The sequence below is a fragment of the Allobosea sp. R86505 genome (assembly GCF_042466375.1).
GTDB lineage: Bacteria > Pseudomonadota > Alphaproteobacteria > Rhizobiales > Beijerinckiaceae > Allobosea.
This window is the reverse complement of sequence record NZ_JAXHPY010000001.1, coordinates 1,279,180-1,505,619: the sequence shown is the minus strand read 5'-3', so window position 1 is coordinate 1,505,619 and position 226,440 is coordinate 1,279,180. Positions and strand designations below refer to the sequence as shown.

Below are 226,440 nucleotides of genomic sequence, written 5' to 3'. Positions count from 1 at the left end.
CCACCGCCCCTCAACTCCGCCCGGGAATCATCCGGATGGCGTTGCCGAGATGGGTGGCGCAGCCCTTCATGTCCTCCTTGGCCATGCGGTCGGCGGCCAGGGTCATTTCCTTCATGGCGATCGCCTTCTTGTCCGGGTCGGTCAACTTGGCGGTCTCGGCGTTCATCTTGGCCAGTTCGGCATCGCTGCAGGTCGTCGGCGGCAGCGGCGTGGTGTCCGGCGCCGCCGGAGCGGTCTGCGCCCCGGCCGGCGCCAGCGCCAGCCCGACGCCGAGCGCGGCGAGGATGAGGGTGGTCCTGAACATGATCTCTCTCCCTGAAGGGGCCGGAAGGGCCCTTTCGCGGGAAACAGGGCGTGGGGAGGATTGTTCCGGGGGGCTCGCGGGCCGGAGACAGGCTGTCGAAGCGGGGCGCGTCTGCTCTTCTCACGCGAGGGGAGAAGGTGCCCCGTTAGGAGGATGAGGGCTGAGTGACTGACGGGCTCGAGGGATCAGCCGGGGCGCTTGGCGCAGGGGCCGGACGAGGAGTCAGGCAAGCATGGCAACGCGGCCGGAGCCGTGTTCCTTACGGATGGGCGCGCCATGGGGGGGGTGACTTGTCCCGTCGATGTGGGGGCGGGGAATTCAAGGGAGGGGGCGGTGGAAATTCCAGCCACAGCTCATGGTGTTCGCCGATCCCTTTCTCTTGAACTGTTCCAAGTTCGGAATAAGCTGCGTAAATCTAATGCATCGGGGGCACAATGAGCATCGAGAGAATTTCAGACGATAGCATAAATAACGATGGTCTTACGATTAGATCGCTGCCAAAAACTGCATTGCAGGCTATCTATCATGCCGCCACTGGTAAAACTGAGAACTTATCAAAGGGATTGAATGGAAATGTTGTTATAAAGCACGCCGATTTTGATCGACTGTACAGAATGTTAATTGATCAGACCCACATGTATGAGCAGGTAATTTCTCCTGTCGTAACAGTTGTTGTCAAAAATGCAAATGATAAAACAGTTACATATAGCTCATGGGAACGATTTTTAGCACTTCAATTCAATAATCACGATGTTACTTCTGATGCTGTTATAAAGATAGAATTTGTTTTGAAATTGCCAAACACGGCTGTTTCTCAAAGATGCGTTATAAACATAGATCTTGATTCTGCCCTTCCAATAATCGACAGAGGCTCAAAAGATTCGTCGAATGATGATGGTTTCGGATTTTTTATACTATTTGCTCAAAGAGAATGGAAAACAGTTCAAATATCGATAGATTTTGTTGATTTTCTTGTCGCCAAGGCGTTCGTGAATATAACTGAGGAATGGTTCTCCTCACTTGAAAAGACTCCGACTAGTAAATTAAACGAATCATTAATTTCTAAGTATGAAATTATTCGCGGCTGTCTTTCACAGTCCGGCCGTATCGGTATTGCTATATTTCTAATGGGATACATTTATTTCTCTGGTAGTCAATCTGATTCGTTGTCTAGGCTTGTTTATGCTATATCGGTTGGGCTGTTAATATGGGCTGGATTCTCAATATTTGATTCGTATATATCAAAAATGCTATTCCGTCGCATATACAAAAATATTATACCTACTGTGATACTAATCAGCGAAGGTGACAATTCATCATACAATAAAATTATCGATAACTTGAATTCTCCCTCAAACACGATCGTTATATTTTGTGTCACAATAATTATTAATATTTTGTTAAACGTTATTGCAAGTTATATATATACTTATTTAACATATCCGAAATCAGCTTTTCTGATTAATGGTGGATTATTCTATGGTTGATTGCGTTTTTATATCATGAATCTAATTGAAATCACACAAGGCGCCGACGCCCTGTGTAGCTGCCCTCCCTAGATCACGCGCGGGAAACCCCTCTCCCGGATGGGAGAGGGGCAGGGGTGAGGGACCGCCGCTGGTCGCTGAAACGAAACGGAGCCGTTGCGCCCTCTGGCTGCGAGGGCAGGCCCTCATCCGGCGCTCCGCGCCACCTTCTCCCATCCGGGAGAAGGGAAGATGGCGTCGCGGTTCCGCCGCCTACCCTCTCCGCCCCCGTCTCTCCCCAGCCCCCTTCGGCCGCTGCTCGGTCCTCGGCCCCATCTCGTCGAGCGTCGGCTTTTTCGGCAGCGCCCGCGACACCGGCTTGCCCTCGCCGCCGCCGAAATTATGCGGGCCCATATCGGCGTCGGTGGGTTTGCGGGCGCGGGTCGGCGGCAGGTTGGCGCTGTCGCCATAGCTGCGCTCGCCCTTGTACTTGCCGGCCGAGGCCTCGACATCGCCCTGGCGGGCGAGCGGATCGTCGGAGATGGCGAGTTCGGTCGCCTGCAGGCGCTTGATCTCGTCGCGCAGCCGGGCGGCGGTCTCGAATTCGAGATCGGCCGCGGCCTCGCGCATGCGCTTTTCGAGATCGGCCAGCGCCGCCTTGAAATTGTGCCCGGCTGCCGGCGTGCCGAGCCCGGCATCGACGGTGACATGGTCGCGCTCATAGACGCTGCCGAGAATGTCGCCGATGGCGCGCTTGATCGTCTGCGGCGTGATGCCGTGCTCGGCATTATAGGCGAGCTGCTTCTCGCGGCGGCGGCTGGTCTCGGCCAGCGCCCGCTCCATCGAGCCGGTGATGTGGTCGGCATAGAGGATGACCTTGCCGTCGACATTGCGGGCGGCGCGGCCGATCGTCTGGATCAGCGAGGTCTCGGAGCGGAGGAAGCCCTCCTTGTCGGCGTCGAGAATGGCGACGAACCCGCATTCGGGAATGTCGAGCCCCTCGCGCAGCAGGTTGATGCCGACGAGGACGTCGAAGGCGCCCAGCCGCAGATCGCGCAGGATCTCGATGCGCTCGATCGTGTCGATGTCGGAATGCATGTATCTGACACGGACGCCGTTCTCGTGCAGATACTCGGTCAGGTCCTCGGCCATGCGCTTGGTCAGCACGGTGACGAGCGTGCGGTAGCCCTGCGCCGTGACCTCCTTGATCTCGTCGAGGAGGTCGGCGACCTGGTGCTTGGCGGGGCGGATCTCGACCGGCGGGTCGATCAGCCCGGTCGGGCGGATGACCTGCTCGGTGAAGACGCCGCCGGTCTGCTCCATCTCCCAGGAGCCCGGCGTCGCCGAGACATGCACCGATTGCGGGCGCATCGCGTCCCATTCCTCGAAGCGCAGCGGCCGGTTGTCCATGCAGGAGGGCAGGCGGAAGCCGTATTCCGCCAGCGTCGCCTTGCGCCGAAAGTCGCCGCGATACATGCCGCCGATCTGCGGCACGGTGACATGGCTCTCATCGGTGAAGACCAGCGCATTGTCGGGCAGGTATTCGAACAGCGTCGGCGGCGGCTCGCCCGGCTTGCGGCCGGTGAGATAGCGCGAATAGTTCTCGATGCCGTTGCAGGAGCCGGTGGCCTCGATCATCTCGATGTCGAAGGTGCAGCGCTGGTCGAGCCGCTGCGCCTCGAGGAAGCGGCCCATCGAATTGAGCTCGTCGAGGCGCGCCTTCAGCTCCTCCTTGATGCTCTTCACGGCCTGGGTCAGCGTCGGCCGCGGCGTGGTGTAGTGCGAATTGCCGTAGACCTTGACGAATTCGAGGTCGGCGGTCTTCTGCCCCGTCAGCGGGTCGAACTCGGCGATGCTCTCGACCTCGTCGCCGAACAGGCCGATGCGCCAGGCGCGGTCCTCATAGTGCGCCGGGAACAGCTCGATCACGTCGCCGCGCACGCGGAAGCTGCCGCGGGTGAAGTCGTGCTGGGTGCGCTTGTATTGCAGCGCCACCAGATCGGCGATGAGCTGGCGCTGCTCGACACGCTCACCCAGCTTGATGCCGAAGGTCATCGCCGTATAGGTCTCGACCGAGCCGATACCGTAGATGCAGGACACCGAGGCGACGATGATGACGTCGTCGCGCTCGATCAGCGAACGCGTCGCCGAATGGCGCATCCGGTCGATCTGCTCGTTGATGGACGACTCCTTCTCGATGAAGGTGTCCGAGCGCGGCACATAGGCCTCGGGCTGGTAGTAGTCGTAATAGGAGACGAAATACTCGACCGCGTTGTCGGGGAAGAAGCTCTTGAACTCGCCATAGAGCTGCGCCGCCAGCGTCTTGTTCGGCGCCAGGATCAGCGCCGGGCGCTGCGTCTTCTCGATCACCTGCGCCATGGTGAAGGTCTTGCCCGAGCCGGTGACGCCGAGCAGCACCTGGTCGCGCTCCTGCCGGGCAATGCCCTCGACCAGCTCGGCGATCGCGGCCGGTTGGTCGCCGGCGGGCTCGTATTCCGAATTCATCCGGAAGCGGATGCCGCCCTCGGACTTGTCCGGCCGCGGCGGGCGGTGCGGCACCCAGGCCTTGCCCGGCTCGATGAAGGGGTTGCCGCTCTCCAGCAGCGTCTGCAGCGAGGTCGCGGTCGCGGCAGCAGCGCCCTCCGCCCCGATGAAGGCGGCATCGGCCTTTTTCGAGAGCTTGCGCCTGGGCCTCTCCTCGCCGCCGGGCCGTTCCGTTGCGTAGCTCGGCTTCGCCTCATAGCCGGCCTGCGGCTTGTCGGAGAACCCGGCCGCGCCGCCGGGCACGGCCTTGCCGCGGTTGATCGCCGGGTTGAGCAGATCGGCGAGATAGCCCTCCAGCGGCTTCAGCTCCTGCCGAGACGCCTTGGAATTGGGCGTGCGCGCCGAGGACGGCTTCTTGGCGGGCTTGGGTTTGGCGGGCGAGTCTTTGGCGGGTGTGTCGGACATCCCGGCAATATGGGGTGCATCCCCGCCGCGCGCGAGAGGGTGCGGCGCATGGGGGAGCGCACTGGTGACAGGAGCTGGCAGGAGTGGCGCCGTTTCGGAGGGGTGGCGGACGCCCTTTCGCAATGGACTTGTCATGCGATGTCGCCATGATCGCGGACCACTGCGAGCGGCAACGCGCGCGCACCCTATCGCCTTCACCTCATGAGGACACGCCATGCGCCGACGCGTCATTGCGATCATGGCGGGAGCCGCCGCCCTGCTCGCCGCGGCGGGGGCGCAGGCGGTCGGGCCGGACTGGACCTGGCTGGACGAGGACCCGGAATACCGCCAGGCGCGCCGCTGGATCGAGGAGAAGAACTTCCCGCCCGCCATCGAGAAGCTGGAGGTGCTGCTGAAGCGCTCGCCGCACTCGCCCGTGCTGCTGAACTGGCTCGCCTTCTCGCACCGCAAGCTGAAGAACTACCCGCTCTCGAAGCAGTATTACGACGCCGCGCTGATGCGCGACCCGACCTTCCTGCCCGCGCTCGAATATCAGGGCGAATGGTTCATCGAGACCGGCGACATGGCCTCGGCCAAGGCCAACCTCGCCAAGCTCGCCAGCCTCTGCGGCCGCTGCCACGAATGGCAGGACCTCGACGAGGCCATCGCGAAGGCGGAGGGGCGGTAGGCGCGTCATTCTCGGGCTCGACCGCGACCCGGAATCGCGGGGAACCCCTCTCCTGTAAGGAGAGGGGCAGGGGAGAGGTGTCGGCCCCTCAACCAGCAAAGCGCCAACCCAATCGCTGCGCCGGTGAGGTCTCACGCCACCGTCAAGCGGCCTACCCCTCACCCTGCCCTCTCCCTACGGGAGAGGGTTCTCCGTCGAGGTTTCCCCGCCCCAGCCAACCCACTATCCCCGCCGCCGCAGCGACGCCGGTGGCGAAGCAGCCCTGCAGCAGATAGCCGCCGGTCGGCGCTTCCCAGTCCAGCATCTCGCCGGCGACGAAAACGCCTGGCAGGCGCCGCAGCATGAAGCCTGCGTCGATCTCGGAGGCCGCGATGCCGCCGGCGCTGGAGATCGCCCGGTCGATCGGCATCGTCCCGGTCAGGCGCAACGGCGCACTCTTGATCGCCGCCGCGAGCGCCGCGGGGTTTTCGTCGAGCTTTCCCGCGACGCTGTCGCGCAGCACGGCGACCGCCGCCGGCGAGAGCCCTGCCGCCTTGCGCAGATGGTTGCTGAGCGTCTCGCCCGGCCGGCGCTTGCCGAGCTTCTCGGTCAGCCGGGCGAGGTCGAGATCCGGACGCAGGTCGATCTCCAGCACCGCCGAACCGTCCCGCGCGATCGCCTCGCGCAGCGGCCCCGACAGCGCATAGATCGCGCCGCCCTCCAGCCCATGGGCGTCGATCATCGCCTCGCCCGCAATCTTTTTGCCGGCAAAGCACAACGTAATCCGCTTCAGCGGCGCGCCGGCGAAACGCTCGCGCAGCGTCTGCGACCAAGCTACCGCGAAGCCGCCATTGGCCGGCCGCAGCGGCGCCACCGCGACGCCCCTCCCCGCCAGCAGCGGAACCCAGCCGCCATCGGAGCCCAGCCGCGGCCAGCTCGCCCCGCCCAGCGCCAGCAGCGTCGCATCCGGCGTGAGCGTTACCTCGCCGGCCGCCGTAGCGAAGGTCAGTTCGCCCTCGTCGTTCCAGCCGGTCCAGCGCCGGCCGGCTTCGAGCCGCACGCCGAGACCGTCGAGCCGGCGCAGCCAGGCGCGCAGCAGCGGCGAGGCCTTCATCGCCTTCGGGAAAACGCGACCGCTGGTGCCAATGAAGCTCTCCGCGCCGAGGCCATCGGCCCAGTCGCGCAGTGCCTGCGGCGGGAAGGCCGCGACGGCCGGTTCGAGCCAGTCCCGCGCCGCGCCGTAATGCGGCAGGAAGGTCTCCAGCGGCTCGGAATGGGTCAGGTTCAGCCCGCCGCGCCCGGCGAGCAGGAATTTCCGCGCCGGCGACGGCATCCGCTCATGGATCGTGACGCGGTGGCCGGCCTGCGCCAGCCGCTCGGCGGCGATCAGCCCGGCGGGGCCGGCGCCGATGATGGCGATGTCTTTGCTGTGCATCGGGTCGGCTTGCGCCGTCGGGCGTCGCGGGTCAAGCGATCAGGCGTCGGCGGACGCACGCTCGTCATTCTCGGGCTTGACCCGAGAATCTCTGGCCGGCACGGCAGCGGAGCCTCATCGTCACGAGATGCTCGGGTCTGCGCCCGAGCATGACGGTTCGCCTCACGCCCGCGCAAAGGTCTCGTCGAAGGCGTAGCCCGCGCCGCGGACCGTGCGCAGCGGGTCCTTGGCGTCGCCCGGCGTGATCGCCTTGCGCAGGCGCCCGACATGCACGTCGACGGTGCGCTCGTCGATATAGACGTCGCGGCCCCAGACGGCGTCGAGCAGTTGCGCGCGCGAATAGACCCGGCCCGGCGCCTGCATCAGGAATTCGAGCAGGCGGAACTCGGTCGGGCCCAGATGCAGCTCCTCGCCGGAGCGGCGCACGCGCCGCGTTGTGCGGTCGAGTTCGAGATCACCGGCCGTCAGCAGACCGGCGACATGGCCGGGCTTCGCCCGGCGCAGCAGCGCCTGGATGCGCGCGATCAGCTCCGGCAGGGAGAACGGCTTGACGACATAGTCGTCTGCGCCGGTGGCGAGCCCGCGCACCCGCTCGGTCTCCTCGCCACGCGCGGTGAGCATGATGATCGGCACCCGCTCGGTGTCGCGGCGCGCCCGCAGCCGGCGGCAGAGTTCGATGCCCGACAGCCCCGGCAGCATCCAGTCCAGCAGCACGAGATCGGGCGTGTTGTCGCGCAGGTGCAGCTCGGCGTCGTCGCCGCGCGCCACGCTGTCAACCACGAAGCCCTCGGCCTCGAGATTGTAGCGCAGCAGCAGGGTGAGGGGTTCCTCGTCCTCGACGATCAGGATGCGGGCGGCCATGGCACGGTTCCAGATAATGGGTGGTGCAGGCGTCATTCTCGGGCTTGACCCGAGAATCTCGGCGACCGGAGGGTCCCGGTTTCGGAGATGGTCGGGTCAAGCCCGACCATGACGTGCTGCAATGTCAGCTCCCCGTCACGGCCTCAACCGTGATGTCGGTGGTCTCGAGCTTGGGACGGTTGATGTCGAGCGACTCGCCGGTGACGAGATAGTGGATCGTCTCGGCGATGTTGGTGGTGTGGTCGCCGATGCGCTCGACGTTCTTGGCGCAGAACAGGAGATGCGTGCAGAAGGTGATGTTGCGCGGATCTTCCATCATGTAGGTCAGAAGCTCGCGGAAGAGCGAGGTGTAGAGCGCGTCGATCTCGCCGTCGCGGTGCCAGACATCGAGGGCCTTCTGCTCATTGCTGGTGGCGTAGGCGTCGAGCACGTCCTTGAGCTGCGCCTGGACAAGCCGGCTCATATGCTCGAGCCCGACCACGGCCCGGTGCGGCGGCGAGAACTGGCCGGAGATCGCCACGGCGCGCTTGGCGATGTTCTTGGCGAGGTCGCCGACGCGCTCGATGTCCGACGCGATGCGGATCGCCGAGATCAGCTCGCGCAGGTCCTGGGCGAGAGGCTGGCGCCGGGCGATCGTCAGCACGGCGCGCTCCTCGACGTCGCGCTGCAGGTTGTCGAGGCGCTGGTCGGCCGAGATCACCTTCTGGGCCAGCGTCGTGTCGCGGCGCACCAGCGCAACGGTGGAGTCGCCGAGCATGCGCTCGGACATCCCGCCCATCTCGGCGAGGCTGCGGCGCAGCGACTCGAGATCGGCGTCGTAGGAGCGAACGATATGGTCGGTCATCGCGGCTAGGTCCTTCGAATGCGGGGCTGAAGCGGAGGGCAGTCAGCCGAATCGGCCGGTGACGTAATCCTGCGTCTGCTTCTTGCCTGGGTTCATGAAGATCGTGTTGGTCGCGTCGAACTCGATCACCTCGCCGAGATACATGAAGGCGGTGTACTGCGAGATGCGCGCCGCCTGCTGCATGTTGTGGGTGACGATGACGATGGTGAAGTCGGTCTTCAGCTGCTCGAGCAGGTCCTCGATCTTGCCGGTCGAGATCGGGTCGAGCGCCGAGGTCGGCTCGTCGAACAGGATGACCTCGGGCTTCTGGGCGATGGTGCGCGCGATGCACAGGCGCTGCTGCTGGCCGCCGGAGAGACCCATGCCGGAGGTCTTGAGTTTGTCCTTGACCTCGTCCCACAGCGCGGCACGGCGCAGCGCGCCCTCGACGCGGTCGTCGAGCTCGGACTTCGGCGGCTTCTCGTAGAGGCGGATGCCGAAGGCGACGTTGTCGTAGATCGACATCGGGAAGGGCGTCGGCTTCTGGAAGACCATGCCGATGCGCGAGCGCAGCTCGTTGACGTCGACGTCGTTGGAGATGACGTTGCGCCCGTCCAGCATCACCTCGCCGGTCGCCTTCTGCTCGGGGTAGAGCGAGTAGATCCGGTTGAAGATTCGCAGCAGGGTCGACTTGCCGCAGCCCGAGGGGCCGATCAGCGCGGTGACGTGCCGGTCGCGGAAGTCGAGATTGATGTTCTTCAGCGCCTTGTGCTCGCCATAGTAGAAATCGAGGTTCTTCACCGCGATCCGGACGGGCGCATCGGCATCGAGCGTCTGCGGGCTGAGTTCGAGGGTGGACAGCATCGAAGGGTTCCTTCGGATCGGACGCGACGGTGGGAAGGCGCTGGTCTTACTTGCTACCGCGGACGATGCGGCGGGCGATGATCGAAAGCAGCAGGATGGACATGGTGATGATCAGCGAGCCGGCCCAGGCGAGCTGCTGCCAGTTCTCATACGGCGCCGAGGCGAACATGTAGATCGTCACCGGCAGGTTGGAGACGCCGCCCATCAGATCGGCCGAGAACCAGAAATTGTTGTTTAGCGCGGTGAAGATCAGCGGCGCCGTCTCGCCGGCGATGCGGGCGAGCGCGAGCAGGATACCGGTGACCATGCCGGCCTTGGCGGCCTTCCAGGTGATCGAGGTGATGACCACCGACGGAGGCGCGCCGAGCGCCGAGCCGGCCTCGCGCAGCGGCCCCGGCACGAGGCGCAGCATGTCCTCGGTGGTGCGCACGATGACCGGGATCGCGATGATGCCGAGCGCGACGCCGCCGGCCCAGCCGGAATAGCCGCCCAGCGGCTCGACCAGGATGACGTAGACGAACAGGCCGATCAGGATCGACGGCGCCGAGAGCAGGATGTCGTTGATGAAGCGGATCAGGTCGGCGAGCTTCGAGCCCTTGCCGTACTCGGCGAGATAGGTCCCGGCGAGTACGCCGATCGGCGTCGCCACGACGATGCCGAGGAAGGTCAGGATGACCGAGCCGGCGATGGCGTTGGCGAGGCCACCACCCTCCGAGCCGGGGCCGGGCGTGATCTGCGTGAAGGTGGCGACGGACAAGCCGCCGATGCCCTTCACGATCAGCATCCCGAGAATCCAGAACAGCACGGAGATCGCGATGACGGTGAAACTGGCCGTGATGATCCGCATCGACTTGTCGGCGACGCGACGCGACTGGCGAACCCGGCCCCAGGTCGTCGGGGGGAGTTCACGGACGGTGGAGGGTGTCGTCAGGCTCATGATCTTCAACCCGCTCAGAAGGTCTTGACGCGTGCGACGAGGATGCGCGCGATGACGAGGACGACGAAGGTGACGAAGAAGAGGATGCAGCCGAGACCGATCAACGCATTCATCTGCAGGCCCAGCGCCTCGTTGAATTCATTGGCGATGCGCGAGGCGATGGTCGAGCCCGGATCCATGATCGACCCCGAGAGACGGTTGGCGTTGCCGACGACGAAGGTCACCGCCATGGTCTCGCCGAGCGCTCGGCCGAGCCCGAGCATGATCGCGCCGATGATCGAGACGCCGGCCTGCGGCACGAGCACATGGCGCACCACCTCCCAGGTCGTCGCCCCGATGCCATAGGCGCTCTCGCGCAGCACGGAGGGGATCTGGTCGAGCATGTCGCGCACGATCGAGGCGATGAAGGGAATGATCATGAAGGCCAGGATGATGCCCGCCGTCAGGATGCCCAGCCCCGAGGGCGAGCGCGAATATAGGATCGTGCCGACGATCGGCATCCCCTCGACGATGTTCGAGAGCGGCACCTGCACATAGGCCGCAAACAGCGGAACGAAGACGAACAGCCCCCACATGCCGTAGATGATCGAGGGCACGGCGGCGAGCAGTTCGATGGCGGTCGAGACCGGCTGCTTGAACCACAGCGGGGCGAGTTGCGTCAGATAGACCGCGATACCCAGCGACAGCGGCACGCCGATCAGCAGCGCGATGAATGCGGTCGTCAGGGTGCCGGCGATCGCCGGCCAGGCGCCATAGACATCGGCCTGCGTGTCCCATTGTGAGCCGGTGATGAAGCCGAGCCCGAAGGCCTTGAAGGCCGGCCAGCCGCCGATGACCATCGACAGCATGATGCCGGCGAGCAGGATCAGCACGAACAGCGCCGAGGCGAAGCTCGCATTGCGGAAGATGATGTCGAAGGTGCCCTTCGGCGTCTTGCGCTGGGGGCGCGCGGCCGGAATGCTCATTGGGTCGGTCACGGCGGTCATCCGTGGAACTCCGGTCGGAACGAAAATGGCGAAGCGGCTGAGGGGAGCGGGCCTCTCGGGCGGGCCCCCATCCCCAGCAGCCGCGGTCGCCGCTGCTGGGGATGGGGGCCGGGAGAGACGAGGCGAGGCGGGATGACCCGCCTCGCCCCCGCTTGGTTGTGGATCAGAAGATCGGCTTGCCGGCCGGGTCGGTGACGCCCTTCCAGGAGGCGCGGACCTGGTCCTTCACATTGGCCGGCAGCGGCACGTATTCGAGGTCGAGAGCGAGCTTGTCGCCGTTCTTGAAGGCCCAGTCGACGAACTTCAGCGCGGCGCCGACCTCTTCCGGCTTCTCCGGCTTGGCATGGACGAGCAGGAAGGTCGCGGCGGTGATCGGCCAGGCCTGGGCGCCCTTCTGGTTGTTGAGCGAGATGCCGAAGCCGGGAGCGGCGTTCCAGTCGGCATTGGCGGCCGCCGCCTGGAAGGACTTGTCGTCCGGATCCGGGAAGTTGCCGTCGGCGTTCTGGATCAGCGCGTAGCTCAGCTTGTTCTGCTTGGCATAGGCATACTCGACATAGCCAATCGAGTTGGCGACCTGCTTCACCGAAGCCGAGACGCCCTCATTGCCCTTGCCGCCGATGCCGACAGCCCACTGCACCGAGGTGTTGGTGCCGACCTTGGACTTCCAGTCGGCCGAGACCTTCGAGAGGTAATCGGTGAAGACGAAGGTCGTGCCCGATCCGTCCGAGCGGTAGACGGGGGTGATGTTGGCGTCGGGCAGCTTCAGGCCGGGGTTCAGGGCAACGATCTTGGGATCGTTCCACTTCTTGACGGTGCCCATGTAGATCTCGGCGATCAGCGGGCCGGTCAGCTTGAGCTGGCGGGCGTCGATGCCGGCGATGTTGATGGCGGGCACGACGCCGCCCATCACGGTCGGGAACTGGATGAGGCCGTCCTTGGCGAGGTCCTCGCCCTTGAGCGGGGCGTCGGTGGCGCCGAAGGCGACGGTCTTGGCCTTGATCTGGCGGATGCCGCCACCCGAGCCGATCGACTGGTAGTTGAGACCGATATTGGTCTCTTTCTTGTAGGCCTCGGCCCACTTCGAATAGATCGGGAAGGGGAAGGTCGCGCCGGCGCCGGTGATGTCGGCGGCCTGGGCCACACCGGACAGACCGATCGTCGCGGCCGCGAGAATGAGAAGTTTGCGCATGAGATGTCCTCTCTGGGTCGCAGGTTCAGCGAGCCGTTCAGAACACTGTCTGCATGACAGCTTCATGACATTTCGTCACGCGAGCTGTCATCAAGTCGTCACGCAGCGTTAAGCACTGCCCCTCAGGGCTTGCGCGGCGGCGCCCCGAAACGTGGCAGCACGGCCTTGAAGGTCGCCCCCTGGCCGAGCGCGCTCTCGATCGTCAGCCGCCCGCGATGGCGCAGCACGATGTGCTTGACGATGGCGAGCCCCAGCCCCGTGCCGCCGGCCTCTCGGCTGGCAGCCGTGTCGACCCGGTAGAAGCGCTCCGTCAGCCGCGGCAGATGCTCGGGCGCGATGCCGGGCCCGTCGTCGCGCACACCGACGCTGACCTCGAGCAGGCCGTCGACCACGTCGATCTCGACCTCTCCGCCGGTCTTGCCGTATTTGATCGCGTTTTCGACGAGGTTCTCCATCAGCCGCAGCAGTTCGTCGCGGTCGCCCGCGACCTTCACCGGCTCGGCCGGCGCCTTCAGCGTCAGCGTCACCTGCCGCTCGCGCGCCATCAGCGTCAGCGAATCGACGATCTCGCGCGAGATTCCGGTGAGATCGACCGGCGTCTCGGGCGCCAGATGCGCGCGCAGCTCGATGCGCGAGAGCGAGAGCAGATCGTCGACGAGCCGTGCCATGCGCAGCCCCTGCTCGCGCATGATCGCCAGGAACCGGTCGCGCGCGCCGGCGTCGTTGCGGGCCGGCCCCTGCAGCGTCTCGACGAAGCCGAGCAGCGAAGCGAGCGGGGTGCGCAACTCGTGGCTGGCATTGGCGACGAAATCGACCCGCATCCGCTCCGTGACGCGCTGCTCGCTCAGATCCTCGAAGGTCAGCAGCACCGGCCGCCGCCAGCCCGCCCCCGTCAGCGCCGCGATATGAATGCGGAAGGTGCGCTCGACCGGCACCCGCTCGATCAGTTCGATCACCTGGCGGCCGCCCTGCCGGGCGACGCCCTCGATTGCCTCGATCAGGTCCGGATCGCGCATCACCAGCGTCAGCGGCTGCCCCACCTCGAGCGCCGGGATCAGCGCACGCATTGCCGGGCTCAGCGTCTGGGCCACGCCCTGAGCGTCGATAAGAACGGCAGCCGAGCCCATCGCCTCGACCAGGGCAAGCGTCGCGGGGGCGCGGGGATCGACGGCATCGGGCATGGTAGACCTCGACGCGCGCGATGCCGATGGACGGGGGAGGCACCGCGCGGGCGCTTCTTCCTGATGGCAAGCCCAGCCGATGGCAAGCCCGGCGCCCGTCAATTCCCTTCGGCCTGCAGCCCCGTTAGGCTGGGGCGATTGCCAAGGAGGGGCCGATGGCCAAGAACCCGTCACCGCGCAAGCAGAAGAGCGCCATCCGCCTCGTCTCTGGAGGCGGCGGAGAACTCACCGAGGCGACGCCCGCGACCAGGCAGGGCCGCAGGGCCCTCGGCCCGAAGGGCTTCGACATCGAGGCGCAGACGCTGCCGGACGCCATCACCGACGCCGCCTTCCGCAGCGGCGAGTACCCTTACGGCAAGCGCATGAAGCGCAAGCGCTACGAGGCCGAGATCCAGCCGCTGCAGATCGAGCTGCAGAAGCTCGCGACCTGGGTGCGCGAGCGCCGCGAGCGCGTGGTCATCGTCTTCGAGGGACGCGACGGCGCCGGCAAGGGCGGCACGATCGGCCGCTTCACCCAGCATCTCAACCCGCGCCAGGCCCGCGTCGTCGCCCTGTCCAAACCCTCCGACAGCGAGGCGGGGCAATGGTATTTCCAGCGCTATGCCTCGCAGATGCCGACGGCCGGCGAGATCGTCTTCTTCGACCGCTCCTGGTACAATCGCGCCGGCGTCGAGCGCGTCATGGGCTTCTGCACGCCGGAGCAGACCGAGACGCTGCTGCATGAGGCCCCGGCCTTCGAGGGCATGCTGGTGCGCGACGGCGTCCGGCTGATCAAGCTCTTCATCACCATCGGGCCGGAGATGCAGATGCTGCGGCTGCATGCGCGCTGGCACGACCCGCTCAAGCGCTGGAAGCTCTCGCCGATCGATTTCGAGGCGATTCCGCGCTTCGCCGCCTATTCCGAGGCCTTCGACGCGATGCTCGAGCGCAGCTCGACCGACTGGGCGCCCTGGCACGTCATCCGCGGCAACGACAAGCTGCGCGCGCGGCTCAACGCCATCCGCCACGTCCTGCTCTCGATCCCCTATGACGGCCGCGACGAGACCGCGATCGGTGAACTCGACCGCAAGATCGTCGTCGAGGTGAAGGACTATCTCCACAAGGGCGGCGAGGTCTGAGCCGCCACCGACGCTCCGCAGCTCTGCCGTTTACCGTCGCCCCTCAGCATCAGGGCGATGCCCGGCCCTGCGCCTCTCTTTCGATGCCCCGCAAACCGGAAGCCCGACCATGACCAAGACCATCCTGATCTCCGGCGCCACCGCCGGCTTCGGCGCCGCCACCGCGCGCCGCTTCATCGCCGCCGGCTGGCGCGTCATCGGCACCGGGCGCCGGGCCGACCGGCTCGACGCCCTGAAGGCCGAGCTCGGCGAGCGCTTCCACGGCGCCACCTTCGACATCACCGACGAGGCGGCGATGGCCGCCGCACTCGCGGCACTGCCGGCCGACTTCGCGCAGATCGACGTGCTGCTGAACAATGCCGGGCTGGCACTCGGCACCAAGCCGGCGCCGCAGACCAAGCTCTCGGACTGGAAGACGATGATCGGCACCAACGTCACCGGACTGGTGACGCTGACCCATCACCTCCTGCCGGGGCTGATCGAGCGGCGCGGCGCCATCGTCAACATCGCCTCCGTCGCCTCGAACTGGCCCTATGCCGGCGGCAACGTCTATGGCGGCACCAAGGCCTTCGTCCGCCAGTTCTCGCTCGGCCTGCGCTCGGACCTGCAGGGTACCGGCGTGCGCGTGACCTCGATCGAGCCCGGCCTCTGCGAAAGCGAGTTCACGCTGGTCCGCAATGGCGGCGACAAGGCCGCCTATGACGCGCTCTATGGCGGCGCCGATCCGCTGCAGCCGCAGGACATCGCCGACACCGTGTTCTGGGTCGCGACGCTGCCCGCCCATGTCAACATCAACAGCCTCGAGATCATGCCGGTGAGCCAGTCCTTCGCCGGCTTCCAGATCCATCGGAAGAGCTGATCCCGGATGGGGCGCTGGGGTAGCAAAACCTCAGCGCCCCATCACCAGATTGGGCAGCCAGGTCGTCAGCGGCGGCCAGAGCGTGATCGCGACCAGCACCGCCAGCAGCGGCATCAGCCAGGGCACGATCGCCCGCGACATCGACTCGAAGCTGATCTTCGCGACCTTCGCCGTGACGAAGAGAACGACGCCGACCGGCGGCGTGATCGTCCCGATCATCAGGTTGAGGACGAAGATCAGCCCGAACTGGATCGGGTCGATCCCGAACTGCGCGGCCGCCGGCGTCAGAATCGGAATCAGGATCAGCATGGCGGCGAGCGCCTCCATGAAGCAGCCGACGAAGATCAGCAGCAGGTTGACGATCAGCAGGAAGACCAGCGGGTTGCCGGCGAGATCGACCAGCATCGGGCCGACCACCTGCGGGATGCGCGAGATCGACAGGCACCAGCCGAGCGCGGCGGCCGTCATCACCAGCGCCAGCACGACGCCGGTGGTCTCGACCGTCTGCACGACGAGTTCCGGCAGATCGTCGAGATCGAAGCTGCGATAGACGAAGAGCCCGAGCACGAGCGCATAGGCCGTCGCCACCGCTGCGGCCTCGGTCGGCGTGAAGATGCCGGCCATCATCCCGCCGAACAGGATCACCGGCGTCATCAGCGCCCAATGCGCCTCCTTGTAGGCGACCCAGAGCTGGGCCGCGCCGGGGAAGGGATGGCGCGGCAAACCGCGCTTCCTCGCGACATGCACCACCATCGCCATCAGCCCGCCGGCCATCAGCAGCCCGGGGATGATTCCGGCGAGGAACAGCCCGCCGATCGAGACATCCGCCGAGACGCCGTAGATCACCATCGGCAGCGAGGGCGGGATGATCGGGCCGATCGTCGCCGACGCCGCCGTGATCGCGGCCGCCGTCTCGGCATCATAGCCCTCATCCTTCATCGCCTTGATCTCGAGCGTGCCGACGCCGCCGGCATCGGCGACCGCCGAACCCGACATGCCCGCGAAGATCACGCTGGCGAGGATGTTGGCGTGGCACAGCCCGCCGCGCAGCCAGCCGACGCAGGCCGTGGCGAAGGCGAAGATCCGGTCGGTGATGCCGGCCGAGTTCATGATGTTGCCCATCAGGATGAACAAAGGCGCGGCCAGCAGCGGGAAGGAATTGGCCGATTGCGCGATCTTCTGCGGCACGATGCCGAGCGGGAAGCCGCCGAGAAACGCGAACGCGATCGCCGCCAGCCCCATCGAGACGAAGAGCGGCACGCCGATCAAAAGCGCGGCGAACCAGACGGGCAGGATCTGCAGCATCAGGGTGGTCACAGCCGCGGGCTCCCCAGCTCGGCCGCAACCGGGCGGCGCCCCGCCACGACATCGGCGATCTCGGCCAGCGCCTGCAGGATCAGCGCGAGCCCCGCCAGCGGCATGACGATGTAGAGAGCCGCGCCCGAGATCGGCAGCGCGATCGACTCGACGTCCCAGTTGCGCTCGATCAGCGCGAAGGAATAGCGGATCAGCACCGCCGCGAAGACGATGATCGCCAGTTGCGTGACGACCTCCAGCACCCGGCCGGCGCCCGCGGGCAGCTTGTCGGCGAAGACGGTGATGCGGATATGCGAGCGCCGCCGCGCCGCGATGATCCAGCCGACGAAGCCGGTCCAGACCAGTAGGTACTGCGCGAGTTCGTCCGTCCACGCCAGCGGCGCGTTGAGCTGCCGCGACAGCACGCCGAGCAGCACCGCAACCAGCAGCGACAGGAGCAGCGCCACGGCGGCCCCGCGCACGATGCGGTCGGAGAGGTGGAGGAGGGGTTTCAAAGCATCGGCCTCAAAGACGATGACGTCAAAAACACGCGGGTCATCCCGGGCGTAGCGAAGCGGAGACCCGGGATCCATGCCGGAACGGTTCAGGCATGGATCCCGGATCAGCGCCGCTACGCGGCTTGTCCGGGATGAACCGGAGGTGGTGGAACGGCCTCAGCTCACAGCGCCGCCAGCGCGTCCCAGGTGCCCTTGCCCCATTTGCTCTCGAACTGCTTGGGCAGGCTCGCCAGAACCGGCTTGGAGAAGCTTTCGAGATCCGGCTCGGTCACGCTCATGCCGGCGGCCTTGAGGGTGGCGACGAGGCTGCCCTCCTGGCTGGACAGTTCCGCGTCCTGCCAGGCGACGCCCTCGGCGATGGCGGCCTCCAGCAGGCTGCGGTCGGCATCCTTCAGCCCCTTCCAGAAATCGCCGTTCACGATGACCAGCCGCGGCGTGATGATGTGCCCGGTCAGGATGAGATGCTTCTGCACCTCCTGCAGCTTGGCGCTGTGGATCGTCGGCAGCGGGTTTTCCTGGCCGTCGACCGCGCCCTGGCTCAGCGCCAGGTAGAGCTCGTTGAAGTTCACCGGCGTCGCCTTGGCGCCCCAGGCCTCGACCATGGCACGGAAGGTATCGACCGGCGGCACCCGCAGCTTCAGGCCCACGACGTCGGCAGCACTCTTGACCGGCTTGGAGCCCGTGGTCAGGTGGCGCTTGCCGTAATAGGTCACGGCCGCCATGCGCATGCCGCGCTTCTTCTCCAGCTCCGCATTCATCTGGGTGAACACAGGCGCCTTGGCGACCTTGGCCATATGGGCGGCGTCGCGCCAGAGATAGGGCGCCTCGACCACCGAGAGCTGCGGCAGGAAGGAGCCGAGCGCGGCCGCCCCGTCCGTCGTCATGGTCAGCGCGCCCGAGGCGACCGATTCCATCATGTCCTTGCCGGAGCCGAGCTGGCCGGCCGGAAAGGCTTGGATGTCGATACGCCCACCGCTCTTTTCCTTCACCTGCTTGGCGATGCGCTCGACCATCTGCACCTGCGGATGGGTCGTGGGCAGCATCTCGCCCCAGCGCAGCACGGTCGCCTGCGCGCGCAGGACGCTCGGCATGGCGATGGCCCCGCCCGCAAGGGCGGCGGAGCCGGCGAGAAAGTCGCGTTTGGTGATCGTGGTCATGGTGGTCTCCTCCCAATGCGGCCGGTGTTCCGGCTCGATGTCATGTCCCGGCCCTCTAAAAACCGGCTGTTCGTGAAATCCACGACGCCGTCATCCTGGGCGGCCGCAGGCCGACTGGGATCCATCGTAAAGCGCACGGCCCTATGATGGATCCCGGAACGGCGCTGCTTCGCAGCTTGTCCAGGATGACGGGGCAGTTCTGCCGCGAATGTCCTCCGTCAGTAGCTCATCGCCCGCGTGCGGGCGTTGCCGATATGGATGCTCATCTCCTCCGCGGCGCGGACCGGGTCGCGCGCCTCGATGGCCGTGATGATCTTGAGGTGGTCGCGCATGACCGGCACCAGGATGTGGTTCTGGATGCGCGTCTCGTACTGCCGGATCAGCCTGATCTTCAGCCAGGTGACGCGGAAGGCCTTGGAGACGATGTCGTTGTCGAGATGGTCGATGATCGCCTCGTGCATCAGCCGGTCGACATCCTCCGCATCCTCGATCAGCTGCGGGTCGCCGCCGGCCTCGGCCCGGGCGATGATCGCCTCGTGCCGGGCGCGCTGCTCCGCGATTTCCTCGTCGGTGGCATTGACGGCATAGAGCGCGGTCGCCTCCTTCTCGAGGAAGAGCCGGAACTGGAAGGCGTTGCGGATCAGGTTGAGATCGACATGGGCGACCTGCATGCCGCGCTGCGGCACGGTCTTGATCAGCCCTTCCGCCTCCAGTCGCGGGATCAGCTCGCGGATGGCGCCGAGCGGCATGCCGGTCATCGCCACCAGTTCGCGCTGGGTCACGAACTGCCCGGGCTTGATCTCGCGGGCCAGCAGCCGCTCCGTGAAGGAGGCATAGGCGCGCTCCCTCAGCTTCAGCGGCTCGCCTTCGCGTGAATCCGGCTCGGACTGGTTCATCGCGTTGCCTCTCTCGCCCGACCGTCATTGCGAGGAGCGCAAGCGACGAAGCAATCCAGGGGCCGCCGAGCGAACCCGCCTGGATTGCTTTGCTGCGCTCGCAATGACGTCGTGAGCCCCACAAATCTCTCCTTCAGGCCGCCTGGGCCTGCGTGATCCGGTCATAGGCGGCAAAGAGCCGCTGGCGCCTCGCTTCGTCCAGCGCCTCCAGCGGCGGGCGCATCGCGCCATAGCCGGCATCGCCGTGCAAATGGCCGACCAGCGCCTTCACCGAAGCCAGCACCGGATGCGAGCAGATCTCGTCGACCAGCGTGTTCACGACGGGAGAGTCCTTGCCCTCGTAGACGATCGGTCGCAGCAGATGCGGAACGAGATTGGCGACGCCGCAGATCGAGCCCTGCGCGCCGTTGCGCACCGCCTTGGCCAGCAGGCGCTCGTCGCCGACGAGGATGGCGAGTTCGCCATGCGCCTTGAGATAGGCCTCGGTGTTGGCGTAGTCGCCCGAGGAATCCTTCACACCGGTGACCACGCCGGGAAAAGCCCTCTTCAGCCGGTCGATCAGCCCGACGCTCAAGCCCACCGCCGTGACGGAGGGGATGTGGTAGAGGATGACGTTGCGCACGCAGGGGCCCAGCGTCTCGAAAAGCTGCGAGAACCAGCGATAGAGGCCCTCGTCGCTGACGCCCTTGAAGTAGAAGGGCGGCGCAACCAGAAGCCCCTTGGCCCCAGCGTCGAGCGCGAGACGACCCTGCTGGACGGCCTCTTCGAGCGAAGCCGCGGCGACGCCGGCATAGATTTGGGCTGCCGGATCGATCCCCGCTCCCGTCAGCGCGCCCATCATCGCCGCCCGCTCCGGCAGGCCGAGGGCCGCGCCCTCGCCGGTGGTGCCGAACAATGTGACGCTGTCGCAGCCCTGGGCGAGGACATGGCGGGCATGGCTGACCAGCCGCGGCAGGTCGACGCTGCCGCCCTCCCGCATCGGCGTGGTGATGGCGCAGGAGAGGCCGAAGCGGTTGGGATCGATGGACATGGAGTCGGATCTTTCGGAGTGAGATATCGACTGACATGTTAGTGTGATGATAAAGAAGAGGCAAGCAGGATGTCCCGGTCGCTCTTCCGGCCGAAGCCGGCGGGCCCGACCTGCGCCACGAGAACGGAAACGCCCGATGCCGCCCGCCTCCGCCCTTGCGCCGCGCCCGCTCGGCCGCAGCCGCCTGCCCGTCTCGACGCTCGGATTCGGCGGCGCGCCGCTGGGCGATCTCTATGCCCATCTCGACGAGGCGACAGCTGTCGCCACCGTCGAGGCCGCGATCACGGGCGGCGTCACCCTGTTCGACACCTCCCCGCTCTATGGCCACGGCCTGTCCGAGCATCGCATCGGCGCGGCGCTGCGGCGGGTGCCACGCGACGGGCTGATCCTTTCCACCAAAATCGGGCGCGTCGCGGAGCCCTTCGCCGGGCGCGGCGACGGCTCGGGCTATCGCGGCGGCCTGCCGCATGGGATGCGGTTCGACTATTCCCATGACGGCGCGATGCGCTCGCTCGAACAATCGGCGCTGCGGCTCGGCGTCGACCATCTCGACATCGTCCTGATCCACGATGTCGATGTCTGGACGCATGGCGCGGCGATGATCGAGCAGCGTTTCGGCGAGGCGATGGACGGCGCCTATCGCGCGCTGGAGACCCTGCGTGCCGCCGGCGCCGTCAGGGCGATCGGCGTTGGCGCCAACGAGGCGGAGATGTGCGAGCGCTTCGCCCGCGCCGGCGACTTCGACACCATGCTGCTCGCCGGGCGCTACTCGCTGCTGGAGCAGCCGGCGCTCGCCTCCTTCATGCCGCTCGCGCTGGAGAAGGGCATCGGCCTGATGCTCGGCGGCGTCTTCAACTCCGGCATCCTCGCCACCGGCCCCGTCCCCGGCGCACGCTACAACTACAACCCCGCCCCGCCCGAAATCCTTGCCCGCGTCGCCGCGATCGAGGCCGTCTGCACCCGCCATGGCGTGCCCTTGCGCCGCGCCGCGCTGCAGTTCCCGCTCGGCCACAAGGCGGTGGCGAGCCTCGTCATGGGGGCCGTCTCGCCCGCCGAGGTCGCCGACCAGATCACCGAACTCGCCCAGCCCGTCCCGGCCGCGCTCTGGGCGGAGCTGAAGGCGGAAGGCCTGCTCGCAGCCGATGTCCCGGTGCCGGCAGATCTTCCGGCTACATCATGACCGCTCTGCGCATCGACGCCCACCAGCATTTCTGGCAGCTCGCGCGCGGCGATTACGGCTGGCTGACGCCCGCGCTCGGGCCGATCCACCGCGACTTCACGCCCGACGACCTCGCGCCCCTGCTCGCCCGCCACGGCATCGACCGCACCATCCTGGTCCAGGCCGCGCCGACCGAGGCCGAGACGCGCTTCCTGCTCGACACCGCCGCGCGCACGGCCTTCGTTGCCGGCGTCGTCGGCTGGGCGGATCTGGAGGCGCCCGACGCGGCCGCCCGCATCGCCGCGCTGGCCGCCGACCCGCTGCTGGTCGGCCTGCGCCCCATGGTGCAGGACATTCCCGACCTCGCCTTTCTGGCGCGTCCCTCGCTCGGGCCCGCTCTGGCGGCGATGGTCGCCCACGGCCTCGTCTTCGATGCGCTGATCAGGACGGAGCATATCCCCGCCATGCTCGCCTTGCTCTCCCGCGAGCCGCGGCTGACCGTCGTCATCGACCACGCCGCCAAGCCCGATCTGATCGCCGGCGATCTCGCCACCTGGCGCGAGGGGATCACCGCACTCGCAACCCATCCCGGGACCTTCTGCAAGCTCTCCGGCCTCGTCACCGAAGCCGGTCCGGACTGGAGCCTCGAGACGCTGCAGCCGGTCGTCGACCATCTGCTGTTGACCTTCGGCCCGGACCGCCTGATCTTCGGCAGCGACTGGCCGGTGGTGACGCTGCGCGCGCCTTACGAACGCTGGTTCGACGCCGCGCAGACGCTGCTCGACGGCTGCAGCGCGGCGCAGCGAACCGCGATCTTCGGCGGCACGGCGCAGCGTGTCTATCTCGCCCGGCGGGGGCGTCTGTGACCCGCCTTACGCCTGTGAGGACGACCCCGCCATGCTGAAAAACCTCGACCCCGTCCTCTCCGCCGATCTGCTCTGGATCCTCGCCGCCATGGGCCATGGCGACGATCTCGCGCTGGTCGACGCCAACCACCCCGCCGAGACGATCGCCCGGGCCACCACCAGCGGCCGGCTCGTCCGCCTGCCCGGCCTCACCATGGAGCGGGCGGCCCGCGCCATCCTCTCCGTGCTGCCGATCGACGATTTCGAGCCCGACGCCGTGCGCCGCATGCAGGTCGTCGGCGAGGCCAAGACGGTTCCCGCCGTGCAGGCCGCCGTGCAGCGCGAGATCGAGGCGGTGCTGGGCGAGCCCCACCCGCTCGCCGGCATGGAGCGCTTCGCCTTCTACGAGACCGCGCGGCACGCCTTCGCCGTGGTCCAGGTCGGCGACCCCCGCCCCTATGGCTGCTTCCTGCTGCGCAAGGGCGTCATCGCCGGCGAGCCGGGGTGAGGTCAGGGGCCTCCAGCCCTTCCACCGTCATCCTGGGCGACCGCAGGTCGACCGGGATCCATCATCGGGCGGGGCGGAGCCCGATGATGGATCCCGGCCTGCGCCGCTGACGCGGCTGGTCCAGGATGACGGCGAGTTTCAGCCGAGAGCCCTCAATCCTCCCCCTTCGCCACCGCCTGGCGCAGACGCGCCAGCGCCTCGCTGGCGCCGGCGGCGAGCGTCGTGTCCTTCGACTCGGCGTCCTTCGTCAGCAGTTCGGTCAGCGCCGCGACCGTGATCTCCTCGCGCGCCGCGGTCAGCTTCAGCACCGCATTGGCGAGGATGTTCGGCCAGAAGGCGGCGGCGCCCTTGGCCAGCCCCTTGGCCTTGCGCCCCTCGAATTCGCGGGCGAGCTGTTCGGGCGTCTTCTTGGCCATGATCCGTTTCCCTTGCACTCGCGCCGCCCTAGCACGATCGCCGCGGCGATGCTGCCCCGAAGGCGCGGGAACCACGACGCAAACCCCTCCCCCTTGTGGGGAGGGGAAGGGGTGGGGGTGGTGCCGCTGGGTGAGCGTTTGCCGGAATGGCATGGATGGCCCACCCGACCTGCCCACGATGCGCGCTGCTTTACGCCCCCCACCCCTGCCCCTCCCCACAAGGGGAGGGGTTCCCCGCGCCTCACGCGTCAGGCTCGGGCTGGCCCCGAGCACCTCGGGACGAGGAAGCACCGGAACCGCGGTTCGCCTGCAATCTCCGCAACGTCCTGCGCAGGCGGGCGACGTCGGCACGGCCTTGTCAAACATCCCAAAACCGGGCAGAAGTCGCCCGAATCCAGCGCTCATCTGGGGAATGCTGGTTGAAGGTCATCAGAAATGGAAAAACTACTGTCCTGGGTCGGCTCTCTGCTCTACGGCATGAGATTCACCATGATGTTTTTCTACGTTGGCCTGGTGGCGATCATTCTCGGCATCCTCGGCAAGTTCCTCGTCGAAGCCTACAAGCTGATGACCACCTTGATGTTCGGCGACCTCAGCAAGATCGACCTGATCATCAAGGTGCTCGAACTGGTCGACATGACGATGGTGGCGCAGCTGGTCTGGGTCGTGGCGCTGGCGGGTGTCTCGCTCTTCGTGACCACGGGACATTTTGACGACGAGGTCGCGAAAAAGCCGGACTGGCTGGACCACGTCAACACCTACAACCTCAAGCTGAAGCTCGCCTTCGCCATCATCTCCATTTCAGGCGTTCATGCGCTGAAGACGTATCTGGGCAGCGGCCTGAGCTTCGAAAACATCCAGATCGTCGCGGTGGTGGCCGTGATCCACTTCACCTTCGTCCTGTCCGCCATCGGCATCTCCTTCGCCGAGCGGTTGACGCGGGAACACGCGTAAAGCGCCCCGCGCCGCAACCGCGGCGCTTCTTCCCTTCTCCCCTCGCGGGAGAGGCTCCGGAAGCGCAACGCGATACCCCTCCCCCTTGTGGGGAGGGGCAGGGGTGGGGGTGGTGCCGCCGGGTGAGCGGTGGCCGGACTGGCATCGACGGTCCACCCGACTTCCCAACGCCGCGCGCTGCTTTCCGACCCCCACCCCTGCCCCTCCCCACAAGGGGGAGGGGTTCGCGCCTGCCCTCGAAACCACACAGCCGAAATCCCCGCCCGCCTTCCGGCGTCGGTCGATGACGAGGGGCAGCGGAGCGCCGCGAGGCGCGTAGCCTGAAACCCGCATCCGTTGAGCCAGGATGCGGCGCGGATGGATTGAGCCACCATCCGCACGCCCCGTGGCGCTCCGCTTGTCGGCGTTTTCTGTCTCCGGGCCGCGCTTATCGGGTCGAAGGCCAGCCTTCGCCGCGAGCCCTGGACGCCAGTTCCCCTCATCGGGTTGTCGCACCGTCAGGCATGGGACGAAGGCGTGAGCCATAAGACCTTTCCAGCGAACTCCTCGCACAGGGGCCGTAGTACCCCCAGGGCGGTGCCCCGAAGCCTCCCGAGTGCGGGGTGCAAACGCGCCCGCAGGCGCCGCGCCCATCCCCACCAACGGCTTGCCTTCCGGATGGCTGCCCCTCGGGGATGAGGTGGTGGCAGGATAGGGGAGGTTGGTGGAGCGGGGATAAGACGATGGCCCCTCTGCTCTCGACGATGAAGCGCGGGGAACCCCTCTCCTTACAGGAGAAGGGTTTCCCGCGCCGTATCCCGCAACCGCGACGCCTTGTTCCCTTCTCCCCTCGCGGGAGAAGGTGCCCCGGCAGGGGCGGATGAGGGGGCGCCGTGGCCTGTCCGGTTGGCGTTGGGGTCGGTGGAAAGCTAACGGCGCCCCCTCATCCGTCAGCGCTGCGCGCTGCCGCGCACAGAACCGCGACAGAAAACCCGCTCCTGTAAGGAAGAGGCAGCAAGGGACACGTCAGAGCTGCCTTCAGCCATTAGCGCATGGCGAGAAAAAGTTCATTTTTACAACAATATAGTCGACCAATTGCCTAATCATTTATCCAATTCGGCTGTCGAGGCCAAACATATCTGCACGCCAAGCCCCCATTTGAAAACACGGCAGCAAAGCGCGATGAACTATCATCCACTTTTTATTATCAAACTCAATGTTATCACGATAAAATCATACAGAGTGTATATCTTCTGGAATCTTCCGGTTAAAATTATCTCTTCTATAACGATTAATAACAAATTGTCCCAATATTCCTACATAGTACATATCACGACATATGCGCTCGATTCCTATCGTATTTAACATTTGCGCAACAATTTGATTTGACTGAGACACGTTTTCAGCATGCTTAGTTAGTGTTCCAATGTTGAAATGATTGTAATAGCCTGACATTAGTTTTTTAATATTGTTTACAATAGTCATCGAATGATCTGCGTTTAGCTCTTCTGCCCTCTCACTCCATACCAACTCCGAGTATTGATGAGCTATACCAGCAAAAACATCTGTATCATATCTCGGTCGGGACATCTGTGATTTTGACGCGAGATTAAAAAGATTAACAATGTCGCGTGGATTACACCACGTGACTTCGCTAATGAATTTCTTTGGACTGATATTAAATATATCTCGATTAAAATAGCTACCCCATATTGTAGACGCATCGTTAGATTTTCCGACAGAATTTGATTCAATAACAGAAATCCGCTGCTCGATAATTTCAAAAATCGGGTATCTCTCAATTTCAAAACCATCATGCCATTGCATGAGCTGGCCCTTATCAATCAGATACTTATCTATCTCGTTGCGGGATGCATTTAGCGCCTTAGCAACCTCGACACGAACTGCCGCATAGATGTAAATGGGCACATTCTTTTCAGTAAAAATTCGATTTAATCGACCCACAGAGACAATTAAATCCCTAATGAGGATACTATCTTTTTTATGCTGCTTCTGAGCCAACATAGCCAAATTCAACTCATCAATGAATAAATTAAACCTAACATCTTCAGCAAAACTGAAATTGCATATTTTGTCTGTTATGACATCAGCAAATAAACTATAATTTATCTCTACTGTACCATCGCCATTTTCAAAATTTATGATGGCCTCTAATTCGGCGTACTCTTTTGCGCCTGCAGAGAGGCGAATTGTGCCACTTTTAATTTTCTTTAGGAGACGCTCCAATGCGGTTTTGCTCTTGTAATCAAGAGCATCAGCAATGATAGTCTTTAGTTTGTTGATTTTTGAACCATCGTCAAATATATCGGTTCTCTCCGAGAGCATATCACAAATTTTGCCGATAATAAAAATGTCCCACATACTTCTTACATTTATACTATCTGCAATATCTGGCTTCAGAATCGTATCAAAATCTATCTTATCTCCTATTTTTTCGAATTCTTGATCGGTAATATCTTCATTGAAAATGATGAATTTTGATGCGTTTTTCTTTTTCTCCTGATCTTCCATAACGTAACGAAGAAGAGCAGTTTTTCCCGAACCCTTAGCGCCATATATGAGGAAACGATCCCCTCGCAATATTGCGTCCATATCGACGCTCGATGGAAGAACAAATGCATCAAGAAATAGACGCCGCGCCGCCTTGTCGCGGGTAATCAATGCATTCTTCGCATCGATTTCGCCAAACGTGATCTCAGATCTGTGAATGAGCTGGGTCACAGCATCTCCATATTCGCTAGAGCGTTTCCCTCGGCTCCGATGACGACTCAGCTTCATCATCAAAACGGAACTACGACCGCAGTATGCGCCTAATGATCGATCGCCGGCAAAGCGAAAATTTGACTTTTCGAATGCTTCGGCTCACTGGCCTCCATTGTCGCATACCCCCACCCTTGACTCCCCGCCCCCTCCCCCCTTACCCCCATCGACGGGACACGCCGCCCCAACGCGGCGCGCCCATCTGTAAGGATGGAGACATCGATGGCGAATACCGTTCCGGCCGCGCTTCCGCGCGTGCCGCATTTCTCGTCCGGCCCCTGCGCCAAGCGCCCTGGCTGGTCCCTCAAGGCACTCGGTGACGCAGCCCTCGGCCGCTCGCACCGCGCCAAAATCGGCAAGGACAAGCTCAAACTCGCGATCGACCTGACGCGCGAGGTGCTGCAGGTGCCGGCCGATTACCGCATCGGCATCGTGCCCGCGTCCGACACCGGCGCCGTCGAGATGGCGATGTGGTCGCTGCTCGGGGCGCGTGGCGTCGACATGGTCTCCTGGGAGAGCTTCGGCGCCGGCTGGGTCACCGATGTCGTCAAGCAGCTCAAGCTGGCCGATGTCCGCACCTTCGAGGCCGGTTATGGCGAGCTGCCGAACCTGAAGAAGGTCGACACCAGGACCCGCGACGTCGTCTTCACCTGGAACGGCACGACGTCCGGCGTGCGCGTGCCCGATGCCGGCTGGATCGCCGACGACCGCGAGGGTCTGACGATCTGCGATGCGACCTCCGCCGCCTTCGCCCAGAAGCTCGACTGGCCCAAGCTCGATGTCACCACCTTCTCCTGGCAGAAGGTGCTGGGCGGCGAGGCAGCCCATGGCATGATCATCCTCTCGCCGCGCGCGGTCGAGCGCCTGGTGACCTACAAGCCGGCCTGGCCGCTGCCGAAGATCTTCCGCATGACCTCGGGCGGCAAGCTGATCGAGGGCATCTTCTCGGGCGAGACGATCAACACGCCCTCCATGCTCGCGGTCGAGGATTATCTCGATGCGCTGCACTGGGCCAAGAAGGTCGGCGGGCTCGACGGGCTGGTGAAGCGCGCCGACGGCAATCTGCGCGTCATCGCGAAATTCGTGAAAGAGAACGACTGGATCGACTTCCTCGCGGTGAAGCCGAAGACGCGCTCGAACACATCAGTGTGCCTGACCTTCACCGACCCGGCCGTCACCGCGCTGCCGGCGGACGCGCAAGCGGCGTTTGCCAAGCAGGTCGTCTCGATCATCGAGAAGGCCGGCGCCGGCTACGACCTCGGCCACTACCGCGACGCCCCTCCCGGCCTGCGCATCTGGTGCGGCGCAACCGTCCAGTCGCGCGACCTCAAGGCGCTGCTGCCCTGGATCGCCTATGCCTTCGCCGAGGCCAAGGCGGGTCTGGGCCAGAAGGCGGCGTAAGCGCGCCCCTTCCAACACCCTCACCGTCATCCTGGGGCTTCGCGTCAGCGAAGTCCCGGGATCCATCACAAGGCACCGCGGTGCCCTAGGATGGATCCCGGCCTGCGCGGCTTCGTCGCTTGTCCAGGATGACGGCCGTGTTTCCTTCCGCTTCCTCCTTCACGCAAGCGCAGAGCGCCGACGCGCCGCGCCAGCCGAAAGCCCTTCCCATGACAGCGCCCAAGGTTCTGATCTCCGACGCCCTCTCCCCCGCCGCCGTGCAGATCTTCAAGGATCGCGGCATCGACGTGACGTTCGACCCCAATCTCGGCAAGGACAAGGACAGGCTCGCCGCGATCATCGGCGAGTATGACGGCCTCGCCATCCGCTCGGCGACCAAGGCCACCGCCAAGCTGCTGGAGGCCGCGACCAAGCTGAAGGTGATCGGCCGCGCCGGCATCGGCGTCGACAATGTCGAGATTCCCGCCGCCACGGCGCGCGGCGTGATCGTGATGAACACGCCCTTCGGCAATTCGATCACCACCGCCGAGCACGCCATCGCGATGATGTTCGCGCTCGCCCGCCAGATCCCGGCGGCCGATGCCTCGACGCAGGCCGGCAAGTGGGAGAAGAACCGCTTCATGGGCGTCGAGATCACGGGCAAGACGCTCGGCCTGATCGGCGCCGGCAATATCGGCTCGATCGTCGCCGACCGCGCGATCGGCCTGAAGATGCGCGTCATCGCCTATGACCCCTATCTCTCGCCTGAGCGCGCCGTCGCGCTCGGCGTCGAGAAGGTTGAGCTCGAGGATCTGCTCAAGCGCGCCGACTTCATCACGCTGCATGTGCCGATGACGGAGAAGACCAGGAACATCCTCTCGGCCGAGGCGCTGGCGAAGACGAAGAAGGGCGTGCGCATCATCAACTGCGCCCGCGGCGGGCTCGTCGACGAGGCGGCGCTGGCCGAACTCCTGAAATCCGGCCATGTCGCGGGCGCGGCCTTCGACGTGTTTTCGGTTCGAGCCGGCCGAATCGAATGCTCTGTTCGGCCTCGACAATGTCGTCTGCACGCCCCATCTCGGCGCCGCCACCAATGAGGCGCAGGAGAATGTCGCGTTGCAGGTCGCCGAGCAGATGAGCGACTATCTGCTGAAAGGCGCCATCACCAACGCGGTGAACTTCCCCTCGATCACCGCCGAAGAGGCGCCGCGGGTGAAGCCCTTCGTCGATCTCGCCGAGAAGCTCGGCTCCTTCCTCGGCCAGCTCACCGAGGCCCCGGTCAAGGGCATCCGCATCGAATATGAGGGCGCGGTCGCCAGCCTGAACCTGAAGGCGATCTCGGCCGCCGCCATCACCGGCGTGCTCCGGCCCTTCCTGCCCGAGATCAACATGGTCAATTCCGCCATGGTGGCCAAGGAGAAGGGCATCGTCGTCGAGGAGCTGACGCGCGAGATCGCCGGCAATCTCGAAAGCCGCATCAAGATCGTGGTCGATGCCGAGGACATGCCGCGCCACGCCGCCGGCACGGTCTTCCAGGACGGCAAGCCGCGCATCGTCGAGATCCGCGACATCCAGGTCGATGCCGAGTTCGCCCCGCACATGCTCTATGTCCGCAACGCCGACAAGGCGGGCTTCATCGGCCAGTTCGGCTCGCTCTTGGGCGCCGCCGGCGTCAATGTCGCGACCTTCTCGCTCGGCCGCGACAAGCCGGGCGGCGACGCGATCTGCTATGTCGCGGTCGACGAGGCGATCTCCGACGAACTCCTCGACCAGATCCACGAGATCCCGATGGTCAAGCGCGCGAGGCGGCTGAAGTTCTGACCAGCGCGAGGACTGGCTACTTCACCAAAAGCCAGTCCTCGATCACCAGCGCGTCGAGCCCGCTGGTGTAGAACATCAGGATGGCGTCCTCGGCCGTGTGCAGGATCGGCTTGCCCATGATGTTGAAGGAGGTGTTGAGGATCACCGGCACCCCCGTGAGATCGTGGAAGGCGGAAATCAGCGCGTGATAGCGCGGGTTGCGCTCCGCCGTGACGCTCTGCAGCCGGCCCGTGCCGTCCTCATGCACCACGGCCGGGACGCGGGCGCGCACCGATTCCTTCCAGGTCAGAGTGCGCTCCATATAGGGCGCGTCCTGATAATGCTCGAACCAGTCGGGCGCCTGCTCGGCCAGGATCGAGGGTGCGAAAGGCCGGAACGCCTCGCGATACTTCACCTTGGCGTTGAGGATGTCCTTGGCGTCGGCCGGGCGCGGATCGGCGATGATCGAGCGGTTGCCGAGCGCGCGCGGCCCGAATTCGGCGCGCCCCTGCACCCAGCCGATCAGCTTGCCCTCGGTCAGAAGCTTGGCCGTCACCGGCGCGACCTCGTCCGGCGCGAGCCTGCGCAGTCGCGGCTCCCAGGCCTGCATCCGCTCCAGCGGTTCGGTCGAGACGGTGGAGCCGAGATAGGGCGAGGCCGGCCCCTTGGGCGCGCGCCAGTCGGGATTCGCCTGGGCATGGCTGAGCCAGGCGGCGCCGATCGCATTGCCGTCATCGGCCGGCGCCGAGGGCACGAAGACCTCCGCGAAGCCATGCCGCCCGGCGATCTTGCCGTTGAAGGAGGAGTTGAGCGCGCAGCCGCCGGCGAGCACGAGGTTGGCGCTGGGCACCAGCGCCGCGGTTTCCCCCAGCAGCGCCTCCATCATCTCCGCGAAGACATCCTGCCCGCAGCGGGCGAGATCGGCCCAGCCGCTGTCGAGCGCCTCCGCCGGCCGCAGGCTCAGGATCTCGGCGGCCACCGCCTGCACGACATCGGCCTTGGCGAAGGAGAGCCTGTGGCCGTCGATCGTATAGAGCCGGCGCAGCAGCGCCATCAGTTGCGGATCAGTTTTGCCATAGGGCGCGAGCCCCATGATCTTCCACTCCTCGCCCTTGGCCTGGTCGAAGCCGGCGAGATCGGTGACGAGGCCGAAATAGAAACCGATCGATTCGCGCCCGCGATGGCGCTTGACCTCGCGGATGCGCCCGCCCTCCAGCGCGAAGATGGCCGACGCCCCGGTCTCGCCCATGCCGTCGACGACGAGGCAGGCGGCGTCGGTGAAGGGCGAGGACCAGCAGGCATAAGCCGCATGGCTGAGATGATGGCCGAAACGCGTGAGCCCGCTGACGTTGGCGCGGCCGAAGGCGCGGTCGAGCCCGAGCAGCGTGCCGATACCGGCGCGCTGCTGGCCCTGATGCAGCGAGGCGATCAGCGCGCGCTCGGTGCGCTGCGGCACCAGCGAGCGGTTCAGCTCCGGCGAGAGCTTGAGCAGGGCCTCCAGCGAGAAGGAGCCGGCGCGGCTCATCTGGTCGAGGAAGCCGGTGAAGTCCTCGCCCCAGCTCGTCGCGATCGCCACCTGCGCATCGGCGGGGATGTAGCGCTTCAGCAGCGCCTCCATCCGCGGCGCGGTGTCGGGCTCGCAATTCGGCGCGCGCTTGAACTGGAGATAGCGCTCTGTCGCCTCGGCGAAGAGGACGCTGCCGTCGGGGCCGATGATCGCGATGGCGGGATCATGGAAGGTGGTGGCGAGGCCGATCGTGTAGGTCATGCTGCCTGGTCGAAACATCCGGAAATCCGGGCCACCTCTAGCACGGATTTGCCGGCGATCACCCCGAGAGCTGGTCGCGCCGCAGATCGTCGAGGATCGAGAGCCGCCCGAGCGCCTGCTTCAGCGCCGCCGCGCGGGCCTTGCCGATCGTGCCGGGCGCCACCCGGTTGGACGGGCTCAGCCCCTCGGCGATGTCGGCCAGCTGCTGGCTCAGGATGCAGTCGAGCAGCAGCGCATGGTCGCGGTCGATCTCGGCAAGATCGCTCGCGCCGCCGGTTCCCCGTTCCGCAACCGCCTCGAGCCGGGCCTGCGTCGCGTGCCGCGGCAGGCCGTGATGCATCGCCAGCAGCCGCGCCGTGGTGACGATGTCCTTCAGCCCCGTCCGCTTCAGGTCGATGCGACCGTCATCCTCGGTGCGCAAGCCCCCGAACAGGGTCAGCCCCGCCGCCGGCTGGCCGGCATTCCCCGCCAGCAGCTTGAGGAAGGGGATCTGTCCCTTGGCGGCCGCCCAGGCATCGCGCCAGAGCCGCTCCGCCATCGCCTTGTCGCCATGCACCGCCTTGAAGTCGAAGACGATGTCGACGCTGAGCAGATCCTCCGGGCTGGAGCGGCCGAGCCATTGCGCGATGCGCTGGCGCCAGGTCGTCAGCGAGCCGCGGAAGGCGGGCTCGGAGGCCATCACCCCGCCCTTGCACAGGGGCACGCCGACCTCGTCGAGGATCGCCGCCATGCGCCGGCCGAGCCGCGCGAACCAGCGATCGGCCTCGCCGTCCGGCTCCCCCTCCGCGAAGACGAGTGCATTGTCCTGGTCCATCGCCAGCAGGCTCTCGCCGCGCCCGGCCGAACCGAGCACCAGCACCGCATAGGCGCAAGGCGCAGGCCCGGCGCCCTCCGCCAGAAGCTCCGCCTCGGCCAGGATCGCGGCGCGCCGCGTCAGCGCGCCGACCTCGCGCGCGATCACCGCCGCGATCAGGCGGCCCGGCACGTCCTCCGCCAGCAATGCGCGGGCCATCAGCGGCAGGCGCGACCAGATCTGCCCGAGCGCCGGCGCATCGGGGGCGGCGTCGATGTCGTCGCCCAGCGCCACCGCCGTGCCGGCGCGCAGCTGCAGCAGCTTGAGAGGCGTCACCACCCCGACGATCCGGTCCTCGTCGTCGGTTACGGCGAGATGGCGGATGTTGCGGGCGCTCATCCGCCCGATCGCGCGGTAGAGGAAGGCATCGGCCGGCACTGCCACGACCGGCCGCGTCGCGAAGCGGCCGGCCGGCAGCGCCAGTGCCTCGGCGCCGTGACGGGCGATGGCGCGCAGGAGATCGCGCTCGGTCAGGATGGCGGTGGCGTCGGGCCGGGCGTCCTCGCCGCCAAGGAAGACCGAGCTGACGCCCCGACCGGTCATCGCGGCCAGCGCCTCGACGACCGGCGTTGCCTCCGGCAGGATCACCGGATCGGCCCGCATCACGTCGCGGACCCGATGGCGATAGGGGTAGCTGTCGAGCTTGGGGAGCGGATCGCCGTCCTGCGAGGGCGCACGCAGCTCCCAGGCGGGTGGGGCCGCGCCCGCCATCGCGTCGGTGATCCGGCGGCTGGCCGCCACCGCCTCTCCGACCGTGCGGATGCCGCGGTCGCGCAGGCGCGGGGCGAGCGCGAGGAAGACGAGGCCGGCGGCCATCGCATCGCCGAGCGCCCGGTGGCGTTCCTGCGGCGGAATCTCGAGCCAGGCGCCGAGCGCCTCCAGCGAATAGGAGGGCAGGCCGGGCTCGGCGAGTTGCGCCAGCAGGCGGATGTCGAGCGCGAGCGGCTGCACGAAGCGCTGCCCCAGCCGCTCCGCCTCCTGCTTGAGCATGGCGATGTCGAAGCCGATCGTGTGGCCGATCACCACGCGGCCATTGAGAAAGGCGGTGATGCCGGGATAGAGCACCTCGAAGGCCGGCGCCCCGCGCAGCGCCTCCCGGTCGAGCCCGTGGACGGCGCGGGACGCGGCGGGGATCTCGACATCGCAGGCGATGAGGCTCTGAAAGGCATTGGCGCGGTCGAGACGCCCGCCATCGAGATGGACGGCCGCGAATTCGATCATCCGCGCACGCCGGACATCGAGCCCGGTGGTCTCGGCATCCAGTGCGACGCCGCGCACGGCGAAGAGCGGGGTGGCCTGAAGCAAATTCGGCATGCGGTTGTCTCCGCGCGTCTGCAGAGCAACCTAACGTAACTCCGTCCGGCCTGACCAGACGACCTTCGGATGGGTGGGGGGCCTCAGGGCCGCTTCATCGCCGCGCCGATCAGCGCCTTGGCATCGGCGCTCGCCCAGTCGGCGGGGCCCTGCAGGATTGCGAGCTCGCAGCCGTCGCGGTCGACGATCAGGCTGACCGGCATGCCCTCGACCTTGCGCGCGGCGCGCAGTTCCTGGAACACCCTCGCCTGCGGATCGGCGTAATAGGTCAGCGCCCTGATCTCGCGCTGGGCGAGCCAGGCCTTCGGCTTGTCGAGATTGCGGGTGTCGATGTTGATGGCCACCACCGCGAAATCCGGGCCGCCGAGCGCCGTCTGCAGCGCGTCGAGCGAGGGCATTTCCTTTAGGCAGGGCGGGCACCAGGTCGCCCAGAGATTGACCAGCAGCACCTTGCCGCGGAAAGCCGAGAGCGTCATCGCTGCACCGTCCGGCCCCTCGAAGGCGAGTTCCGGCGTCGGCAGGGGCGCGGCATGGACCTGCACGGCCGCGACCTCGCCGCGCGCCAGCGGCGCCATGGCCGTCGCGGCGGGGCGGGCTGCCTTGCAAGAAGCGGAATTGCCGGCATCGCCCGCGACGGAGTAGAAGGCCGCACCGCCGGCGAGCGCGACGAGCAGAAGCGCACCGCCTGCGGCGAACCATTTCGATCGTGACGTCATCGGCGTCCTCAAATCAGGAAAGACCGTCGTGAGCAATCGCATGTGGGGTGGGCGTTTCGCCACGGGTCCCGACGCCATCATGGAGGAGATCAACGCCTCCATCGATTTCGACCAGCGCCTCTGGCGCCAGGACATCCGCGGTTCACGCGCCCATGCGGCGATGCTCGGCGAGACGGGCATCCTGACGCGTGAGGATGTGGCCGCGATCGACGCCGGGCTCAAGCAGGTCGAGGCCGATATCGAGGCCGGGAGCTTCACGTTCTCGCGTGCGCTCGAGGACGTCCACATGAACGTCGAGAGCAACCTCAAGGACCGGATCGGCGCCGCCGCCGGCCGGCTCCACACCGGCCGCTCGCGCAACGACCAGGTCGCGACCGACATGAAGCTGTGGGTGCGCGACACGCTCGACCAGCTCGACGAGCAGATGGCCGATCTCCAGCTCGCGCTCGCCGAGAAGGCCGAGACCTATGCCGGTGCCGTCATGCCGGGCTTCACCCATCTCCAGTCGGCCCAGCCGGTGACCTTCGGCCACCATCTGCTCGCCTATGTCGAGATGCTCGGGCGCGACCGCGGCCGCGTCGCCGATGCGCGCCGGCGCCTCAACGAATCCCCGCTGGGCGCCGCCGCGCTCGCCGGCACCTCCTTCCCGATCGACCGCGAGATGACCGCCAGGGCGCTCGGCTTCGACCGGCCGACGGCGAACTCGCTCGACTCCGTCTCCGACCGCGACTTCGTGCTGGAGACGCTGGCGGCGGCCTCGATCTGCGCCATGCACCTGTCCCGGCTGGCCGAGGAGATCGTGCTCTGGGCGACGCCGCAATTCGGCTTCGTGCGCCTCTCCGACGCCTTCTCGACGGGATCCTCGATCATGCCGCAGAAGCGCAACCCCGACGCCGCCGAGCTGGTGCGCGGCAAGGCGGGGCGCGTCTTCGGCACGCTGCAGGCGATGCTGACGATGATGAAGGGCCTGCCGCTGACCTATTCGAAGGACATGCAGGAGGACAAGGAAGGAACCTTCGACGCGCTCCAGACGCTCTCGCTCTGCCTGGCCGCCATGGCCGGCATGGTCCGCGACATGGAGCCCGACCTGAAGGTGATGAAGCGCGCCGCCGGCCTCGGCTACGCCACCGCCACCGACCTCGCCGACTGGCTGGTGCGCGTGCTGAAGATGCCCTTCCGCGACGCCCACCACGTCACCGGCCGCCTCGTCGGCCTCGCCTCCGAGCGCAAGATCGGGCTGGAGAAGCTCACGCTCGCCGAGATGCAGGCGGTGGAGCCGCAGATCACCGACGCCGTCTTCGCGGTGCTCGGCGTCGACCAGTCGGTGCGCAGCCGCACCAGCTATGGCGGCACGGCGCCCAACAATGTCCGCCGCCAGGCCAGGCGCTGGCTGAAGAAACTGGCGAAGGCCTGACGCTCGAACCGCACCGTCATCCCGGGCTTGCCCCGGGATCCATCATAGAGCGCTGTCGCCCGACGATGGATTCCGGAGCTCCGCTGCGCTTCGTCCGGAATGACGCCTCGTGTCTCCGAAGCCTCGCCTCCGCCGCCATCCTTCGCTACACTCATCCCTCGCATCGCTTGATGCCCGTCTCGCCCAAGGGTTCGCTTCCGTGCTGCACTCCCGCCTGAAACTCGGCCGCGCCGTCCTGGTCGCGGGCCTGCTCGCTCTCGCGCTCGGGGCCTGCGGCCGCAAGGGCCCGCTCGAAGCGCCGGCCAATTCGACCGGCGCGACCGACCTGCCCGATTCGCAGATCGGCGCCGTCGAGAACAACAGCGGCGGCATCGGCGAGACCTCGATCCTGGCAAAGCCGGCCAAGGCCAACCGCGCCATCACCGTTCCCGAGAAGCCCTTCGTTCTCGACACGATCCTCTGAGCCGGTCCCGATGCATCATTTCAGCTATCGCGACGGTGCCCTCTTCGCGGAGGACGTCGATCTGCGCCGCATCGCCGATGAGGTCGGCACGCCGGTCTATGTCTATTCCTCTGCGACGATCGAACGGCATTACCGGCTCTATGCGCAGGCGATGACGCGCGCGGCCGGCGGCGGCAAGGCCCATGTCTTCTACGCGATGAAGGCCAACGGCAATCTCGGCGTGCTGAAGACGCTGGCTTCGCTCGGCGCCGGCGCCGACACGGTCTCCGAAGGCGAGGTCCGCAAGGCGCTCGCCGCCGGCTTCCCGCCGGAGCGGATCGTCTTCTCCGGCGTCGGCAAGAGCGAAAGCGAGCTGCGCTTCGCGGTCGAGGCCGGCATCTACCAGGTCAATATCGAGACCGAAGGCGAACTCGACCTGCTGTCGAAGGTGGCGGCCTCGCTCGGCAAGCGGCAGGAGGCCGTGTTCCGCGTCAATCCCGACATCGGCGCCGGCGGCCATGCCAAGATCACCACCGGCTCGTCGGAGAACAAGTTCGGCGTCTCCTTCGAGGAGGTCGGCCGGCTCTATGCCCGCGCCGCCAACCTGCCGGGCGTGCGGATGATGGGGCTGGCGCTGCATATCGGCAGCCAGATCCGCGAGACGGAGTCCTTCGAGGCGGCCTATGCCAAGATGGCGGCGCTGGTCGGCGAATTGCGCGGCGAGGGCCATCGCGTCGAGCGGCTCGATCTCGGCGGCGGGCTCGGCATCCCCTACGACATTCCCAGGGAATTCGACCACGGGCCGGGCCTGATCGACGCCTATGCCGATATGGTCGCGCGCGTCACCGGGGGACTCGAGGTCGAGCTCGGCTTCGAGCCGGGGCGGCTCATCGTCGGCAATGCCGGCATCCTGATGACGCGGGTGCTGCATCTCAATCCGCGCCCGACCAAGCAGTTCCTCGTCGTCGACGCGGCGATGAACGATCTCGTGCGGCCGGCGATGTACGAGGCCTATCACGAGATCTGGCCCGTGTCGGAACCTCATGCCGGCACGGCGGAGGTGGCCTATGACGTCGTCGGGCCGATCTGCGAATTGGGCGACACCTTTACCACCGGCCGCGTACTGCCGGCGCTGATGCCCGGCGACCTGATCGCCTTCATGACTGCCGGCGCCTATGGCGCCAGCATGGCCTCGACCTACAACCAGCGCCTGCTGGTGCCGGAAGTGCTGGTGAAGGGCGGCGACTGGGCCGTCACGCGGCCGCGCCAGACCTTCGAGCAGTTGCTCGGCACGGATCGTGCCCCGCCCTGGCTGGCCTGAACAGGGTTGGCGGGACCGACATCCTGTTCACGAAACGTAGAGCGGGCCGGGGCGCGACGTCTTCGCACTGGCCTTGCCATATTCACATGCTAGCGTCGTGATCCTGGCCCGAAGACGGGCGAGGAATCCCGGCGGCATTCGGGGGCGGCTCGGAGCGACGGCATGAAGGAAGCGCAGCGCCGCGAGGCGCCGGTTCGGATCGAGGGCGTGCGGCAGCGTCTGGCACGCCTCGCCATGGCGTCGCGGTTTTCGCTGGGCTGGGAGCGCCTCTGGCCGCGCCTCTGGCTGCCTGTGGCCGTTATCCTCGCTTTCCTCGCCATATCCTGGTTCGGCCTCTGGACCGTCCTCCCCTGGCAGGGCCGCGCGCTCGGCGTCGCGCTCTTCGCCACCGCGCTGCTAGCCTCACTCTGGCATGTCGCGCGCCTGGCGCTGCCGACCCATCGCGACGCGCTGAACCGGCTCGACCAGTCGCTGGAGGGGGGCCATCGTCCGGCATCGGCGCTGGAGGACAGCCTCGCCGTCGGCGCCAAGGACCCGGTTTCGCAGGCACTCTGGGCTGTTCATCTCGAGAGGCAGAGCGAGCGCATCGCCGGCTTGAGCGTCGCCGCCCCGCAGCCGCGCATGGCCAACCGCGACCGCCGCGCGCTGCGCGCCGTGCCGGTTCTCGCCGCCATCACCGCCTTTTTCGTCGCCGGCCCCGAGAGCGACCAGCGCCTGCGCGCCGCCTTCGACTGGCGCGGCCCCTCGCTGCCGGCACCCGCCACCCGGATCGACGCCTGGATCGATCCGCCGGCCTATACCCGCCTGCCGCCGATGCTGATCGATTTCGCGAAGCTCGCCAGTGCTCAGATCACGGCGCCCGAGAAATCGACCATCGTGGTCCGCATAGCCGGGAAGAGCGCGATGGACGTCGCCGTGACCGGCCGGCTCGATGCCCTGGCCGAACCCAAGCCCGGCGAGGGCAAGTCTGCGGACGCTCAGGCTGCAGCCGCCGCGGCGGCCAAGCCCGCGCCCGGCCAGGCGCCCGCCGTCATCGAGCGCCGCTACACGCTGGCCGGCAACGGCACGCTCCGTCTCACCGGCGCCGGTGCGCCCGGCGGCACGCTCGCGATCACCGCCATTCCCGATCAGGCGCCCGAAATCAGCTTCCGCGAACCGCCCAAGCCGGTCACCGGCGCGCAGCCCGGCGGTCTCGCGATCACCTATGAGGCCAAGGACGATTACGGCCTCGCCTCCGTCGAGGCGACCGTCGAGCGCGCCGGCCCGCCCTCGACGGGCCGCTCGCTGGTCGAGGCGCCCAAGCAGGCGCTCAGCGTGCCTTCCTCCCCCGCGGGCGAGGAAGAGCTGAAGAGCACGGTCGATTTCTCCGCCCATCCCTGGGCCGGCGCCAAGGTCCGCATGACGCTGGTCGCGCGCGACGAGGCCGGCCAGGAAGGCCGCAGCGCAGCCGTCGAGGTCGTGCTGCCGCAGCGCACCTTCGCCAAGCCGCTCGCCAAGGCGCTGGTTGAGCAGCGCCGCACCCTCGTCATGGACGTCGACACCCGCCGCAAGGTCCAGCTCGCCATGGACGCGCTGCTGATCGAGCCCGAGCTCTTCATGAAGGAGACCGGTGTCTATCTGGGCATGCGCATGATCGGCGAGCGGCTGCGCCGCGCCGGCAATGACGACCAACTGCGCGAGGTCGCCGAGCTGATGTGGGCGCTCGCCCTCCAGCTCGAGGACGGCGATCTCTCCGACGCCGAGAAGGCGATGCGGGCCGCGCAGGAGAACCTGCAGCAGGCGCTGGAGCGCGGCGCCTCCGAGGACGAGATCAAGAAGCTGACCGAGGATCTGCGGCGGGCCATGGACCAGTTCATGCGCCAGCTCGCCGAGCAGATGCAGCGCCAGCAGCAGAACGCGGATCCCAACCAGATGTCGCAGCTGCCGGAGAACTTCCGGACCGTGACGCCGCGCGACCTGCAGAACATGCTCAACCGCATCGAGGAGCTGTCTAAGCGCGGCGACATGGCCGAGGCGCAGCGCCTGATGGAGCAGCTCAACCAGATGCTCAACAATCTCCAGATGGCGCGTCCGGGCCAGCAGGACCCGCGCCAGCGCGAGATGAACCAGGCCCTTTCCGATCTCGACCGGATGACGCGCGACCAGCAGAACTTGCGCGACGAGACCTTCCAGCAGGAGCAGCAGCGCCAGAACCGGGCCCAGCGCGGCCAGCGGCCCGGCCAGCAGCAGGCGCGGCCCGGCCAGCAGGGACAGCGCCAGCAGGGCCAGCGCGGCCAGCAGCCGGGGCAGCAGCCCGGCGACCAGGGCGAGGACGGCGAGGAGGGCGAAGGACAGCAGGGCGCTCAGGGCCAGCAGGGCCAGGGCGGGCAGAGCCTCGCCCAGCGCCAGCAGCAGCTGCGCGACCGTCTGCAGGATCTGCAGCGCCGCATGCGCGGCATGGGCGCGCCCCAGCAGGGCGAACTCGGCGAGGCCGAGGGCGCCATGGGCGAGGCCGGCGAGCAGCTCGGCCAGGGCCAGGGCGAAGGCGCGCTCGATGCGCAAGGCCGCGCGCTGGAGGCCCTGCGCAAGGGCGCCCAGAACCTCGCCCAGCAGATGCAGGGCGAGCCCGGCGAGGGCGGCGAACCCGGCGAGGGCGCCTTCGGCGAGCCGGACGGCCAGCCGTCCGGCCGGCCCTCGGCGCAGCAGCGCGGCCGCGAGGACCCGCTCGGCCGGCCGCAGCGCCAACGCGACTGGGCCGATGGCCGCGTCCGCGTGCCCGGCGCCGACGAGAGCGCGACCCAGCGCGCGCGCCGCATCCTCGAGGAACTCCGCCGCCGCCTCGGCGACCCGTCGCGCCCGATGGAGGAACTGGATTATCTGGAGCGGCTGCTCCGGCGGAATTGAGGAATAGGCAGCGTCATGGTCGGGCTTGACCCGACCATCTCGGAAACCAGACACCTCTCGTCATGAGATTCTCGGGTCTTCGCTGCGCTGCGCCCGAGAATGACGACTGGGTCAGGCTTTGGATCGCTCCCAACTCGCCACCACCGCCCCGACCACGATCAGCACGCAGGACACGGCGAGCAGCCAGCTCGGCTGGGCATAGCCCGCGAGCACCAGGATGATCGTCGACAGCACGGGGGCAGCATAGGAGGCGACGCCGAGCAGCGCGACGTCGCCCTGCTTCATGCCGATGTCCCAGACGACGAAGGCGAGGCCGATCGAGCCGAGGCCTAAGCCCAGCACACCGGCCCATTCGACCGCCGTCAGCGTCCACAACGTCGTCTCGAAGGCGAGATGGCAGGCGAAGGCCGGCACGGCGCAGCCGAGCATGGTGATGCACAGGCTTTCCGAGGGGACCGCGGCGAAGCGGCGCGAGGCCACCGAATAGCTCGCCCAGACGAAGGCGCCGAGCGCTGCCAGCACATGGCCCAATGCCAGCCCCTGCCCGGCCCCGAGCCCGCCCGAGACCAGCAGCGCGGTCGCAGCCAGGCCGATCAGCGCGCCGACCAGATGCCGCGGCCTCAGCCGCCCGCCCGGCAAAAGCGCGGCGAACAGCACGATCAGCAGCGGCCAGAGATAATGGATCAGGTTCGCCTCGGCGGCCGGCGCCGTCTTCACCGCCGCATAATAGAGCGCCGTGTCGCCGAAGGGGCCGTAGAGCCCGAGCGCGAAGGAGGCCGGTGTCGGGCGGATGCGTGAGAGCTGCCCGCGCGCTGCCGCGATGGCGAGGATCAACAGCCCGCCGATCACGAAGGTCATGCCGACGAGTTGGAACGGCGGCACCCGCCCGCTCATCGCCGTGAACAGCGCGAGCGTCGACCAGAGCAGGATGGCGAGGGCGCCGATGAGGGTGGCGGTGCGGGAGGTCATGGGCGAGGCGGGTTGGAGCACGGTTGCGGCGTCGATAGCAGGCGGGCCGCGGAAAGCCGAGAGCCGCGGTCGGCAGGCAGATGCGCCCTCATTGCGTCGCAGCCTGGCGCTCGCGCCATGGGCGTCATGATCGCAACGCCGGATCGCCGCCATTGACCGCGACGCGGCGAAGGATCAAGCGTCAGGGCCATGACCACACTCGCCCTGCCGGCCACCGAGCGCCGCCCGCTGATCCCGATCCTCGTCGCGCTCAGCGCGGCGCATCTGCTGAACGATCTGCTTCAGTCGATGATCCCGGCGCTCTACCCGCTGATCAAGGAGAACTTCCAGCTTGATTTCGGCCAGATCGGCCTGATCACGCTGGCCTTCCAGGTGACGTCGTCCCTGCTGCAGCCGCTGCTCGGCTGGCTGACCGACAAGCGCCCCTGGCCCTATGCGATGGTCGCCGGCATGGGCGCGACGCTGCTCGGCCTGCTGACGCTAGCCTTCGCGACCAGCTACCCGCTGGTGCTGCTGTCCGCCGCGCTGGTCGGGCTCGGCTCGGCCGTGTTCCATCCCGAAGCGACGCGCATGGCCCGCCACGCAGCGGCCGGTCGCCAGGGCCTGGCGCAGGGGCTGTTCCAGGTCGGCGGTCATGCCGGCTACGCCATCGGCCCGCTGCTGGCGGCGGCGATCGTCGTCCCGCGCGGCCAGTCGAGCCTGGCCTGGTTCTCGATCGTCGTGCTCGTCGCGATGGTGCTGATGTCCTGGACCGCCTCGCGCTACAGCGCCTTTCGCCGCGCCCAGCCGAAGGGCCAGGGCGACGAGACCGCCGCGCACGGCTTCTCGCGCGGGCGCGTGCTCTTCGCGATGACGATCCTGATCCTGCTCTTGGTCTCGAAGAACGGCTACAACGCCGCCTTCACCTCCTATTACACCTTCTATCTGATGACGCGCTTCGAGGTGACGGTGCAGCTCTCGCAGATCATGCTGTTCCTCTATCTGCTGGTTTCCACCTTCGGCGTCATCATCGGCGGCATGGTGGGAGACCGCATCGGCCGCGACCGGGTGATCTGGCTGTCCATCGTGGGATCTTTGCCCTTCGCACTGCTGTTGCCCCATGCCGACCTGTTCTGGACCGGCGTGCTCAGCGTGATCATCAGCTTCGTGATGGCGAGCGCCTTCTCGGCGATCCTGATCTACGCCATCGACCTCGTGCCCCACCGCGTCGGGCTGGTCGGGGGCCTGTTCTACGGGCTGTCCTTCGGGCTGGCCGGCATCGCGGCCGCCGTGCTCGGCGCGCTCGCCGACAAGATCGGCATCGTCGAGGTCTTCCGCATCACGGCCTGGCTGCCGGCGCTGGGCCTGCTCACCTTCCTGCTGCCGAAATCGCGGCGGGGGTGAGGCCGACAGTATCGACGGGTTCAACGTGCTGCGGAGACCGTCAATTCAATGCCTTCGCTCTTTTGCACCGCCTGCAGAACGGCAAACAGCTTGTTGGCGGTAGGATTACCCTTCGGCCCGAACATTCGCATGAGGCTCTTCGACGGCGTACCGGTTGCGCGCGCCAATGCTTCGAACCCCATCGTGGCGTTGATCAGGTCGCGCAGCATCGCCTTGCCGGTCTGGACATCGCCCGTCACCAGCAGAGAAACCGCTTCTTCCAAGAGAGCCTCGCGGAATTCCGGCTCCCGCGCTGCACGCTCGGCGACGATTTCCCGGAAACTGCGCGTGAGAACCATCATTGGAACCTTTCACTCGCAAGCCGACGTTCGTAATCGGCGAGATGGCCCCGAGCCCGCGCGATGTCGGCGCCCTGCCGCTGTTTCGTTCCGCCGCAAAGCAGAATGATCAGGCTGTCGCTGCGTCGAGCGAGATAAATCCGGTAACCAGGGCCGATATTGAGCTTGTACTCCGCCAGCCCGCCACCCAATCCCTTCAGATTGGACAAGTTTCCCTGTTCGATCCGCAACAGCGCGGCACCGACCCGTGCCGCCGCCACGTAATCGAGGCCTGCAAACCATCGCGCGAAAGGGCTGTGCCCGCTCGCATCGACGTAAGCAACGACCTCGATCACGATAGTGCCTTATACGTTACCTTTCAAGTGGCACGAGCGGTTCTCACGCCATGTACTGCCCGCCGTTGACCGCGAAGGTCGCGCCCGTCGCAAAGGCGCCCTGCTCCGAAGAGAGGAAGACCACCATCGCGGCGATCTCCTCCGGCTTGCCGAGACGGCCGACGGGGATGCCGGCGATCACCCGCTGAAGGGCGGCTTCCGGCATCGCGGCGACCATGTCGGTCCCGATATAGCCCGGCGTGATCGCGTTGACGGTGATGCCCTTGTTGGCGTTCTCCTGCGCCAGCGCCTTGACGAAGCCGATATCGCCGGCCTTGGCGGCGGAGTAGTTGACCTGCCCCATCTGGCCCTTCTGGCCGTTGATCGAGGAGATCACGATGATCCGGCCGAAGGAGCGGGCGCGCATGCCCTCGATCACCGGGCGCGTCATGTTGAACAGCGAGTCGAGATTGGTGCGGATCACGTCCGACCACTGCTCGCGCGTCATCTTGTGGAAGAAGCCGTCGCGGGTGATGCCGGCATTGTTCACGAGGATGTCGATCGGCCCGAGATCGGCCTCGACCTTGGCGATGCCCGCCGCGCAGGCGTCGTAATCACCGACATCCCATTTGAACACCGGGATGCCGGTCTCGGCCCGGAACTTGGCCGCCGCCTCGTCATTGCCGGCATAGCTGGCGGCGACCTTGTGGCCGGCCTCCTGCAGGGCCCGGCTGATCGCCGCCCCGATGCCGCGTGTTCCGCCCGTGACCAACGCAACCTTCGTCATGACCTCATCCCCTCCAGATGGCGGCGTGGGCGCCGCGCTTTAGCATTTCACCGTGATCGATCACCCTGATCGCGTCCGGACGGACGCGCGGCGATCTATTGTTCCGACAGCTTCAGATCGGGCGTGTAGGCGCCCTCCATATCCTTGATGATGGCCTGGCCGCAGACGACGCGACCTTGCGCTGCATCAAAGGCCAGGGTCGGATGCCCGTAGAGCGTCCAGCCCCGGCTCAGCGCCTCCGAGACCCGATGACAGAAGGAGGCGTCGTCGGGCCCGGTCAGGTAGCGGTAGAGCGTCGTCTGGCGCGCCATCGCGCTCTCAGCGCTCCAGCGCCATGGCGACGCCCATGCCGCCGCCGATGCACAGCGTGGCGAGGCCCTTCTTGGCGTCGCGCTTGATCATCTCGTGCACCAGCGTGACCAGCACGCGGGCGCCGGAGGCGCCGATCGGATGGCCGATGGCGATCGCGCCGCCATTGACGTTGACGATCTCCGGGTTCCAGCCGAGGTCCTTGTTGACCGCCAGCGCCTGCGCCGCGAAGGCCTCATTGGCCTCGACGAGATCGAGATCGCCGACGCTCCAGCCGGCCTTTTCCAGCGCCTTGCGCGTCGCCGGAATCGGGCCCGAGCCCATGATCGCCGGATCGACGCCCGCCGTTGCCCAGGAGGCGATGCGCGCCAGCGGCGTCAGCCCGCGCTTGGCGGCCTCCTTCGCCGACATGATCACGAGAGCCGCCGCGCCGTCATTGATGCCGGACGCATTGCCGGCCGTGACGGTGCCGTCCTTCGAGAAGGCGGGCTTGAGCTTGGCCATGGCCTCGATCGTCGCGCCGTGGCGGGGATATTCGTCGGTGTCGACGACGATGTCGCCCTTGCGGGTCGAGACGGTGAAGGGAACGATCTCGTCCTTGAACCGGCCGGCCTTCTGCGCGGCCTCGGCCTTGTTCTGCGAGGCGACGGCGAAGGCGTCCTGCTCCTCGCGGGTGATCTGCCACTTGGTCGCGACGTTCTCGGCGGTGGTGCCCATATGGTAGCCGTGGAAGGCGTCCCAGAGGCCGTCCTTGATCATCGTGTCCGTGAACTTCAGGTCACCCATCTTGGTGCCGGAGCGCAGATGCGCGGCGTGCTGCGCCATCGACATCGATTCCTGCCCCCCGGCGACGATGATGTCGGCATCGCCATTGGCGATCTGCTGCAGGCCGATGGCGACCGTGCGCAGGCCGGAGCCGCAGAGCTGGTTGAGACCCCAGGCGGTCTTCTCCTGCGGGATGCCCGCGATCATCGCGGCCTGGCGGGCCGGGTTCTGGCCCTGACCGGCGGTCAGGATCTGGCCCATGATGACCTCGTCGACATCGGCGGGATCGACCTTGGCGCGGGCCAGCGCCTCCTTGATCGCGGCCGCGCCGAGTTCATGGGCGGGCGTGTTGGCGAATGCGCCGTTGAAGGCGCCGACCGCGGTGCGCGCCGCGCTGACGATCACGATGTCCGTATCGGCCATGGGGGAATTCCTCAGCTGGTTGTCGCGACGCCCGGGCCTGCCGGGCGCCTGTTCGAGGGGCACCTTCGAAGCCCGCCGCGCCGCCGTCAAGTCAGCCGAAAGAGATGGTCGCGCGCAAACTTGCGGCAGCCGATCCTTGAGATGCCGCAAAGACATGCCGCATCGCCCATGCTGTGATCGCCATTTCCGGGCCGGCGCTCAAAAAACTTGCGACGGGCGCCGCAGCGGCTACCATCGCTCCGGGAAGACCGTCAGTCCGGCCGTCGCGCGATCTTCGCGCCGGGGTTCGGGCCAACGTGATGCAGGATTCTGATGGCCAGCGACAAAGAACCGACCGTCATCAAGAAATACGCCAATCGTCGTCTCTACCACACCGGTACGAGTTCTTACGTGACGCTGGAGGACCTCGCCGGTCTCGTCCGCGGCGGCGAGGATTTCGTCGTCTATGACGCAAAGTCGGGAGAGGACATCACCCGCTCGGTCCTGGCGCAGATCATCTTCGACGAGGAATCCAAGGACGGGCAGAACCTGCTGCCGATCGCCTTCCTGCGCCAGCTCATCCGCTTCTACGGCGACAGCATGCAGGCTCTGGTGCCGCGCTATCTCGAATTCTCGATGGACAGCCTGACCAAGGACCAGGGCCAGTTCCGCGAGCAGATGACCAAGGCCTTCTCGGGCGGGGCGCTCGGCAGCGGCGCCATGGACGCGCTGCAGGCCCAGACGCGCGCCAACATGGCGATCTTCACCGAGGCCTTCCGGATGTTCAATCCCTTCGCCGCCGCGGCCGCCGCCAAGGCGCAGGAGGAGAGCGCCGCCGCCGGCGCCGCCAAGGGCGACGATCTCGGCGACCTCAAGCGCGAGCTGAGCGAGATGCGCGACCGGCTCGACAAGCTCGCCAAGACGAAGTGAGCGCGGGGGCGGGGCGGCCCCAGGGCCGTTTCGCCCCCTCAGCCGGCCGCGCGCGTCTCGGTGCGCGCGCCCGCAGCCGGCCGGCGCAGCTCGGCCTTCCCCACCAGATGCCCCTGCAGATAGGTGACGCCCCAATCGGCGAGCAGGCGCGCCTGCATCTCGTCGTCGACCCATTCCGCCACCGTATCGACGCCGAGATGGCGGGCGAGATCGATCAGCGTGCGGACATAGAAGCGGTCGTCGGTCGAGCGGCGCAGGTTCTGCGTGAAGGTGCCGTCGATCTTGAGCACGTCGATCGGGAAGGCGCGCAGATGCCGCAGCGAGGTGTGGCCCGCACCGAAATCGTCGATCGCGACGCGCGCGCCGCGCTCCTTGATCTGGCCGAGCAGCCGCGCGACGCGGGTCGGGTTGTCGATGGTGGCGGTCTCGGTGATCTCGACGATCAGCCGATCTGCGACGCCCCGCGCGCCGCTGGTGCAGGCGAGGAAGGCGTCCAACCACTCCGGATCGGAGAGCGAGCGCGGCGAGACATTGACCGAGAGCGACAGCGACGGCTCCTCCGTCAGCAGGCCGACGGCGAGTTCCAGCACGCGGTGGTCGAACAGGCGCACCAGACCGCGCCGCTCCAGCATCGGGATCAGCTCGGCGGTGGCGAAGAAGGACCCGTCCCTTCCGAAGGAGACGCGCAGCAGCGCCTCGTGGAACGAGACCTCGCGTGACGTCGCCTTGACGACCGGCTGCAGCGCCAGTTCGATCCGCCGCTCGTTGAGCGCGGCCAGCGCGCTGACGTCGAAGCCGCTGGCGCTGTCGGTGCGTTCGCGGCTCTCCTGCCGCCGGGCGATCACGGCCGTGTCGGAAGAACCGGCCTTGGCGCCGGCGAGCGCGTTCTCGGCCGCCGAGAGCAGCGCGCCGGCATGGTTCGACAGATCGGGCGCGATCGCCGCGCCGACGCGCAGACGCACCAGCGCGATGCCGCGCGCCGTCTCGATGGCAGCCTGCGCCACGGCCTTGCCGAAGCGCCTGGCCGCGGCGTCGACCTGGTTCAGCGGGCAGCCGGTCAACAGGATGGCGAAGCGGTTGCCGGAATAGCGCACGAGATAGTCGCGCCGGCGTGTCACCGAGCGCAGCCGCTCCTGCACCACGGCGATGATCTCGTCGGTCGCCTCATGGCCGAAATCGTCGTTCAGCCGCGCCAGTTCGTCGATCGCCGCGACGAGAATGACGACGTTGCGCTCGGCCGGCAGATGTTCGGAGAGCGCCGAGGCCAGCCGGTCGAGCAGGGCCGAGCGGTCACCGAGCTCGCCGGTCTGGCCGAGCAGCTCGTCGGGGCGGACCTGGCGCTCGAGCCGGAGCATGCCGCGGGCACAGGCGGGCCGGCCGTCGGTGCCGGCGAACCAGCGGCCGGAATCCTCGACCCACATCCGGCGACCGGCCAGTTCGGCGGCATAGCGCGTGCGGTAGATCACGCCCTCGCCCTCGTCGTGACCGCCGGACGAGAACACCGCATCATAGCGGCTGCGGCCGCTACCGGGCTCGACCAGGCCGGCGAAGCCGAGGCCCCGCGCCATCGCCGCCTCCGGAATAGCCCCCAGCACCTCGGCCGCGTTGGGGCCCCAGGTCAGGGTGTCGCTCTGGATGTCCCAGCTGTAGACGACCTCGCCGATCGAGGAGAGCAGGTTGCGCGGATCGACGCGGGCCTCATCACGGGCATTGAAGATCGACGGCGCCGGCATCGGTGAGCAGCCTCGGGAGAGCGGAACCGACCCGCGACCGGACGGCACGCGAGCGAACGGAAAATGTTCCGAAACGATGCGGCGGACGGTCTTAATACACCGTTAAGGTTGGCCGGGCCCTTGCAACTTTGCCACCGGGCGCAGCGATTGCGTATCGGAGTGGCACATGGCCGAATCGGCATATCGGGAGCAGACGGGAGAGGCGATTGCGGCGGCATCCGCGATGCTCCTGCTGCAGCTCGCCGCCAGCCAGGCCGAGATCGGCCCCTTCGCCCGTCGCGGCCGCGAGACGCCGCAGATGGCCGCCGGCCTCTATCGCGCTGCCGCCCTGCGCGCCCGCACGGGTCTCAGCCGGCACGGCTGAGGCCGCCCCGAAGCGCTCCTCCCACCAGCCGGCCGACCGGCAAAAGAAAAAGCCGGCCTTGCGGCCGGCTCGTGACGCTGCAGGGCAGCGTGTCGATGGCGAAACCCCGCCGGGCCCCGGTCCTCGGCCGCTCAGGCCTCGGTCTTGGCCTTCAGAACCTGACGGCCGCGATACATGCCCGACTTCAGGTCGACATGATGCGGACGGCGCAGTTCGCCGGAGTTCTTGTCTTCGATATAGGTGGGCTGCTTCAGCGCGTCGGCCGAGCGGCGCATGCCGCGCTTCGACGGCGACGTCTTTCTCTTCGGAACGGCCATTGTACTCTCCATCGTGCCGCCGCCCGGAAGCGCTGCCCGCAGGCCACGCCACCGCCACGACGACGGATCAATCTCGTGAGGCGTTGCCCATACACGCTGCCGGCGCCGATGGCTAGTGCCCAATCCCGGTTTTCGCCAACGCCACACCGGCGCGGCCGGTCACTCCGGGACGGCGCAGTCGCCGAGCGGGCCGATCTGTCCGACGCGTCGCTGGATCCGCGCCGCCCCCGCCTGCAGGCCCCGGCTCGGTCGGGCGAGATTGCGCAGAAGCGGATTGGGCAGCGCCGCCGCCAGCCGCGCCGCCTCCGCAGGGCTCAGCCGCGCCGCCGGCTTGCCGAAATAGCGCTGGGCCGCGGCCTCCGCGCCATAGAGCCCCTCCCCCCATTCGGCGACGTTGAGATAGACCTCGACCACCCGCGGCTTGCCCCAGGCGAAATCGATCGCCATCGCCAGCGGGATCTCCAGCGCCTTGCGGACATAGGATCGGCCCGGCCAGAGGAAGACGTTCTTCGCCGTCTGCATGGTCAGCGTCGAGGCGCCACGCGAGGGACCGTCCTCGTCCTCCATCACGGCGTTGAGCTCGACCCAGTCGACGCCGCGATGGCTGCAATAGCGCTGGTCCTCGGCCGCGATCACGGCCCGGATCAGGTTGGGCGAAATCTCCGTGAGCGGCACCCAGCGCCGCTCGACCGGCTGCAGCGTCAGCCAGCGACCGATCATCAGCGTCGAGGGTACCGGTATGAAGGCGTAGAGCAGGATCGCGCTCAGGAGCAGGACGGGCAGCGCCAGCAGCCCGAGCCAGACGGTCCGCAGCAGGCGCCCGACAGGGCTTCGCCGCCTCTCCGCCCGTTCGCCCGCCATCGCCGTCATCCCCCCGCCTCCGCGCCAGCCTCCGGCTTGACGGTTCGGCCGCACTCCGGCAAGCCCCGCCGGTCAGCGAACGCGAGGCCTGCGCATGAGTTCCGCCCCCACCCGCGAGACGCCGGCTGCCGACGCCTTGGCCGCCCGGCTGGCCTGGACCGCCGACGCGATCGAGACCCTGCTCGACCAGCTTCTCGGGGAGCCCCCGCGCGAGGGCGAGATCGCGCGGCCTGAGCGGCTGCTGGCGGCGATGCGACATGGCGCGCTCGGCGGGGGCAAGCGCCTGCGGCCCTTCCTGACGGTGGAGACCGCCCGCCTCTTCGGCGTGGCGCCCGAGGCCGCCCTGCGCGCCGGAGCGGCGGTGGAGCTGGTGCACTGCTATTCGCTGGTTCATGACGACCTGCCGGCGATGGATGACGACGACACCCGTCGCGGCCGGCCGACGGTGCACAAGGCCTATGACGAGGCGAGCGCGATCCTCGCCGGCGACACGCTGCTGACCTATGCCTTCGAGGTGCTGGCCGACCCCGCGACGCACCCGTCCGGCGAGATCCGCGCCGCGCTGGTGCTGGCGCTGGCGCAGGCCTCCGGGCTGGGCGGCATGGCCGGCGGGCAGATGCTCAACCTCGCCGCCGAAGGGCGATTCGGCGCGGGCGAACCCGCCACCCTCACCGAGGCGCAGATCCGCCAGTTGCAGGCGATGAAGACCGGCGCGCTGCTCGCGGCCAGCGTCGGGATGGGCGCGATCCTGGGCGGCGCCTCGCCTGCGCAGCGCGCCGCGCTGAGGACCTATGGCCGGGCGCTGGGCGCCGCCTTCCAGGTCGCAGACGACATCCTCGACGTCGAGGCCAGCCCCGAGCAGCTCGGCAAGGCCACCGCCAAGGACCAGGACAAGGGCAAGGGCACGCTGGTGCAGGCGCTGGGGCTCGACGCCGCCAAGCGCGAGCGCGACGGCCTGAGCGCAGCGGCGGTGGCGGCGCTCGCCGGCTTCGGGCCTGAGGCGGATGTGCTGCGCGCGGCGGCGCGGTTTGCCGCCGAGCGCAAGAGCTGAGCGGACGAGCTGAGCGCTCGGTCGACCCCGGACCCTGATCCCGGGGAGCGTTCCGCAGGAACGCGTCTCGACGGATGCTTCGGGACGCTCCGGAGATTGATGGCGCATCGAGACGCCGCTGACGCGGCCTCTCGGGAAGAGCGCCGGGCGACATCGCCGCCCTTAAGCATCCCGCAGCTTTAGGCCTCAACAACGTTCCATCATTGTGTTTCAGTCGAGGCTTGATCGTAAACGTCCGTCAGCGGAACAACGTAGCGTGACGCATTCTTTGCCAGGCTCCCACAAGAGATTCGCGACCGGGGCACATCTGTTCGCAGATCGACGATCTTGATCGGCGGTGTTGAGGGTTTTTTAGTCGCTCAACTCTATGAGTGCCACGAATGAAGGACGGAGGATCGGGACTATACACCATCTTATTGTCTGAGCCGAATCTGAAATATCCCCTTGGCGGCATCGAGAAGGCATCAAGCGACACTCAGAAGCGGTATAGCATTCAGATGCCGATCCACCATGATTTCGATCATAACAAAAACAGGAATCGATCATGACCATGACCATGAAGGATTTCAGCGGCGCCGTGGTCGTGATGGCGCACCCCGATGACGAGGTTCTCTATGCGAGTTCCATTCTCGCGTCGGCCAAGAAGATCATCATCTGCTATAATCAGGCGCCCAACAGCGGGTCGATCAGCCAGGGACGCCAGACGGTGTTTCAGGACTTTCCGCTCAAGAACGCGCTCAGTCTCGACATCACCGAATCCAATACCTACCAGACGACCGACTGGCGCAGGCCGGTGGAGACCGTCTATGGCATCCACTGCGGTCGCAACGGCGACGCCTATGCGAGAAACTTCGATCTGCTGACGGCGGCGCTGGAGGAGCATATCAGCGCCGGAGACCTCGTCGTCTCCCACAATCCCTGGGGCGAATATGGCCATGAAGAGCATGTTCAGGTGTTCCGGGCCGTCGCGCATATCCGGCGCCAGCGCGATTTCCGGCTGTACGTCAGCGGCTATGTCAGCGACCGGGTGCTCTACTTCATGCAGCGAAACAGCCCCCGCCTCGGTGCGCCGTCGGCCTTTCTGCCGACCGACAAGGCGCTCGGCGCCCGGCTGATGCAGCACTACCAGGCGCATGACTGCTGGACCTGGGAAGACGGCTACAACTGGCCGGATTACGAGTGCTTCTACGAGGTGACCGATCCGGACGCGCCCTTGCGCCCCGACGGCCGCACGATGTCGTCGCTGCCGGTCAACGTCATCTGGCTCGACGAGCATGCACTGGCCTGGAGCCGGGTGTTCCGCAGACTGAAGCGGCGGACCGGCACGGTGCTCCACCGCCTACTCCGGCCGGCCCATCCTCAGCCGGCGCGCGAGGCCGCACTGGCACGCGCTCACCTGGAACTGCCGCCCCGGCCTCGAAATTCCGTGGGCGGGATGATGTCGTCCTGGCTGTCGTCGCGCCGAAGGCTGCTGGACATCGCCCTGCTCTGCAGCGCCTGCCTGCTCGCCGAACCCTCCCTCGCAGCCTCCTAGGCCGCGAACCCTTTCACCGCGAGGGAGCCCGGTCGGCGGCGGCGCTGGCGGGCTTTGGCGCGGAGGCGGAAGAGCCGAGCAGGCTGAGGGAACCGGCCGGGGGTCCCGGAGCCCCTACTGCCAGCGCCCGAACGCGTCCGCCAGCGTCTGCCCGCCCGACACACCCTTCTCGAAGGTGATGATGCCGCGCTTGCCGGAGGCGAAGCGCACGGGCACGTCGATCCAGGACCGGTTCAGGATCAGGTCGACATTGCGCGTGACCTCGACGGGCACGTTCGACAGGGCCGCGACGAAGAGGTTCTCGCCCAGTGCCGAGTTGATCGCCGAGAGCGGCGCGCCGCGCTCGCTTTCCTCGGTCTTGAACTGCGGCACACCGACCTCGCGCACCGCTTCCGTCGCCGGATCGCCGATGCTGGAGAAGCGCATGCCGATGATGTGCGAAGCCGGAAAGGCGTTGTCGGTATTGCGGCGGATGGTGAAATCCAGCGTCAGCCCGATCTCGGTGATCTCGACTGTCGCGCGCACGATCGTCTCGACCGGACGGCCCTGGCCGACGCTCTCGCTGTCGAGCCGCCAGAAGACGCGACCGTTGACGGCCCGCGGCGTCTGCGGGACGGCGGGGTCCTCGATGTAGAGGATGGCGCGCTGCGCGACGGCGATCTCCTGCGAGGGAGCAGTGCCGCCTGTTTGCGGACGGGTCACCGACGGCGCGGCGCCCGCCTCGCCGACGCGCTCGGCGATCTTGCCGGCATTGTCCGCCTGCGCCGGCTGGGCCGGCGCCTCGACGGGCGGCCGCGTCGCCGTCTCGGTCGGTTTGACCTTGTTGACGTAATAGGCCGTCACCGCGATCGCGGCGATCGCGACAGCGACGCCACCCGCGACGATGGCGGTGCGCAGATGGCCCGGCTTGACCCGGCTCTCGCGCGGTGGCGCGATCCGCGGCCGCGTCGGCTGCGTGTCCGCGATGTCGGGCTGGGGCTCGCCGAACCCCGCCTCGTCGCTATCCACCCCAGACGCCGGGGCGCGCGGCGAACCTGGCGCCGACGCGGGCGGCAGCCGCTCGGCGAGATCCGGACCGGCTTCCGGCGGCGGATCGAGCGCGTCGATCTCGAAGCGCGGCGGCGTGTCGTCGTAATCGGCCTCGATCCGCGCCACCGCCTCGTCGAGAGACAGGCGTTCGCGCATGATCTCGGCCTCGCCGAGCGGCGGATCGAGACTGCGCAGCTGCGCGACGAGCGCGGCCCTGGCGCGGTCATAGATCGCCTGGCGGGCTGCCGGCGATGTGTCGGGCAGCCCGGCGACCGCGCGTGCCAGGATGGGATAGAAGTCGGCCATTGGCCTCACTTGTCGCTGTTGCTTGCCTGCGTCAACCCTCGGCGACCCTGTCCGGTTTCAGGCCGGGGCGTATTTCCCAAAGGGTGTCGGGCCGGAAGCTCCCGTTGCGGAAGGCCTCACCCCTCGAAGGGGTTGTGGACCAGGATGGTGTCGTCGCGCTCGGGGCTGGTCGAGAGCACCGCGACGCTGGCGCCGATCAGCTCCTCGATGCGGCGGACATATTTGATCGCCTGCGCCGGCAGGTCGGCCCAGGAACGGGCGCCCGCCGTCGAGCCTTCCCAGCCGGGAATCGTCTCATAGACCGGCTCGACGCGGGCCTGGTCGCTCTGGCCCGCCGGCAGATGCTCGAGGATCTCGCCGTCGAGCCTGTAGCCGGTGCAGACCTTGATCTCTTCGAAGCCGTCGAGGATGTCGAGCTTGGTCAGCGCGATGCCGTCGATGCCCGAGGTCTTCACCGTCTGGCGCACCAGGCAGGCATCGAACCAGCCGCAGCGGCGCTTGCGGCCCGTGACGACACCGAACTCCTTGCCCTTCTGACCGATCAGCTCGCCGATCTCGTCGAACAGCTCGGTCGGGAACGGGCCCTCGCCGACGCGCGTCGTATAGGCCTTGGCGATGCCCAGCACATAGCCGACCGCCGAGGGGCCGAGCCCCGAGCCGGTCGCGGCCTGGCCGGCGACGATGTTGGAGGAGGTGACGAAGGGATAGGTGCCGTGATCGACATCGAGCAGCGCGCCCTGCGCGCCCTCGAACAGGATGCGCTTTCCGGCGCGGCGCTGCGAATCGAGCAGCGCCCAGACGGTGTCGGCGAAGGGCAGGATCTTCGGCGCGATCTCCTTGAGCTGGGCGAGCAGCTCGGCCCCGTTGACCTCTTCGATGCCCAGACCCCGGCGCAGCGCGTTGTGATGCGCCAGCAGCCGCTCGATCTTGGCCTCCAGGATCGCCGGGTCCTTCAGGTCGATGACGCGGATGGCGCGGCGGCCGACCTTGTCCTCATAGGCGGGACCGATGCCGCGCTTGGTCGTGCCGATCTTCAGCCCGACATTGGAGGTCTCGCGGAAATGGTTGAGCTCGCGATGCAGCGGCAGGATCAGCGTGGCGTTGTCGGCGACGCGGAGGTTCTCAGGGGAAATCGCGACGCCCTGCGCCTGCAGCCGCGCGATCTCCTCGACCAGATGCCAGGGATCGACCACGACGCCGTTGCCGATGACCGAAAGCTTGCCCGGCCGCACGATGCCCGAGGGCAGCAGCGAGAGCTTGTAGACGACGCCGTCGATGACGAGGGTGTGGCCGGCATTGTGGCCGCCCTGGAATCGCACGACCACATCGGCCTGGCTCGACAGCCAGTCGACGATCTTGCCCTTGCCCTCGTCGCCCCACTGGGCGCCGACCACCACCACATTTGCCATGGTTCAGGGGTTCCTGCTTGTCTTAAAGTGAGTCTTGCGCGTGTCGTTCCGGGCAAGCGCCGCACATGAAAAACCCCGGCGCAAGACCGGGGTTCGAAGGCAGGTTCTTGCACGCCCTCATGAGCCAAGAGCACGCCGAGGTCAAGCTTGGCGCGCATGGCCGGCCGCTTCGCACAGGTGTAGAAGGTGAGCCGGCGGCCCCGATCTCGCCTCGCCGGAAGGCTTGACGGGCCGCCGGGCCAGAGGCTGCGGCAACCGCCCGCAGAACCGACGCAGGGCCCGCGCCAAGGGGAACAGGACACCGATGACGAACACGCTCGACGCCTGGCTCGACCGCCACCATGCCGCCTTCACCGCGATCCGCCAGGACATCCACGCCCATCCCGAGCTCGGGCTGGAGGAGACGCGCACCGCGGCCCTCGTCGCGAAGAACCTGCGCGAATGGGGTGTCGAGGTCACCGAAGGAATCGGTGGCACCGGCGTCGTCGGCGTCATCCGCGGCAAGCGCCCCGGCCAGCGCGCGATCGGGCTGCGCGCCGACATGGACTGCCTGGCGCTGGAGGAGCAGACCGGCCTCCCTTACGCCTCGCAGCACCCCGGAAAGATGCACGCCTGCGGCCATGACGGCCACACCACCATGCTGCTCGGCGCCGCGCGCTACCTCGCCGAGAACCCCGATTTCGCCGGCACCTGCATCCTGATCTTCCAGCCGGCCGAGGAAGGCCGCGGCGGCGCCAACGCCATGCTGGCCGACGGGCTGTTCGAGCGCTTCCCCTGCGACGCGATCTATGGCCTGCACAACACGCCGGGTCTGCCGGCCTCGCATTTCGGCACGGCGGTCGGCCCCTTCCTCGCCTCGGCCGACAGCTGGCAGGTGATCTTCCGCGGCGTCGGCGGCCATGGCGGCTCGCAGCCGCATCTCTCGACCGACATCACCTATGCCCAGGCGCAGTTCGTGCTCGGGCTGCAGGGCATCGTTGGCCGCAACGTGCCGCCGCTCGACACCGCCGTGATCAGCGTCGGCTACATCCATGGCGGCGACGTCAACGCGTCCAACGTCATCCCCTCCGAGCTGGTGCTCGGCGGCACGGCGCGCACCTACTCCGCCGAGATCCGCGACACGATCGAGCGCCGCATCGGTGAACTCGCCTCCGCCACCGCGCTCGCCTGGGGCTGCAGGGCGGAAGCGACCTATCACCGCGGCACCAGCCCGCTGATCAACAAGGCCGATCAGGTCGCGGTCGCGGTCGCGGCAGCTTCCGCCTCGGTCGGCGTGGCCCATGTCGACGGCAAGCTGCGGCCGGGCACGGGCGGCGAGGATTTCGCCGAGATGATGCTGATCAAGCCCGGCGCCTTCATGCGCATCGGCAACGGCGTCGAGGCGGATGGCACGTTCAAGGGCCTGCACACCCCGCTCTACGATTTCAACGACGCCATCATCCCCGACGGCATCCGCTATTGGGTGAACGTCGTGGGTGAGGAGCTGGGAATCGAGGAGCGAGCGGCGGCGGCGTAGGTCGCGCATCACAAAACCTCAGCCCTCATCCTGAGGAGCCGCGGAGCGGCGTCTCGAAGGATGCTCCAGGGGGCTCCGGAACCATCTGGAGCATCCTTCGAGACGCGCTCGTGCCGAGCGCTCCTCAGGATGAGGGCTGAGGGATGCCGCCGTCCGGTCAGGCCGCCTCCAGGCTAAAGCGCATATGCAGGGCTCGCCTCCAGTTCCGTCGGTTGCGCGGCGCGGAGGCAGGCCATATGCGGCGGGCTCACGCAAACCAGCGGGTTATCACCATGCAATCGCTCGCCATCTCGACGCTCACCATCTGCGGCATCGAGGAACTGCCCGCCCATAGCGTCCGCCGCGTCAGCCATGTGCTGTCGCTGCTCGACCCCGGCCTGCCGGAGATCGACACCTTCGGGACCTATGGCGAGCACCATCGCGTCACGCTGCGCTTCCACGACATCCTCGGCCCGTCGCAGGGCATGACCCCGCCGCAAGCTGGCCATGTCGAGCAGATCCTGCAGTTCGGCGAGGGGCTGCGCGCGGGCGTGGGCGAGCGGGTCGAGGGGCATCTCCTCGTCCACTGCCATATGGGCATCTCGCGCTCGACCGCGGCGATGCTGATGCTGATGGCCCAGAACGATCCTGACGCGAGCGAGGACGAGCTCTTCGAGCGCCTGCGCGGCGTGCGCCCGCAGGCCTGGCCGAACTCGGTGATGATCGGCTTCGCCGACGAGCAGCTCGGGCTGGGCGGGCGCCTGACGGAGGGCCTGCGCCGCCATTACGGCCACCAGCTCAAGGTCCAGCCGCAATACACAGACTGGATGACGCGGCTCGGCCGCGGGCGCGAGCTGGCGATGGCCGTGTGACGGGCCGTCGTTTTCCCTCGGACACTCGGCCGTCATCCTGGGCAACCGAAGGTCGTCCCGGGATCCATCCTGGAGCGGCGCAGAGCCCGATGATGGATCCCGGCCTGCGCCGCTGCGCGGCTGGTCCAGGATGACGGCGTGGTTCGTGAGCAAACCCCGCCCCCTCAGTTCAGCGGCCGCGGCAAGGGCTGCGGGCCCGGCCCCGGCTGCGGGGCATAGGTGACCTCGCGGTCACCCGGCCATTTGATCCGGTAGGCGACCTTGATCTCCTTCTCGGCGCCGGGCGCGAGGTCGAAGGTCCAGGCCGAGACGCCGCGCTTGTCGCCGACCTGCTTCTCGGTGGGGGGCGTGGTCTGCGCCGGCAGGCTCTCCACCGTGATCGCGCTGCTCTCCGAATAGGGGATGCGCTCGGTCACCGTCACCTTCACCGGCTGGGCGTGAAGGCTCTTCACCACCGTGCGGAACTCGCGCAGATCGGTGCGGGTCTGGCCGAGCCAGTTCGGCTCGTTCTCGCGGCGGTGCACCGGCGCGCGCGTGACCTTGAGCTTGTCGTCGGCGCCGAAGCCGAGCGCGACCTTGTCGCCCGGCGCCACCAGCCCGATCCGGCCCCGCCCGATATAGCTCCCATCGCGATGCAGGGCGACGGTTCCCGGCAGCAGCGGCGCCGCCTCGTCATGGATGAAGCTCGCCTCGAGATAGGCCTTCTCCTCCAGCTCGGGCACGATCCGCGCCGCCAGCGCCGGCTCGGCCTTCGCCTGGCTCAGCAGCACGGTCCTGGAGGAGCCGTCCTGCGGGATCGTGGCGCGCCCGGGCACCTGGAAGCTCGCCTGATAGGCGCCCGCCTCGATCTGGGCGGTCTGTGCCTCGGCGGCGACGGGGGCGGCCGCCTTCTGCGACTGTTCGGCGATCGCGTCGGCTTCCGCCCTGGCGCGGGCGGCCGCCATCGGCGCCGGCGCAGCCCGCGTCATCGGGCGCGCCTCGTAGAGCACCGGTGGCTCGAAGAACATCACCTGCACCGGCGTCAGCTCCGGCGCCTGCGTGCCGCCGGCCGAGCGTGTCGTCGACAGCGTCAGCGCCACATCGGCCCAGTCCTCGCCCGTCCGCTGGCGCAACTCCGCCCTCCGCAGGAGATCGAGCGAAGGCTTGCCGCCGACGCCGCCTGTCGACAGGCGCGCCTCGTATTGCGGTGTCCAGCCGGCACCGCCGACGCGGTAGGTCACCGTGAACTCGGCCGCCAGCGGCGCTGGCGCCTCGACCGCGATCGCGACGTCGCGCTTGGGTGCGCCGGGTCGGCCCGGCTGCGGTTTCGCCCGCTCCAGCGCCGCGATCTCGCCCTCGACATCCGCCGCCCGGGCGCGGTCGCCACGCAATTCCTCATGAACCTTCACCAGCGCTGTGCCGATCGCCTCGAACACGGCCGGCCAGTCCGCCACCGGCAGCGCCTTGCCGTCGGGGCCGAGCTTGTCCGGCCCGGTCTGGCCGAAGCGCTCGATCGTGGCGCGCTTGGCCTCGATCGCGCTGATGCGCCCGGCCAGCGCCTGCTTCTCGTCCCGCAGCGCGGTGAGCTTGCCCTCGATCACCGCGTCGAGCACCGGCTTGGCCTCGCCGGGCGTCGGGCGCACATCCACGGCTCCGATCGAGAATGCACCGCCGCCACCCGCCGCGCTGCCCCGGCCCTCGACGCGGATCGAGGCGGGGTCGATCGCAGCCGGCAGGCCGCGCAGCACGATCTGCGAGGCGCCCTGCAGCAGTTCGGCCTTGCCCAGCCGCGTCACCACCGCCCCGTCGGGATAGACCGTGACACGGTCGATCCGCGAGGCCAGCTCGATCTCGGCGGCTCCTGCGAAGCCGGGAGCCAGGACGAGGGCGGCGGCGAAACGGGTCATCATGCTGTGCTATCCCCATAGACGATCACGAGCCCGTGATAGACACGCCCGATTGGGACGAGGCCAAGGCGGAATTGGGCCCGATTGCGGACACAGCGATCCGCCGGCCGCCTGCGCCTCGCAGCCGCCCCGCCCGCGAATACGGGACAGCCCCAACGCAAAAGGCCCTGCCGGTTCGGCAGGGCCCTGGTTGGCGCTTGGGTAGAGGCAGGGCTTAGAACTCTTCCCAGCCCGAATCGCCGGCGCGGCTGTTGGCGACCTTCTTGGCCGGCGCGCGCGGGGGCGGTGCGGCGGCCGGCGCGGCGGCACGGGCCGCAGGCGCCCGGGTCTGGGCGAAGGCGGCTTCCGCGAGTTGGCGCAGGCGGGCCGGCTCGCCGGCGGGGACCGGCGCAGCCGCGGCGCGGCCGGAGTCCGGCCCGGTCTTGAAGGCGGCGACGAGGTCGTTGAGCTGGGCGATCTTGCCCGAGAGCGAGCCGGCCGAGGCCGCGCTCTGTTCCGACAGCGCCGCGTTTTGCTGGGTCATCTCGTCGAGATGCGCCACCGCCTGGCTCATCTCGTCGATGCCGCTGGCCTGTTCGCCCGAGGCGGCAGAGATTTCCGCGATCGTGGCCGCGACCTTCTCGGAGGCTGCCAGAATCTGGCTGAGCTGTTCGCCGGCCTGGCGGACGAGCTTGACGCCCTCGCCGACCTCGCTGTTCGACGAAGAGATCAGCGCCGAGATGTCCTTGGCCGCCTCGCTCGACCGCTGGGCGAGCGTCCGGACTTCGGACGCGACGACCGCGAAGCCCTTGCCGGCATCGCCCGCACGGGCCGCCTCGACGGCCGCGTTGAGCGCCAGCAGGTTCGTCTGGAAGGCGATGTCGTCGATGACCCGGATGATGTCGGAGATCTTGGTGGAGGCGCTCTCGATGCGCGCCATCGCGTCGACCGCCTGACCAGCAATCGCCCCGCCGGCCTGCGCCGCCTTCATGGCCTCGTCGGCGACGCTCGCCGCCTGGCGCGAGGCCTGGGCGGTCGCCTTCACCGAGGCGGCGAGTTCTTCCGTCGTCGCCGCGGTCTCTTCCAGCGAGGAGGCCTGCTCCTCGGTGCGCTTGGAGAGATCGTCGGCGCCCATGTTGATCTCGCGCGCCGCCAGACCGACATCCGCCGAGGTCAGCTGGATCGTTTTCACCGTCGAAGACAGGCGATCCACCGTCTCGTTAATCGCGGCCTTCAGATCGGCGAAGCGGCCCTGATAGGCGGTGTCGACCCGGTGCGTCAGGTCGCCGGCCGCGATCGCCTGCAACGTCCCGGAGAACTCGCTGGTGGCGCCGTCGACGACCGCATTGATCTCGTTGATGCCGGCGACGAGCTTCTGCATCTGCTCGTCGGCATGGTCGATCTGCAGCCGCGCCGAGAAATCGCCCGCCGCCGCAGCCGCCACGACCTCGCCGACATCCGACACGACCGCTTCCATCGACTGCGCCCGGGCGAGGCGCGCCGCCGCCGCGGCCTGCTCCTGCTGCTGGAGGATCGCGACCTGCTCGGAGCTTTCCCGCAGCACGGAGACGGCCTTGGCCATGGTGCCGATCTCGTCCTGCCGTTCGAGATGCGGCACGGTCACCTTGAGATCGCCCCGCGTCAGGGCGCCCATCACGGCGCTGAGATCAAGGATCGGCTTGGTCAGCGAGCGCTGGGCGAAGAAGAGCGCCATCAGCAGCGAGCCGAGCAGCATGACGCCGAGCGTGACGGGCAGGCCGATCTTCGCCATCTCCGTGAAGCGGTTGGCTTCCTGCTCCAGGACTTCGGACGCCGCGTTGTTCGTCTTGCTTAAGGCCACGAGCAGATCGTTGAGCGCCTTGCGGTTCGCTCGGTTGCCGTCATTGTTGCCCTGGGCGTTCGCCGCCGCCGTCGAGACCTCGCGTCCGAGCCGGATGGTTTCGGACCGGAACGTGATGAAATCCGCCACCGCCTTCTCGATCTTCCGCGCCTGATCGCGCTCGGCTTCCGGCGTGATGCCGACGAGATGAGCGGCGAGACTGCGCAATTGCGGGAACCGCGCCTCCATGCCCTTGGCGAAGGGCTCGGCCGCGGCCGCGTCCTTCGACATGTAGATGCCGCGCGCATCCATCACCACGCCCAGGACATGGGAGTTGATCAGGTCCGTATCGTGGGTGACGTTCGCGAGTTGCGCCGCACGCTGGCTGAGGTTGTTGGAATGGGACAGCGCCCACAAACCGAGCCCGGACGAGATGAGGGCGCCGAGCGAGACGATCGCCAGGATCGCCAGGATTTTGGTGCGAATGGATTTCAACGGTTTCGGGCCCCATGTAGCGGCACAGCGCACGCGCCGGCGGGATGACAGAGTGGTCTTCAGGTCGGGTGCCGCAGGGGATACTGGAGGTTGCCGGATACTGTCCCTACGTCATCATTCGATCCGATTTCGTCCCTAGACGTTTAAAATACGATTAATCCAAAAGAAGAATTGACGCCGGAATGTGCAACCACAGCGCGAAACAACGGCAATGACAAGGACATCGCTGGCCTTCGGCGGCCGCTACAAAGCGCCCTTGCGTCACGTCTTCGCCTCACGCGATGCGGCCGAGCCCCGTCCGGGGCAGTGTTCTAGGCGCGTCCGCGCGCGCTCGCCTGCGGCCTGACGCGCTGATCCAGGAAATTGCGCAGCTCGGTGACGCGGCGCGCATCATCGAGCACCTCGGCGTCGAGCCCATGGGCCCAGGCGAGGTCCTGGCGGCTCTTGTCGGCGTCGAGCGCGCGCAGCTCCGACAGCCAGGTTTCCGCGTCCGCCTCGTCCTTCCGGAACCCCTCCTCGATCAGAACCGGCACCATGCGGCCCAGGATCGAGGCGACCTGGCGCAGCGGAAATTCGGGATGGTACTGCACGCCCCAGAACACCCCGCCCTCATGGCGGATCTCGGCCGCCTGGACCTGGCTATAGGCGTTCGAGGCCAGAATCGTCGTGCCGTGCGGCGGCTGGACGACCGTGTCGAGATGGATCGCCGGCGCATCGAACGCTGCGGGGCGTCCGGCCAGCAGCGGATGTGTCCGGCCGGGCTCGCTCGGCGCGATCCTGCGCGCGAAGCCGACCTCACGCCCCCTGGGGTTGGCCGTCACCGTGCCACCCGCCGCGACCGCGCCCATCTGAATGCCCCAGCAGGAGCCGAAGCAGGGCGTGCCGCTGGCGTAGATCGCGCGCATCAGCTCGATCTGACGCGTCACCGCCGGCTCGATCTGATAGATGTGGAGCGCCGAACCGGTCAGGAAGATGCCGTCATAGGACTGCAGGCCGGCGCCATCCGGCAGATTGGCGCCCTCGTCGGCCGGCAGGCAGATGTCGGTCACCACGCCGGGCTCGATCGCGGCGATCTCGGCGGCATAGGCCTCCGCCGGCTGGGCGCCATAGCCCGCCGCGTGGTTCTCGCGCTGCGCGCGGGTATTGCCGTCGACGAAGAGCAGGCGGAGCGGGCGACGGACGACATCGAGCATGGGAGAAGCCGCGGGTGATGGGGAGAGAGGGATGCGCCGGGCGCCGGGCGCCACTGCGCCTCATCCCACATGACGCGAACCGCGCGCAAGGCTATTGCAGGAGCCCGTTTCCCGATCGGTTGACCGCTTGCCCGCGAACCAGACCCTCAAGCAGCGCCTCTGGGGCAATGCCTATCTGCTGCTGACCCTGACCACCCTGATGTGGGGCGGCAATGCGGTGGCCGGTCGCCTCGCGGTCGACGCCATCTCGCCGATGGCGCTGACCTCGCTGCGCTGGGTCGTGGTCTGCGCGGTGATGCCGGTGCTGCTGCGCCACCAGATCAGGGCGCATTGGCCGGTTCTCAAGGCCCACTGGAAATTCATCGTCGCGATGGGCACCGTCGGCTTCACCGCCTTCAACGCGCTGATGTATCTCGCCGCCTATTCGACGACGGCGATCAATATCGGCATTCTCCAGGGCTCGATCCCCGTCTTCGTGCTGATCGGCGCCTTCATCGCCTACCGCACGCCGATCGGACCCGTGCAGGCGCTCGGCGTCCTCGTCACGCTGCTCGGCGTCGCCGTCGTAGCCAGCCGCGGCGACATTGCGGTGCTCCGGCAGTTCGCCTTCGCGCCGGGCGATCTCTTCATGATCGTCGCCTGCACCTTCTATGCAGGCTACACGGTGGCGATTCGCTCGCGGCCGCAGGTGCCGGGCCTCGTCTTCTTCTCGGCGCTGGCCATGGTGGCCTGCCTGGTCTCGCTGCCGCTGCTGGCGATCGAGGTCGCGCAGGGCGCCTTCACGGTGAAGGCGCCGCAGGGCTGGCTGATCCTTCTCTATGTCGCGATCGGCCCCTCGATCCTGTCGCAGCTCTTCTTCATGCGCGCCGTCGAGCTGATCGGGCCGGGCCGCGCCGGCGTCTTCGTCAATCTGGTCCCCGTCTTCGCGCCGATCCTCGCCGTGCTGATCCTCGGCGAGCAGCTCGCGCTCTATCACGGCGTCGCGCTGCTGCTCGTGCTCGGCGGCATCTTCATCGCCGAGCGGCTGGCCAAGCGCGCCTAGCGCAGCGCTAAGACCGCCAGCCGCGCTACGGCGGCATGGGCCGCCTCGCGCTGCTTTGCATCCGCTGTCGAGCCGGCGAGATAGACCGCGATGGCGAAGACCCGCCCGTTCGGCAGGTTCACGAGGCCGATGTCGTTCGTCGCGTGGTTGATGCAGTCCATGGTCAGCCCGGAGCCGGTCTCATGGGCGAAGCGCGCTCCCTTCGGCAGGCCGGCACGGATGCGGTCGGGGCCCGATTTCGTTTCCAGTGTGATCCTGTCGATCAGCGCGCTGTGCGCCGGCTCGCGCAGCCAGTTGCCCTTGGCCTGCGCCTCGACGAAGGCGACGCTGGCCTCGGGCGTGGCGCTGTCGCGCGGGTCCTTCAGGGCAGCCTGGAGGGCAGCCATGCGTTTCGCCGGATCAAGCGCGGACAGCCTGGCGCGATAGGCGGGTTCGTCGATGACGTCAGACCAGCCGAATCCGGCTAAGCCGAAGACCTCCGGCTGGAACTGCCGCTCATAGCGGTCGACGGAAATGCCGGTGATGCCGCCGGCCTTCAGCATGGCGGTCACCGCCTGCGGTCCGCCGATGGCGCGCATCAGGATGTCGGCGGCGGTGTTGTCGCTCTCGCCGGCGGCGAGCGCGATCAGCTCCCGCACCGGATAGGCGTTGGCCTCGCCCTTGAACGCCTTGGCGAGCGGGCTGTGATAGAGCGAGAACTCGCTGCGCCGGATGGTGATCGGCTCGTCGAGCCTGAGCTTGCCCGCTTCGACCGCCTGCAGCGCCGCAATGGCCAGCGGCCATTTGAACACGCTCTGCATCGGGAAGCGCTCGCTGCCGCGATGCGACCAGAGCGACCGGTCCTTCAGATCGAGCAGGGCGACGCCGAGCCGGCCCTTGGCCTCCCGCTCGATCGCAACGATCTCACGCGACAGCCTCGCCTTGTCCCAGTCGGCGAGAGCCGGTGCCGGCGCGAGCAGGGGCGCCGCAGTGGCGCAGGCGAGCATGGCGGTCGTGATGAAGCGAGGCATCGGCGTCTCCCGTGAGCGGCGCGCACGGAAGACGGCGAATGGGGCGCGGGTTTGTCGGACCGGCGGCGGGGTTTAGCTCGCCTGCTTGACCGCGATGCCCTTGTCCGCGAGCAGCGCCTGCAACTCGCCGGCCTGGAACATCTCGCGGGTGATGTCGCAGCCGCCGATGAACTCGCCCTTGACGTAGAGCTGCGGGATCGTCGGCCAGTTGGAATAGGCCTTGATGCCCTCGCGGATCTCCTGGTCCTCGAGCACGTTCACCCCTTTGAACGGCACACCGACATAGGACAGGATCTGCACGACCTGGCCCGAGAAGCCGCACATCGGGAATTGCGGCGTGCCCTTCATGAAGAGCACCACATCGGCGGACTTCACCTCGGCATCGATGCGGGCGTTGGTGTCGGACATGAGCGTATCTCCGGAGTTCAGTTCTGGCTCGCCAGAGCGTCCTGCTCGTTGAGGCGATGCACGATGCGAAGAATTTCGTTGGTCTGGGTCAGAATACGGTTTTCGAGCAGGACGACATCGCTCTTGATCTCCCCGATATCTCGCCTGACCTCGCCGATGTCGCGCTCCAGCCGTCCGAGGCGAACATCGTGCCGCCCGAGCGTCTCGATGACGTGATCGAGCTTCCGGTCCATGCCGCGCAGGAGAACGAGCGTATGATTGGCGACAGTCGGATCGGGCTCGGCCATGGCGGCTGCTCCAGGGTTCGCCTCAAATATCAGGCGTCACCGTCGTCAGCGCAAGGGCGTGCAGGACCCCACCCATGTTCCCCTGCAGGGCGGCGTAGACCATCTGGTGCTGCTGCACCCGGGTCTTGCCCTTGAAGGCGGCCGAGGTTACGGTCGCGGCGTAATGGTCGCCGTCGCCGGCGAGATCCTTGATCTCGACGATCGCATCCGGCAGCGCCGCCTTGATCATCGCCTCGATGTCGTGGGCATCCATCGCCATGGCGGTTCTCCTCAGGCGGCCTTGCCGGCCATATAGGCCGGCAGCCAGGTCTCGTGGGCGCTCTTCATCTCGGAGACGGCTACAGGGGTCTCGCCGGCCAGCGCCAGCGCAGCGCCGCCGGTTCGACCGAGCACAGCAACCGGCACACCGGCCGCCGCGATCTCGGCCCGCACCGCCTCGGCCGAAGCAGCCGGTACGGTGACGAGATAACGCGCCTGATCCTCGCCGAAGAGCACGGCGTGCGCCGGCCCCGCCGGCAGCATCTCGATGGTCGCGCCGATCCCGCCGGCCATCGCCATCTCCGCCAGCGCGACGGCGAGCCCGCCATCCGACAGGTCGTGGCAGGCGCTGACGCGCCCGGCCGTGATCAGGCCGCGCACGACATCGCCATTGCGGCGCTCGACAGCAAGATCGACCGGCGGCGGCGCACCCTCCTCGCGGCCGCAGACGGTCGCCAGATAAGCCGACTGGCCGAGCCAGCCCGTGGTCTCGCCGATCAGCAGGATCGCCTCGCCCTCCGCCTTGAAGGCGACGGTCGCGTGCTTCGTCACGTCGGCGAGAACGCCGACGCCGCCGATGGTCGGGGTCGGCAGGATCGAGACGCCATTGGTCTCGTTGTAGAGCGAGACGTTGCCGGAGACGACGGGGAAGTCGAGCGCGCGGCAAGCCTCGCCGATGCCCTTGATGCAGCCGACGAGCTGGCCCATCACCTCGGGCCGCTCCGGATTGCCGAAGTTCAGATTGTCGGTGACCGCGAGCGGTGTCGCCCCGGTCGCGGTCAAGTTGCGCCAGGCTTCCGCCACCGCCTGCTTGCCGCCCTCGAAGGGATCGGCCTCGCAATAGCGCGGGGTGACGTCGGCGGTCATGGCCAGCCCCTTCGGCCCGTCCTCGATCCGGATCAGCCCGGCATCGCCGCCCGGCGTCACCACCGAATTGCCGAGGATCAGCGTGTCATACTGCTCCCAGACCCAGCGCTTCGAGCACAGATCCGGCGAGCCGATCAGCTTGAGCAGGGCCTTGGCATTGGCCATCGGCGGCTCGACGCTCTCGGGCGCGATGCGCTGCTTCGGCGGGGTCTCGATCCAGGGCCGGTCATATTCGGGCGCCTCGTCGCCGAGCTCCTTGATCGGGAGATCGGCCATGGTCTCGCCCTGGTGCTTCACGACGAAGCGCAGATCGTCGGTCGTGTGGCCGACGACGGCGAAGTCCAGCCCCCATTTCTTGAAGATGGCCTCGGCCGGCTCCTCATGGCCCGGCTTGATCACCATGAGCATGCGCTCCTGGCTCTCCGACAGCATCATCTCGTAGGCGCTCATGCCCTCCTCGCGGCAGGGCACCGCGTCGAGATTGAGCTCGACGCCGAGATCGCCCTTGGCGCCCATCTCGACGGCCGAGCAGGTCAGGCCCGCCGCGCCCATGTCCTGGATCGCATCGACATGGCCCGCCGCCATGATCTCGAGGCAGGCCTCGAGCAGCAGCTTCTCGGCGAAGGGATCGCCGACCTGCACGGTCGGGCGCTTTTCCTCGGCGCCCTCGCCGAAGGCGGCCGAGGCCATGGTCGCGCCGTGGATGCCGTCGCGGCCGGTCTTGGATCCCAGATAGACGATCGCCTTACCGACGCCCGAGGCCTTGGCGTAGAAGATCTCGTCGGCCCGCGCGATGCCGACCGCCATCGCATTGACGAGAATGTTGCCGTCATAGCGGCTGTGGAAGCCGGTCAGACCGCCGACATTGGGCACGCCGAAGGAATTGCCGTAGCCGCCGACGCCGGCCACCACGCCCGAGACGAGATGGCGCGTGCGCGGATGGTCCGGCGAACCGAAGCGCAGCGCATCGAGCACCGCGATCGGCCGCGCGCCCATGGTGAAGACGTCGCGCAGGATGCCGCCCACGCCCGTCGTCGCGCCCTGATAGGGCTCGATGAAGGAGGGGTGGTTGTGGCTCTCCATCTTGAAGACGATGGCGAGGCCGTCGCCGATGTCGATGACGCCGGCATTCTCGCCCGGCCCCTGGATCACCCAGGGCGCCTTGGTCGGCAGCGTCTTGAGATGGATCTTCGAGGATTTGTACGAGCAGTGCTCGTTCCACATCGCCGAGACGATGCCGAGTTCGGTGATCGAGGGCTCGCGCCCGATCAGATGCAGGAAGCGCTGGTACTCGTCGGGCTTCAGGCCGTGTTCGGCGACGAGCTGCGGCGTGATCTTGATGTCGTTGGGAATCACGGGGCGAGGGTTCCTGCCGTTCCGGCCGCGCGGCCAGTTTCGATGCGCGCGGCATAACCCGACTGACGGGCAGAGACAACGCATTCCCGCCGCATCGGCCTCTTCGCGGCCGGCTGGCACGCGATCTGCGCTTGTCCCGTCGGCACGGAGCGGACCGTGCCACGGAGGAACAGTCGATGTCGCTTTTGTCCCGTTTCAGGAAAGACGCGTCCGGCAATGTTGCGATCCTGTTCGGAATCGTCGCCCTGCCGATGATCGGCATCGCGGGCGCGAGCGTCGATTACGCGCGCGCCAGCTCGGCCCGGGCGAGCCTCAACGTCGCCGTCGATTCGGCCGCGCTGATGGTCGCCCGCGACGCCAGCAAGCTCACCGACGCCGAGCTCCGGACCCGCGCCGAGGCCCTGATCCGTGCCAATCTCGCCGGCAATTCCGATGCGCGGCTGGGAACCTACACCGTCTCGGTCGACCGCGCGGCGCGCACCGTCAGCGTCACAGCCGACACGACGGTGGAGACCAGCATCACCCGCGTGATCGGTTTCGACACCATTCCCGTCTCCTCCAGCGCCCAGGCTGCCTGGGGGACGAACACGGTCGAACTCGCGCTCGTGCTCGACAACACCGGCTCGATGGCCTCGTCCAGCAAGATGACCGAGTTGAAGAAGGCCTCGCTCGACCTGCTCAATATCCTGAAGGACGCGGCGACCACGCCCGACCAGATCCGCGTCTCGATCGTGCCCTTCGCGACGCAGGTGCGACTGCCGACGACCTACAAGGACTCGCCCTGGCTGCGCTACGACTTGACCCGCACGACCGGCAGCGGCCGGAGCCGGACGACCGATACCATCACCAAGGCAACCTGGCAGGGCTGCGTCAGCGACCGCGACAAGGCCTACGACGTCAGCGATGCCAGCGCCGTCTCCGGCGTCAACGCCACACTCTATCCGGCGGATTTCTGCGCCTACGCCTCGCTGACGCCGATCCGGCCGCTGACCAGCGACTGGACCGCGCTGGAGAGCACCGTCAACGCCATGACGCCGGTGGGCAACACCAATGTCACGATCGGCGCCGCCTGGGGCATGGCGAGCCTCAGCCAGGGCGCGCCGCTGCCGGAGGCCGCCGCCTCCACGACGCCGCGGCTGACCAAGTACATGATCCTGCTGACCGACGGCGACAACACGCAGAACCGCTTCGGCGACAACCAGACCACGATGGACCAGCGCACCGAGGCTGCCTGCACGAATGCCAAGGCGACGGGCATCAAGATCTATTCGATCCGCGTCATCAACGGGAACAGCAGCCTGCTGCGCGGCTGCGCCAGCGAGCCCGCGATGTTCTTCGAGGTCTCCAATGCGTCCCAGCTCACCCCGATCTTCCAGCAGATCGCCCGCGAGATCAGCCAGATCCGCCTGACGATGTGAGGCCTTCGAGCGCCGCGCGCAGATCGGCCGGGATCGGCACCGGGCGCTGCGTCGCCCGGTCGACATAGACATGGGTGAAGCGGCCCTGCGCCGCCGCCCGCTCCCCGCCCTGGCGGAACACGCCGATCCGGTAGGTGACGGAGCTGGTGCCCAGCCGCTCGACGCCGAGGCCGAGTTCGACGGTCTCCGGGAAGGCGACGCTCTCGAAATAGCTGCAGGTCGTCTCGACGACGAGGCCGACCGTGGCGCTGCCGGCGATGTCGAGGAAGCCGCGCTCGATGAGCCAGGCGTTCACCGCCGTGTCGAACCAGGCATAATAGACCACGTTGTTGACGTGGCCGTAGACGTCGTTGTCGTGCCAGCGCGTCGGGATCGCGCGGAAGACGCCGAAGGCCGCGCGCGCGAGCCGTTCCTGTCTGCCGCTCATGGCAATCCCCCCGCTCTTACCCGCCAGCCTTGTCGCCGGCGCCGATCTCCGGCACGCCGAGCGCATCGGCCAGCCGCGCCTTGGCCGAGCCCGGCCGCAGCGGCTTCTGCTGGCTTTCATGCGGCGCCCATCCCGAAAGCCAGACGATCTCGAAGGTCGCCCGCAGCCGCCCGTCGGCGTCCGCATGGCGCTCGGCATAGAGGGCCGCAGCCCGCATCAGCGTGTCCCTGCGCAGGCCCGTCCGGCGGCGGGCCGTGAGCGCATTGCCCCAGCCCAGCGCACGCAGATCGCGCAGCAGCCCAAAGACGTCGCGATAGCGCACGGTCACGACCTCGCTGTCGACGACCGGCAGCGCAAAACCCGCCCGCTGCAGCAGGCTGCCGAGATCGCGCAGATCAGCAAAGGGCGCGATCCGCGGGCTGGCGCCGCCCGCGGTCTCCGCTTCGGCTTCCAGCAGCACCTGCCGCAGTTCGTGGAGCGTGCGGCCGCCGAGCAGGCAGCCGGTGAACAGCCCGTCGGGCCGCAACGCCCGCCGGATCTGGATCAGCGCCCCCGGCAGGTCGTTGACGCCCTGCAGCGCGAGCAGCGAGGCACAGAGATCGAGGCTCGCTGCGGCAAGAGGCAGGCGTTCGAGATCGCCGACCAGCTCGCTCCGGCAACCCGGCGCCTCCGCCATGTGAAAAACCGAATCCGCCTTGCCCGCGAGCACGGGCACCGCCAGCGGCAGGGGCGAGCCGAGATCGGCCGCCCGCTCGAAACGGCGCAGCACCGCCGCCAGACGCTCCTCGAGATCCTCCGTGGCCCGCCGCAGCAGGAAATCCGGATAACCGGCCGCCAGCGCCCGTGTCAGCCGCCGCCGGCCCAGCGCCCGGTCGAAGACGCGGGCTGCATCGCTCATGCGTCGCGTCCCGGCCCGGGGCGTCTCACAGACGGTCCAGCAGCCGCTCGAGCTCCTGGCGGAACTGCGGCCCGAGATCCTGGCGGTCGAGCGCATAGGCAACGTTGGCCGCCAGGAAGCCGAGCTTCGAGCCGGTGTCGTAGATGTCGCCGTCGAAACGCACGGCATGGAAAGGCTCCAGCCGCGACAGCGCGATCATCGAATCGGTCAACTGGATCTCGCCGCCCGCGCCGGGCTCCTGGTTGGCGAGCAGGTTGAAGATCGTCGGCTGCAGGATGTAGCGGCCGGTGATGTGCAGGTTCGACGGAGCCGTTCCCTTGGCCGGCTTCTCGACCATCTTGGTGACCTTCGAGACCTTGGCCTCGCGCTTCTCGACGCCGACAATGCCGTATTGATGAGTCTGGTCGTCGGGCACCGGCGCCACGGCGATGTGGTTGCCGCCATGCTTGTTGTAGGCGTCGATCAGTTCGGCCAGGCAGCCCTTGCCATGGGTGTGGTGCAGCATGTCCGGCAGCAGCAGCGCGAAGGGCTCGTCGTCGCCGATGATGTCGCGCGCGCACCAGACGGCATGGCCCAGCCCCAGCGGCTGCTGCTGGCGGGTGAAGCTCGTCGCACCCGCGAGCGGCAGATCAGCCGCCAGCGCCTCGATCTCGGCGGTCTTGTTACGGCGACGCAGGGTGTCCTCGAGTTCGTAGGCGAAGTCGAAATGATCCTCGATCACCGCCTTGTTGCGGCCGGTGATGAAGACGAAATGCTCGATGCCGGCGGCGCGGGCCTCGTCCACCACATGCTGGAGGGCGGGCCGGTCGACCACCGTCAGCATCTCCTTGGGGATCGCCTTGGTCGCAGGAAGAAAGCGAGTGCCGAGACCGGCGACGGGAAAGACGGCCTTGCGGATGCGTTTCGACATGGAAGGTCCATTTGGCGCCCGGCCTGGCGTGGCTGCGGCGGTGCGGGTTGAAAGGCGGCCTGCTCACGGCTTGTACGAAGCCGGTCACATCGTAGTAGAAGCAGAATGTGCTTGCGAGACCGTGAACGCCTGTTGCGTGGGGCGGTTCCTGCCGGCGGAAGGTGACGACGGGCGATGGCGGTACTTGTTTCGGGCGGAGCCGGCTATATCGGCAGCCACATGGTTCTGGAACTGCTCGACCGTGGCGAGAGCGTGGTCGTTCTGGACAATCTCTCGACCGGCTTCTGGTGGGCGGTGCCGAAGGAGGTGCCGCTGATCCAGGGCGACATCGCCGACCAGGACCTCTTCGCGCGCCTCATCGCCGAGCACGGCATCACCGAGATCGCCCATTTCGCCGCGAAGATCGTCGTCCCGGAATCCGTCGCCGACCCGCTGGGCTACTATCTGAACAACACGGTGAAGACCCGCGCCCTGCTGGAGAGCGCGGTGCGCGGCGGCGTCCGCCGCATCATCTTCTCGTCAACCGCGGCGGTCTATGGCGAACCCGCGGTCAGCCCCGTGCCGGAGGAGATCGACCTCCACCCGATCAACCCCTATGGCCGCTCGAAGCTGATGAGCGAGTGGATGCTCGCCGACACGGCGAAGGCGCATGGGCTGGCCTATGTCGTGCTGCGCTATTTCAACGTCGCCGGCGCCGACCCGCGCGGCCGCTCCGGCCAGTCCTCGCCAAATGCGACGCATCTGATCAAGGTGGCGGGCCAGGCCGCCCTCGGGCAGCGCGACGGCCTCGAGGTCTTCGGCACCGACTATCCGACGCCGGACGGCACCTGCATCCGCGACTACATCCACGTCACCGACCTCGCCCGGGCCCATATCGCCGCGCTCGAGCATCTGCGCGGTGGCGGCGGCAGCCTGACCCTCAACTGCGGCTATGGCCGGGGCTATTCGGTGAAAGAGGTGGTCGAGGTCGTCAAGAAGGTCTCGGGCGTCGACTTTCCGGTGACGCTCTCGGGCCGCCGCGCCGGCGATCCGGCCGCCCTCGTCGCCAGGGCCGACCGGATCCGCAGCGAACTCGGCTGGCAGCCGGAGCATGACGACCTCGAGGAGATCGTCCGCCAGGCCCTGGCCTGGGAGGAGAAGCTGAAGACCCGCAACGCGGTGTAAGCGCGCCGGCCTCAGCCCGCCAAGGCCAGATCGGCCGGATCGCGCACCGCCATCACGGTCAGGCGGCGCCGCTCGGCCGTCCGCGTCACCCAGTCGATCGACTTGCCGGCGGCCATGCCGATCAGCGCGACGCCGACCGGGGTCATCACCGAGATCCGGCCGGCATCGACATCGGCCTCCTCGGGCCGCACGAGCGTGATCGTGCTCTCCTTGCCGGAGACCTCGTTACGGAAGGTGACGCCGCTGCCGATGCGCACATGCTCGGCCGAATGCCGCCCTTGCGGGAGGATGCGGGCGCGGTCGAGCTCGCGGCCCAGTTCGGCCGCGAGATCGGCCAGGCGCTCGCCGGCGCCCTCGACGGCGCGGCTGAGCAGGAGATGGTCTTCGGCGGTGAGCACGATGGCGGGACGCGCGGCGCGCTTGGTGGCCTGGGTCATGACGAATCCTGAAGGTTGCCGGGCGGTCGGCGGAAGCGATCGATCGCGCCCGCGGCGACGGCCGGAAGGAAGACTGAAACGGAAGCGGCGGTGCCGCTCGGCGCGATGGCGGCCCCGAACCCGGAGCGCGCAGCGCAGCGGGCGCGGGGCTAGTGGCCCGCGATGAAGGGACCCGAACGGCGAAGGCCGCAGCAGAAGCTGAAGGGGCTGATCATGCGCGCGAGGCTCAGCCATGGCGTCTGCTTTGTCAAATCGGCGGGCCCGGCGGCAAGTTCGTCCGCCATTGCCGATGACTTTAACCTTTGGTTAATCTTGTTCGGGCGCTCTGAAGCAGCCCGTCCCTCCCCTCGATCCGAGTGTTCCATGCGCCTGTCCGTCATCGCCGCAACGGCCCTGATCAGCCTGGCGCCCGCCTTCGCCCAGTCCACGGGCTCGATCGGCAGCTCGGCCGCCCGCACGCGCGAGGCTCCGCCGACCCCGGCGGCCCGCCCGGCCCAGGGCGACTTCGCCGCGTTCCTGCAGCGGCTCTGGCCGCTGGCCCAGGCCCGGGGCGTCTCGCGAGCGACCTTCGACCTCGCCTTCCGCGGCATGACGCCGGACCCCGCCATTGCGGCTTTGACCCGAAAGCAGTCCGAGTTCACCGCCCCGATCTGGGGCTATCTCAACAGCGCGGTGGGCGGCACGCGCATTCCACGCGGCCGCGATGCGGCCGCCGGGAACGCCGGGCTCCTCGCCCAGGTCGAGGCGCGCTACGGCGTGCCGCGCGAGATCGTGCTCGGCGTCTGGGGCATGGAAACCAATTACGGCTCGTTCAAGGGCGACAAGGACACGATCCGCTCGCTCGCGACGCTGGCCCATCTGCGCTATCGCGGCGACTTCTTCCGCGACGAACTCCTGACCGCGCTCGAACTGATCGAGGAAGGTCATGTCGAGCGCCGCGAACTGCGCGGCTCCTGGGCCGGCGCCATGGGCCACACCCAGTTCATGCCGTCGAGCTACCGCAAATACGCGGTCGACCACACCGGCGACGGCCATGCCGACATCTGGACCTCGACCGCCGACGCACTCGCCTCCACCGCCAATTATCTCAAGGGCCATGGTTGGGTCCCGGGGCTGCCCTGGGGTCTCGAGGTCACGCTGCCGGACGGCTTCGACCACAGGCTGAACCGGGCGAGCTTCGCGCAGCTCTCCTCCGCCGGGGTGCGCAAAGCCGATGGCGGGCGGCTCCCCTCCTCCGGCGAGGGGCGGCTGTTCTATCCCGCCGGCCATCGCGGCCCTGTGATGCTGCTCACCGCGAATTTCGACGTCATCAAGAAATACAACTCGTCGGACGCCTATGCGCTCGCCGTCGGCTATCTCGGCGACCGCATCATGGGCCGCCCCGCCATCCAGGCGGACTGGCCGGTCCAGGCGCCGCGCCTCGACAAATCGGGCATCCAGGACCTGCAGCGCCGCCTGAAGGCGCTCGGCCTCTACAACCACGACGCCGACGGGCGCATCGGGACCGGCACCCGCGAGGCCGTTCGCCAGTACCAGCTCCGCCAGGGCGAGATCGCCGATGGCTGGCCGACGCCGGCCCTGCTGGCGCGGCTGCGCACGGCCCGCTGACGGGCGCACCGTCTTCCGCTATGATGGCGGCGCCCCGCACAGGGGCGCGGATCGAGAGCCCGATGCGTTTGCGCGCCCTCTTCACGATGCTGGCGGCCGCCGGCCTGCTGATTTTGACCGGCGGGCTGCCGTCGCTCGCGCAGCAGGCGCGCCAGCCGCAACCGCAGCCGCAGCAGCGCAGCCTGTTCCAGCTCTTCTGGCAGCAGCCCCAGCAGCCCCAGGCGGTCCAGCGGCAGCGCCAGCGCGTCGCGCCGGTGGTCCGGCGCCGCCCGGCCGCGCCCGTCGTCGTCCGCGACGATCCCGTCATCCCCAAGGTCGACGTCGCCCACCACATCCTCGTCATCGGCGACTCGCTCGCCAACCTGCTGGCCGACGGGCTGGAGGAGGCGATCGAGGACCGGCCCGATCTTGCCGTGATCGCCAAGGCGAAGCCGGATTCCGGCCTCGTCCGCAACGACTTCCACGACTGGCCCAGGGTCGCGACCGAACTCGTCGCGGCCGATGCCAAGATCGGGCTGGGCGTCATGATGGTCGGCCTCAACGACCGGCAGGCGATCCGCGAGGGCGACACCGTCCACGAGCCGCTCAGCCCGCGCTGGCTCGAACTCTACCGCGAGCGCATCAATGCCGTCGCGCAGGTCTTTGCGGCGCGGCGGATCCCGTTGATCTGGGTGGGGGCGCCCCCGGTGCAGAACGCCAGGCTCTCGGCCGATCTGGTGACCTTCAACGAGCAGTACCGCCAGCAGGTCGAGCGCGCCGGCGGGCAATATGTCGATCTATGGGGCGCTTTCGTCGATGCGGAGAACCGCTACGCCGCCATGGGCCCAGACGTCTCCGGCCAGCCCGCGCGGCTGCGGCTCGGCGACGGCATCCACTTCACCGCGGTCGGCGCCCGCAAGGCGGCCCATTTCGTCGATGTGCTCGTGCGCCGGATGTTCGAGCCGGGTACCGAGGGCAGCGTGATCGCCCTGCCAGTCTCGCCAGAGACCGGAGCCCCGATCAATCCTGAGCTTCAGCCCGGCGGCATCGAGCGCCTGATCGACCAGATGGTCGCGGGCCTGCCCGTGATCAGCCTGCCCGCCGCGCTTCAGGCCAAGCCGGCGGCCGGGCCGATCCTGCCGCTGACCGGCACGGCGGGGCCCGGCGAGCAGGCGCTGCTGGTCTCGATCCCCGAGGCGCGCGGCCGCGGCGAGATCGCCGGCCAGCTCGACCGCATCTTCGGCGAGGGTGTGCTGCCCGAGCCCAAGCCGGGCCGCATGGACGATCACCGCTGGCCGCGGTGAGGCCCTAGGCCAGCCGTCATTCTCGGGCGAAGCGAAGCGCAGACCCGAGAATCTCGTGACGAAACGCCGCTGGTTTCCGAGATGGTCGGGTCAAGCCCGACCATGACGCCAACCGCTCACATCGGCAGGATCGTCTCGCCCATCAAATGCTTGTCGATCGCATGCGCAGCCTGGCGGCCCTCGCGGATCGCCCAGACGACGAGCGACTGGCCGCGGCGCATGTCGCCGGCGACGAAGACCTTGTCGACGCTGGTGCGATAGTCGCTGTCATTGGCGACGACATTGGCGCGCTTGTCCACGGCCGCGCCCGACTGCGCGATCATGCCCTCGATCACCGAACCGGCGAAGCCGATGGCGAGGAAGCAGAGATCGGCCTGCAGCACGAATTCGGTGCCCGGGATCGGCCGGCGCTTCTCGTCGACGCGGGCGCATTTCACGCCGGTAAGCTTGCCATTGCGCCCTTCGAGCCCGAGCGTCGCCGCCTGGAACTCGCGCTCGGCGCCCTCGGCCTGCGAGGAGGAGGTGCGGAACTTGGTCGGCCAGTAGGGCCAGACGGTGAGCTTGTCCTCGATCTCCGGCGCCATCGGCCGGATGTCGAGCTGCGTCACCGAGAGCGCGCCCTGGCGGAAGGCGGTGCCGACGCAGTCCGACGCCGTGTCGCCGCCGCCGACCACGACGACATGCTTGCCGCCGGCCAGGATCGGCGTGATGCCCGAGACATCCTCGCCGCCGACCCGCTTGTTCTGCTGGGTCAGGTAGGGCATCGCGTAATGTACGCCCTGGAGGTTGGTGTCGGGCAGGCCGGGATCGCGCGGCGCCTCGGCGCCACCCGTCATCAGCACGGCGTCATGCTCGGCCGTCAGCGTCGAAAACGGCAGCGTCACGCCGACATTGACGTTGTAGTGGAAGGTGACGCCCTCCGCCTCCATCTGCTTCACGCGGCGGTCGATGTGCTTCTTTTCCATCTTGAAGTCGGGGATTCCGTAGCGGAGTAGGCCGCCGGCCCGTGCCTCGCGCTCATAGAGATGGACCTCGTGGCCGACGCGGGCAAGCTGCTGGGCGGCAGCCAGGCCGGCCGGGCCGGAACCGACGACGGCGATCTTCTTGCCGGTGCGGATCGCAGCGGGCTCGGGAACGATCCAGCCCTCCTGCCAGCCCTTGTCGGCAATCGCCTGCTCGATCGTCTTGATCGTGACCGGCATGTTCTCGAGGTTCAGCGTGCAGGCTTCCTCGCAGGGCGCGGGGCAGATGCGGCCGGTGAACTCCGGGAAGTTGTTGGTCGAGTGGAGGTTGCGCAGCGCGTCCTCCCAACCGCCGGAATAGACCAGCTCGTTCCAGTCCGGGATCTGGTTGTGGATCGGGCAGCCGGTCGGCCCGTGGCAGAACGGAATGCCGCAATCCATGCAGCGCGCCGCCTGCTTCTTGACGTCGCGCTCCTCCAGCGGGAGCGTGAACTCCCGGAAATGGCGGATGCGATCGCCGGCGAGCTGATACTTCTGCTCCTGCCGGTCATATTCGAGAAAGCCGGTGACCTTGCCCATGCCTGTGTCTCTCGCCGTCCCGCCCGGCCTCGCCGGGCATCCCCGCGGGGCGGGGCGCCTGTCCCGATGAAGTCCCGGCGCGGAGGATGCCGCGCGGAACCGACCCTCGTCTTATTCCGCCGCCTGCAGCGCGCGCGCCTGTTCCATCTCGCGCAGCGCCCGGCGGTACTCGACCGGCATCACCTTGACGAACCGGGTCCGGTAGTCGGCCCAGTTCTCCAGGATCCGCTTGGCCGTCTCCGAACCGGTGTAGTCGACATGGTTCGTCAGCATCTGCATCAGGCGCTCCTCGTCATGGCCCGACATGTTGGCCATGTCGATGCGGCCCTTGTGCTCGAGGTCGCCGCCATGGTGGTGCAGCCGCTCCATCAGGTCCTCCTCCTCCTCAACCGGTTCGAGATCGACCATGGAGAGGTTGCAGCGCTGGGCGAAGGTACCGTCCTCGTCGAGCACATAGGCGATGCCGCCCGACATGCCCGCCGCGAAGTTGCGCCCCGTCGGCCCGATCACCGCGACGACGCCACCGGTCATGTATTCGCAGCCATGGTCGCCCGTGCCCTCGACCACCGCGACGGCACCCGAATTGCGGACCGCGAAGCGCTCGCCGGCGATGCCGCGGAAATAGGCCTCGCCCGCGATCGCGCCGTAGAGCACCGTGTTGCCGACGATGATCGAGCGCTCCGGCACGGCCTTGGAGGCCGGGTCCGGCTTGACCACCAGCTTGCCGCCGGAGAGGCCTTTGCCGACATAATCGTTCGCCTGCCCGGTCAATTCGACGGTGACGCCCGCGGCCAGGAAGGCGGCGAAGCTCTGGCCAGACGTGCCCTTGAGCTTCACCGTGATGGTGTCCTCCGGCAGCCCGGCATGGCCGTACTTCTTGGCGACGGCGCCCGAGAGCATCGCGCCGACACTGCGGTCGACATTGCAGATCGGGTGTTCGAGCACGACCGGCGTGCCGCTCTCGAGCGCGTCCTTCGCACCCTCGATCAGCCTGCGGTCGAGCACGTCGTCGATCGGGTGCTTCTGCAGTTCGACATGGCGGATCGCCACGCCCGGCATGTCGACCTTGTGGAACAGCCGCGTGAAGTCGAGCCCCTTGGCCTTCCAGTGGTCGATCAGGTCGCGCTTGTCGAGCAGGTCCGAGCGGCCGACGATCTCTTCCAGCTTGGTGAAGCCCATCTCGGCGAGGAGCTTCCGCACGTCTTCGGCGACGAAGAAGAAGTAGTTGATGACGTGCTCGGGCAGGCCCTTGAAGCGCTTGCGCAGCACCGGGTCCTGCGTCGCGACGCCGACCGGGCAGGTGTTGAGATGGCACTTGCGCATCATGATGCAGCCGGCCGCGATCAGCGGCGCGGTCGAGAAGCCGAACTCGTCGGCCCCCAGCAGCGCGCCGATGACGACGTCGCGGCCCGTCCGCAACCCGCCATCGACCTGAAGCGCGACGCGGCCGCGCAGCTGGTTGAGGACGAGCGTCTGCTGCGTCTCGGCCAGCCCGATCTCCCAGGGGGAGCCGGCATGCTTCAGCGAGGTCAGCGGGCTCGCGCCCGTGCCGCCCTCGAAGCCCGAGATGGTGATGTGGTCGGCGCGCGACTTGGCGACGCCGGCCGCGACCGTGCCCACCCCGATCTCGGAGACGAGCTTCACCGAGACGTCCGCGGTCGGGTTGACGTTCTTCAGGTCGAAGATCAGCTGCGCCAGATCCTCGATCGAATAGATGTCGTGATGCGGCGGCGGCGAGATCAGGCCGACGCCCGGCGTCGAATGCCGGACCTTGGCGATCTTGGCATCGACCTTGTGGCCAGGCAGCTGGCCGCCCTCGCCGGGCTTTGCGCCCTGCGCGACCTTGATCTGCATGACGTCGGCATTGACCAGATACTCGGTCGTCACGCCGAAGCGGCCAGACGCGATCTGCTTGATCGCCGAACGCTTCGAGCGCCCGTCCGCCATCGGCTTGAAGCGGATCGGCTCTTCGCCGCCCTCTCCGGTGTTCGACTTGCCGCCGATCTGGTTCATCGCGATCGCGATGGTCTCGTGCGCCTCGCGCGAGATCGAGCCGAAGGACATTGCGCCCGTGGCGAAGCGCTTCACGATCTCGGAGGCCGGCTCGACGCTTTCCAGCGGCACCGGCGCGCGCCCGTCCTCGCCGGCCTGCTTCAGCTTGAACAGGCCGCGGATCGTGGTCAGCCGCTGCGCCTCGTCATTGACCTGCTGCGCGAAGGCCTCGTAGCGGTCCTGCGCGTTGAGGCGCACGGCATGCTGCAGCGAGGCGACGACGTCCGGCGTCCAGACATGCTCCTCGCCGCGGATGCGGTAGACATACTCGCCACCGATATCGAGGCTGTTGCGATAGACCGGCGCATCGCCGAAGGCGTCCTTGTGGCGGCTGACGCTCTCCTGCGCGACCTCGTCGAGGCCGACGCCCTCGATCGCGGTGGCCGTGCCGAAGAAGTAGCGCTCGACGAAGTCGCTGCGCAGGCCGACCGCGTCGAAGATCTGCGCGCCGCAATAGGACTGGTAGGTCGAGATGCCCATCTTGGACATCACCTTCAGCACGCCCTTGCCGACGGACTTGATGTAGCGCTTCACCACCTCATAGGCGTCGACCTCGGTCGGGAAGGCGCCCTGCTCGTGCAGGTCGAGCAGGGTGTCGAAGGCGAGATAGGGGTTGATCGCCTCCGCGCCATAGCCGGCGAGGCAGCAGAAATGGTGGATCTCGCGTGGCTCGCCCGATTCCACGACGAGGCCGACCGAGGTGCGCAAGCCCTTGCGGATCAGGTGATGATGCACGGCCGCCGTCGCCAGCAGCGCCGGAATCGGGATCCGGTCCGCTCCGACCAGACGATCGGACAGGATGATGATGTTGTAGCCGCCATGGACCGCGGCCTCGGCGCGCTCGCAAAGCCGCTCCAGCGCCGCGGCCATGCCCGCGGAACCGTCGCGCGCCGGATAGGTGAAGTCGATCGTCTTGGTGTCGAAGCGATCCTCGTAATGGCCGATGCAGCGGATCTTCTCGAGATCGTCATTGGTCAGGATCGGCTGGCGCACCTCGAGGCGCTTGCGCCGCGAGGTCCCCTCCAGGTCGAGGATGTTCGGCCGCGGCCCGATGAAGGAGAGCAGGCTCATCACCAGCTCCTCGCGGATCGGATCGATCGGCGGGTTGGTGACCTGGGCGAAGTTCTGCTTGAAATAGGTGTAGAGCAGCTTCGACTTCGACGAGAGCGCCGAGATCGGCGTGTCCGTCCCCATCGAGCCGACGGCTTCCTGCCCCGTCACCGCCATCGGCGCCATCAGCAGGCGGGTGTCCTCCTGCGTATAGCCGAAGGCCTGCTGGCGATCGAGCAGGGCGACGTCGGTACGCTGCGCCCGCGCCTCGACCGGCGGCAGGTCCTCCAGCACGATCTGGGTGCGCTTCAGCCAGTCCTTGTAGGGGTTGGCCTGGCACAGGCTCGCCTTGATCTCGTCGTCGCCGATGATCCGGCCCTCTTCGAGATCGATCAGCAGCATCTTGCCCGGCTGCAGGCGCCACTTCTCGACGATCTTCTCCTCGGGGATCGGCAGCACGCCGAACTCGGAGGCGAGCACGACGAGCCCGTCATCGGTGACGAGATAGCGCGCCGGCCGCAGGCCGTTGCGGTCCAGCGTCGCGCCGATCTGCTTGCCGTCGGTGAAGGCGATCGCGGCGGGCCCGTCCCACGGCTCCATCAGCGCGGCGTGATACTCGTAGAAGGCGCGCCGCTCCTCGTTCATCAGCGGGTTGCCGTTCCAGGCCTCGGGAACGAGCATCATCATCGCGTGCGCGAGCGAGTAGCCGCCCTGCACCAGGAATTCGAGCGCGTTGTCGAAGCAGGCGGTGTCGGACTGGCCCTCATAGGAAATCGGCCAGAGCTTCGAGATGTCGGGTCCGAACAGCTCGGAATCGACCGAGGCCTGCCGCGCCGCCATCCAGTTGACGTTGCCGCGCAGCGTGTTGATCTCGCCGTTATGGGCGACCATCCGGTAGGGGTGGGCCAGCCGCCAGGACGGGAAGGTGTTGGTGGCGAAACGCTGGTGGACGAGCGCCAGCGCGCTCTCGAAGCGTTCGTCCTGCAGATCCTTGAAATAGCTGCCGAGCTGGGTGACCAGCACCATGCCCTTGTAGACGATGGTGCGCGCCGACATCGAGACCGGGTAATAGGTCGCGGTCGCGCGGTCCTTCAGCTTGTAGACCTGGTTGGAGACCGACTTTCTGAGCACATAGACCTTGCGCTCGAACTCCTCCTCCGTCGCGATCTCGGCCGGCCGCCCGACGAAGAGCTGGCGATGCACCGGCTCGCTTTCCTTGACAGCCTCGCCGAGATCCGAGCCATCGACCGGCACGTCGCGCCAGCCGAGGAAGATCAGCCCCTCTTCCGTCACCGTCTGCGCCACGATGTCCTCGCAGATCCTCCGGTCGCCGGCGTCCTGCGGCATGAAGAACTGGCCGATCGCGTAATGGCCGACCTCTGGCAGCGCGATGCCGATGGCGGCGCATTCCTCGCTGAAGAAGCGATGCGGGATCTGGGTCAGGATGCCGCAACCGTCGCCGAGCTTGGGATCGGCACCGACCGCGCCGCGATGGTCGATGTTGAGCAGGATCTGCAGGCCCTGCGCGACGACGGCGTGGCTCTTGCGGTTCTTCATGTCGGCGATGAAGCCGACGCCGCAGGAATCCTTCTCCATCGAAGGGTCGTAGAGCCCCTGGCGCACCGGCATCGCGGGGTCGCGAACCTCGGGAAAACGCTCGAAGGCCGGCGTGACCGGCGTGGCGGCGCCCAAGATGTCCGCACGCTCGAAGGCGCCGCTCGACTGGCTGGTTTCGCTCATCGTCAAACCCCGCTTGCCACGGCCCGCCCAACTTCCGCCGGGGGGCCTCCGTGAGTCCATATCACCCTTCGCCCACACTCGGCCGCCGATCCCGCACTGGCTCTCATCAGCCGCAGCAAGGACGGGGCCAGCATGGCCGGGGCGTTCGTTCGTCGGAGGTGGCTTGCGCTGGTCTCGGGGCGCCCGCGTCCTCCGCAGGCGCTGAGGGCTTGTCGCCCTGCCGCGCCTGTCAGGCTGCCGCTTTGCGGGCGGCACGCGTACGAGTGGTTTTGGCGTGTTTGGCCGCACCCTTCGTCATCGATCCGCTCCGTTGCGATGGCACGGCCGGCTTCCCTTACGGTCACCGGCCGGCACGGCGAAAAATGGGACAGCAACACTGTCCTATTCCCTGAATTTGCCAGAATTCCAATCTCGGCACAAGCGGTGATTCGGCGCAGTTGCGAAATTTTATGTTCAATTCAGAGACGGCCTCGACATTTCCGGGATGAAGCCGTCACTCCGACGCACACTTCCTGTCGAGCAGCCGCAGATGCCGCATTGGCTGCGAAGGCCTTCGCAGCCTAGAACAGGTCCCTGCGCTCCTCCGGCGGACCCCGTCATGACCCTCGCCATCGTTCCCGTCTATGCCGCGCTCCTCGCGCTCCTGTTCGTGATGCTCTCGCTGGCCGTGGTCCGGCAGCGGCGCAGCGGCCGCGTCGCCATCGGCACGGCGGGAGACCGCGGGCTCGAGCGGCGCGTCCGCGTCCACGGCAATTTCGCCGAATACACGCCGCTCGCTTTGCTGCTGCTCGCCATGGCCGAGATCCGCGGCGCCCCTGGCCTGCTGCTGCACGGGCTCTGCCTCTGCCTCCTGCTGGGGCGCGCGAGCCATGCCTGGGGCGTGTCGCATCTCGACGAGGACCTGCGCTTCCGCGTCGCCGGCATGGTCGCGACCTTCGCAACCCTGATCGCGGCGGCCCTGACGATCCTCGTGCAGGCGCTGGTCGGCTAGGCGGCCGAAGCTCTTGGCTCCGGCACCGCCGGGCTCTATCGCTGGCGGCATGAACTTCATCAGCGACAACACGGCAGGCGCGAGCCCGCAGGTCATGGCAGCGATCGCCGCCGCCAATGACGGAGCGGCTTCGGCCTATGGCACGGATGGCTGGACGAGCGCCGCCGAGCGCCGCATCGCCGAGATCTTTGAGCGGGAGGTCGCGGTCTTCCTCGTCACCAGCGGCACGGCGGCGAATGCGCTGGCGCTGGCGAGCCTGACCCGCCCCTGGGGCGCGGTCATTACCCATGAGGAGAGCCATGTCGCCGACGACGAATGCGGCGCGCCGGAATTCTTCAGCGACGGCGCCAAGCTGATCGGCCTGCCCGGCGCCGGCAACAAGCTCTCGCCCGAGGCCGTCACGCACACGCTGGCCCGCTTTCGCGAGGGCGCGCTCCACCAGGTCCAGCCGCAGGCGCTCTCGATCACCCAGGCGACCGAATGCGGCACGATCTACACCCCCGACGAGATCCGGGCGCTGAAGGCCGCCGCCGCACCCCGCGGCCTGGCCCTGCACATGGACGGCGCCCGCTTCGCCAATGCGCTGGTGACGCTGGGCTGCAGCCCGGCCGAGACGACCTGGAAGGCCGGCGTCGACGTCCTCTCCTTCGGCGGCACCAAGAACGGCGCCTGGGCGGCCGAGGCGGTCGTCTTCTTCGACGCAGGCCGCGCGGCCGAGATGAAATGGCGCCGCAAGCGAGCCGGCCAGACGCTTTCCAAGGGCCGGCTGATCGGCGCGCAGTTCGAGGGGCTGCTGGCCGACGGGCACTGGCTCGATCTGGCGCGCCACGCCAACGCCATGGCGCAGCGCTTCGCCCAGGCCGTCGTGGCGAGCGGTGAAGCCCGCCTCGCCTGGCCCTGCCAGGCCAATGAAGTGTTTCCGATCTTGTCTCCCGCCCTGCAGGCACGGCTGAAGGCGGCCGGCGTCGGCTATCTCGACTGGTCGGCACGCGCCCTTCCCGAGGGCGAGGCGCTGGCCGAGGGCGAGGTGGTGGGCCGTTTCGTCATGTCCTTCGCGACGCCGGAAGCCGAGGTGGGACGCCTCATGGCCCTGCTCGCGGCGCGCGAGGGCTGACGTCGCTCCCGGATTCAGCCCCACGCCCGCCGCAATCCCTAAGGAAGACTGAAGGCCTGTCAGTTCGTCCTTGAAAGGGATGCTCCACCATGGCCATTCGTTCGACCGCCGCGCAGCGCCATGCGCTGATGGGCGTGGCCGTCGCCGGCGCGCTCGCCGGCGCGACCGGCACCGCATCGGCGCAATATTACCTCTATGACGACGCGCCCTATATCGAGCAGCGCTTCGGCTATGGCTATCGCTACCTCGCCCCGCGTCCTCCGGCGCCGATCCCGCAGCGCGCCATCGGGCGGATCGCGGCGCGCGACTACGGCCTGACCCGCGTCGACCGCACCATTGCGACGGGCTCCGCCTATGTCGTCGATGGCCGCACCCGCTCGGGCGCCCGCGTCAGGCTCATCCTCGATCCCTATAGCGGGCAGGTGCTCGACGAGATCATCCTCCAGGCGCCGCCGCGCACCGCCCCTCGTGTCGCCCGGACCGACCCGCGCGGCGAGGCCAGGCCGCGTTCCCAGCGCCTCGCGCCGCAGCCACCCGAACGGCCCACCCCACCCAAGCCGCCAGGACAGGCGACCGCGCCCGCCACGGTGGTCCCGCCCTCTCCCGCCGCACCGCCCAAGGCCGAGACGCCCAAGGCCGAGCCCGGCCCGACCCAGGAGCGCAAGGCGCCGACCGAGGCCAGCGCGCCGGCGACGCAGATTCCGCCCGCCCCGGCCGCGCCCCCGCGGTCCGAACCGGCCCCGCCCCCGGAGAAGCCGCCGGCCGAGGCCGCAGCCCCCGCCACCGACACGCCGCCCGCGCCTGCCGCGCCCGCGGCACCGACGCCGGGTGCGGCCGATCCGGCCACGGGCGCGGAGAAGCCCCGCCTGGTCAACCCGACCGATGTGCGCGGCAGCGAAGCGGGCGAGCGCACGCCGCCGCTCGCCCGCTCCGATAACCCTGGCATTCCGGCACAGCTTCCGCCGGTGCAGCCTCAGGATACGACCACGGCCCAGCCCCGGCCCGAGACGCCCGCCGTTCCCGTCGTGCCGATGGATTGAGATTCCCGCCGGGGGCGAACGCTGTCGTCGAAACGGATCGCCATAAAAAAGCGCCCCCGGCTTCCCGGGGGCGCCCTGCCGAACTATCGGCGGCCGCGGCCTGATCAGGCGGCCTTGGCGGCCTCGACCTTGGCTTCGATCACCTTGGCGCTGCCGGTGCCGATCGCGATCTGGCGCGGCTTCTTCGCCTCGGGAATCTCGCGCACGAGATCGATGTGGAGCAGCCCGTTCTCGAGGCTAGCACCCGTCACCTGGACATAGTCGGCGAGCTGGAAGCGGCGCTCGAAGGCGCGCGCGGCGATGCCCTGATGCAGGATTTCGCGCTTTTCGCCATTGTCGTTGGCCTGCTTCTCGCCGCGCACCGTCAGCGCGTTCTCCTTGCTCTCGATCGAGAGGTCGGATTCGCCGAAGCCGGCGACCGCGATGGTGATGCGGTAGGCGTTCTCGGCCGTGCGCTCGATGTTGTAGGGCGGGTAGCTCGGGGCCGACTCGGCGCTGCCGACCTGGTCGAGCAGCGAGAACAGACGGTCGAAGCCGACGGTCGAGCGATAGAGCGGGGAAAGATCGAATTGACGCATGATGTCCTCCAAAGAAGCGACGTTCGTGTCCGGCCCGCCTCGTCATGAGCGCGGGCCCGGTCTGGGGTCGCGCAGCCATTCCGGCCTGCGCAGAGCTGATCTGGGATAGCGTTTTCGGCTTTTCAAGAGCCCTCCGGGAGGGGCATAAGCGGTGGGGCGGATCAGGGCTGCGTCACCGCCGGGATCGCGCCAGCCGCCGGGAAGCCGCCATGGCCGACGCCGAACTCTTCGCTCATCCCGACTATCCGCCGCCGGGCCATGGCCGCGCCTGGACCGCTCGCACGCGCGACGGGGCGCAGCTGCGCTTCGCGAGCTGGCGCCCGACGGTGAAGCCGGTGCGCGGCACCATTCTGCTCGTGCAGGGCCGGGCCGAATTCATCGAGCGCTATGGCGAGACGGTGGCTGAACTGCGCCGCCGCGGTTTCCATGTGCTGGCCTTCGACTGGCGCGGCCAGGGCGGCTCGCAACGCTTCGTCCGCCGCGAGCGCAAAGGCCATGTCGGCCGGCTGCGCCAGTACGAAGCCGATCTCGCTTTGGCCACGGCGCAGATGCGGGAGCGGTTGCCCGGACCCTATTTCGCCCTGGCCCATTCGATGGGCGCGGCGCTGTGCCTCGACGCGGCGCGCCACGACCGGCTGCCCGTCGCCCGGCTCGTCGCGCTCGCGCCGATGCTGGAGCTGACCATCATCGAGAACCCGCGCCGCGCCAGCCGGCTGGCGGGCGCGCTGTTCTGGCTCGGCTTCGGCAAGGGCTTCGTGCCCGGCGGCGGCGAAACGGCCATCGCCACCAAGCCCTTTGACGGCAACCGCCTCACCGGCGACCCGGTCCGCTATGCGCGCAACAGCGCGTTGTCGGCGGCGGCGCGCCATCTCAGCATCGGCGACCCCACCATCGGCTGGGTCAGGACCGCCTTTCGCCTGATGGCGCGGCTCGCCGCCCCCCACGCCGCCCGCGAGGTCCGGGTGCCGACCCTCGTCATCGCCGCCGGGCGGGACCGGATCGTCTCGACCCCGGCGATCGAGCGCTTCGCTGCGCGGCTGAAGACCGGCCAGGCGCTGGTCCTGCGCGAGGCGCGCCACGAAATCCTGATGGAGAGCGACCCGATCCGGGCGCAATTCTGGGCCGCCTTCGACGCCTTCGTGCCGGGCGAGGACGCACAGCTCGCGGCCAGCGACGATTCAGCCGGCGAGCAGCGCCAAAGCGGCTTCATGCAGCGCCTTGTTGGCGGCGGCGAGGATGCGCCCGCCCCCGGCGGCGCTGCCTCCGTCCCATGAGGTGACGATGCCGCCCGCCCCCTCGATGATCGGGATCAGGGCGACGATGTCGTAGGGCTTCAGCCCGCTCTCGATGACGAGATCGACATGGCCGGCGGCCAACATGCAGTAGGCGTAGCAGTCGCAGCCATAGCGGGCGAGGCGGACCGCGCCCTCGACGCGGGCATAGGCCTGCGCCTCGTCGCCCTCGAACAGGGCGGGAGAGGTCGTCATCAGCGTCGCGGCGGCGAGGCTGGACACCGCCCGCGTGCGCAGCGTGCGCGGGCCGCCCGGCCCCTCATAGCGCGCCTCGCCGCCATCGCCGGAATAGCGCTCGCCCGTGAAGGGCTGATGCATCATGCCGTAGACCGGCGCACCGCCCCGGGTCAGCCCGATCAGCGTACCCCAGACCGGAATGCCGGAGATGAAGGCCCGCGTACCGTCGATCGGATCGAGAACCCAGACATATTCTGCCTCGGTGTTCTCGCTGCCGAACTCCTCGCCGAGCACGCCATGGGCCGGAAACTGGCGCCGGATCATGTGGCGCATCACCGTCTCGCCGGCCCGGTCGGCCTCGGTCACGGGGTCGAAGACGCCGCCGCCCGACTTGTCCTCGAGCCCGTGATGGGCGCGGAAGAAGGGCAGGATCGCCCGGCCCGACTGGGTGGCGAGATCCGCCACGAAGGCTCCGAAATCGACGGCACTCATCAGATACCCCCTGCGCGACCGCTGCAGGCGCCACGCCGCAGCGCCCCGGTGATGGGCGGCCAGGCGCCCGAAGGCAAGCACTGGAGGCCGGGCGCTTCGACGCGACCGCGCTCGCCCTGCGTTTCCTGCATGCCACACCCGACGATCCCAGCCACAGAATTTTGGTCAGGCCACTTGCTTTTTTGCGCTGCACCGTCATATTGTGCACTGCGAAGGGGCGATGACCTCAAGCCTTCGTTGCCCTCCTTGGGCGTTTCCTCCCTAGACTTGGGCCGCCACGCAAGTGTGCGGCCCTTTTTTCTGTTGCGACGGCAACGACATCCGCGCACCGCTACTCGGCCGCCTGCCGGTAGTCGTCGAGCCAGCCGCTCCAGCGCGCGAAGCACTCCGCCATCGCCCCGCTGATCGCCTGCTCCAGTTCCGCGAATCCGGCGTGAGGCAGCAGCGTCGCCTCGTCCATGTAGAGAGCGCGGTTGATCTCGATCTGCAGCGTGTGCACGCCGGTGCCCGGCGCGCCGTAATGCTCGGTGATGAAGCCGCCGGCATAAGGGCGGTTACGCGTCACGCGAAGGCCGAGACGGGCGAAGGCGGCTTCCGCGATGTCGGTGACGTAGCCGGCCGCGCTGGTGCCGAAGCGGTCCCCCAGGATGATGTCGGGCTTGGCCGGACCGTCGCGGTCGAGCCCGGTCGAGGGCATCGAATGCGCATCGACCAGGATGCAGGTCCCGAAGGCGCGCTGCGTGCGCTGCACGAGGTCGCGCAGCCCGGCATGATAGGGGCGGTAGAGCCCGTCGATGCGCGACAGCGCCTCCTCGACCGGGATTCGCCCGAAATAGATCTCGTGCGCGTCGCCGACGATGCGGGGAATCGTGCCGAGCCCGCCCGCGACCCGCAGCGAGCGGGTGTTGGCGAAGGGCGGCAACCGCCCGTCGAACATCCGCGGATCCAGTTCGTAGGGCTCGCGGTTGACGTCGAGATAGGCGCGCGGAAACTCGGCGACGAGCAGCGGCGCGCCCAGCGCGACGCTGTGGCGGAAAAGTCGGTCGACATAGGCGTCTTCGGAGCGGCGCAGCGAGCGCAGCGGCAGCCGCGCACGCTCGACGAAGGCCCGTGGATAGTGGCGTCCCGCATGGGGCACATCGACGACGACCGGCACAATGTGCAGCGCCGGCTGGTACAGCGTGTAGGGTCGCTCGATCTCGCGCACGACATCGTCGGGACGGGGCGGGAACGGGGCGGACGGATCGCTCATCGGCCCGAACACAAGCACACAACGCCACGAGGTTGAAGGGCTGCCCGCGCAGGACCGGCATCGGCCACGGATTCACCCGTTGTTTACCATGCTGATGCCTTATAGAAACCGTGGGTTCCCACTGCGGGGGCGGGCCGATAACCCTGCCGCCGCAGGCGCGCAGGGTTGGGGCGCGGAAACCTGACGAGAACGGAACCGGGGTGCCTCGCCGGCTTCCGCTGCACCAGAACACAGGCCTTACGGGACGGACAGATCAGGCCCATGACCAAGATACTCCTCGCCGAAGACGACAACGACATGCGCCGGTTCCTGGTCAAGGCCCTGCAGAATGCAGGCTACGACGTGGCCTCCTTCGACAACGGGCTCTCGGCCTACAACCGGTTGCGCGAAGAGCCCTTCGAGCTGCTCCTGACCGACATCGTCATGCCCGAGATGGACGGCATCGAGCTGGCGCGCCGCGCCACGGAACTCGATCCCGACATCAAGGTGATGTTCATCACCGGCTTCGCGGCGGTGGCGCTCAACCCCGATTCGCAGACGCCCAAGGATGCCAAGGTGCTCTCCAAGCCCTTCCACCTGCGCGAGCTGGTGAATGAGGTCGAGAAGCTGCTGGCGGCCTGAGGCCGCTGGCGTTTGGGGGCCTGTGACGCTTTCTCCACAAAGCGCCTTGCAAGCCTCGAAGCGAGCGGCTATAGCCGCACACCTCGCAACATGGTCGCCCGGCAACGGCGGGACCGGTTCCGAAAGCCGCGATATCCCGACGCGGCAGACGGGCGCGTAGCTCAGCGGGAGAGCACTACGTTGACATCGTAGGGGTCACAGGTTCGATCCCTGTCGCGCCCACCATTTCCCAAGCCCCGGAAATCGCTTCAGAAAAGCGGTTTTCGGGGTTTTCGTTTTCGACCCCGTTCGCGACGCCGTATGCGGCCATCTCAAAGCAATCTGAAAGCAGCTCAGCCTTCTCCTCGCTGGAGACCGCTATGCCCGGACGATTCGACGACAGCCGAGCCGAGCGGCCGAAGCCGATCGCCCCACCGATCTCCATGCCGCCTTCAGGCCGAAACAGCGCCATCCGAACTCCGACTCCCCGACTGCCACGTTACTTCGAGGTAACGCGCGACAAATTGCGCCTGCGGCGATTGCCGCGAATGTGGTTATATGCTATTCGGATCCGCATGGCCGTCAAGCCCCCTTCCCGCCCCGGTCGCATCCGCAAGCACGACGGCGGCTGGTTCGATCGGATGCTGCCTTATCTGGCTGGATTCCGGGCCACGCAGCTCGGCGAGCGCAACGCCTTTGTCGGGAAGGTGGCCGAGGAGACCGGTCTCGCCGTCAACACGACCCGCCGCGCCTTGGGAATGCTCTCCTTTCTCGAAGAGCAGGGCGTCGACCTGAAGTCGATGCGGGCTCGCCCCGCCATTCTCGCGATCGAGGCCGTGTCGAAGGCGCATCGTCTGAACGTCGCGTCGGGCGCCGACCTGTTAAAGAAACTTCTCGCCGGCGAAGGGACCGTGCTGTCCTTCCGCGCGGAAGCCGATCGAATCGCAGCCAAGCTGAAGCGCATCGAGGTTTCGGCGGGGGAACCCGCTCGCCTGAGCGAGGTCGTGATGGCGAACCTTCCTAAGAACGGCGTGTTTTACAACGTGCAGTTCTTCGACCGACCTCTGATGCCGGCGGTCGTGGTGAGCATGGAAAACTTCAGGCTCGCGGCGTTCGCGATCGCGGCGCAGTCGCCGACGACCAAGCTCGCCAACGCTCCGCTGCTGATAGAGGGAACGGTCCTCCGATCGGTCGTCACCTGTTCCAGGACCGTCGTCTGCAGCGAAATCGCATTGGATGAATTGTCGAAAACGGCGCGGCAGATGCGACACGAGTTTCCAACGCGGCTGGAGATCAGATTCGCATCCGTCGAGAACGACCTTGCGACCGCGGATCAGCGGGAGGCGTTGACGCTGCTGATCCGCGAACATCTCCGCTATCGAGACGACGAAATTACAGGCCGTTAACCAAGTCCCTCGGGCGATGAAGCGACTGGCTTGACCAGAATAGCATATAGGGCATTATAGGAGCTCGCCGGCTGACGACGCCTGCACCGCCGCATCGTGAATACCACATACGCTACATTGGGAAGACGGATGGATCGGGACGATGACTTCACGGTGATGACGGCGAGCGAGGTCGCGGAACGCCTGCGCGTTTCCCGAGCGACCGTGACGCGCATGGCGCAGCGCGGCGAGCTCGATCGCGTCCCGATCAAGGGCCGGCTCCTGTTCACCAGCAGCGCGCTCGTGCGTTTCGTCACGGGCCGCGACCGGGACGAGGGTCGGCGATGATCCGCGTCACCTATTCCGAGCTCACGCGCATCGGTCCGTACGCTCTCGTGCAGCACAGCCAGTCGAAGCAGCTGTTCGTCGCATGGTACAATGCCCAGACGCGGCAGGTCGTGCGCGCGTCCTTGCGGACCGAAAACCTGGCCGACGGCGTGATCAAGGTCTACGCCTTGGTCGACCAGGGCGTGGACGGCGACCCGCGTCCGTATCTGAAAACCGCGGGACCGAAGACGCTGCGCATGGTCCTCGACGCCCACCGCCCTTACGTCGCAAAGCTGGCGTCGGCCGAAGCCGAAGCGATCCACATCGACCTGTTCCTCGCGTCGGACCTCGCGGACAGGAAGGTCTCCAGTCTCGTGCCGAAGGACTGGGAATCCCTGCGCGACCGCTGGCTGGCCGACGGGAAGACGATCGGCACGGTCAGCCGCAGGATTTCCACCGCACGCTCGGCATTGCGTCGTGCCCACGACAACGGCGAGATCGTCTCGTTCCGGAAAGTACCCGAGTTCCGGACCAAGAATCACGTCAGGTCCGCCGAGCCCAAGGGCGCGATTCTTTCGATCGCCGAACTGGCGCGCTTCTACGATGCCATCGAGGAGCCCCATCTGCAGGTCTGGTTCGCTTTTCTGCTGGGGACCGGCGCCAGGACGGCCGCGATCCTGGATCTGCGGCAGGAATCGTTCGAATGGGATCCCGCGTTGATTAGGCTGAATCCGACGGGTCGCGTCCAGACCACCAAGTGGCGCCCGTTCTTGCCGATCCATGATCATCTGCGCCCCTGGGTCGAACAGCTCCCGCCTGGACACGCAGTGACTTGGCGAGGCGGACCCGTGAAGAACGTCAAGAAGGGCCGCGCTGCTGCGGTCCAGCGAGCGCTTCTCGACCCCAGTGCCAACAGCTATTCGGTCCGCCACTCCCTAGGCCGGTTCATGCTGAGGAATGGTGTCGACCACGAGCAGATCGGCGTATGGCTGGGACACGTCGCGCCCTCTGCGAGCCCCGAGACGACACTGATCTACAGCCCCTACGAGCCGGAATTTCTGATAGACGCGAAGCGCGCGACCGAGAAGTTCGTCGCGGAGATCGGGGCATACGCGAACACTCCGCTGCTCGAGCCACCGCCGGCCGTCGCGCTGATGTGGAAGCTCAGGCGTCAACGGGCGCAGCGCGATGACTGACACGCCGCGCGCCTACCGCCGTCGGGACGCGAAGCTGCGTCGGGCCGCGGCAGCCACGCTCGGGCAAGAAAGGCTGTCCGATGCCGACTACGTCGACTGGCTGATCGAAACCAAGCGGCGGGAAATCACGGAGTCGTCCTGGCGCCAATATCGATGTGCAGCGGCGCACGTCTTGGAGGATGGGGGCGGGGCCGAGCGGTTGCTGCTCGCCAAGCGGCTGAGGTCCACCCGGCCCGTCGACGACGCCGTTCGCATGTCTTTGCTGCCGAGAACCTCGGCGAGGAAGGCGAAGCACCTTCCGCTCGGCGACGTCGAAAGGCTAATTGCAGTGACGATCGCGAGCCGGTCGCCGCTGCGCGATGCCTTGATCGCCTATTTGCAGGCTGCGACACTTACCGGCCTGCGACCGTGCGAATGGCCCAGCGTCGAGGTGCTGCATGACGGCGACCGGACGATCGTTACGGTGGAGAACGCGAAGGCGAACGACCTCCGGGCGCACTCGCTGAGGCGTACGCTGATCTTTTACGGCCTCCCGCAGACGCTGTCGCGGGCGCTGAACGCTTGGATCGCAGTCGCTAGGGAGGCAGGCGCGGACTATCCGACGCTCCAGAAGCGTCTTGGGGATGCGCTGCACGGTCAAAGCCTAAGGGCGTTCCCTCGACGGACGAAGAGGCCGTCGCTCTATACGCCGAGGCACGAGTTCGCCGCGAACGCGAAGGCACGCTACGCTTCCGGCTCGGACAGCGCGGATGGCCTCACTATGGTCGCAGCCCTGCTCGGTCATTCCACGGACGCCACCGCGTCACACCACTATGCCCGCCCGCGCCTGGGCAAGGGCCGGACGTATCCGATCCCGAATGCCGCACCCGACGAAGTCGGGCTCGTCCGCACCGTCTTCGCTGCCAAGTTCGCAACGTTCGAACAGGCGAAGGCCACCGGTCTCAGTCGGAGCTCCATCGGACTCCGGTGAAGCGCGCAAGTTTGCCGCGATCCTCGAAATTGAAAGCGGCCGCGTCGACTACTTTGCCACGTCCGAATCAAGCCTCTCGCGCTACTGCCAGGCCCGCAAGAACGAGCACGTCGGCTATCCAAAGCCCGAGATTGTGTTTCGGCGTGCAAGTTTGACCCCTTGAGGCGGGGGATCGGCGTCCAACTTTGACCCCCTTGAGCCGGTTTCGGTGAGACTGCCCGTTTTGGTTTCAGACGGGCGGGCGGGGGATGAAGGGCGTGGATACGATTGCGCGGATCCGGCGCGAGTTTTCGGTCCGGGGGAAGACGATCAAGGAGATTGTCCGCGAGCTTCACGTCTCGCGGAACACGGTTCGCAAGGTGCTGCGCTCGGGCGCGACGTCGTTCGAGTACGAGCGGACGGTTCAGCCGCAGCCGAAGATCGGGCCCTGGCGCCCTGATCTGGACCGGCTGCTGATGGCCAACGAGGGCAAGCCGGCGCGTGAGCGCCTGACGCCGATCCGGATATTCGAGGAGCTGCGTGGCTGCGGTTACGAGGGCAGCTATGATGCCGTTCGCCGCTACGCGCGAGGTTGGCGCCGCGAGCAGTCGGCCGTCACCGCCGATGCCTATGTCCCGCTGAGCTTCGCGCCCGGTGAAGCCTACCAGTTCGATTGGAGCCACGAGATCGTCGTCGTCAACGGCGCGACGACCAAGGTGAAGGTCGCCCATCTGCGGCTCTGCCATTCGCGCATGCTGTTCGTGCGGGCCTATCCCCGCGAGAGCCAGGAGATGGTCTTCGACGCCCACGACCGGGGCTTCGCCTTCTTCAAGGGCGCCTGCACGCGCGGCATCTACGACAACATGAAGACGGCGGTCGAGACCATCTTCGTGGGCAAGGAGCGCGCCTATAACCGGCGCTTCCTGCAGATGTGCAGCCACTACCTGGTCGATCCCGTCGCCTGCACGCCAGCCTCTGGCTGGGAGAAGGGACAGGTCGAGAACCAGGTCGGCCTGGTGCGCGAGCGCTTCTTCGCGCCCCGGCTCAGGGTCAAGAACTATGACGAGCTGAACGCCTGGCTGATGGATCAGGTGATCAGCTATGCCAAGGCGCATCGCCATCCCGAGCGGCGCGATGTCACGATCTGGGAGGCCTTCGAAGCCGAGCGGCCGAGTCTCGTTCCCTATGTCGGGCGCTTCGACGGCTTCCATGCGTTGCCGGCGGCGGTGTCGAAGACCTGCCTGGTCCGCTTCGACAACAACAGGTACTCGGTCACAGCCAGCGCGATCGGCCGACCCGTCGAGATCCGCGCCTATGCCGATCGGATCGAGCTGCGTCAGGACGGTCGCATCGTCGGCGAGCACGCCCGCTCCTACGGCCGCGATCAGACGACCTTCGATCCCTGGCACTATGTGCCGGTTCTGGCCCGCAAACCGGGCGCCCTGCGCAATGGGGCGCCCTTCAAGGACTGGATACTTCCGGCTGCACTCGAACCGGGTGCGTCGGAAGCTGGCGGCCGCGCAGGATGGGGACCGGCAGATGGTCGATATCCTGACCACGGTTCTGAGCGACGGCTTGCCGGCGGTCGAAGCCGCCTGCGCAGAGGCGCTGAAGCAGGGCGTGCATTCGGCCGATGTCATTCTCAACATCCTGGCCCGGCGCCGGGAGCCGGCAGCCGCGATCACCATCATGACGCCCGATGCGCTGCGCCTGCGCCATGAGCCCGCCGCCGATTGCGCCCGCTACGACAGCCTCAGGAGAGCCGTGTGATGGAACGCTCAGAGATTCTCGCCACCATGGGCGAGCTCAAGCTCTATGGCATGAAGGCCGCCTTCGACGAGATCATCACCACGGCGGTGAAGCGCCAGCACGAACCCCAGCGCATCGTCGGCGATCTGCTCTCAGCCGAGATCGCCGAGAAGCAGGCGCGCTCGATCAAGTACCAGATCACCATCGCCAAGCTGCCGCTCGCCAAGGACGTCGGCGACTTCGTCTTCGATGGCACGCCGCTCAACGAGACGCTCGTCCGCGACCTGTCCGGCGGCAACTTCATCGCCCATCAGCGCAATGTCGTCCTCGTTGGCGGCACGGGGACCGGCAAGACCCATCTCGCCATCGCGATCGCCCGGGCCTGCATCCGTGCCGGTGCGCGAGGGCGCTTCTTCAACGTCGTCGATCTCGTCAACAAACTCAAGGCCGAGGCCCGCGCCGGCCGCCAGGGCCGTATGGCCGACTATCTCTCGCGCATGGACTTCATCGTCCTCGACGAACTCGGCTATCTGCCCTTCGCCCAGTCCGGCGGCCAGTTGCTGTTCCACCTGATCAGCAGGCTCTACGAACAGAGCTCCGTCATCGTCACCACCAACCTCGCCTTCGGCGAGTGGCCCTCCGTCTTCGGCGACGCCAGGATGACCACCGCGCTCCTCAACCGGCTGACCCATCACTGTGACATCGTCGAGACCGGCAACGAGAGCTGGCGCTTCAAGAACAGGCTCTGAGCCACGCGCCGCCGGCGACCCGGAGCCGGCGCGGCTGCGCAACCCAAACCAGCTCCGCCGCGCCGCCTCCTCACCGCCTCAGCCCATCAAGGGGTCAAGATTGGACGCCGATCGGGGGGCAATATTGCACGCCGTTTGACAACCGAAATACGCCTGCCGGGCCTGCGAGGAGGTCGTGGTGCAGGCGCCGGCACCCGCCCGGCTCGTCGAGGGCGGCATCCCGACCGAGGCAACGGTGGCCCATGTTCTGGTCGCCAAATACGCCGACCACCTGCCGCTTTACCGCCAGGCCCAGATCTATGGCCGGCAGGGCGTGAACCTGGACCGCTCAACCCTGGCTGACTGGGTCGGCAAGGCAGCCTTCCTCCTACGGCCGGTCCATGAGCGCTTGTTCGAGCGGCTGAAGGCATCGACCAAGCTCTTCGCCGACGAGACGACGGCGCCGGTGCTCGATCCCGGCCGCGGCCGGACCAAGACCGGCCAGCTCTTTGCCTACGCCCGTGACGAACGGCCCTGGGGCGGCGCAGACCCTCCTGGCGTGGCCTATCTCTATGCGCCCGACCGCAAGGCTGACCAGCCGATCCGGCATCTTCAAGGCTTCACCGGCGTGCTCCAGGTCGACGGCTACGCCGGCTACAAGGCGCTGGCTGAGAGGAATGCCGTGAGCCTGGCCTTCTGCTGGAGCCACGTCCGACGGAAGTTCTACGATCTCGCGCAAGGTGGCCCCGCGCCAATCGCCACGGAAGCGCTCGCGCGCATCGCGACGCTCTATCAGGTCGAGGCCGACATCAAAGGCTGCTCGGCCGAGGAACGCTGCGCCGCCCGCCAGGCCCGAAGCCGCCCCATTGTCGCGGCGCTGGAGCCGTGGCTCAAGGACAAGCTCGGCCTCGTCAGCCAGAAGAGCAAGCTTGCCGAGGCCATCCGCTACGCGCTCTCGCGCTGGGCCGGTCTCTCACGCTTCCTCGACGACGGCCGCGTCGAGATCGACTCCAACGTGGTCGAGCGCGCGATCCGACCGATCGCTTTGAACCGCAAGAACGCGCTCTTTGCCGGATCCGATGGCGGCGCCGAGCACTGGGCAGTCGTCGCCTCGCTCGTGGAGACCTCCAAGCTCAACGGCGTCGATCCGCAAGCCTACCTCGCCGACGTCATCGCCCGTATCGTCGCCGGCCACCCGCAAAGCCAGCTCGACGATCTGCTGCCTTGGGCCTACGCCAAACTGCCGCTCAAGGCCGTGGCCTGAGAACAACGCTTACGCACAGGCGCCTGGATGACCGAGGAACTACAGGGACGAAAGTAGCCCTAACCTGCGCGACAACTGCGGTCATCATCACTCATCGATCCTCGCCGGCCGCGATCGCCTGCCAACTCGGGCAGGCAACCGGGAGAGCCGCGGGCATTGTCATGCTCACCGGGCAAGTGGCCGGGGGGCTGCGACTTTTCAGTCGCTGCCGAGCGCTCCGACCCTTATGGAGCCTGGATCTTAATTGAGCCCTTGGCCGCCACATCCTTCCAGCGCGCGATGTCAGAGGCCAGGTAATCGCGAAACTCCGCCGGGGTATTGCAGACCGTTTCGCCCCCGAGGACGGCAAGCTTTTCCTGCACGTCTTTTGCCGCGCAGGCCTTGGCGATCTCGCCATGGAGGCGCTCGACGATCGTCTGCGGCACGCCACTCGGCGCGAGCAAGCCGAACCATGCCACGGTCTCGAAGCCCCGCACGCCGGACTCGTCTACGGTTGGCACGTCCGGCAATACCGGCGTGCGCTTGAGCGTAGTCACTGCCAGCGGCTTGATCTGGCCGCTCTTCACCAGTCCGATCGCAGGCGGCAGGTTTACCGCCATGAACTCAACCTGTCCGGAGACGATGTCGTTCAGCGCTGGTCCTGCGCCACGATAGGGCACATGCGTCGCCTCGATGCCGGTCAGCGCCTTGAGATACTCGGTGCTCATATGCGCAGAGGAACCGGCGCCTCCGGAGGCAAAGCTCAGCTTCCCCGGATTGGCCTTCGCATAGGCTATGAGTTCCGACATGCTCGATACCGGGAGCTTCTGGCTGGCGATGAAGATGTTGGGCGCGCGATAGACCAGCGACACAGGCACGAAATCCCGCATCACATCATAAGGAATGTTGGCGTAGATCGCTGCATTGATGCCGTGCGAGCCTGCATTGCCCATGATGAAGGTGTAGCCGTCGGGTGCTGCCTTCGCCGCCGCGGCAGAACCGATGACGCCGCCGGCGCCTGGGCGGTTCTCGACGACGAACGGCTGCCCGAGCGCTACGCGCAGTTTCTCGTTGATCAGCCGTGCCGCGATGTCCGAGCCGTCGCCGGCCGGGCTCGGCACGATGACGGTGACCGGTCGGTCTGGCCAACTCTGCGCGCAGGCAGGCCCGAGCGATGTGAGCATGACCGCGAAGATGGCGGAACCACAGCAGGAAAGAGACCGCTTCAACATCGACAACCCTCCCATTTGATCAAATAGCCCATGATATCGTCTTGACCGACGGCAATGATCTATGTTTTTGATCAAATCATGAAAGCGATCCGAGCTGATGATGTCAAGGAGCAAATCCGCAGCGATATCGTTTCCGGTGCGCTCGCTTTCGGCGCACGACTGCGCATCGACGATCTCGCCTCGCGCTACAATGCCTCGCATATGCCGGTCCGGGAGGCGCTGCGCAGCCTGGCGGGTGAGGGATTGGTCACGACCGAGCCCAATCGCGGGGCGCGGGTCGTCAGCATTGACCGTCAGCGGTTCTTGCATCTGCTTAGCATTCGCCTGGCTATGGAGATGACGCTGGCGCGCGAAGCGGCGACCAAAGTCACTGCAAGGGACATGATCGAGATCGAGACGCTTGAGACACAGCGGCTCACGCTCGCCGAGAGTGGGCGATATGGCGAGGCGGTCGCGGTCAATCAGCGCTTTCATCGCCGCATTTACGAGGTCTCGGGCAATGCCGAGGCGCTCAACGTGTTGGATCGGCACTGGCTTCTACTGGCGGCACTCTGGTCGCGTTTCGGCTACCGGCCAGAGCGGCTTGGTGGCGTTGCCGACGATCACGACCACATCATCCGCGCGCTACGCGATCGCGATGCGGAAGCCAGCGCCCTGTTGGTCGGGGCCCATGTCGTCAAGACACGCCAGGATCTGCTGGCTCAGATGACTGCTCTATTGGAGGCGTCTCAGTGAATCATGGCAGCGACGCCATTCGCAGCGTGCGGCTGCAGCTGGCGCGGATCAACCCGAAGACCGTCTGGGCTTTTCTGCGCGTTGCCTACGCCTCGGGCATCGAGGGGGTCGGAGAGGCGAGTTTGAACGGTCGCGAGCGGCAACTGATCGACGCGGCGGAGAGACACCTGCCACTCTGGATCCAGACAGGCATGGGTGAACCTCCGGAGCGCGACTTGCCCCTGCCGGCGGCCGCGATCCGCTCCGCATTTGACGTAGCCTGCCATGACGCGGCAGGGCAGCGCGAGGGAAAATCAATCGCGGCGCAACTGGGAGGGGAGGCCGACGCAACGATCGCCCTTTATGCCAACATCAACCGCCGCACCACCGATCGTTCACCGGAGGGCTTCGCGTCGAGCGCACACCATGCGCGCGCGCAGGGCTTCTCGGCCTTCAAGATTGCTCCCTTCGACGAGGTGACACGGGAACGCTGCGCAGCCGGCGAAGGGATTGCGGCGATGCAGAGCGGTCTTGCGCGCATTGCGGCGGTGCGGGCTGCTGTAGGCCCAGCCGCCAGGCTTATGGTTGATTGCCACTGGCGCTTCGATGAGCGCATGGCTGCCGAACTGGTCGAGGCGATCGTCCCGTTCGAGCTCTATTGGCTGGAATGTCCGATCATCGAGACGCCGGACAGGGCACCGACATTGCGCAGCCTCCGTTCCCGCCTCAACGCGCGCGGCACGCGCCTTGCCGGGCTTGAGGAGTTCGTCGGTTCAGCCGCATTTCTCGCGTTCGCAGAGGCCGGCACCTACGACGTGATGATGCCGGATATGAAATATGTAGGTGGCGTCGCCGAGATGATGCGGACGGCCGAGGCGCTCAGCCAAAAAGGCGTCGAGGTCTCGCCTCATAACCCCACAGGGCCAATTTGCCACGCGGCGAGCCTGCAAGTCTGCCAAGTACTGCCCGGCTTCACAATGCTTGAGATGCAACTCGACGAGACCCCGCTGTTCTGGGATCTCGCCTCGCCAGCCCTGCCCGCAGTCGCCGGGGGCTGCTCGAAGGTCCCGCAGGGAAGCGGGCTCGGCATCGCGTTGAATGAGGCGTGTCTCGTTCCGCTGCTGTGCGTCGATCTGGCTCTGCCGTCGCCTCAATAGGGTGGAATCATGCCTCATGCTTGACCGAAAGGACGAGGGCTTCCGGCACGACGTGCCGACCCCATGCCGAGGTGATCAACGCTGACCTGCTGGCCCAAGTGAAGCGCAGTCACGCGACCCGCGAGCAACACGATTGAGGGTGAGCGGACGATCTTCGCCCTTCCTCATCTTGTTTGCCTGACGTCGGCGCGCCAGCGTTGCCCAGGGAGGGTAACAACGAGAGACGTGCACGCCCCAAATCCTTGGGGCCGCTGCAGCCGCAATCGGCTCTTTAAGTGCCGTCCAGCCCGCAGGCCTTTGAAAAGGCTGGTTCGGTAGAGAGTGGCACGCATGTCGCTACCGGCTGAGCCAAACCAGCGCCATCGGCACCGACTCGACATAGGTGACGAGTCCAAGCATGGCGAGGGCAATCGCAAACATCGGCAGCAACTCCCGGGAGATCGCCCCCATCCCAACATTTGCGATCCGGGCCGCGACAAACAGCGTGCCGCCCACCGGCGGTGTATAGAGCCCGATCGCGAGATTGAAGGTCATGATCAGTCCGAGATGGACCGGATCAACACCGAAGGCCGTCGCGGTCGGGATGAACAACGGCGCGGTCAGGATGAGTGCGGGCAGCGGCTCTAGGAAGATGCCGATCAGGATCAGGAGAACGTTCAGCAGTGCGAGGAACACCCATTTCGAACTGGAAATCTGGGCGATCCAGGCCGAGAACTGCGCGGGCACCTGTTCGACCGTGATCAGCCAGGCGAGCGCCGCCGTCGCGCCGATCACGACCAAGACGACCGCGCTGGTGATCATCGCCTGGAGGGTGAGCCCAGGCAGCGCGCTGAGCGGCAACTCGCGATAGACTACGAACGCCAGCACGAGACCGTAGACGACGGCGATCGCCGCAGCCTCGGTCGGCGTGAACAAACCGCTGTAAATGCCGCCGAGAATGATCACGGGGGCGAGAAGCGCTGGAACCGTGTCGAGGAAGGAGGCGCGAAGCTGCTTGAAGTCGGGCCGTGTGCCGCCGACATCGCAGCCGAGCTTGCGGCCCTTGTAGATGCACAGCGCCATCAGGCAGCCGGCGAACAGCAGGCCGGGAACCACGCCCGACAGAAACAGCTCCGCCACGGAGACGTTGCCGACGAAGCCGTAGACCAGCAGCGGGATCGAGGGCGGGATCAGGATGCCGAGCGTGCCGGAGGTGGCAACCAGTGCCGCCGAAAACGGCGGCGGATAACCCTTCCGTTTCATGCCGGGAATCATGACCGAGCCGATCGCGGCTGAATCCGCGACGGCCGAGCCGGAGATCGCGCCAAACAGCGTTGCAGACGAGACGGTGACGACGCCGAGCCCGCCCGGCAGAAAGCCCAGGAGACTGCTCGCGAAGGCGATCAGCCGGCGTCCGACGCCGCCCTGGCTGATTAACTCGCCGGCGAGGACGAACAGGGGAATCGCAGCGAGATACAAGGGCTCCACGCCACCGACATAGGTCAGGAAGATCGCTTCCATGGGGTAGAAGCGCCCGAACACGGCGATCGTGGCGAGCGTGGTCAGCAACAGGGACCAGACCAGCGGCATGCCGAGCAGTGCCAGGCCGAAGAAGAGCACGCAGATGACGACGAGGACCACGGCGCTACTCCACGGCCGGTGCGAGGGCAGCCTCGCCGCGCAGCAGGAGCGAGGCGTCATAGGCGACGTAGATCGCGGTGAGCAGTGAGCCGATCGGCATCGCGAGATACTGGAGCCCCACGGGCCAGTGCAGCACGCTCATCTCCTGCGTCATGGTGCGCTCGACGATCAGCAGGCCGCGCCAGATCAGCAGGCCAAGGAGGATCAGGATCGCGAGCCGTGTCACCAGTTCCAGCCCGCGACGTATTTGCGGAGTAGCCGCCTCGATCAATTCGGTGATCCGCATATGGGCTCCACGCCGCGCCGCGGCGGCGGCTCCGACAAACGTCGCCCAGACCAAACAGAATTCGCCGAACTCGGTGTTCCAGGCGATGTCGATGTTCAGGAAACCGCGCGCCAGGACATTGGTGAACATCACCACGACGAGCACGAGCGAGAGCCCGACCAGAGCGATGTCGATGGCATCGCCCAGAACCCGCAGGGCAGCGGGTTCTGGGCGATGCGGGCGGTGGAAAAACGCTGTCACCGGTTCGCGCACGCGTCAGTTGGACGGGAGAGCTTTGCGGATGGCGTCGGCCGATGCGAGCATCGCATCGACATCCTTGGCGCCGAACGCGTCTTTCGCCTTCTGGTAGACCGGCTGAACGGCATCCCGGAACGGCTCGATCGCGGGTTTCGCGACTTTGGCACCCTTGGCTGTCATCTCAGCCAATTGCCGTTCCTCGTCACCCCGCACGAGCTGGCGCGACAGAGCCGAGGACTCCCTGGCGGCCTTCGACACGGCATCCCGGTCCTCGGCCGACAGGCGCTGCCAGGTCGCTTCCGCGATGGCGAGCGGCAGTGGCGAATAGACATGTCGCGTCAGCGTGATGTTGGGCGCGACCTCGTAGAAGCGCAGGGAATAGATCGTATCGGTCGGATTCTCCTGACCGATGACCGTGCCCTGCTGGATGGCGAGATAGACCTCGGTCACCGGCAAGACGATCGGCGAGAAGCCGATCGACTCCATGATCCAGCGGATCATGTCATTCGGGAACACCCGCATCTTCTTGCCCTTGGCGTCGGCCGGGCTCGCGAGAGGCTCCTTGGTGGTGAAGGAGCGGAAGCCCGCCTCCCAGGTGGAGAGGATGCGGATGCCCTTCTTGGGCAGTTCGTCGAACTGCGCTTTGAGGTAGGGCGACTCGTCGTAGAGTTTCCAGCCCTGTTCGTAGGTATCGACCAGGAACGGCAGCCCGGCGAGGTTCAAGGCCTTGTTCTGCGTCGCATAGGTGCCGGTCGCCGTCACCGTGAAGTCGATGCCGCCCAGCTGCAGCTGCTCCACCGCCTTGGGATCGTTTGCGAGCTGGCCGGAGTGGAAGACCTGCACCTTGAGCTTGCCCTTGGAATACTCCTCGACCTTCTGGGCGAAGAGTTCGGCCGCCTTCTGACGCGAGCCGACGGGCGTGTCGGTGTGGCTGAAGCGCAGTGTCGTCTGCGCGAGGGCGGAACCGGCGCAGAGCGCCGACAAAAGGCCAGCCCCCAGGATTGCTGCAAAGTGACGCTTGGACGTCATGGCTTGTCCTCCCTTGGCGCCGGCACGCGATCAGCCGGCTGGTTACGCGTTCCCGGCCGTCCGCTCTTGTCGGCGGCTGGCAGATCAACCTTGATGCAGACGCGGTTGCCTTGGCTGCATCTTGAATCTATGCATACATTAACAAACGCGCTAGTCAACGCATCAATCTGGATCGGATCCTCGGCATGGCAGAACCCGCGACCCCTGAACGCGCAGGCAGCATCGCGCTGGACAGGTTGGCGTTCCTGGGTCGCGGGCTCAGCCGTCCGGAATGCGTCGTCACACATCGCTCCGGCCTGCTCTTCACTGCAGACTGGACGGGCAGCGGCGGCGTCGCGCTGATCGCGACCGATGGGCGCGTCACGCGTTTGCTGGCGCGGGATCGCGCGGCGCCATTGCGGCCCAACGGCATTGCCCTCGAGCCGGGAGGATCCTTCCTCATCGCCCATCTCGGACAGGATGATGGCGGTCTGTTCAGGCTGTATCCGGACGGCCGAACCGAGACGCTGGTCGCGCATATCGACGGGGCACCGATCCCACCTTCGAATTTTGCTCTGCGCGACAGGCGAGGGCGCATCTGGCTCACCGTGTCGACTCGGATCGCGCCCCGAGGCGACGACTACCGCCCGACGGCCTCGTCGGGCTTCATCGCACTGGTCGAGAACGGCGTCGCCCGCATCGTCGCCGATGGCCTGGGCTATGCCAACGAATGTGCCCTGTCCGCCGATGAGCGCCATCTTCTCGTCAACGAGACCTTTGCGCGGCGGCTCACCCGGTTCGACGTCGGGCCCGATGGCGATCTGTCAAATCGCACGACATTGGCCCGCTTCGGCGAGGGCACGTTTCCCGACGGCGTCGTCCTGGACGCCGAGGGCTGTGCATGGGTCACCAGCATCGTCTCTAACCGCGTGATCCGCGTCAGCCCCGAAGGCGCGCAACAGATCATGCTCGAGGACTCGCAGCCAGGGCACCTCGCCTGGGTCGAGGCGGCCTTCCAGGCAGGCACGATGGGGCGGCCGCATCTCGATGGGGTCAAGAGCGACAGACTGAAGAATGTCTCCAGCCTCGCCTTCGGAGGGGCGGCTTTGACGACAGCCTATCTCGGCTGCCTTCTGGACGATCGGGTACCCTTTTTCGACACGGCCGTGAAGGGCGAGCGTCCGACCCATTACGATTTCGACATCGGCCCTCTGGCGGCGCTTGCCGCCAGTCGGTCACCCGACGAATCTCCGACGAGGACATCATGAGCGCCAACGACACATTCCAGATCTGCGTGCTGCCGGGCGATGGCATCGGCGTTGAGGTAACGGCACCGAGCCTCGCCGTCCTGGAGGCTGCGACCGGGCGCATCGGCGGCTTCCGCCTGGCATTCGACCAAAGGCAGGCCGGCGCCTTGTGCTACCGCGACACGGGCGTTGCCCTGCCGAGGGAAACGCTCGCGGCGGCGGCGCAGGCCGATGCCATCCTGCTCGGCGCGATGGGCTGGCCCGATATCCGCTACGCAGACGGGACCGAAATCTCACCGCAGATCGATCTGCGCATCGAGTTCGGGCTCTATGCCGGCGTCCGTCCGGTCAGGACATTGCCGAACATGAAGCCCGTCCTGGCCGATGAGCGGGCGCAGACGCTTGATTTCGTGGTGATCCGCGAGTCCACGGAAGGCCTCTTCTCTTCCCGGGGCAAGGGCGTTGTCGTCGAAGACCGCGAGGCGCGCGACACAATGGTCATCACGCGGGCGGTTTGCGAACGCCTGTTCGACTTCTCCTTCCGCCTCGCGCGCGAGCGAAAGGGCCGCGGCGGCAAGGGGGTCGTGACCTGCGTCGACAAAGCCAATGTGTTCGCAAGCTTCGCCTTCTTCCGGAAGGTCTTCGACGAACGGGCGAGGCTGTTCCCGGACATCCGCGCAGAGCACGCCTATATCGATGCCACGGCGCTCAATATGGTCCGCCGGCCGTGGGACCTCGATGTGCTGGTCACCGAGAACATGTTCGGCGACATTCTTTCCGACCTCGGCGCCGGTCTGATGGGAGGGATGGGCTTTGCCCCCTCGGCGGACATCGGCGACCGCCAGGCCGTGTTCCAGCCCTGCCACGGCACGGCCCCCGACATCGCCGGCCAGGACAAGGCGAACCCGACCGCGATGTTCCTGTCTGCCGCGATGATGCTGGAATGGCTCGGTGCCAAGCATCAGCGACCCGAAGCCATCATGGCGGGAGGGCTGATCCGCTCGGCTGTGGACATGGCGTTCGCCGACGGCCTCCATCCTTACGAAATCGGGGGGCGAGACGGCACCCGCGAGATCACGCGACGCGTCCTCGACGCGATCGGACTCGCCGAGCCGGTTGCAGCCTGAACCGATGCCGCTTCCCCCTCCCATTCGTGTCGCAGCGGTCGGCGCCGGCTATTTCAGCCGGTTCCAGTATCGCGCCTGGAAACGGATCCCCGAGGTCGCCCTGGTCGGCATCTGCAACCGGACGCTCGACCCGGCTCTCGCCTTTGCCGCAGAGTTTGCGATTCCCGGGGCGTTCGACGACCTCGGTCGCATGCTCGATGAGACCCGCCCCGATCTGGTCGACATCATCACCCCGCCGGAAACCCATCTCGCGACCATCGCGGCGGTGGCCGCGCGCGGCATCGACATCATCTGCCAAAAGCCGTTCTGCCGCACGCTGGCCGAAGCCATGCAGGCGATGGACATCGCAGATCAAGCGGGTGTCACGGTGACCATTCATGAGAATTTCCGCTTCCAGCCCTGGCACCGCGAGATCAAGCGCCTGTTGGACGAAGGGGCGCTCGGTGAGGTCTACCAAGCGACGTTTCGTCTGCGGCCCGGCGACGGTCAGGGGGAACGAGCCTATCTCGATCGCCAGCCCTATTTTCAGACGATGCCGAGGCTGCTCGTGCATGAGACGGCGATCCACCTCATCGACACGTTTCGCTTCCTCTTCGGTGAGGCGGAGGGGGTCTTCGCATCCCTGCGCAAGCTGAACCCGCGGATCGCGGGCGAGGATGCCGGCCTGATTCTCCTGGACATGAAGAACGGCGTGCGCTGCCTGTTCGACGGCAATCGCCTGGCCGACCACAAGGCCCGCAACCGCCGGTTGACGATGGGCGAGATGGTGATCGAGGGGCAACGAGGCACCCTTTCGCTCGATGGCGATGGCGGGTTGACGTTGCGCCCTCATGGCGAGAATGAAGCTCGGGCCGTCGACTACGCGTGGTCCGACACGGATTTCGGCGGCGACTGCGTATATGCCTTGCAGCGCCATGTCATTGATCATCGACTTGGTCGCGGGCATCTGGAGAATACGGGGCGCGCCTACCTGACCAACATCGAGATCGAGGAAACCGTTTATGCCTCCGACGCCGAAAGACGGCGCATCGCAGTCTGAACTGGATCGGCTGTCCAGTGCTGAACGCGCTTATCGAGCGCTGAAGAACCTGATTCTCGCCAACGAACTGCCCGCCGGCAGCCAGCTGCTTGAGCAGGAGGCAGCCTTGCGACTGGGCATGAGTCGCACGCCCGTTCGCGAGGCCATGATCCGGCTGGAGCAGGATGGTGTCGTCGAGATCCGGCCGCGCCATGGCATGCGGGTCTTGCCGGTTTCTGCCGCCGACATGCGCGAGATCTACGACGTTCTGACTTCGCTCGAAGCCACTGCGGCGGAAATGGTCGCGCGCAAAGGCGTCACGGCCGAGGAGCTTCAAGGATTGAAGGATGCCGTGGGCGAGATGGAGGCTGCGCTGGCCAGCGACAATCTCGACGATTGGGCCGCAGCGGATCATCGTTTCCATGAACTCCTGGTGAAACTGACCGGCAATCAGCGCCTGCAGCAGATCGTGACCCAACTCAGCGAGCAGGCCCATCGTGCGAGAATGCTAACTTTGAGGTTGCGACCGAAGCCGGTCGGCTCCAATCGCGACCATGCGATGTTGGTGGACGCCATCGCCGCACGGGATGAAGAGGCTGCACGGAGAATTCACTACGAGCACCGCGCAAAGGCTGGAGACATGCTTGTCGGCCTGCTGGATAGCCTCGGGTTCAAGCAGTTTTAGGATGGCGTCCAGACGGCGGCTTCGTCCGGAGCCCATATGACTGCTGGGGCGATTCTGCTTCGAAAATCTGACAGCTACAGCTGCTTTCTGTTGACCCTCCTACTGCCAACCGGTCAGAAGTCGATCTCCGCTGACACGTCCGGGCAAGGTGCGCAAAAGCCGAACTAGGCACGTTACTGCTAACCGGACATTCAAAACATTGCGGGCAGCGACCCATTCGACGGGATCGGAGTAACTGCACCATTCTGCCTGTCGAACGCTTTATCCGCGGCGGCTCCGTCTGCACTCGCGTCCTAGGCCTTCCCACAAGCCGCGTCCATGAAGCGCCGGCAGAGATCGAGATCCCATCGCAGCACGTCGGAGGCGCCAGCATTCTTGCGCATCAGGGCCGTCGAGACGATCACGCCGTCGGCGGCGGTCAGCGCCTCGCCGACATTGCCGGTCGTCACGCTGCCGCCGAGCAGGATCGGCCGCTTGATTCCCGTCTCGCGGGCGCGGCGGATGCGGGACAGCGAATCCGCCCAATCGACACCGGTCAGGATCAGCCCGTCGGCACCGGTTTTCTGGGCCCACTCCGCGGCGAATTCCGGCGTCTCGGACGACATCGGCACGGCGGTGCGGTCATGCACGTCGGCGAGGATCGCGATGTCGTCGCGGCCCAGCGCGTTGCGGAAGGCGAGCGCCTGCGCGCCCATGCCGGTGCGCGGCCCCTGCGCCGTCATCGCGGCCCCGACGAAGACCTTGAGCCGCACGAAATCGGCCCCCGCCGCATGGGCGATCGAGAGCGAAGCGACCGGATCATGCGCCTCGACGATGATGCCGAGCCCGATACCGGGCACCTCGGCCCGCAGGAAGCGGGCGAGCGCAGCGGTGATGGCGAGCGAACTCGCCGCCATCGGTCCGGCCTCGCGGGTCTGGTCCTGCAGCTTGATGTAGGGAACGCCGGCCTGCGCGAAGACGCGGGCATTGGTCGCCACGTAATCCTCCAGCCAGGCCATGCTCTTGTCGCGCATCCGGCCGAAATCCGGCAGGTGCAGCGCGGCGATGACGAGGGGGCGGGCGGCGAAGACGCGGAGCGTGGTCAAGGCTGGCTTCCTGGGCGGTAGGGGCAGGGTCAGGCGGGCAAGGATCAGGCGGACAAGGGTCGGGCAGGCATGGGCGCGCGGGCGATGGAGGAGGTCAGGCGCGCGAGCGCCTCGCGGCAGGCGGTGCGGTCGATCGGCAGCGCCCCGTCGGCGCCATGGCGGCTGACGATGAGCGAGGCAGAGACGGCGCCGTAGGCGGCCGCGAGCACGGGATCGCCCGTCTCGACCAGCCCGGCGAGGAAGCCGCCGCAGAAGGAATCGCCTGCGCCGGTCGGGTCGGTGGCATGGGTCGGGATCACCGGCACGGCGACCGGCGCGCCGGCCTCCTTGTCCCAGACGAGGCAGCCGCGCGGCCCGAGCTTCACCGCCGCCGTGCCGCGGCAGCGCGCTGCGGCGAGCGCCAGCGCCTGCTCGATCGGCACGCCGGGGACGAGCGCGGCGAGCTCGATCTCGCTCGGCAGGAAGGCATCGACCTGCGCGAGAAAGGGCGCGAGATCGTCGAGGGAGAGTTCCGCCAGCTGCCAGCCGGCATCGAGTGTCACCACCATGCCGCGGCCGTTGAACAGGGGCAGCAGGTCGGCCAGCACGACCGGGCGGCTCGGCGCGCAATGGGCCCCTCGCGCGCGCAGATAGTTCTCCGGCACCTGTGCGGCGACCATCGGATGCGTGTCACGGAACTGCGAATAGGACAGCTCGCCGCCATCGCCGCGCCGGCGCAGATGCGCCTGCCAGTCATCGACCTGCTGGGGCGTCAGCCGGTCGGTCGGGAAACCGGCCTGCGCCAGCTCCTCGGGGCGGCTGGTCAGCCGCTCGCTGCGGTGGCCCTCGTCGTCGTAGATGAACCAGTTGCCGCTCTCGAGTGCGACATCGACCATGACGACGCCGTCGAGCGCGACGCCGCTATCGCGCAACCGCGCCAGCGTCTCGCGCGGATAGCTCGCCACGGCGACGCTGACGAGGCCGACGCGCTCGCGCCAGCACAGGGCGCCGACGCTGGAATAGGCGCCGTTGCCGCCGACCCGCGCCAGCGCGACCGTCCCGTCGGCCGAGATCACATGATCGACCGTCAGCCCGCCCGCGGTGACGAGCTCCGGCGTCACGCAGCGAGGACGCCGAGTCGCGGGGCGCCAAGGCCGAGCGCGTCGCGCGCCTTGGTCACGTGGTAGCCGAACAGATGCAGCGGCACGCTGTAAACCAGCGGCGCCAGCTCGATCCGCACCGGCGGCAGATGCCAGACATGGGCGCAATAGGGGCCGAAATCGGTCTCGCCCTCCGGCACCAGCGCAATGGTATGCCCCTCGACGCCCTTGCCGACGATGGCGGTCTCCAGCGCGCGCTGCCGGCTCGCCTGGTCGGGCGCGATCAGGAAGAGCGGGTCGCCGGCCTTCTGCGTGCGGTAATGGTGGTATTCCTCCAGCGGGAAGGCGATGGCGTGGATCGGTGCCAGCTCCTTCAGCTTGGCCGCGCCGAAGGCGGCGGGCGCCAGATGCGGGCCTGCGCCGGCCAGCAGCATCATGTCGCTGCGGGCGAGCTCTACGCCCAGCGCCTTTGCCTTGTCATAGAAACCGGTCGCGACGACATCCATCACGGCCGGCAGCGCGGCGAGATCAGCCGCCAGGCCGGGGGCCTTGGCCTCGCCGAGGCCCTTCGCCTTGGCGATCGCCAGTGCGAGCGCAATCAGCAGGGCCATGGCGGCGGTGCTGGATTGCGTCGGCCAGCCGCCGCGCGTGGCCTGAATCAGCAAGGCGGACGGAAAGTCCCGCATCATCGCCGAGGTCGCGGTGTTGGTCAGCGCGACGGCATAGCCGCCCTGCGCGATCGTGGCCTTCAGGCTCGCGCTGACCGGCGCCGTATTGCCGCTCGAGCTCAGCCCGATCATCAGCGTGCCGTCGTCGACGAGGTCGAGCCCGTATTGCTCGAGGTCGAAGGCCTCATAGGGCTCGCAGGGCACGCCGAGCAGCCGCTCATAGGCCAGCCTAACGGCGATGCCGGCGATCCAGGAATCGCCGCAGCCGGTGATGACGACGCGCCGCAGCGGCCGCGCCGCGATCTCGCCGGCGATGCGCTGGACCGCCTCCGCGGTGGTTGCGAGCGTGCGGCTCATCGCGTCGCCCTGGGACATCATCTCGGTATGCGTCAGCTCCACGCGCCGGAAGCGCTCCGGATCTCCGGGCGCATCCGACGAGGATTCGCGCTTGAGGGCTTTGAACTGCTGCATGTGGTCGGCCATGCTGGTCCCGTCCTGTCGATCGTCGTGGGGCGGCTCCGCTCGATGGGAGGCGCTGAATAGACTTTCGATATCCTTCATTTTATACCGTAGCGCAAGTGACGTCGAAGCCGATCATGCCCCAGACACAAGCCTTGCCCGATCTCGCCCGGGGGCGCTCGCTGCCCCGCCACGAGCGTATCGTCGAACTCCTCGCCGAAAAGGGCATGGTCGAGGTCGCGTCGCTCGCGGAGGAGTTTGGCGTTTCCACCGTGACGATCCGCGCCGATCTCGACGCGCTGGAGAAAAGGCGACTGATCCGTCGGATTCGGGGGGGCGCCATGGCGCTGCGCCCGGCCCGCTTCGAGCGCCCCGCCGATCTTCCGAGCCAGTCTTTTTCAGCCGAGAAGGAGCGGATCGCCGACCTCGCGGCGAGCCAGGTGCGCGACGGGGAAACGATCATCCTCGACGCCGGCACGACGACGCTCGCCATCGCCCACGCCCTCTCGGACACGCTCACCGACGTCGTCGTGGTCACCAACGGGCTCGACATCGCCATCGCGCTGCAGGGTCATGCTGGGGTGACGGTGATCGTGACCGGCGGGCGCCTGAAGCGCGGCGGGCGCAACGCCCATTCCAACAGCCTGATCTCGCCCTTTGGCGCCACGCTGCTTCAGGAAATCAACGCCGACGTCGCTTTCCTGTGCTGCGCCGGGGTCGACGCGGTGCGTGGCTTCACCAATGGCAACTGGGAGGAAGCGGAGGTCAAGAAGGCGATGATGGCCTCGGCCCGGCGCGTCGTCTTCGTCGCCGACCACGGCAAGATTGGCCATGTCGGCAGTGCGCGGATCGCGCCGCTGGAGCAGGCCGACCTGCTGATTACGGACCACGGCGCAGCCGCCGCCGACATCCAGGCGCTCGAGGCCGCGGGGGTCCAGGTCGCCATCGCGTGACCGCCTCCAAAATCGGCGGGACTTGGCTAAGTTTTATGCTTGCGATTGATTTCGATTGCTCTCAAATTGAAAGGGCGGCTTTTCGTGGCCCGCCTTGGCGGCGGGCTGTCCGATCCCATGCAGGCGAGGCTGAGGAGATTCTCCATGACGACATTGTCTCGACGCCACTTCCTTGGCGCTGCCGCCGGCAGCGTGGCGCTCTCAGCGCCGACCGTGCTGCGTGCCCAGGCGCGCGAACTCGTGATGATCGGCTATGGCAGCGCCCAGGACGATCCGCTGAAGCGCGCCGGCGAGATTCTCGGCAAGAAGTATCCCGGCGTCTCGCTGCGCATCATCGGCGGGCTCTCGGCCGAGGCGATCGCTCAGATCAAGGCCTCCCGCGGCGCCTCGCCCTATGATTTCGCCGTGATGGGCTCGCCCGCGATCATCAATGCCGTCGACGAGGGCGTGCTCGAGCCGCTCGATCTCGCCAAGGTGCCCAACGCCAAGAACATCGACCCGCGCTTCCCGCCCTACGCCTATGGCATGGGCGTTCCGATCAGCTATGCCGGCATCGGCATCGCCTACAACAAGCAGATGGTGCCGAACCCGCCCAAGACCTGGGCGGATCTCTGGAAGCCGGAATATGCTGGCAAGATCGGGCTCTCGCGGCCGCAATCCAATCTCGGCCTCGCCTGCGTCGCCATCGCGGCCGCCGCCTTCGGCCGGCCGGATTCCGACACCGATTTCGGTCTCGCCAAGTGGAAGGAACTGAAGCCGCTGGTCGGGCGCAATCCCAACCTCCTGCAGCAGATGCTGGAGCGCGGCGAGATCGGACTCTGCCCGCTCTGGCACGACAACACCGGCATCGCCATCGCCAGCGGCCTGCCGCTCGGCTACGCCAAGGTCACCGGCCCAGGCCCGCTGATCCTGCCGACGATGATCGTCAAGTTCGCCCGGACGGCCCATAACGACCTGATCCACGAGTTCGCCGACATCCTGCTCACCAACGAGAGCCAGACCTTCGCCGCCCAGCCGCCCTACTACTTCGGAACGACGGTGAAGGGCATCGTCGCCCCGGCCGGTGCCGCCGCCTTCCTGCCCTCGACGCCTGAGGAGATCGCCTCGATGGTCTCGGTCGACTGGCCGAAGGTCGCGCCCAACCGCGGCAAGATCGTCGAGGCCTTCGACCGGATGTTTGCCGGGTGACCACCGCGGCTGCGCCCATCCCGGCGACCGGGACGGCGGAAGCCGCCCCGGTCGTGGCGATCCGCGACGCGGTCAAGCGCTTCGCGGGCCTCACCGTGCTCGACCGCTGCTCGCTCGTCGCGCAGGAAGGCGAGATCCTGACGTTGCTGGGCTCGTCGGGCTGCGGCAAGACCACGCTGCTGCGCTGCATCGCCGGCTTCCTGACGCCCGACGAGGGCGAGATCCTGATCGACGGCCGGGACACGATCCCCGTCCCGGTCAACCGTCGTTCCGTCGGCGTCGTCTTCCAGAGCTATGCGCTCTTTCCCCATCTCACCGTCGCGAAGAATGTCGGCTATGGCCTGCGCATGCGCGGCGTCCCCGCAGCCGAGATCGGTCGCCGTGTCGTCCAGGCGCTGCAGACGGTCTCGCTGACCGGCTTCGAGGAGCGCTATCCGGCCCAGCTCTCCGGCGGTCAGCAGCAGCGCGTCGCGATCGCCCGCGTGCTGGTGCTGGAGCCGCGCGTGCTCCTGCTCGACGAGCCCTTCAATGCGCTCGACGCCAAGCTGCGCGGCACCATGCAGATGGAGATGCGCCAGCTGATCAAGCGCCTCGGCATCACCGCAATCTTCGTCACGCACGACCAGGAAGAGGCACTGACCATGTCGGACCGCATCGCCGTGATGCGCGCCGGCCGGATCGAGCAGCTGGACACGCCCGAGGCGGTGTTTGACCGCCCCGCCAGTGCCTATGTCGCCGATTTCGTCGGCGCCTCGAATTTCTGGAACGGCCTGGCGAGCCGGGGCCGGGTCGTGCTGCCGGACGGGCAGAGTGTTCCCACCGCGCTCGACGGCGAGGTCCGCGTCATGCTGCGCCCCCACAACGTCCTGATTGAGCCGGCCGGCGCGGACCAGGTGGGCTGGCGCGGCAGCGTCCGCTTCCGCCGCCATGTCGGCGCGCTGATGGAATACGAGGTCGAACTCGCAGACGGGGCTTCGCTCCGGGTCGTGGCGCTGCGCGACGAGACGGTCGCCCGCATCGATGTCGGCGACCGCGTGGCCCTGCGCCTGCGCGACCCCGCCGCCTGCATCGCCTTCCCGCGCGCATGACCCGCCGGCCCCTCCTTCTGCGGTTGGCCGACGAGATCCTGTCCGGACGCGGGATTTGGCCGGCCGTGCCGGCCATCGTCGTGCTCATCGTCGTCGCCGTCATACCCTTCGGCGTGCTGCTCTCGCTCGGCTTCTCAGACATCGTGGTGTCGCGCGGTGTCATCGTCTCGCAGGAATTGTCGCTGCGCCATCTCACCACGGCGCTCGCCGATCCGCTCTACCACACCACCTTCCGGCGCTCCCTGACGCTGGCGCTGACCACGACCTTCTTCTGCAGCCTGCTCGGCTTCCCCGTTGCCTATCTCTTCCTGATCGGTGGCCCCTGGGTGCGCCGCATCATCCTCGTGCTGACGATCGCGCCGATCCTGACCAGCGGCATCGTCCGGACCTATGCTTGGATCGTCATCCTCGGCGGTCGCGGCGTGGTCAATGCGACGCTGATGGAGTTCGGGCTGATTTCGCAGCCCCTGCGCATCATCAACACGCATTGGGCGGTGCTGATCGGCATGGTGCAGATCCATCTGCCGATCATGATCCTGCCGCTGATCGCGGTGATGAGCCGGCATGATTCCAGGCTGGAGGAGGCCTCCGCCAATCTCGGCGCGAGCCGGCTGGCGACGCTGCGGACGATCATCCTGCCGCTGAGCGTGCCCGGCCTCGGCACCGGCGCCGCGCTCGTCTTCACCCTGAGCTACACCACCTTCGTGGTGCCGCAGCTCCTGGGTGGCGGCAACTATCTCAACGCCGCGACGATGGTCTACGAACAGGTCGTCTACTCGCTCGAATGGAGCAAGGGCGCGGTGACCGCGATGATCCTGATGGCGACCTGCCTCGCCGTCCTGCTGGTCTTCGCCTGGCTGACGCATATCGGGACGCGCTGGACACGGGTGGCGCAGCGATGAAGCGGATCGACGGCGCCGAACTCCTCGACCGGCTGGGCATCGGCTTCATCATCGCGCTCGCGGTGCTGGCGCTCGCGCTGCTCCTGCTGCCGGCGGTCATCGTCGTCGTGATGTCCTTCGACACGCGCGGCTATATCAGCTTCCCGCCCGCGGGCTTCACGCTCGACTGGTACGTCAAGGTCTTCAACCAGCCGGTGCTGGTGAACGCGATGTGGACGAGCCTCAAGGTCGGGTTTTACGTGACCCTGCTCTGCATCGCGCTCGGCGTGCCGACTGCCCTGGCCTGTGCACGCGGCGATTTCCGCGGTGCCACGGCGCTGTCCGTCTTCGTGCTGGTGCCGCATATGGTGCCGGGCATCGTGCTCGGCGTCGCCGTGCTATTCTCGGGCGCGTTGCTCGGCATCGGCCCGTCGATCTGGCTGCAGTCGGTCTCGCTCTCGGTCTATGTCATGGCCGTGATGGTGCGCACCGTGATGGCGCGGCTTCAGCGGCTCGATCCCCTGCTCGAGCAGGCCTCCGCCAATCTCGGCGCCAGCCGCTGGCAGACCTTCCGCACCATCACCCTGCCGCTGCTCCTGCCGGCGATCCTGGCCGGCGCCGTCTTCACCTTCATCGAGGGGGTGGACAATCTCTCGGTGACGATCTTCACCCATGGCTATCGCGACCGGCCACTGCCGATCGAGTTGCTCGCCATCGTCCAGAACAGCAGCTCGCCGCTGGTCGCCGCCGTTTCCAGCGTGCAAATTCTGCTGGCGATGCTGGCCCTTCTGGCAATCTCGCTGACCATCGGGCTCGACCGGGTCAACGATTAGGCCAACTTGCTATCGAGCCGCCTCAACGCGCAGAGCGACGTGGCGTTCAAAGCTATTCTCATAGCCGCCTTAACAATCCACAGTGCCAAGTGGTGTCATTCCCGAGATATCCGGTGAGGCAGCGCGCGGCGCAATCGTCCCGCGGGATATGCGCCATTGGACTAAGCCGCTCTCGCGGCAGGGTGCTGCGGCGCGGTCATCGCTGAGATTTCGCCTGTGAGGCGCTGCATCCGAGGATTTGGGGTCGTTTCCCCTGATCCCTGGAGGTTTCCATGATCGATGCCGTCACCGTCAGCCCGCTGCGCCAGCGGATGATCGAGGACATGACCATCCGCCGGTTCGGCGAGCACACGCAGCGCGACTATGTCCGGCAGGTGCGTGAGTTCACGGCCTTCCTTGGGTTGCCGCCGGACCGGGCCGAGCCCGAGGATCTACGGCGCTATCAGCTTCACATGGCTTCGCTCGGCGCCAGCTATGCCCGGATGAACCTGGCCTGCACGGCCCTGCGCTTCTTCTTCCACGTCACGCTGGGCCGGACCGGCTTTGGTGACCGCATGGCGCGGATCCCGACGCCCGATCGCCTGCCGGTGGTTCTGGACACGCAGGAGGTGGCGCTGCTGTTGGCGCATGCGCGGAGCCTGAAGGACCGCGCCGCGCTGAGCATCGCCTATGGCTGCGGCCTGCGCGTCTCGGAGATCGCCAACCTCAAGGTCACCGACATCGACAGCGCCCGCATGCTGATCCGGGTCGAGCAGGGCAAGGGCCGCAAGGACCGCTATGTCATGCTCGCGCCCGACCTGCTCGATCTGCTGCGGCAGTGGTGGCGGGTGAAGCGGCCGCGCGGCTGGCTCTTCCCCGGCCAGCAGCCGGGCCAGCCGATCACGACGCGCCAGCTCAACCGGGCCTGCCATGCTGCAGCCGAGGCAGCCAAGCTCGACAAGCGGGTGTCAATGCACACGCTCAGGCACAGCTTCGCCACCCATCTGCTGGAGCGGAAGACCGATATCCGCGTCATCCAGGTCCTGCTCGGGCACAGGAAGCTCGACACCACCGCCGTCTACACCCGCGTCGCGCTGAAGACGCTGCGCGAAGTGACGAGCCCGCTCGCGCTGCTGGCGCCGCCGCCACCGCCATAGCGGTCCCGCGCCGATCATGGCGCGGCCTTCGCTGGAGGTTGCGGATATCCTGAACCGGCATGGCGAGGCCTATCTCGCGCGCCATCGGCTCAGCCGCGGTCAGCTCAAGGTGATGGGTGCCATCCGGGCCTGCCGCACGGCTGCGCTCGGCGGCCATGTCATGGCCTGCGGCGACTGCGATCACGCGGCCATCGCCTACAACTCCTGCCGCAACCGGCACTGCCCGCGCTGCCAGGGCGCAGCGGCAAAGGACTGGCTCGCGGATCGCCAGGCCGATCTCCTGCCCGTGCCCTACTATCATCTCGTCTTCACACTGCCGGCGTCGATCGCAGCGGTCGCCTACCAGAACAAGGCCGAGGTCTACGGCCTGCTGTTCAGGGCTGCAGCCGAGACGCTCGCCACCATCGCGAGCGATCCCCGGCATCTCGGCGCCCGCATCGGCTTCACCAGCGTACTGCACACATGGGGATCGGCGATGACGCACCATCCCCATCTCCACATCATCGCGCCCGGCGGCGGCCTGTCGCCGGACGGCGCTCGCTGGATCTCATGCCGATCCGGCTTCTTCCTGCCCGTGCGCGTGCTCTCGCGGTTGTTCAGACGGCTCTTCCTCGAAGGGCTCGCGGCCCTGCACGCGGCCGGGCGGCTCGCTTTCCAAGGCAATCTCGCCGATCTGACTGAGGCCGATGCCTTCGCCTCCATGCTGGCGCCGCTGCGGCGCGCCGACTGGGTCGTCTATGCCAAGCGCCCCTTCGGTGGCCCTGAGGCCGTGCTGGCTTATCTCGCCCGCTACACCCACCGTGTCGCCATCGCCAACAGCCGCATCATTGCCGTGGATCGGCACAGGGTCACGTTCCGCTGGAAGGACTATCGCGCCCGCTCCACCGGCAAGGGCCGGCGCAAGACCATGACGCTGACGGCCCACGAGTTCATCCGCCGCTTCCTGCTCCATGTCCTGCCCGACGGCTTCCACCGCATCCGCCATTACGGCCTGCTCGCCTCGAGCCGCCGTGCCGACACCATCGTCCGCATCAGGCAGATCATCGCGGCGACGACGCCGGACGACATCGCCAGAGACGACGTCCCGGTCGCCGCAGCGCAACCCGAGCAGGCCTCTGAACCCCACCCGCCATGCCCATGCTGCGGCGGCCGCATGATCCTCGTCGAGCGCTTCGCGCCGGGCACAGCGCCGCGAACCATCCTCGCCGTCAGGATCGACACATCATGACGATGGCCCCATGGCGGCATCTTCAGGAAGCACTGCCGATCTCGGCCAGAGAGCGGGCAATCCCGTTCGGCCCAATCGCGGAAACGGAGATGGCCGCGGTCTCGGATCCACCAAATGTGCAGCTAAACCTCAGCTTCGGGGCCGCTCGGTCGGAGCATCGCACCGTCGCCTCGCGCCTCGCACGATCTCGCAGACCATACCGCGCGGCGAAATCCCCATAGCCCACGGCCCCGGGCCGCGGCTTCCTCCCTTGGAGGCTTTCGGACGCCGGCCCTCAGCCCAGTCCGAACCCGCTCGCATGGGCCGGCATCCGAAACCCTTCACAGTTGCTGACATTCGCCGCCCGCCAGAAACCAGACGTTTGGGGTTTCGGATGTTTCTCGTAGTCTGAGAGAAGCGGGACGCCGTCAGAAGTCGGCGCGAACAAGAGCTCAATGGTGAGGATCGGCACCGCGCGATCATCAGGTGATGCTCCTGATGGTGCATGCCGCGCGTCATGACCCCGATGAACCCCAGACCCTTCAGCTTGGCGAGGTCCGCGACTGGAGCCTTCACCGCCATGATCGCCCTAACCTCGATCTCTGCCGCAGCAAGCTGCCAGCTGCCGACGTTGTTCATTGTGGCGGCGTGGGCGAGCGCCATGCGGCGAATGGCATCCCGCACCGGTGGCGCGCCGGTCACGATGAACATCATCCCGCCGTCGATGGGCTCGACCTTGGCGTCGGAGTGCAACGTGACGGCGCTCATATCCGCCAGATGTTGCCTCAGCGCCTCGATGTTGACCTTCGACCAATCGGTATGGTGTGTCAAAGCCGGATTGACGTTCCGCTGCGCGCAGGCGCTTCCTGCGCGCTCTCTCGTGCCGAGATCGACCCGCCGGTATGGAGCGCAACTGGGTTCAGACACTTCCCGGCAAGGGCTGGAACATGCTGTTTGATGGCCCACTCGATGCCTGGTTCGACAAGCCCTGGGGGCTCGGCGGGATCGAGCGCTTCGACTGACGCGAAACCCGCCTCGGTCGAGGCCGGGAGGCCCGGTGCCTTACGGGCGCGCCAGCCTCGCGGCGAGGCGCGCCAGTTCGGCATCGTCCGGGCGCAGGCGTGAGAGGCGACCGGCCAGATCCGCTGCGCTGGCGAGATCGCGCCGCGCCTGCGCGTCGGCGAGCAGCGCGCCGAGCAGGGCAGCATGGAAGGGGTTCGCCTGAAGCGCGCTGCGCAGGACCTGGCGTCCCTGTTCCGGCTGGCCGAGCGATTGCAGTGCCACGCCATGGACATAGGCCAGCTGCGCATCGCGCGGCCCGAGCCGCGAGGCCAAAGCGAGGCTCTCCAGCGCCTCGGGATAGCGACGCTGCCGCACCAGCGCGAGGCCGAGCGCGTGATGCGGATAGGGCTCTTTCGGCGCCAGCGCGATCGCCTGCCGGAGCACCGCCTCGCCCTCCGGATCGCGTCCGCGCTGGCGCAGCAGGTCGGCCAGATTGACCGCGAGCGCGACGGCTGCGGGATCGAGCGCCAGACCGGCGCGTAGCTCGGCCTCCGCCGCGTCCGGCTTGCCCCTGCGGATCAGATAGAGCGCCAGGGCGGCCCGCGCCTCGGGCCGGTCGGCATTCAGCGCCTGCGCCGCCTCGAACGCTGCGAAGGCGCGCGTCAGCTGGACGCGAACCGGCTCCGGCACGGTTTCGGGCGAGATGTCGGCCAGGGCCTGGGCGGCTTCGATCCGCACCCCGAGGACGGGATCGGCCAGACGCTCCTGCGCCCAGCGCAGGCGGATCTCGGCGGGCTGCGGCGAGAGGTTGCGCAACGCGGCGATCCGCACGATCGGGTCCGGGTCGTCGAGGCCGAGACGGATGACGCCTTCGGTGGCGATGGCGGGCAGGCGTCCGAGTTCGCTCTGCGCGGTTGCCCGCACGATCCCGGGGATCTGCGGGTTGCTGGCCAGCGCAATGAGCGGCGCGCGTGAAGCTGGGTCTCCCCGGCGCGCATCGTGAAACGTTCTGGCATGGTCCTGGAAGCCTCTTCGGGCCGGTCCGTGCCAGGCCGCCACGGCGTCCGCAGCCCGTTGCGCCGGCTTGTCCGCATGGCAGCTGTTGCAGCTGTTGGGGACTCCGAGGCTCACCGTCAGGTCGGGACGCGGAATGCGGAAGGAATGGTCATGGCGCTTGTCGACGACCATGTAGGTCCGCGCCGGCATGTGGCAGGTGATGCAGTCGGGCGCGTCCCGGCCGGGTTGGTGCCCGGTATGGGTTGCCGCGGCAAAGCGTTGCTGGTCGTGGCATTGGCTGCAGACCAACGGCCCCTCCGCCTTCAGCCGGCCGGAGTGAACGTCGTGGCAGTCGCTGCAGATCACCCCCTTCGCGTACATCTTGCTCTGCAGGAAGGTCTGGTCGGTGAAGACCTCGTCGATCATCTGCCCGTCTGCTTCGAACAGGCCGCTTGTCAGGAGCGCCGGCAGATGCGTTTCGATGATCGAGCGCCCCGGCTTCCAGTCTTCCGAGATCGTGCCGCGCCGCTGGTGGCAGCGGGCGCACATCTCGACCTCGTCGCCCGTCGGGCGCGCGGCACGCGCGGCCGGGCTGCCTGTCGCCGGATCGGGCGTCCAGTCGACCGCCCGTCTCCGGGCTGCGGCGGCCTCGAACCCCTTCAGGACGGGGTCGCCGGTCCTGCCGGCCGCGGCCCAGGTGAGATGGCCGGCACCGGGCCCATGGCAGCTCTCGCAGCCGATGCTGACCTCGGAATAGGTCGTGCGAAAGCTGTCGGAGGCGGCGTCATAGCCCTTCTTCACCACGGTCGAATGGCACTCGGCACACATGAAGTTCCAGTTCTGCATCCGGCCGGTCCAGTGCAGGGCGTCGCCCGGCGGGAACGACTGGTCGCCATAGACATGGAACCAGCGCTGCCCGCCCTGCGCCCGCGGGCGCGTATCCCAGGCCCAGGGCAGCGCCTGCAGCCGGCCATCGGGGAAGGTGACAAGGTATTGCTGCAGCGGCCGCCAGCCGAAGCTGTGGCTGATCGCGAAGGTCTCGGGCTTGCCGTCCTTTCCCTGGGTTTCGACCAGGAAGCGCCCGCCCTCGCGCCGAAACCGGGCTGTCTCGCCGTGATGCGCGATGGCGACGTCGGAGAAATCGCCGAGAACGCTCTGAGGCGTCGCCACAGCCATCGCCTTGGCATGGTCCGATCCCTGCCAGTCGGCGAGCGTCGTTGCATGGCAGGAGGCGCAGGCCTGGGAGCCCACATAGCCCGTCGGCGCATGGGGCGTCAGTTGCCCGATGCCGGATTCCGCGCTCATGGCCGGCGGCCTGGCCTGGGCCTGCGCCTGGTCACGACGCGCGATCTCGCCCTGGACCCATCCCATCGCAAGGACCAGCAGCGCGGCCAGGACGCTGCCGGCGACGCCATGCGCGAGCGGGCTCGGCCTCCACCGCCTCAACCGTGCCGGGTCCGCCACGAACGCCAAAGCCGACGCGCGCTAGAACCGCACGCTCAAGCCCAGCACGGGGCCGTGCTGCAACATGTCGAACTCGTAGCGGGACAGCCCCGAGCCCTGGACGTAATCGACATAGAGGGCCTTGTAGCCGATCACCGCCGAATAGGTGACGCCGTTCGTCGTCTTGAAGTCATAGCCATAGGTCGCCAGCGCCTGCCAGGTGAACTTGCTGCCGCCCGCGCCGAGATCGCCGCGAAAGGCGAGGTGGTGGTTGGGCGCCAGCGAAACGCGCGCGCGGATGCCGGCAAAGCCGTCGATCCAGTCGACGGATCCCGACCGGGCGATGGCACGGCCCCTGCCGATGGAAAGATCGCCCAGATTGACCGTCGTGGCGATGTCCAGCCCGAGATCGAGCTTCTGGTACCAGTAGCGCGCACCGGCGAGCACATCGATGGCGACCGGACCCACGCTCGCGATCTCGTAGGCCGCACCCGCCTCGAGGATCGCCATCTGGAATTGCATGTCGACTGCGGCTCCGACCGCCGCGCCGACACCAGGGGCGGGGCCTCTGGTCCTCAGCCCCGAGCGCTCGATCGTGATCTTCTCGCCAATGACGTCTCCGAACAACGCTAGGCGACCGTTGCGCGCCTCCATGTTGAGCATCAGGGCGACCAGCGAGCCGCCTTCGCCGACCGTGCTTTCGACGATGTCGATGAAGCTCGCATTCACATCGACGCCGCGGCCGCGGACCACCTGCGAGCCGTTGAGCGAGGTCAGCCAGCCATAGGGCGTGACGCGGAAGGTCCAGCCGGCAACGAAGCTCGGCGGCGCCGGCTGCGAGCGCGGAGGCACCAGATCTGCCGCCATGACGGGACCGGCGAGCAGCATGGCTCCTACCCAGACGGCCGCTGTCTTCCACATCGACATTCCTGCTCCCCCTGTCGCCTACTTCGGATCCTGGACGGCGACCGTCAGCTTGGGGATGCGCCCCGTGAAGCGGGACCGGGCTTCGGCACCGATCGCTTCGACGACGGGGGTTCCCAGATCGATGCCGACATCGGCGGTCTCGTCAGCCGAGAAGATGCCGGGCTGGGTGACGGCGATGCGCCCTTCGGCGACTTTCTCGCCATTAACGAACAGCGTGCCGAGCCCCCCTTTCGCCGGGCCGCCACCATCATAGTCGAACTGGAAGCGCAACTCGGCCTTACCGGGCGCCAGCTTGTTCGACGCGGCGATGGTCGTGCGCTGCAGCCCGAGGAAGTTGTAGTCGTAGGCGGGCACGCCATCCTTCACATAGAGCGACCAGCCGCCGAACCTTCCGCCTTGGGCGACCAGCGTCCCGTTGGCGCCACCTTCGGGAACGACGACCTCCGCCGTGATCGTCTTCGACCGGTTCTTCACATTGACGAACACGCCTTCGAGCATGCCGACCATGCCCTCGGACAGGGTCAGCGACCGGCGTGAGCCCATCAGGTCCGGCCGTCCGACGGCCACAGGATCGAGGCGTTCAAAAACCCGGTCATCCATGGGCAGTGCGCCATATTTGCCGGCCTCCTTCAAGAAGAGCGCCTGCATCTCGTCGAGCTTCTTCGGGGTGGTCTTGGCGAGATCGTTGGCCAGGCTGAAATCGGCACGAACATTGAACAACTCCCAACCGGAATTATCCTGCAGGGTCCGGCGCGGCTTCGCTTCCCAAGGCGCCCTGTGGATCGTTCGCGCAAGCCAGCCATCATGATAGATGGCGCGATTGCCAGCGATTTCGAAGTATTGCGTCCGGTGCCGTTCGGGTGCCTTCCCGTCCTCGAACGCATAGACCAGGCTGGTCCCCGCCATGGGGATCTGCTTGACGCCATTGACCGATTTCGGCTCGGGCAGTCCGATCGCCTGGAGCACGGTCGGGGCCACGTCGATGACATGGCTGAACTGGGTCCGGATCTCGTTGCGGGCCTTGATGCCCTTGGGCCAGGACACGACGACGCCATTGCGCGTGCCACCAAAATCAGAGGGCACCTGCTTCATCCAGCCAAACGGCGCATTGAACGCGACCGACCAGCCGGACGCCATGTGGGGGTATGTCTCGGGACCACCCCATTTGTCGATGAGCTTCAGTAGATCCTCGAACTTCTCGGTAAAGCCGTTGAAATAGCTCATCTCGTTGAAGACGCCGTTGGGGCCACCTTCGCCGCTGGTGCCGTTATCGCCGGCGACGTAGAAGACGAGCGTGTTTTCGGCTTGGCCGACCTCCTCGAAGGCCTTCAGCATGCGGCCGACTTCGGTGTCCGTGTATTCCACGAACGCGGCAAAGACCTCTGCCTGACGCGTGAACAGCCGTTTCTCGTCGGCCGAGAGCGCGGTCCAGTCCTTGATCGCAGGTGGCTTCGGGGCGAGTTTCGTACCCTGCGGAACCACACCGAGCGCGATCTGGCGGGCAAGGGATTCCTCGCGGATCTTGTCCCAGCCCTGATCGAATTTGCCCTTCCAGCGGTCGATCCAGGCCTTCGGCACATGGTGCGGCGCATGGGTGGCACCCGGTGCGAAATAGATGAAGGATGGCCGATCCGGCGTCAGCGCCTTCTGGTGCTTGATCCAGGCCCGCGCCTTGTCCGTCATGTCGGTCATGAAATGGTAGTTGGGATCATTGGGCAGTTCGACGACGGCGGTGCCATCGTAGAGGAACGGCGCCCATTGATTGGTCTCACCGCCCAGAAAACCATAGAATTTGTCGAAGCCCTGGCGCGTCGGCCAGCGGTCGAACGGGCCGGCGACGCTGGCCTCCCAGGTCGCGGTTTCATGCCATTTGCCGAAGGCGGCGGTCGCATAGCCGTTCAGCCGCAACATCTCGGCCAGCGGCGCGGTCGCGCTAGGGATCTGGCCGGTGCTTCCGGGAATGGCCGTGGCCAGCTCCGTGATAAAGCCCATGTTCACGGTGTGGTGGTTGCGGCCGGATTTGAGTGCGGCCCGTGTCGGCGAGCACAGCGCCGTCGTGTGGAAATTGTTGAAGCGCAGGCCGTTCTCGGCGAGCTGGTCGAGCGTGGGCGTCCCGATTGGCCCGCCGAAGGTGCTGGGAGCCCCGAAGCCGAGGTCGTCGATCAGCACGATCACGACATTGGGGGCGCCGGCCGGAGCCTTTACCTCGAACCGGGGTGGCGGCGTCACCTTGCGTGCATCGATCTCCGTGTAGATTGGGCGCTTGGGCTCCGCGATCGGCAGGGACGCGCGATCGGGCGTCGTGGTGCGAGGCTGCGAGACGGCGGGCGCGCTGTGGAGCGCCGTAGCGACCACGAGCAGCGTCAGAGTCCTGATGGTCGTCATCGGAGACCTCCGGATGTTCTGTTTGTTGGGTAATGCTAAGGCATGCCGTAGCGGCAGGATAGAGCGCGAGCAGGTCGTTGTCCGGTGGCCGGGCCGGAGGGCCCGGCCGTCCGTCAGCGTCGGCCGGCGCGGTTGACCGGCCCGCCGCGGTTCATCGGCGTGCCCGGCCGGACACCGACCCCTGCCGCCCCGACACCGGGCGTGACGACGGCACGGCGTGCCACTGGGGCTCCGGCGCGCGCGACGCAGCCTTTCGGCACGCCGACGGTCTTGCAGTAGACGACCGCGGCGGCCGGCTCCGCGGTGGCGATCGACAGCGCTCCCGCCAGGAGGGCCAGGGTCGGCATCGTCAAGAGCGCTTTCACCATCGTCGCTTCTCCCCGTTGAGCAGCTCGCTCCTCGATGCGGTGGCGTCTGCAGTGGTTCTTCGAGAGATCGATCGCGTGAACGTCGATGCGCTCGCCGCCATAGTCCTTCGCCAATCGTAGTAATCGCACTAGTATTCCCCTGCGTCATTGATGCATGTCAATCGTCGCGGAGTGAGCCGCATAATCATGCCGGATGATGCAGCCGGCTACATCGGCGATGACAAGTACCGCAATTACAGACGCCACGCCCCCACACGGTCAGTTCTCGAACGCGAAGACACGCTTCCAGTCATTCTTCATGTCCACCACAGTCCAGCCCTTGACCTTCGCCTGATCGAGACCCTTGTCCAGCCGCCCGATAGAGGAGGCGCGGTCATAGGCCCATTCTCGGGTCGCGTCGGTATGATGGACGTAAAGGCAGAAGCGCGGCCCCGCCGTGTCACAGGTCCACTGCAGCATCTGGAGGTCGCCGTCGGAATTGCCGAACGCGGCAATCGGCCGGCGTCCGAGGGCCTTCTGGATCGCGAGGGGTTTGCCCTCCTTGTCATCGATGAAGTCCAGCGCAGGCAGCTTCACGATGATGGGCTTGCCATCACGATACTGCAAAGCCTGCTTGCCGGAACTGCCGATCACCTGCTCGGGCGGGATGCCATAGACCTTCTCGGCGAAGACCCTCATGAATTCGACGCCACCGCCTGAGACAATATAGGTCTTGAACCCGTTCACCCTGAGATAGGCCAGCAGCTCGAGCATCGGCTTGTAGACCATCTCGCTGTAGAGCTTGCCCGTCGTCGGGTGCTTCGCCGTTGCAAACCAGTCGCGGACGACAACCTCGAAGTCATCGATCGTATATCCGGCGTGGGTCGCCATCACCATCTCGAGGATGGCGTGTTCACCTCCGGCCAGCGCCGCCTTGAGGTCACCTCGCAGAACCGAGGCAAAGGGCTCCTTCTCCTTCCATTCCGGCCGCTGGGCCGCCATCGCCTTGATGCGGTCAACCGCGAACAGGAACTGGAAGTAGAACGGCTGCTCGCCCCAGAGCGTGCCATCATTGTCGAATGTGGCAATGCGCTGGGCGGGCGGGACAAAATCGGGCGTGCCGGGTTTGGAGATCTTCCGGACGAACGCCCGGATCGCCTGTTTCGATTGTCCATTGTTCCATGACGGCAGGGGATCAGGGCTTTGCGCGGCGAGCGGCTGTGCAGCGAGCATGACAAGCCCAGCCAGAATTGCCGCAACTGCTTTGAGTCTCATGTATCTGGTCTTTCGACTGAGAGCCATTTTCAGAACGGTGTCTGTGGTTGGCCGCCTCCCCGGAGGGAGGCGGCCTTTTCCTGGTTCTGGTTCAGCGGGACAAAGCCGACTTGAGCGTTGCCTCGACTTTGCTCAGGTTGAAGGAACCAGGCGACTGACTGGGTGGAAACTCCTTCATGCTCAGCAGGAATTTTGCAGCCAGTCCCTGGATTGGCGCGATCACGAAGACGCGGTCGAGCACCCAGTCCCAATAGGTATTGGAGTTGTGTTGTGCTTTCTCAAACGGGTCGCGCCGGAGGTTGAAGATCAGGGGGAAGCGCAGTTCCACCCAGGGTTCCTGCCACACATTAAGCTGTGAACCCCGGTTCTCCAGGAAGACGATCTTCCAATCCTCATATCGGGCGGCAACAATATTGCCATCATCGTTCATGTACCAGAATTCCTTCCGCGGCGATTCCGTTGCCTTGCCGCTGAAGTAATCGAGCATGTTGTAGCCGTCGATGTGGTTCTTGTAGGGGCGGCCGTTGAGCGTGACGCCCTTGAGCAGCTTCTCCTTCACGTCCGGCGCACCCGCCGCCGCCGCAAAGGTCGGCAGCCAGTCTTCATGCGCGACAAGGCCGTTCAACGTGGTTCCGGCCGGGAAGACACCGGGCCAGCGGACAAAGGCCGGCACGCGGAAAGCGCCTTCCCAGTTCGAGTTCTTTTCGCCCCGGAAAGGCGTCGTGCCGGCATCCGGCCAGGTGTTGTAATGCGGGCCATTGTCGGTGGAGTATTGAACGATCGTGTTGTTGGCGATGCCCAAATCATCGAGCAGCTTCAGCAACTGCCCGACATGCAGGTCGTGCTCAACCATGCCGTCGCCATACTCGTCCTGGCCGGACTTGCCGATGTTCTCGGCTTTGACATGGGTGCGAAAATGCATCCGTGTCCCGTTCCACCAGCAGAAGAAGGGTTTGTTTTCCCGGACCTGACGGGTGATGAACTCCTTGGCGGCCTCGACGGTCTCGTCGTCGATGGTCTCCATCCGCTTCTTGGTCAGAGGCCCGGTGTTTTCGATCGTCTGCCCGCCCTTGCCGTCGGCCTTGGTGCGAAGCACGCCGCGCGGCCCGAAGTTCTTCCGAAACTCCGGGTTCTTCGGATAATCCCGGTTCTCGGGCTCCTCCTCAGCATTCAGGTGGTAGAGATTGCCGAGGAACTCGTCGAAGCCGTGCATCGTCGGCAGGTGTTCGTCGCGGTCGCCCTGATGGTTCTTGCCGAACTGGCCGGTGGCGTAGCCCTGGCTCTTCATCACCGTCGCCATGGTCACGTCTGTCTTCTGCCAGCCCTCGGCGGCTCCCGGCAGCCCCACCTTGGTCATGCCCGTGCGGACAGGGACAGTGCCATTGATGAACGCCGCGCGTCCGGCGGTGCAGCTCTGTTGGCCATAGTAATCGGTGAACGACACGCCCTCGCGGGCAATGCGGTCAATGTTGGGGGTCTTGTAGCCCATCATGCCGCGGTTGTTGTGGCTGATGTTCCAGGTGCCGATGTCATCGCCCCAGATGACGAGGATGTTTGGCACCTTGCCGGCCGGTGCGGCCGGTGCGGTCTGGGCCTGCGCCACCTGAACCGGGGTTGCTGTGCCCAGCGCCGCCGTTGCAGCCATTGTCGTGGTGCCGAGCAGGATGTTGCGGCGGTTCAGGCTGCGCGCCGTCCCCGGCTCGCGACCCTCCGCTGTGGGCGCATCGTGAGACGCCTCACCATGCTCGCCTGTTCTGTTCTTCGTCATGTGTTTCTCTCCCCTCTGAAAACGCAGCGAAAACCGATATGGCTGGTGGACGTGTCGACGGGATGAGCGTGACGCGCGGCCGGGCGGTAACGGCGGCAATAGTTGGGCGCGCAAAGATGCGAGCCGCCCTTCAGGACACGGCGAGGTATCCGGGTTGCTGGCTGCAGCGGATCATAGCTTGTGTCCTGCGCCGGACCGCGCGGATTGGCCGGAATGCAGCAGGCCTTCGTCTCGTCCTGACGGTGCCGGGGAGCATACCAGTCGGTGGTCCATTCCCAGACGTTGCCGATCATGTCCAAGAGGCCATAGGCGTTTGGAGGATACTCGCCGACAGGCGTGGTCCGCTTGTAGCGTCGGGGAGAGAGGTTCTCGTGGGGAAACTCCCCCAACCAGACATTCGCCATCTGCCGCCCATCGGGGGCAAGCTCATCGCCCCAGGCAAACTCCGCCTGGTCAAGACCGCCGCGTGCCGCGAACTCCCATTCAGCCTCGCTGGGAAGCTCTTTGCCGGCCCAGGCGGCATAGGCCTGCGCATCCGCAAAGGCAATGTGAACGACCGGGTGATCGTCAAGATCGCGGATGGAACTGCCGGGACCATAGGGCTTGCGCCAGTTTGCGCCGAACCTGAACGTCCACCATTGCGACCAGTCCCGAAGGTCAATAGGGCGGGTTGGCGGATCGAACACGAGCGAGCCGGCTCTCAGCATATGGGGCAAGGCGCCGGGATAATCCTCCGCCCGCGGAGCAATTTCCGCAAAGGTGACATGTCCGGTCGCCTCGACGAAGGTCCGGAAGTCGCGGTTCCTCACCGGGATTGCATCCATCCAGAATGGATCGACCCTGACCCTGTGGGCCGGGGCCTCTTCTGGATAGTGGCTGTCCGAGCCCATGAGATAGGCGCCGCCGGGAATGTAAATCATTCCCGTCAGGGCTGGATCACCGCCCGTCTGCATCGTCGCCGAGTTCTCACCCAACCTGAGATTCATCAGATCAGGCCCCATGTCGGTTGGAGGACGACGATATCGGCGCGCCCAGTTGAACAGGTAAGGGCTCCCTGTGCGATCGCCGAAACAGCCGTCACGATCAACCGCCCCTTCGTTGTTCTTCTATTTCGACGGCGACGATCCTCGTTGATATCCAAGACGGCGTCCAATATCATTGATGGTATAGTCTGTTGCGGATTTCAGCGAGATGCGGCGCATGCTTTCCATCAGAAGCCTGCAATTGGTGCTTGCTCTCAACCGGTTCCGGAGTTTCAGCAGGGCAGCTGCGTCACTTGGAGTTTCGCAGCCCTCGCTGACGCGCAGCCTCAAGGGCCTTGAGGATTCGCTCGGCGTTCAACTCTTCGACCGACCCCACGTCGCGCCGACCGTCTTCGGACAGACCCTGATTGACCGCGGACAGGCGGTCATAGTGAGCTTTGATGACCTCACACTAGAGATCGCACGGCTCAAAGGGCTTGAAACCGGCGATCTCAAGGTTGTGATGGGCCCTTATCCAGCAGACATTTCCGGCGACCGGGCCGTCGCTCTGCTGTCCGCGCGCTATCCACGTCTGACCGTGGAAGTGACGGTCAGGGATTGGACGAGGGCGACCGCCGATGTGGCTGCGGGCGTGGCTGACCTCGGCTTCGCGGACATCACGGAGGCGTCACAGAATCCAAACCTCGTCACCGAACCGGTGCAAGCCGCCCCCTTGCAGTTCTTTGTGGCAGCAGACCATCCACTGGCGACCACGCCAAGCCTTACAATAGGTCATCTCCTGGAGTTTCCATGGGTCGGGCCGACCGTCCCCAATTCGCTCCAGCGACAGGATGTCGAACCGGAAAGGCCCTATGGCTTGGTCGAGTATGAGCAGAAACGTTTCAGGCCACGGATCCTTGTCGAATCCTTCTCTGCCGCCAAAAAAATCGTTCTCGCAGGAGCGGCCGTATCAGCTTGCATTCCCATTCAGATCCGCCGCGAGATCGCGGCGCGGGAACTGGTACTTCTGCCGATCGGGCTGCCGTCCCTGCGGCTGAATTATGGTTTCATTGCCAGACGTGGCAGGTCGTCATCACCGGCCATGCAGTCGTTCATGTCGATCGTGCGCGGACTTGAAATGAACATGTTCGCCGAGCCGGAACCTGAGCTTGGCTTGGGAGCAGCACGGTGACCATGATTGAACGTCGACGAGCATGGATACAGCAGCCGGCTACGTCCTGTGCTGACCATTCGAAATCGCTAGAGCCCAATCCGGTTCTGCGATTGCGCAAACTGAACCGCCCAGAACCGGACGTTCATGACGTCAGCTAGGGGCCACGTCGCGACATCCTCGTAGCGCAGGCTCGCCTTGATGCCGATCCTGGCCAGCGCCTGCTGGGTGTACTCGCCGAACCGCCGCCATTCCTCGCCATAAGGCGTGATATCGTGGGTGATCTCGAAGCGGATGCCGTCTGCCTTGCGCGGGAAGCCGGCTTCATCGAGCAGCCGGTTGGCGCGGTCGACCCCATCGGGCACATTGTAATTCGTCACATCGGCGCTGTAGAGGCCCGACGGCGCAAAATTCGAGCTGATCGGGCCATTGGTCGGCTTGCCGAAGCCAAACCAGATGTTGTCGATCACGAATTTGCGGTCGATCGCATAGGAGATCGCCTGCCGAACCTTGACGTTGTCGAAGGGAGGCTTGCGCGTGTTGAACATCAGTTCGACGACCGGCGAGAGCATTTCATAGCCCTTGGTCTCGATCTGGATGTTGGAGAGCTTCTCGAGCTTCTTGACGTCGTTGTAGGGCACCGCGCCGAAGCCTGCGACATGGGCCTCGCCCTTCTCCAGCGCGGCGGCCCGCGTGCCGGTGTCGCCGATGAACCGCACGACGATGCGATCGAGATAAGGCCGACCCGGCTTCCAGTAATCGGCATTGCGATCGAGACGGACGAACTCGCCCCTGCGCCATTCGGTGAACTTGAACGGGCCGGTGCCGACCGGCGCGTTGGCGTTCTGGTGACTGCGGATGTCGCCCTGACCGAAGACGTGCTTCGGAAGCATCGGCGATTCATAGCCCGAGAGCGCCGCCATCATGTAGGGCGCCGGCCGGTTCAAGCGAAACACCACCGTCTGGGCGTCGGGCGTCTCGACCGCCGTGACCTCGGAGAATGTGTTGATGCCGCGCGGGTGGACCTTCTTCAGCACCTCCATGACGGTGAACTGGACATCGGCGCTGGTGAAGGGCTGGCCGTCATGGAACTTGACGCCCGACCTCAGCCGGAAGGTCACGGTCTTGCCGTCATCGGAGATTGTCCATGACTCGGCCAGACTGGGCAGAGGTTTCAGGTCGAAATCATATTCGAGCAGCCCGTCATAGATCTTGGCGGCAACCTGTCCGACCGGATTGGCGGTGGAGATGTAGGAGCCGAGCGAGGGCGGCTCCGGCTGGGTGATCTGAACGAGCGTGCCGCCGCGCTTCTGCGCGAATGCAGGCCCGGTCGCGAGGCCTGCGGCGGCCGATCCCAATCCAGCTGCAAGAGCGAGACATCTGACAAGGCGCATCGCAAACCTCCCAGTGAAAACGTCCCGCGCAAACAACGGGACAGATATCCTGAGATCGAAAACTAGGTCGTGTGGACAAACGGGATTCCAAAATCAGCTGATGTCTGATTCAACGCTGCTCTTTGAGGAGGGCAGCGGTGCTTCGCGGGTTGATGAGCGACGCGGAATGGGCGTTCTTCGCGCCTTTCCTGATTGAGAACCGGACGCAGGGCGGGCGGCGGCCGCTGGACCATCGGCGGGTGCTCGACGGCGTATTATATGTGACGCGCACGGGTGTGCCATGGCGTGACTTGCCGCCCGAGTTCGGCAACTGGAACTCGGTCCACCGGCAGTATCGACGCTGGACCGAGGCTGGCGTCTGGGACGTGATGCTGGCGGCGCTATCCGACAGCGAAGCCTCTGACAACACGCTGCAAATGATCGATTCCACCATTGTCCGGGTGCATCAGCACGGCGCCGGCGGAAGGGGGGGATTCAGAGAAACTGTATTGGCCGTTCGCGCGGTGGGCTCACGACCAAGGTTCATACCAGAGCGAATGCGGAAGGGTTGGCGGTCGGCTTCCACGTGACGCCCGGCCAGGCCTCCGACATGACGGCCTACGACGATCTCATGGCGGAGGACGCGCCACTGCCAGAGGCGATGCTCGGCGACAAGGGCTATGACAGCGACGCTATCAGATCCGATCTCGAACGACGCGGCATCGACCCGGTGATCCCGACCAAGTCGAACCGAAGGGTGCAGCGGACGATCGACAAGGCGGCCTACGCCATGCGCAATCGCATCGAGCGCTTCTTCAACAAGATCAAGCACTCACGCCGCGTGGCGACCCGCTACGACAAGCTCGCGTCCAGCTTCCTCGGGTTCGTGCAACTCGCAACAATCCGATGCTGGATCAGGTTTGTCCACACGACCTAGCGAGCCGCGCAGGATCCCTGCCATTGCTCATTTTCGATACGTTATGCATCCTCTGCATTATCGCTCAGTGTTCGCCGGCCGCCCTGGCCCATGGATCGTGAGGGCTCATGGAAATCAGCTGGCTTGAGGACTTCATCAGCCTCGCCTCCACGGGCAATTTCTCGCGCTCAGCGGATGAACGCAATATCAGCCAATCCGCCTTCAGCCGGCGCATTCGTGCGCTCGAACACTGGCTGGGCGGCGATCTGATCGATCGATCGCGCTTCCCGACGACCCTGACGCCGGCGGGCCACGCCTTCTATCAGTCCGCCCTCGATGTGGTTCGCGTCCTGCACCGCGAGCGGGCGGAATTCCGTGGCCTGGTCAAACGCGATGCGCGCACCATCCGGATCTGCGCGACACATACCCTCGCGATCCATTTCGCACCGGCCTGGATCGCGGCGCTGCGGCAGACCGACAGAACCGGCGAACTCAACGTGAAGATGATCACCGCCGATCTGCATGATTGCGGGCAAGCCTTGATGGAAGGCGCCTGCGATCTCGTTCTTGCCTATAATACGAGCGCTATTCCATCGATGTTCGGCATGTCCCGCTTCGAGGTGGCGGTCATCGGAGCAGATGTCGTCACCCCGGTATCGGCGCCCGGAGAGGGTGGATCGCCGCGCCATGCGATCACAGCCTCGTCGGGTGACCCCTTTCCGCTGCTGGCCTATGCCGCCAACTCCTATCTCGGCCACCTCGTCGGTTCGGGTCTCGACGCGTGGGACCTGACCCGCAGGGCCCGTCCCGCCTATGAGAGTTCACTGGTCGAAGCCTTGAAGGGCATGGCGCTTGCCGGAGAAGGGATCGCCTGGCTTCCGAGTTCGGCGATCCAGACCGAGTTGAAGGCCGGCCGGCTGGTCTCCTGCGCCCCGGAAGCGGGTTATGATCTGCATGTCGAGATCAGGGCATACCGACGCGCCGAGCGTGAACGCTCGATCGTCGAACATGTCTGGCGCGCCCTGGTGGAGATGCCCAAAGATCATGCAAATTCCGCATAGCCATTGTGCAATTTGAATTTCTATGCGGCCGATGCGCGGCCTAGCGTTGGTCCCAGTTCCTTCCAACAGGGCGGTTCGCCATGCTCCTCGACCGTTTTCCTCGCGTCAGCCTGTCTCATGCGCCGACACCGCTCGAACCTCTCAACCGGCTGCGCAGCGCCGTCGGCGGACCGCGCCTCTGGATCAAGCGCGACGATTGCACGGGGCTGGCGCAGGGCGGCAACAAGGCGCGCAAGCTCGAGTTCCTGGTGGCCGATGCGCTCGCGCAGGGTTGCGACACCCTGGTCACGCCCGGAGCCGTCCAGTCGAACCATGTGCGCATGACGGCCGCTGCAGCGGCGCGCTTTGGTCTCAAGGCGCATGCCGTTCTCGAACGCCGCGTGCCCGATACCGATGCCGACTATGAAGAGAACGGCAACATCCTGCTGGATGACCTGTTCGGCTGCACACGGAGCTATGTGCCCGGCGGCAGCGATGTCGCCGCCGCCTGCGCCGCTGTCGCCGACGACCTCAGGGCGAGCGGCGCAAAGCCCTACGTGATCTCCGGTGGGGGGTCCAGTCCCGTCGGCGCGCTCGGCTATGTGGGCTGCGCGGTCGAACTGCTCGACCAGTCGAGTCAGCTTGGGATCACGGTCACGCGCGTCGTTCACGGCACCGGGAGTTCCGGCACGCAGGCCGGGCTCGTCGCCGGGTTCGCGGCCCTGAGAAGCCCCGTCGAGGTCTTCGGCGTGTCTGTTCGCCACCCCCGCGAGAAGCAGGAGGGGATGGTCTTTGATCTCGCCTGCCGCACGGCCGATCACCTCGGGCATGGCGGGACGGTGCAGCGGGAGCGGGTCTTCGCAGATGATGGCTATGTCGGGCCGGGCTATGGCCAGCCGACCCGCGGCATGGTCGATGCGGTGACCCTGGTGGCGCGGACGGAAGGGATCCTGCTTGATCCGGTCTACAGCGGCAAGGCGATGGCGGGGATGATCGATCACATCCGCCGGGGCACGTTCGGCGAGAACGAGGATGTCGTCTTCCTCCATACCGGGGGCTCGACATCCCTGTTTGGCTACAAGCACCTGTTCCTCGGCGCGCCTGATCAGGATGTTGCCCGTCTGCGCCCTTGAGACCGGCCTCGCCATCTCGGCCAAGGCTCACTCATGGCGCGATCGTTGACCTGTGCGTCGACCTAGAAAACCCCGAGCTGGCCTGGCCGTAGCGCGTGAGGCCCACGGCCAGCTTTGCCGCGCTCTATGAGGCCTTCGTATAAAACTGGTCCCGAATGCGCCGCTTCAGCAGCTTTCCGGTCGGCGATCGTGGAAATTCGACGCAGAAATCGACCGTTCTTGGACATTTGATCGAAGACAGACGCGTACGGCAGAAGGCGATCAATTCGGCCGAGAGCGCCTCGTTGGGTTGCCGGCCTTCGACAAGCTGGACGACGGCCTTCACCTCCTCGCCGAACTCTTCGTTGGGGACGCCGATCACGGCAGCATCCAGCACCGCATCATGCTGCAGCAGGAGATGCTCGACTTCCTGCGGGTAGATGTTCACGCCACCAGATATGATGACGAACGACTTCCTGTCGGTCAGATAGAGATAGCCGTCGTCATCAAGGCGTCCGATATCGCCCAGCGACGTCCACCCTTGGGCATTGCGGCTGGACAGGGTCTTCGCAGGATCGTTGTGATACTCGAACTGGTGTCCGTTCTCGAAAAAGACCTCGCCTTCCAGGCCGGCCGGCAGTTCGGCACCGGTCTCGTCGCAGATATGGATGATCCCGAGCTTGGCCTGCCCCACCGACCCGACGTGACGCAGCCATTCCTCGGTGTTGATGGCGGTGAAGCCGTTGTTCTCGGTTCCGGCATAGTATTCGTGGACGATCGGCCCCCACCAGTCGATGATCTTGTGCTTGACGTCGATTGGACAGGGAGCGGCCGCATGGACGGCCATTTTCATCGACGTCATCGCGTAGCGACCCCGGGTCGCGTCCGGCAGCTTCAGAAGCCGAACGAACATGGTCGGCACCCATTGGCTGTGGGTGATGCGCTCCTGCTCGATCAAGGTGAGCGCGTTCTCGGCGTCGAATTTCGGCATCACGACGGCTGTCCCGCCCGCCTTGATCGTGACCATGGTGTGCCGCAGCGGCGCCGCGTGATAGAGCGGCGCCGGACAGAGATAGCGCGTTTGCCCATCATATCCGAACAGGTCCGTCAGCAGGTCCGTCAGCATCGACGGGCTGCCGACCGGAGCCTCGGGCAGCAGCCATTTCACCCCCTTCGGCCGGCCTGTCGTTCCTGACGAGTAGAGCATGTCGAGGCCCTGCGACTCGTCGGCGATGGGTCCGACCGGGGCGAGAGCCGCCTGCGAACCAAAGCTCTCGAAGGCCCCGTCACATTGGCCAACGACCAGGACCGGACATGCGAGCAAAGCGGTCGTCGAGAGGGGGGCGATCCTGTCGAGCATCGCGTCCGAAATGATCGCGAGCGAAGCGCCGCAATCGCGAATGATGTATTGGATCTCGTCGTCCGTGAGATGCGTGCTGGCCGTCGTGTAATAGAGCCCGCTGCGATCGGCGGCGAAGCAGATCTCCAGAAACTCGCGCCTGTTCTCCATCAGGATCACGATGTGGTCGCCGCGCTTCAGCCCTCTTTGGCGGAAGACGTGTGCAGCCTGATTGGCGCGCGCCTCCAGCTCCGCGAATGTCACGGCTTCGCGGCCCGTGCTGATCCGGAATGCGACAGCATCCGGCTTCTCGACCGCGTGGCGCCGTGGATGGAAAGGCGGCAGTTCACTCGACATGATCGTTGAACCTGATGACCGTTTTGCCAAGGGCCTCTGCCTTGCCCAGTCCAGCCAGTGCCGACTTCAGATCGGCGAAGCCGAAACGCGCGCCGATGACCGGCCGGATCCGATGATGGGCCATCGCCGCAAGCATCGCTTCGAACCCGTCTCGATGCCCGACGGTGACACCTTGCAGCCTGATCTGCCGGGTCACGATGGCACCGAGCGGCAGTGTCGGCCCAAGCCCCGAGAGGACTCCGATCAGGGCAATCGTCCCGCCGACCCGGATGCTCTTCACCGACTGCGCGAGCGTGGCCTCGCCGCCGAGTTCGATGATCGTGTCGAAGCCGCCGCGCTCCGGCGCAATTTCGCGCGCCGCGCGCGACCAGTCGGGCGTGGTCGTGTAGTTGATCGTTTCGTCTGCGCCGAGACCGCGAACCCGCTCCAGCTTTTCGTCGCTGGATGAAATCACGGTGACATGGGCGCCATGGAGCTTGGCGAAGGCGAGCGCGAAGAGGGCGACGCCGCCGGTGCCCTGGATCAGAACCCGGTCGCCCGGTTTGGTCCTGGTATGGATCGCAATCGCGCTCCATGCCGTCAGCGCCGCGCAGGGCAGCGTGGCGGCTTCCTCATGCGTCAGATAGTCGGGCACGCGAACCGCACCCTGTTCGGACAGGCAGACCAGATCGGCTATGACCCCGTCGAGCGGGCCGCCCAGAGCGGAGGCGAAGCGATCCGGCGTCGGCTCGCCCGCGATCCAGTTCTGGAAATAGGTCGGACACACGCGATCGCCCGGTTTCATCCGGGTGACGCGGCTTCCGACTTCGACGACGGTGCCGACGCCATCGGACACCGGAATTAGCGGCAACTCGCCGGTGGCGCGGCCATAGCCCCGGTTCGGGACGATCAGGTCGCGTGCATTCAGCGCGGCGGCGTGCATGCGGATCAGGATCTGATCGTCACGCGGAACGGGCTCCGGGCGTTCGGACAGCCTCAGGTTTTCGAGACCCCAATTGCCTTCGATCTGGAACACGCGCATCGATTTGGTCCTTCCCGCGCTCACAGCGATATTGGCGTGGGGTCCCAACGACCCAGGCGATCGAGCAGCATTGCGGTGCTGCCATCGGTCAGTGCCGCCAGTTGGGCGGCACCCAAGTGTCGGGTGAACGGATAAGATCCCCGCAGCCCTTCAGCCCCCATGGCGTGCAGTAGGCGGGGCAGGACGGTCTGGGCGAGGTCGACGGCATTGACCTTCGCCGCGGCCGCCAGATGGCGCACGTCCCGCCCCTGTTCGCTCGCCAGAAGTGCAGCTTCCACCAGGCTCCAGGACGCGGCCAGAACCGTGGCAATTTGCGCGATGCCCTCGCGCCAGGCCGGATGCTGCGTCAGCTTCTGGCCGAAGGTCTGTCGCGTCTCGCCATAGGCTTGCGCGACGCGCAGGGCGGACGACACCATGGCGCAGCACATCGCCGCCACGTAGATGCGGGCGCCATTGATCTCGGAGAGAATGGCTTTGAACGCGGTACCGGCAGGCAGGACCATCCGCTCGCTCGGCACGAAGCAACCCGTCAGCCGAAAGCCGCCGGTGCCGATGCTCGCCTGAGAAATCTCGGTCTCGATCGGGAAGCGGTGGCAGGACGTATCCGTCAGATCGACAAGGAACGCGCCGATTCCGGCACTCTGCCCCGGCTCGCCGCACTGCGCGTAGACGATGGCGAGAGCGGCATGGCGACCATTGACGATCCAGGTCTTCTCCCCGTCGAGAAGCCAGCCATCGCCCACGGGCCGCGCCGTGCAGGACAGGGCCGCGACATCCGAACCGGCCCCCTCCTCGGTCAAGGCCGTGCAGGCCATCGCGGTCCCGGACAGCAGGTCGGGCAAGTACCTGCGCGCGACGGTTTCAGGCATGGTCGTCGCGATCCGCTTGGCGACGTTGTGGGTGTTGACCAGCGACATCGCGAAGCCGAAGTCGGCAGCGGCAACGATCGCGCAAGCCTCGACCTTCGCCCGGAAACTCAGCCCCAGCCCGCCGAGCTGCGTCGGTACCTCGATGCCGGTGAGACCGATCTCCGCCGCGCGGGCGACCACCTCCGGCTCGATCGCCTGTCCCTTGGCCCAAAGAGGCGCGCGCACCGTGACGGTGTCGCGGGCAAAGTCGCGAACCCGCGCGAGGAACGGGGCCGCGTCTTCACCGGTCATGGCGGACACCCGGTCGATGGAGCTTGGCGAGCAGAGTCTTCGCCACCCCGACGATGCCGATCGGCATGAAGATCGTCGCCAGGACGAGGATCAACCCGTAGAGGATCAGTCGGAAGCTGTCGGCGAAACGCAGCAGTTCGGGGAGAAAAACGACGAGGAAAGCGCCAATGACCGGTCCTGCAATCGTCCCCGACCCGCCCAAGATGACGGCCAGGATCGCATCGAGCGATTGGGCGACGCCGAAAATCTCCGGATTGATGAACCCTTGGAAGTGCGCATAGAGCGCGCCCGCCAGCCCCGCATACATGGCAGAGACGACGAAGGCGAAGAGCTTGTATTTCCAGGCGACAACGCCGATCGCGCCGACAAGGTCCTCGTTCTGGCGGATGGCCCGCAGGATCTCGCCCACGCGCGATCTGGCGATCAGCGCCGCGAGCAGCGTCATCGCGGCCGCGAGGATCAGGGCGAGATAGAAATACGCGTCGCGCCCCCCATCCCAAGGCTTGGGAATGTTCGATATGCCCGCTTCGCCACGTGTGAGCTCGCGGAAATTGACCAGTACGATCACGATGATCAGGTTGAAGGCCATCGTGACGATGGCAAAGTAGTGGCCCTTCACACGCAGGCTCGGATAGCCCGCCAGCAAGGCGAACAGGGCCGTGATCAGCGGCGCTGCGGTGATCGTCGCCCAGACCGGCCAGCCGTAATGAATGCCGATCAGGGTCGAGCCATAGGCGCCGATGCCCATGAAGCCGGCCTGCACGATCGAGACATAGCCGGTGAAGCCCTGGATCAGATTCTGGCCCTGCGCCACGATCACCCAGATCAAGGCCAGGATGCTGAGGTGAAGGTAGTACTTCACGGTCAGGACCTGGGGCAGAGTCGCTAGCGCAGCGAAGGCCAGCAGCCAGACGAGATTGACGAGCCGGGGCTTCATGGCGCGCGACCCAGCAGGCCCTGCGGGCGCACTAGCAGAACGATGATCATGACGGCGAAGGCGATCACATCCTTGTAGGCGGATGAGATGAACCCGGCGGCAATCGACTCCGTGATGCCCAGGACCGTTCCGCCGAGGATCGCTCCGGGGAATGAGCCCAGGCCGCCGAGGATCAGGACGGCGAAGCCCTTCACGACCAGACCCTCGCCGATGCCCGGCGCGATGGCGAAGAGCGCACCCACCATGATCCCGGCCGCCACGCCGAGCGCGGTCGAAATCCCGAAGACGATCAACGGTATCGTGGTCACGTTGACGCCCATCAGGATGGCGGCATCGCGATTTTCTGCGACGGCGCGGATCGCCTGTCCCGTCTTCGTCTTTTCGACGAAGATCATCATCGCCACGACAAGCAGGATTGCCGACAGGATTACGTAGAGCCGCAGTTCGGGAACGGTGACCCCGTGGATGTCGAAGACGCGGCTCAAGGTCGTGGGGATCACGATCTGCTCGTGGCCGAAGAACTGGAGGTTGATCCCCTCGACCATCATCGTGAGCCCGAGGGCCACGATGAAGGCGTTGATGTGATTGGCATGGCGGACCGGTCGATAGGCCAGCATCTCGACCAGCACGCCCAGCAGGACGCCCGCGACCAGGGCGATCGGGATTGCCGCGATCAGCGGCAATCCCTGCCCCGTCATCAGAAAGTAGGTGAGATAGCCGCCGAACATCGAGATCGAGCCATGGGCGAAATGCGCGATGCCGAGGATGCCAAACACGGTCGTCAGGCCTAACGCGATCAGCACATACACGCCGCCGATCGCGAGCCCGTTGATCGTCTGCTGGAGGATTTCGATCAGCATCGCTCGGCCCGCGCCTTTACTTCAGCGTGCTGAGGAACAGCGAGTAGGCTTTTGCGTCCGAGGGCAGCTCCTCGACGAAGACCCACTTGCCCTTCTGCCACTGGAACGCGCCGTTCGAGGTGTAGGCCTGCCCGTTCTCGTCGAACATCTTCCCGTCCACCGGCTGGTACTGCATGACCACCTGCGGCGGAACAGGCAGGGCGCGCAACGCCTTGGCCACGGCCTCCGTGTTGTCAGCCGTTCCGGCTGCCTCGATCGCCGCCTTCAGCGCATAGAGCTGGTCATAGGCGTAGGGCGAGCTCGGCGAGGGCGAGGCCTTGAACATCTTGGTGTAGTTCTCGTGGTAGGCGATCCCGTTCTTGCTGGCCGAGAGCAGGGTCAGCTCGGTTGGCCGCAGATCCCAGACGCCTTCCATCTGTTCGGATGTGGTGACGCGCAGGAACTGCTCCTCGCTGCCGCTGGTGAAGCCGTAGCGTGGGACGTTGATGCCGAGCTCGACCGACTGGCGGTAGACGAAGGCCGCGGGCTCGACATACCCGACGACCAGAATAGCATCCGGATTCAGACCTCGAATCTTGGTCAATTGCGGTGTCATGTCGCGATCGCGCAGCGAGAACACCTCGCGTGCGATGATCTCGCCACCAGCCTTCTTGAGCTCCTTCTCGGCGGCGTCGACATACTGAGAGTAGAAGCCGACTTCGAGGGCGCCGACGACGGCGACCCGCTTGTGCCCCTTGCGCGCGATGAAGGTCCCTGCGGCCTGGCCGGTGTAATCGGCCGGCGGTCGGGTGCGAACGAGGTTTGGGATCTTCTGCGTCGTGATCGAGCGCTCCGCAGCATTGCCGACGAGCATCACGGCCTTTTCCTTCGCGATGAAGGAGGCCACCGCGCTGGTCGAGCCCGAGCAGCAGAAGCCCAGAACATATTTCACCCCGTCGCGATCGATCAGCTTGCGGACGGCATTGGTCGCTTCGGTCGGATTGGCCTTGTCGTCATAGGCGATGACGTCGATCTTGTAGGCGTCGGCGCCGACCTTGATCCCGCCGGCGGCATTGATCTCATCGGCCGCCATCTTCACGGCATTGGCCTGCGGCAGGCCGTAGACGGCGCCTCCGCCGGTCAGGGCGTCGGCCACGCCGACGCTGAGCTTCTTCTCGGCGGCAGAACCGGGGCTTGCCGCAACGGCAAAGGTTATCGCCAGCGCAAATGCGCCGGCTATCGATCGATTAGACATGGCTTCCTCCGCTTGATTTTGTTTTTTTAACTAGTGACCGAGATACGCACGCACGACGTCAGGGTGGCTTTTCAACTCCTTTGCGGGTCCGTCCATTACGATCCGGCCGGCTTCGAAGAGATAGGCGCGATCAGCGAGGTTGAGCGCCATCATCGAGTTCTGCTCGACCAGCAGGATCGTCATTCCCATCGCCTTGATCTTCGCCAGGGTTTCGAACACGTTCGCGACGATCTTCGGCGCAAGCCCAAGCGACGGTTCGTCGAAGAGGCAGATGCGCGGGCGCGCCATCAGCGCGCGCGCAATCGCGAGCATCTCCTGTTCGCCGCCCGACAATTTTCCGGCGGCCTGCGTCTGGCGCTCCCGAAGGATCGGGAACATCTCCATCATCCGGTCGAGATCGGCATCCTGCTCGTTGTCGGTCCGCGTATAGGCCCCCATCCGCAGGTTCTGCAGAACGCTCATCTGCGGAAAGACCTGGCGGCCCTCGGGGCACATCGTGATGCCCGAGCGGACGATCGCGTGCCCGCTCTGATTGGTGATGTCGCGCCCCTCGAACTGGATGGAGCCGGCCCGCACCGGCACGAGGCCGCAGATTGCCTTCAGCGTCGAAGACTTGCCCGCGCCATTGGCTCCAATCAGAGCAACGCATTCGCCGGCCGCGACATCGAGGCTGACGCCATGGATCACCTCGATCGCGCCATAGCTGACCCGAAGATCGCGAATGCCCAGCATCAGGCGGCCTCGCCGAGATAGGCATCGATCACCGCCGGATTGGCCCTGATCTCGGCCGGCGTGCCCTGTGCGATCTTCGAGCCGAAGTTCAGGACCACGATCCGATCGCACAGCGCCATGATCAGGGCCATGTGATGCTCGATGATCACGACGGCGACGCCACTGCTGCGAATGCCGCGGACGAGTTCCGCCAACTCCTGGCGCTCATGCTCGACGAGGCCTGCGGCCGGCTCGTCGACGAGCAGAACCCTCGGACGCGCCGCCAGGGCGGTAGCGATCATCAGGAACCGCTGCTGCGCCGACGAGATGCCGCCGACAGGGCGATCGGCAATGGACGCTAGCGAGCAGAGCCGCAGCAGATGGTCGACATGCGCGGCGGTCTCGTCATCGTCAACCGACCTGCCGAAAGGCAGGATCGAGGCAAAGGGATTGACCGTCCGGATCGCATGACAGCCGATCGTGACATGCTGGCGAACCGTGAACTCGGGGAAGACACGCGCGGTCTGAAACGTGCGCGCGAGCCCCTTGGTGACCCGCTCGGGCTCAGGCAGCCCTTCAATCGATTGTCCGGCCAGGATGATCGATCCCGATGTCGGCGTCAGCAGGCCGGCGAGGACATTGACCGTGGTCGACTTGCCCGAACCATTGGGGCCGATGAGACCGACGATCTCGCCGGCAGCCACATCGAATGACAGGTCACGAACCGCGCGGACGCCGCCAAAATTCTTGGACAATGCATCGACGCGCAGGATCGTCTCGGCCATGTGGAAGTTCCCGCAGATCGAGGACACCGGCCGAGAGCGTATGCGCCAGCCGCTGGCAGGGGTATCGCAAAGATTCGCGCTAGATATTCAATTTTTCGATGCTAGGGTCTACTCACAGAAGTCGTCCTAGGCTGCCAATGGTCCGGATCCGCAACCTCAATTCGATCCATGTTTTCGACAGCGTCGCACGCTTCGGAAGCGTGACGAAGGCGGCGCAGCACTGTGGCAGCACGCAGAGTTCGGTCAGCTACCACATCAAGAAGCTGGAGACGGACCTCGGCGTCGCGCTCTTCCGGCGGAACGCGCACGGCCTCGAGCTGACCGAAGATGGGGCCCTTCTGGCGAGCCATGTCGATGCCGGATTGCAGCAGATCGGCGCGGGTATCGCGCTGGTCGCGCGCAGAAGGCCGGAGGTCCGGGTCGCGCTCGTTCCGATGTTTGCAAGCCGATTTATATCCGCACGTATCGGCGATCTGCGTCAGTCATTGCCTGATGTCGACGTGACGCTACTCAATCACAACAATACGTTTGTGAACTTCTCGGATCCGCACGCTTTCGCGGATTTCGGCATCCAGTGGGGAACTGGCGGCTGGCCGAAATTCGAGGCGGAAAAGCTCTGGGACGAGCGACTCGTCGCGGTCTGCAGTCCCGGCTACCAGGCGATGCTTAGCCTGTCCGAACCCCAGGACGTTCAACGCTGTACATTGCTGCATGTCGACGACAAGAGGATGTGGGCGGAGTGGATGAAGGATTGCGGCACGGTCCTGCGGCCCGATCAGCCGAGCATGATGCTCGAGGACCGTCACTTCCAGCTGAGTTCGACGATCAATGGCCTCGGCATCTCGCTTTTTGCAGAATGGCTCGTCCAGGGCGAACTGGAAGCCGGTAGCCTGGTGAACCCCTTCGGCAAGTCCTACTCGACGCAGTTCAGCTACCACCTCGTATCGCCCAATGGGCCGCCCCTGTCGGCAGGAGCGAGACGGGTGCGGGAGTGGTTCCTCGGTTTGGCGGCTGAAAAACGGCGCCTGATCGAGCCGACAGAATAGGGCTGGTTGCGACAATCGAGCCCATTCGGCCGCCCAAGGCATAGTCAATGCGGACCCACGACCCTGATGACCAGCACTTTAATTGTCTTCAGCGGCTACGCTCATGGCGTGACCGACTCGGCGCGACCTTATACCAACGGCCATCGCGGCTGACTCACGGGGGTCTTTTCGGCGGCTCGTTTCGCTGATTCCATGTGCGCGAGGAGGATTCGCGCCATGGCTGCTGCGGTGAAGCTTCGAACGGACTACTCGGCCCTCGACCTGCGTCGGCTTGCGGCGGGGTCGAGGCACGCCAACCAGAGCCGCCGGCTTCTGTCGCTGGCGGCGGTTCTCGACGGTATGGATCGGGAGCAGGCCGCGCGGATCGGCGGCATGGATCGCCAGACGCTGCGCGACTGGGTTCACCGGTTCAACGAAGGCGGCCCCGACGGGCTGAAGGACATTCGTTCCAAGGGACATCCGCCCAGGCTCTCGACCGATCAGCTCGCCGCCTTGGCGGCCATCGTCGAGACGGGCCCCGACCGGGCCGTCAATGGCGTGGTGCGCTGGCGGCGCATCGACCTGCAGAAGGTCGTTCGTGAGCGCTTCGGCGTTGATTATCACGAGCGCACGATCGGGAAGCTTCTGAAGCAGATCGGCTTTTCCCACATCAGCGCGCGCCCGCACCACCCGGCGCAGGACGCGCGCGTGATCGAGGCGTTCAAAAAAACTTCGCGGTGACGCTGGGGGCCCATCTCGCCCATGTGCCGAAGCGCAAGCCGATCGAACTCTGGTTCCAGGACGAAGCCCGCATCGGCCAGAAGAACGGCTTGGTCCGGCAATGGGCCAGGCGCGGAACCAGGCCGCGCCAGCCCGCCGACCAGCGCTACGAGAGCGCCTATCTGTTCGGGGCGATCTGCCCGGCCCGCGGCGTCGGCGCGGCGCTCGCCATGCCCTTCGCCGATACCCACGCCATGCAGGCCCATCTCGACGAGATCGCCAGGACGGTCGCGAAGGGCGCCCATGCCGTCCTACTGCTCGATCGCGCCGGATGGCACACCACGGCCAAGCTCGTCGTGCCGAAAAACATCTCGCTGATCTTCCTGCCCTCGCGCTCGCCCGAACTGAACCCGGTCGAGAACATCTGGCAGTATCTGCGCGCGAACTGGCTCTCAAACCGCGTCTTCGACACCTACGACGACATCATCGACGCCGCCTGCGACGCGTGGAACCGCCTCGTCGATCAGCCCAGGACCATCACATCCATCGGGAGGCGTGAATGGGCGCATATCGGTCAGGAATGAGGGCCGTTGGTATTATCGTCGCTGCATCAGCGTTGAGCGACTGCGCGTCGGCATGCCCACTGCACATCGGGCCCACTGGCAAGTATGCTCTATGCGCGTCTCCGCGAGCAGAACATGGCGATGATCGTGGTGGAGCAGCATGCCAAACTGGCCCTGGAGATCGCCGACGCCGCCGTTGTGCCGGAGCGAGGTCGTATCCGCACCAGCGGCGCACGGGCCGACCTGCTCACGCGCTGGCATGAGATCGAGGATATGCTGGCCGTCACGCATTAGCCCGATGACCTGCTGCCGGTTTCGTGGACACCGGTACCCGCGCAGCAAGGTCTGGTTTCCGGCAACGAGCCAATGTCCGGAAGTGTGAAGGGTTTCGGATGCCGGCCCATGCGAGCGGGTTCGGACTGGGCTGAGGGCCGGCGTCCGAAAGCCTCCAAGGGAGGAAGCCGCGGCCCGGGGCCGTGGGCTATGGGGATTTCGCCGCGCGGTATGGTCTGCGAGATCGTGCGAGGCGCGAGGCGACGGTGCGATGCTCCGACCGAGCGGCCCCGAAGCTGAGGTTTAGCTGCACATTTGGTGGATCCGAGACCGCGGCCATCTCCGTTTCCGCGATTGGGCCGAACGGGATTGCCCGCTCTCTGGCCGAGATCGGCAGTGCTTCCTGAAGATGCCGCCATGGGGCCATCGTCATGATGTGTCGATCCTGACGGCGAGGATGGTTCGCGGCGCTGTGCCCGGCGCGAAGCGCTCGACGAGGATCATGCGGCCGCCGCAGCATGGGCATGGCGGGTGGGGTTCAGAGGCCTGCTCGGGTTGCGCTGCGGCGACCGGGACGTCGTCTCTGGCGATGTCGTCCGGCGTCGTCGCCGCGATGATCTGCCTGATGCGGACGATGGTGTCGGCACGGCGGCTCGAGGCGAGCAGGCCGTAATGGCGGATGCGGTGGAAGCCGTCGGGCAGGACATGGAGCAGGAAGCGGCGGATGAACTCGTGGGCCGTCAGCGTCATGGTCTTGCGCCGGCCCTTGCCGGTGGAGCGGGCGCGATAGTCCTTCCAGCGGAACGTGACCCTGTGCCGATCCACGGCAATGATGCGGCTGTTGGCGATGGCGACACGGTGGGTGTAGCGGGCGAGATAAGCCAGCACGGCCTCAGGGCCACCGAAGGGGCGCTTGGCATAGACGACCCAGTCGGCGCGCCGCAGCGGCGCCAGCATGGAGGCGAAGGCATCGGCCTCAGTCAGATCGGCGAGATTGCCTTGGAAAGCGAGCCGCCCGGCCGCGTGCAGGGCCGCGAGCCCTTCGAGGAAGAGCCGTCTGAACAACCGCGAGAGCACGCGCACGGGCAGGAAGAAGCCGGATCGGCATGAGATCCAGCGAGCGCCGTCCGGCGACAGGCCGCCGCCGGGCGCGATGATGTGGAGATGGGGATGGTGCGTCATCGCCGATCCCCATGTGTGCAGTACGCTGGTGAAGCCGATGCGGGCGCCGAGATGCCGGGGATCGCTCGCGATGGTGGCGAGCGTCTCGGCTGCAGCCCTGAACAGCAGGCCGTAGACCTCGGCCTTGTTCTGGTAGGCGACCGCTGCGATCGACGCCGGCAGTGTGAAGACGAGATGATAGTAGGGCACGGGCAGGAGATCGGCCTGGCGATCCGCGAGCCAGTCCTTTGCCGCTGCGCCCTGGCAGCGCGGGCAGTGCCGGTTGCGGCAGGAGTTGTAGGCGATGGCCGCGTGATCGCAGTCGCCGCAGGCCATGACATGGCCGCCGAGCGCAGCCGTGCGGCAGGCCCGGATGGCACCCATCACCTTGAGCTGACCGCGGCTGAGCCGATGGCGCGCGAGATAGGCCTCGCCATGCCGGTTCAGGATATCCGCAACCTCCAGCGAAGGCCGCGCCATGATCGGCGCGGGACCGCTATGGCGGTGGCGGCGGCGCCAGCAGCGCGAGCGGGCTCGTCACTTCGCGCAGCGTCTTCAGCGCGACGCGGGTGTAGACGGCGGTGGTGTCGAGCTTCCTGTGCCCGAGCAGGACCTGGATGACGCGGATATCGGTCTTCCGCTCCAGCAGATGGGTGGCGAAGCTGTGCCTGAGCGTGTGCATTGACACCCGCTTGTCGAGCTTGGCTGCCTCGGCTGCAGCATGGCAGGCCCGGTTGAGCTGGCGCGTCGTGATCGGCTGGCCCGGCTGCTGGCCGGGGAAGAGCCAGCCGCGCGGCCGCTTCACCCGCCACCACTGCCGCAGCAGATCGAGCAGGTCGGGCGCGAGCATGACATAGCGGTCCTTGCGGCCCTTGCCCTGCTCGACCCGGATCAGCATGCGGGCGCTGTCGATGTCGGTGACCTTGAGGTTGGCGATCTCCGAGACGCGCAGGCCGCAGCCATAGGCGATGCTCAGCGCGGCGCGGTCCTTCAGGCTCCGCGCATGCGCCAACAGCAGCGCCACCTCCTGCGTGTCCAGAACCACCGGCAGGCGATCGGGCGTCGGGATCCGCGCCATGCGGTCACCAAAGCCGGTCCGGCCCAGCGTGACGTGGAAGAAGAAGCGCAGGGCCGTGCAGGCCAGGTTCATCCGGGCATAGCTGGCGCCGAGCGAAGCCATGTGAAGCTGATAGCGCCGTAGATCCTCGGGCTCGGCCCGGTCCGGCGGCAACCCAAGGAAGGCCGTGAACTCACGCACCTGCCGGACATAGTCGCGCTGCGTGTGCTCGCCGAACCGGCGGATGGTCATGTCCTCGATCATCCGCTGGCGCAGCGGGCTGACGGTGACGGCATCGATCATGGAAACCTCCAGGGATCAGGGGAAACGACCCCAAATCCTCGGATGCAGCGCCTCACAGGCGAAATCTCAGCGATGACCGCGCCGCAGCACCCTGCCGCGAGAGCGGCTTAGTCCACTGGTGGACAGCGCGTGCTCGTTCTAGGAGCGATGATTAGCGCGTCAGGATTTGCGCTGGCTACCTTCGGTCCCAGCCCGCAGCTGACTTTGGCCGGCTTCGGGCTCGTTGGGTTGGGCGCATCGAACATCGTCCCTGTGCTCTTTACCGCTGCGGGCTCCCAAACACTCATGCCCGCCAAGACATCGCGCCAGACCCGACGAGCGCCATAGGTTCGGTCGCTGGCCTTGAAGCTCGCATGGACCTTGGCGCCAACCACCTCGTCGTCCACGGAGCGCGGGCTCGGCGAGCGCGTCAGCCAGGCATGGAACCCGGAGCGGGAGACATCCAGCGCGTCGCAAAGCCATGCCACCGGCCAGATCGAACGGTGCCTCGCGATGAAAGCAAATCTCATATCGCTTCCCTCGCGAAGTAGGCTGCGGCCTTTTTTAGGATGTCGCGCTCCGCCTTGAGCTTGGTCACCTCACGCCGCAGCCGCTCGATCTCGAGCTGCTCGGGCTTCAACTGACCAGGTCCGGGGAAGGCCTGCGCCGGATCGGCGGCAAATTCCTTCACCCATTTGCGCAGCACGTTCTCGTGGACCTCCAAGTCCCGAGCCGCCTGCGCGACGCTCACACCGCGATCCTTGATCAGGCGAACCGCCTCGATCTTGAACTCACGCCCAAATCGTCTTCGCTGCATCTGCCACCTCCGGCTTCATGAAACACCCAATCTCGGTGTCCACGAAACCGGCAGCAGGCCATTTTCTTTGACAGTCCCACCATCAGCCCGCCGGATCCGGGCCTCAGTCATCAACGCGACAAGATCGTGATAGCGGAGACCGCCATCGATGAGTGCTTCAAACGTCGTGCGGTGCCTGGCGACAAGGGAATTGATCGACCGCGGCTGACCGAGCAAGCCGCTCGCATCTACCTCGACGCGCTCCCAGGCAACACGAAGCTCTGGCGGGAGCCGGCTCGCGAGACTGGCGAATGGGGGCGCGGTCACGAAGCCGCTCCTGCGCGAACCGGGTAAGCGGTTTGAGGGCCGGTCATTGCCTCAGGAGCGTTTGCACGCAGTTTGAACGCAGCCGCTTCAAACCCCCTGAAACCACCATTTTCAGCTGCAACGACGCGACTACTAAGTGTCTGATTGTATTCGGTTGCAGCGGTGAGCCACGCCGTTGACATCGTAGGGGTCACAGGTTCGATCCCTGTCGCGCCCACCATATTCGAAACCCTGCGAGCCTCCGGCTTCGCAGGGTTTTCATTGTTGGGCCTCGCGCGCGGCGCAGGCCTTCTCCGTCGGCGGCCGCGCGCCGCGCCGGTTTCAGTCCCGGCCGGCCCCGGCTTCGAGCCGCTCGAACAGCCACACCGCCACCGCGCCGTAGATGACGTGGCCGACGAAGCTCATATAGGAGAGCTCACCCCCCTCCCCGAGCAGGTAGAAGGACAGCCCGCCGACCGGGGCCATCAGGCCGAGCGCGTTGAACCAGGTGAAATTGCCCCAGGTGATCGCATCCGCGATCAGCGGGCTGCGGTTGATCAGCCGGGTTGCGATCAGCCCGACCGCTGCCGTCCAGAAGATGAAGTGGATCGGGGCGAAGGTGCCGGCCGCGATCAGCCCGGCGATGCCCGCGCTGAACGTCACGAGGACGATGGCGTCGAGCACGACCGGCCAGCGCGGCACGAAGCGCGAGATCACGAAATAGGCGACCGGATAGCCGATGATGCCGACGCCATAGTGCAGCGCCTCGCGGATCAGATAGGGCACCGACAGGCCGAGCCTGTGCTGGGCGATCGCGTCGATCAGCCCGGCCGGCTCGAGCGGATAGCCCAGCACGGCCTTGGTCAGGACACGGGCCCAGACCTCCCAGATCAGCAGGCCCGCCAAGCCGCCGGCGAAGAGGTGAAGGGCCGTCCGCCCCTGGAGGGTTGCAGGTTTCGCTTCGGCTGCCATGGTCATCGTCGGTCTCCACCCATCGGGTCTGCGGGAACATGCGCTGACACAGACTTCGCTCGCCGGGCCCGCTTGGTTACCGACGGGCATCAGCCTCATGGCGCCGGGTGGATGGGCAGCGCGTCGCGATCGGGGAGATCCCCCGGCGCAGCAGATTCGCCTGCTCGCGAGCGGGTTCGGCGTCACATCGATCGCGGCGGCATGCCATAGTCGCCGCTCATCGCGGGGGGAGAAGCGATCATGACCTACTGCCTCGGCATCTGGCTGCCGACGGGCCTCGTGCTGGCATCCGATTCCCGCACCAGCGCGGGCGTCGACCAGATCTCAACCGTCAAGAAGCTCGCGCTGTTCGAGAAGCCGGGCGACCGCGTCCTCGCCATCCTGTCGGCCGGCAATCTCGCCACGACCCAGGCGGTGATCAGCATGATCCGACAAAGCGCGGGACGGGGTGGGACGGCGGGGCCCGAGGGCGACATTCTCGCCGCCCGCAGCCTGTTCGACGTCGCGCAGACCGTCGGCGCCGTGCTGCGTGAGGTGATGCGGCTCAACCGCAGCTATGTCGAGCCCTATGGCGATCCCAGCGCGAGCTTCCTCGTCGGGGGCCAGATCACCGGGGACGGCCACCGCCTGTTCCAGGTCTATTCGGCCGGGAATTTCGTCGAAGCCTCGAGCCGAAACCCGTTCCTGCAACTGGGCGAGACCAAATACGGCAAGCCGATCCTCAACCGCGCCCTGACCATGCGCAGCGGGCTCGACGAGGCGGCCAAGCTCGCCCTGCTCTCCTTCGATGCCACCATCCGCAGCAACCTCTCGGTCGCTCCGCCGATCGACCTGCTGCGCTACGAGGCCGGCAGCCTGATGGCCGGGCAGCTCGCCAAGTTCACCGCCCAGCATCCCTACTGGGCGGATCTGCGCGAACGCTACAGCACAGGCTTGAGCCGGCTGGTGGAAAGTCTGCCCGAACCGCGCTTCTGACGCCCGCCCTCGCCGTCGGGGCGGTCAGGCCGGCTCCAGCACCCGGTGCGGCGCCGCCGTGGAGCCGCGCTGGAGCAGGCTGGGCTTCAGCATGACGCGGCAGGGGCGCTCGCTCTTCCCGTCCGAGGCGGCCTTGCGGAACAGGAAATCCGTCGAGGCCATCGCGAGCTCCCGCACGGGCAGGGCGATGGTGGTCAGGCCGTTGCCGCACCAGCGCAGCGTCGGGCTGTCGCTGAAGCCGACGAAGGACAGGTCGGACGGGATCTCGACGCCGGCGGCCCGCGCGCAATCATAGGCGCCGATGCTCATCCGGGCGCCGGCCGTGACGACCGCGGTCGGCCGCTGCGGCTCGGCCAGGATCGCCTGCATCGCCGCGAAGCCGAATTCGGTGTCGCAGCTGCCGGCCTTGACCAGCCGCTCGTCGATGGCGATGCCGGCGTCCTGCAGGGTCCGGCGGAAGCCCTCTAGACGGTCGCGTCCGGTCGAGATCGCGACCGTCGAGCCGATATAGGCGATGCGCCGGTGGCCGAGATCGATCAGATGCTCGGCCGCCAGGCGCATGGCCTCGCCATCCTCGATGCCGAACCAGTCCGACTCTACTTTGGCGCAGTTGCGCACGAACTGGACATGCGGCGTCGCCCGCATCAGGCGCAGCGTCTCCTGCGCCGGCGTGACGCTGGGAATGATGATGAAGCCCAGCGCCCTGGCTGAGCGCAGATTGCGCAGATGCTCGAGTTCGAGCTTGGGGTCGTCGTCGGTGACAGCGAGCACGAGCTGGTGGCCCCGCTCCTGGCAGCAATCGGCGATGGCCTTCGCCGCCGTCGAATAGAAGTCGTTGCGGATGTCGGGGACGATCAGCCCGACGATCGAACTCGTGCCGCTGCGCATCGCCCGGGCCGCGAGGTCGACGACGTAACCGAGCCGCTCGGCCGCCGAAACCACACGCGCCCGCGTCTCGCGGCTGATCCGCGGCGAATCCGCCAGCGACCGGGCGACCGTCGAGACCGACAGCTCCAGCTCGGCCGCAATGTCCTTCATGGTGGGCGGGCGCTTCATCGGCCATGCCTCGTCGGAGCGCATCGGAGAATGCGCAACCGATTGCGCAATCTGTTGCATAGAAGATCGCAACAGGCCTGCAAAGCGGGCAGTTTACAGTGATAACGATTGCGCATAGCGTCCGGTTCAGAGGGAGCGGTTCGGGCCCCGCCGCGAGCGGCGTCGTCGAGGCCGGGATGAGTGTTCGCGACCTCGCGGCGCGACGCAAGAGCAGACACAGAAACCAGCCCGGGGCGGGCATGCGTCCCATCAAGGCCGGAGCATGCCGGCCGTCCACAACGGCACCAGGAGAGGAAACACCATGGCTTCATCGTCGGATGGCATGTTCACACGTCGCGCCCTCGGCCGGCTCGGCCTCGCGGCGATCGCCGCGCCCGCCGTGCTGACCTCGGCACGCGCCCAGCAGAAGTTCACCTGCCGCATCGCCCATACCGAAGGGATCGGCACGCCGATCACGCTCGGCTTCGAGAAATGGACAGGCATCCTGAAGGAGCGCAGCGGCGGTCGCATCGACGCGCAGCACTTCCCCGCGGCCCAGCTCGGCGGGCTGGCGCAGGCGCTCGAAGGCAGCCGGATCGGCACTATCCAGGTCACCACAGCCGGCCCCGACAGCGAGGAGGCGATCGCCCCGGAAATCGCCGCCTTCGGGGGCGCGCCGGGCTTCATCTACAAGGACGAAGCCCATGTCGACCGCGTGCTGCAGGGTCCGCTCGGCCAAGAGGTCTCCGACATCGCCCGCAAGAAGACGGGGGTGGAGTTCGTCGCCTATGGCGAGACCGGCTTCCGCCACATCCTGTCGAAGCGGCCGGTCAACTCGCTGGAGTCGCTGAAGGGGCTGAAGATCCGCGTGCCGGAACTGCGGATCTGGGTCGATTTCTGGAAGACGCTCGGCGCCAACCCGACTCCGCTGCCCTATTCGGAGCAGTATTCGGCGCTCTCAACCGGCGTCATCGACGGGCTCGATTCGGACTATTTCTCGATCCTCGGCTTCAAATGGCACGAGCAGGCGAAGGAGGTGACCCCGACCGCGCACTGGTTCCTGCCGAAGGCGGTGCGCGTCAATGCGCGCTGGCTCGACAGCCTGCCGGCCGATCTGCGCGACATGGTGCGCGCCTCAGCCAAGGAGGTCTTCGCCGAACAGCGCGCGACGAACCGCGCCAATGCCGACAAGGCGCTGGCCGATCTCGAGAAGGTCGGCTGCAAGGTCAATCGCATCAGCGAGGCCGAGCGGGCGAAATGGGCCGAGATGACCGCGCCGCTCTTCGACCAGTTCGGTTCCAAGAGCCCGGAAACCAAGGCGATGATCGAGAAGATCCGCAAGCTGGCTTGAGGCCGGCCCTGCGACGCCTCGCGCCGGCCCTCTCGCGAGGGCCGGCGTCTCTCCTGCTGAGCGAGCGACGGCTGAATCATGGTTGAACAGGCCCCGACGGTGACGCCGCGAGCCCCGGACGCGTCCGCCCGCCTCCTGCTCGGCTTCGACAGGGCGTTCGAGGCGCTCTGCGTCGCGCTGATGCTCGGCTCGGCGTCGGTCGCGGTGCTGCAGGTGTTCTGCCGCTATGTGCTGGATGCCGCCTTGCCCTGGCCGGAAGAGGTCTCGATCTGGCTGTTCACCTGGGCGGTGTTCCTGGGCATGGCGCTCGCTGTCGGCCGCCACGCCCATATCGCCATCGACCTCGTTAGCAGCTATCTGCCGGCGCCGCTGCAGCGGCTTCATGCGGGGTTCGTCGCGGCGATGATCGCGGCTACCAGCATCATGATGATCGTCCATGGCATCGACTTCGCCGGGCGCGCCATTCAGGTCTCGCCGGCGATGCAATGGCCGCTCTCCTATCTGTTCATCGCCATCGCCGTAGGTGGCGCGTTGAACCTCCTCTATCTGATCCGCCCGGCGGGAGGCCTGCCGCAGCTGTCGGGCCTGCTTTCGGTCGTGGCGGGCGGCGCGATCTATCTCGCGGTGCGCCATGGCGCGGCCTTGGTCTGGCAGGAGGCGGGCAGCCCGACCGCGTTGATGCTGGTGGCAGGGCTGCTCGTGCTGTTCGAGGTGCCGATCGCCTTTGCGCTGGCCTTCGGCGCCTTCGCCGCCTTCGCGCCGCTGGGCGACATCATGCTGGTGATCGTGCCGCAGAACATGGCGTCCTCGCTTAATTCCTTCACGCTTCTGGCGATCCCGTTCTTCATCATGGCGGCTGCCGTGATGAATGTCGGCGGCATCACCACGCGGCTGGTGGCCCTGGCGACGAGTCTGGTCGGGCATTTCCGCGGCGGGCTCGGGCAGGCCAATGTCGTCACCAACACACTGCTCGCCGGCGTCTCCGGCTCCTCCACCGCAGACGCCTCCGCCATCGCCAAGCTGATGGTGCCGGAGATGGAGAAGCACGGCTACCACCGCGCCTTCAGCTGCGCCCTGACGAGCGCCTCCTCGACGCTGGCCAACCTCATCCCGCCCAGCCTGGGGCTGATTATCTATGCGGCGCTGGCCTCGGTCTCGGTCGGCGCCCTCTTCGTCGCCACCATCATCCCGGGGCTGATGGCGGCGGCGGCGCTGATCCTCGTCGTCTACATCGTCTCGCGGGTGAAGGGCTATGGCGGCGACATCGCCCCGGCCTCCTGGGGCGCACGCGGACGCGCACTGGGGACCGCGATTCCGGCGCTGCTGCTGCCGCTGCTGATCGTCGGCGGCGTGCGCTTCGGCGTCTTCACCGCCACCGAGGCCGGCGCCATCGCGCTGGTCTACGCCATCCTCTGTGGCCTCTTCTTCTATCGCTGCCTGAGCGGCCACGGCTTCTATGAGGCGGTGCGCGAATCGACCTTCGACACGGTGTCGATCGTCGTCATCATCGCCGCCGCCTCGCCCTTCGCCTGGGTGCTGGCGGCCGAGCAGGTGCCGCAGAAGATCGCCGCCGCGATGAGCGCCTACACCGACAGCCCCATCGTGCTGATGCTGCTGATCAACCTCCTGCTTCTCGTCGTCGGGCTGTTCATGGAGATGATCGCGGCGATGGTCATCCTGGTCCCGATCCTGGTGCCGCTCGTGGTGGCAGCGGGTGTCGACCCGGTCCAGTTCGGCATCGTGCTGGTGATGAACCTCGTCATCGGCGCGTTGACGCCGCCGCTCGGCGTGCTGGTCTTCACCACGGCCCGCGTGGGAGGGGCCAATGTGGTCGAGGTCTTCCGGGCGATCCTGCCCTTCATCCTGGCGCTGGTGACCGTGCTGATGCTGGTGACCTATGTGCCCTCGCTGACGCTGGCGCCGCTGCGCTGGCTCGGCCCCTGAACCGCGGAGTTGAGAGCATGAGCAGGCTGCGCATCGGGATCGTCGGGCTCGGCATGGCCGTGACGCCCCATGCCCGGGGCCTCGTCGATCTGCAGGACGAGGTCGAGGTCGTCGGCGCCTACAGCCCGAGCGCCGAACGGCGAGCGGCCTTCGGCGCGCGCTTCCCCTTCCCGCTCTGCGACGATCTCGACGCCCTGCTGGCGGACGAGAGCGTCGAGGCGATGCTGGTGCTCACCCCCGCCAACACCCATCTCGACATCGCCCGGCGCTGCGCCCAGGCGGGCAAGCACATCCTGCTGGAAAAGCCGCTCGACATCACCACCGCCCGGTCGCAGGAGCTGGTCGCGACCTGCCGCGCCGCCGGGGTGACGCTCGGCATCGTGCTGCAGCATCGCTTCAAGCCGGCGGCCGTCGCGCTGGCGGAGCATCTCACGTCCGGCCGCATGGGCGAGATCGTCGGCTGCTCAACCGTGATCAGGCTCTGGCGGCCGCAATCCTATTACGACGAGCCCGGCCGCGGCAGCTTCGCGCGCGATGGCGGCGGCGTGATGCTCTCGCAGGGCATCCACACGCTCGACCTGATGCTGAGCCTGGCCGGCCCCATCACCGAAGTCGGCGGCTATGCCCTGACCAGCCCGGTCCACGCGATGGAGACCGAGGACATGGTCTGCGCGGCCGTCCGCTTCGCCAATGGCGCGGTCGGCACCATCGATGCGACGACGGCGGCCTATCCGGGCTTCCCCGAGCGGATCGAGCTGATCTGCCGCCATGCGACGGCCTCGCTGGTCGGCACCGCGCTCGATATCGCCTGGCATGACGGCACACGCAGCACGATCGAGGCCGACAAAACTGCAGGCGGCACGGGCGCCGACCCGATGGCGTTCCCGCATGATTATCACCGGGCGGCGATGGCCGATTTTGCCGAGGCCATCCGGCAGAAGCGTCCGCCACGTATTACCGGCGAGGACGCGCTGCGGGTCCACCGCCTGATCGACGCGCTGATCGCCGCCGGACAAAGCCCCGGCCGCGTCACCGTCGCGACGGGTTGAGGGCGAAGGACATGCTGCGTTTCGCCGCCATCGGCCTCGACCACCGGCACATCTACCACATGGTCGCCGAGTTGATCGCGGCCGGGGCGGAGTGTGTCGGCTACTGCCCGCTCACCTCGGACCCGCGCGTGCTCGACGGCTTCCGCGAGCGCTTCCCGGACCTGCGCCCGCTGGAGCGCGAGCGCCTGCTCGACGATCCCGCGATCGACATCATCTGCTGCGCGGCGATCCCGCGCGACCGGGCCGGCATCGCCCTGCGCGCCATGGCCAACGGCAAGGACGTGATGGTCGACAAGCCCGGGCTGACGACGCCCGGGCAGCTCGCCGACGTGATGGACTGCGTCGCGCGGACGGGGCGGATCTTCTCGATCTGCTTTTCCGAGCGCTTCATCGTGCGCGCTTCCGAGATCGCCGCGAAGCTGGTGGCGGAGGGGGCGATCGGCGAGGTCGTCAACACCGTCGGCCTGGGGCCGCACCGGCTGAACCGGGCGATCCGCCCGGCCTGGTTCTTCGATCGCGCGGCCTATGGCGGCATCCTGATCGACATCGCCTCGCACCAGATCGATCAGTTCCTGTTCTACACCGGCGCCGCTGACGCACAGGTCGTCGCCAGCAGCACCGCCAATCATGCGCTCCCCGATGTCCCCGACTTTTCCGATTTCGGAGAGATCCTGCTGCGCAGCGAGAAGGCCACCGGCTATATCCGCGTCGACTGGTTCACGCCCGATAGCCTGCCGACCTGGGGCGACGGGCGGCTGACATTGCTCGGCACCAGGGGCTTTATCGAGCTGCGCAAATATCTCGACATTGCCGGCCGCCCGGGCACGGACCATGTCTTCCTGTCCAACCATGAAGGCACGCGCCATATCGACGCCAGCGCCGAGCCCCTGACCTATTTCGGCCGGTTCCTGGCGGATGTCCGCGACCGGACGCAGACCGCCGCGAGCCAGGCCCATGTCTTCGCGGTGACACGGCTGTCGCTCGAGGCCGAAGCCGCGGCGCTGCGGCGCGGCTGAGCTGGTCCCGGTCAGGTCGCGGCCGGAGCGCCGCGCTGTAGGTCCTTGAACCGCCGGTGCGCCTCGCCCCGAGGGGCGAGGCGCCGAGGCTTTCGTCAGATCTTCAGCTTCAGGAAGGCGCCGACGGTGCCGTTCCAGGTCGTGACGCACTCCGCGCCGCAGCGGCTGGCGAAGGCGGGCAGGATGACCTTGGTCAGCGCGTCCTTGCGCAGCGCCTCGTCCTCCGGCGTCACCGGCACGAGCTTCATCCCGGCGGGCGCCCCCTCGCTGCAGGCCTTGCCGGTGTTGCAGTCGAGGCCGGTCTGGGTCTCGGTCTTGGCCTGGTCGAAGATCGAATCCTCGAGCTTGCGCAGATGGGTGGTCAGGAAGGCCTGCACCTTCGGATCGAGCGTGTTCCACCATTTCAGATTGGCGAGCTGGGCGGACAGCCCGAAATTGATCGGCATCGGCGAGATGAACTTCGCGCTCTCATGCCATTTCGATTTGTAGCCCGAGAGCGCGCCGGTGATGGCGCAGTCGATCACGCCGCTGGCGAGCGCCGGCTGGACCTCGGCGAAGGCGAGGTTGATCGGCGAGCCGCCGATATGGCTGACGAAGGCCTGCTGCGAGGCGCCCGACGCGCGGACCTTGCGGCCCTTGAGGTCGGCCACCTTGGTGAAGGCGTCGCGGCAGTAGATGACCTGCGCCTGATAAGTGCCGAAGCCGAGCAGCTTGAGGCCGTGCTTCTCCTCGAGGAACTTCGCATAGGTCGGGCGGAAGACGTCGACGACCTTCTGCAGTTCCTCGACCGAACCGACGAGGCCGACGAGATCGGTCGCCTCGTTCATCGGGACCTCGCCCGAATTGTAGTTCAGCACCGTGGTGGCGAACTGCAGCGTGCCGGCCGAGACGAGGCGGAAGATCTCGGGCCCCTTGAAGCCGAGCTCGGTGAAGGGCTTGACCTGCACCTTGATGGCGCCGCCGGATTCCTTCGGCACCGTCTCGTTCCAGAACGGAACCTCGCGGTTGGTGTACATCGACAGATTGCCGATGCTGCCGACGGCGTTGAAGCTCGTCGCGGGCAGGCCCTGGGCGTGGGCGGAGCCCCCGAGGAGGGCGGCGGCAAGGGCGGCGATCGGGACCAGGCGTTTCATCGCAAGCATCTCCTTTTGGGGTGGGTCATTACGTGCGTGTGCTGGCGGCTTCAGCCGCCGGCTTTCGGGTTGAGCAGGGTCGGGAGCCAGAGCGCGAGCTGCGGGAAGGCGATCAGAAGCCCGATCATGAGCAGCATCGCCAGCACGAAGGGCAAGGCGCCCAGGCAGAGATCGGCGAAATTGCCTTTCCCGCGCACGGCCTGGACGACGTAGAGGTTGAGGCCGACCGGGGGCGTGATCAGCGCGGCCTCCATCAGGATCACGAAGATGATGCCCCACCAGACCGGACTGTAGCCGAGCGCGGTGATGACGGGCAGGACGACCGGTGTCGTCGCGATCATCATCGACAGCGTCTCCATGAAGCAGCCGAGGATCAGGTAGAACACGACGATCGCCAGCAGCATGCCGAGCGGCGGCCAGCCCAGCGACAGGACGAGATCGGTGATCGCCTTCACCAGCCCGATCGAGACCATCACGAAGTTGAGGAAGAAGGCGGCGATGACGATCAGCATCACCATGCAGGTCGTCCGGACCGTGCCCTCGAAGGCCCGCAGCAGCACCGGCAGGGTCAGCTGGCGATTGGCCGCGACGAGGCCGAGCGTCGCCATCAGGCCGAGCGCGGCGGCCTCCGTCGGCGTCGCGATGCCGGCATAGATCGAGCCGACGACCACGAGGAACAGCCCCAGCGGCGGGACGAGATGGCGCAGGCCCGCGACGCGCTGGCGCCAGAGATCGTCGGTGGCGACCTTCGGGCCGGCCCAGGCCGGCCGATAGAGCGCGAGCCCGAGAACCATCAGCGAGAACAATGTGGCCAGCATGAAGCCGGGAATGAAGCCGGCCGCATAGAGATCGGCGACCGAGGTGTCGGTCAGCACGGCGTAGATGATCATGTTGATCGAGGGCGGGATCAGGATGCCGAGCGTGCCGCCGGCCGCGATCGAGCCCAGGAAGAGCGGCCGGTTGTAGCCGCCCTTGTCCATGTTGGGGATCGCGACCGTGCCGATCGTCGCCGCGGTGGCCACCGACGAGCCGGAGGTCGCCGCGAAGATCGCGCTCGCGGCGATGTTGGTGTGGATCAGCCTTCCGGGCACGCGGGCGAACCAGGGCGAGAGCGCTGTGAACAGACGCTCGCTCATCCCCGAGCGGTGCATCAGTTCGCCCATCATGATGAACATCGGGGCTGCGATCAGGATGAAGTCGTTTGACGAATTCCACGCCAGTTCGCCGACCGCGCCGGTCATGGGGAAGAAGGCATAGTTGGCCTGCAGCACATAGGCCATCAGCGCGAGCGCGGCTGCGACCGGGATGCTCAGCCCCACCAGGGCGACGAGCAGGGAGACCGCGGTCCCGATCACGGGCGAGACTCCGCGCCGGCGGCCGGGTTCTCGACGCCGGACTGCTCGATTTCCTCGGTGACCCGCAGCGAACCGATCAGCGCGTCGAAGCCAGCGCGGTCATGCGCGATCAGCCGGGCGATCGCCTGGATCGGGATCAGCACAGCCATGCAAGCGAACCACACCAGGCCGACGCACCAGATCCCCTGCGGCAGCACCATCGGCGTCTGCAGTTGCGACACCGACTTGGCGTTCAGCGCCCAGGACTGGGCCAGCGTGCCCCAGGCGAACCAGGCCAGCGCCACAGCGACCAAAGCGAGCGCCAGCGAGGCGATGATGTCGCAGACGATGCGGGCCTTGCCGGGCAGCGCCCCGAGCAGGATGTCGACGCGGATATTGGCCTTGGAGGTGACGGTGAAGGCCAGCCCCAGCCCGATGCAGGCCGCCAGCGCATAGCCCGAGATCTCGAAGCTCTCGACCATGCCGCGCTTGAACAGGAAGCGCGTGATCACGTCGACGGTGATGAGGAAGCTGCAGCCGACCAGCACGATCGCGCCCGCGGCCCAGGCCAGGATGCGCGAGATGCGCTGCGGCAGCGGCTCGTCGGGGAGAAGGCGGGAGATGTCGCTCATGGACGCGCCGGGCTGCGCGGGCGGGTTGTCGTCGTCATCAAGGCCGGTCTCCGGGCGCCCGCTGCGCGTCACTGCGCATGTGACCACGCGTCAGGGCGGTGATGCAATAGTCCCGCCAGCGCGCTGCGCCGGTCACGAGACGTAGCCATCGGCCCTGTCGGCGGCGATGGCCGCGGGATTGCGCTCGCGCGGGTCGCCATGGCCGCCGCCGCCCGGCGTCTCCATGCGGACGATGTCGCCGGCCTTCAGCACGCAGCCGATCGTCTTGGCCGGCAGCACCGTCACCTGCCCGTCGCGGATCAGGCTGAGGCGCCCGCCTCGCCCCGGCTCGCCGCCGGCCAGCCCGTAAGGCTGCGAGGCGAAGGCGTCGAAGGAGGCGTTGAGCAGGCCGTGCTCGGCGATGAAACGCCATTCGCGCACCAGCCCGAGGCCACCACGCATTTTCCCCGCACCGGCCGAACCGGGCAGGAAACCGTAATGGGTGAAGCGCAGCGGGAAGATCGCCTCGATCATCTCGATCGGCGTGTTCTGGCCGTTGTGGAAGCCGGCCGAGAGACCCGAGGGGCCGTCAGCCTCCGGATGGCCGCCCCAGCCGCCGATCTCGGCGTCGAAATAGACCTGCCGGCGCCCGTCGGCATGGCGGATATTGACCGCATGGTTGAAGGTCACGCCGTAATAGGAGGCGGGAATGCGGTCAGGGATCGCCTCGGCGAAGGCCTTCAGCACCGCGGTCGCGATCCGGTGGCCGGTCAGCATGCGCATCGAGACCGGCGCAGGGAACTGGGCGCTGACGAGGAGGCCGTCCGGCGCGCTGACGGTGATCGGGCGGTAGCAGCCGGAATTGGCGGTCGCCTCGATGCCCGACGCCGCGATCACCGCGTAATAGACCGCCGAGCGGGTCGTCGCCATCGTCGCATTGATCGGCCCGCGCGCCTGCGGCGAGGATCCCGCGAAGTCGACCGTGAGCCGGTCGCCCGCGATGGTGAGCGTCACCGCGATGCGCTTCTGACCCCCATCCATGCCGTCGCCGTCGACGAAATCCTCCGCCTCGTAGACGCCGTCCGGCAACGCGGTCAGCGCGGCGCGCATCGCCGTCTCGGAATGGTCGAGCAGGGCCTGCCCGACCTCGCGCAGCGTCTCGACGCCATAGCGCGCCGCGAGCTGCCGCATCGCCCTGGCGCCGACCTCGAGCGCCGCGATCTGGCTGAGGAAATCGCCGCGGAAGGTCTCGGGCTCGCGGACATTCTGCAGGATGGTGGCGAAGAGATCGTCCTGCATCTCGCCTTCGCGGACGATCTTCACCGGCGGCAGCCGCAGGCCCTCCTGGAAGATCTCGACGGCATGGGCGTTGTAGCCGCCGGCCGCGCCGCCGCCGACATCGACATGGTGGATCAGGACGCAGGTGATGGCGATGCGCCGGCCCTCGACGAAGACCGGCTTGAAGGCGAGGAAATCCGGCAGATGCTGGCCGCCGCAATAGGGATCGTTGGTGACGACGACATCGCCCTCGCACCAGCGCTCCAGCGGCAGATGCCGGGCGATGATCTCCTGCAGGCAGAGCTCCATCGAATTGAGATGGACCGGCATGCGCGCCGCCTGGGCGATGTTGCGGCCCTCCCCGTCGAACACCGCCGTCGAATAGTCGAGCAGCTCGCGCACCGTGGTCGAGCGGCTGGTGCGCCAGACCGTGATCGACATCTCCTCGGCCGCCGAGACCAGCGCATGCGAGACGATTTCGAGGAGGACGGGATCGACCCTGGACATGACCTGGCTCATGGCAGCGTCTCCCGGGTCGCGACGAGATCGCCCGAAGGCCGGACGGCGAGCCGCCAGCCCGCGGGGATGATCAGCGTGGTGTAGGCCTGCTCGACGATGGCGGGCCCCGCGACGATCGCGCCCGCTCCCAGCCCGGCCTGCTCGTAGACCGGAGCGCTCGTCCAGGCGCCGCCGAGATGGACCGCGCGCTCGCGCCGGGCCGCGGTCGGGCCGGCAGACGGCGCCCGGGCGCTCGCCGTGCCGCCGAGAAGGCCGACCGCAGCCAGGCGCAGCGTCACGAGCTCCACCGTCTCATCGGGGTCGTCGAAGGAGAAGCGCTGGCGATGCGCCTCGTGGAAGCGCCCGCAAAGCCGCGCGAGAGCCGCATCGTCCAGCGGGACCTCATCCAGCGGCACCAGCAGCTCGAAGGCCTGGCCGCGATAGCGCAGATCCGCCGCGAGTTCGAGGCGGCGCTGGGCGGCCGAAAGGCCATCGGCCGCCAGAAGCGCCTCACCCTCGGCCAGCAGTTCGCCGGCGAGCGCGGCGAAAGCCGGCGCGGCGCCGGCCTTCAGCGGCAGCACGCGGGTGCGGGCGAGATCATGGACGATGTCGGACTGCAGGATGCCATGGGCCGAGAAGGTCGAGGGATCCTTGGGGAAGATCACCGTGGTCATGCCGAGTTCCTCGGCGACCTCGACGGCATGGAGCCCGCCCGCCCCGCCGAAGGACATCAGCGCGAAATCGCGCGGATCGAGCCCGCGCTCGAACAGCGAGAGCTTGATCGCGCCGGCGAGCTTGGCGACGACGACGGCGAGGATGCCAGCCGCGGCGCGATCGCGGTCGAGCCCGAGCGGGCCGGCGATGCGGGTGTCGAGCGCCGCGCGGGCACCGTCGAGATCGAGCGCAAATTCGCCGCCGAGGAAGGTCACGGGGTCAAGCCGCCCGAGGATCAGGTTGACGTCGGTGACGGTCGGCTCGGTGCCGCCGCGGCCATAGCAGACCGGGCCGGGCCTCGCTCCGGCGCTGCGCGGGCCGACCTGGAGGCGCCCCGAGGCGTCGAGCGAGGCGATCGAGCCGCCGCCGGCACCGATCGTGCGCATGTCGACCATCGGCACGCGCACCGGCAGGCCGTCGATCTCGCCCTGCGCGACGACGGCGCGGCGGCCCTCGCGGATGACGGCGACGTCATAGCTCGTGCCGCCCATGTCGACGCCGACGACATTCGGAAAACCGAGCTCACGCGCGACGCCCTCGGCGGCGAGCACACCGCCGGACGGCCCCGAGAGCAGGAGCTTGACCGGGGCCTCGCCGGCCGCGCGCGGCGTGGTCGCCCCGCCATTCGACTGCACGAGATAGAGCGGCGCGGTCAGCCCCTCGGCTGCGATGCGCGCCAGAAGCGCATCAATATAGCGCCGCACCAACGGGATCAGCAGCGCATTCAGCACCGTCGTCGAGGTCCGCTCGAATTCGCGGATTTCGGGCGAGACCTCATGCGAGCACGACACCGCCAGATCCGGCAGCCGAGCCAGCAGCCGGTCGCGGATCGCGATCTCATGGGCGGGGTTGGTGAAGCCGTTGAGCAGCGCGATGGCGCAGACGCTCGCCCCCGAGGCCGCGACGCGGTCGATCGCCGCCTCGACGCTGGCCGCGTCGAGCTCGGTCAGCACCTCGCCGACGGGCCCGATGCGCTCGACCACGCCGAAGCGCCGCCGCCGCGGCACCAGCACGGCCGGCGGCTCGGGCTTGAGGCGATAGATTTCCTTGCGGGCGTGTCGGCCGATCTCCAGCACGTCCTCGAAGCCGGCCGTGGTGATCAGCGCGCCCTCGGGCAGGTTCCGCGTCAGCACCGCATTGGTCGCGATCGTCGTGCCGTGCATCAAAAGCCCGACATCGGCCAGCGCGAAGCCGAAGCGCGCGGCCGCGCCCTTGATCGCGTTCATCAGCCCGAGCGAGGGATCGTCCGGCGTCGTCGGGGACTTGAAGCTCTGCGTCGTGCCGTCGGCCTCGTCGACGCATTCGAGGTCCGTGAAGGTTCCACCGATGTCGACGGCGATGCGGATCCGTTTGGCCTGCATGAAAATCCGGGATCCGAGTTTGGGCGTGGCGGAGGCGTGCCCGTCACGATGCGACGACGAGCGGTCGGAAGTCTACAGCGGTCCGATGCAATCCTCATGCTGACGCGGCGGGCCGTACCTGCGCGCGGTGCCGTGCCGCGGCGAGCTAGATCTGCGAACGGAACAGGCTGGCGAACCAGTCGGTGAGTCTCTGCGCCATCGACCGGCTCCGCCATTGCTCCAGCGTGTAGCGCCGGGCGCGCTGCAAATCGGCGTTGAAGATCGCGATCTGATCGCGCGCAAAGCCTTGGCTGTAGACGTTGAGGTTGACCTCGTCGTTCAGCCGCAGCGCCCGGTCGTCGATATTGGTCGAACCGACCGAGGCCCAGGCCTCGTCCACCACGACGAGCTTGCAGTGATACATCGTCGGCTCGAATTCGTGGATGCGGATGCCGGCTGCGATCAGTTCGCCCCATAAATGGCGGGAGGCCTTGCGGACGATGCGGGCATCGGTCCGCTCCCCCGGCACGAGGATGTCGATCTCGACGCCGCGCCTGCGCGCTTCGAGCAATTGCCGGCGCGTGGTCTCGTCGGGCACGAAATAGGGCGTGCCGATGCGGATGTGCCGCTCGGCCGAGGCCAGTGCTGTCATGAGCATCAGATGCATGACGCTGCGCTGCCCGGTCGAACTCGCCACCACCTGCGCCTCCTGGTCGCCGGCGGGTTCGAGGGTGGGGAAGAAGCGGTTCCCCAGCAGGAGCTCCCCCGTCGCTTCGAGCCAGTGCTCGGCAAAGGCGGCCTGCAGCTCGGCCACGACCGGGCCTTCGATCCGGTAATGGGTATCGCGCCATTCCGCGGGGGTGCGGGCATCGCCGTTCCACTCGTCGCCGATGCCGACACCGCCGGTGAAGCCGATCCGCCCGTCGACGACCACGATCTTCCGGTGGGTCCGGTTGTTGACCTTGTCGACGGTGCTCCAGCTGACCGGGCGGAACCGCACCACGCTCACGCCCGCCTCCTGCATCCGCTCGACGAGCAACTCGTCCATCGGGATGCTGCCGACCCAGTCGAGCAGGACCTTGACGCTCACCCCCTCGCGCGCCTTCTGCGCCAGGACCTCGGCGAACTGTTCGGCGATGTCGCCGCGCCAGTAGATATAGGTCTCGAAGCTGATGCTGGTCGTCGCCCCGCGCAGCGCTCGCAGCATCGCGGGGAAGATCGCATTGCCGTTGTTCAGCGTCTCGGCCCGGTTTCCGGGCAGCAGGTTCGAGCCGAACAGCGCGGCCATCGACAGCCTGAACTGCGGGTCGGAGGCCGTGAGATGGTGCGGCAGCGGCGAGTCGAGATCCTTCCGCTCAGGGATCAGGTTTTCTGCGACCAGCCAGCCGATCACCCCGAGCGCGGCCGAGATCACCGCGATGACGAGCCGGTTCTTCAGCAATGTCATATTGGCCCCCGCCAGCTCCGCCGGTTGCAAACCCATGCGACGGCGGATGGGTTCCGTGCGGCGGCGGGCATTGATCGCAACCGGGCTCTGCCGCGATAGTCGGACTCGGGCCCGCGTCGCGCGCCCCGCCCCAACGAAGACGACAGCCATGGACATGACAGCCTCCGCCCGCATCGACATGGACCGCTTCTGGGCGACGATCGAGCGCTCGGCCGAGATCGGGCCCGGCCGCCCCGGCGGCCTCTCGCGTCTCGCGGCGTCCGATTCGGACAGGGAGGTTCGGGACCAGTTCGTCGCCTGGTGCCGCGAGGCGGGGCTTTCCGTCCGCATCGACGGCATCGGCAACATCTTCGCGCGCCGCGCCGGCACCGACGACAACCTGCCACCGGTGGTGATGGGCAGCCATCTCGACACCCAGTTCAATGGCGGCCGCTTCGACGGCATCCTTGGCGTGCTCGGCGGGCTCGAGGTGTGCCGCGCGCTCGACACGATCGGCCACCGCACGCGCCGCCCGATCGAACTGGTCAACTGGACCAATGAGGAAGGCGCGCGCTTCTCGCCGCCCATGGTCGGCTCCGGCGCTTTCACCGGCGCCTATGCGCTCGACTGGGCCCAGGGCCGGGTCGACGAGGAGGGCCGCACGCTCGGCGACGAACTCGCCCGCATCGGCTATCGCGGCGAGATGGAGGCGCAGCCCCATGCTTTTGATGCCTATTACGAGCTGCATATCGAGCAGGGGCCGATCCTCGATCGCGAGGGCATGCAGGTCGGCATCGTCACCGGCGGCTTTCCCTCGACCGGCATGCTGATCGAGTTCAAGGGCGAGACCGCCCATACCGGCCCCTGGCCGATGGAGCGGCGCAAGAACGCGCTCATCGCCGGCGCGCGCTTCCTCGTCGCGGTCGACGATCTCGGCTGGATCCATGCCGGCACCGGTGGCAAGGCGACCGCCGCCCGCCTCGTCGCCTGGCCCAACAAGCCGGGCATCCTCTCCGACTGGGCCCAGGCCGTCGGCGACGTCCGCCATCCCGACCCGACGACCTCGGCCGTCATGGCCGAGGCGATGCGCCGCGCCGCTTACGAATCGGCTGCGAAGGCTGACTGCAGCGTCGAGATCCTCGATGTCTGGCGCTGGGGCGGGAACATCTTCGCGGCAGACCTTGTCGAGCAGGTGCGCAGCATCGCCAGCGCGCGGGGCTATCGCCACCGCGACATCCTGAGCCAGGCCGGTCACGATGCCTATTTCGTTGCCCGTCACGCGCCGACGACGATGATCTTCACGCCCTGCCAGGGCGGCATCACCCACAACAACGGCGAGCTTTGCACGCGACAGGATCTCGAGCCGGGTCTGGATGTGCTGCTGCGGGCCGTGCTGGCAAGGGCGGATCGTGACGACTGAAGGCTAGCGCCGGCAAAGCACCGCCGCGGCCCATGGGTCAGAGGGGCCCCGAACGCGACCGAACCGCAATAAATTACGCCACCCCCCCGATGACGGCGCGCGTTGCTTGCGCTAGATTGCCCCTTCCCGCTCACTCATCCTCGAAGCTCCATGTTCGATCGTCGTAAGCCTCCGTCTGCCCAGCCTTTCGTCACCCACGAAAACATCGAAGCCAAGATCAAATGGTTCGACCCCGAGAAGGGGTTCGGGTTCGCGTCGCCCTCCGATGGTTCGGGCGACGTTTTCCTTCACATTTCTGCGATCGGCCCGCTCGATCAGCAGGACCTGCAGCCGGGCGCCACGATCATCGCCGATCTGGGCGAGGGCCGGCGCGGCCTGCAGGTCGTCGCGGTCCATGAGATCGACGCCTCGACCGCGACGCCGGCGGCGCCGCGGGCGCCGCGCGCGCCCCGCGATGATTTCGGTGGCGGCGGCTATGGCGGCGGCGGTTATGCCGACCGCGGCGGCTACGGTGGCGGCGATCGCGGCGGCTATGGCGGCGGCGGGGATCGGGGCGGCTACGGCGGTGGTGGCGGCGGCTATGCCGACCGTGGCGATCGCGGTGGCTTCGGCAACCGCGACAGCAGCCCGATGGAAGGCCCCTTCGACGGCGCCGTGAAGTTCTTCAACGCGGAGCGCGGCTTCGGCTTCATCGCGCCCGACCAGGGCGGCGCCGACGTGTTCCTGCATGTCTCCTCGCTCAGCCGCAGCGGCCTGCAGCCGCCGATGGACGGGCAGCGCGTGCGCTTCTCGATCCGCGCCGGCAAGAAAGGCCCGGAAGCGGCGAACGTCAGCTACATCTGACGCTGCCGCGCCGCAAAACGATCAGGCCCGCCGGCTCGCGCCGGCGGGTTTTTTCGTGGCCGACAGGATGGCCATCCAGCCGTGATGTCGTGCCTGTTCCCGCCGGAACAGCGCCGACCGGCATCCTCACCTAGGGTGAATTCATCGGCGAACGGATCGCCGCCCAGCCAGAGGATGAGCGTCATGACCAAGAGCTTCACCAAGGTTTGCACCCAGACCGTCGCCGCCGCCCTGACCGTCGCCCTGATCAGCGGCTCCTTCGTCTCCGGCGCCTCCGCCTCCGACCGCGGCTTCGAGGTGAAGCCGGTCAAGCAGCACAGCCGCAAGACGGCTGTCGCCGGGGCCCTGCTCGGCATCACCGGCGCCCTGATCGGCGCGGCGATCGTCAGCAACCAGGCCCGCGCTGCTGAGCCCCGCTATCGCGGCTTCCATGACCGCGACCTGCGTGAGGCCGGCTACGGCCACCAGCGCCCGGTGCGTTTCGTCGAGGCCGAAGAGGACTGCTTCGAGAAGCCGATCAAGCGCTTCGACCGCTACTCCGGCGAGACCATCATCGTCGGCTACAAGACCATCTGCCGGTAACGGGCAGCCCGTGAAGGTCCCCAACTCTCCTCTGTTCCCCAAGCCCCCTGGAGCGCCGGCTCCGAGGGGGCTTGATCCTTGAGGCCGGCCGGCCACGGCAACCAGGAACGCGTGATCTCCGGGAGATGCTTTGGCTTCACACCCGCTCCAGCGCCCGATGCGGCAAAGCCGGCAGGGTGAGGGTGATCGCATCGCCCGGGGCGACCACCCCGCCCTCCAGCACGATGCCCATGATCCCCGCCTTGCGAACGATCCGGCCGTCCGCGTCGCGCCCCAGCACGGCGGCGAGCAGCCCCGGCCTGAACGCCTCGATCTGGGCGCAGGGGTTGCGCAGGCCGGTGATCTGGACCAGCGCGTCCGCACCCAGCCGCAGCCTGGCGCCGACCGGCAGGCCCAACAGGTCGAGCTCCCGCGTCAGTACGTTCTCGCCCATCTGGCCGGGCGCAACATCGAAGCCGGCGGCGTTCAGCTCGTCGAGAAGTTCGGCGTGCAGCAGGTGGACCTGCCGAAGATTGGGCTGCGTCGGATCGACCGCGACGCGCGAGCGGTGCTTCACCGTCTCCCCGCAATGCGCGTCACCCGCGACGCCGAGCCCGGGAAGCAGGCGGATCGCGCTCTGCACAGACTTGCTGAAGCGGTGGCCGGTATCCGCGTTCACCGAGATCACAGTGGCGGTCATGCGCCCTCCTATCAAACGTCGATGACCGTCATTGCGCGCGCAGCGAAGAAATCCAGATCGTCGAGCGCGACGCCCCCTGGATGGCTTCGCTGCGCTCGCAATGACGGCTTGGCGGCGCGGTCTGCGACAAAGCCGGCCCCGCATCGCGGAGCCGGCTTCGCTGATCCTGCCTTGAACGGCTCCGGACTCAGTGGGCTTCGTCGAGTCCGCCCATATGCTTCTGGGTGTAGAGCTCGATGCCGATGCGGCCGATGAGGTCGAGCTGCGTCTCGAGGAAGTCGATATGACCTTCCTCGTCCTTCATCAGGGCCTTGAACAGCTCCTCGGAGGGGTAGTCGTGAACCTCGCGGCAATAGGTTGCCGCCTCCTGATAGAGCGCGCGCGCCTCGATCTCGGCCTTCAGATCGGCCTCGATCACTTCCTTGACGTTCTCGCCGATCCGCAGCGGATCGAGCGTCTGCATGTTCGGGAAGCCCTCCAGGAACAGGATGCGGTCGACGAAGCGGTCGGCATGGACCATCTCCTCGATCGACTCCTTCTTCCAGGTCTTGGCCATCTCCTTCAGACCCCAATTGTCGAGGATCCGGTAGTGCAGCCAGTACTGGTTGATCGCCGTCAGCTCGGAGCGAAGCCCCTTGTTGAGGTACTCGATGACCTTCTTGTCACCCTTCATGGCGCCGACGCTCCGCAATTACATTAGAATGATCCTAATGTAGGTCAGGCATCCGTGAAAGGAAAGGGGAAAAGCGTGCCTTGCGCCGGCGAGTCGTTCAGGCGGCGAGGTCGTTCTCGGCCGACAGGCCGTCCATCATCTGCCCGACGGCGATATGGACCGAGCATTCGATGTCGCGCGCCGCGCAGGACCCGCACTGCGTCATGCAGGCCGCGCGCGCCTCGGCGAGGATGGCGCGGACCTCGCGGGCGCAGCGCCCGCAATCGGGGCTGCAGCCCAGGCAGTCATAGGCCTCTCCCGCCGTCCGCGGGCCCGTGCCGTCAGGGGCGATGGTGCCCTTGATCTGCCGGCAGGACAGGACGTTGCAGGAGCAGACGATCATCAGTGGCCGCCCGCCGCCAGGCGGCTCTCGAGGCCGCGATGCTCGGTGGTCCGGGTCTCGATCTCCTGCCCGTCGGCGCGGCGCAGGCGCACGATCACCTCGACCGAGGAGATCATCATGCCTTCGGGCGCCTCCGGCAGGCCGGCGACCTGAATCGTCGAGCCGGGGATGTCGACGACCGTCTCGTCATCCTCGTTGTAGAAATGGTGATGCTCGGACACGTTGGTGTCGAAGAACGTCTTCGGCCCCGACACCGAGACCTGGCGCAGCAGGCCCGCCTCGGAGAACTGGCGCAGCGTATTGTAGACGGTCGCGAGCGAGAGCGGCTCGCGGGCGCGCAGCGCCTCCTCATAGAGCATCTCGGCGCTGACATGGCGGTCGCCCTTGGCGAAGAGCAGCCAGCCCAGAGCCATGCGCTGCCGCGTCGGCCGCAGGCCGGCGGTCCGCAGCCGCGCCTTGACCGCGTTGATCGGGCAGGAGGCCGGGCTTTTCTGCGGCCAGGGAATCTGGTCAGCCATGGCCCGCTGCGGGGTCTGATCCTTCAGGGACGAAAAACTCATCGAAGACGCCTTCCACATCGCCGGCTCTTGCGGCGCGTAGTTTAGAAAACATCTAAACTACTGATATTGCTCTTATATTTGTCGAAGTCAGCTCCCCTTGTCAATCGCGCGGCCTGCGTCATCCCGTCTCCGGGCAGCCGGCGGGAGGCGTGTCGGTCTCAGTGGCCGCCGCCTGCGCCGGGCTGGGCCACGGGGGGCTTGCGCATGAACAGCGCCATCGCGACGAGCGTGGCGAAGATGCAGGTCAGCCCGAGAAAGACGTCGCCGACGGCGAGGATCAGCGCCTGCTTGTGGGCGCGCTGGTTGATCAGCGCGAGCGCCATCTGTTCGGCCGCGTCGCCATAGTCGAGAAAGCGCTGCATGGTCTGGGCGATCGCCTCCTCCGCCACCTGCCGGCCCGCCGCGACGCGCTCGTGCAGCCTGGCGATGTGAAGGTCGGTGCGGGTGTTGAGCATCGTGTTGATCAGCGCCAGACCGACCGCGCCGCCGAGATTGCGGGTGAGGTTGTAGAGGCCCGACGCGTTCTTGAGCTGCGCCGGCGGCAGGGTGCCGAGCGCGAGGTTGTTGATCGGCACCATGCACAGCATCAGCGAGACGCCGCGCAGGATCTGCGGCGCCAGCAGCTCGTGGAAGTCCCAGTCCGCGGTGATGCCGCTGGCGATCCAGGTCCCGAGCGCGAAGCCCGCGAAGCCGATCATCATCTGCAGGCGCGGGTCGATCTTCTGCGACAGCCTGCCGGCGACCGGCGCCGTCAGGAACATGCACAGCCCCGTGACGAACATGGTCTCGCCGATCTGCAGCGCGTCATAGCCGCGGATGCGGCCGAGATAGACCGGGTAGAGATAGGTCAGCCCGTAGAGGCCGATGCCCATGCAGAAGGAAAACAGCGAGCCGAAGGCGAAGTTGCGGTTCGTGAAGGCGTAGAGATCGACCAGCGGGTCGTCCCGCGTCAGCGCGCGCCAGAAGAACAGCATCGCGCCGAAGACCATGACGACCGAGAAGAAGACGATCTCGTGGCTCTCGAACCAGTCCAGCCGCGTGCCCTCCTCGAGGACATATTCCAAGCTGCCGAGGAAGCCCGCCATGCCCAGCAGGCCGAGCCAGTCGAAGCGCTTCAGGAGCCCCTTCTGCGGCTTGTCGAAATCGATCAGCGTCCAGGCGGCGATCGTGACGGCGATACCCGGCACGACGTTGACCAGGAACAGCCATTGCCAGGAGAAGGCGCTGCTGAGATAGCCGCCGACGGTCGGGCCGATCGTCGGCGCCAGCGTCGCCACCAGCCCGATGATCGGCGAAACCACCGGCCGCTTCGAGGGCGGGAAGATCGTGAAGGCGGCCGCGAAGACGCCGGGAATCATGCCGCCGCCGATGAAGCCCTGCACGGCGCGCCAGAGGATCATCTCGCTGATCGAGGACGACATCGCGCAGAGCACGCTGGCGATGGTGAAGCCGGCGGCAGCGATGGTGAAGAAGACCCGCGTCGACAGCGCCCGGCTGAGATAGCCCGACAGCGGGATCATGATCACTTCCGCGATCAGATAGGCCGTCTGCACCCAGGCGATCTCGTCCGACGAGGCCGAGAGCCCGGCCTGGATCTCCGCCAGCGAGGCGGAGACGATCTGGATGTCCAGGATCGCCATGAACATGCCGAAGACCATCGCCACGAAGGCGAAGACCCGGCGCATGGGAATGGCGTCGTCGGACGGCGGCGCGCTGGCCGGGGTGGTGAGGGTCGCGGTGGCCATGGCGGCCTCCCCTTACGAGCCCTCATCCTGAGGAGGCCCGCAAGGGCCGTCTCGAAGGATGCTCCAGTCTTCGCCGGAGCCTCCTGGACCATCCTTCGAGACGCCGCCTCCGGCGGCTCCTCAGGATGAGGGCTGAGAAAACATCCAGATCGTCAGCGCCCGCTCGCAGGCCGCGGATCGATCTTCACCACCACCGACATGCCCGGCCGCAGCACATGGCGCGCCGTGGCCTCGGGCGCGAGCGCGATGCGAACCGGCACGCGCTGGACGATCTTGGTGAAGTTGCCGGTCGCATTGTCCGGCGGCAGCAGGGTGAAGACCGAGCCGGTGCCGCCGCTGATGCCGCTGACACGCCCCTCGAAGACCTGGCCCGGCAGCGCATCGACGGTGATCGTCGCCCGGTCGCCGATCTTCAGCGGCCCGACCTGCGTCTCCTTGAAGTTCGCATCGACATAGACCTGGTCCAGCGGCACGATCGACATCAGCCGTTTGCCGGCGCTGACGAGATCGCCGAGCTGGACATTGGTGTTGGCGACGAGGCCCGAGATCGGTGCCGCGACGCGGGTGAAGCTCAGATCGCGCTCCGCCTTCTGCTCGGCGATCTTCAGTTCGTCCGCCTGCCGCGCCGCCTCGACCCGCTGCGCCTTCAGCACCTCGACATTCGCCTGCGCAGCGGCGACGCCGGCCACGGCGCTGCCGAGCGAAGCCTTCGCCTGGTCGCGGGCGGCGACCGCGGCGTCCAGCGTCGCCTGGGACCCGTAGGACTTGGCGGCCAGGCTGTTGGCGCGCTCGAAATCGGCGATCGTGCGGGTGACGCCAGCCTGGGCGGAGGTCTCCTGCGCCTGCGCCTGCTGCAGGCTGGCGCGACCGGCCTCGATCTGACTGTCGATGCGGGCGAGTGTCGCCCGGGCGGTCACGGTCTTGGCGCGGGCGCTGTCGAGCGCGATCCGCCAGTCGCCATCGTCGAGCGCGACCAGCGGCTGCCCGGCCGTGACCTCCTGGTTCTGCCTGACGCTGACGCTCGTCACATGGGCCGAGAGCTTGGCGGAAATCGTCGCCATCTCGGCCCCGACATAAGCATCGTCGGTCGAGACGATGAAGCGGCCATTGAACCACCAGTCCGCCCCGAACCAGACCCCGGCCCCGATCGCGGCGGCGCCGACGAGCGCGAGACCGGCACGTCGGACCGTCCGGCTCCGCGCCGACGGCTTCGCCGCCGCGGTGGCGCCTGCCTCCGGAGCCGGCGCGGACTCGCCCGCCCGTCGGGCCTCGGCTGACTGCGGGGCGGCAGAGGGCGTACCCTGGGGAGCGGGTCCGACGAGCTTGAGGCGGTCACGCCGGACCTCGTCGCGCGGCTCGGGCAGGATTTCGGCAGCCATGGGATCATCCTGACAATGACAATTCGAACCTAACGGTTCGATCGGTATTGAACTAGCGCGCGCCACGCGTCATATCAAGATTGAATCGAACCGATCGGTTCGATGATTTTGCAGATGCGCCCTGCGCCTGACGGATGGACGAGATGAACGACACGGCCGACCCGCGGCCCAGAACGGCCGCCCGCAACCGGCGGATCGCCGGCATGGACCCGCAGAAGCGCCGCCAGATTCTCGATGGCGCCCAGGCGGTCTTCCACGCCCAGGGCTTCGACGCCGCGAGCATGAACGAGATCGCCACGGCCGCCGGCGTCTCCAAGGGCACGCTCTATGTCTATTTCGAGGACAAGGAACATCTCTTCATCGCGCTGATCGAGCGCGAGCGGGAGAAGCACCGCCAGCACATGTACGACGCCCTCGCGGAGCATCCCGACCTCGCCCATGCGCTCACCGGATTCGGCACCAATCTGGTCCGCCTGCTGACCGACCCGTTCGCGCTCAGCGCGCACCGGACCGTGCTCGGCGTCGCCGAGCGCATGCCGGACCTCGGCCGCGAGTTCTACGAGCGCGGCCCGCTGCTCGGCGGACAGCGCCTCACCGCCTTCCTCGAGCGCCGCGTCGCCACGGGCGAACTCGCGATCGCCGATCCCGTCCTGGCAGCCGCCCAGTTCGCCGACCTCTGCCAGTCGACGCTGCTGCGCCCGCGCCTGTTCAACGCCGAGCGCCGGCCGCCGACGGAAGCGGAGATCGCCCATGTCGTCGACGCGGCGGTGACCATGTTCCTGGCGCGATACGCCGTGCGGGCGCACTGAGTTCGCTCAGCCCGCGTCCCGGGCCTTGATGCGCTCGCGATGCGCCGTGTAGAGGCCCGAGCCCGCGATGATGACCGCACCGACCAGCGTCCAGAGGTCGGGCAGCACGCTGAAGACGAACAGGCCAAACAGCGAGGCCCAGAGCAGCTGGATGTAGGAGAAGGGCGCCAGCAGCGAGGCGTCGCCATGGCGATAGGCCAGCACGATCAGCCAGTGCCCCATCGTCGAGGACACGCCGATGAAGACGCCCATGGCGACGATCGCCGGCGTCACCGGGGTCCAGACGAAGGGCACGGCGAGGCTGAGCAGGCCTAGGCCGACCAGTGCCGAATAGGCCAGCGTCGTCAGCGGGCTCTCGGTGCGGCTCATCATCCGCGTCATGATCATCGCGAAGGCCCAGGACAGGGCCGAGGCCACGGCCAAAAGCGAGGCGATCTGGAAACCCGCCCCGCCCGGCCGGACCACGATCAGCACGCCGGCGAAGCCGACCAGCGTCGCCGTCCAGCGCCGCCAGCCGATCGTCTCGCGCAGGATCGGGATCGACAGCGCCGTGACGAAGAGCGGCGCGACGAAGCCGGTCGCGGTCGCATCCGCCAGCGGCATGTAGCGCAGCGCCATGACGAAGAGCACGGATGAGGCCAGGAGGCCGATGCCGCGCAGGATCTGCAGCACCGGGCGCTGCGTCGACAGGCGGGCGACGCCTCCGCTGCGCCAGACGATGCCGAGCATAATGAGGGTGAAGGTGCAGTAGCGCAGCCAGCTCACCTGCAGCGGCGAGATCTGCTGCGTCAGCAGCTTGGAGACCATGTCCGCCGAGGTCAGGAAGATGCTCGCCAGCAGCACGAAGGCGATCCCGCGCAACGGCGCATCGCGGCGCGGCGGCAGGGCGGCGGGCACCGCCAGTGGCGAGGGTTCGGTCTGGGGAGCGTTCGGCACGGCAGGATCGCAGCGGGAGGGACCGCAACCTTAGAGAGCTTTGCCGGCGATGGGTTACGCAAAGAACGACCGGTGCGCATGCAGCCAGACAGGCCGCCCCGAAAATGACGAAGGCGGGCCGCTGGGCCCGCCTCGAGGATCGCGATCGCGTTCGAAGGCCGGTTCAGGCCGCCTTCTGCCGCGGCTGGATCAGCTTGCGGTTGATCAGCACCTCGGCGATCTGCACCGCGTTCAGCGCCGCGCCCTTGCGCAGATTGTCGGAGACGCACCAGAAGGCCAGGCCGTTCTCGACGGTGGCATCCTCGCGGATGCGGGAAATATAGGTCGCGTCCTCGCCGGCCGCCTCATGCGGGGTGGTGTAGCCACCCGGCTCATGCTTGTCGATCACGAGGATGCCGGGCGCCGCGCGCAGCACCTCGCGCGCCTCGTCGGCGGTCACCGGCCTCTCGCACTCGATGTTGACGCTCTCGGAATGGCCGATGAAGACCGGCACGCGCACGCAGGTTGCGGTGAGCTTGATCTTCGGGTCGAGGATCTTCTTGGTCTCGACCATCATCTTCCACTCTTCCTTGGTGAACCCGTCCTCCATGAAGACGTCGATCTGCGGGATGAGGTTGAAGGAGATGCGGGCGGGGAACTTCTTGGTCACCACCTCGCCGGCCGAGAACACGGCGCGCGTCTGGTTGAAGAGCTCGTCCATGCCCTCCTTGCCCGCGCCGGAGACCGACTGGTAGGTCGAGACGACGACGCGCTTGACGCCATACTTGTCGTGCAGCGGCTTCAGCGCCACGACGAGCTGCGCCGTCGAGCAGTTCGGGTTAGCGATGATGTTCATCTTCGTGAAGCCGGCGACGGCGGCGGCGTTCACCTCCGGCACGATCAGCGGCACGTCGGGGTGCATGCGCCAGGCCGAGGAGTTGTCGATCACGACGCAGCCCTGCTGGCCGATCTTGGGCGACCACACCTTCGAGATCTCGCCGCCGGCCGACATCAGGCAGATGTCGGTGTCGGAGAAGTCGTAATGCTCGAGCGACTTGCACTTCAGCGTCCTGTCGCCGAACGAGACCTCGGTCCCGATCGAGCGCGAGGAGGCCAGCGCCACGACCTCGCTGACGGGAAAAGCCCGCTCGGCCAGGATGTCCAGCATCTCGCGGCCCACATTCCCCGTGGCGCCGACGATCGCGACCTTGAAGCTCATGATGATGTTCCTTTCGGATGAACCCGGTTTGGTCTCCCCCTCGGCACCGTCCGCCCCTGTCGCGGGGCGGGTCCGGCGTCATGCCCCCCGCCGGGGGGAGAGGAACCCGGAGCCGAGGCGAGTGTCAGCGCGGCGTGCCGGTGGTCCCGGTCGCCGGTTTGGTCGTGCGTTTCGTCGTGAGACGGACAGTCACAGGGCCAATTCCGAAAGGCTGACAGCATCGCAGCTCTCTCCGAGGCATTTCGCCCCGCAGGAACCTGCTCTGTGAGAACACCGTGAAGCGCCAAAAGTCAATCTGGCCCGCATTCGCCGCATCCCGTTAACCCTCCACGTTGACCGACGATTCACGCTGCGCGGCGAATCCGCGGGCACGGTAACGCCCTGCTGACCGCCGCTCCGCCAGGGTCTGCGCGGGTGAGGCATCCGTGCCGCCGCGAGGCGACAGGGACAGGCGGGTTCTGGAGTGGTGTCGGGTCAATTGCTGTCCTCCTTGCGCGATCCGGCGGGTCTGCTGCGACGGCTGCGTGCGGCCGTCAGCGCAGGGCCGGTGCGAGCCGCCTGGCCGGCGCTGCGTGCGCGGCTCGCCGGGTTCGACCCCGCCCGGGCCCTGATCCGCTTTGCCGACGGGGTCGAGGTCGCCTTCGCGGCCCTGTTCCGCCCCATCGCCATCCTGCGGCGCGTGCTGCGCCTGCCCGCCGTCCGCCTCACCACCGGCCTCGCCTGGCGCGGGCTCGCGGCCGCGGCCGGCATCGGCCTCGCCGCGACCCTCGTCACGGCCCTGTCCTCGCAGAGCGAGGCGACGATCACGCCGCCCGCCGAGCCGCAGCCGAGGTCGCTCCGCGACGGCGCCCAGACGGCGGCCGGCCGCGTCAGCTGGATCGAAATCAGCAAGCCGATCGCGATGTTCGGCCTCGAATCCCCCGATCTGGACCGCGCCACCTTGGCGCTCGAGGCGCGCCGGAGCCCGGACGGGTCGCGGCGCGAGGAACTGCTGACCTTCGGTGCGCTCGCCGATCCCAGGGCCCATCTGGCGCTGCGGCTGACTGTCGAGCCGGCGCAGGGCGACCTGTCCCAGCCCTTCATCGTCGCGCTCGTGCGCGCGGCGGCCGCACGCGCCCTGTCGGTGCAGCGCAGCGGCCTGCCCGCCGCGATCCAGACCCGCTTCGGCCCGGTCGAGGCCGCCGACGCGACGCTGAACGACGGTCAGGTCAGCCGCGCCTGCATCGCCTTCCGGATGGAACCCGGCGCGCTGCCGCTGGCGATGAGCGGCTGGTGGTGCGGCGCAGAGGGCAAACCGGCCGACCGCCGCCAGCTCGTCTGCCTGATCGACCGCATCGACCTGCTCAATGCCGGCGAGGACCGCGCCCTGCGCACCGCCTTCGCGCGGACGGAACTGAACCGCCAGCCGGGCTGCGTGACCCCGCGCCTCTCCGCCACCGGCCGCAAGGTCTCCTGGCTCGACGCGGACGGGCCGACGCCCGCACTGCGGACCAAGACCGCGACGGCCGCGGTCGGTGGTCCGCGCAAACCCGGGAAGCGCTGATCATGTCGGCTGACGCTCCGCGCGCCATGACCGTGATCGGCGCCACGGGGACCGCGGCGCTGGGCGTCGCGCGCTTCTTGTTCCTCGCCCTCGGTACCGCCGTCTTCCTGTTGATCCTGCTGGTGGCCTGGTGGCTCTACGGCAAGCTGCCGAGCGTCGGCCGCGGACAGCCGGCCTTCTCCTGGGCGATCGAGCCCCCCGGCACCCCGGGGTCCGCGCTCGTCGCCACGCATCCGACGCGCGGCCGCGAGGAGGGCTGGCAGTTCGGCGGGCCCGGCACGGGCGAGCCCTTCGCCGCGCTGGTGCTGGCGGAGCCCGACGAGACCGGGCGCCCCTTCACCCTGACCACGCCGCAGTTCTGGCAGTTCGAGCCCCTGCGCGTGCTGCGCCCGCGGGTCGGCGGGCCGCACTACACCATGACGACGCGCTGGGGCACCTTCGCCGGCCGCGATCTCATCTATGAGGAGTTCGACGGGCGCGTGCGGACCTGCATCGTCTTCCGCAACGCCTTCGAGACATCCGCCTTTGCGCTCGGCGGCTATTACTGCGCCGCCGGTGTCCAGACGGCCAACGCGGCCTCCCTCGCCTGCCTGATCGACCGCATCAAGCTCGCGCCGGCGCAGCGCGAATCGGCAGCCCTGGCCTATCTCGGCAGCCGGGTCGGGCAGCCGGCCCTGTGCCAGAACACCACCTTCTACCCGCCCGGAACGCGCCGGGTCGTCAGGGACCGCAAGGGCGGCGTCGTCCGCATGGCCGGAGGCTCCAGCGACACATTTCCGCTGTGGCCGCGCTGACAAAATCGTTAACTACGGTAGTCTAGGATTCACCATCGAGTCCTGTTCTCGCACCAAGCGGATCGCCGCTGTTCTGGAGATGTCGTCGCCATGGGTTCGCTCAAGCGTCTCGCCGCCGTTTTCGCCCTCTCCGTCGCCGCGTCGACCGTTTGGGTCTCCTTCGCGGAAGCGCAGAACCGCCGCGGCCCGCTGCGCGTGACCGTGCAGAAGCGCAGCTATTTCGATGCGGGCAACATCGTTCCGGTCGGCTCGATGAACCGCTATGCCAGCCAGCACGTCTCCGCCGGCCCGACCTATTCCAACCTCGGCAGCTTCTTCGGCGAGGAGACCCTGCCCGGCCGCATCGGCGCGGGCACCAACCCCTTCGCCAACACCTTCGCCACGCCGCGCTTCTGAGGCTGTCATTCTGGGGCGGCGCGTAGCGACGAACCCGGAACCCATGACCGGGCGACACTTCCATAGAAGCCCGGTCGATTGGGCTCACCCGGTCATGGGTTCCGGGTTCAGGCCTTCGGCCTGCCCCGGAATGACATCAAGGCAGAGCCTTCAGATAACGCACCGGCCGTCCCGGCGCCGCCGCCTGCGCGGCATGGACGATCGCATTCGCGTCGATGCCGAAATGGCGGTAGAGATCCGCGACCGTCCCGGTCTGGCCGAAATGCTCGACGCCGAGCGCCTTTTGCCTGTGGCCATGCACGCTGCCGAGCCAGGCCAGTGTCGCGGGATGCCCGTCCAGCACAGAAACGATGCCGCAATCGCGCGAGAGATCGCCGAGCAGCCGCTCGACATGGCTCGTCGCGCGGTGGTTGCCGCGCTGGCGCGCCCGCTCCGCCGCCTGCCAGCCCGCGTTGAGCCGGTCCGCCGAGGTGATCGCCAGCAGCCCGACATCGCGCCTGTCTTCGCCCAACAGGCCGACCGCCTTGATCGCCTCCGCCGCGACCGCCCCCGTATAGGCGATCACGACCGAGGCGTTCGGGCCGGGCTTCCGCAGCCAATAGGCCCCGTCGATGATCTCGCTTTCGAGCTCGGGCGTCATCGCCCGCTGCGGCTGTTCGAGTTGCAGCGTCGAGAGGCGCAGGTAGACCGAGCCGCCGGTCTCGTCGCGCAGCCAGGTGCGCTCGTCGGGGTCGCCCTCGCCATCCTTCTGCAGATAGGCGAAGGACCAGCGCATCATCACCGCCAGCTCGTCGACGAAGGCCGGCTCGAAGGCGCACAGGCCGTCCTGGCTCATGCCGATCAGCGGCGTCGCGATCGACTGATGCGCCCCGCCTTCCGGCGCCAGCGTCACGCCTGAGGGCGTCGCCACCACCATGAAGCGCGCATCCTGGTAGCAGGCATAGTTCAGCGCATCGAGCCCGCGCGAGATGAAGGGGTCGTAGAGCGTGCCGATCGGGATCAGCCGCTCGCCGAAGGTCGCGTGCGAGAGGCCGAGCGCCGAGAGGTTGATGAACAGGTTCATCTCGGCGATGCCGAGCTCGACATGCTGGCCCTTCGGCGAGAACTCCCATTTCTGCATCGAGGGGATGCGCTCGTCCTTGAAGGTGTCGGCCATCGAGGCCTTGGCGAAGAGCCCGCGCCGGTTCACCCAGGGGCCGAGATTGGTCGAGACGGTGACGTCGGGTGCCGTCGTCACGATCCGGTCCGCCAATGGCCCGCCCGCCTTGGCGATCTCGTCGAGGATCTTGCCGAAGCCCATCTGCGTCGACATCACCGGCTGGATGCCGGCCTCGAGCTTGGCGGGCACCGGCAGCGCCGGCGCGCTCAGCCTCCGGCGCCCCTCGGCGAAGAACGGCACACGGTCGAGGAAGGCGCGGATCTCGCTCTCGGGCAGGGACAGCCCCTCGAACAGATCCCATTCATGGCCGGTGCGGACGCCATTGGCGCTCTGGAAGCCCGCCATCTGCTCCTTGGTCATCAGCCCGGCATGGTTGTCCTTGTGCCCCGCCAGCGGCAGGCCGAAGCCCTTGACGGTGTAGGCGAGGAAGCAGACCGGCCGGTCGTGGTCGATCGCCTCGAAGGCTTCGAGGATCGAGGGCAGGTCGTGCCCGCCGAGATTGCACATCAGCTTCGAGAGCTCCGCGTCGGAGCGGCTCTCGATCAGCTGCGTCACAGGGCCCTGATCGCCGAGATCGTCCATCAACCGCTTGCGCCAGGCGGCCCCGCCCTGGAAGGTCAGCGCCGAATAGAGCTGGTTGGGGCAGGAATCGATCCAGCTCTTGAGCCGCTCGCCACCATTTTCCTTGAAGGCCGCCTGCTGCAGCGAGCCGTATTTCAGCGTCACGACGTCCCAGCCGAAATTGCGGAACATCGTCTCGAAGCGGTCGTAGAGCCCCTCGCGGATGACTGCGTCGAGCGACTGGCGGTTGTAGTCGATCACCCACCAGGTGTTGCGCAGGCCGTGCTTCCAGCCCTCCATCAGGGCCTCGAAGATATTGCCCTCGTCGAGCTCGGCATCGCCGATCAGCGAGACCATGCGGCCTTCCGCGCGCTCCAGCCCCCAGCCATGGGCGCGGACATAATCCTGCGTCAGCGAGGAGAACAGCGTCTGCGCGACGCCCAGCCCGACCGAGCCGGTCGAGAAATCGACGTCGTCGATATCCTTGGTGCGGGAGGGATAGCTCTGCGCGCCCTTGTAGGCCCGGAAATTCTCGAGCTTCTCGCGGGTCTGCAGGCCCATCAGATAGTTGATGGCGTGGAAGATCGGCGAGGCGTGCGGCTTCACCGCCACCCGGTCCTGCGGCCGCAGCGCCGCCATGTAGAGCGCGGTCATGATCGTCGCCAGCGAGGCGGAAGAAGCCTGGTGGCCACCGACCTTCATCCCGTCGTCGCTTTGGCGCAGATGGTTGGCGTTGTGGATCGTCCAGGAGGCGAGCCAGAGAATCTTCTTCTCGAGTTCGGCGAGAATCGGCAGGCGCGGATCGGACATGGTGCGGCTCTCCAGCAGATGTCCGATCATGCGGGAAGCGCCGCGCGATGTGAACCGTAATCGCGGGTTCGGCAGCCTGCTCCTGAGCAGATTCCGCCAACAACCCGCCGCTGGCGGCGAAAAACTGCCAAGAGCGCCGGCGCCGCCGCGCGCGCCGCCACGACCTTGCATTCGCCTGTCGCAATCGTCAGGTTGCATGCCGCCGGCCTGCGACGGGGCGGGCACGCGACAGGGGGACGCTCAAACCATGGACACGCTCTCGGGCTTCAGCATCTTCGTCGTCGTGCTGGTGATGCTGGTCGTCATCACCATTGCCTTCCTCGTGAAGACGGTGCCGCAGGGCTACAATTACACGGTCGAGCGTTTCGGCCGCTATTCGCGCACGCTCAGCGCGGGCCTGAACCTGATCGTCCCCTACATTGACCGCATCGGCCACAAGGTGAATGTCATGGAGCAGGTGCTCGACATTCCCTCGCAGGAGGCGATCACCAAGGACAATGCCGGCGTGCGCATCGACGCCGCCGCCTTCTACCAGGTGCTCGACGCCGCCAAGGCCCGCTATGAGGTCTCGGCGCTGGACGACGCGCTGATCACGCTGACCATGACGAATATCCGCACCGTCGTCGGCTCGATGGACCTCGACCAGCTGCTCTCCCACCGCGACGAGATCAACGAGCGGCTGCTGCGCGTGATGGACGCCGCCGCCTCGCCCTGGGGCGTCAAGGTCACCCGCATCGAGATCAGGGACATCCTGCCGCCCGCCGACATCGTCGGGGCGATGAACCGCCAGATGAAGGCCGAGCGCGAGAAGCGCGCCGCCGTGCTCGAGGCCGACGGCATGCGTCAGGCCGAGATCCTGCGGGCCGAGGGCCTCAAGCAGGCGCAGATCCTGGCCGCCGAAGGCCGCAAGGAGGCCGCCTTCCGCGACGCCGAGGCGCGCGAGCGCTCCGCCCAGGCAGAAGCCGCCGCGACCGCCATGGTCTCGGAGGCGATCAGCAAGGGCGACATCCAGGCCGCGAACTTCCTGATCGCCGAGCGCTACACCGACGCGCTGAAGGCGATCGCCGGCGCGCCCAACAGCAAGGTGGTGATCGTACCGATCGAGGCCGCGGCGCTCGCCGGGACCGTCGGCGGCATCGCCCAGCTGACCAAGGCGGTGTTCGGCGACGACGCCGTCGAGAACCGGCGCACCGGTTCCGTTCCGCCGGCCGGCCGCAGCGGCGTCTGAGGGGCACGAACGATGGCGGCTTCGATCACATGGCTCGGCGGCTGGAGCTGGGTCATCCTCGGCCTCGTCCTGATCGGCGGCGAGGTCCTCGCACCCGGCGTGTTCCTGATCTGGTTTGGTCTCGCGGCGCTTCTGACCGGCGCCGTCGTCGGACTGACCGATATCGGCTGGCAGATCGCCGCCCTCGTCTTCGCCGGCTTCAGCCTGGTGACCGTCCTGGTCGGCCGCCTCCTGATGCGCCACAAGAGCGAGGAGCCCGATGCGGCCACCGGGCTCAATGACCGCGGCCGCCAGCTGATCGGCAAGGTGTTCAGACTCGAGGCGACGATGCTCGGCGGCGAAGGCCGCATTCGCGTCGGTGATTCCTCCTGGCGCGTGACAGGCCCGGAGTTGCTGGCGGGCAGCGACGTCAAGGTGGTCGGGGTCGAGGGCGCGACGCTGCTGGTCGAGAAGGCGTGACCATCCTGCCGCGAGCCGGCGCCAAAATCAGGTTGTGTCGGGACGCGAGGGGTCTATAGCGGACGCTCCGCCGCCAGACCGAACCTTCCCATGACCACACATAGCGAACGCCTGTCCCTGTCCAAGGACCGCATCAAGGTCCTGCTGCTGGAAGGCATCAACGATTCCGCCGCCGACCTTCTGGTCAATGCCGGCTACACCAACATGACGCGCCTGCCCAAGGCGCTGGACCAGGACGCGCTGCTGAAGGCGCTGGAAGGCGTCCATGTGCTCGGCATCCGCTCGCGCACGCAGCTCACCGACGCGATCTTCGCCCAGGCCGACCGGCTCTTCGCCGTCGGCTGCTTCTCGGTCGGCACCAACCAGGTCGATCTCGAGGCGGCGCGCAGCCGCGGCGTGCCGGTCTTCAACGCGCCCTTCTCGAACACCCGCAGCGTCGCCGAACTGACCATCGGCGAGATCGTCATGCTGCTGCGCAAGATCACCGACCGCTCGGTCTCGGCCCATGGCGGCGGCTGGGACAAGTCGGCGGAAGGGTCCTTCGAGGTCCGCGGCAAGGTGCTGGGCATCGTCGGCTACGGCAATATCGGCAGCCAGCTCTCGACGCTGGCCGAGGCGATGGGCATGCGGGTGATCTATTACGATCAGACCGATCGCCTGCGCCACGGCAACACCGAGCCCGTCGATAGCCTGCACGAACTGCTGGGCACGGCCGACATCGTCTCGCTGCACGTGCCCGAGACGCCGCAGACCCATGGCATGATCGGCGCCGAGCAGATCGCGGCGATGAACCCCGGCAGCTACCTGATCAACAACTCGCGCGGCACGGTGGTCGACCTCGACGCGCTCGCAGCGGCTCTGAAGAGCGGCCATCTCGCCGGTGCCGCGGTCGACGTCTTCCCCGTCGAGCCGGCCTCGAACGCCGACCGCTTCGTCTCGCCGTTGCAGGGCCTGCCCAATGTGATTCTGACACCGCATGTTGGCGGCTCGACGGAAGAAGCGCAGGAGCGCATCGGCGCCGAGGTCGCCCGCAAGCTGATCGACTACTCCGATGTCGGCTCGACGGTGGGCGCGGTGAATTTCCCGCAGGTGCAGCTCACCCCGCGTGCGGTCGGCACGCGCTTCATCCATGTCCAGCGCAATGTGCCCGGCATGCTGCGGCGCCTGAACGACGTCTTCGCCGCGCGCAACGTCAACATCGCCGCCCAGAATTACCAGACGGACGGCGAGATCGGCTATGTCGTGATGGAGGCCGAAAGCATCGGCGCGGATGCGCGCGATGTGCTGCGCGAAATCCGGGCACTCGAGGGCACCATCCGCGCGCGCCTGCTCTATCAGCGCGCCTGAGCGGTCAGGACGCCTTGTCGTCGGCGGCGCCTGGCTTGGTCGGTGCCTGGGCGGCGACCGGGTCGCTCGCCGGGAAGGTGTCCTTCAGCGCCTTGTCGAGCTCGGCGTCCGGGCTCTTCTTGGCGGCTTCGCGCTGCTCCTGCTGTTCCTGGCGCAGGCTTTCCTTCGCGGGATTGGTGCTCGTCGTCATCTCGACCCCCTGGTGCAGGCCCGTCTTCGGGCCTATCCGGGGTCAACGCGAAACGGGGCGCCGCGTTCCCTACCAGCGCCGCGGCCAGGCGATCCGGACCCGCAGCCCGCCGCCCTCGCGGTCGGCCAGGGTCAGGCTGCCGCGATGCGCTTCCGCGATCGCGCGCACGATCGAAAGCCCGAGCCCGAAGCCGCTGCCCTCCTTCAGCGTGCGGGCCAGATCGCTGCGATAGAACGGCGCGAACACCTTCTCCCGCTCGTCGGGGGCGATACCGGGCCCGTCATCCTCGACCTCAATGGCGATCGCGGCAGAATCGGTGTCGTCGAGCTTCACCACGGCCCGGCCGCCGAACTTGATCGCATTGTCGACGAGATTGTTCACGGCGCGGGTCATCTGGTCGGCGTCGCAGACGGCGGAGGCGCGCATCGGCCCCTCATAGACCACGATGTGGCCGAGATCGGCGAAGTCGTCGCAGATCGTCTGGAGCAGCGCCGGCATGTCGGTCGCCGCCATGCTGCCCGACGCCCGCCCGTCGCGCAGATAGGACAGCGCCCCGCCGACCATGCGCTCCATCAGCGCGAGATCGGAGACGATTGCCCGGCGCTGGCGCTCATCGGCGATCTCGTCGGCGCGCAGCCGCAGCCGCGTGATCGGCGTGCGCAGATCATGGCTGACCGCGGCCAGCATGCGGGTGCGGTCGTCGATCAGCCGGCGGATACGCGCGGCCATGCCGCCGAAGGCGCCGGCCAGCCGCTTGACTTCGATCGGCCCCTGCTCCGGTGCCACGATGGTGTCGCGGTCGGGATCGAAGCGATCGACGGCCTCCGCCAGCCGCGACAGCGGCGACGCGACGGCCCGCGCCGCCCACAGAGAGAGCAGGCCCACCAGCGAGACGAGCAACGCGATCATCACCGCCAGATAGAAGATGAAGGCCTGGCCGCGCGGCGGCGGGGTGCGCGCCTCGGGAGCCATCACGAGGCCGCTGCCATCGGCAAACCGCAGCCCGAAAGGCGGCGGACCGCCCTGCCCGGGCACGCCGTCGAGCATCAGGACCTGGGTCTCGGCCCCGAACCGCTCTCTGAGATTGTCGAGCATCTGGCGGTCGGGCCAGGTGGGCTCGCGCGCGCTCGGCAACGCGTCCGGGGGCAGGCGGGACAGCTTCGGGTGGGAGGCGAGCGCGGCATCGACGATCGCCGCTTTCGCCGCCGGTGTCGGCGCGGCCTCGATCGTCCGGGCGATCGCGACCAGCTCCGTGACATAGGGCAGGTTCGGCACGCGTTTGAGTTCGGGCGGGAGGAGGACGAGCAGCGCCGCGATCGTCACGAGATTGGCCAGAACCAGCGAGCCGATGACGATAGCGGTGATCTGGGCGGCGGCCCGCGCCGGCAGGAGGCGCAGCAGCAGCCGCCTCATGGCGCCGCGCTCTCCACCGGCCGCTCGATTTCCGGAGAGAACATGTAGCCGCCGGAGCGGATGGTCTGGATCAGCTCGGGCTCGCGCGGGTTGCGCTCCATCTTCTGGCGCAGCCGGCTGACGAGCACGTCGATCGAGCGTTCGAACGGAGCCGCCGTGCGGCCCTGCGTCAGATCGAGGAGCTGGTCGCGCGACAGCACACGCCGCGGCCGCTCGCAGAAGGCGAGCAGCAGATCGAGTTCAGCCCCCGTCAGCGCCACGCGCTCCCCCTCGGGGTTGAACAGTCGCCGCACCGCCTTGTCGAGGCGCCAACCCGCGAAAGCGAGGACCGGGCTCTCCCCGACCTCGGCCGCCGGGACATGCCCCGCGCGCCGCAGCACCGCACGGATCCGGGCCAGCAGCTCGCGCGGGTTGAACGGCTTCACCAGATAGTCGTCGGCGCCCATTTCGAGACCGAGGATGCGGTCGATCTCCTCGCTCTTGGCGGTGAGCATGATGATCGGGATCGTACCCTCGTTGCGCAGCCGGCGGCAGAGGCTCAGGCCGTCCTCGCCGGGCAGCATCAGGTCGAGCACGATCAGGTCGAAGCGGCCGTCGCGCAGCGCCGCGTCCATCTCCCGGCCGTTCGGCACGGCGCGGACGCGGAAGTCGTTGTTGCGCAGGAAGCGCGACACCAGTGTCGCGATCTCGCGGTCGTCCTCGACGACGAGGATATGGGGCGTTCTACTCATCGTCTGGCTCTAGCGCCGCTCGCGGGCGAGGTCGTGGCCGGAAGTGTTTCTGATTGTGTCTGTCGCCGAGCCTGGAAAAGCAAGGTTACCAGAAGCCCTTCGGCAGACGTCATCCAGAAAACTCGCGGCCGCAGAACGGGCAGAGCCCCAGCGTTCCGTGAGCGCCATGACAAAGCTCTCCCTCGCCACTCCCGGCGTCTCCTCGTCTCTCCTGGCCCGGGCCCTCACCGGGCTGATGCTGGTGGGAGTCCTCGCTCTTTGGCTCTGGGCACTGCCCTCTCTCCTCGCGCGGGACGGCTTCGTCCTGCGCGGCGAGACCGCCTGCGAGACCAAGGCCTATCGCGACCCGGTGACGGGGCGCTTCCGACCCGCCCCCTCGCCTCGCCTCGCGACCACCGCGCACTGCCCGGCCCGCTCCGATGGAGGGACCTCGTGACCCATTGCAGCCTTACCCGAAGCCCCGATCGCGAGAACCCGATCCGCCCCGACGGCGCTTCGGCGCGGCGCTGGCTGCTGGCGCTTCTGGCGATCGTCCCCCTCGCCCTCGCCTTCGGCTCCGTGGCGGGCGTCGCCATCGGCCGCTTCGCGACCGCCGCCCCGTCCTATCGCGACCAGCGCCTCATCGAGATCAGGGCCGATCTGCGTCAGGTCGCGGGTGACTATCTTCTGGCGCTTGGCGACTCCCATGTCGCGCGCTGGCACGTCCGGGAGTTCTGCGGGCTCCCCCTCGTCAATGGCGGGCTTCACGGCGCCACCACCCGCGATACGCAGGAGTTGCTGAACGAACTGGCGCTGCCCCATCCGCCCCGCGCGATCATCCTCGCGGTCGGCACCAACGATGCCAACCGCAAGCGCTTTCGCGAGCCGCCCGAGGCCGTCATCCGCTTCCGGCACGCCTTCCGAGCGTTGCTGCGGCAAGTGGTGGGCAAGTCGGACCTCGTCCTCGTCGCCACGCTGCCACGGATCGAGACGAGCCAGGATGCGGTCTTCTCGGCTCAGGTCGCCACCGACATCGCCGCCTCGGCTGAGGCCGCATGCCGCACCGAAACCTCCTGCCACGTTGCGGATCGCTTCGGCCGTGGCGTGCCGATGATGGACGGCCTGCATCTCGCCGATTACGAGCGCGCCTATCGCGACATCGCGCCCGCCATCTGTGGCGCGATCGCCGGGGAGGTGAGCCTCGCTTCGCCACCGGGGCAGACCGTCGGCGCAGGGAGGCCATGACGGTCCGGCCGCCCCACTGGATCGACGGCCGTTCCCGCCCCATCTAGGCTCCATCGCAGCCGGCCTCGGGCCGGAGCCCCGTGAGAGCCCGCCATGGTCGCCATTTCCGTCCTCGATCTCGTTCCCGTCCGTGAAGGCCAGGAGCCGGGTGACGCGCTTCGCGCCTCGATCGACCTCGCCCGCCATGCCGAGGCCCTCGGCTACACCCGTTACTGGGTCGCCGAGCACCACAACATGGTCGGCATCGCCAGCGCCGCGACCGCCGTCGTCATCGGCCAACTCGCCGCAGCGACGAAGACGATCCGCGTCGGCGCCGGCGGCATCATGCTGCCCAACCACGCGCCGCTGATCATCGCCGAGCAGTTCGGCACGCTCGAGGCGCTGTTTCCCGGCCGCATCGATCTCGGCCTCGGCCGGGCGCCCGGCACAGACCAGATGACCATGCGGGCGATGCGCCGCAGTCCGATGTCATCCGACAGTTTCCCGCAGGACGTGCTCGAACTGCAGGCCTATTTCGCACCGGCCGGGCCGAACCAGGCGATCCAGGCCGTGCCGGGCGCCGGGCTGAACGTCCCCCTCTGGATCCTGGGCTCGAGCCTGTTCGGCTCCCAGCTCGCAGCCGAACTCGGCCTGCCCTATGCCTTCGCCTCGCATTTCGCGCCCGATGCGCTGATGCAGGCGCTCGCCGTTTATCGCGAGCGCTTCAAGCCCTCCGAGCAGCTCGCGCGGCCCCATGCCATGCCCGGCATCAACGTCATCGCCGCCGAGACCGATGCCGAGGCGTGCCATCTCGCCACCTCGCTGCAGCAGCGCTTCGTCGGCATGGTGCGCGGCCAGCGCGGCAAGCTGCAGCCGCCGATCGACGACATCGAGACCTACTGGTCGCCGGCCGAGAAGGCGCATGTCGCGGGCATGTTGCGCTATGCCTTCATCGGCTCGCCGGAAACGCTGAAGCGCCAGCTCGACGCCTTCATCACGGCGACACGCGCCGACGAGATCATGGTCACGGCGCCGATCTTCGACCATGAGGCGCGGAAGCGCTCCTACGAGATCCTGGCCGGCATCGCGCCGGATCTGGGGGTCGAGGCCAGAGCGGCCTGATCCCCAGGAACTTCCGCCCCGGCATGGCGTTGCCCGGTCTCGCACAAGGCATTCCGGGGGACCCATGAAACTCGACGTAGCGGCGACGCTGACCTACGGCTTCGACAGCGACACGCAGGTGATCGCTGCGATCGAGGCCGCGCGCTCGCCCGACCAGACGATTCTGTCGGAAAGCCTCACCATCTCGCCCGACGCGGCTCTCGTCCGCGATCTTCATCCCGAGACGGGCGAGCGGCGTTTTCGCGCGGCGCTCTCGGGCCAGGTTGAGATTCGCTACCGGGCGCTGGTCGACAATGGCACCCGCCAGCCGCTGGGCCCCGGCGCGCGCCAGCATGACTGGTCGGAGCTGCCGCAGGAGGTGCTGCCCTACCTGCTGCCGAGCCGCTTCTCGCCGTCGGACGAGTTCATGCGCTTCGCCCAGCGCGAATTCTGCAGCATCGAGGGCGGCGGCGCCCGCATTCTCGCCGTGCTCGACTGGCTGCACGAGCATCTGGACTACGTCCATGGCGTCAGCCACGCCCAGACCACGGCCCAGCACACCTTCATCGACCGCGCCGGCGTCTGCCGCGACTTCACCCATCTCGGCATCGCGCTGACGCGGGCGCTGAACATTCCCGCCCGGGCAGTGAGCGCCTATGCGCTCGACCTCGACCCGCCGGATTTCCATGCCGTCTTCGAGGTTTATCTCGACGGGCGCTGGTGGCTGGTCGATCCGACGCGACTCGCACCCGTCGAGGGCATGGTGCGGATCGCGACAGGCCGCGACGCCGCCGACATCGCCTTCCTGACCAGCCAGTTCAACTGCCAGTGCCTGGCGCAGACCATCACAGTCTCGCGCGCGCCGGAGGATGCCGGGCAGCAGGCCGCCTGATCAGGCGGTCACGGCACGCCGCGCGGAGCGGCGCAGGTTGAAGGCCAGCGCCGCCAGGAAGAACACGGCCTGGACGACGACGATGCAGGGCCCCGTCGCCCCGTCCAGATGATAGCTCAGGATCGTGCCGATCACGCTCGAGACCGTCGCAACCGCGACGGCGACCGCCAGCATGGCATCGAAGCGCCGCGTCGTCAGGAAGCCGATGGCGCCCGGGGCGATCAGCATGGCGACGACGAGGATGATGCCGACCGCCTTGAGCGCGGCCACGATCGTCAGCGCCAGCAGCATCAACAACCCGAAATTCAGCCAGCGCACTGGCAGGCCGATCGCACGAGCATGGGCGGGATCAAACGCGACGAGCAGGAAATCACGGCGCTTGGCGAGCATGATCGCGACGGTTGGAACCGCGATCGCGGCCGTTTCCGCGATGTCCGCCCAGCGCACGCCGAGCATGTTCCCGAACAGGACGTGCAGCAGATGCTGGTCGCTCTCGACCTTGACGAACATGACGAGCCCCAGCGCGAACATGCCGGAGAAAACGATGCCCATCACCGTGTCCTCCTTCACCCGGCTGTTCTCCTTGAGATAGCCGATGGCGAGCGAACAGCTCAGGCCGGCGACGAAGGCTCCGGTCGCCAGGGGCAGGCCCGCGATCTGCGCCAGCACGATGCCGGGCAGGACGGCGTGCGACACCGCATCCCCCATCAGCGACCAGCCCTTCAGGATCAGGAAGCAGGAGAGGACCGCGCAGACGACGCCGACGATCACCGCCACGATGAGCCCGCGCTGCATGAACTCGTGCGAAAGGGGCGCGATGAGCCAGGCTTCGATCAGGCTCATGGCGTGAGCCCTCTCCGAATGGGGCGATGCCGGCGCGAACCTGCCCCCTCCCCCCGCTCGCGGTGGGGAGGGTTGGGGTGGGGGGCAGCCCCGCTCGGCGCGACGATCAAGGACGGTGTTCCGGCTTTGCGCCCCCCCATCCCTACCCCTTCCCCACCGCAAGCGGGGGGAAGGGGACACCGTCGGGCAATCTGAGCAAAACTCATGGCGCCGTCTCCGACAGGGCGCGCGCAGCCCGCGCCGCCGCCAGCCGGCCATGCTTGGGCGCGAAGACGAAGGCGAGCAGGAACAGCAGGGTCTGGAACACGACGATCAGACCGCCGGTCGAGCCATCCAGGAAGTAGCTGGCATAGGCGCCGGCCGCGCTGGTGACGACGCCCAGCGCCACCGCGATGCAGATCAGCCGGCCGAAGCGGTCGCAGAGCAGATAGGCGGTGGCGCCCGGCGTGATCACCATCGCGATCACCAGCACGGCCCCGACCGTCTGCAGCGCGGCGACCGTGCAGGCGCTGAGCAGGACGAAGAACAGGATTTTCAGTCGCGTCGGGGACAGCCCGACGGCACGTGCCTGATTCTCGTCGAAGAACACCAGCATCAGATCGCGCCAGCGCAGGATGAGAACAGCGAGCGATACCGCGGCGATGATCGCGACCTGCAGCACGTCCTCGTCCGAAATGCCGAGGATGTTACCGAGCACGATCGATTGCACGTTCACCGAGGTCGGATTGATCGAGACGATCAGGAGCCCGGCCGCGAAGAAGGTGGTGAAGACGATGCCGATGACCGCATCCTCGCGCAGTTGCGTGCGCAGCCGCACCAGCGCCATGGCGAGCGCCGCCAGCATGCCCGAGAAGAAGGCGCCGGCCGCATAGGGCACCTTCAGCAGATAGGCGAGCGCGACGCCCGGCACGATCGCATGGGCCAGCGCATCGCCCATCAGCGACCAGCCCTTCAGCATCAGAAAGCAGGACAGAAAGGCGCAGACCCCGCCGACCAGCGCCGAAACCCAGATCGCCCGGACCATGTACTGATAGCCGAAGGGTTCCAGCAGCAATTCGATCACGGCGCGCGATCCTTCGCAGGATCGGCCGTCTCGCCGGTTGCCTTGCCGCCGGCGACTCGCTCGCTGTCGCGCTTGCCGTAGAGCACGAGCGGGCGCTCGTCGTCGGTGATGACGGTGACGCGCCGGTCGTCCTCGTCGTCATGAAGATCGGCGCCGCCCAGCCTGAAGTGCCGCAACGCGCCGCCGAAGGCGCGCTGGAGATTGTCATGGGTGAAGGTCGTCGCGGTCGGCCCGGCCGCCAGGACGGTCTTGTTGATGATCACGACCTGATCGCAGAAATCCGGGATCGAGCCGAGATTATGCGTCGAGACCAGCATCAGCCGGCCCTCGTCGCGCAATTCGCGCATCAGCGCGACGATCGCATCCTCGGTCTTGACGTCGACGCCGGTGAAGGGCTCGTCGAGCAGGATGACCTGCCCGCCCTGCGCCAGCGCCCGCGCCAGAAAGACGCGCTTGCGCTGCCCGCCGGACAATTCGCCGATCTGGCGGGTGCGGAACTCCAGCATGTTGACGCGCGACAGCGCCTGCTCGACCGCCTCTCGATCGGCCCGGCCTGCAATGCGCAGAAAGCCCATATGGCCGTAACGGCCCATCATCACCACGTCCTCGACCAGGACGGGGAAGGTCCAGTCGACCTCCTCGGCCTGCGGCACATAGGCGACGAGGCCTCGCTTCAGCGCCTGCCCCACCGGCAGCCCCGCGATCGAGACCGACCCCCGCGCCGGCTTCAGAAAGCCCATCAGCGTCTTGAACAGCGTCGACTTGCCGGAACCGTTGACGCCGACCAGCGCACAGATCGTGCCGGCCCCAAGCGCGAAGGACGCGTCGGTCACCGCGGTGACGCCGCTGGCATAACGGACGGTCACGCCCTCGACGGCGATCGAGGCCACGCCTGCCTGCGCGCCGGCGGCTGCAGCACTCACTGGCCGAAGCCCTTTGCCAGGGTGTCGACCGTGACCTCGAGCAGCTTGAGATAGGTCGGCACCGGCCCGCCCTCCGCCGACAGCGAATCGACATAGAGCACGCCGCCATAGCGGGCGCCGGTCTCGCGCGCGACCTGCCGGGCGGCCTTGTCAGAAATCGTGCTTTCGCTGAACACCGTCGGAATCTTGTTCTTGCGGACGAGGTCGATCAGCCGGCGCACCTGCTGCGGCGTGCCCTGCTGGTCGGCATTGATCGGCCAGAGATAGGCCTCGCGCCAGCCATAGTCACGGGCGAGATAGGAAAAGGCCCCCTCGCTGGTGACGAGCCAGCGCTGTGCGGCCGGCACCTTGTCGAGCCGCGCGCGCAGCGGCGCGTCGACCGCGCGGATGCGCTCCGCATAGGCCTTCGCATTGGCGGCGTAGATCTCGGCCCGCGCCGGATCGGCCGCGGCCAGCGCCTTGCGGATGTTCTCGACATAGATCAGCGCGTTGGTCGTCGACATCCAGGCATGCGGGTTGGGCCGGCCCTGATAGGGCCCCTCCGCGATCCCCATCGGCGCGACGCCTTCGCTGACCACGGCGCTGCGGACATTCTTCACATTGTCGAAGAAGCGCTCGAACCAGCGCTCGAGATTGAGCCCGTTCCAGAGCACGAGATCGGCCGATTGCGCCTTCACCACGTCGAGCGGCGTCGGCTGGTAGTCGTGGATCTCGGCGCCGGGCTTGGTGATCGACTCGACGATGGCGGCATCGCCCGCGACGTTCTGCGCGATGTCCTGGATCACCGTGAAGGTGGTGACGACGCGCAGCTTCCTGTCCTGCGCGAGGGCTGCGCCCGACGGGGCAGCGAGCGCAACGGCCAATAGCGTGGCCACGGAGAGCAGGACGGATCGTCGGGTGGACATGTCGGCTCCTGTCGAGTGAGTGTCACAGCACGCTATTGCAACGCACTTGCATCTGTCAATGCAGTTGCGACACATTTGCAATAAAGCGCTTTTGCAGATGCGTCGCAGAATTGCTATGCGTTCGATCATGACGGGAATCGCGCAGCGCGTGGCCGGCTTCGAGGGCCAGTTGAAGGGTGCCGGCCTGCGGATGACGCAGCAGCGCCGGCTGATCCTGCGTGTCCTGGCCGAAGCCGACGACCACCCGGACGCCAAGGGCATCTTCACCCGTGCCTTCGCGCTCGACCCGACGCTGTCGCTCTCGACCGTCTATCGCACCATGAAGGTGCTGGAGACGCAAGGCGCCATCGAGCGCCACGCCTTCGAGGATGGCGTCTCGCGCTACGAGCACGCCGACCAGGAGCATCACGACCACCTCATCGACGTCGAGAGCGGCGAGGTGATCGAGTTCTCCTCCGACGCGATCGAGGAACTGCAGCGGCGCATCGCCGCCGAACTCGGCTATGAACTCGTCCGCCACCGGCTCGAGCTCTACGGAAGAAAGAAGCGACCGGGCGTGCGGGGGAAGAAGGCTTAGCCCTCAAATCGTCATTGCGAGCGGGGCGAAGCAATCCGGGAGACTGGGCGAGCGCACCGCACATCTGGATTGCTTCGCTTTGCTCGCACTGACGGATACAACCGCGTGAGCCCCGCGCCGGTTAGACCGCCCCGACCAGATCGGACAGATCCGGCCCCACCGGCACGATCCCAGTCGGATTGATGGTGCGGTGGCTCTCGTAATAATGCCGCTTGATGTGACCGAAATCGATCGTGTCCGCGACGCTCTCGACCGCCAGCAGCCGCCGCAGATAGGCGCTCAGCCGCGGATAATCGGCAATGCGCCGGCTGTTGCATTTGAAATGGCCGACATAGACGGCGTCGAACCGGATCAGCGTGGTGAAGAGGCGCCAGTCGGCTTCGGTGGTGGCGTCGCCGGTGAGGAAGTCTTTCTTCGCAAGCCGCTCCTCCAGAACGTCGAGCGTTTCGAACAGTGGTCCGACCGCCTCCTCATAGGCCTCCTGCGTCGTCGCGAAGCCGGCCTTGTAGACGCCGTTGTTGACGGTTGCGTAGATGCGCTCGTTCAACGCATCGATCTCACCCCGAAGCGCCGGCGGGTAGAAGTCGCCGGCCTTGGCGCCGATCTCGTCGAAGGCGCTGTTGAACATCCGGATGATCTCGGAGGATTCGTTGTTGACGATGGTTTCGCGCTTCTTGTCCCACAGCACGGGCACGGTGACGCGGCCGGAGTAGTGCGGATCGGCGCGCGTGTAGACCTCGTGCAGGTGGCGCGCCCCGCCGATCGGGTCCGGCACCACGCCCGGCCCATCCGCGAAGGTCCAGCCCTGGTCGAGCATCAGCCAGTGCACCACGGAGACGTCGATCATCGCATCGAGCCCCTTCAGCGCGCGAAAGATCAGCGCCCGATGGGCCCAGGGGCAGGCGAGCGAAACATAGAGGTGGTAGCGACCGGGCTCGGCTGTGAAGCCGCCCTCGCCGCTCGGACCCGGCGAGCCGTCGGCGGTGACCCAGTGGCGGAAGGCGCTGTCCTGGCGTTGGAACCGCCCGCCGCTCTTGGCGGTGTCGTACCACTGGTCGCGCCATTCTCCGTCGACGAGCAGGCCCATTCCGTATTCTCCTCAGGCTTCGTGTGCGAGCCTTGCCCGGCTCTCGTCACCAACCCCGGATGCTTCGGCTCGTTCCGACGGCAGGCGAAGACATGTGGTCGCGCCCTTCAGATGTCCGCCCGCCAGGGGTAGCTCCACGTCTCTGTCAGCGTCTTCTCGCCGCTCCTGAGGAACGCCCGCATCTCGGCCAATTGGCCGGGCTCGACGACGATGTCGATGAAGGCCCGGAACCCTTGCGTCTTCGGGTTCGGCACGATGAAGGCGCGGTCGATCCGGCCATAGGCGATCGACGGCACGATCTCGACCTTCTCGGGCTGCTTGAGGTGATAGTCGAGATCGCCGCCGGCGAAGTCGACGATGAAGCGCCGCGCTCCCGCATTGACCGGCTCTCCCGAACCGAGCGCTTTGGGTCTGGCCTGATAGGTGTTGATGATCCGCCCGCCCGGATGAAGGTCGCTGGAATCCAGCATCGCCGTCAGCTTGTAGCCGAACGAGAAGGCGCGACCTGGTTCCAGCGGCGTCTTCGGTGCCCAGAGCGCGACGATGTTGTCGTTGGTCTCGTCGGTCGTGGGAATCTCGATCAGTTCGACCACGCCCTCGCCCCAGTCGCCCTGCGGCTCGATCCAGTAGGACGGCCGCAATTCGTAGTTCAGGTCGAGGTCCTGGTAGTGCTCGAAGACGCGGTCGCGCTGCATCAGGCCGAAGCCGCGGACATTGCGCTCGACGAAGGAGGAGATCGCCTGCTGCCTGGGATTGCGCAGCGGCCGCCAGATCCATTCGCCGGTGCCGGAATGGATCATCAGCCCGTCGGAATCGTGCAGTTCGGTGCGGAAGTCGTCGTGGAAGCGGCGGTCGTTCTCGCCGGTGAAGAACATCGAGGTCAGGGGTGCGAGACCGAGTTTCTCGATCGGCTTGCGCGGGAACAGGGTTGCGCCGACATCGACCACCGCATCGACATCGGGATAGATATGGAAGCGATAGGCCCCGGTCACGGAGGGTGAATCGAGCAGGACGTAGACCGTGACCCGCTCGGCATTGGCGGCCGGCGCCTCGACCCAGAACTCCCGGAACATCGGGAACTCCTCGCCCGGCACGCCGGCGCCGATCGAGAGACCCCGCGCCGACAGCCCGTAGCGCTGCTCGCGGCCGAGCACGCGGAAATAGCTCGCGCCGATGAAGGAGATCAGTTCGTCGAAGATCCGCGGATCGTTCAGCGGATAATGCAGCCGGAAGCCGGCAAAGCCAAGATTGACCGGCAGCGGCTTCTCGAACTTGACGCGCCCATAGTCGAACAGGTTGGCCGAATACGGCACCGGCGTCGCCACGCCGTCGCGCACGACATTGACCACGACGGGGCGGGTGAACAGGAAGCCCGGATGGAACATCTGCATCCGGAACGGGCTGCCGTTCTGGGCGAGCAACGCCCGCTCGGGCCGGAAGCGGATGTCGCGCCAGGCATCGAAATCGAGCCGGGACAGCGGCTCGGGCAGGTTCGGGCCGGGCTCATAGGCCACCGCCGCGATCTCGCGCGCCCGGCTGACGACATGGTCGAAGCCGAAACGCGGCTGCGGCTCGGCCGAAGGCTCGGCCGGTGGAACCGGTTGCTGCGCCAGCAGGGCCGAGGGTGCGGCCGAGAGGCTGAGGGCGGCTGAAAGCCCCGCCAGGACGCGGCGGCGGTCGATCGTTGTCATGACGGATCCGTGGTCTGGCGACCGCCGGATGACGGCCGCCGAAGGCTTGCATTCCCGTGACTTAGGCGAGGAAATGGGGCCGGTCTAGGGCCGGGAACCAGCCGGGCGCGACCTCCTGTCGAGATCGCGCCGTTGACGGCCCGCAGCAGGGCCGGCTAGCGTCGATCCAAGGCCGGATGCAGCCTGCCGCTCGCGCCCGCAAGGGTTGGGTGAATGTATCCCGACATGGATTTCCGGTCCCGATCGTTCGGTGGACGGCCATCAGCAATGCGAGCCCTGATCGTCCCGTCCGCCTGCGAGAAGGATCACGACGATGCGAAGCTTTCGCGATGCGAAGCTGATGGCGAAGACCCTGCGCGAGGCGCTGGCCTCCCGGCAGATCGATCTTTCCCACTCCGAGACCCTCGAAATCGTGGCGCGCCAGTTCGGCCTTGCCGACTGGAACACAGCCGCGGCTCGCCTGGCCGAGCACCGCGAGGAACCGGCCCCGGCGCAAAGCGATGGCGCCGGTGTCGAACTCCAACCCGGCATTCCGATCCTGCGCATCTTCGATCTCGCGAAGGCCCGGGAATTCTACCTCGACTTCCTCGGCTTCACGCTGGACTGGGAGCACCGCTTCGGCCCGAATTTTCCGATCTACATGCAGGTCTCGCGCTCCGGCCTGACGCTGCATCTCTCCGAGCACCATGGCGACGCCAGCCCGGGGGCGACGGTCTTCGTCAGGATCAAGGGCGTCGATGCCTTCCGCGCAGAACTGATCGGCAAGGACTACGCCTATTCGAAGCCCGGCATTCAGGAAAACGCTCCCGGCGGGCGCCAGTTGGAGGTGCCCGATCCCTTTGGAAACCGCATTCGCTTCAGCGAGGCGCGGGCGTAGCCGGCGCTCAGGCGATGGCTAATGGCAAGTGCTGCGCGATCCGGTCGAAATCCCGCTCCTGATGGAGCAGGGCATGGCCGCGCTCGATGCAAAAGGTGGCGATCAGGAGATCGACCGTCTTGCGGATGGTGACTCCCCGCCCCCTCAGAAAGCGGGAATGCCGGGCGGCGGCCAGCGCGAGCGCCACATCGACCATCGGCTCGACCCTGAAGCGGCGCATCGCCCGCTCGAGACTTTCGGCGTGGCGCTCGTCGCGGGCGCCGCGCAGAACCTCCATCAGGACCAGATCGCCAACGATGATCCGCGTCGGCGACGGCATCCCTGACAGCGCGGCGACGGCTGGACTGCTTTGCGCACGCAGCTGTGCGATCCAGACAGAGCTGTCGACCACAATCATGAGCGAGGGTCGGCGGGCCTGTCCGTGCGCATCTCGTCGAGATCGCCCTCCCACCCCAGACCGCGCATGTCGCTGATCACCTGGCGCAGTTCGGCGTTCTTGACGAGTCGGCGCAGCGCCTCCTCGACGGTCGCCTTCTTGGTCGGAAGTCCCGTCACCTCCATCGCCTCCTTCAAGAGCGCGTCGTCGATGTCGATATTGGTCCGCATCATGGCTCCATGTGTATGGATCGACAGAACCATACACATCACCGGCCTCCTCCGCAATTTTGACCCCGCGCCTCAAAAAACCTCTTGTAGCGGGGGCCCATCATCCGTATATGCCGTCTACCCAATTCGCACGTGCCTGTGGCCGCGTGTCAGTCGGTGGGCATCCGGACAAGAGGCCGGACAGCCGCCAGGTGTTGGAGACGGATGGAGGGGGATGGATATCCCCTCAAATCACGCTCCCGGTTCCCTTCTCCAGGGAACTGTCACCGAACAGCGACTGGCAGCCGGAGGCGAAACCGGCGAACCCCGAATCTCCACGGGGGACGCAGCTTAAAGCAACGACGGAACGGGCTTTTTTTGGTCTCGCTGGTCCTCCAAAGACCAGCACCGAAGAGGCTTGTCCTTCATTGCCGGGCGTGCGGGGTCTCCCCAAGCGACGGTTACCAGGGTCCGGACGTTTCGTTCGGTGATGTGCGGCGTTTCCAACGCGTCGCCGATCGCCCGATCGACTCAAGCCGGCTTCATGTCGCATCGGCGCCGCTTGCGCCGGAGGGAGACGCGTCTCATGACCGAGCGCATCCGTGAGTTCCTTCGTACCCGCCGCGAGGATGGGCCCTGCGTCGTCATCGATCTCGATGTCGTGCGCGAGAACTACCATGCCTTCTCCCGGGCTCTCCCCGACACGCGCGTCTTCTACGCCGTGAAGGCGAATCCCGCGCCGGAAGTGCTGGCCCTGCTCGCCAAGCTCGGCTCCTGCTTCGACTGCGCCTCGGTCGTCGAGATCGAGCTCGCGCTCGCGGCCGGCGCCACGGCGGATCGCATCTCCTTCGGCAACACGATCAAGAAAGAGCGCGACGTCGCCCGCGCCATGGAGCTCGGCGTGCGCCTCTTCGCCGTCGACTGCACGGCCGAGGTCGAGAAGGTCGCCCGTTCGGCGGTTGCCACCGGCGCGAAGGACGTGCGCATCTTCTGCCGCATCCTCTGCGACGGCGCCGGCGCCGATTGGCCGCTCTCGCGCAAGTTCGGCTGCGTGCCCGAAATGGCCGCGGACGTGCTCGAGCACGGCCATCGTCTCGGCCTCGCCGCCTATGGCATCTCGTTCCATGTCGGCTCGCAGCAGGCGAATGTGAACGCCTGGGATTCCGCTCTGGCCTCGGCCTCGGCGGTGTTCAAGGAGTGCGCCATCCGTGGTCTCTCGCTGTCGATGGTCAACCTCGGCGGCGGCTTCCCGGCGCGCTACCTGAAGCCGATCCCGGGCGTGCCGTCCTATGGCGATGCGATCTTCCAGGCGCTGTCGAAGCATTTCGGCAACCAGCTCCCGGAGACGATCATCGAGCCGGGTCGCGGCATGGTCGGCAATGCCGGCCTGATCGAGACCGAGGTCGTCCTGATCTCGAAGAAGGCCAAGGACGATCAGGTCGCCTGGGTCTATCTCGACATCGGCAAGTTCAACGGTCTCGCCGAGACCATGGACGAGGCGATCCGCTACCCGATCCGCAGCGCCCGCGACGGCGATGCGACTGTGCCCTGCATCCTGGCCGGCCCGACCTGCGATTCGGTCGACGTCATGTACGAGAAGACCCCGTACATGCTGCCGTTCAGCCTCGAGATCGGCGACAAGCTGCTGATCGAGGGCACGGGCGCCTATACGACGACCTATTCGGCCGTCGCCTTCAACGGCTTCCCGCCGCTGAAGCAGTACGTCATCTGACGTGATCGGGGCGCCGCAGGGCGCCCCGCGAGATCGGGTCCGGCGAAGCGCCCTGCCATGATCGGCAGGCCGCCCGCAGTTTCGGGCGGAGCGTCCGCGCCTCCAGAAGGAAGCGCGGCGGACGTGGCTCCCGCCGGACCCTCTTCCACACATCCCTGTTGCTTGTGGCCGCGCTCGCGCGCGGCGCCGGGAAGGTCTGCTGCGCGCAGGCGCTCCGGCCGGAGGTGCGTCATGATCACGATCCGCGACGAAGTCGCTGCCGACATCCCCGCCCGCGAGGCGCTGCTCGACCGCTGCCTCGGCGAGCGCCGCACCGCCAAGTCGAGCGAGCGGCTGCGCGAAGGCCGTTTGCCGGCTGAAGGCCTCGCCTTGACCGCGGAGCGCGACGGCGTCGTCGTGGCGACGGTGCGGCTCTGGCATGTCGATGCCGACGGCAAGGCCGCGCTCCTGCTCGGCCCGCTCGCGGTCGCGCCCGAGCTGCAGGGCGAGGGCCTCGGCCGCGCGATGATGCGGGAAGTGATCTGGCGTGCGGCCTGCCGCGGCCATGGCGCCGTGCTGCTCGTCGGCGACGCCGCCTATTACGAGCGCTTCGGCTTCTCGGGCGATCTCACCCGCGATCTCGCCATGCCCGGCCCGGTCGAGCGCGAGCGTTTCCTCGGCCTCGAACTGCGCGACGGCGCGCTGTCGGGCGCAACCGGCGTCCTCGTCGCCACCGGCCGTCCGGCCGGGGCCTCGGCCGCCGCGGAGCCCGCGCGCCGCGCCGCCTGAGGATAACCGTGACGGCCGCAGCGTTTCGCCGGGGCCGTCACGCATCCGTCATCGGACTGTAGCCGCTCCGTCGTCACCGCCCGCCATGACCCCGCCCGAAGGTGGGGTTCATGGCGCAGGCGGTTCTGACGGCGGGCAAGGCGAGGGAATGGAGCGCGCCGCGCTGGCGGCCGCGCCGGGCGACCCTGCTCGCCTTCGCCATGCTGGCGCCCTCGCTCTTGTTCCTGGCGCTGTTCACCTATTGGCCGGTCGTCCAGGTTCTCTGGCAGTCGCTGCACGGGCAGGTCCGCGTCGGCGGGCCGCAGGCCTATGTCGGCCCGCATAACTTCCTCAAGCTCTTCGCCGATCCCGCTTTCCGCAAGGCGCTGGCCAACAACCTCGTCTACGCGCTCGGCACGGTGATCCCCAGCCTCGTCCTGGCGCTGGGCTTCGCCATGGCGCTGGCCCGGTCGAGCCGGGTCAATGCTCTGTTCCGGGCGCTGTTCTTCCTGCCCGTGCTGATCCCGCTCGTCGCGGCCGCCTCGATCTTCCTGTTCCTCTTCCTGCCCAATGTCGGGCTGCTCGACTACCACCTCGCCAAGCTCGCGATCTCCGGCCCCAACTGGCTCGGCGACCCGGACATCGCGCTCTGGTCGATCATGGTGCTGACGGTCTGGAAGAATGCCGGCTATTACATGCTGTTCTTCCTCGCCGGCCTGCAGGCGGTGCCGGCCGATGCCTATGAGGCCGCCATCCTGGATGGTGCCGGCCCATGGCAGCGCCTGGCTTACGTCACCCTGCCCTTTCTCAAGCCGACCATCGGCTTCGTGCTGGTCATCGGCCTGCTCAACGTCGTCACCCAGGTCGATCATGTCTTCGTCCTGACCAAGGGCGGCCCGTCGGACTCCACCAACCTGCTGCTGTTCTACGTCTACCAGCAGGCGGTCGAGAACTACGACGCCGGCCGCGCGGCGGCTGGCACGCTGGTGATGCTGGCGCTGCTGCTCGTCGTCACCGCCTCCTCGCTGCGCACGCTCGAGCGCTCCTTCGGGGAGAAGGAAGCATGAGCGCCGCCACCATGAGCACCGGCGTTTCGACCGGCGAGATCACACCGAAGCTCGGCTATGCCGCGACGTTGCTGATCGCCGGCCTCTGGATGGTGCCCTTCCTCTGGATGCTGGTCGCGGCCTTCAATCCCGAAAGCATCGGGGCGGGCATGGCCTCGCTGATTCCGTCCTACATCCCGACGCTGGCGAATTTCCGCGAGGCCTGGGCCTCGGCCGATTTCCCGCGCTACGGCCTGAACACGCTCGTCATCACCCTCGGCATTCTCGCCGTCCAGATCGTCACCATCACGCTCGCCGGTTACGCCTTCGCGCGGCTCGAATTTCCCGGCCGGACGCTGTGCTTCTATCTGTTCCTGCTCCAGCTGATGCTGGCTCCGGTCGTGCTGATCGTCCCCAATCTCACGACGATCGCGCAGCTCGGCCTTTATGACAGCCTGCTTGGCGTGATGGCGCCCTATTTCGCCTCGGCCTTCGGCACCTTCCTGATGCGCCAGGCCTTCCGGGCGATCCCGCGCGAACTCGAGGACGCCGCCCTGATCGACGGCGCCAGCGTCTTCCAGCGCATCGGCTTCATCTATCTGCCGCTGGCCAAGCCCTCGCTCGTCGCCTTCTCGATCGTCTCCGTCACCGCCCATTGGAACGAGTTCCTCTGGCCGCTGATGGTGATCAACTCGCCCGATCTGCGCCCGCTCACCGTCGGCCTCGCCTCCTTCACCCGCGGGGCTGAGGGCGCGCAGGCCTGGGGCGTCATCGCGGCGGGAACCCTGCTGGTCAGCGCCCCCCTGCTGATCGCCTTTGCGCTGTTCCAGCGCGCCTTCGTCAACTCCTTCGTCTCCTCCGGCATCAAGTAAGGGAAGCCACCATGACGACCACCCGACGCAACGTCCTCGCCGGTGCCGCGCTCGCCGCGAGCTTCGCGCTGTCGCCCGCCTTCGCCCAGGCGCCGACCGAGATCGAGCTGTTCTTTCCCGTCCCCGTCGACGGCCAGCTGGCCCGCGACATGGCCGCGATGATCAAAGAGTTCAACGAGAAGAACCCGTCGATCAAGGCGACCCCGGTCTATACCGGCTCCTATGACGAGACGCTGATCAAGACCCGCGCCGCGATGAAGGCCGGCAAGCCGCCGGCCGCCGTGATCATGTCCGCCAACTTCCTGCTCGACCTCAAGATCGAGGGCGAGATCCAGCCGATGGACGGCCTGATCAAGGCCGACGGCAAGACCAACGACCAGTTCATGGGCCAGTTCTTCGACGCGCTGCACGGCAATGCCGTCCTCAACCGTCAGGTCTATGGCGTGCCCTTCCACAACTCGACGCCGCTGCTCTACGTCAACACCGACCATCTCAAGGAAGCCGGCCTCGACCCGAACAAGCTGCCGGCGAACTGGGAGGAGCTGGTCGCGACCGCCAAGAAGTTGACCAAGCGTGACGGCGACCGCGTCACCCGCTGGGGCATGATGATGCCCTCCAACTATGATTACGGCGGCTGGATCCTGCAGGCCCTGACCCATTCCAATGGCGGCCAGTGGTTCAATGTCGATTACGGCGGCGAGGTCTATTACGACACCCCCTCGATGCTCGGCGCCCTGACCTTCTGGTCCGACCTCATCGCCAAGCACAAGGTCCATCCGGCCGGCGTCCAGGCGGGCGGCGCGGTCTCCTCGGCCTTTCTCTCCGGCCAGGCCTCGATGATGCTGCTCTCGACGGGCTCGCTGACCCATATCCGCAACAACGCGAAGTTCCCCTACAAGGTCGCCTTCGTGCCGAAGAACGTGAAGAACGAGGTTCCGATCGGCGGCGCCTCGCTGGTGATCCCGACCGGCGTCGAGGGCGAGCGCCGCAAGGCCGCCTGGACGCTGATCAACTGGATGACGAGCCCTGAGAAGTCCGGCTGGTGGAGCCGCGCCACCGGCTATTTCGCCCCCAACAAGGCCGCCTACGACCTGCCGGAGATGAAGGCGTTCCTCGCCAAGAACCCCGACGCCGGCATCGCCGTGAGCCAGCTCGCCGTCGCAAAGCCGTGGTTCGCCACCTACAAGACCGTCCCCGTCCGCAAGGCGATCGAGGACGAGCTGGCCGCCGTGCTCTCGGGCAAGAAGCAGCCGAAGGAGGCCCTCGTTGCTGCCCAGAAGGGCGCCGACGAGATCATGCGTCCTTATGTCGAGCAGACCGCGCTGAAGCTGCCGACGAACTGAACGCGCGCCATCAACGTTCGCCGCTTGTGCTCCTCCCCTCCCCCTTGTGGGGAGGGGCTGGGGGTGGGGGCGAACGACCGGGTTCGACGCACGGTCATCAACGCGATGGCAACAGCGGCAGCGCACCATCTTCCTAACGCTCGCTTCGGCTTTCCGCCCCACACCCCTGGCCCCTCCCCACAAGGGGGAGGGGTACGCGTTTCATCCTGCCAGGCAAAGACACATGCTCATCGCCCAGATCACCGACCTGCACATCCGCCCGCGCGGCAAGCCTGCCTATCGCGTCTCCGAGACCAATGCGCTCAGCGAGCGCGCGTTCGATGTCGTGGCGCGGCTCTCGCCCCGGCCCGATCTCTTGGTGATCACCGGCGATCTCACCGATTGCGGCCTGCCCGAGGAATACGCGATCCTGCGCGCCATGCTCGACGGCCTCGGCATCCCGGTCCTGCTCGTGCCGGGCAACCATGACCGCAGGGAGACGCTGACCGCCGGCCTGGCGCTCGATGCGCGGCAGGTCCTCGACGGCGGCTTCGTCCAGTTCGTCGCCGATTGCGGCCCCATGCGGCTGATCGGCCTCGACACGCTGCTGCCGGGCAAGAGCGCCGGTGCGCTCTGCCCCGCGCGGCTCGCCTTCCTCGACAAGGCGCTGACGGAAGCCGACGGCAAGCCCGTCGCGATCTTCATGCACCACCCGCCCTTCGACTGCGGCATCCGTCACATGGATGCGATCCGCCTCCTCGACGGCGCGCAGGAATTCGCGGCCATCGTCGCGCGTCATCCCAATATCGAGCGCATTCTCTGCGGCCATCACCACCGGCCGATCGTGACGCGCTTTTCCGGCACGATCGCGCAGATCGCCCCGAGCGTGACCCATGCCGTCACCCTCAACCTCTCGGAGGCGAGCCCCTCGACCTTCCATATGGAGCCGCCGGCCTATCTGCTCCATTCCTTCCGCGAGGGCGCCGGCTTCGTCACGCACATGGCCTTCGTCGAACGCTCGCCCGGCCCCTATCCGTTCGTTCTGGACGCTGACTATCCCGGCAGCCACTAGACCTTCGCGGAGTGCGCTCGCGACCGCCTCTGCGGTTGATATTTGACTTGAGGGACGCTTCCCCCCTAGGAGCCGGGGTGGCTCCGCGCGGCCACCCGTGAACAGCGCCGATCCCAAAGGAGACAACCCGAGAATGAGCACCTGGCCCGTCTATGGAGAGATCACCGGCCCGATCGTGATGATCGGCTTCGGTTCGATCGGCCGCGGGACGCTGCCGCTGATCGAACGGCACCTGAAGTTCGACAAGAGCCGCTTCGTCGTCATCGCGCCCGATGACCAGAACCGCCACCTCCTCGACGAGCGAGGCATCCGCTTCATCCACGAAGCCGTGACGCTCGAGAACTACAAGGACATGCTGTCCCCCCTGCTGACCGCCGGCGGCGGCCAGGGCTTCTGCGTCAACCTCTCCTGCGACACCGGCTCGCGCGACATCATGGAGCTCTGCTCCAGCCTCGGTGCGCTCTATATCGATACGGTCAACGAGCCCTGGCTCGGCTTCTACTTCGACGAGACCAAGGGCCCGGGCGAGCGCTCGAACTATGCGCTGCGCGAGATGACGCTCGCCGCCAAGCGCGCCCGCAAGCCGGGTTCGACCACGGCCGTCTCCTGCTGCGGCGCCAATCCCGGCATGGCCTCCTGGCTCGCCAAGAAGGGGCTGCTCAACATCGCCGCCGACATGCGCCTCAACGTGCCGCAGCCGACCACACGCGAGGAATGGGCCGCGCTGATGCATCGCGTCGGCGTCAAGGGCATCCACATCGCCGAGCGCGACACCCAGCGCTCGAAGAACCCCAAGCCCCCCGGCGTCTTCGTCAACACCTGGTCGGTCGAGGGCTTCATTTCGGAGGGCGTCCAGCCGGCCGAACTCGGCTGGGGCACCCATGAGAAGTGGATGCCGGACAACGCCCGCACCCACGAGACCGGCTCTCAGGCGGCGATCTACCTGATGCAGCCGGGCGCCGCGACCAAGGTCCGCAGCTGGTGCCCGACGCCGGGTCCCCAGCACGGCTTCCTCGTCACGCACAACGAGTCGATCTCGATCGCCGATTATTTCACGGTGCGCGACGACAGCGGCAAGGCGATCTATCGCCCGACCTGCCACTACGCCTATCACCCCGCCAATGACGCGGTGCTCTCCCTGCACGAGATGTTCGGCAATGCCGGCCGCCCGCAGGAGGAGCATCACATCCTCGACGAGGAGGAGGTCATCGACGGCATCGACGAGCTCGGCGTGCTGCTCTACGGCCACGAGAAGGGCGCCTACTGGTTCGGCTCGCAGCTCTCCACGGAAGAGACCCGCAAGCTCGCCCCCTACCAGACCGCGACCGGTCTGCAGGTCACCTCGGCCGTGCTCGCCGGCATGGTCTGGGCGCTGGAAAATCCCAACGCCGGCATCGTCGAGGTCGAGGAGATGGACCTCGACCGCTGCCTCGAGATCCAGATGCCCTATCTCGGCCCGGTCAACGGCTATTACACCGACTGGACCCCGCTCGACGGTCGCCCCGGGCTTTTCCCGGAAGACATTGACGAGAGCGATCCCTGGCAGTTCCGGAACATTCTGGTTCGGTGAGGGCAGTCATTCCGGGGCAGGCGCGCAGCGCCTGAACCCGGAACCCACGACCGGGCACGGCGGTTGCGGCCCGGTTCCGGCTGGCGTTGTACCCCGTTATGGGTTCCGGGTTCGGCCCTTCGAGCCGCCCCGGAACGACAGCGGTTTACGGCGCCCGTTTCACCTTGACCCCCGCCAGCAGCGCCCCGCCGGTCAGGAAGAACAGGATCAGCACGGCCAGCCCCGCGCGCTGGCTGGCGAAGACTGTCGTCGCCAGCGCCACCAGCGTCGGCCCCAGGAAGGACGTCACCTTCCCCGACAGGGCGAACAGCCCGAAGAACTCGCCGACGCGCTCCGGCGGCGCCAACCGCGCCATCAGGCTGCGCGAGGACGCCTGCAGCGGCCCCGCCACCAGCCCGATCAGCAGGCCCAAGCCCAGATAGACCTTCTCGGACAGCGAGCCGAACAGCCCGTCGCCGGGCGTGGCCGGCGCGGCCTCGACCACGAACAGGATCCGGTCGGGCGCCAGCGAGAGAATGCCGAGGCAGGCCAGCAGCAGGCAGCCGATCGCCCCCAGCACCACCGTCTTGCCGCCGATCGCATCATCGACCCGGCCACCGATCCAGGCGCCGAACGTGCCGGTCACCGTCAGCAGGATGCCGAAGACGCCGATCTCGATTGTCTGCCAGCCGAAGACGCCGGCGGCATAGATGCCCCCGAAGGCAAACAGCGCCACCAGCGCGTCCTGATAGACCATGTTGGCGAGCAGGAAGCGCCCGAGCGAGGGCAGCCGCGGCAGCTCCCGCAGCGTCGCCATCAGGCGACCGACGCCACCCTGCGCCGCCGCCCGCAGGCTCAGGCCCGAGCGCACCGTGTCGGGGGTGAACAGGAACATCGGCGCCACGAAGACGACGAACCAGAGCGCCGTCAGCGGGCCGGAGAAACGGTCTCCCTCGCGTGCGGCGGCATCCAGCCCGAGGATCGGTATCAGCCCCACCAGCGTCTTGCCGGTGAGCGGATCGGCTGCGAGCAGCGCCAGCGTCAGCGCGAGCGAGATCAGCCCGCCGAGATAGCCGATCGCCCAGCCCGTGCCCGAGAGCCAGCCCAGCCGTTCGGGCGGCACCAGCCGCGTCATCATCGCATTGTTGAAGGTGGTCGCGAACTCGGCCCCGATCGTCGCCAGCACGAAGCCGCACAGCGCGATCGGCACGGCCCAGGGCGATCCCGGCACGGCGAACCAGAGCGCACCCGACCCCAGCACCAGCATCGCGCCGAACACCGCGATCCACGGCTTGCGCGGCCCGGTCCGGTCGGCGATGCCCCCCAGCAGCGGCGAGAGCAGCGCGATGCACAACCCCGCAAAACCGGTCGCATAGCCCCACAGCGCCTGCCCCTGCGCCGGGTCGGCCGCCAGCGCCGCGGCGAAGAAGGGCGCGAAGACGAAGGTCGTGATCAGCGTGAAGAAGGGCTGCGCCGCCCAGTCGAAGAACAGCCAGGCCGTGACGGCGCGGCGCGGGGGATACGAGGTCGGGTGCACCGCTCAGCCCTCATCCTGAGGAGCAAGGCGCAAGCCTTGCGTCTCGAAGGATGCTCCAGCGGCGTCGGGAACCTCCTGAACCATCCTTCGAGACGCCGCTCCGCGGCTCCTCAGGATGAGGGCGGCGGACACCCGCTTCACTGCAGCGTCGTCTCGGGATCGCCGCCGTTGCGGGCCAGCTCGATCTCGGTGATCGCGACCAGCACCTCGGCGCGCTCCTTCAGGGTCGGCGCCTCCAGCAGGGCCTGCTTCTCGCGCGGACCGAAGGGGCACATCATCGAGAGCGCATTGACCAGCGCCTCGTTGGGGGCCTCGTTGACGCCCTTCCAGTCGATCTTGAGCTCGCTCGCCTTGGCGAAGGCGCGCAGCGCCTTGAGCAGGGCGTTGCGGTCGACCGCCTCCTCGCCGGCGCGCGCCGTGAAGTCGATCAGATAATCGTCATAGCCGACGCGACACTGGCGATATGGCGTCGTCACCGACAGCTCCTCGGCGATGCGGAAGCGCGCGACCCCCGTCAGCGTCAGGATGTAGCGGTCGTCGCCGGTCTCGGCGAACTGCGTGATCCGGCCGAGGCAGCCAACCTGCAGCAACCCCGGCGTCGCCGCCTGGCGGCTGCTCTCCGGCTCCGGCTGGACGATGCCGACGACACGATGCGTGCGGATCGCGTCGTCAATCATGGCGATGTAGCGCGGCTCGAAGATGTTGAGCGGCATCTGCCCGCGGGGCAGCAGCAGCGCGCCTCCGAGCGGGAAGACCGGCACCACGGCCGGGCAGTCCTCCGGCCCCTCATAGACGGCGTTCATGCCCATCGGCCGCTCCTCGCGTTCAGGAGAACAACAGGGTGGAGAGCTTGCGCCGCCCCGCCATGCTGTGCTCGTCCATCGGCCCCCAAGCCTCGAAGAACTGCAGCAGCTGCTTGCGCGCGCCGTCGTCGTTCCAGGTACGGTCGGCCTTGATGATCGCCATCAGATGATCGACCGCCTCCTCGCGCCGGTCGCGCGCATTCAGCGCCAGCGCCAGATCGAAACGCGCCTGGTGGTCCTTCGGATCCGCGGCGACCTTCGCCTCCAGCTCCGCCGTATCCCCGAGCGCCGCCGCCTGCTGCGCCAGCTCGATCGCGGCGCGCACCGCCACCACGGCCGGATCGGCCGCCTTGGCCTCGGGAACCATGGCGAGGATGCCGGTGGCCCCCTCGAGATCGCCGAGATCGAGATGCAGCTTCGCCAGACCCGCGATCGCCGCGACGTTCTCCGGCTCGAGCTCGAGCACATGCGCGTAGAGCTCGCTGGCGCCGGCTGCGTCGCCGGCCTCGGTCGCCGCCTTGGCGGCCGCGATCACCTCCTCCGTCGCGCCGGGGCCCATCGTGCCGACGAGCTTCTCGATGAAGGCCTTCACCTGGCTCTCGGGCTGGGCGCCCATGAAGCCGTCGATCGGCTGGCCCTGCTTGAAGGCGATGACCGCGGGGATCGATTGGATGCCGAGCTGGCCGGGGATCTCCGGGAACTCGTCGATGTTCATCTTGACGAGGCGCACCTTGCCGCGCGCCGCCTTGACCACCTTCTCGATCACAGGGGTCAGCTGCTTGCAGGGGCCGCACCACGGCGCCCAGAAGTCGACCAGCACCGGCTGCTTCATCGACTCGGCGATGACATCCTGCCGGAAGCCCTGGGTGCTCGTGTCCTTGATCAGGCCGGGTTGTTCGGCCGTGTCGCCATTGACCAGCATGGGACGTCCTTCATCGCCTGCATATCGGAAACGGGGTGGTCCGGCCGCGCCCGCAGCCAGCCCATAGATGGGGAGGATCAGGCGTTCTGTCCATCTTCGGGAACCGGCAAATCGACGATCATCGGATCGTGGCCGGTCTCGCGCAGGAAGGCCAGCAGATCGTCCAGCTCGAGCCGCAGCGTCGCGGTGTTGATCAGCGGGTGGAAGTTCACCGGCTCGCCGATGGCGAGGTTGCGGTCGAGCACCATCGTCACGGCCCCCGCCCGGTCGTTGATCACCGCCAGCGCGGTCACCGAGCCCGGCGTCACGCCGAGCTTCTCCATCAGCGCCTCGGCCGAGCAGAAGGAGAGCCGCCCGCTCGCGCCCAGCGTCTCATGCAGGCGCTTGAGGTCGATGCGCGCATTCTCGCGCGCCGAGACCAGGAAAAGCCGGCCCTTCTTGTCCTTCACGAACAGGTTCTTGGAATGCAGCCCCGGCAGCGTGCCGCGCAGGGCCTGCGATTCGGCCACCGTGAAGACCGCCTCGTGATCGACGCGCACATAGGCGATCCCGCGCTCACTGAGATGCGCACAGAGTTGCTTGGGCGTCAGCGGTGCGGCGGCGATATTCTGCGACATGAGAAGGCGGGCCCGGCCTCGAAAGAGCGTTGGAGCGCTGCGTAACCCGCCGCAAACGCCGCCACAAGCGCCCGCGCGCGACCGGATCGGCGCGTTCGGCGGCGCTTCCGGGAAAAGATGAAATTGCCGCAACAAGGCGCTTGCACTGCGCGCCGCTTTGGGGCAATAAGCCGGCCTCCGCGGCGGAAACGCTGCGCCGATGTCCTGATGCGGGAGTAGCTCAGGGGTAGAGCACAACCTTGCCAAGGTTGGGGTTGAGGGTTCGAATCCCTTCTCCCGCTCCAGGACATATAGCCCTCGAGATTGTCGCAAGCGTCGGGCCTCCCGGCGCCTTTTGCGTTCTGGGGTCGGGTGTTGTCGGCGCGACCGCCCGGTGAAGGCGGCCTGATCGGCCTTCTCAGACCATGCCGTGCTGCGCCTGCCGGAGCGTCGCGCTGAGGCTTCCGACGGAATAGGGCTTGCGCACGACCGGCGCCGGGTGGTCGATGATCGGCAGCCGCGAGCCGTCGTCATAGCCGGTCGCGAAGACGAAGGGTCGCTTCGCCGCCACAAGCCGCCGCGCCACCTCCTCCGACGTCTCCGTCCCCAGATTGACGTCGAGCACCGCGATGTCCGGCAGGTCGCGTTCGAGCAGGCTCATCGCCTCGGCGACGCTGGCGCAGATGGTGACGCTCGCCGCTCCCATAGACAGCAGCATCTCCTCGACATCCATGGCGATCAGGAACTGGTCCTCCAGCAGCAGCACGCTCTTGCCCTGCACCGGCGAGGGGGCGTCGGCCGGAACTGCTGCGGGCGCCGCCCCCTCGGCCATCGCCGACGCGGCCTCCCAGGACATGAACCGGGCGGGAATGGTCAGCCGCGCCACCACGCCGCTCGGGGCGAAGCTGACGTCACTGCGCCCCCCGAGATCAAAGGGAATGCTGCGGGAGACGAGCGCGCTGCCGAAGCCGGTCCGCGTCGGCGGCGAGACCGGAGGCCCGCCGCTCTCGCGCCAGCTGATCAGGCAGTCGCCCGGCTCGGACCGGGACCATTCCAGCGCCACGCGTCCACCCTCGCGCGACAGCGCCCCGTACTTGGCCGCATTCGTCGCCAGTTCGTGGATGACGAGGGCGAGCACGGAAAACGCCCTGGGGTCGAGCGCGGCCGATGGTCCCTCGAGCGCGACGCGCTGGGCGCTTGCGAGATAGGGCGCGAGTTCCGCCTCGAACAGCTCGCGCAGCGCCCCGCCTCCGGCCGAGAGCGTCGCCTGGTCATGCGCCAGCGAGAGCGCGTCGATGCGGCCCTGGATCGTCTGCACGTAAGCGCGGATCGCCGTTTCGTCCTGCACCGGATAGGAGACGATCGAGCGGATCACCGAGAGGATGTTCTTCACCCGGTGGTTGAGCTCCTGGTTGAGCATCTTCTGACGGGCCTCGGTCTTGCCGCGCTCCTCCGACAGCAATTCGCCCTGGCGCAGCACGACCTCGATCAGGGCGCCGCGCGCCGATTCCGCCAGGTCGAGTTCCACCGGCATCCAGGGCAGCGAGCGGTTCTCGACCGTCTGTTTCCAGACGGCGAAGCTCTGGCGGGGCGTCAGCCGGTCGCCGAGTGGCCCGGATGCATAGGTCTTGTTCGGATCGCCGCCCCACTCGACGGTCTGGACGAGTTCGCGCCGGAACAGCAGCAGATAGTCGCGCGGCCGTTGCGAGAGCGGGATCGCCAGCAGACCGGACGCCTCGGCGGCGAAGGCGCGCGCGGCCGGGACCTCATCCGACAGGGCGCTGGTCGCAAAGACAGCCCCAGGTGAAGCCTGACCCACATAGGCCGCGAGTTCTGGAACGGCCTCGGCCGGCGGCACGGCGCCCCAAGACGACCAGACCCCGTCGAGCAGCAGGCCGACGCCGTCGCAGGCGACGAGTTCCGGGAAAGAGGCCAGATGAGAGCGCAGGAACGCCGAGAGATCGGTCATGTGGACCGAGGACGCCAGCAGATCCTTGAGGTAGCGCCGGGCGCGGTCGCCCGCCTCGAGCTTCTGCTTCTGCGTCAGGGCGCCGAGCTGGAGCGCGAAGAACTCGCCGAAGATCTCGGCGGCGATGCGCTGGTTCATCGACATCGAGCGGGGCGAGTAGTGGTGGCAGGCGATCAGCCCCCAGAGCGCGCCGTCGACGATGATCGACACCGACATCGAGGCGGCCACACCCATATTGCGCAGATATTCGCAATGGATCGGCGAGACGCTGCGCAGATGCGAATAGGTCAGGTCCAGCGGCTGGCCGGCTTCGTCGAGCACGGGCTCGATCGGATGCCGCGCGCCGCTCGCATCCGAGACCAGGCGGATCGGATTGAGCAGATAGAGCTGGCGCGCCTGCTGCGGGATGTCGCTGGCGGGGAAATGCTGGCCCCGGAAGCTCTCGAGATCGGCCCTCTTGGCCTCGCTGACGACCTGACCCGAGCCGTCCGCGGCGAACTGATAGATCATCACGCGGTCATATTGCAGGATCGCACGCAGCAGCCGCGCCGCGCTGTCGATCAGTTCGCGCGGCGTCCGCACATGACTGAGCCGACCGACCAGCGTCCGGGCGAACTCGAGCGGCGAGGCCGGTCCCTTCGGGCTCGACAGCTCGAATTCGATGATCGCATTGCCCTTGAAGCGGTGCACGCTGATGTCGAAGATTCGGGGCGTCGTCGACAGCGTGACGCTGGGCATCAGCCCCGGCCGAGAAGGCTGGCCGGAACGCGAGAGCGCGTTGCGCAGCTCATGCACCGGCGTCCCGCCCAAGACGTCTTCGAGCTTGCGGCCGACCAGGTTTTGCTCGGGCAGGCCCAGGAACGCGGCTGCGTTCTCAGACTGGCGCCGGACCACGACGGCGCCCTCATCGCAGACCAGCAGGCAGCCATGGCTCTGGATGCTGCCGGGGACGTGGATGGGCTCGCGGTCGCAATTCGTCAGATCGACGGTCGCCATCTCAGGAAAACCCGTTGCCCTTCATCGCCGCGGCCGCATGATCGAAGGCGGCGACCGCCGCCCCGACCGCTGCCCCCTGATCAACGCCGGAAAGACCGTCGATGATCCCGACGAAGCTCTGCCAGTTGGAAAGGCCGCCGGCCTGCGCAGCGAGGTGGCGCGCACCGCGAGCCCCGTCGAAGCCGAGTCCCGCGGCCATTTTGACGATCAACCGGGCGCCCAGGGACGACCCTTCCTGCACGTAGGCGACGCCGATGCGGCGGGAGATGTCTTTTGACAGGTCGAGCGGGCGAACCTCGGGGCGCGGCAGACCGAGATCGGCGAGGTCCTGCCGCAGCAGCGGCAGCAGCGCGGCAGGCCGCCAGGCGCCGAAGGGTGCAGGCCAGGCCGCCTCCGCGAGGTAACCCTCGACCGCCGCGCGATGTGCATAGGAGGCGCGCAGGAAAGCCCCATAGCGCGCGGCGCTGTCGATCGGCCCGACGAGCCGATCGAGCCTCTCATGCGCGGGCCGCGTCTGCTCGCGCAGGAAGAACCGGAAGGAGGATGCAGGCATGAAACGGAGCGAGCGGGCGAGCGCTCGACGGCCTTTGGCGACGGCGACCCGCCGACGATGATCGGCGAGGACGTCGGGGAACGGGCGGCGGAATGCCGCGGGTGCTCCCTTTCAATGCTTCACGCTGGGTAAAGTTCCAGCGCGCCGTCCGCGCTCAGAGCACTGACGACATCCCGCCATCGACATAGATGATCTGGCCGTTGACATAGTCCGAGGCGGAGGACGCCAGGAACACCGCCGTGCCGATCAGCTCGTCCGGCCGGCCCCAGCGGCGGGCTGGCGTGCGGCCCTTGACCCAGGCATCGAAGCTCGGATTGTCGATCAGCGCCTGGTTCATGTCGGTGATCATGTAGCCCGGGCCGATCGCATTGGCCTGGATGCCGGCTTCGGCCCATTCCGCCGCCATGGCCCGCGTCAGCATCTTGATGCCGCCCTTGGCGACCGTATAGGGCGCCACCGTCGCCCGCGCGAGTTCGCTGGTCAGCGAGCCGATATTGATGACCTTGCCAGCCCCACGCGCGATCATGCGCTTGGCCGCCTCGCGGCCGATCATGAAGGCCGAGGTCAAATTGGTGTCGATCACGCGCTGCCAGTCTGCGGTGGCGAGCTCGACCATCGGCTTGCGGAACTGGATGCCGGCATTGTTGACGAGGATGTCGACCGCGATGCCGGCCGCATCGAACGTCTCGAAGGCCCTGACGATCGCGGCCTCGTCGGTGACGTTGAACGGCGCCGGCTCGGCCTTGTGTCCCGCCGCATGGAATTGCGACACGGTCTCGGCCACCCGCAGCGGGTCCGTTCCGTTGATCAGGATGCGCGCGCCGGCGACCGCCAGCCCTTCCGCCATGGCGCGGCCGAGCCCGCGTGATGAGCCGGTGACGAGGGCGGTCTTGCCCGAGAGGTCGAAGAGGGGATTGGTCATGTCACATCCTCACAGGCTGGAGCGGCGAACGGTCAGGTCCGTGCGTTCGAACACGGCCGGCAGCAACTCGACGCCGAGACCCGGCCCTTCCATCGGCAGGACATAGCCGTTCTCGATCGTCGGCATCGTCGTGACCAGCTCCTTGTACCAGCCGGTGTAGAAGGCGCGCACCGATTCCTGGATCAGCGTGTTGGGCTGGCTGAAGGAGGCGTGGATCGCGGCGATGAAGCCGACCGGTCCGATGCAGTCATGCGGCGCGAAGGGGCGGTGATAGGTGTCCGCCATCGCCGCGATCTTGCGGCCTTCCGTCAGGCCGCCGGTCCAGCACAGGTCCGCCATGACGATGTGCATCGCGTCGCGGTTGAGCATGTCCTTGTAGGGAAAGCGCGAGCCCAGCGTCTCGCTGGCGCAGACGGATACCGTCGTCGAACGGGCGAACTCCGCAAGCGCCTGCGGCGAGTTCATCCGGATCGGGTCCTCGTACCAGCTCGGCTCGTACTGCTCGAGCACCCTAGCGATCTTGATCGCGGTCGGCAGGTTCCAGAGCGAGTGCAGCTCGACCATGATCTCTATTCTGTCGCCGACCGCCTTGCGGATTTTCTCGAACGGCTCGCAGGCCTTGCGCATCTGCTCGGGGGTGATGAACAGCCCGTTGTTCTCGATCGCGGCCGGGTCGAAGGGCCAGATCTTCATCGCCGTGATGCCGCTCTCCAGAAGGCTCTCGGCCACCGCATCGGCGCGGTTCATGAAGCCGTCGAGATCCTCATAGGGGCCGCTGGTATCACCGAGGTTCCAGGTCGAGACCGGCTTGATGTTGTGCGAGCGGACATATTTGTAGCCGGCGCAGGTGTTGTAGATTCGCTGCTTGTCGCGGCACAGCCCGCCGAGCATCTGGTGGACCGGCTGGCCGCAGACCTTGCCGAAGACATCCCAGAGCGCGATGTCGACCGCGGAGGTCGCACGCGACTCCACCCCGGTCGAGGCCTGCGCCATCGGCAGGTTCGTCATCTCCCGGTGCAGCGCCTCGATATGGAGCGGGTTCTTGCCGAGCAGCCGCATGGCGAGCGTGTCGTGCAGGTGGGATTCGACCGCGCCGGCACCATAGAAGGTCTCACCCAGCCCGATGATGCCGGCATCCGTATGGACGCGCACCCACAGCACATTGGCGAACTCCTCCGTCCGCAGCGTCTCGATGGCGGTGATCTTCACAGTGGTCTCCCAGGCGGCGCGCGCTCTTCGACGGCTGCTGGCCGCTGAACGCTGTGGTTGATGGCCTCTGCCAGGGACGGCGCGACAGGCTCCGGACCAGGCAGATTGGCGGCAGCATAGGAGTGCTTGTAAAATATCACAATATGTTTAGACTGTATGATCAATGGAGCCGCCAAATGAGCTTCGCCCAGGGAGAAACACGGTGTCGCAGCGCGCTGACAGGCCGAGACTGGTGACGGCGGAGGACGGCCTCCCGCCGCGCCGCAACCGCGTCAATCTGTTCGAACTGGCCTATCAGCGCCTCGAGGAGATGCTGGTCCGCTGCGAACTGCCGCCCGGCCGCTTTCTCGCGATGCAGGACCTCCAGGACGTGACCGGCTTTGGCCGCACGCCGGTACACCATGCCGTCAACCGCTTGGCCGCCGACACGCTGATTGTGATCCGACCGCGCCACGGCCTGCAGATCGCGCCGATCGACCTCGCGCGCGAGCGAGTGCTGCTACATCTGCGCCGCGACATCGAGCGCTTCGTCATCAGGCTTGCCGCGGAGCGGGCCGGCCCTTCCCACCGCAACCAGATGCTGCATATGGAGCGCCTGCTGCGCGAACGCCGCGACGGGCTGACGCTATCGGAGTTCAACACGCTCGACCGTCGCATCGACCAGATGGTGCTGTCGGCGGCGGGCGAGCCCTTCCTCGAGCACACGCTGCGCCCGCTGCACACGCTCTTCCGGCGCATCGGCTTCATCTACCACACCCACATGACCGAGCAGCCGGGCCTCGCGGGCACGATCGACCACCATCTCGCGGTGCTCAACGCGATCGCGACGCGCCATGTCGAGCGCGCGGTCGCGGCCTCCGATGCCCTGATCGCCTTTGTCGACGGCATGTTCGACGAGATGGAGACACGGCTCGATCCCTCGCTGCTCGACTGCAGCGTCGAACCCCTGCTCGCCACCTGACGGATTCAACCGCTCGAACCGGACCAGCCGACCATGCGCATCATCTTCCACGGCGAGAACGCCGCCTCCTTCAGCCGGGGCTTCGAGGAACTCGTCGGCCCCGACGCGCAGATCCGCATCCTGCCCGATGCGCTGGAAAGCCCTTCGGATCGCGAGGCCTATGCCGCGGCGCAGGCGATCATCGGCGTGAAGTTCGACAGCAGCGTCCCCATGCCCCGGGATCTGCGACTCTTCCACGTGCCCGGCGCAGGCTACGACGCCGTCGATGTCGGATTGCTGCCGGCGCAGACGCATCTCTGCAACTGCTTCGGCCATGAGCAGGCGATCTCGGAATATGTGATGAGCGCGCTGCTCTCCCGCGCCATCCCGCTCGCCGATGCCGACGCCAGGCTGCGCCGCGGCGACTGGGCCTACTGGGCCGGGTCGCCCGACCGCGTCCATGGCGAGATCGCGGGCCAGACCATCGGCCTGCTCGGCTTCGGCCATGTCGGAAAGGCGATCGCGCGGCGCGCCAAGGCCTTCGAGATGAAGGTCCATGTCGCCAACCGCAGCCCGGTCGCGACATCCGACCTCGTCGACCGCGCCTTCGGCCTGGACGAACTGGAAGCCTTCTGCGGCTCGGTCGATGCGCTCGTCGTCTCCGTGCCGCTGACGGCCGACACCACCGGCCTCGTCGGCAGGGCGGCTCTGGCGGCGATGAAGCCTGGCGCCGTGATCCTCAATGTCGGCCGCGGACCGACCATCGACGAGGCGGCGCTGTTCGAGGCCCTGCGTGACAACCGCATCGGCGGCGCGGTCATCGACACCTGGTATCGCTACCCGAATGCGGGGGAGCCTAATATTTTGCCATCAAAACTGCCTTTCCATGAGCTTTCAAACGTTTTAATGACGCCGCACATGTCGGGCTGGACCAGCGGCACCATCAGCCGCCGGCAGCGAACCATGGCGGACAACATCACGCGGTGCCTCTCCGGGGCTGCGCTCAGCAACGTGGTGCGGGAAGGGCGCGCCTGAAGCAGCGAAGGGAAAGCGGGCCGTCCGGCCAGCCCTCCATCGAGGCTTCAGCGCCCAGACCGCCGAGCAAACCGGCCACACGAAGCCGGAGCAACAACATCGATCCCAAAGCCCAACGAGGAAACGGCACCATGAATCTGATGAAGCATCTCAAGATTGCCGGCACGCTGCTGGCGTTCGGCGCCGGCCTGATGGCTGCCGGCCAGGCCTCGGCCCAGTCGATGGCCGACATCACCAAGCGCGGCAAGGTGCGCATCGGCGTGCTGATCGGCGCCCCGCCCTATGGCTCGGTCGACTCCACCGGCAACGCCATCGGCTATGACGCCGATGTGGCGGCCCTCGTCGCCAAGTACATCGGCCTGCCGATGGAGGTGGTTCAGTTGACGCCGCCCGCCCGCATCCCGGCGCTCGAGGCCAACAAGGTCGACTTCCTGGTCGCGACGCTCGCCCCGACGCCGGAGCGCGCCAAGGCGGTGATGTTCACCATCCCCTACAGCGCCTTCCAGATGGGCATCTATGCCAAGAAGGGCACGCCCATCAAAACCTGGGCTGACCTGAAGGGCCGCAAGGTCGGCGTCAATCGCGGCTCCAGCGTCGAGCGCGAATTCGTCAACCGCGAGAAGGAACTGAACCTCACCATCCTGCGCTTCGAGGACGACTCGACCACGATGCAGGCGCTGTTCTCCGGCCAGGTCGACGCCATCGCGGGTCCCGACGCCCAGGCCAACGCGGCCATCAAGGCCCGCGGCGAGACCGAGACGGAAGCGAAGTTCTTCTTCGGCATGCAGCCGAACTCGATGACCGTCCGCAAGGACGCCTACGAGCTGAAGCAGTGGCTCAACAACGTGATCTACTACATCAAGCAGAACGGCGAGCTGAACGCGGTCTCCGAGAAGTGGGTCGGCGGCCCGCTGCCGACGCTGCCCACCTTCTGATCCCTGCACCGGGCCGGCGCGGATTTGTCCGTGCCGGCCTTTTCATGACCCGCGGGGCGCGCCGTCGACCGGCGCGCCCCGTGACCGGCGCAGCCCCTGAGCGGGGGAGGAGACCTCCTTGCAGTTCGACCCTGTCCTTGCCGAATCCGACCTGATCATCAGCGGCATCTGGCTGACGATCTGGCTCTCGGCCGCCGCGATCGTGCTCGGCTGCACGCTCGCGGTCCTGCTGGTGGCGCTGCGCACGCTGGCGGGTCGCTGGGCCGGCATCGTCGTCGACGCCTATGTCGAGCTGATGCGCAACACGCCCTTTTTGATCCAGCTCTTCATGATCTTCTTCGGCCTGCCGCTGCTCGGCATCCGCATGTCCGGCGTCGAGGCGGCCCTGCTGACGATGACGCTGAATCTCGGCGCCTATTCAACCGAGATCATCCGGGCCGGCATCGATTCGATCCACAAATCCCAGCTCGAGGCCGGGCTCTCGCTGGCCCTTTCGCGCCGCCAGGTCTTCCAGTACGTCATGCTGCAGCCGGCCTTCGCACGGGTCTGGCCGGCGCTGTCGAGCCAGTTCGTGCTGATGATGCTGGCCTCCAGCATCTGCTCCTTCATCTCGGTCCAGGAGCTCTCGGGCGCCGCCGCCCTCGTTGAGCAGCGCACCTTCCGCAGCTTTGAGACCTACATCATCGTCACCGGCGTCTATCTGGTCATGGCGCTGACGCTGAAGGTGTTCCTGCTCTGGCTCGGGCGCAGGCTCTTCCCGCAGGTTTCGGGCCTCGCCCGGCTCGCTGCTAAGGCGGAGGCGGCCTGATGCAGACCTTCGGTTGGCCAGAGGCCATGTTCATCTTCCGGGCGGCGGGGTGGACCCTGCTGCTCACCGTGATCGCTTTCGCCATCGGCGGCGTCATCGGCGGAGCGCTGGCGATCATGCGCCTGTCGCGGATCGCGCCGATCCGCCACTTCGCCTCCGCCTACATTCTGGTGATCCAGTCCATTCCCGTGCTCATGGTGCTGTTCATGAGCTATTACGGGCTCTCGATCATCGGCATCGAGCTGCCGCCCTTCCTGGCGGCCTCCGCTTCGCTCGCCGTCTACGTCTCGGCCTATCTCGCCGAAATCTGGCGCGGCTCGATCCAGTCCGTGCCGTTCCAGCAATGGGAGGCCTCGGCCTCGCTCGCCCATTCGCCGGCACAGACCTATCGCTATGTCATCCTGCCGCAGGCGGTGCGCATCTCGCTGCCGCCGACGGTCGGGTTCCTCGTTCAATTGGTCAAGAACACCTCGATCGTCTCGGTCGTCGGCTTCGTCGAACTCTCTCGCGCGGGACAGCTCGTCAACAACGCGACCTTCCAGGCCTTCCAGGTCTTCTCGCTGGTGGCGGTGATCTATTTCGCGATCTGTTTCCCGCTGTCCCGGCTCAGCCGCCATCTCGAAAAGGTGATGAATGCCAGCCGTTCTCATTGACGACGTCTACAAGCGCTTCGGCGACCTCGAGGTCCTGAAGGGCGTCTCGCTCTACGTCGAGAGCGGCCAGGTCGTCGCGCTCATCGGCCGCTCGGGCTCGGGCAAGAGCACGCTGCTGCGCTGCATCAACGGCCTCGAGGCGATCAATGTCGGCCGCATCGAGGTCGCCGGCCACGTCGTCGATCAGGACCAGAAGCATCTGCGCGAGCTGCGCAAGGATGTCGGCATCGTCTTCCAGAGCTATAATCTGTTCCCGCATCTGACGGTCGGGCAGAACATCATGCTCTCGCCGCGCATCACGCAGAATGTGCCGCAGGACAAGGCGGCCGAACGCGCCCGCGAGGTGCTCGCCCAAGTCGGCCTCTCCGAGAAATTCGACAGCTACCCCGACAACCTCTCCGGCGGCCAGCAGCAGCGCGTGGCGATTGCCCGCTCGCTGGCGATGCAGCCCAAGGTGATGCTGTTCGACGAGGTCACCTCGGCGCTCGACCCCGAACTGACCGGCGAGGTGCTGCTCGTCATGGAGAAGCTGGCGAAGGACGGCATGACGATGCTGCTCGTCACCCACGAGATGGCCTTCGCCCGCAATGTCGCGAGCACGACCGTCTTCATGCACCAGGGCAAGATCTGGGAGAGCGGCCCCTCGCAGGAGCTCTTCGCCAACCCGCAGACGCCTGAACTGCGCAACTTCGTCAGCGCCGGCGCCCGGTAGCGAGACTGCGCCCCGGCGGGGTGGGGCGCCTCAAGCGGCCAGCGGCAGGGCGCCCTCGCGGCCGATCCCGGCCTGATCGAGCGCCTGCTTGATCCGCGCGATCTCGGCGTCGGGCAGCTTCATCAGCGGCGGCCGCACCACAGCCCTGTCGAGGCGCCCGAGCAGCACGAGCGCCTCCTTCATGCGGTTGTGCATGTCGAGGAAGGGCGGCGCGTAGAAGGCCTGCGACAGCGGTACGATGCGGTCGTTGACCGCCTGCGCCGCCTTGAGATCGCCCGCCTGAACCGCCCGCCACAACGCCACCTGCAGATCGGCGATGACGCTGCCCGAGCCCGAGAGCAGGCCGTTGCAGCCCAGCGTCAGCGACGCCATCAGCCAGGAGGAATGCGTGGTGAGCACGTTCACCGGGCGGGCGAGGGCCTGGAAGGTCCGGATGTGCTTCTCGTGCAGCATCGGATCGTTCGACCAGTCCTTGATCGCCGCGATCGTCGGCACCGCCTCGAACAGGGCGAGCAGCGTCTCGAACGGATAGCCGAGCCCGCCGCCCATCGGATACTGGAAGGCGATGATCGGCAGATCCGTGGCGTCGGCGATGCGCCGGTAATGCGCGATCGCCATCTCCGGCCGCAATTGCCCGCCCATCATCATGCTGTTGGGCGGGAAGACCAGCAGCGCCGAAGCACCCTCGCGCTCGGCCATCGCCGCCAGCCGCGCGGCTTCCATCGAACCATCGGCATAGATGCCGTTGATCAGCGGCACCCGGTCGCCGACCTCGGCCAGCGACGCCGCCAGGATCTGCTGCTGCTCGTCGAAGGAGCAGGCATGGACCTCCGAGGCATGGCCGTTGACGGTAACGGCGCTGACCCCATCGATCAGCGCGCAATCGCGCAGATGGCGGCGCGTCTGGCGCTCGTCGATGCTCATGTCGTCATGGAGCGCGAGCAGCGTCGCCGGGATCACGCCGGCGGGCCGGAAGTCCTTGAAGCGAGGCATGGCCGTCTCCTGTTGTCGCGGGGGCTCAGTCGTTCCAGATGCCGCCGGTCACGCTGATGGTTTCGCCGGTGATGTAGTCTGCCTCGTCGGAGGCCAGGAACGCCACCGTCTTGGCGATGTCTGAAGGCAGGCCGGCGCGGCGCAGCGGAATCGTCTTGGCCCGGTCCTTCGCCGTCGGCAGCCCCTCAGCCGCGCGCTGGATCTCGGATTCGTCGCGCATCTTGGTCTCGACGATCAGCCCCGGCGCGATCGCGTTGACGCGAATGCCGTATTCGCCGATCTCGAGCGCCAGCGACTGCGTCAGCGAGACCACCGCGAATTTCGAGGCGCAATAGGCGCCATAGGCCGCCACGCCCGACTTGCCCATCCAGGAGGCGATGTTGACGATCGTGCCGCGGCGGCGCTCGACCATGCCGGGCGCGATCTGGCGGGTGACGTGGAACAGCCCGTCGACATTGATTCCGAAGGTCGCCTTCCATTCCGCTTCGCTGGTTTCGAGCAGCTTGCCGACCTTGCAGATGCCGGCATTGTTGACGAGGATGTCGATGGGACCAAGCGCCGCCTTCAGCGCGCCGATGCCGGCCGCGACATCCTCCCGCGACGAGACGTCCCCCGCCGCGACGACCACCCGGCCGCCCTCGGCGGAGAGCGCCTCGGCCGTGGCCTGCGCCGCCGCGCGGTCGAGGTCGAAGATGCCGACCGCGCAACCCTCCGCCACGAGCCGCGCCGCGATCGCCCGGCCGATGCCGTGCGCTCCCCCGGTGACGATCGCCTTGCGGCCGTTCAATCCATACATCTGTCAGTCCTGTGCCTTGGGTTTGCGGTCGCCGCGGGCGGTCCAGCCGCCATCGACGACCATGACGGTGCCCGTGCAGAAGGAGGCGTCGTCGCTGGCGAGCCAGAGCATCGCCTGGGCGATCTCGACCGGCTGGCCGAGGCGCTCCATCGCCTGGCGTTCCTCGAGGCAGCGGCGCAGTTCCGCGCCGTCCGGCCCGCTCAGAATCCGGGTGAAATAGGGCGATTCGATCGTGCCGGGCGCCACCGCATTGATGCGGATCTTCTGGTCGACATGGTCCACCGCCATGGCCCGCGTCAGCGCCGCCACAGCGCCCTTCGAGGCGACGTAAGCCGCCCGGTCATGGATGCCGACATTGGCCACCGCCGAGGCCGTGTTGACGATCGCGCCACCGCCCTGTCGCGCCATCACCGGGATCGCATGCTTGCAGCCGAGGAAGACACCGTTGACGTTGACCGCCATCAGCGCGTTCCAGTCCGCCTCCGAGGTCGACACCACGGTTCCGGCGATCCCGTAGCCGGCATTGTTGACGAGAATGTCGAGCCGGCCGTGATCGGCGACCGCCTTCGCGATCATCCCCGCCACCTCGGCATCCCGGCTCACATCGACCTGATGCGCCGAAGCCCGGCCGCCCTGGCCTGCGATCTCAGAGGCGACCCGCTGCGCGGCCGCGGCATCCCGATCCGCGACGATGACGGTTGCCCCCTCGCGGGCGAAGAGCACACAGGCCGCATGGCCGATGCCGGAACCGCCGCCGGTGATGATCGCGATCTTGCCTGTGAGCTTCATGGC

Annotated in this window: 202 protein-coding genes, 2 tRNA genes and 4 pseudogenes; 94 read left to right on the top strand and 114 right to left on the bottom strand. The window is 67.1% G+C overall.

Going from position 1 to position 226,440, the window contains the following annotated elements:
• Nucleotides 1-10: 10 nt before the first annotated feature.
• Nucleotides 11-304, bottom strand: a complete 294-nt coding sequence (locus SJY11_RS07190) for a hypothetical protein (RefSeq protein ID WP_376985929.1) — start codon at nt 302-304, stop codon at nt 11-13.
• A 434-nt stretch (nt 305-738) separates the two neighbouring features.
• Between SJY11_RS07190 and SJY11_RS07185 the strand changes: the two genes are divergently transcribed.
• Nucleotides 739-1,791: a hypothetical protein gene (locus SJY11_RS07185; protein WP_376985928.1), complete on the top strand. Its 1,053-nt coding sequence runs from the start codon at nt 739-741 to the stop codon at nt 1,789-1,791.
• Between the two features lie 252 nt (nt 1,792-2,043).
• On the opposite strand, the gene uvrB is transcribed toward SJY11_RS07185, so the two are convergent.
• Nucleotides 2,044-4,719, bottom strand: a complete 2,676-nt coding sequence (gene uvrB, locus SJY11_RS07180) for an excinuclease ABC subunit UvrB (protein WP_376985927.1) — start codon at nt 4,717-4,719, stop codon at nt 2,044-2,046.
• 214 nt (nt 4,720-4,933) lie between these two features.
• On the opposite strand from uvrB, the gene SJY11_RS07175 reads away from it, so the two are divergent.
• Nucleotides 4,934-5,386, top strand: a complete 453-nt coding sequence (locus tag SJY11_RS07175) for a tetratricopeptide repeat protein (protein ID WP_376985926.1) — start codon at nt 4,934-4,936, stop codon at nt 5,384-5,386.
• A gap of 151 nt (nt 5,387-5,537) precedes the next feature.
• Here the strand turns inward: SJY11_RS07175 and SJY11_RS07170 are convergent, their stop codons facing one another.
• From SJY11_RS07170 to SJY11_RS07135, 8 genes are all read right to left on the bottom strand, one after another.
• Nucleotides 5,538-6,800, bottom strand: coding sequence for a TIGR03862 family flavoprotein (locus tag SJY11_RS07170; protein ID WP_376985925.1), 1,263 nt, complete (start codon nt 6,798-6,800; stop codon nt 5,538-5,540).
• 162 nt (nt 6,801-6,962) lie between these two features.
• The gene (gene phoB / locus SJY11_RS07165) at nt 6,963-7,661 is read right to left on the bottom strand and encodes a phosphate regulon transcriptional regulator PhoB (protein ID WP_267521366.1); all 699 of its coding nucleotides are present in this window, start codon (nt 7,659-7,661) and stop codon (nt 6,963-6,965) included.
• 124 nt (nt 7,662-7,785) lie between these two features.
• Nucleotides 7,786-8,505 carry a phosphate signaling complex protein PhoU gene (phoU, locus tag SJY11_RS07160; protein ID WP_376985924.1) on the bottom strand — a complete coding sequence of 240 codons (720 nt, stop codon included), beginning with the start codon at nt 8,503-8,505 and terminating at the stop codon, nt 7,786-7,788.
• Between the two features lie 42 nt (nt 8,506-8,547).
• Nucleotides 8,548-9,348, bottom strand: a complete 801-nt coding sequence (pstB, locus tag SJY11_RS07155; protein WP_267521364.1) for a phosphate ABC transporter ATP-binding protein PstB — start codon at nt 9,346-9,348, stop codon at nt 8,548-8,550.
• 46 nt (nt 9,349-9,394) lie between these two features.
• The gene (gene pstA, locus SJY11_RS07150; RefSeq protein WP_376985923.1) at nt 9,395-10,285 is read right to left on the bottom strand and encodes a phosphate ABC transporter permease PstA; all 891 of its coding nucleotides are present in this window, start codon (nt 10,283-10,285) and stop codon (nt 9,395-9,397) included.
• A 14-nt stretch (nt 10,286-10,299) separates the two neighbouring features.
• Nucleotides 10,300-11,271, bottom strand: coding sequence for a phosphate ABC transporter permease subunit PstC (pstC, locus tag SJY11_RS07145; RefSeq protein WP_376985922.1), 972 nt, complete (start codon nt 11,269-11,271; stop codon nt 10,300-10,302).
• A 163-nt stretch (nt 11,272-11,434) separates the two neighbouring features.
• Complete coding sequence (gene pstS, locus SJY11_RS07140; RefSeq protein WP_376985921.1) at nt 11,435-12,460, bottom strand: phosphate ABC transporter substrate-binding protein PstS; 1,026 nt, start codon at nt 12,458-12,460, stop codon at nt 11,435-11,437.
• 122 nt (nt 12,461-12,582) lie between these two features.
• The gene (locus tag SJY11_RS07135; protein WP_376985920.1) at nt 12,583-13,641 is read right to left on the bottom strand and encodes an ATP-binding protein; all 1,059 of its coding nucleotides are present in this window, start codon (nt 13,639-13,641) and stop codon (nt 12,583-12,585) included.
• 155 nt (nt 13,642-13,796) lie between these two features.
• Between SJY11_RS07135 and ppk2 the strand changes: the two genes are divergently transcribed.
• Nucleotides 13,797-14,759 carry a polyphosphate kinase 2 gene (gene ppk2 / locus SJY11_RS07130; protein WP_376985919.1) on the top strand — a complete coding sequence of 321 codons (963 nt, stop codon included), beginning with the start codon at nt 13,797-13,799 and terminating at the stop codon, nt 14,757-14,759.
• Nucleotides 14,760-14,868: 109 nt separating this feature from the next.
• Nucleotides 14,869-15,618, top strand: coding sequence for an SDR family NAD(P)-dependent oxidoreductase (locus SJY11_RS07125; protein WP_376985918.1), 750 nt, complete (start codon nt 14,869-14,871; stop codon nt 15,616-15,618).
• 30 nt (nt 15,619-15,648) lie between these two features.
• Here SJY11_RS07125 and SJY11_RS07120 read toward each other — a convergent pair whose 3' ends face one another.
• From SJY11_RS07120 to SJY11_RS07100, 5 genes are all read right to left on the bottom strand, one after another.
• Nucleotides 15,649-16,935: a TRAP transporter large permease gene (locus SJY11_RS07120; protein WP_376985917.1), complete on the bottom strand. Its 1,287-nt coding sequence runs from the start codon at nt 16,933-16,935 to the stop codon at nt 15,649-15,651.
• Nucleotides 16,932-17,429, bottom strand: a complete 498-nt coding sequence (locus SJY11_RS07115; protein ID WP_376985916.1) for a TRAP transporter small permease — start codon at nt 17,427-17,429, stop codon at nt 16,932-16,934. Before SJY11_RS07115 ends, SJY11_RS07120 begins: the two co-directional genes overlap by 4 nt.
• Nucleotides 17,430-17,593: 164 nt before the next feature.
• Complete coding sequence (locus SJY11_RS07110; protein ID WP_376985915.1) at nt 17,594-18,589, bottom strand: sialic acid TRAP transporter substrate-binding protein SiaP; 996 nt, start codon at nt 18,587-18,589, stop codon at nt 17,594-17,596.
• Between the two features lie 218 nt (nt 18,590-18,807).
• Entirely contained in the window at nt 18,808-19,485 is a 678-nt protein-coding gene (locus SJY11_RS07105) for a GntR family transcriptional regulator (RefSeq protein ID WP_376985914.1), read from the bottom strand.
• Nucleotides 19,486-19,618: 133 nt separating this feature from the next.
• Nucleotides 19,619-20,515: a dihydrodipicolinate synthase family protein gene (locus SJY11_RS07100; RefSeq protein WP_376985913.1), complete on the bottom strand. Its 897-nt coding sequence runs from the start codon at nt 20,513-20,515 to the stop codon at nt 19,619-19,621.
• Between the two features lie 136 nt (nt 20,516-20,651).
• Between SJY11_RS07100 and SJY11_RS07095 the strand changes: the two genes are divergently transcribed.
• The 3 genes from SJY11_RS07095 to SJY11_RS07085 are packed head-to-tail and all read left to right on the top strand — an operon-like array spanning nt 20,652 to nt 23,027.
• A complete protein-coding gene (locus SJY11_RS07095) occupies nt 20,652-21,695 on the top strand; it encodes an aldo/keto reductase (RefSeq protein WP_376985912.1) in 1,044 nt (347 codons plus the stop codon).
• Nucleotides 21,692-22,540 carry an amidohydrolase family protein gene (locus SJY11_RS07090; RefSeq protein WP_376985911.1) on the top strand — a complete coding sequence of 283 codons (849 nt, stop codon included), beginning with the start codon at nt 21,692-21,694 and terminating at the stop codon, nt 22,538-22,540. Before SJY11_RS07095 ends, SJY11_RS07090 begins: the two co-directional genes overlap by 4 nt.
• 31 nt (nt 22,541-22,571) lie before the next feature.
• Nucleotides 22,572-23,027 carry an RbsD/FucU family protein gene (locus SJY11_RS07085; protein ID WP_376985910.1) on the top strand — a complete coding sequence of 152 codons (456 nt, stop codon included), beginning with the start codon at nt 22,572-22,574 and terminating at the stop codon, nt 23,025-23,027.
• A 152-nt stretch (nt 23,028-23,179) separates the two neighbouring features.
• Here SJY11_RS07085 and SJY11_RS07080 read toward each other — a convergent pair whose 3' ends face one another.
• Nucleotides 23,180-23,443: a hypothetical protein gene (locus tag SJY11_RS07080; RefSeq protein ID WP_376985909.1), complete on the bottom strand. Its 264-nt coding sequence runs from the start codon at nt 23,441-23,443 to the stop codon at nt 23,180-23,182.
• Between the two features lie 435 nt (nt 23,444-23,878).
• Between SJY11_RS07080 and SJY11_RS07075 the strand changes: the two genes are divergently transcribed.
• Nucleotides 23,879-24,397, top strand: a complete 519-nt coding sequence (locus tag SJY11_RS07075; RefSeq protein WP_291828351.1) for a YqhA family protein — start codon at nt 23,879-23,881, stop codon at nt 24,395-24,397.
• 1,212 nt (nt 24,398-25,609) lie between these two features.
• Here the strand turns inward: SJY11_RS07075 and SJY11_RS07070 are convergent.
• A complete protein-coding gene (locus SJY11_RS07070; protein WP_376985908.1) occupies nt 25,610-27,118 on the bottom strand; it encodes a P-loop ATPase, Sll1717 family in 1,509 nt (502 codons plus the stop codon).
• A gap of 261 nt (nt 27,119-27,379) precedes the next feature.
• Here SJY11_RS07070 and SJY11_RS07065 point away from each other — a divergent pair, with 261 nt between their 5' ends.
• Together SJY11_RS07065 and serA (SJY11_RS07060) are read left to right on the top strand one after the other, a co-directional pair.
• Nucleotides 27,380-28,558 carry a phosphoserine transaminase gene (locus SJY11_RS07065; RefSeq protein WP_376985907.1) on the top strand — a complete coding sequence of 393 codons (1,179 nt, stop codon included), beginning with the start codon at nt 27,380-27,382 and terminating at the stop codon, nt 28,556-28,558.
• A gap of 209 nt (nt 28,559-28,767) precedes the next feature.
• Nucleotides 28,768-30,358: pseudogene (serA, locus tag SJY11_RS07060) on the top strand (phosphoglycerate dehydrogenase).
• Nucleotides 30,359-30,374: 16 nt separating this feature from the next.
• On the opposite strand, the gene SJY11_RS07055 reads toward serA (SJY11_RS07060), so the two are convergent.
• The 3 genes from SJY11_RS07055 to tlpA form a co-directional block, all read right to left on the bottom strand.
• On the bottom strand, nt 30,375-32,105 hold the full coding sequence (locus tag SJY11_RS07055; RefSeq protein WP_376985906.1) for a carbamoyltransferase family protein: 1,731 nt from the start codon (nt 32,103-32,105) through the stop codon (nt 30,375-30,377).
• Between the two features lie 58 nt (nt 32,106-32,163).
• A complete protein-coding gene (locus tag SJY11_RS07050; RefSeq protein WP_376985905.1) occupies nt 32,164-34,272 on the bottom strand; it encodes a DUF294 nucleotidyltransferase-like domain-containing protein in 2,109 nt (702 codons plus the stop codon).
• A gap of 83 nt (nt 34,273-34,355) precedes the next feature.
• Nucleotides 34,356-34,988 carry a thiol:disulfide interchange protein TlpA gene (gene tlpA / locus SJY11_RS07045; protein WP_376985904.1) on the bottom strand — a complete coding sequence of 211 codons (633 nt, stop codon included), beginning with the start codon at nt 34,986-34,988 and terminating at the stop codon, nt 34,356-34,358.
• A 28-nt stretch (nt 34,989-35,016) separates the two neighbouring features.
• Between tlpA and argH the strand changes: the two genes are divergently transcribed.
• The 4 genes from argH (at nt 35,017) to SJY11_RS07025 (ending at nt 41,048) form a co-directional block, all read left to right on the top strand.
• The gene (gene argH, locus SJY11_RS07040) at nt 35,017-36,402 is read left to right on the top strand and encodes an argininosuccinate lyase (RefSeq protein ID WP_376985903.1); all 1,386 of its coding nucleotides are present in this window, start codon (nt 35,017-35,019) and stop codon (nt 36,400-36,402) included.
• 199 nt (nt 36,403-36,601) lie between these two features.
• Nucleotides 36,602-36,865 (top strand): LPS translocon maturation chaperone LptM, encoded by a 264-nt coding sequence (gene lptM, locus SJY11_RS07035; RefSeq protein ID WP_376985902.1) that lies wholly within the window; start codon nt 36,602-36,604, stop codon nt 36,863-36,865.
• Nucleotides 36,866-36,875: 10 nt separating this feature from the next.
• Complete coding sequence (gene lysA / locus SJY11_RS07030) at nt 36,876-38,165, top strand: diaminopimelate decarboxylase (RefSeq protein WP_376985901.1); 1,290 nt, start codon at nt 36,876-36,878, stop codon at nt 38,163-38,165.
• Nucleotides 38,166-38,327: 162 nt separating this feature from the next.
• Nucleotides 38,328-41,048 carry a TIGR02302 family protein gene (locus tag SJY11_RS07025; protein WP_376985900.1) on the top strand — a complete coding sequence of 907 codons (2,721 nt, stop codon included), beginning with the start codon at nt 38,328-38,330 and terminating at the stop codon, nt 41,046-41,048.
• Nucleotides 41,049-41,159: 111 nt separating this feature from the next.
• Here the strand turns inward: SJY11_RS07025 and yddG are convergent, their stop codons facing one another.
• Complete coding sequence (yddG, locus tag SJY11_RS07020) at nt 41,160-42,017, bottom strand: aromatic amino acid exporter YddG (RefSeq protein WP_376985899.1); 858 nt, start codon at nt 42,015-42,017, stop codon at nt 41,160-41,162.
• Between the two features lie 189 nt (nt 42,018-42,206).
• Here yddG and SJY11_RS07015 point away from each other — a divergent pair, with 189 nt between their 5' ends.
• A complete protein-coding gene (locus SJY11_RS07015; RefSeq protein ID WP_376985898.1) occupies nt 42,207-43,400 on the top strand; it encodes an MFS transporter in 1,194 nt (397 codons plus the stop codon).
• A gap of 20 nt (nt 43,401-43,420) precedes the next feature.
• Here SJY11_RS07015 and SJY11_RS07010 read toward each other — a convergent pair whose 3' ends face one another.
• From SJY11_RS07010 to SJY11_RS06990, 5 genes are all read right to left on the bottom strand, one after another.
• A complete protein-coding gene (locus tag SJY11_RS07010; RefSeq protein ID WP_376985897.1) occupies nt 43,421-43,741 on the bottom strand; it encodes a helix-turn-helix domain-containing transcriptional regulator in 321 nt (106 codons plus the stop codon).
• On the bottom strand, nt 43,738-44,073 hold the full coding sequence (locus tag SJY11_RS07005; RefSeq protein ID WP_376985896.1) for a type II toxin-antitoxin system RelE/ParE family toxin: 336 nt from the start codon (nt 44,071-44,073) through the stop codon (nt 43,738-43,740). The genes SJY11_RS07010 and SJY11_RS07005 overlap by 4 nt, the downstream gene beginning before the upstream one ends.
• 43 nt (nt 44,074-44,116) lie before the next feature.
• Nucleotides 44,117-44,839 (bottom strand): acetoacetyl-CoA reductase, encoded by a 723-nt coding sequence (gene phbB, locus SJY11_RS07000; RefSeq protein WP_376985895.1) that lies wholly within the window; start codon nt 44,837-44,839, stop codon nt 44,117-44,119.
• A 95-nt stretch (nt 44,840-44,934) separates the two neighbouring features.
• A complete protein-coding gene (locus tag SJY11_RS06995) occupies nt 44,935-45,150 on the bottom strand; it encodes a DUF1737 domain-containing protein (protein ID WP_376985894.1) in 216 nt (71 codons plus the stop codon).
• A 7-nt stretch (nt 45,151-45,157) separates the two neighbouring features.
• On the bottom strand, nt 45,158-46,336 hold the full coding sequence (locus SJY11_RS06990) for an acetyl-CoA C-acetyltransferase (protein WP_376985893.1): 1,179 nt from the start codon (nt 46,334-46,336) through the stop codon (nt 45,158-45,160).
• Between the two features lie 312 nt (nt 46,337-46,648).
• On the opposite strand from SJY11_RS06990, the gene phaR reads away from it, so the two are divergent.
• Nucleotides 46,649-47,245 carry a polyhydroxyalkanoate synthesis repressor PhaR gene (phaR, locus tag SJY11_RS06985; protein WP_376985892.1) on the top strand — a complete coding sequence of 199 codons (597 nt, stop codon included), beginning with the start codon at nt 46,649-46,651 and terminating at the stop codon, nt 47,243-47,245.
• Nucleotides 47,246-47,283: 38 nt separating this feature from the next.
• On the opposite strand, the gene SJY11_RS06980 is transcribed toward phaR, so the two are convergent.
• On the bottom strand, nt 47,284-48,978 hold the full coding sequence (locus tag SJY11_RS06980) for an EAL domain-containing protein (protein WP_376985891.1): 1,695 nt from the start codon (nt 48,976-48,978) through the stop codon (nt 47,284-47,286).
• Nucleotides 48,979-49,144: 166 nt separating this feature from the next.
• Between SJY11_RS06980 and SJY11_RS06975 the strand changes: the two genes are divergently transcribed.
• The gene (locus SJY11_RS06975) at nt 49,145-49,342 is read left to right on the top strand and encodes a hypothetical protein (protein WP_326911674.1); all 198 of its coding nucleotides are present in this window, start codon (nt 49,145-49,147) and stop codon (nt 49,340-49,342) included.
• A 131-nt stretch (nt 49,343-49,473) separates the two neighbouring features.
• On the opposite strand, the gene rpmF is transcribed toward SJY11_RS06975, so the two are convergent.
• Together rpmF and mtgA are read right to left on the bottom strand one after the other, a co-directional pair.
• On the bottom strand, nt 49,474-49,659 hold the full coding sequence (gene rpmF / locus SJY11_RS06970; RefSeq protein ID WP_043233137.1) for a 50S ribosomal protein L32: 186 nt from the start codon (nt 49,657-49,659) through the stop codon (nt 49,474-49,476).
• Nucleotides 49,660-49,818: 159 nt separating this feature from the next.
• Entirely contained in the window at nt 49,819-50,529 is a 711-nt protein-coding gene (mtgA, locus tag SJY11_RS06965) for a monofunctional biosynthetic peptidoglycan transglycosylase (RefSeq protein WP_376985890.1), read from the bottom strand.
• A gap of 85 nt (nt 50,530-50,614) precedes the next feature.
• Here mtgA and SJY11_RS06960 point away from each other — a divergent pair, with 85 nt between their 5' ends.
• Together SJY11_RS06960 and SJY11_RS06955 are read left to right on the top strand one after the other, a co-directional pair.
• Nucleotides 50,615-51,571 (top strand): polyprenyl synthetase family protein, encoded by a 957-nt coding sequence (locus tag SJY11_RS06960; protein WP_376985889.1) that lies wholly within the window; start codon nt 50,615-50,617, stop codon nt 51,569-51,571.
• 544 nt (nt 51,572-52,115) lie between these two features.
• Nucleotides 52,116-53,105: a hypothetical protein gene (locus SJY11_RS06955; protein WP_376985888.1), complete on the top strand. Its 990-nt coding sequence runs from the start codon at nt 52,116-52,118 to the stop codon at nt 53,103-53,105.
• Nucleotides 53,106-53,219: 114 nt separating this feature from the next.
• Here the strand turns inward: SJY11_RS06955 and SJY11_RS06950 are convergent, their stop codons facing one another.
• Complete coding sequence (locus tag SJY11_RS06950) at nt 53,220-54,440, bottom strand: histidine kinase (protein ID WP_376985887.1); 1,221 nt, start codon at nt 54,438-54,440, stop codon at nt 53,220-53,222.
• 116 nt (nt 54,441-54,556) lie between these two features.
• Nucleotides 54,557-55,849 carry an adenylosuccinate synthase gene (locus SJY11_RS06945; RefSeq protein ID WP_376985886.1) on the bottom strand — a complete coding sequence of 431 codons (1,293 nt, stop codon included), beginning with the start codon at nt 55,847-55,849 and terminating at the stop codon, nt 54,557-54,559.
• A 304-nt stretch (nt 55,850-56,153) separates the two neighbouring features.
• On the opposite strand from SJY11_RS06945, the gene SJY11_RS06940 reads away from it, so the two are divergent.
• Together SJY11_RS06940 and SJY11_RS06935 are read left to right on the top strand one after the other, a co-directional pair.
• Nucleotides 56,154-57,365 (top strand): amidohydrolase, encoded by a 1,212-nt coding sequence (locus SJY11_RS06940; protein ID WP_376985885.1) that lies wholly within the window; start codon nt 56,154-56,156, stop codon nt 57,363-57,365.
• A 272-nt stretch (nt 57,366-57,637) separates the two neighbouring features.
• Nucleotides 57,638-58,216 carry a tyrosine phosphatase family protein gene (locus SJY11_RS06935; RefSeq protein ID WP_376985884.1) on the top strand — a complete coding sequence of 193 codons (579 nt, stop codon included), beginning with the start codon at nt 57,638-57,640 and terminating at the stop codon, nt 58,214-58,216.
• Between the two features lie 164 nt (nt 58,217-58,380).
• Here SJY11_RS06935 and SJY11_RS06930 read toward each other — a convergent pair whose 3' ends face one another.
• From SJY11_RS06930 to SJY11_RS06920, 3 genes are all read right to left on the bottom strand, one after another.
• The gene (locus SJY11_RS06930; RefSeq protein ID WP_376985883.1) at nt 58,381-60,105 is read right to left on the bottom strand and encodes a mucoidy inhibitor MuiA family protein; all 1,725 of its coding nucleotides are present in this window, start codon (nt 60,103-60,105) and stop codon (nt 58,381-58,383) included.
• A gap of 211 nt (nt 60,106-60,316) precedes the next feature.
• On the bottom strand, nt 60,317-62,395 hold the full coding sequence (locus SJY11_RS06925) for a methyl-accepting chemotaxis protein (protein WP_376985882.1): 2,079 nt from the start codon (nt 62,393-62,395) through the stop codon (nt 60,317-60,319).
• A gap of 311 nt (nt 62,396-62,706) precedes the next feature.
• A complete protein-coding gene (locus tag SJY11_RS06920) occupies nt 62,707-63,588 on the bottom strand; it encodes a type 1 glutamine amidotransferase (protein WP_376985881.1) in 882 nt (293 codons plus the stop codon).
• A 127-nt stretch (nt 63,589-63,715) separates the two neighbouring features.
• Between SJY11_RS06920 and SJY11_RS06915 the strand changes: the two genes are divergently transcribed.
• On the top strand, nt 63,716-64,630 hold the full coding sequence (locus tag SJY11_RS06915; RefSeq protein WP_376985880.1) for a DMT family transporter: 915 nt from the start codon (nt 63,716-63,718) through the stop codon (nt 64,628-64,630).
• Here the strand turns inward: SJY11_RS06915 and bla are convergent.
• The 5 genes from bla to purL form a co-directional block, all read right to left on the bottom strand.
• Nucleotides 64,627-65,640: a class A beta-lactamase gene (gene bla, locus SJY11_RS06910; protein ID WP_376985879.1), complete on the bottom strand. Its 1,014-nt coding sequence runs from the start codon at nt 65,638-65,640 to the stop codon at nt 64,627-64,629. The two genes, SJY11_RS06915 and bla, sit on opposite strands and share 4 nt — an antisense overlap.
• Before the next feature lie 72 nt (nt 65,641-65,712).
• Nucleotides 65,713-66,048, bottom strand: coding sequence for a Grx4 family monothiol glutaredoxin (gene grxD / locus SJY11_RS06905; RefSeq protein WP_326911661.1), 336 nt, complete (start codon nt 66,046-66,048; stop codon nt 65,713-65,715).
• 17 nt (nt 66,049-66,065) lie between these two features.
• Nucleotides 66,066-66,335: a hypothetical protein gene (locus SJY11_RS06900; RefSeq protein WP_376985878.1), complete on the bottom strand. Its 270-nt coding sequence runs from the start codon at nt 66,333-66,335 to the stop codon at nt 66,066-66,068.
• Nucleotides 66,336-66,357: 22 nt separating this feature from the next.
• A complete protein-coding gene (locus tag SJY11_RS06895; RefSeq protein WP_376985877.1) occupies nt 66,358-66,594 on the bottom strand; it encodes a BolA family protein in 237 nt (78 codons plus the stop codon).
• An 11-nt stretch (nt 66,595-66,605) separates the two neighbouring features.
• Nucleotides 66,606-68,816: a phosphoribosylformylglycinamidine synthase subunit PurL gene (gene purL, locus SJY11_RS06890; RefSeq protein ID WP_376985876.1), complete on the bottom strand. Its 2,211-nt coding sequence runs from the start codon at nt 68,814-68,816 to the stop codon at nt 66,606-66,608.
• Between the two features lie 176 nt (nt 68,817-68,992).
• On the opposite strand from purL, the gene SJY11_RS06885 reads away from it, so the two are divergent.
• Nucleotides 68,993-70,234 carry a TadE/TadG family type IV pilus assembly protein gene (locus SJY11_RS06885; protein ID WP_376985875.1) on the top strand — a complete coding sequence of 414 codons (1,242 nt, stop codon included), beginning with the start codon at nt 68,993-68,995 and terminating at the stop codon, nt 70,232-70,234.
• Here the strand turns inward: SJY11_RS06885 and SJY11_RS06880 are convergent.
• Genes SJY11_RS06880 through SJY11_RS06870 form a run of 3 tightly spaced genes read right to left on the bottom strand, consistent with a single transcriptional unit; the run spans nt 70,209 to nt 72,469 of the window.
• Entirely contained in the window at nt 70,209-70,661 is a 453-nt protein-coding gene (locus SJY11_RS06880; protein ID WP_376985874.1) for an acyl-CoA thioesterase, read from the bottom strand. The genes SJY11_RS06885 and SJY11_RS06880 overlap by 26 nt on opposite strands.
• A gap of 16 nt (nt 70,662-70,677) precedes the next feature.
• Nucleotides 70,678-71,559: a methyltransferase domain-containing protein gene (locus tag SJY11_RS06875; RefSeq protein ID WP_376985873.1), complete on the bottom strand. Its 882-nt coding sequence runs from the start codon at nt 71,557-71,559 to the stop codon at nt 70,678-70,680.
• Nucleotides 71,560-71,584: 25 nt separating this feature from the next.
• Nucleotides 71,585-72,469 carry a UTP--glucose-1-phosphate uridylyltransferase gene (locus SJY11_RS06870; RefSeq protein WP_376985872.1) on the bottom strand — a complete coding sequence of 295 codons (885 nt, stop codon included), beginning with the start codon at nt 72,467-72,469 and terminating at the stop codon, nt 71,585-71,587.
• A 174-nt stretch (nt 72,470-72,643) separates the two neighbouring features.
• Between SJY11_RS06870 and galE the strand changes: the two genes are divergently transcribed.
• Nucleotides 72,644-73,633: a UDP-glucose 4-epimerase GalE gene (galE, locus tag SJY11_RS06865; RefSeq protein ID WP_376985871.1), complete on the top strand. Its 990-nt coding sequence runs from the start codon at nt 72,644-72,646 to the stop codon at nt 73,631-73,633.
• An 11-nt stretch (nt 73,634-73,644) separates the two neighbouring features.
• On the opposite strand, the gene rnk is transcribed toward galE, so the two are convergent.
• Nucleotides 73,645-74,070: a nucleoside diphosphate kinase regulator gene (rnk, locus tag SJY11_RS06860; RefSeq protein WP_376985870.1), complete on the bottom strand. Its 426-nt coding sequence runs from the start codon at nt 74,068-74,070 to the stop codon at nt 73,645-73,647.
• Between the two features lie 363 nt (nt 74,071-74,433).
• Here rnk and SJY11_RS06855 point away from each other — a divergent pair, with 363 nt between their 5' ends.
• Together SJY11_RS06855 and SJY11_RS06850 are read left to right on the top strand one after the other, a co-directional pair.
• The gene (locus SJY11_RS06855; protein ID WP_376985869.1) at nt 74,434-75,678 is read left to right on the top strand and encodes a lytic murein transglycosylase; all 1,245 of its coding nucleotides are present in this window, start codon (nt 74,434-74,436) and stop codon (nt 75,676-75,678) included.
• Nucleotides 75,679-75,740: 62 nt separating this feature from the next.
• A complete protein-coding gene (locus tag SJY11_RS06850) occupies nt 75,741-76,961 on the top strand; it encodes an SGNH/GDSL hydrolase family protein (protein ID WP_376985868.1) in 1,221 nt (406 codons plus the stop codon).
• A 116-nt stretch (nt 76,962-77,077) separates the two neighbouring features.
• Here SJY11_RS06850 and SJY11_RS06845 read toward each other — a convergent pair whose 3' ends face one another.
• Entirely contained in the window at nt 77,078-78,502 is a 1,425-nt protein-coding gene (locus SJY11_RS06845; RefSeq protein WP_376985867.1) for a glutamate synthase subunit beta, read from the bottom strand.
• A gap of 111 nt (nt 78,503-78,613) precedes the next feature.
• Nucleotides 78,614-83,233 carry a glutamate synthase large subunit gene (gene gltB, locus SJY11_RS06840; RefSeq protein ID WP_376989271.1) on the bottom strand — a complete coding sequence of 1,540 codons (4,620 nt, stop codon included), beginning with the start codon at nt 83,231-83,233 and terminating at the stop codon, nt 78,614-78,616.
• Nucleotides 83,234-83,942: 709 nt separating this feature from the next.
• On the opposite strand from gltB, the gene SJY11_RS06835 reads away from it, so the two are divergent.
• From SJY11_RS06835 to SJY11_RS06825, 3 genes are all read left to right on the top strand, one after another.
• Nucleotides 83,943-84,335, top strand: coding sequence for an MAPEG family protein (locus tag SJY11_RS06835; protein WP_376985865.1), 393 nt, complete (start codon nt 83,943-83,945; stop codon nt 84,333-84,335).
• A 49-nt stretch (nt 84,336-84,384) separates the two neighbouring features.
• On the top strand, nt 84,385-85,449 hold the full coding sequence (locus SJY11_RS06830) for a threonine aldolase family protein (RefSeq protein ID WP_376985863.1): 1,065 nt from the start codon (nt 84,385-84,387) through the stop codon (nt 85,447-85,449).
• Nucleotides 85,450-85,538: 89 nt separating this feature from the next.
• Nucleotides 85,539-86,489, top strand: a complete 951-nt coding sequence (locus SJY11_RS06825) for a hypothetical protein (RefSeq protein ID WP_376985861.1) — start codon at nt 85,539-85,541, stop codon at nt 86,487-86,489.
• A gap of 104 nt (nt 86,490-86,593) precedes the next feature.
• Here SJY11_RS06825 and SJY11_RS06820 read toward each other — a convergent pair whose 3' ends face one another.
• Complete coding sequence (locus tag SJY11_RS06820; RefSeq protein ID WP_267521307.1) at nt 86,594-87,067, bottom strand: Hsp20 family protein; 474 nt, start codon at nt 87,065-87,067, stop codon at nt 86,594-86,596.
• A gap of 209 nt (nt 87,068-87,276) precedes the next feature.
• Between SJY11_RS06820 and SJY11_RS06815 the strand changes: the two genes are divergently transcribed.
• The gene (locus tag SJY11_RS06815; protein ID WP_376985859.1) at nt 87,277-88,341 is read left to right on the top strand and encodes an alpha/beta fold hydrolase; all 1,065 of its coding nucleotides are present in this window, start codon (nt 87,277-87,279) and stop codon (nt 88,339-88,341) included.
• On the opposite strand, the gene hisN is transcribed toward SJY11_RS06815, so the two are convergent.
• Both hisN and SJY11_RS06805 read right to left on the bottom strand, forming a co-directional pair.
• Complete coding sequence (gene hisN, locus SJY11_RS06810; RefSeq protein ID WP_376985857.1) at nt 88,246-89,028, bottom strand: histidinol-phosphatase; 783 nt, start codon at nt 89,026-89,028, stop codon at nt 88,246-88,248. The genes SJY11_RS06815 and hisN overlap by 96 nt on opposite strands.
• Nucleotides 89,029-89,359: 331 nt before the next feature.
• Complete coding sequence (locus tag SJY11_RS06805) at nt 89,360-90,280, bottom strand: N-formylglutamate amidohydrolase (protein ID WP_376985855.1); 921 nt, start codon at nt 90,278-90,280, stop codon at nt 89,360-89,362.
• 261 nt (nt 90,281-90,541) lie between these two features.
• Here SJY11_RS06805 and cpdR point away from each other — a divergent pair, with 261 nt between their 5' ends.
• The 9 genes and pseudogenes from cpdR to tnpC all read left to right on the top strand — a co-directional run.
• On the top strand, nt 90,542-90,901 hold the full coding sequence (gene cpdR / locus SJY11_RS06800; RefSeq protein ID WP_038363805.1) for a cell cycle two-component system response regulator CpdR: 360 nt from the start codon (nt 90,542-90,544) through the stop codon (nt 90,899-90,901).
• Nucleotides 90,902-91,051: 150 nt separating this feature from the next.
• Nucleotides 91,052-91,126 (top strand) — tRNA-Val (locus tag SJY11_RS06795).
• A gap of 329 nt (nt 91,127-91,455) precedes the next feature.
• Nucleotides 91,456-92,286: a hypothetical protein gene (locus SJY11_RS06790; RefSeq protein ID WP_376985852.1), complete on the top strand. Its 831-nt coding sequence runs from the start codon at nt 91,456-91,458 to the stop codon at nt 92,284-92,286.
• 129 nt (nt 92,287-92,415) lie between these two features.
• Entirely contained in the window at nt 92,416-92,613 is a 198-nt protein-coding gene (locus SJY11_RS06785; protein WP_376985850.1) for a helix-turn-helix domain-containing protein, read from the top strand.
• The gene (locus tag SJY11_RS06780) at nt 92,610-93,788 is read left to right on the top strand and encodes a tyrosine-type recombinase/integrase (RefSeq protein ID WP_376985848.1); all 1,179 of its coding nucleotides are present in this window, start codon (nt 92,610-92,612) and stop codon (nt 93,786-93,788) included. Before SJY11_RS06785 ends, SJY11_RS06780 begins: the two co-directional genes overlap by 4 nt.
• Nucleotides 93,781-94,758 carry a hypothetical protein gene (locus tag SJY11_RS06775; RefSeq protein WP_376985847.1) on the top strand — a complete coding sequence of 326 codons (978 nt, stop codon included), beginning with the start codon at nt 93,781-93,783 and terminating at the stop codon, nt 94,756-94,758. The genes SJY11_RS06780 and SJY11_RS06775 overlap by 8 nt, the downstream gene beginning before the upstream one ends.
• Before the next feature lie 248 nt (nt 94,759-95,006).
• Nucleotides 95,007-96,507, top strand: a pseudogene (istA, locus tag SJY11_RS06770) (IS21 family transposase).
• Complete coding sequence (istB, locus tag SJY11_RS06765; protein WP_376985845.1) at nt 96,507-97,235, top strand: IS21-like element helper ATPase IstB; 729 nt, start codon at nt 96,507-96,509, stop codon at nt 97,233-97,235. The pseudogene istA and the gene istB overlap by 1 nt, the downstream one beginning before the upstream one ends.
• A gap of 139 nt (nt 97,236-97,374) precedes the next feature.
• Nucleotides 97,375-98,478: pseudogene (gene tnpC, locus SJY11_RS06760) on the top strand (IS66 family transposase); the annotation flags it as partial.
• 224 nt (nt 98,479-98,702) lie between these two features.
• On the opposite strand, the gene SJY11_RS06755 reads toward tnpC, so the two are convergent.
• Nucleotides 98,703-99,689: a Bug family tripartite tricarboxylate transporter substrate binding protein gene (locus tag SJY11_RS06755; RefSeq protein WP_376985843.1), complete on the bottom strand. Its 987-nt coding sequence runs from the start codon at nt 99,687-99,689 to the stop codon at nt 98,703-98,705.
• 54 nt (nt 99,690-99,743) lie between these two features.
• Here SJY11_RS06755 and SJY11_RS06750 point away from each other — a divergent pair, with 54 nt between their 5' ends.
• Nucleotides 99,744-100,424: a GntR family transcriptional regulator gene (locus SJY11_RS06750; protein ID WP_376985841.1), complete on the top strand. Its 681-nt coding sequence runs from the start codon at nt 99,744-99,746 to the stop codon at nt 100,422-100,424.
• Nucleotides 100,421-101,560 (top strand): enolase C-terminal domain-like protein, encoded by a 1,140-nt coding sequence (locus tag SJY11_RS06745; RefSeq protein WP_376985839.1) that lies wholly within the window; start codon nt 100,421-100,423, stop codon nt 101,558-101,560. The genes SJY11_RS06750 and SJY11_RS06745 overlap by 4 nt, the downstream gene beginning before the upstream one ends.
• Nucleotides 101,561-101,896: 336 nt before the next feature.
• Here the strand turns inward: SJY11_RS06745 and SJY11_RS06740 are convergent, their stop codons facing one another.
• The 3 genes from SJY11_RS06740 to SJY11_RS06730 are packed head-to-tail and all read right to left on the bottom strand — an operon-like array spanning nt 101,897 to nt 104,732.
• Nucleotides 101,897-103,180: a TRAP transporter large permease gene (locus tag SJY11_RS06740; RefSeq protein WP_376985837.1), complete on the bottom strand. Its 1,284-nt coding sequence runs from the start codon at nt 103,178-103,180 to the stop codon at nt 101,897-101,899.
• Nucleotides 103,181-103,184: 4 nt separating this feature from the next.
• Nucleotides 103,185-103,706 carry a TRAP transporter small permease gene (locus SJY11_RS06735; protein WP_156450265.1) on the bottom strand — a complete coding sequence of 174 codons (522 nt, stop codon included), beginning with the start codon at nt 103,704-103,706 and terminating at the stop codon, nt 103,185-103,187.
• A 15-nt stretch (nt 103,707-103,721) separates the two neighbouring features.
• On the bottom strand, nt 103,722-104,732 hold the full coding sequence (locus tag SJY11_RS06730; protein ID WP_376985835.1) for a TRAP transporter substrate-binding protein: 1,011 nt from the start codon (nt 104,730-104,732) through the stop codon (nt 103,722-103,724).
• Nucleotides 104,733-104,917: 185 nt separating this feature from the next.
• Here SJY11_RS06730 and SJY11_RS06725 point away from each other — a divergent pair, with 185 nt between their 5' ends.
• The 4 genes from SJY11_RS06725 to SJY11_RS06710 are packed head-to-tail and all read left to right on the top strand — an operon-like array spanning nt 104,918 to nt 108,788.
• Nucleotides 104,918-105,979, top strand: a complete 1,062-nt coding sequence (locus SJY11_RS06725) for an SMP-30/gluconolactonase/LRE family protein (protein WP_376985833.1) — start codon at nt 104,918-104,920, stop codon at nt 105,977-105,979.
• Nucleotides 105,976-107,085 (top strand): isocitrate/isopropylmalate dehydrogenase family protein, encoded by a 1,110-nt coding sequence (locus tag SJY11_RS06720; protein ID WP_376985831.1) that lies wholly within the window; start codon nt 105,976-105,978, stop codon nt 107,083-107,085. Before SJY11_RS06725 ends, SJY11_RS06720 begins: the two co-directional genes overlap by 4 nt.
• 4 nt (nt 107,086-107,089) lie before the next feature.
• Complete coding sequence (locus SJY11_RS06715) at nt 107,090-108,124, top strand: Gfo/Idh/MocA family protein (RefSeq protein ID WP_376985829.1); 1,035 nt, start codon at nt 107,090-107,092, stop codon at nt 108,122-108,124.
• Entirely contained in the window at nt 108,087-108,788 is a 702-nt protein-coding gene (locus SJY11_RS06710; protein WP_376985827.1) for a GntR family transcriptional regulator, read from the top strand. The genes SJY11_RS06715 and SJY11_RS06710 overlap by 38 nt, the downstream gene beginning before the upstream one ends.
• Nucleotides 108,789-109,081: 293 nt before the next feature.
• Here the strand turns inward: SJY11_RS06710 and SJY11_RS06705 are convergent, their stop codons facing one another.
• Genes SJY11_RS06705 through SJY11_RS06695 form a run of 3 tightly spaced genes read right to left on the bottom strand, consistent with a single transcriptional unit; the run spans nt 109,082 to nt 112,103 of the window.
• Nucleotides 109,082-109,873 carry a BtpA/SgcQ family protein gene (locus SJY11_RS06705; RefSeq protein WP_376985826.1) on the bottom strand — a complete coding sequence of 264 codons (792 nt, stop codon included), beginning with the start codon at nt 109,871-109,873 and terminating at the stop codon, nt 109,082-109,084.
• 44 nt (nt 109,874-109,917) lie between these two features.
• Nucleotides 109,918-110,973: a carbohydrate kinase family protein gene (locus tag SJY11_RS06700; RefSeq protein WP_376985825.1), complete on the bottom strand. Its 1,056-nt coding sequence runs from the start codon at nt 110,971-110,973 to the stop codon at nt 109,918-109,920.
• Nucleotides 110,970-112,103, bottom strand: a complete 1,134-nt coding sequence (locus tag SJY11_RS06695) for an SIS domain-containing protein (protein ID WP_376985824.1) — start codon at nt 112,101-112,103, stop codon at nt 110,970-110,972. The genes SJY11_RS06700 and SJY11_RS06695 overlap by 4 nt, the downstream gene beginning before the upstream one ends.
• A gap of 113 nt (nt 112,104-112,216) precedes the next feature.
• Here SJY11_RS06695 and SJY11_RS06690 point away from each other — a divergent pair, with 113 nt between their 5' ends.
• The 7 genes from SJY11_RS06690 (at nt 112,217) to SJY11_RS06660 (ending at nt 119,386) form a co-directional block, all read left to right on the top strand.
• A complete protein-coding gene (locus tag SJY11_RS06690; RefSeq protein WP_376985823.1) occupies nt 112,217-113,032 on the top strand; it encodes a DeoR/GlpR family DNA-binding transcription regulator in 816 nt (271 codons plus the stop codon).
• Between the two features lie 144 nt (nt 113,033-113,176).
• On the top strand, nt 113,177-114,220 hold the full coding sequence (locus tag SJY11_RS06685) for an ABC transporter substrate-binding protein (RefSeq protein ID WP_376985822.1): 1,044 nt from the start codon (nt 113,177-113,179) through the stop codon (nt 114,218-114,220).
• Nucleotides 114,217-115,308, top strand: a complete 1,092-nt coding sequence (locus SJY11_RS06680) for an ABC transporter ATP-binding protein (protein ID WP_376985820.1) — start codon at nt 114,217-114,219, stop codon at nt 115,306-115,308. Before SJY11_RS06685 ends, SJY11_RS06680 begins: the two co-directional genes overlap by 4 nt.
• A gap of 65 nt (nt 115,309-115,373) precedes the next feature.
• Complete coding sequence (locus SJY11_RS06675) at nt 115,374-116,210, top strand: ABC transporter permease (RefSeq protein WP_376985818.1); 837 nt, start codon at nt 115,374-115,376, stop codon at nt 116,208-116,210.
• Nucleotides 116,207-117,022 (top strand): ABC transporter permease, encoded by an 816-nt coding sequence (locus SJY11_RS06670; RefSeq protein WP_376985816.1) that lies wholly within the window; start codon nt 116,207-116,209, stop codon nt 117,020-117,022. The genes SJY11_RS06675 and SJY11_RS06670 overlap by 4 nt, the downstream gene beginning before the upstream one ends.
• 272 nt (nt 117,023-117,294) lie before the next feature.
• Entirely contained in the window at nt 117,295-118,158 is an 864-nt protein-coding gene (locus tag SJY11_RS06665; protein ID WP_376984330.1) for a tyrosine-type recombinase/integrase, read from the top strand.
• 16 nt (nt 118,159-118,174) lie between these two features.
• Nucleotides 118,175-119,386: an IS91 family transposase gene (locus tag SJY11_RS06660; RefSeq protein ID WP_376984328.1), complete on the top strand. Its 1,212-nt coding sequence runs from the start codon at nt 118,175-118,177 to the stop codon at nt 119,384-119,386.
• Between the two features lie 129 nt (nt 119,387-119,515).
• Here SJY11_RS06660 and SJY11_RS06655 read toward each other — a convergent pair whose 3' ends face one another.
• The 8 genes from SJY11_RS06655 to SJY11_RS06620 all read right to left on the bottom strand — a co-directional run bounded on the left by SJY11_RS06655 (nt 119,516) and on the right by SJY11_RS06620 (nt 130,461).
• Entirely contained in the window at nt 119,516-120,196 is a 681-nt protein-coding gene (locus SJY11_RS06655) for a hypothetical protein (protein WP_376985815.1), read from the bottom strand.
• A gap of 231 nt (nt 120,197-120,427) precedes the next feature.
• The gene (locus SJY11_RS06650; RefSeq protein WP_376985814.1) at nt 120,428-122,809 is read right to left on the bottom strand and encodes a cytochrome c3 family protein; all 2,382 of its coding nucleotides are present in this window, start codon (nt 122,807-122,809) and stop codon (nt 120,428-120,430) included.
• Between the two features lie 39 nt (nt 122,810-122,848).
• Entirely contained in the window at nt 122,849-123,733 is an 885-nt protein-coding gene (locus tag SJY11_RS06645; protein WP_376985813.1) for a hypothetical protein, read from the bottom strand.
• A gap of 18 nt (nt 123,734-123,751) precedes the next feature.
• Nucleotides 123,752-126,118, bottom strand: coding sequence for an arylsulfatase (locus SJY11_RS06640; protein ID WP_376985812.1), 2,367 nt, complete (start codon nt 126,116-126,118; stop codon nt 123,752-123,754).
• A 113-nt stretch (nt 126,119-126,231) separates the two neighbouring features.
• Nucleotides 126,232-126,486 carry a hypothetical protein gene (locus tag SJY11_RS06635; RefSeq protein ID WP_376985810.1) on the bottom strand — a complete coding sequence of 85 codons (255 nt, stop codon included), beginning with the start codon at nt 126,484-126,486 and terminating at the stop codon, nt 126,232-126,234.
• 258 nt (nt 126,487-126,744) lie between these two features.
• On the bottom strand, nt 126,745-127,740 hold the full coding sequence (locus SJY11_RS06630) for an HAD family hydrolase (protein ID WP_376985809.1): 996 nt from the start codon (nt 127,738-127,740) through the stop codon (nt 126,745-126,747).
• A 91-nt stretch (nt 127,741-127,831) separates the two neighbouring features.
• Nucleotides 127,832-129,385 carry an arylsulfatase gene (locus SJY11_RS06625; protein ID WP_376989269.1) on the bottom strand — a complete coding sequence of 518 codons (1,554 nt, stop codon included), beginning with the start codon at nt 129,383-129,385 and terminating at the stop codon, nt 127,832-127,834.
• A 119-nt stretch (nt 129,386-129,504) separates the two neighbouring features.
• Nucleotides 129,505-130,461 carry a formylglycine-generating enzyme family protein gene (locus tag SJY11_RS06620; protein WP_376989267.1) on the bottom strand — a complete coding sequence of 319 codons (957 nt, stop codon included), beginning with the start codon at nt 130,459-130,461 and terminating at the stop codon, nt 129,505-129,507.
• 247 nt (nt 130,462-130,708) lie between these two features.
• Here SJY11_RS06620 and SJY11_RS06615 point away from each other — a divergent pair, with 247 nt between their 5' ends.
• Entirely contained in the window at nt 130,709-131,662 is a 954-nt protein-coding gene (locus SJY11_RS06615; protein ID WP_376985808.1) for a LysR family transcriptional regulator, read from the top strand.
• A 68-nt stretch (nt 131,663-131,730) separates the two neighbouring features.
• On the opposite strand, the gene SJY11_RS06610 is transcribed toward SJY11_RS06615, so the two are convergent.
• Entirely contained in the window at nt 131,731-133,035 is a 1,305-nt protein-coding gene (locus SJY11_RS06610) for an ABC transporter substrate-binding protein (RefSeq protein WP_376985807.1), read from the bottom strand.
• A gap of 152 nt (nt 133,036-133,187) precedes the next feature.
• Between SJY11_RS06610 and SJY11_RS06605 the strand changes: the two genes are divergently transcribed.
• The 3 genes from SJY11_RS06605 (at nt 133,188) to cuyA (ending at nt 136,103) form a co-directional block, all read left to right on the top strand.
• Nucleotides 133,188-133,951 (top strand): IS5 family transposase gene (locus SJY11_RS06605; RefSeq protein WP_376989265.1). Its coding sequence is split into 2 segments (ribosomal slippage): nt 133,188-133,497 and nt 133,497-133,951, totalling 765 coding nucleotides; the frame shifts between segments, so codons are not numbered across the junction.
• A 107-nt stretch (nt 133,952-134,058) separates the two neighbouring features.
• On the top strand, nt 134,059-134,991 hold the full coding sequence (locus tag SJY11_RS06600; RefSeq protein ID WP_376985806.1) for a LysR substrate-binding domain-containing protein: 933 nt from the start codon (nt 134,059-134,061) through the stop codon (nt 134,989-134,991).
• Nucleotides 134,992-135,071: 80 nt separating this feature from the next.
• Nucleotides 135,072-136,103: a D-cysteate sulfo-lyase gene (gene cuyA / locus SJY11_RS06595; RefSeq protein ID WP_376985805.1), complete on the top strand. Its 1,032-nt coding sequence runs from the start codon at nt 135,072-135,074 to the stop codon at nt 136,101-136,103.
• 124 nt (nt 136,104-136,227) lie between these two features.
• Here cuyA and SJY11_RS06590 read toward each other — a convergent pair whose 3' ends face one another.
• From SJY11_RS06590 to SJY11_RS06555, 8 genes are read right to left on the bottom strand one after another with little or no spacing between them, the layout of a single operon-like run.
• A complete protein-coding gene (locus tag SJY11_RS06590; RefSeq protein WP_376985803.1) occupies nt 136,228-137,778 on the bottom strand; it encodes an AMP-binding protein in 1,551 nt (516 codons plus the stop codon).
• On the bottom strand, nt 137,768-138,799 hold the full coding sequence (locus SJY11_RS06585) for a zinc-dependent alcohol dehydrogenase family protein (protein WP_376985801.1): 1,032 nt from the start codon (nt 138,797-138,799) through the stop codon (nt 137,768-137,770). The genes SJY11_RS06590 and SJY11_RS06585 overlap by 11 nt, the downstream gene beginning before the upstream one ends.
• 20 nt (nt 138,800-138,819) lie before the next feature.
• Nucleotides 138,820-139,959, bottom strand: coding sequence for an acyl-CoA dehydrogenase family protein (locus tag SJY11_RS06580; protein ID WP_376985799.1), 1,140 nt, complete (start codon nt 139,957-139,959; stop codon nt 138,820-138,822).
• Entirely contained in the window at nt 139,949-140,896 is a 948-nt protein-coding gene (locus SJY11_RS06575) for a branched-chain amino acid ABC transporter permease (protein ID WP_376985798.1), read from the bottom strand. Before SJY11_RS06575 ends, SJY11_RS06580 begins: the two co-directional genes overlap by 11 nt.
• Nucleotides 140,893-141,756 carry a branched-chain amino acid ABC transporter permease gene (locus SJY11_RS06570; protein WP_376985796.1) on the bottom strand — a complete coding sequence of 288 codons (864 nt, stop codon included), beginning with the start codon at nt 141,754-141,756 and terminating at the stop codon, nt 140,893-140,895. The genes SJY11_RS06575 and SJY11_RS06570 overlap by 4 nt, the downstream gene beginning before the upstream one ends.
• A gap of 16 nt (nt 141,757-141,772) precedes the next feature.
• Nucleotides 141,773-142,990, bottom strand: coding sequence for an ABC transporter substrate-binding protein (locus SJY11_RS06565; RefSeq protein ID WP_376985795.1), 1,218 nt, complete (start codon nt 142,988-142,990; stop codon nt 141,773-141,775).
• A gap of 30 nt (nt 142,991-143,020) precedes the next feature.
• On the bottom strand, nt 143,021-143,722 hold the full coding sequence (locus SJY11_RS06560; RefSeq protein WP_376985794.1) for an ABC transporter ATP-binding protein: 702 nt from the start codon (nt 143,720-143,722) through the stop codon (nt 143,021-143,023).
• Complete coding sequence (locus tag SJY11_RS06555; protein WP_376985792.1) at nt 143,722-144,486, bottom strand: ABC transporter ATP-binding protein; 765 nt, start codon at nt 144,484-144,486, stop codon at nt 143,722-143,724. Before SJY11_RS06555 ends, SJY11_RS06560 begins: the two co-directional genes overlap by 1 nt.
• A gap of 137 nt (nt 144,487-144,623) precedes the next feature.
• Here SJY11_RS06555 and SJY11_RS06550 point away from each other — a divergent pair, with 137 nt between their 5' ends.
• From SJY11_RS06550 to SJY11_RS06540, 3 genes are all read left to right on the top strand, one after another.
• Nucleotides 144,624-145,532, top strand: a complete 909-nt coding sequence (locus SJY11_RS06550) for a LysR substrate-binding domain-containing protein (RefSeq protein ID WP_376985790.1) — start codon at nt 144,624-144,626, stop codon at nt 145,530-145,532.
• Between the two features lie 216 nt (nt 145,533-145,748).
• A protein-coding gene (locus SJY11_RS06545) for an IS630 family transposase (protein ID WP_376984777.1) occupies nt 145,749-146,815 on the top strand; the annotation gives its coding sequence in 2 pieces (ribosomal slippage) (nt 145,749-146,235 and nt 146,235-146,815; 1,068 coding nt in all).
• Between the two features lie 114 nt (nt 146,816-146,929).
• Nucleotides 146,930-147,088 carry a hypothetical protein gene (locus SJY11_RS06540; protein WP_376985788.1) on the top strand — a complete coding sequence of 53 codons (159 nt, stop codon included), beginning with the start codon at nt 146,930-146,932 and terminating at the stop codon, nt 147,086-147,088.
• Nucleotides 147,089-147,496: 408 nt separating this feature from the next.
• On the opposite strand, the gene SJY11_RS06535 is transcribed toward SJY11_RS06540, so the two are convergent.
• The 4 genes and pseudogenes from SJY11_RS06535 to SJY11_RS06520 form a co-directional block, all read right to left on the bottom strand.
• Nucleotides 147,497-148,708: an IS91 family transposase gene (locus SJY11_RS06535; protein ID WP_376984328.1), complete on the bottom strand. Its 1,212-nt coding sequence runs from the start codon at nt 148,706-148,708 to the stop codon at nt 147,497-147,499.
• Nucleotides 148,709-148,724: 16 nt separating this feature from the next.
• Nucleotides 148,725-149,588, bottom strand: a complete 864-nt coding sequence (locus tag SJY11_RS06530) for a tyrosine-type recombinase/integrase (protein ID WP_376984330.1) — start codon at nt 149,586-149,588, stop codon at nt 148,725-148,727.
• Nucleotides 149,589-149,878: 290 nt separating this feature from the next.
• Nucleotides 149,879-150,384, bottom strand: a pseudogene (locus SJY11_RS06525) (transposase); the annotation flags it as partial.
• Nucleotides 150,385-151,011: 627 nt separating this feature from the next.
• On the bottom strand, nt 151,012-151,647 hold the full coding sequence (locus SJY11_RS06520) for a hypothetical protein (RefSeq protein WP_376985786.1): 636 nt from the start codon (nt 151,645-151,647) through the stop codon (nt 151,012-151,014).
• A gap of 234 nt (nt 151,648-151,881) precedes the next feature.
• Between SJY11_RS06520 and SJY11_RS06515 the strand changes: the two genes are divergently transcribed.
• The gene (locus SJY11_RS06515; RefSeq protein ID WP_376985785.1) at nt 151,882-152,616 is read left to right on the top strand and encodes a proteasome-type protease; all 735 of its coding nucleotides are present in this window, start codon (nt 151,882-151,884) and stop codon (nt 152,614-152,616) included.
• 24 nt (nt 152,617-152,640) lie between these two features.
• Here SJY11_RS06515 and SJY11_RS06510 read toward each other — a convergent pair whose 3' ends face one another.
• Nucleotides 152,641-153,672, bottom strand: coding sequence for a LacI family DNA-binding transcriptional regulator (locus SJY11_RS06510; RefSeq protein WP_376985784.1), 1,032 nt, complete (start codon nt 153,670-153,672; stop codon nt 152,641-152,643).
• Between the two features lie 301 nt (nt 153,673-153,973).
• On the opposite strand from SJY11_RS06510, the gene SJY11_RS06505 reads away from it, so the two are divergent.
• From SJY11_RS06505 to SJY11_RS06490, 4 genes are all read left to right on the top strand, one after another.
• On the top strand, nt 153,974-155,002 hold the full coding sequence (locus SJY11_RS06505) for a TRAP transporter substrate-binding protein (protein ID WP_376985782.1): 1,029 nt from the start codon (nt 153,974-153,976) through the stop codon (nt 155,000-155,002).
• A 78-nt stretch (nt 155,003-155,080) separates the two neighbouring features.
• A complete protein-coding gene (locus SJY11_RS06500; RefSeq protein ID WP_376985780.1) occupies nt 155,081-156,946 on the top strand; it encodes a TRAP transporter large permease in 1,866 nt (621 codons plus the stop codon).
• A 17-nt stretch (nt 156,947-156,963) separates the two neighbouring features.
• Nucleotides 156,964-157,995 (top strand): Gfo/Idh/MocA family protein, encoded by a 1,032-nt coding sequence (locus SJY11_RS06495; RefSeq protein ID WP_376985778.1) that lies wholly within the window; start codon nt 156,964-156,966, stop codon nt 157,993-157,995.
• Nucleotides 157,996-158,006: 11 nt separating this feature from the next.
• A complete protein-coding gene (locus SJY11_RS06490) occupies nt 158,007-159,011 on the top strand; it encodes a Gfo/Idh/MocA family protein (protein ID WP_376985776.1) in 1,005 nt (334 codons plus the stop codon).
• A 95-nt stretch (nt 159,012-159,106) separates the two neighbouring features.
• Here the strand turns inward: SJY11_RS06490 and SJY11_RS06485 are convergent, their stop codons facing one another.
• From SJY11_RS06485 to SJY11_RS06460, 6 genes are all read right to left on the bottom strand, one after another.
• Complete coding sequence (locus SJY11_RS06485; RefSeq protein WP_376985775.1) at nt 159,107-160,144, bottom strand: TRAP transporter substrate-binding protein; 1,038 nt, start codon at nt 160,142-160,144, stop codon at nt 159,107-159,109.
• Nucleotides 160,145-160,194: 50 nt separating this feature from the next.
• Nucleotides 160,195-161,499, bottom strand: coding sequence for a TRAP transporter large permease (locus SJY11_RS06480; protein WP_376985773.1), 1,305 nt, complete (start codon nt 161,497-161,499; stop codon nt 160,195-160,197).
• Complete coding sequence (locus SJY11_RS06475; RefSeq protein WP_376985771.1) at nt 161,496-162,110, bottom strand: TRAP transporter small permease subunit; 615 nt, start codon at nt 162,108-162,110, stop codon at nt 161,496-161,498. Before SJY11_RS06475 ends, SJY11_RS06480 begins: the two co-directional genes overlap by 4 nt.
• Nucleotides 162,111-162,242: 132 nt before the next feature.
• The gene (locus SJY11_RS06470) at nt 162,243-163,886 is read right to left on the bottom strand and encodes a hydantoinase B/oxoprolinase family protein (protein ID WP_376985770.1); all 1,644 of its coding nucleotides are present in this window, start codon (nt 163,884-163,886) and stop codon (nt 162,243-162,245) included.
• A complete protein-coding gene (locus SJY11_RS06465) occupies nt 163,883-165,940 on the bottom strand; it encodes a hydantoinase/oxoprolinase family protein (RefSeq protein WP_376985768.1) in 2,058 nt (685 codons plus the stop codon). The genes SJY11_RS06470 and SJY11_RS06465 overlap by 4 nt, the downstream gene beginning before the upstream one ends.
• A gap of 145 nt (nt 165,941-166,085) precedes the next feature.
• A complete protein-coding gene (locus SJY11_RS06460) occupies nt 166,086-167,366 on the bottom strand; it encodes a phospholipase D-like domain-containing protein (protein WP_376985767.1) in 1,281 nt (426 codons plus the stop codon).
• A gap of 148 nt (nt 167,367-167,514) precedes the next feature.
• Here SJY11_RS06460 and SJY11_RS06455 point away from each other — a divergent pair, with 148 nt between their 5' ends.
• The 3 genes from SJY11_RS06455 to SJY11_RS06445 all read left to right on the top strand — a co-directional run bounded on the left by SJY11_RS06455 (nt 167,515) and on the right by SJY11_RS06445 (nt 170,190).
• Entirely contained in the window at nt 167,515-168,765 is a 1,251-nt protein-coding gene (locus SJY11_RS06455) for a Zn-dependent hydrolase (protein ID WP_376985765.1), read from the top strand.
• Between the two features lie 150 nt (nt 168,766-168,915).
• The gene (locus SJY11_RS06450; protein WP_376985764.1) at nt 168,916-169,608 is read left to right on the top strand and encodes a cold-shock protein; all 693 of its coding nucleotides are present in this window, start codon (nt 168,916-168,918) and stop codon (nt 169,606-169,608) included.
• A gap of 183 nt (nt 169,609-169,791) precedes the next feature.
• Nucleotides 169,792-170,190: a hypothetical protein gene (locus SJY11_RS06445; protein ID WP_376985763.1), complete on the top strand. Its 399-nt coding sequence runs from the start codon at nt 169,792-169,794 to the stop codon at nt 170,188-170,190.
• Nucleotides 170,191-170,326: 136 nt separating this feature from the next.
• On the opposite strand, the gene SJY11_RS06440 is transcribed toward SJY11_RS06445, so the two are convergent.
• From SJY11_RS06440 to SJY11_RS06415, 6 genes are all read right to left on the bottom strand, one after another.
• Nucleotides 170,327-170,869: an MOSC domain-containing protein gene (locus SJY11_RS06440; RefSeq protein WP_376985762.1), complete on the bottom strand. Its 543-nt coding sequence runs from the start codon at nt 170,867-170,869 to the stop codon at nt 170,327-170,329.
• 187 nt (nt 170,870-171,056) lie between these two features.
• Nucleotides 171,057-171,542, bottom strand: a complete 486-nt coding sequence (bfr, locus tag SJY11_RS06435) for a bacterioferritin (protein WP_376985761.1) — start codon at nt 171,540-171,542, stop codon at nt 171,057-171,059.
• 97 nt (nt 171,543-171,639) lie between these two features.
• Entirely contained in the window at nt 171,640-171,924 is a 285-nt protein-coding gene (locus tag SJY11_RS06430) for a (2Fe-2S)-binding protein (protein ID WP_376985759.1), read from the bottom strand.
• Complete coding sequence (irrA, locus tag SJY11_RS06425; RefSeq protein WP_376985758.1) at nt 171,924-172,442, bottom strand: iron response transcriptional regulator IrrA; 519 nt, start codon at nt 172,440-172,442, stop codon at nt 171,924-171,926. Before irrA ends, SJY11_RS06430 begins: the two co-directional genes overlap by 1 nt.
• Before the next feature lie 200 nt (nt 172,443-172,642).
• Nucleotides 172,643-174,229 (bottom strand): DHA2 family efflux MFS transporter permease subunit, encoded by a 1,587-nt coding sequence (locus tag SJY11_RS06420; protein ID WP_376985757.1) that lies wholly within the window; start codon nt 174,227-174,229, stop codon nt 172,643-172,645.
• A 152-nt stretch (nt 174,230-174,381) separates the two neighbouring features.
• On the bottom strand, nt 174,382-175,608 hold the full coding sequence (locus SJY11_RS06415; RefSeq protein WP_376985755.1) for an HlyD family secretion protein: 1,227 nt from the start codon (nt 175,606-175,608) through the stop codon (nt 174,382-174,384).
• A 143-nt stretch (nt 175,609-175,751) separates the two neighbouring features.
• On the opposite strand from SJY11_RS06415, the gene SJY11_RS06410 reads away from it, so the two are divergent.
• Nucleotides 175,752-176,417 carry a TetR/AcrR family transcriptional regulator gene (locus tag SJY11_RS06410; protein ID WP_376985753.1) on the top strand — a complete coding sequence of 222 codons (666 nt, stop codon included), beginning with the start codon at nt 175,752-175,754 and terminating at the stop codon, nt 176,415-176,417.
• Nucleotides 176,418-176,423: 6 nt separating this feature from the next.
• Here SJY11_RS06410 and SJY11_RS06405 read toward each other — a convergent pair whose 3' ends face one another.
• Together SJY11_RS06405 and SJY11_RS06400 are read right to left on the bottom strand one after the other, a co-directional pair.
• Nucleotides 176,424-177,353, bottom strand: a complete 930-nt coding sequence (locus tag SJY11_RS06405; RefSeq protein ID WP_376985751.1) for a DMT family transporter — start codon at nt 177,351-177,353, stop codon at nt 176,424-176,426.
• 163 nt (nt 177,354-177,516) lie between these two features.
• Nucleotides 177,517-178,551, bottom strand: coding sequence for an aspartate-semialdehyde dehydrogenase (locus tag SJY11_RS06400; protein WP_376985750.1), 1,035 nt, complete (start codon nt 178,549-178,551; stop codon nt 177,517-177,519).
• A gap of 466 nt (nt 178,552-179,017) precedes the next feature.
• Between SJY11_RS06400 and SJY11_RS06395 the strand changes: the two genes are divergently transcribed.
• The 3 genes from SJY11_RS06395 (at nt 179,018) to SJY11_RS06385 (ending at nt 181,284) form a co-directional block, all read left to right on the top strand.
• Entirely contained in the window at nt 179,018-180,094 is a 1,077-nt protein-coding gene (locus tag SJY11_RS06395) for a hypothetical protein (RefSeq protein WP_376985748.1), read from the top strand.
• Between the two features lie 2 nt (nt 180,095-180,096).
• A complete protein-coding gene (locus SJY11_RS06390; RefSeq protein WP_376985746.1) occupies nt 180,097-180,888 on the top strand; it encodes a hypothetical protein in 792 nt (263 codons plus the stop codon).
• A 90-nt stretch (nt 180,889-180,978) separates the two neighbouring features.
• Nucleotides 180,979-181,284 carry a hypothetical protein gene (locus SJY11_RS06385; RefSeq protein ID WP_376985745.1) on the top strand — a complete coding sequence of 102 codons (306 nt, stop codon included), beginning with the start codon at nt 180,979-180,981 and terminating at the stop codon, nt 181,282-181,284.
• Nucleotides 181,285-181,420: 136 nt separating this feature from the next.
• Here the strand turns inward: SJY11_RS06385 and SJY11_RS06380 are convergent, their stop codons facing one another.
• The gene (locus SJY11_RS06380; RefSeq protein ID WP_376989263.1) at nt 181,421-183,814 is read right to left on the bottom strand and encodes a transketolase-like TK C-terminal-containing protein; all 2,394 of its coding nucleotides are present in this window, start codon (nt 183,812-183,814) and stop codon (nt 181,421-181,423) included.
• A 247-nt stretch (nt 183,815-184,061) separates the two neighbouring features.
• On the opposite strand from SJY11_RS06380, the gene SJY11_RS06375 reads away from it, so the two are divergent.
• The 3 genes from SJY11_RS06375 (at nt 184,062) to serA (SJY11_RS06365) (ending at nt 186,848) form a co-directional block, all read left to right on the top strand.
• Entirely contained in the window at nt 184,062-185,042 is a 981-nt protein-coding gene (locus SJY11_RS06375) for an SPFH domain-containing protein (RefSeq protein WP_376985743.1), read from the top strand.
• 12 nt (nt 185,043-185,054) lie between these two features.
• A complete protein-coding gene (locus SJY11_RS06370) occupies nt 185,055-185,501 on the top strand; it encodes an NfeD family protein (protein ID WP_376985742.1) in 447 nt (148 codons plus the stop codon).
• A gap of 90 nt (nt 185,502-185,591) precedes the next feature.
• Nucleotides 185,592-186,848 (top strand): phosphoglycerate dehydrogenase, encoded by a 1,257-nt coding sequence (serA, locus tag SJY11_RS06365; protein ID WP_376985740.1) that lies wholly within the window; start codon nt 185,592-185,594, stop codon nt 186,846-186,848.
• 4 nt (nt 186,849-186,852) lie between these two features.
• Here serA (SJY11_RS06365) and SJY11_RS06360 read toward each other — a convergent pair whose 3' ends face one another.
• The 3 genes from SJY11_RS06360 to SJY11_RS06350 form a co-directional block, all read right to left on the bottom strand.
• A complete protein-coding gene (locus tag SJY11_RS06360; RefSeq protein ID WP_376985738.1) occupies nt 186,853-187,038 on the bottom strand; it encodes a hypothetical protein in 186 nt (61 codons plus the stop codon).
• Nucleotides 187,039-187,107: 69 nt separating this feature from the next.
• Nucleotides 187,108-188,451: a sensor histidine kinase gene (locus SJY11_RS06355; RefSeq protein ID WP_376985736.1), complete on the bottom strand. Its 1,344-nt coding sequence runs from the start codon at nt 188,449-188,451 to the stop codon at nt 187,108-187,110.
• A complete protein-coding gene (locus SJY11_RS06350; protein WP_326911589.1) occupies nt 188,448-189,182 on the bottom strand; it encodes a response regulator in 735 nt (244 codons plus the stop codon). The genes SJY11_RS06355 and SJY11_RS06350 overlap by 4 nt, the downstream gene beginning before the upstream one ends.
• 166 nt (nt 189,183-189,348) lie before the next feature.
• On the opposite strand from SJY11_RS06350, the gene SJY11_RS06345 reads away from it, so the two are divergent.
• From SJY11_RS06345 to SJY11_RS06330, 4 genes are all read left to right on the top strand, one after another.
• Complete coding sequence (locus SJY11_RS06345; RefSeq protein ID WP_376985734.1) at nt 189,349-189,618, top strand: hypothetical protein; 270 nt, start codon at nt 189,349-189,351, stop codon at nt 189,616-189,618.
• Nucleotides 189,615-190,406 carry an SGNH/GDSL hydrolase family protein gene (locus SJY11_RS06340; RefSeq protein ID WP_376985733.1) on the top strand — a complete coding sequence of 264 codons (792 nt, stop codon included), beginning with the start codon at nt 189,615-189,617 and terminating at the stop codon, nt 190,404-190,406. The genes SJY11_RS06345 and SJY11_RS06340 overlap by 4 nt, the downstream gene beginning before the upstream one ends.
• A 93-nt stretch (nt 190,407-190,499) precedes the next feature.
• On the top strand, nt 190,500-191,507 hold the full coding sequence (locus tag SJY11_RS06335) for an LLM class flavin-dependent oxidoreductase (protein WP_376985731.1): 1,008 nt from the start codon (nt 190,500-190,502) through the stop codon (nt 191,505-191,507).
• Between the two features lie 64 nt (nt 191,508-191,571).
• Nucleotides 191,572-192,378, top strand: a complete 807-nt coding sequence (locus tag SJY11_RS06330; RefSeq protein WP_376985730.1) for a transglutaminase-like domain-containing protein — start codon at nt 191,572-191,574, stop codon at nt 192,376-192,378.
• Here SJY11_RS06330 and SJY11_RS06325 read toward each other — a convergent pair whose 3' ends face one another.
• The 4 genes from SJY11_RS06325 to SJY11_RS06310 form a co-directional block, all read right to left on the bottom strand.
• Entirely contained in the window at nt 192,379-193,221 is an 843-nt protein-coding gene (locus SJY11_RS06325) for a metal ABC transporter permease (protein ID WP_376985728.1), read from the bottom strand.
• Between the two features lie 202 nt (nt 193,222-193,423).
• Nucleotides 193,424-194,284, bottom strand: a complete 861-nt coding sequence (locus SJY11_RS06320) for a metal ABC transporter permease (RefSeq protein ID WP_376985726.1) — start codon at nt 194,282-194,284, stop codon at nt 193,424-193,426.
• Nucleotides 194,281-195,207 carry a manganese/iron ABC transporter ATP-binding protein gene (locus SJY11_RS06315; RefSeq protein ID WP_376985724.1) on the bottom strand — a complete coding sequence of 309 codons (927 nt, stop codon included), beginning with the start codon at nt 195,205-195,207 and terminating at the stop codon, nt 194,281-194,283. Before SJY11_RS06315 ends, SJY11_RS06320 begins: the two co-directional genes overlap by 4 nt.
• Complete coding sequence (locus SJY11_RS06310) at nt 195,204-196,112, bottom strand: metal ABC transporter substrate-binding protein (RefSeq protein WP_376985722.1); 909 nt, start codon at nt 196,110-196,112, stop codon at nt 195,204-195,206. The genes SJY11_RS06315 and SJY11_RS06310 overlap by 4 nt, the downstream gene beginning before the upstream one ends.
• A gap of 127 nt (nt 196,113-196,239) precedes the next feature.
• Here SJY11_RS06310 and SJY11_RS06305 point away from each other — a divergent pair, with 127 nt between their 5' ends.
• Complete coding sequence (locus SJY11_RS06305; RefSeq protein WP_376985720.1) at nt 196,240-196,689, top strand: Fur family transcriptional regulator; 450 nt, start codon at nt 196,240-196,242, stop codon at nt 196,687-196,689.
• 121 nt (nt 196,690-196,810) lie between these two features.
• Here the strand turns inward: SJY11_RS06305 and SJY11_RS06300 are convergent, their stop codons facing one another.
• Both SJY11_RS06300 and SJY11_RS06295 read right to left on the bottom strand, forming a co-directional pair.
• On the bottom strand, nt 196,811-197,776 hold the full coding sequence (locus tag SJY11_RS06300) for a glutathione S-transferase family protein (RefSeq protein ID WP_376985718.1): 966 nt from the start codon (nt 197,774-197,776) through the stop codon (nt 196,811-196,813).
• A 107-nt stretch (nt 197,777-197,883) separates the two neighbouring features.
• A complete protein-coding gene (locus SJY11_RS06295; RefSeq protein WP_376985716.1) occupies nt 197,884-199,467 on the bottom strand; it encodes an OpgD/OpgG family glucan biosynthesis protein in 1,584 nt (527 codons plus the stop codon).
• Nucleotides 199,468-199,780: 313 nt separating this feature from the next.
• On the opposite strand from SJY11_RS06295, the gene SJY11_RS06290 reads away from it, so the two are divergent.
• Nucleotides 199,781-200,344, top strand: coding sequence for a glyoxalase superfamily protein (locus SJY11_RS06290; protein WP_376985714.1), 564 nt, complete (start codon nt 199,781-199,783; stop codon nt 200,342-200,344).
• A gap of 7 nt (nt 200,345-200,351) precedes the next feature.
• On the opposite strand, the gene vapC is transcribed toward SJY11_RS06290, so the two are convergent.
• Together vapC and SJY11_RS06280 are read right to left on the bottom strand one after the other, a co-directional pair.
• On the bottom strand, nt 200,352-200,741 hold the full coding sequence (vapC, locus tag SJY11_RS06285; RefSeq protein ID WP_376985713.1) for a type II toxin-antitoxin system VapC family toxin: 390 nt from the start codon (nt 200,739-200,741) through the stop codon (nt 200,352-200,354).
• Nucleotides 200,738-200,950, bottom strand: a complete 213-nt coding sequence (locus SJY11_RS06280) for a type II toxin-antitoxin system VapB family antitoxin (protein ID WP_069056570.1) — start codon at nt 200,948-200,950, stop codon at nt 200,738-200,740. The genes vapC and SJY11_RS06280 overlap by 4 nt, the downstream gene beginning before the upstream one ends.
• Before the next feature lie 565 nt (nt 200,951-201,515).
• Here SJY11_RS06280 and SJY11_RS06275 point away from each other — a divergent pair.
• The 7 genes from SJY11_RS06275 to SJY11_RS06245 all read left to right on the top strand — a co-directional run bounded on the left by SJY11_RS06275 (nt 201,516) and on the right by SJY11_RS06245 (nt 209,290).
• Complete coding sequence (locus SJY11_RS06275; protein WP_376985711.1) at nt 201,516-202,661, top strand: type III PLP-dependent enzyme; 1,146 nt, start codon at nt 201,516-201,518, stop codon at nt 202,659-202,661.
• Between the two features lie 231 nt (nt 202,662-202,892).
• Nucleotides 202,893-203,429, top strand: coding sequence for a GNAT family N-acetyltransferase (locus SJY11_RS06270; protein ID WP_376985709.1), 537 nt, complete (start codon nt 202,893-202,895; stop codon nt 203,427-203,429).
• A gap of 200 nt (nt 203,430-203,629) precedes the next feature.
• Nucleotides 203,630-204,475 carry a carbohydrate ABC transporter permease gene (locus SJY11_RS06265; RefSeq protein WP_376989262.1) on the top strand — a complete coding sequence of 282 codons (846 nt, stop codon included), beginning with the start codon at nt 203,630-203,632 and terminating at the stop codon, nt 204,473-204,475.
• Nucleotides 204,472-205,326, top strand: coding sequence for a carbohydrate ABC transporter permease (locus SJY11_RS06260; protein ID WP_376985707.1), 855 nt, complete (start codon nt 204,472-204,474; stop codon nt 205,324-205,326). Before SJY11_RS06265 ends, SJY11_RS06260 begins: the two co-directional genes overlap by 4 nt.
• A gap of 11 nt (nt 205,327-205,337) precedes the next feature.
• Nucleotides 205,338-206,669, top strand: coding sequence for an ABC transporter substrate-binding protein (locus tag SJY11_RS06255; protein WP_376985705.1), 1,332 nt, complete (start codon nt 205,338-205,340; stop codon nt 206,667-206,669).
• Between the two features lie 223 nt (nt 206,670-206,892).
• Entirely contained in the window at nt 206,893-207,720 is an 828-nt protein-coding gene (locus SJY11_RS06250; RefSeq protein WP_376985703.1) for a phosphodiesterase, read from the top strand.
• A 133-nt stretch (nt 207,721-207,853) separates the two neighbouring features.
• A complete protein-coding gene (locus SJY11_RS06245) occupies nt 207,854-209,290 on the top strand; it encodes a homospermidine synthase (protein ID WP_376985701.1) in 1,437 nt (478 codons plus the stop codon).
• Between the two features lie 145 nt (nt 209,291-209,435).
• On the opposite strand, the gene SJY11_RS06240 is transcribed toward SJY11_RS06245, so the two are convergent.
• The 4 genes from SJY11_RS06240 to SJY11_RS06225 form a co-directional block, all read right to left on the bottom strand.
• The gene (locus SJY11_RS06240) at nt 209,436-210,806 is read right to left on the bottom strand and encodes an MFS transporter (RefSeq protein ID WP_376985700.1); all 1,371 of its coding nucleotides are present in this window, start codon (nt 210,804-210,806) and stop codon (nt 209,436-209,438) included.
• 137 nt (nt 210,807-210,943) lie between these two features.
• On the bottom strand, nt 210,944-211,615 hold the full coding sequence (locus tag SJY11_RS06235; RefSeq protein ID WP_376985698.1) for an LON peptidase substrate-binding domain-containing protein: 672 nt from the start codon (nt 211,613-211,615) through the stop codon (nt 210,944-210,946).
• Nucleotides 211,616-211,631: 16 nt separating this feature from the next.
• Complete coding sequence (trxA, locus tag SJY11_RS06230) at nt 211,632-212,531, bottom strand: thioredoxin (RefSeq protein ID WP_376985696.1); 900 nt, start codon at nt 212,529-212,531, stop codon at nt 211,632-211,634.
• Nucleotides 212,532-212,608: 77 nt separating this feature from the next.
• The gene (locus SJY11_RS06225) at nt 212,609-213,148 is read right to left on the bottom strand and encodes a prolyl-tRNA synthetase associated domain-containing protein (protein ID WP_376985694.1); all 540 of its coding nucleotides are present in this window, start codon (nt 213,146-213,148) and stop codon (nt 212,609-212,611) included.
• Nucleotides 213,149-213,357: 209 nt separating this feature from the next.
• Between SJY11_RS06225 and SJY11_RS06220 the strand changes: the two genes are divergently transcribed.
• Nucleotides 213,358-213,432: transfer RNA gene (locus SJY11_RS06220), tRNA-Gly, on the top strand.
• A 113-nt stretch (nt 213,433-213,545) separates the two neighbouring features.
• On the opposite strand, the gene SJY11_RS06215 is transcribed toward SJY11_RS06220, so the two are convergent.
• The 4 genes from SJY11_RS06215 to SJY11_RS06200 all read right to left on the bottom strand — a co-directional run bounded on the left by SJY11_RS06215 (nt 213,546) and on the right by SJY11_RS06200 (nt 218,776).
• The gene (locus tag SJY11_RS06215; RefSeq protein ID WP_376985693.1) at nt 213,546-216,092 is read right to left on the bottom strand and encodes an HWE histidine kinase domain-containing protein; all 2,547 of its coding nucleotides are present in this window, start codon (nt 216,090-216,092) and stop codon (nt 213,546-213,548) included.
• Between the two features lies 1 nt (nt 216,093).
• Nucleotides 216,094-216,645, bottom strand: a complete 552-nt coding sequence (locus SJY11_RS06210; RefSeq protein ID WP_376985691.1) for a biliverdin-producing heme oxygenase — start codon at nt 216,643-216,645, stop codon at nt 216,094-216,096.
• Nucleotides 216,646-216,799: 154 nt separating this feature from the next.
• Nucleotides 216,800-217,567 (bottom strand): SDR family oxidoreductase, encoded by a 768-nt coding sequence (locus tag SJY11_RS06205; RefSeq protein ID WP_376985690.1) that lies wholly within the window; start codon nt 217,565-217,567, stop codon nt 216,800-216,802.
• A 9-nt stretch (nt 217,568-217,576) separates the two neighbouring features.
• Complete coding sequence (locus SJY11_RS06200; protein ID WP_376985688.1) at nt 217,577-218,776, bottom strand: mandelate racemase/muconate lactonizing enzyme family protein; 1,200 nt, start codon at nt 218,774-218,776, stop codon at nt 217,577-217,579.
• Between the two features lie 202 nt (nt 218,777-218,978).
• Between SJY11_RS06200 and SJY11_RS06195 the strand changes: the two genes are divergently transcribed.
• The 6 genes from SJY11_RS06195 (at nt 218,979) to SJY11_RS06170 (ending at nt 223,859) form a co-directional block, all read left to right on the top strand.
• Nucleotides 218,979-219,737 (top strand): GntR family transcriptional regulator, encoded by a 759-nt coding sequence (locus tag SJY11_RS06195; protein WP_376985686.1) that lies wholly within the window; start codon nt 218,979-218,981, stop codon nt 219,735-219,737.
• A gap of 33 nt (nt 219,738-219,770) precedes the next feature.
• On the top strand, nt 219,771-220,751 hold the full coding sequence (locus SJY11_RS06190) for a 2-hydroxyacid dehydrogenase (RefSeq protein ID WP_376985685.1): 981 nt from the start codon (nt 219,771-219,773) through the stop codon (nt 220,749-220,751).
• Nucleotides 220,752-220,882: 131 nt separating this feature from the next.
• Nucleotides 220,883-221,686, top strand: coding sequence for a transporter substrate-binding domain-containing protein (locus SJY11_RS06185; protein ID WP_376985683.1), 804 nt, complete (start codon nt 220,883-220,885; stop codon nt 221,684-221,686).
• 118 nt (nt 221,687-221,804) lie between these two features.
• Nucleotides 221,805-222,494 (top strand): amino acid ABC transporter permease, encoded by a 690-nt coding sequence (locus SJY11_RS06180; RefSeq protein WP_326911521.1) that lies wholly within the window; start codon nt 221,805-221,807, stop codon nt 222,492-222,494.
• Nucleotides 222,494-223,147: an amino acid ABC transporter permease gene (locus SJY11_RS06175; RefSeq protein WP_376985682.1), complete on the top strand. Its 654-nt coding sequence runs from the start codon at nt 222,494-222,496 to the stop codon at nt 223,145-223,147. Before SJY11_RS06180 ends, SJY11_RS06175 begins: the two co-directional genes overlap by 1 nt.
• Entirely contained in the window at nt 223,128-223,859 is a 732-nt protein-coding gene (locus SJY11_RS06170; protein WP_376985680.1) for an amino acid ABC transporter ATP-binding protein, read from the top strand. The genes SJY11_RS06175 and SJY11_RS06170 overlap by 20 nt, the downstream gene beginning before the upstream one ends.
• A 30-nt stretch (nt 223,860-223,889) precedes the next feature.
• Here the strand turns inward: SJY11_RS06170 and SJY11_RS06165 are convergent, their stop codons facing one another.
• The 3 genes from SJY11_RS06165 to SJY11_RS06155 are packed head-to-tail and all read right to left on the bottom strand — an operon-like array spanning nt 223,890 to nt 226,437.
• Nucleotides 223,890-224,852: a dihydrodipicolinate synthase family protein gene (locus SJY11_RS06165; RefSeq protein WP_376985678.1), complete on the bottom strand. Its 963-nt coding sequence runs from the start codon at nt 224,850-224,852 to the stop codon at nt 223,890-223,892.
• Between the two features lie 25 nt (nt 224,853-224,877).
• A complete protein-coding gene (locus SJY11_RS06160; protein ID WP_376985677.1) occupies nt 224,878-225,648 on the bottom strand; it encodes an SDR family NAD(P)-dependent oxidoreductase in 771 nt (256 codons plus the stop codon).
• 3 nt (nt 225,649-225,651) lie between these two features.
• Nucleotides 225,652-226,437, bottom strand: coding sequence for an SDR family oxidoreductase (locus SJY11_RS06155; protein ID WP_376985675.1), 786 nt, complete (start codon nt 226,435-226,437; stop codon nt 225,652-225,654).
• Nucleotides 226,438-226,440 lie beyond the last annotated feature (3 nt).

Coding starts and splice junctions, on each gene's coding strand:
- trxA (WP_376985696.1), bottom strand. CDS start 212,531: ATGCTGGTCAATGGCGACACGGCCGAACAACCCGGCCTGATCAAGGAC.
- SJY11_RS06560 (WP_376985794.1), bottom strand. CDS start 143,722: ATGCTGGGCATTCGCGATCTTCGGGTCAGCTATGGCGCGATCGAGGTG.
- SJY11_RS06830 (WP_376985863.1), top strand. CDS start 84,385: ATGAACTTCATCAGCGACAACACGGCAGGCGCGAGCCCGCAGGTCATG.
- pstS (WP_376985921.1), bottom strand. CDS start 12,460: ATGCGCAAACTTCTCATTCTCGCGGCCGCGACGATCGGTCTGTCCGGT.
- tlpA (WP_376985904.1), bottom strand. CDS start 34,988: ATGACGTCACGATCGAAATGGTTCGCCGCAGGCGGTGCGCTTCTGCTC.
- SJY11_RS06825 (WP_376985861.1), top strand. CDS start 85,539: ATGGCCATTCGTTCGACCGCCGCGCAGCGCCATGCGCTGATGGGCGTG.
- SJY11_RS06490 (WP_376985776.1), top strand. CDS start 158,007: ATGCTGCGTTTCGCCGCCATCGGCCTCGACCACCGGCACATCTACCAC.
- SJY11_RS06160 (WP_376985677.1), bottom strand. CDS start 225,648: ATGTATGGATTGAACGGCCGCAAGGCGATCGTCACCGGGGGAGCGCAC.
- SJY11_RS06820 (WP_267521307.1), bottom strand. CDS start 87,067: ATGCGTCAATTCGATCTTTCCCCGCTCTATCGCTCGACCGTCGGCTTC.
- SJY11_RS06370 (WP_376985742.1), top strand. CDS start 185,055: ATGGCGGCTTCGATCACATGGCTCGGCGGCTGGAGCTGGGTCATCCTC.
- SJY11_RS06645 (WP_376985813.1), bottom strand. CDS start 123,733: ATGTCGATGTGGAAGACAGCGGCCGTCTGGGTAGGAGCCATGCTGCTC.
- yddG (WP_376985899.1), bottom strand. CDS start 42,017: ATGACCTCCCGCACCGCCACCCTCATCGGCGCCCTCGCCATCCTGCTC.
- SJY11_RS06750 (WP_376985841.1), top strand. CDS start 99,744: ATGATCTATGTTTTTGATCAAATCATGAAAGCGATCCGAGCTGATGAT.
- SJY11_RS06210 (WP_376985691.1), bottom strand. CDS start 216,645: ATGCCTGCATCCTCCTTCCGGTTCTTCCTGCGCGAGCAGACGCGGCCC.
- SJY11_RS07125 (WP_376985918.1), top strand. CDS start 14,869: ATGACCAAGACCATCCTGATCTCCGGCGCCACCGCCGGCTTCGGCGCC.
- SJY11_RS06440 (WP_376985762.1), bottom strand. CDS start 170,869: ATGACCGCCACTGTGATCTCGGTGAACGCGGATACCGGCCACCGCTTC.
- SJY11_RS06535 (WP_376984328.1), bottom strand. CDS start 148,708: ATGGCGCGGCCTTCGCTGGAGGTTGCGGATATCCTGAACCGGCATGGC.
- ppk2 (WP_376985919.1), top strand. CDS start 13,797: ATGGCCAAGAACCCGTCACCGCGCAAGCAGAAGAGCGCCATCCGCCTC.
- SJY11_RS07185 (WP_376985928.1), top strand. CDS start 739: ATGAGCATCGAGAGAATTTCAGACGATAGCATAAATAACGATGGTCTT.
- SJY11_RS06580 (WP_376985799.1), bottom strand. CDS start 139,959: ATGACCGGTGAAGACGCGGCCCCGTTCCTCGCGCGGGTTCGCGACTTT.
- SJY11_RS06600 (WP_376985806.1), top strand. CDS start 134,059: ATGGAAATCAGCTGGCTTGAGGACTTCATCAGCCTCGCCTCCACGGGC.
- SJY11_RS06295 (WP_376985716.1), bottom strand. CDS start 199,467: ATGACAACGATCGACCGCCGCCGCGTCCTGGCGGGGCTTTCAGCCGCC.
- SJY11_RS06790 (WP_376985852.1), top strand. CDS start 91,456: ATGGCCGTCAAGCCCCCTTCCCGCCCCGGTCGCATCCGCAAGCACGAC.
- SJY11_RS06510 (WP_376985784.1), bottom strand. CDS start 153,672: ATGAAGCGCCCGCCCACCATGAAGGACATTGCGGCCGAGCTGGAGCTG.
- SJY11_RS06885 (WP_376985875.1), top strand. CDS start 68,993: ATGTCGCTTTTGTCCCGTTTCAGGAAAGACGCGTCCGGCAATGTTGCG.
- SJY11_RS07010 (WP_376985897.1), bottom strand. CDS start 43,741: ATGATGGTTCTCACGCGCAGTTTCCGGGAAATCGTCGCCGAGCGTGCA.
- bfr (WP_376985761.1), bottom strand. CDS start 171,542: ATGAAGGGTGACAAGAAGGTCATCGAGTACCTCAACAAGGGGCTTCGC.
- SJY11_RS06870 (WP_376985872.1), bottom strand. CDS start 72,469: ATGTCGAAACGCATCCGCAAGGCCGTCTTTCCCGTCGCCGGTCTCGGC.
- SJY11_RS06995 (WP_376985894.1), bottom strand. CDS start 45,150: ATGGCGCGCCAGACGACGCTCTACCGCTACCTGACCGGGCCCGACGAC.
- SJY11_RS07075 (WP_291828351.1), top strand. CDS start 23,879: ATGGAAAAACTACTGTCCTGGGTCGGCTCTCTGCTCTACGGCATGAGA.
- SJY11_RS07090 (WP_376985911.1), top strand. CDS start 21,692: ATGACCGCTCTGCGCATCGACGCCCACCAGCATTTCTGGCAGCTCGCG.
- SJY11_RS06635 (WP_376985810.1), bottom strand. CDS start 126,486: ATGGTGAAAGCGCTCTTGACGATGCCGACCCTGGCCCTCCTGGCGGGA.
- SJY11_RS07025 (WP_376985900.1), top strand. CDS start 38,328: ATGAAGGAAGCGCAGCGCCGCGAGGCGCCGGTTCGGATCGAGGGCGTG.
- SJY11_RS06280 (WP_069056570.1), bottom strand. CDS start 200,950: ATGCGGACCAATATCGACATCGACGACGCGCTCTTGAAGGAGGCGATG.
- SJY11_RS06455 (WP_376985765.1), top strand. CDS start 167,515: ATGGACATGACAGCCTCCGCCCGCATCGACATGGACCGCTTCTGGGCG.
- SJY11_RS06460 (WP_376985767.1), bottom strand. CDS start 167,366: ATGACATTGCTGAAGAACCGGCTCGTCATCGCGGTGATCTCGGCCGCG.
- SJY11_RS06775 (WP_376985847.1), top strand. CDS start 93,781: ATGACTGACACGCCGCGCGCCTACCGCCGTCGGGACGCGAAGCTGCGT.
- SJY11_RS06935 (WP_376985884.1), top strand. CDS start 57,638: ATGCAATCGCTCGCCATCTCGACGCTCACCATCTGCGGCATCGAGGAA.
- SJY11_RS06895 (WP_376985877.1), bottom strand. CDS start 66,594: ATGGCGATGGATGCCCACGACATCGAGGCGATGATCAAGGCGGCGCTG.
- SJY11_RS06565 (WP_376985795.1), bottom strand. CDS start 142,990: ATGTCTAATCGATCGATAGCCGGCGCATTTGCGCTGGCGATAACCTTT.
- SJY11_RS06975 (WP_326911674.1), top strand. CDS start 49,145: ATGGCCGAATCGGCATATCGGGAGCAGACGGGAGAGGCGATTGCGGCG.
- galE (WP_376985871.1), top strand. CDS start 72,644: ATGGCGGTACTTGTTTCGGGCGGAGCCGGCTATATCGGCAGCCACATG.
- mtgA (WP_376985890.1), bottom strand. CDS start 50,529: ATGACGGCGATGGCGGGCGAACGGGCGGAGAGGCGGCGAAGCCCTGTC.
- SJY11_RS06620 (WP_376989267.1), bottom strand. CDS start 130,461: ATGCAGACGGGCGGTGATCCAGCCCTGACGGGAATGATTTACATTCCC.
- SJY11_RS06380 (WP_376989263.1), bottom strand. CDS start 183,814: ATGTCCGATCCGCGCCTGCCGATTCTCGCCGAACTCGAGAAGAAGATT.
- SJY11_RS06190 (WP_376985685.1), top strand. CDS start 219,771: ATGCGCATCATCTTCCACGGCGAGAACGCCGCCTCCTTCAGCCGGGGC.
- phoB (WP_267521366.1), bottom strand. CDS start 7,661: ATGGCCGCCCGCATCCTGATCGTCGAGGACGAGGAACCCCTCACCCTG.
- SJY11_RS06375 (WP_376985743.1), top strand. CDS start 184,062: ATGGACACGCTCTCGGGCTTCAGCATCTTCGTCGTCGTGCTGGTGATG.
- SJY11_RS06530 (WP_376984330.1), bottom strand. CDS start 149,588: ATGATCGATGCCGTCACCGTCAGCCCGCTGCGCCAGCGGATGATCGAG.
- SJY11_RS06245 (WP_376985701.1), top strand. CDS start 207,854: ATGAGCACCTGGCCCGTCTATGGAGAGATCACCGGCCCGATCGTGATG.
- SJY11_RS06325 (WP_376985728.1), bottom strand. CDS start 193,221: ATGAGCCTGATCGAAGCCTGGCTCATCGCGCCCCTTTCGCACGAGTTC.
- lysA (WP_376985901.1), top strand. CDS start 36,876: ATGCATCATTTCAGCTATCGCGACGGTGCCCTCTTCGCGGAGGACGTC.
- SJY11_RS06805 (WP_376985855.1), bottom strand. CDS start 90,280: ATGAGCGATCCGTCCGCCCCGTTCCCGCCCCGTCCCGACGATGTCGTG.
- SJY11_RS06495 (WP_376985778.1), top strand. CDS start 156,964: ATGAGCAGGCTGCGCATCGGGATCGTCGGGCTCGGCATGGCCGTGACG.
- SJY11_RS07055 (WP_376985906.1), bottom strand. CDS start 32,105: ATGACCTACACGATCGGCCTCGCCACCACCTTCCATGATCCCGCCATC.
- pstC (WP_376985922.1), bottom strand. CDS start 11,271: ATGACCGCCGTGACCGACCCAATGAGCATTCCGGCCGCGCGCCCCCAG.
- SJY11_RS07065 (WP_376985907.1), top strand. CDS start 27,380: ATGGCGAATACCGTTCCGGCCGCGCTTCCGCGCGTGCCGCATTTCTCG.
- SJY11_RS06980 (WP_376985891.1), bottom strand. CDS start 48,978: ATGCCGGCGCCGTCGATCTTCAATGCCCGTGATGAGGCCCGCGTCGAT.
- SJY11_RS06570 (WP_376985796.1), bottom strand. CDS start 141,756: ATGCTGATCGAAATCCTCCAGCAGACGATCAACGGGCTCGCGATCGGC.
- SJY11_RS06640 (WP_376985812.1), bottom strand. CDS start 126,118: ATGACGACCATCAGGACTCTGACGCTGCTCGTGGTCGCTACGGCGCTC.
- gltB (WP_376989271.1), bottom strand. CDS start 83,233: ATGCCGGTGCGCCAGGGGCTCTACGACCCTTCGATGGAGAAGGATTCC.
- SJY11_RS06715 (WP_376985829.1), top strand. CDS start 107,090: ATGCCGCTTCCCCCTCCCATTCGTGTCGCAGCGGTCGGCGCCGGCTAT.
- SJY11_RS07100 (WP_376985913.1), bottom strand. CDS start 20,515: ATGTCCATCGATCCCAACCGCTTCGGCCTCTCCTGCGCCATCACCACG.
- SJY11_RS06835 (WP_376985865.1), top strand. CDS start 83,943: ATGACCCTCGCCATCGTTCCCGTCTATGCCGCGCTCCTCGCGCTCCTG.
- SJY11_RS06520 (WP_376985786.1), bottom strand. CDS start 151,647: ATGACCATGGCAGCCGAAGCGAAACCTGCAACCCTCCAGGGGCGGACG.
- SJY11_RS07110 (WP_376985915.1), bottom strand. CDS start 18,589: ATGACCACGATCACCAAACGCGACTTTCTCGCCGGCTCCGCCGCCCTT.
- SJY11_RS06695 (WP_376985824.1), bottom strand. CDS start 112,103: ATGGCCGACCACATGCAGCAGTTCAAAGCCCTCAAGCGCGAATCCTCG.
- SJY11_RS07080 (WP_376985909.1), bottom strand. CDS start 23,443: ATGGCCAAGAAGACGCCCGAACAGCTCGCCCGCGAATTCGAGGGGCGC.
- SJY11_RS06665 (WP_376984330.1), top strand. CDS start 117,295: ATGATCGATGCCGTCACCGTCAGCCCGCTGCGCCAGCGGATGATCGAG.
- SJY11_RS06685 (WP_376985822.1), top strand. CDS start 113,177: ATGACGACATTGTCTCGACGCCACTTCCTTGGCGCTGCCGCCGGCAGC.
- SJY11_RS06175 (WP_376985682.1), top strand. CDS start 222,494: ATGCAGACCTTCGGTTGGCCAGAGGCCATGTTCATCTTCCGGGCGGCG.
- SJY11_RS07085 (WP_376985910.1), top strand. CDS start 22,572: ATGCTGAAAAACCTCGACCCCGTCCTCTCCGCCGATCTGCTCTGGATC.
- SJY11_RS06785 (WP_376985850.1), top strand. CDS start 92,416: ATGGATCGGGACGATGACTTCACGGTGATGACGGCGAGCGAGGTCGCG.
- SJY11_RS06555 (WP_376985792.1), bottom strand. CDS start 144,486: ATGGCCGAGACGATCCTGCGCGTCGATGCATTGTCCAAGAATTTTGGC.
- serA (WP_376985740.1), top strand. CDS start 185,592: ATGACCACACATAGCGAACGCCTGTCCCTGTCCAAGGACCGCATCAAG.
- SJY11_RS06305 (WP_376985720.1), top strand. CDS start 196,240: ATGACGGGAATCGCGCAGCGCGTGGCCGGCTTCGAGGGCCAGTTGAAG.
- SJY11_RS06880 (WP_376985874.1), bottom strand. CDS start 70,661: ATGAGCGGCAGACAGGAACGGCTCGCGCGCGCGGCCTTCGGCGTCTTC.
- pstA (WP_376985923.1), bottom strand. CDS start 10,285: ATGAGCCTGACGACACCCTCCACCGTCCGTGAACTCCCCCCGACGACC.
- SJY11_RS06335 (WP_376985731.1), top strand. CDS start 190,500: ATGGTCGCCATTTCCGTCCTCGATCTCGTTCCCGTCCGTGAAGGCCAG.
- SJY11_RS06290 (WP_376985714.1), top strand. CDS start 199,781: ATGCGAAGCTTTCGCGATGCGAAGCTGATGGCGAAGACCCTGCGCGAG.
- SJY11_RS06690 (WP_376985823.1), top strand. CDS start 112,217: ATGCCCCAGACACAAGCCTTGCCCGATCTCGCCCGGGGGCGCTCGCTG.
- SJY11_RS06415 (WP_376985755.1), bottom strand. CDS start 175,608: ATGGCTGCCGAAATCCTGCCCGAGCCGCGCGACGAGGTCCGGCGTGAC.
- SJY11_RS06730 (WP_376985835.1), bottom strand. CDS start 104,732: ATGACGTCCAAGCGTCACTTTGCAGCAATCCTGGGGGCTGGCCTTTTG.
- SJY11_RS06550 (WP_376985790.1), top strand. CDS start 144,624: ATGGTCCGGATCCGCAACCTCAATTCGATCCATGTTTTCGACAGCGTC.
- SJY11_RS07050 (WP_376985905.1), bottom strand. CDS start 34,272: ATGCCGAATTTGCTTCAGGCCACCCCGCTCTTCGCCGTGCGCGGCGTC.
- cuyA (WP_376985805.1), top strand. CDS start 135,072: ATGCTCCTCGACCGTTTTCCTCGCGTCAGCCTGTCTCATGCGCCGACA.
- SJY11_RS06500 (WP_376985780.1), top strand. CDS start 155,081: ATGGTTGAACAGGCCCCGACGGTGACGCCGCGAGCCCCGGACGCGTCC.
- SJY11_RS06515 (WP_376985785.1), top strand. CDS start 151,882: ATGACCTACTGCCTCGGCATCTGGCTGCCGACGGGCCTCGTGCTGGCA.
- SJY11_RS06940 (WP_376985885.1), top strand. CDS start 56,154: ATGACGAACACGCTCGACGCCTGGCTCGACCGCCACCATGCCGCCTTC.
- SJY11_RS06720 (WP_376985831.1), top strand. CDS start 105,976: ATGAGCGCCAACGACACATTCCAGATCTGCGTGCTGCCGGGCGATGGC.
- bla (WP_376985879.1), bottom strand. CDS start 65,640: ATGCCTCGCTTCATCACGACCGCCATGCTCGCCTGCGCCACTGCGGCG.
- SJY11_RS06660 (WP_376984328.1), top strand. CDS start 118,175: ATGGCGCGGCCTTCGCTGGAGGTTGCGGATATCCTGAACCGGCATGGC.
- SJY11_RS06345 (WP_376985734.1), top strand. CDS start 189,349: ATGACAAAGCTCTCCCTCGCCACTCCCGGCGTCTCCTCGTCTCTCCTG.
- SJY11_RS06215 (WP_376985693.1), bottom strand. CDS start 216,092: ATGGCGACCGTCGATCTGACGAATTGCGACCGCGAGCCCATCCACGTC.
- SJY11_RS06955 (WP_376985888.1), top strand. CDS start 52,116: ATGACCATGACCATGAAGGATTTCAGCGGCGCCGTGGTCGTGATGGCG.
- SJY11_RS06430 (WP_376985759.1), bottom strand. CDS start 171,924: ATGATCGTCTGCTCCTGCAACGTCCTGTCCTGCCGGCAGATCAAGGGC.
- SJY11_RS06710 (WP_376985827.1), top strand. CDS start 108,087: ATGCCTCCGACGCCGAAAGACGGCGCATCGCAGTCTGAACTGGATCGG.
- SJY11_RS07190 (WP_376985929.1), bottom strand. CDS start 304: ATGTTCAGGACCACCCTCATCCTCGCCGCGCTCGGCGTCGGGCTGGCG.
- SJY11_RS06505 (WP_376985782.1), top strand. CDS start 153,974: ATGGCTTCATCGTCGGATGGCATGTTCACACGTCGCGCCCTCGGCCGG.
- phoU (WP_376985924.1), bottom strand. CDS start 8,505: ATGACCGACCATATCGTTCGCTCCTACGACGCCGATCTCGAGTCGCTG.
- SJY11_RS06465 (WP_376985768.1), bottom strand. CDS start 165,940: ATGCAGGCCAAACGGATCCGCATCGCCGTCGACATCGGTGGAACCTTC.
- SJY11_RS07135 (WP_376985920.1), bottom strand. CDS start 13,641: ATGCCCGATGCCGTCGATCCCCGCGCCCCCGCGACGCTTGCCCTGGTC.
- SJY11_RS07175 (WP_376985926.1), top strand. CDS start 4,934: ATGCGCCGACGCGTCATTGCGATCATGGCGGGAGCCGCCGCCCTGCTC.
- SJY11_RS06390 (WP_376985746.1), top strand. CDS start 180,097: ATGTCGGCTGACGCTCCGCGCGCCATGACCGTGATCGGCGCCACGGGG.
- SJY11_RS06385 (WP_376985745.1), top strand. CDS start 180,979: ATGGGTTCGCTCAAGCGTCTCGCCGCCGTTTTCGCCCTCTCCGTCGCC.
- SJY11_RS06755 (WP_376985843.1), bottom strand. CDS start 99,689: ATGTTGAAGCGGTCTCTTTCCTGCTGTGGTTCCGCCATCTTCGCGGTC.
- SJY11_RS06930 (WP_376985883.1), bottom strand. CDS start 60,105: ATGATGACCCGTTTCGCCGCCGCCCTCGTCCTGGCTCCCGGCTTCGCA.
- SJY11_RS06950 (WP_376985887.1), bottom strand. CDS start 54,440: ATGGCCGACTTCTATCCCATCCTGGCACGCGCGGTCGCCGGGCTGCCC.
- SJY11_RS06330 (WP_376985730.1), top strand. CDS start 191,572: ATGAAACTCGACGTAGCGGCGACGCTGACCTACGGCTTCGACAGCGAC.
- SJY11_RS06845 (WP_376985867.1), bottom strand. CDS start 78,502: ATGGGCAAGGTCACCGGCTTTCTCGAATATGACCGGCAGGAGCAGAAG.
- irrA (WP_376985758.1), bottom strand. CDS start 172,442: ATGGCTGACCAGATTCCCTGGCCGCAGAAAAGCCCGGCCTCCTGCCCG.
- SJY11_RS06855 (WP_376985869.1), top strand. CDS start 74,434: ATGCGCCTGTCCGTCATCGCCGCAACGGCCCTGATCAGCCTGGCGCCC.
- SJY11_RS07015 (WP_376985898.1), top strand. CDS start 42,207: ATGACCACACTCGCCCTGCCGGCCACCGAGCGCCGCCCGCTGATCCCG.
- SJY11_RS07170 (WP_376985925.1), bottom strand. CDS start 6,800: ATGCACAGCAAAGACATCGCCATCATCGGCGCCGGCCCCGCCGGGCTG.
- SJY11_RS06630 (WP_376985809.1), bottom strand. CDS start 127,740: ATGAGACTCAAAGCAGTTGCGGCAATTCTGGCTGGGCTTGTCATGCTC.
- SJY11_RS06725 (WP_376985833.1), top strand. CDS start 104,918: ATGGCAGAACCCGCGACCCCTGAACGCGCAGGCAGCATCGCGCTGGAC.
- SJY11_RS06450 (WP_376985764.1), top strand. CDS start 168,916: ATGTTCGATCGTCGTAAGCCTCCGTCTGCCCAGCCTTTCGTCACCCAC.
- SJY11_RS06235 (WP_376985698.1), bottom strand. CDS start 211,615: ATGGGCATGAACGCCGTCTATGAGGGGCCGGAGGACTGCCCGGCCGTG.
- SJY11_RS06185 (WP_376985683.1), top strand. CDS start 220,883: ATGAATCTGATGAAGCATCTCAAGATTGCCGGCACGCTGCTGGCGTTC.
- SJY11_RS06360 (WP_376985738.1), bottom strand. CDS start 187,038: ATGACGACGAGCACCAATCCCGCGAAGGAAAGCCTGCGCCAGGAACAG.
- SJY11_RS06960 (WP_376985889.1), top strand. CDS start 50,615: ATGAGTTCCGCCCCCACCCGCGAGACGCCGGCTGCCGACGCCTTGGCC.
- SJY11_RS06815 (WP_376985859.1), top strand. CDS start 87,277: ATGGCCGACGCCGAACTCTTCGCTCATCCCGACTATCCGCCGCCGGGC.
- SJY11_RS06350 (WP_326911589.1), bottom strand. CDS start 189,182: ATGAGTAGAACGCCCCATATCCTCGTCGTCGAGGACGACCGCGAGATC.
- SJY11_RS06875 (WP_376985873.1), bottom strand. CDS start 71,559: ATGAGCGATGCAGCCCGCGTCTTCGACCGGGCGCTGGGCCGGCGGCGG.
- SJY11_RS06850 (WP_376985868.1), top strand. CDS start 75,741: ATGCGTTTGCGCGCCCTCTTCACGATGCTGGCGGCCGCCGGCCTGCTG.
- SJY11_RS06165 (WP_376985678.1), bottom strand. CDS start 224,852: ATGCCTCGCTTCAAGGACTTCCGGCCCGCCGGCGTGATCCCGGCGACG.
- rnk (WP_376985870.1), bottom strand. CDS start 74,070: ATGACCCAGGCCACCAAGCGCGCCGCGCGTCCCGCCATCGTGCTCACC.
- SJY11_RS06400 (WP_376985750.1), bottom strand. CDS start 178,551: ATGAGCTTCAAGGTCGCGATCGTCGGCGCCACGGGGAATGTGGGCCGC.
- SJY11_RS06900 (WP_376985878.1), bottom strand. CDS start 66,335: ATGGCCGAGCCCGATCCGACTGTCGCCAATCATACGCTCGTTCTCCTG.
- SJY11_RS06540 (WP_376985788.1), top strand. CDS start 146,930: ATGGCGATGATCGTGGTGGAGCAGCATGCCAAACTGGCCCTGGAGATC.
- SJY11_RS06275 (WP_376985711.1), top strand. CDS start 201,516: ATGACCGAGCGCATCCGTGAGTTCCTTCGTACCCGCCGCGAGGATGGG.
- SJY11_RS06170 (WP_376985680.1), top strand. CDS start 223,128: ATGCCAGCCGTTCTCATTGACGACGTCTACAAGCGCTTCGGCGACCTC.
- SJY11_RS06310 (WP_376985722.1), bottom strand. CDS start 196,112: ATGTCCACCCGACGATCCGTCCTGCTCTCCGTGGCCACGCTATTGGCC.
- grxD (WP_326911661.1), bottom strand. CDS start 66,048: ATGTCCGACACCAACGCCCGCATCGATGCCGAGGTGAAGTCCGCCGAT.
- uvrB (WP_376985927.1), bottom strand. CDS start 4,719: ATGTCCGACACACCCGCCAAAGACTCGCCCGCCAAACCCAAGCCCGCC.
- SJY11_RS06945 (WP_376985886.1), bottom strand. CDS start 55,849: ATGGCAAATGTGGTGGTGGTCGGCGCCCAGTGGGGCGACGAGGGCAAG.
- vapC (WP_376985713.1), bottom strand. CDS start 200,741: ATGATTGTGGTCGACAGCTCTGTCTGGATCGCACAGCTGCGTGCGCAA.
- SJY11_RS06265 (WP_376989262.1), top strand. CDS start 203,630: ATGCTGGCGCCCTCGCTCTTGTTCCTGGCGCTGTTCACCTATTGGCCG.
- pstB (WP_267521364.1), bottom strand. CDS start 9,348: ATGCTGTCCACCCTCGAACTCAGCCCGCAGACGCTCGATGCCGATGCG.
- SJY11_RS06625 (WP_376989269.1), bottom strand. CDS start 129,385: ATGGCTGCAACGGCGGCGCTGGGCACAGCAACCCCGGTTCAGGTGGCG.
- SJY11_RS06585 (WP_376985801.1), bottom strand. CDS start 138,799: ATGCGCGTGTTCCAGATCGAAGGCAATTGGGGTCTCGAAAACCTGAGG.
- SJY11_RS06610 (WP_376985807.1), bottom strand. CDS start 133,035: ATGCGCCTTGTCAGATGTCTCGCTCTTGCAGCTGGATTGGGATCGGCC.
- SJY11_RS06410 (WP_376985753.1), top strand. CDS start 175,752: ATGAACGACACGGCCGACCCGCGGCCCAGAACGGCCGCCCGCAACCGG.
- SJY11_RS06475 (WP_376985771.1), bottom strand. CDS start 162,110: ATGAGCGACATCTCCCGCCTTCTCCCCGACGAGCCGCTGCCGCAGCGC.
- SJY11_RS06485 (WP_376985775.1), bottom strand. CDS start 160,144: ATGAAACGCCTGGTCCCGATCGCCGCCCTTGCCGCCGCCCTCCTCGGG.
- SJY11_RS06470 (WP_376985770.1), bottom strand. CDS start 163,886: ATGAGCCAGGTCATGTCCAGGGTCGATCCCGTCCTCCTCGAAATCGTC.
- SJY11_RS07105 (WP_376985914.1), bottom strand. CDS start 19,485: ATGAACCAGTCCGAGCCGGATTCACGCGAAGGCGAGCCGCTGAAGCTG.
- cpdR (WP_038363805.1), top strand. CDS start 90,542: ATGACCAAGATACTCCTCGCCGAAGACGACAACGACATGCGCCGGTTC.
- SJY11_RS06780 (WP_376985848.1), top strand. CDS start 92,610: ATGATCCGCGTCACCTATTCCGAGCTCACGCGCATCGGTCCGTACGCT.
- SJY11_RS06250 (WP_376985703.1), top strand. CDS start 206,893: ATGCTCATCGCCCAGATCACCGACCTGCACATCCGCCCGCGCGGCAAG.
- SJY11_RS06670 (WP_376985816.1), top strand. CDS start 116,207: ATGAAGCGGATCGACGGCGCCGAACTCCTCGACCGGCTGGGCATCGGC.
- istB (WP_376985845.1), top strand. CDS start 96,507: ATGGAACGCTCAGAGATTCTCGCCACCATGGGCGAGCTCAAGCTCTAT.
- hisN (WP_376985857.1), bottom strand. CDS start 89,028: ATGAGTGCCGTCGATTTCGGAGCCTTCGTGGCGGATCTCGCCACCCAG.
- SJY11_RS06590 (WP_376985803.1), bottom strand. CDS start 137,778: ATGTCGAGTGAACTGCCGCCTTTCCATCCACGGCGCCACGCGGTCGAG.
- SJY11_RS06615 (WP_376985808.1), top strand. CDS start 130,709: ATGCTTTCCATCAGAAGCCTGCAATTGGTGCTTGCTCTCAACCGGTTC.
- SJY11_RS06270 (WP_376985709.1), top strand. CDS start 202,893: ATGATCACGATCCGCGACGAAGTCGCTGCCGACATCCCCGCCCGCGAG.
- SJY11_RS06445 (WP_376985763.1), top strand. CDS start 169,792: ATGACCAAGAGCTTCACCAAGGTTTGCACCCAGACCGTCGCCGCCGCC.
- SJY11_RS06420 (WP_376985757.1), bottom strand. CDS start 174,229: ATGGCCACCGCGACCCTCACCACCCCGGCCAGCGCGCCGCCGTCCGAC.
- rpmF (WP_043233137.1), bottom strand. CDS start 49,659: ATGGCCGTTCCGAAGAGAAAGACGTCGCCGTCGAAGCGCGGCATGCGC.
- SJY11_RS06155 (WP_376985675.1), bottom strand. CDS start 226,437: ATGAAGCTCACAGGCAAGATCGCGATCATCACCGGCGGCGGTTCCGGC.
- SJY11_RS06990 (WP_376985893.1), bottom strand. CDS start 46,336: ATGGCCGATACGGACATCGTGATCGTCAGCGCGGCGCGCACCGCGGTC.
- SJY11_RS07095 (WP_376985912.1), top strand. CDS start 20,652: ATGCCGCCCGCCTCCGCCCTTGCGCCGCGCCCGCTCGGCCGCAGCCGC.
- SJY11_RS06225 (WP_376985694.1), bottom strand. CDS start 213,148: ATGTCGCAGAATATCGCCGCCGCACCGCTGACGCCCAAGCAACTCTGT.
- SJY11_RS06920 (WP_376985881.1), bottom strand. CDS start 63,588: ATGCTCGATGTCGTCCGTCGCCCGCTCCGCCTGCTCTTCGTCGACGGC.
- SJY11_RS06300 (WP_376985718.1), bottom strand. CDS start 197,776: ATGGGCCTGCTCGTCGACGGAGAATGGCGCGACCAGTGGTACGACACC.
- phaR (WP_376985892.1), top strand. CDS start 46,649: ATGGCCAGCGACAAAGAACCGACCGTCATCAAGAAATACGCCAATCGT.
- SJY11_RS06255 (WP_376985705.1), top strand. CDS start 205,338: ATGACGACCACCCGACGCAACGTCCTCGCCGGTGCCGCGCTCGCCGCG.
- SJY11_RS06205 (WP_376985690.1), bottom strand. CDS start 217,567: ATGACCAATCCCCTCTTCGACCTCTCGGGCAAGACCGCCCTCGTCACC.
- SJY11_RS06575 (WP_376985798.1), bottom strand. CDS start 140,896: ATGAAGCCCCGGCTCGTCAATCTCGTCTGGCTGCTGGCCTTCGCTGCG.
- SJY11_RS06260 (WP_376985707.1), top strand. CDS start 204,472: ATGAGCGCCGCCACCATGAGCACCGGCGTTTCGACCGGCGAGATCACA.
- phbB (WP_376985895.1), bottom strand. CDS start 44,839: ATGACGAAGGTTGCGTTGGTCACGGGCGGAACACGCGGCATCGGGGCG.
- SJY11_RS06355 (WP_376985736.1), bottom strand. CDS start 188,451: ATGAGGCGGCTGCTGCTGCGCCTCCTGCCGGCGCGGGCCGCCGCCCAG.